Annotated in this window: 194 protein-coding genes and 2 pseudogenes (1 of these 196 cut by a window edge); 104 read left to right on the top strand and 92 right to left on the bottom strand. The window is 72.0% G+C overall.

Annotation, left to right across the window (positions count from 1 at the left end; all coding sequences use genetic code 11):
• The 3 genes from uraD to ACZ66S_RS16360 form a co-directional block, all read right to left on the bottom strand.
• Positions 1-342 carry the 5' portion of a 2-oxo-4-hydroxy-4-carboxy-5-ureidoimidazoline decarboxylase gene (uraD, locus tag ACZ66S_RS16370; protein ID WP_469902195.1) on the bottom strand. The gene continues 177 nt to the left of window position 1, outside the view, so only the first 342 of its 519 coding nucleotides appear in the window; it begins with the start codon at positions 340-342; its stop codon lies off the left edge, out of view.
• 82 nt (positions 343-424) lie between these two features.
• Positions 425-733: a helix-turn-helix domain-containing protein gene (locus ACZ66S_RS16365; protein WP_469902404.1), complete on the bottom strand. Its 309-nt coding sequence runs from the start codon at positions 731-733 to the stop codon at positions 425-427.
• Between the two features lie 47 nt (positions 734-780).
• Complete coding sequence (locus ACZ66S_RS16360; protein ID WP_359427472.1) at positions 781-1032, bottom strand: YkoF family thiamine-binding protein; 252 nt, start codon at positions 1030-1032, stop codon at positions 781-783.
• Between the two features lie 136 nt (positions 1033-1168).
• Between ACZ66S_RS16360 and ACZ66S_RS16355 the strand changes: the two genes are divergently transcribed.
• From ACZ66S_RS16355 to ACZ66S_RS16340, 4 genes are all read left to right on the top strand, one after another.
• The gene (locus tag ACZ66S_RS16355) at positions 1169-2008 is read left to right on the top strand and encodes a TIM barrel protein (RefSeq protein WP_469902194.1); all 840 of its coding nucleotides are present in this window, start codon (positions 1169-1171) and stop codon (positions 2006-2008) included.
• 31 nt (positions 2009-2039) lie between these two features.
• Positions 2040-2954: a 2-hydroxy-3-oxopropionate reductase gene (locus ACZ66S_RS16350; RefSeq protein ID WP_469902193.1), complete on the top strand. Its 915-nt coding sequence runs from the start codon at positions 2040-2042 to the stop codon at positions 2952-2954.
• A 114-nt stretch (positions 2955-3068) separates the two neighbouring features.
• Complete coding sequence (locus ACZ66S_RS16345) at positions 3069-4526, top strand: catalase (protein ID WP_469902192.1); 1458 nt, start codon at positions 3069-3071, stop codon at positions 4524-4526.
• 288 nt (positions 4527-4814) lie between these two features.
• A complete protein-coding gene (locus tag ACZ66S_RS16340; RefSeq protein ID WP_469902191.1) occupies positions 4815-5054 on the top strand; it encodes a hypothetical protein in 240 nt (79 codons plus the stop codon).
• 229 nt (positions 5055-5283) lie between these two features.
• On the opposite strand, the gene gcl is transcribed toward ACZ66S_RS16340, so the two are convergent.
• Positions 5284-7068 (bottom strand): glyoxylate carboligase, encoded by a 1785-nt coding sequence (gcl, locus tag ACZ66S_RS16335; RefSeq protein WP_469902190.1) that lies wholly within the window; start codon positions 7066-7068, stop codon positions 5284-5286.
• A 200-nt stretch (positions 7069-7268) separates the two neighbouring features.
• On the opposite strand from gcl, the gene ACZ66S_RS16330 reads away from it, so the two are divergent.
• Positions 7269-7949 (top strand): hypothetical protein, encoded by a 681-nt coding sequence (locus tag ACZ66S_RS16330; protein ID WP_469902189.1) that lies wholly within the window; start codon positions 7269-7271, stop codon positions 7947-7949.
• 692 nt (positions 7950-8641) lie between these two features.
• Here ACZ66S_RS16330 and ACZ66S_RS16325 read toward each other — a convergent pair.
• Both ACZ66S_RS16325 and ACZ66S_RS16320 read right to left on the bottom strand, forming a co-directional pair.
• Positions 8642-10228, bottom strand: coding sequence for an AMP-binding protein (locus tag ACZ66S_RS16325; RefSeq protein WP_469902188.1), 1587 nt, complete (start codon positions 10226-10228; stop codon positions 8642-8644).
• Entirely contained in the window at positions 10225-11892 is a 1668-nt protein-coding gene (locus ACZ66S_RS16320) for an AMP-binding protein (RefSeq protein ID WP_469902187.1), read from the bottom strand. Before ACZ66S_RS16320 ends, ACZ66S_RS16325 begins: the two co-directional genes overlap by 4 nt.
• A gap of 116 nt (positions 11893-12008) precedes the next feature.
• Here ACZ66S_RS16320 and ACZ66S_RS16315 point away from each other — a divergent pair, with 116 nt between their 5' ends.
• The 4 genes from ACZ66S_RS16315 to ACZ66S_RS16300 all read left to right on the top strand — a co-directional run bounded on the left by ACZ66S_RS16315 (position 12009) and on the right by ACZ66S_RS16300 (position 17571).
• The gene (locus ACZ66S_RS16315; RefSeq protein WP_469902186.1) at positions 12009-12839 is read left to right on the top strand and encodes a response regulator transcription factor; all 831 of its coding nucleotides are present in this window, start codon (positions 12009-12011) and stop codon (positions 12837-12839) included.
• 161 nt (positions 12840-13000) lie between these two features.
• Entirely contained in the window at positions 13001-15817 is a 2817-nt protein-coding gene (locus ACZ66S_RS16310) for a helix-turn-helix transcriptional regulator (protein ID WP_469902185.1), read from the top strand.
• 211 nt (positions 15818-16028) lie between these two features.
• A complete protein-coding gene (locus ACZ66S_RS16305) occupies positions 16029-16820 on the top strand; it encodes a S1 family peptidase (RefSeq protein WP_469902184.1) in 792 nt (263 codons plus the stop codon).
• Positions 16821-16923: 103 nt separating this feature from the next.
• Positions 16924-17571 carry a LysE family translocator gene (locus ACZ66S_RS16300; protein ID WP_469902183.1) on the top strand — a complete coding sequence of 216 codons (648 nt, stop codon included), beginning with the start codon at positions 16924-16926 and terminating at the stop codon, positions 17569-17571.
• 10 nt (positions 17572-17581) lie between these two features.
• Here the strand turns inward: ACZ66S_RS16300 and ACZ66S_RS16295 are convergent, their stop codons facing one another.
• Positions 17582-18694 (bottom strand): winged helix DNA-binding domain-containing protein, encoded by a 1113-nt coding sequence (locus ACZ66S_RS16295; RefSeq protein WP_469902182.1) that lies wholly within the window; start codon positions 18692-18694, stop codon positions 17582-17584.
• 151 nt (positions 18695-18845) lie between these two features.
• On the opposite strand from ACZ66S_RS16295, the gene ACZ66S_RS16290 reads away from it, so the two are divergent.
• Positions 18846-20018, top strand: coding sequence for a magnesium and cobalt transport protein CorA (locus ACZ66S_RS16290; RefSeq protein ID WP_469902181.1), 1173 nt, complete (start codon positions 18846-18848; stop codon positions 20016-20018).
• A gap of 13 nt (positions 20019-20031) precedes the next feature.
• Here the strand turns inward: ACZ66S_RS16290 and ACZ66S_RS16285 are convergent, their stop codons facing one another.
• Entirely contained in the window at positions 20032-20436 is a 405-nt protein-coding gene (locus tag ACZ66S_RS16285; protein WP_469902180.1) for a MerR family transcriptional regulator, read from the bottom strand.
• Between the two features lie 386 nt (positions 20437-20822).
• On the opposite strand from ACZ66S_RS16285, the gene ACZ66S_RS16280 reads away from it, so the two are divergent.
• Complete coding sequence (locus ACZ66S_RS16280; protein WP_469902179.1) at positions 20823-22331, top strand: SulP family inorganic anion transporter; 1509 nt, start codon at positions 20823-20825, stop codon at positions 22329-22331.
• Positions 22332-22460: 129 nt separating this feature from the next.
• On the opposite strand, the gene ACZ66S_RS16275 is transcribed toward ACZ66S_RS16280, so the two are convergent.
• The 5 genes from ACZ66S_RS16275 to ACZ66S_RS16255 form a co-directional block, all read right to left on the bottom strand.
• Complete coding sequence (locus ACZ66S_RS16275) at positions 22461-22727, bottom strand: DUF4235 domain-containing protein (protein WP_469902178.1); 267 nt, start codon at positions 22725-22727, stop codon at positions 22461-22463.
• A 4-nt stretch (positions 22728-22731) separates the two neighbouring features.
• Positions 22732-23277 carry a DUF3618 domain-containing protein gene (locus ACZ66S_RS16270; protein WP_469902177.1) on the bottom strand — a complete coding sequence of 182 codons (546 nt, stop codon included), beginning with the start codon at positions 23275-23277 and terminating at the stop codon, positions 22732-22734.
• Positions 23274-23717: a phage holin family protein gene (locus ACZ66S_RS16265; RefSeq protein ID WP_469902176.1), complete on the bottom strand. Its 444-nt coding sequence runs from the start codon at positions 23715-23717 to the stop codon at positions 23274-23276. The genes ACZ66S_RS16270 and ACZ66S_RS16265 overlap by 4 nt, the downstream gene beginning before the upstream one ends.
• Positions 23718-23856: 139 nt before the next feature.
• Complete coding sequence (locus ACZ66S_RS16260) at positions 23857-24978, bottom strand: YihY/virulence factor BrkB family protein (RefSeq protein ID WP_469902175.1); 1122 nt, start codon at positions 24976-24978, stop codon at positions 23857-23859.
• A gap of 149 nt (positions 24979-25127) precedes the next feature.
• Positions 25128-25823: an SDR family NAD(P)-dependent oxidoreductase gene (locus tag ACZ66S_RS16255; RefSeq protein WP_469902174.1), complete on the bottom strand. Its 696-nt coding sequence runs from the start codon at positions 25821-25823 to the stop codon at positions 25128-25130.
• Positions 25824-25925: 102 nt separating this feature from the next.
• On the opposite strand from ACZ66S_RS16255, the gene ACZ66S_RS16250 reads away from it, so the two are divergent.
• From ACZ66S_RS16250 to meaB, 4 genes are all read left to right on the top strand, one after another.
• Positions 25926-26837, top strand: a complete 912-nt coding sequence (locus ACZ66S_RS16250) for a helix-turn-helix transcriptional regulator (RefSeq protein ID WP_469902173.1) — start codon at positions 25926-25928, stop codon at positions 26835-26837.
• Between the two features lie 174 nt (positions 26838-27011).
• Positions 27012-28820, top strand: a complete 1809-nt coding sequence (locus ACZ66S_RS16245; protein WP_469902172.1) for a methylmalonyl-CoA mutase family protein — start codon at positions 27012-27014, stop codon at positions 28818-28820.
• Positions 28820-31012: a methylmalonyl-CoA mutase gene (gene scpA, locus ACZ66S_RS16240; protein ID WP_469902171.1), complete on the top strand. Its 2193-nt coding sequence runs from the start codon at positions 28820-28822 to the stop codon at positions 31010-31012. Before ACZ66S_RS16245 ends, scpA begins: the two co-directional genes overlap by 1 nt.
• Complete coding sequence (gene meaB, locus ACZ66S_RS16235) at positions 31009-31995, top strand: methylmalonyl Co-A mutase-associated GTPase MeaB (RefSeq protein ID WP_469902170.1); 987 nt, start codon at positions 31009-31011, stop codon at positions 31993-31995. The genes scpA and meaB overlap by 4 nt, the downstream gene beginning before the upstream one ends.
• A 627-nt stretch (positions 31996-32622) precedes the next feature.
• Here the strand turns inward: meaB and ACZ66S_RS16230 are convergent.
• A complete protein-coding gene (locus ACZ66S_RS16230; protein ID WP_469902169.1) occupies positions 32623-33414 on the bottom strand; it encodes an ANTAR domain-containing protein in 792 nt (263 codons plus the stop codon).
• Positions 33415-33544: 130 nt separating this feature from the next.
• Here ACZ66S_RS16230 and ACZ66S_RS16225 point away from each other — a divergent pair, with 130 nt between their 5' ends.
• Together ACZ66S_RS16225 and ACZ66S_RS16220 are read left to right on the top strand one after the other, a co-directional pair.
• Positions 33545-33889: a helix-turn-helix transcriptional regulator gene (locus ACZ66S_RS16225; protein ID WP_469902168.1), complete on the top strand. Its 345-nt coding sequence runs from the start codon at positions 33545-33547 to the stop codon at positions 33887-33889.
• Positions 33890-34261: 372 nt separating this feature from the next.
• Positions 34262-35908, top strand: coding sequence for a purine-cytosine permease family protein (locus ACZ66S_RS16220; protein ID WP_469902167.1), 1647 nt, complete (start codon positions 34262-34264; stop codon positions 35906-35908).
• Between the two features lie 8 nt (positions 35909-35916).
• On the opposite strand, the gene rox is transcribed toward ACZ66S_RS16220, so the two are convergent.
• From rox to ACZ66S_RS16195, 5 genes are all read right to left on the bottom strand, one after another.
• Positions 35917-37341, bottom strand: coding sequence for a rifampin monooxygenase (rox, locus tag ACZ66S_RS16215; RefSeq protein ID WP_469902166.1), 1425 nt, complete (start codon positions 37339-37341; stop codon positions 35917-35919).
• Between the two features lie 119 nt (positions 37342-37460).
• Positions 37461-38489, bottom strand: a complete 1029-nt coding sequence (locus ACZ66S_RS16210; protein WP_469902165.1) for a hemolysin family protein — start codon at positions 38487-38489, stop codon at positions 37461-37463.
• Positions 38486-39808: a hemolysin family protein gene (locus ACZ66S_RS16205; protein ID WP_469902164.1), complete on the bottom strand. Its 1323-nt coding sequence runs from the start codon at positions 39806-39808 to the stop codon at positions 38486-38488. Before ACZ66S_RS16205 ends, ACZ66S_RS16210 begins: the two co-directional genes overlap by 4 nt.
• A gap of 169 nt (positions 39809-39977) precedes the next feature.
• Positions 39978-41000, bottom strand: coding sequence for a hemolysin family protein (locus ACZ66S_RS16200; RefSeq protein ID WP_469902163.1), 1023 nt, complete (start codon positions 40998-41000; stop codon positions 39978-39980).
• The gene (locus tag ACZ66S_RS16195; protein WP_469902162.1) at positions 40997-42316 is read right to left on the bottom strand and encodes a hemolysin family protein; all 1320 of its coding nucleotides are present in this window, start codon (positions 42314-42316) and stop codon (positions 40997-40999) included. Before ACZ66S_RS16195 ends, ACZ66S_RS16200 begins: the two co-directional genes overlap by 4 nt.
• Before the next feature lie 253 nt (positions 42317-42569).
• On the opposite strand from ACZ66S_RS16195, the gene ACZ66S_RS16190 reads away from it, so the two are divergent.
• Complete coding sequence (locus tag ACZ66S_RS16190) at positions 42570-42794, top strand: twin-arginine translocase TatA/TatE family subunit (protein ID WP_469902403.1); 225 nt, start codon at positions 42570-42572, stop codon at positions 42792-42794.
• Between the two features lie 511 nt (positions 42795-43305).
• A complete protein-coding gene (locus ACZ66S_RS16185; protein ID WP_469902161.1) occupies positions 43306-43917 on the top strand; it encodes an MTB12 C-terminal domain-containing protein in 612 nt (203 codons plus the stop codon).
• Here the strand turns inward: ACZ66S_RS16185 and ACZ66S_RS16180 are convergent.
• The gene (locus ACZ66S_RS16180; RefSeq protein ID WP_469902160.1) at positions 43892-44743 is read right to left on the bottom strand and encodes an isocitrate lyase/PEP mutase family protein; all 852 of its coding nucleotides are present in this window, start codon (positions 44741-44743) and stop codon (positions 43892-43894) included. The genes ACZ66S_RS16185 and ACZ66S_RS16180 overlap by 26 nt on opposite strands.
• Positions 44744-45037: 294 nt before the next feature.
• On the opposite strand from ACZ66S_RS16180, the gene ACZ66S_RS16175 reads away from it, so the two are divergent.
• A complete protein-coding gene (locus ACZ66S_RS16175; protein WP_469902159.1) occupies positions 45038-46486 on the top strand; it encodes a family 43 glycosylhydrolase in 1449 nt (482 codons plus the stop codon).
• A 77-nt stretch (positions 46487-46563) separates the two neighbouring features.
• On the top strand, positions 46564-46875 hold the full coding sequence (locus ACZ66S_RS16170) for a DUF3040 domain-containing protein (protein WP_469902158.1): 312 nt from the start codon (positions 46564-46566) through the stop codon (positions 46873-46875).
• Positions 46876-46878: 3 nt separating this feature from the next.
• Here ACZ66S_RS16170 and ACZ66S_RS16165 read toward each other — a convergent pair whose 3' ends face one another.
• Positions 46879-47451, bottom strand: coding sequence for an HAD-IIIA family hydrolase (locus ACZ66S_RS16165; protein ID WP_469902157.1), 573 nt, complete (start codon positions 47449-47451; stop codon positions 46879-46881).
• A gap of 157 nt (positions 47452-47608) precedes the next feature.
• On the opposite strand from ACZ66S_RS16165, the gene ACZ66S_RS16160 reads away from it, so the two are divergent.
• Positions 47609-48040, top strand: coding sequence for an SRPBCC family protein (locus tag ACZ66S_RS16160; RefSeq protein WP_469902156.1), 432 nt, complete (start codon positions 47609-47611; stop codon positions 48038-48040).
• Positions 48041-48062: 22 nt separating this feature from the next.
• Entirely contained in the window at positions 48063-49376 is a 1314-nt protein-coding gene (locus ACZ66S_RS16155; protein WP_469902155.1) for a lanthionine synthetase LanC family protein, read from the top strand.
• On the opposite strand, the gene ACZ66S_RS16150 is transcribed toward ACZ66S_RS16155, so the two are convergent.
• The 5 genes from ACZ66S_RS16150 to ACZ66S_RS16130 form a co-directional block, all read right to left on the bottom strand.
• Complete coding sequence (locus ACZ66S_RS16150) at positions 49328-50482, bottom strand: XdhC family protein (RefSeq protein ID WP_469902154.1); 1155 nt, start codon at positions 50480-50482, stop codon at positions 49328-49330. The two genes, ACZ66S_RS16155 and ACZ66S_RS16150, sit on opposite strands and share 49 nt — an antisense overlap.
• A gap of 46 nt (positions 50483-50528) precedes the next feature.
• The gene (locus tag ACZ66S_RS16145; RefSeq protein WP_469902153.1) at positions 50529-51986 is read right to left on the bottom strand and encodes an NCS2 family permease; all 1458 of its coding nucleotides are present in this window, start codon (positions 51984-51986) and stop codon (positions 50529-50531) included.
• A 171-nt stretch (positions 51987-52157) separates the two neighbouring features.
• On the bottom strand, positions 52158-54548 hold the full coding sequence (locus ACZ66S_RS16140) for a xanthine dehydrogenase family protein molybdopterin-binding subunit (protein WP_469902152.1): 2391 nt from the start codon (positions 54546-54548) through the stop codon (positions 52158-52160).
• 1 nt (position 54549) lies between these two features.
• Entirely contained in the window at positions 54550-55119 is a 570-nt protein-coding gene (locus ACZ66S_RS16135) for a (2Fe-2S)-binding protein (RefSeq protein WP_469902151.1), read from the bottom strand.
• Positions 55119-56009 carry an FAD binding domain-containing protein gene (locus tag ACZ66S_RS16130; RefSeq protein ID WP_469902150.1) on the bottom strand — a complete coding sequence of 297 codons (891 nt, stop codon included), beginning with the start codon at positions 56007-56009 and terminating at the stop codon, positions 55119-55121. Before ACZ66S_RS16130 ends, ACZ66S_RS16135 begins: the two co-directional genes overlap by 1 nt.
• Positions 56010-56354: 345 nt before the next feature.
• On the opposite strand from ACZ66S_RS16130, the gene ACZ66S_RS16125 reads away from it, so the two are divergent.
• Both ACZ66S_RS16125 and ACZ66S_RS16120 read left to right on the top strand, forming a co-directional pair.
• Positions 56355-58028: a PucR family transcriptional regulator gene (locus ACZ66S_RS16125; RefSeq protein WP_469902149.1), complete on the top strand. Its 1674-nt coding sequence runs from the start codon at positions 56355-56357 to the stop codon at positions 58026-58028.
• A gap of 127 nt (positions 58029-58155) precedes the next feature.
• On the top strand, positions 58156-58929 hold the full coding sequence (locus ACZ66S_RS16120) for a hypothetical protein (protein ID WP_469902148.1): 774 nt from the start codon (positions 58156-58158) through the stop codon (positions 58927-58929).
• 196 nt (positions 58930-59125) lie between these two features.
• Here the strand turns inward: ACZ66S_RS16120 and ACZ66S_RS16115 are convergent, their stop codons facing one another.
• Positions 59126-59932 (bottom strand): GntR family transcriptional regulator, encoded by an 807-nt coding sequence (locus tag ACZ66S_RS16115; RefSeq protein ID WP_469902147.1) that lies wholly within the window; start codon positions 59930-59932, stop codon positions 59126-59128.
• A 163-nt stretch (positions 59933-60095) separates the two neighbouring features.
• Here ACZ66S_RS16115 and ACZ66S_RS16110 point away from each other — a divergent pair, with 163 nt between their 5' ends.
• Positions 60096-60977: a (2Fe-2S)-binding protein gene (locus ACZ66S_RS16110; RefSeq protein WP_469902146.1), complete on the top strand. Its 882-nt coding sequence runs from the start codon at positions 60096-60098 to the stop codon at positions 60975-60977.
• Between the two features lie 313 nt (positions 60978-61290).
• A complete protein-coding gene (locus tag ACZ66S_RS16105) occupies positions 61291-62331 on the top strand; it encodes a DUF2637 domain-containing protein (protein ID WP_469902145.1) in 1041 nt (346 codons plus the stop codon).
• A 92-nt stretch (positions 62332-62423) separates the two neighbouring features.
• Here the strand turns inward: ACZ66S_RS16105 and ACZ66S_RS16100 are convergent, their stop codons facing one another.
• The 3 genes from ACZ66S_RS16100 to ACZ66S_RS16090 form a co-directional block, all read right to left on the bottom strand.
• The gene (locus ACZ66S_RS16100) at positions 62424-62846 is read right to left on the bottom strand and encodes an ATP-binding protein (RefSeq protein ID WP_469902402.1); all 423 of its coding nucleotides are present in this window, start codon (positions 62844-62846) and stop codon (positions 62424-62426) included.
• Between the two features lie 793 nt (positions 62847-63639).
• Positions 63640-64104: a hypothetical protein gene (locus tag ACZ66S_RS16095; RefSeq protein WP_469902144.1), complete on the bottom strand. Its 465-nt coding sequence runs from the start codon at positions 64102-64104 to the stop codon at positions 63640-63642.
• Positions 64105-64198: 94 nt separating this feature from the next.
• Positions 64199-64810 (bottom strand): hypothetical protein, encoded by a 612-nt coding sequence (locus ACZ66S_RS16090; RefSeq protein WP_469902143.1) that lies wholly within the window; start codon positions 64808-64810, stop codon positions 64199-64201.
• Positions 64811-65022: 212 nt separating this feature from the next.
• On the opposite strand from ACZ66S_RS16090, the gene ACZ66S_RS16085 reads away from it, so the two are divergent.
• Positions 65023-66537: a helix-turn-helix domain-containing protein gene (locus tag ACZ66S_RS16085; RefSeq protein ID WP_469902142.1), complete on the top strand. Its 1515-nt coding sequence runs from the start codon at positions 65023-65025 to the stop codon at positions 66535-66537.
• 42 nt (positions 66538-66579) lie between these two features.
• On the opposite strand, the gene ACZ66S_RS16080 is transcribed toward ACZ66S_RS16085, so the two are convergent.
• Both ACZ66S_RS16080 and ACZ66S_RS16075 read right to left on the bottom strand, forming a co-directional pair.
• On the bottom strand, positions 66580-68322 hold the full coding sequence (locus ACZ66S_RS16080) for a pyruvate dehydrogenase (RefSeq protein WP_469902141.1): 1743 nt from the start codon (positions 68320-68322) through the stop codon (positions 66580-66582).
• A 54-nt stretch (positions 68323-68376) separates the two neighbouring features.
• Positions 68377-69885, bottom strand: a complete 1509-nt coding sequence (locus ACZ66S_RS16075; protein WP_469902140.1) for a protein phosphatase 2C domain-containing protein — start codon at positions 69883-69885, stop codon at positions 68377-68379.
• A gap of 1540 nt (positions 69886-71425) precedes the next feature.
• On the opposite strand from ACZ66S_RS16075, the gene ACZ66S_RS16070 reads away from it, so the two are divergent.
• Both ACZ66S_RS16070 and ACZ66S_RS16065 read left to right on the top strand, forming a co-directional pair.
• The gene (locus ACZ66S_RS16070) at positions 71426-71908 is read left to right on the top strand and encodes a DUF456 domain-containing protein (protein WP_469902139.1); all 483 of its coding nucleotides are present in this window, start codon (positions 71426-71428) and stop codon (positions 71906-71908) included.
• 76 nt (positions 71909-71984) lie between these two features.
• Entirely contained in the window at positions 71985-72356 is a 372-nt protein-coding gene (locus ACZ66S_RS16065; RefSeq protein ID WP_469902138.1) for a PPOX class F420-dependent oxidoreductase, read from the top strand.
• Here ACZ66S_RS16065 and ACZ66S_RS16060 read toward each other — a convergent pair.
• The 3 genes from ACZ66S_RS16060 to rsgA all read right to left on the bottom strand — a co-directional run bounded on the left by ACZ66S_RS16060 (position 72353) and on the right by rsgA (position 75472).
• Entirely contained in the window at positions 72353-72835 is a 483-nt protein-coding gene (locus ACZ66S_RS16060) for a methylated-DNA--[protein]-cysteine S-methyltransferase (protein ID WP_469902137.1), read from the bottom strand. The genes ACZ66S_RS16065 and ACZ66S_RS16060 overlap by 4 nt on opposite strands.
• 2 nt (positions 72836-72837) lie before the next feature.
• On the bottom strand, positions 72838-74217 hold the full coding sequence (locus ACZ66S_RS16055; protein ID WP_469902401.1) for a DNA-3-methyladenine glycosylase 2 family protein: 1380 nt from the start codon (positions 74215-74217) through the stop codon (positions 72838-72840).
• Between the two features lie 163 nt (positions 74218-74380).
• Positions 74381-75472, bottom strand: coding sequence for a ribosome small subunit-dependent GTPase A (gene rsgA / locus ACZ66S_RS16050; RefSeq protein ID WP_469902136.1), 1092 nt, complete (start codon positions 75470-75472; stop codon positions 74381-74383).
• A 328-nt stretch (positions 75473-75800) separates the two neighbouring features.
• Here rsgA and ACZ66S_RS16045 point away from each other — a divergent pair, with 328 nt between their 5' ends.
• The 7 genes from ACZ66S_RS16045 to ACZ66S_RS16015 all read left to right on the top strand — a co-directional run bounded on the left by ACZ66S_RS16045 (position 75801) and on the right by ACZ66S_RS16015 (position 82350).
• Positions 75801-76613: a hypothetical protein gene (locus ACZ66S_RS16045; protein WP_469902135.1), complete on the top strand. Its 813-nt coding sequence runs from the start codon at positions 75801-75803 to the stop codon at positions 76611-76613.
• A gap of 112 nt (positions 76614-76725) precedes the next feature.
• Positions 76726-77913 (top strand): NAD(P)/FAD-dependent oxidoreductase, encoded by a 1188-nt coding sequence (locus ACZ66S_RS16040; protein ID WP_469902134.1) that lies wholly within the window; start codon positions 76726-76728, stop codon positions 77911-77913.
• Positions 77910-78209 (top strand): (2Fe-2S)-binding protein, encoded by a 300-nt coding sequence (locus ACZ66S_RS16035; protein ID WP_469902133.1) that lies wholly within the window; start codon positions 77910-77912, stop codon positions 78207-78209. The genes ACZ66S_RS16040 and ACZ66S_RS16035 overlap by 4 nt, the downstream gene beginning before the upstream one ends.
• On the top strand, positions 78202-79644 hold the full coding sequence (locus ACZ66S_RS16030) for an FAD/NAD(P)-dependent oxidoreductase (protein ID WP_469902132.1): 1443 nt from the start codon (positions 78202-78204) through the stop codon (positions 79642-79644). Before ACZ66S_RS16035 ends, ACZ66S_RS16030 begins: the two co-directional genes overlap by 8 nt.
• Before the next feature lie 30 nt (positions 79645-79674).
• Positions 79675-80571, top strand: a complete 897-nt coding sequence (locus ACZ66S_RS16025; RefSeq protein WP_469902131.1) for a dihydrodipicolinate synthase family protein — start codon at positions 79675-79677, stop codon at positions 80569-80571.
• A gap of 34 nt (positions 80572-80605) precedes the next feature.
• Positions 80606-81607, top strand: a complete 1002-nt coding sequence (locus ACZ66S_RS16020; RefSeq protein WP_469902130.1) for a proline racemase family protein — start codon at positions 80606-80608, stop codon at positions 81605-81607.
• 65 nt (positions 81608-81672) lie between these two features.
• Positions 81673-82350 carry a GntR family transcriptional regulator gene (locus ACZ66S_RS16015; RefSeq protein WP_469902129.1) on the top strand — a complete coding sequence of 226 codons (678 nt, stop codon included), beginning with the start codon at positions 81673-81675 and terminating at the stop codon, positions 82348-82350.
• A 136-nt stretch (positions 82351-82486) separates the two neighbouring features.
• Here the strand turns inward: ACZ66S_RS16015 and ACZ66S_RS16010 are convergent, their stop codons facing one another.
• The 4 genes from ACZ66S_RS16010 to ACZ66S_RS15995 all read right to left on the bottom strand — a co-directional run bounded on the left by ACZ66S_RS16010 (position 82487) and on the right by ACZ66S_RS15995 (position 87443).
• The gene (locus ACZ66S_RS16010; RefSeq protein WP_469902128.1) at positions 82487-83959 is read right to left on the bottom strand and encodes a cellulose binding domain-containing protein; all 1473 of its coding nucleotides are present in this window, start codon (positions 83957-83959) and stop codon (positions 82487-82489) included.
• A 342-nt stretch (positions 83960-84301) separates the two neighbouring features.
• Positions 84302-85624, bottom strand: coding sequence for a radical SAM protein (locus ACZ66S_RS16005; protein WP_469902127.1), 1323 nt, complete (start codon positions 85622-85624; stop codon positions 84302-84304).
• A gap of 58 nt (positions 85625-85682) precedes the next feature.
• Positions 85683-86345 (bottom strand): pyridoxamine 5'-phosphate oxidase family protein, encoded by a 663-nt coding sequence (locus tag ACZ66S_RS16000; protein ID WP_469902126.1) that lies wholly within the window; start codon positions 86343-86345, stop codon positions 85683-85685.
• 90 nt (positions 86346-86435) lie between these two features.
• Positions 86436-87443: a hydroxyacid dehydrogenase gene (locus ACZ66S_RS15995; protein ID WP_469902125.1), complete on the bottom strand. Its 1008-nt coding sequence runs from the start codon at positions 87441-87443 to the stop codon at positions 86436-86438.
• Between the two features lie 108 nt (positions 87444-87551).
• Here ACZ66S_RS15995 and ACZ66S_RS15990 point away from each other — a divergent pair, with 108 nt between their 5' ends.
• The 10 genes from ACZ66S_RS15990 to ACZ66S_RS15945 all read left to right on the top strand — a co-directional run bounded on the left by ACZ66S_RS15990 (position 87552) and on the right by ACZ66S_RS15945 (position 101040).
• Positions 87552-88805, top strand: a complete 1254-nt coding sequence (locus ACZ66S_RS15990; RefSeq protein ID WP_469902124.1) for an FAD-binding protein — start codon at positions 87552-87554, stop codon at positions 88803-88805.
• A gap of 114 nt (positions 88806-88919) precedes the next feature.
• Positions 88920-90164 (top strand): ROK family transcriptional regulator, encoded by a 1245-nt coding sequence (locus ACZ66S_RS15985; protein WP_469902123.1) that lies wholly within the window; start codon positions 88920-88922, stop codon positions 90162-90164.
• A gap of 36 nt (positions 90165-90200) precedes the next feature.
• A complete protein-coding gene (locus tag ACZ66S_RS15980; protein ID WP_469902122.1) occupies positions 90201-92045 on the top strand; it encodes a glycoside hydrolase in 1845 nt (614 codons plus the stop codon).
• Between the two features lie 228 nt (positions 92046-92273).
• The gene (locus ACZ66S_RS15975) at positions 92274-93533 is read left to right on the top strand and encodes an ABC transporter substrate-binding protein (protein WP_469902121.1); all 1260 of its coding nucleotides are present in this window, start codon (positions 92274-92276) and stop codon (positions 93531-93533) included.
• 20 nt (positions 93534-93553) lie between these two features.
• Positions 93554-94522 carry a carbohydrate ABC transporter permease gene (locus tag ACZ66S_RS15970; RefSeq protein WP_469902120.1) on the top strand — a complete coding sequence of 323 codons (969 nt, stop codon included), beginning with the start codon at positions 93554-93556 and terminating at the stop codon, positions 94520-94522.
• Positions 94519-95388, top strand: coding sequence for a carbohydrate ABC transporter permease (locus tag ACZ66S_RS15965; protein ID WP_469902119.1), 870 nt, complete (start codon positions 94519-94521; stop codon positions 95386-95388). Before ACZ66S_RS15970 ends, ACZ66S_RS15965 begins: the two co-directional genes overlap by 4 nt.
• A gap of 30 nt (positions 95389-95418) precedes the next feature.
• Positions 95419-98286 carry a glycoside hydrolase family 2 TIM barrel-domain containing protein gene (locus ACZ66S_RS15960; RefSeq protein ID WP_469902118.1) on the top strand — a complete coding sequence of 956 codons (2868 nt, stop codon included), beginning with the start codon at positions 95419-95421 and terminating at the stop codon, positions 98284-98286.
• Between the two features lie 138 nt (positions 98287-98424).
• Entirely contained in the window at positions 98425-99429 is a 1005-nt protein-coding gene (locus ACZ66S_RS15955) for an ABC transporter ATP-binding protein (protein ID WP_469902117.1), read from the top strand.
• A 1-nt stretch (position 99430) separates the two neighbouring features.
• The gene (locus tag ACZ66S_RS15950; RefSeq protein ID WP_469902116.1) at positions 99431-100234 is read left to right on the top strand and encodes an ABC transporter permease; all 804 of its coding nucleotides are present in this window, start codon (positions 99431-99433) and stop codon (positions 100232-100234) included.
• Positions 100235-100239: 5 nt separating this feature from the next.
• A complete protein-coding gene (locus ACZ66S_RS15945) occupies positions 100240-101040 on the top strand; it encodes an ABC transporter permease (protein ID WP_469902115.1) in 801 nt (266 codons plus the stop codon).
• Positions 101041-101085: 45 nt separating this feature from the next.
• On the opposite strand, the gene ACZ66S_RS15940 is transcribed toward ACZ66S_RS15945, so the two are convergent.
• Together ACZ66S_RS15940 and ACZ66S_RS15935 are read right to left on the bottom strand one after the other, a co-directional pair.
• Positions 101086-102336, bottom strand: coding sequence for an MFS transporter (locus ACZ66S_RS15940; RefSeq protein ID WP_469902114.1), 1251 nt, complete (start codon positions 102334-102336; stop codon positions 101086-101088).
• 105 nt (positions 102337-102441) lie between these two features.
• Positions 102442-102897, bottom strand: a complete 456-nt coding sequence (locus tag ACZ66S_RS15935; protein WP_469902113.1) for a MarR family winged helix-turn-helix transcriptional regulator — start codon at positions 102895-102897, stop codon at positions 102442-102444.
• A gap of 172 nt (positions 102898-103069) precedes the next feature.
• Here ACZ66S_RS15935 and ACZ66S_RS15930 point away from each other — a divergent pair, with 172 nt between their 5' ends.
• The 3 genes from ACZ66S_RS15930 (at position 103070) to ACZ66S_RS15920 (ending at position 105511) form a co-directional block, all read left to right on the top strand.
• Complete coding sequence (locus ACZ66S_RS15930; protein ID WP_469902112.1) at positions 103070-104035, top strand: alpha/beta hydrolase; 966 nt, start codon at positions 103070-103072, stop codon at positions 104033-104035.
• A 104-nt stretch (positions 104036-104139) separates the two neighbouring features.
• Positions 104140-104727, top strand: coding sequence for a TetR/AcrR family transcriptional regulator (locus tag ACZ66S_RS15925; RefSeq protein ID WP_469902111.1), 588 nt, complete (start codon positions 104140-104142; stop codon positions 104725-104727).
• Complete coding sequence (locus ACZ66S_RS15920) at positions 104720-105511, top strand: alpha/beta fold hydrolase (protein ID WP_469902110.1); 792 nt, start codon at positions 104720-104722, stop codon at positions 105509-105511. Before ACZ66S_RS15925 ends, ACZ66S_RS15920 begins: the two co-directional genes overlap by 8 nt.
• On the opposite strand, the gene ACZ66S_RS15915 is transcribed toward ACZ66S_RS15920, so the two are convergent.
• The 3 genes from ACZ66S_RS15915 to ACZ66S_RS15905 form a co-directional block, all read right to left on the bottom strand.
• A complete protein-coding gene (locus ACZ66S_RS15915) occupies positions 105506-105964 on the bottom strand; it encodes a hypothetical protein (protein ID WP_469902109.1) in 459 nt (152 codons plus the stop codon). The genes ACZ66S_RS15920 and ACZ66S_RS15915 overlap by 6 nt on opposite strands.
• Positions 105965-106070: 106 nt before the next feature.
• Positions 106071-107771 carry a DUF2264 domain-containing protein gene (locus tag ACZ66S_RS15910; RefSeq protein ID WP_469902108.1) on the bottom strand — a complete coding sequence of 567 codons (1701 nt, stop codon included), beginning with the start codon at positions 107769-107771 and terminating at the stop codon, positions 106071-106073.
• Between the two features lie 94 nt (positions 107772-107865).
• Positions 107866-108906 (bottom strand): rhamnogalacturonan acetylesterase, encoded by a 1041-nt coding sequence (locus ACZ66S_RS15905; RefSeq protein WP_469902107.1) that lies wholly within the window; start codon positions 108904-108906, stop codon positions 107866-107868.
• 192 nt (positions 108907-109098) lie between these two features.
• On the opposite strand from ACZ66S_RS15905, the gene ACZ66S_RS15900 reads away from it, so the two are divergent.
• The gene (locus tag ACZ66S_RS15900; protein WP_469902106.1) at positions 109099-110781 is read left to right on the top strand and encodes a rhamnogalacturonan lyase B N-terminal domain-containing protein; all 1683 of its coding nucleotides are present in this window, start codon (positions 109099-109101) and stop codon (positions 110779-110781) included.
• Positions 110782-110783: 2 nt separating this feature from the next.
• On the opposite strand, the gene ACZ66S_RS15895 is transcribed toward ACZ66S_RS15900, so the two are convergent.
• Complete coding sequence (locus ACZ66S_RS15895; RefSeq protein ID WP_469902105.1) at positions 110784-112196, bottom strand: RICIN domain-containing protein; 1413 nt, start codon at positions 112194-112196, stop codon at positions 110784-110786.
• Positions 112193-113269 carry a glycoside hydrolase family 43 protein gene (locus tag ACZ66S_RS15890; RefSeq protein WP_469902104.1) on the bottom strand — a complete coding sequence of 359 codons (1077 nt, stop codon included), beginning with the start codon at positions 113267-113269 and terminating at the stop codon, positions 112193-112195. Before ACZ66S_RS15890 ends, ACZ66S_RS15895 begins: the two co-directional genes overlap by 4 nt.
• Before the next feature lie 665 nt (positions 113270-113934).
• On the opposite strand from ACZ66S_RS15890, the gene mmuM reads away from it, so the two are divergent.
• Entirely contained in the window at positions 113935-114876 is a 942-nt protein-coding gene (mmuM, locus tag ACZ66S_RS15885) for a homocysteine S-methyltransferase (protein ID WP_469902103.1), read from the top strand.
• Positions 114877-115105: 229 nt separating this feature from the next.
• Positions 115106-116161, top strand: coding sequence for a LacI family DNA-binding transcriptional regulator (locus ACZ66S_RS15880; protein ID WP_469902102.1), 1056 nt, complete (start codon positions 115106-115108; stop codon positions 116159-116161).
• Between the two features lie 19 nt (positions 116162-116180).
• Here the strand turns inward: ACZ66S_RS15880 and ACZ66S_RS15875 are convergent, their stop codons facing one another.
• From ACZ66S_RS15875 to ACZ66S_RS15845, 7 genes are all read right to left on the bottom strand, one after another.
• Positions 116181-117767 carry a carboxylesterase/lipase family protein gene (locus tag ACZ66S_RS15875; protein ID WP_469902101.1) on the bottom strand — a complete coding sequence of 529 codons (1587 nt, stop codon included), beginning with the start codon at positions 117765-117767 and terminating at the stop codon, positions 116181-116183.
• 89 nt (positions 117768-117856) lie between these two features.
• Positions 117857-119110 (bottom strand): alginate lyase family protein, encoded by a 1254-nt coding sequence (locus ACZ66S_RS15870; protein ID WP_469902100.1) that lies wholly within the window; start codon positions 119108-119110, stop codon positions 117857-117859.
• A gap of 27 nt (positions 119111-119137) precedes the next feature.
• Positions 119138-122488, bottom strand: a complete 3351-nt coding sequence (locus ACZ66S_RS15865) for an alginate lyase family protein (protein WP_469902099.1) — start codon at positions 122486-122488, stop codon at positions 119138-119140.
• Positions 122485-124014, bottom strand: a complete 1530-nt coding sequence (locus tag ACZ66S_RS15860; RefSeq protein WP_469902098.1) for a glycosyl hydrolase family 28 protein — start codon at positions 124012-124014, stop codon at positions 122485-122487. Before ACZ66S_RS15860 ends, ACZ66S_RS15865 begins: the two co-directional genes overlap by 4 nt.
• Positions 124015-124047: 33 nt before the next feature.
• Positions 124048-124923 (bottom strand): carbohydrate ABC transporter permease, encoded by an 876-nt coding sequence (locus tag ACZ66S_RS15855; protein ID WP_469902097.1) that lies wholly within the window; start codon positions 124921-124923, stop codon positions 124048-124050.
• Positions 124920-125912 (bottom strand): carbohydrate ABC transporter permease, encoded by a 993-nt coding sequence (locus ACZ66S_RS15850; RefSeq protein ID WP_469902096.1) that lies wholly within the window; start codon positions 125910-125912, stop codon positions 124920-124922. The genes ACZ66S_RS15855 and ACZ66S_RS15850 overlap by 4 nt, the downstream gene beginning before the upstream one ends.
• Positions 125909-127258, bottom strand: a complete 1350-nt coding sequence (locus tag ACZ66S_RS15845) for an extracellular solute-binding protein (RefSeq protein ID WP_469902095.1) — start codon at positions 127256-127258, stop codon at positions 125909-125911. The genes ACZ66S_RS15850 and ACZ66S_RS15845 overlap by 4 nt, the downstream gene beginning before the upstream one ends.
• A gap of 303 nt (positions 127259-127561) precedes the next feature.
• Here ACZ66S_RS15845 and ACZ66S_RS15840 point away from each other — a divergent pair, with 303 nt between their 5' ends.
• The 8 genes from ACZ66S_RS15840 (at position 127562) to ACZ66S_RS15805 (ending at position 136975) form a co-directional block, all read left to right on the top strand.
• Positions 127562-128575, top strand: a complete 1014-nt coding sequence (locus tag ACZ66S_RS15840) for a hydroxyacid dehydrogenase (RefSeq protein WP_469902094.1) — start codon at positions 127562-127564, stop codon at positions 128573-128575.
• A gap of 181 nt (positions 128576-128756) precedes the next feature.
• Positions 128757-129872, top strand: coding sequence for a LacI family DNA-binding transcriptional regulator (locus ACZ66S_RS15835; RefSeq protein ID WP_469902093.1), 1116 nt, complete (start codon positions 128757-128759; stop codon positions 129870-129872).
• 346 nt (positions 129873-130218) lie between these two features.
• Positions 130219-131553: an ABC transporter substrate-binding protein gene (locus ACZ66S_RS15830; RefSeq protein ID WP_469902092.1), complete on the top strand. Its 1335-nt coding sequence runs from the start codon at positions 130219-130221 to the stop codon at positions 131551-131553.
• Between the two features lie 19 nt (positions 131554-131572).
• Positions 131573-132457, top strand: a complete 885-nt coding sequence (locus tag ACZ66S_RS15825) for a carbohydrate ABC transporter permease (RefSeq protein ID WP_469902091.1) — start codon at positions 131573-131575, stop codon at positions 132455-132457.
• Entirely contained in the window at positions 132457-133362 is a 906-nt protein-coding gene (locus ACZ66S_RS15820) for a carbohydrate ABC transporter permease (RefSeq protein ID WP_469902090.1), read from the top strand. The genes ACZ66S_RS15825 and ACZ66S_RS15820 overlap by 1 nt, the downstream gene beginning before the upstream one ends.
• Complete coding sequence (locus ACZ66S_RS15815; protein ID WP_469902089.1) at positions 133359-135236, top strand: glycoside hydrolase family 43 protein; 1878 nt, start codon at positions 133359-133361, stop codon at positions 135234-135236. Before ACZ66S_RS15820 ends, ACZ66S_RS15815 begins: the two co-directional genes overlap by 4 nt.
• A 112-nt stretch (positions 135237-135348) precedes the next feature.
• Positions 135349-136392, top strand: a complete 1044-nt coding sequence (locus tag ACZ66S_RS15810) for a LacI family DNA-binding transcriptional regulator (protein ID WP_469902088.1) — start codon at positions 135349-135351, stop codon at positions 136390-136392.
• Between the two features lie 160 nt (positions 136393-136552).
• The gene (locus ACZ66S_RS15805) at positions 136553-136975 is read left to right on the top strand and encodes a helix-turn-helix domain-containing protein (protein WP_469902087.1); all 423 of its coding nucleotides are present in this window, start codon (positions 136553-136555) and stop codon (positions 136973-136975) included.
• A gap of 34 nt (positions 136976-137009) precedes the next feature.
• Here the strand turns inward: ACZ66S_RS15805 and ACZ66S_RS15800 are convergent, their stop codons facing one another.
• Positions 137010-137549, bottom strand: a complete 540-nt coding sequence (locus tag ACZ66S_RS15800) for a peptidoglycan-binding domain-containing protein (protein ID WP_469902086.1) — start codon at positions 137547-137549, stop codon at positions 137010-137012.
• Positions 137550-137761: 212 nt separating this feature from the next.
• Complete coding sequence (locus ACZ66S_RS15795) at positions 137762-138421, bottom strand: ThuA domain-containing protein (RefSeq protein WP_469902085.1); 660 nt, start codon at positions 138419-138421, stop codon at positions 137762-137764.
• Between the two features lie 56 nt (positions 138422-138477).
• Between ACZ66S_RS15795 and ACZ66S_RS15790 the strand changes: the two genes are divergently transcribed.
• Entirely contained in the window at positions 138478-139110 is a 633-nt protein-coding gene (locus tag ACZ66S_RS15790; protein ID WP_469902084.1) for a VOC family protein, read from the top strand.
• 52 nt (positions 139111-139162) lie between these two features.
• Complete coding sequence (locus ACZ66S_RS15785; protein WP_469902083.1) at positions 139163-139564, top strand: VOC family protein; 402 nt, start codon at positions 139163-139165, stop codon at positions 139562-139564.
• Here the strand turns inward: ACZ66S_RS15785 and ACZ66S_RS15780 are convergent.
• Together ACZ66S_RS15780 and ACZ66S_RS15775 are read right to left on the bottom strand one after the other, a co-directional pair.
• Positions 139547-140212: a DUF6597 domain-containing transcriptional factor gene (locus tag ACZ66S_RS15780; protein ID WP_469902082.1), complete on the bottom strand. Its 666-nt coding sequence runs from the start codon at positions 140210-140212 to the stop codon at positions 139547-139549. The genes ACZ66S_RS15785 and ACZ66S_RS15780 overlap by 18 nt on opposite strands.
• Before the next feature lie 9 nt (positions 140213-140221).
• Positions 140222-141163: an AraC family transcriptional regulator gene (locus tag ACZ66S_RS15775; RefSeq protein WP_469902081.1), complete on the bottom strand. Its 942-nt coding sequence runs from the start codon at positions 141161-141163 to the stop codon at positions 140222-140224.
• Between the two features lie 81 nt (positions 141164-141244).
• On the opposite strand from ACZ66S_RS15775, the gene ACZ66S_RS15770 reads away from it, so the two are divergent.
• Complete coding sequence (locus tag ACZ66S_RS15770) at positions 141245-142081, top strand: NmrA family NAD(P)-binding protein (protein ID WP_469902080.1); 837 nt, start codon at positions 141245-141247, stop codon at positions 142079-142081.
• An 82-nt stretch (positions 142082-142163) separates the two neighbouring features.
• Here ACZ66S_RS15770 and ACZ66S_RS15765 read toward each other — a convergent pair whose 3' ends face one another.
• Positions 142164-143306, bottom strand: a complete 1143-nt coding sequence (locus tag ACZ66S_RS15765) for a YihY/virulence factor BrkB family protein (protein WP_469902079.1) — start codon at positions 143304-143306, stop codon at positions 142164-142166.
• A gap of 585 nt (positions 143307-143891) precedes the next feature.
• Here ACZ66S_RS15765 and ACZ66S_RS15760 point away from each other — a divergent pair.
• The 21 genes from ACZ66S_RS15760 to ACZ66S_RS15660 all read left to right on the top strand — a co-directional run bounded on the left by ACZ66S_RS15760 (position 143892) and on the right by ACZ66S_RS15660 (position 168157).
• Positions 143892-145100 (top strand): heparan-alpha-glucosaminide N-acetyltransferase domain-containing protein, encoded by a 1209-nt coding sequence (locus ACZ66S_RS15760; protein ID WP_469902078.1) that lies wholly within the window; start codon positions 143892-143894, stop codon positions 145098-145100.
• 35 nt (positions 145101-145135) lie between these two features.
• Entirely contained in the window at positions 145136-147604 is a 2469-nt protein-coding gene (locus ACZ66S_RS15755; protein WP_469902077.1) for a Pls/PosA family non-ribosomal peptide synthetase, read from the top strand.
• Positions 147605-147639: 35 nt separating this feature from the next.
• Positions 147640-149727: a non-ribosomal peptide synthetase gene (locus ACZ66S_RS15750; RefSeq protein ID WP_469902076.1), complete on the top strand. Its 2088-nt coding sequence runs from the start codon at positions 147640-147642 to the stop codon at positions 149725-149727.
• Between the two features lie 13 nt (positions 149728-149740).
• On the top strand, positions 149741-150727 hold the full coding sequence (locus tag ACZ66S_RS15745; protein ID WP_469902075.1) for a TauD/TfdA family dioxygenase: 987 nt from the start codon (positions 149741-149743) through the stop codon (positions 150725-150727).
• Positions 150724-151755 carry a 2,3-diaminopropionate biosynthesis protein SbnB gene (sbnB, locus tag ACZ66S_RS15740; RefSeq protein ID WP_469902074.1) on the top strand — a complete coding sequence of 344 codons (1032 nt, stop codon included), beginning with the start codon at positions 150724-150726 and terminating at the stop codon, positions 151753-151755. The genes ACZ66S_RS15745 and sbnB overlap by 4 nt, the downstream gene beginning before the upstream one ends.
• A 29-nt stretch (positions 151756-151784) precedes the next feature.
• A complete protein-coding gene (gene sbnA / locus ACZ66S_RS15735) occupies positions 151785-152768 on the top strand; it encodes a 2,3-diaminopropionate biosynthesis protein SbnA (protein ID WP_469902073.1) in 984 nt (327 codons plus the stop codon).
• Between the two features lie 658 nt (positions 152769-153426).
• Positions 153427-155061 carry an acyl-CoA dehydrogenase family protein gene (locus ACZ66S_RS15730; RefSeq protein ID WP_469902072.1) on the top strand — a complete coding sequence of 545 codons (1635 nt, stop codon included), beginning with the start codon at positions 153427-153429 and terminating at the stop codon, positions 155059-155061.
• Between the two features lie 266 nt (positions 155062-155327).
• Positions 155328-156617: a GAF domain-containing protein gene (locus tag ACZ66S_RS15725; protein ID WP_469902071.1), complete on the top strand. Its 1290-nt coding sequence runs from the start codon at positions 155328-155330 to the stop codon at positions 156615-156617.
• Between the two features lie 154 nt (positions 156618-156771).
• A complete protein-coding gene (locus ACZ66S_RS15720; RefSeq protein ID WP_469902070.1) occupies positions 156772-158067 on the top strand; it encodes a hypothetical protein in 1296 nt (431 codons plus the stop codon).
• Positions 158068-158084: 17 nt separating this feature from the next.
• The gene (locus ACZ66S_RS15715) at positions 158085-158657 is read left to right on the top strand and encodes a GNAT family N-acetyltransferase (RefSeq protein ID WP_469902069.1); all 573 of its coding nucleotides are present in this window, start codon (positions 158085-158087) and stop codon (positions 158655-158657) included.
• A gap of 127 nt (positions 158658-158784) precedes the next feature.
• Positions 158785-158868, top strand: a complete 84-nt coding sequence (locus ACZ66S_RS15710; RefSeq protein ID WP_349817346.1) for a putative leader peptide — start codon at positions 158785-158787, stop codon at positions 158866-158868.
• 125 nt (positions 158869-158993) lie between these two features.
• On the top strand, positions 158994-160691 hold the full coding sequence (locus tag ACZ66S_RS15705) for a nitrite/sulfite reductase (protein ID WP_469902068.1): 1698 nt from the start codon (positions 158994-158996) through the stop codon (positions 160689-160691).
• Complete coding sequence (locus ACZ66S_RS15700) at positions 160688-160867, top strand: hypothetical protein (protein ID WP_469902067.1); 180 nt, start codon at positions 160688-160690, stop codon at positions 160865-160867. The genes ACZ66S_RS15705 and ACZ66S_RS15700 overlap by 4 nt, the downstream gene beginning before the upstream one ends.
• Complete coding sequence (locus tag ACZ66S_RS15695; RefSeq protein ID WP_469902066.1) at positions 160864-161574, top strand: phosphoadenylyl-sulfate reductase; 711 nt, start codon at positions 160864-160866, stop codon at positions 161572-161574. Before ACZ66S_RS15700 ends, ACZ66S_RS15695 begins: the two co-directional genes overlap by 4 nt.
• Positions 161571-162134, top strand: a complete 564-nt coding sequence (cysC, locus tag ACZ66S_RS15690) for an adenylyl-sulfate kinase (protein ID WP_469902065.1) — start codon at positions 161571-161573, stop codon at positions 162132-162134. The genes ACZ66S_RS15695 and cysC overlap by 4 nt, the downstream gene beginning before the upstream one ends.
• Positions 162131-163069: a sulfate adenylyltransferase subunit CysD gene (cysD, locus tag ACZ66S_RS15685; protein ID WP_469902064.1), complete on the top strand. Its 939-nt coding sequence runs from the start codon at positions 162131-162133 to the stop codon at positions 163067-163069. The genes cysC and cysD overlap by 4 nt, the downstream gene beginning before the upstream one ends.
• A gap of 2 nt (positions 163070-163071) precedes the next feature.
• The gene (locus tag ACZ66S_RS15680) at positions 163072-164400 is read left to right on the top strand and encodes a sulfate adenylyltransferase subunit 1 (protein WP_469902063.1); all 1329 of its coding nucleotides are present in this window, start codon (positions 163072-163074) and stop codon (positions 164398-164400) included.
• 222 nt (positions 164401-164622) lie between these two features.
• Complete coding sequence (locus tag ACZ66S_RS15675; RefSeq protein WP_469902062.1) at positions 164623-165726, top strand: ABC transporter substrate-binding protein; 1104 nt, start codon at positions 164623-164625, stop codon at positions 165724-165726.
• Positions 165727-165760: 34 nt separating this feature from the next.
• Positions 165761-166546 (top strand): ABC transporter ATP-binding protein, encoded by a 786-nt coding sequence (locus ACZ66S_RS15670; RefSeq protein ID WP_469902061.1) that lies wholly within the window; start codon positions 165761-165763, stop codon positions 166544-166546.
• On the top strand, positions 166533-167411 hold the full coding sequence (locus tag ACZ66S_RS15665) for an ABC transporter permease (RefSeq protein ID WP_469902060.1): 879 nt from the start codon (positions 166533-166535) through the stop codon (positions 167409-167411). Before ACZ66S_RS15670 ends, ACZ66S_RS15665 begins: the two co-directional genes overlap by 14 nt.
• Before the next feature lie 5 nt (positions 167412-167416).
• A complete protein-coding gene (locus ACZ66S_RS15660) occupies positions 167417-168157 on the top strand; it encodes a sirohydrochlorin chelatase (protein ID WP_469902059.1) in 741 nt (246 codons plus the stop codon).
• A gap of 3 nt (positions 168158-168160) precedes the next feature.
• On the opposite strand, the gene ACZ66S_RS15655 is transcribed toward ACZ66S_RS15660, so the two are convergent.
• The 3 genes from ACZ66S_RS15655 to ACZ66S_RS15645 are packed head-to-tail and all read right to left on the bottom strand — an operon-like array spanning position 168161 to position 170107.
• Positions 168161-169180: a ketopantoate reductase family protein gene (locus ACZ66S_RS15655; protein ID WP_469902058.1), complete on the bottom strand. Its 1020-nt coding sequence runs from the start codon at positions 169178-169180 to the stop codon at positions 168161-168163.
• Positions 169181-169200: 20 nt separating this feature from the next.
• Positions 169201-169566: a nuclear transport factor 2 family protein gene (locus ACZ66S_RS15650; protein ID WP_469902057.1), complete on the bottom strand. Its 366-nt coding sequence runs from the start codon at positions 169564-169566 to the stop codon at positions 169201-169203.
• Complete coding sequence (locus tag ACZ66S_RS15645; RefSeq protein WP_469902056.1) at positions 169559-170107, bottom strand: DUF1697 domain-containing protein; 549 nt, start codon at positions 170105-170107, stop codon at positions 169559-169561. Before ACZ66S_RS15645 ends, ACZ66S_RS15650 begins: the two co-directional genes overlap by 8 nt.
• 234 nt (positions 170108-170341) lie before the next feature.
• Between ACZ66S_RS15645 and ACZ66S_RS15640 the strand changes: the two genes are divergently transcribed.
• Entirely contained in the window at positions 170342-172606 is a 2265-nt protein-coding gene (locus tag ACZ66S_RS15640) for an MMPL family transporter (RefSeq protein WP_469902055.1), read from the top strand.
• 72 nt (positions 172607-172678) lie between these two features.
• Here ACZ66S_RS15640 and mgt read toward each other — a convergent pair.
• The 4 genes and pseudogenes from mgt to ACZ66S_RS15620 form a co-directional block, all read right to left on the bottom strand.
• Positions 172679-173903: pseudogene (mgt, locus tag ACZ66S_RS15635) on the bottom strand (macrolide-inactivating glycosyltransferase).
• Between the two features lie 30 nt (positions 173904-173933).
• Complete coding sequence (locus tag ACZ66S_RS15630) at positions 173934-175211, bottom strand: ABC transporter substrate-binding protein (protein ID WP_469902054.1); 1278 nt, start codon at positions 175209-175211, stop codon at positions 173934-173936.
• On the bottom strand, positions 175211-176044 hold the full coding sequence (locus ACZ66S_RS15625; protein ID WP_469902053.1) for a carbohydrate ABC transporter permease: 834 nt from the start codon (positions 176042-176044) through the stop codon (positions 175211-175213). The genes ACZ66S_RS15630 and ACZ66S_RS15625 overlap by 1 nt, the downstream gene beginning before the upstream one ends.
• Positions 176041-176985: a carbohydrate ABC transporter permease gene (locus ACZ66S_RS15620; RefSeq protein ID WP_469902052.1), complete on the bottom strand. Its 945-nt coding sequence runs from the start codon at positions 176983-176985 to the stop codon at positions 176041-176043. Before ACZ66S_RS15620 ends, ACZ66S_RS15625 begins: the two co-directional genes overlap by 4 nt.
• 213 nt (positions 176986-177198) lie before the next feature.
• Between ACZ66S_RS15620 and ACZ66S_RS15615 the strand changes: the two genes are divergently transcribed.
• Positions 177199-178053: a phosphotransferase enzyme family protein gene (locus ACZ66S_RS15615; protein WP_469902051.1), complete on the top strand. Its 855-nt coding sequence runs from the start codon at positions 177199-177201 to the stop codon at positions 178051-178053.
• An 11-nt stretch (positions 178054-178064) separates the two neighbouring features.
• Here ACZ66S_RS15615 and ACZ66S_RS15610 read toward each other — a convergent pair whose 3' ends face one another.
• The gene (locus tag ACZ66S_RS15610; protein WP_469902050.1) at positions 178065-178970 is read right to left on the bottom strand and encodes a LysR family transcriptional regulator; all 906 of its coding nucleotides are present in this window, start codon (positions 178968-178970) and stop codon (positions 178065-178067) included.
• Positions 178971-179050: 80 nt separating this feature from the next.
• Between ACZ66S_RS15610 and ACZ66S_RS15605 the strand changes: the two genes are divergently transcribed.
• Together ACZ66S_RS15605 and ACZ66S_RS15600 are read left to right on the top strand one after the other, a co-directional pair.
• Positions 179051-180016, top strand: coding sequence for a DMT family transporter (locus tag ACZ66S_RS15605; RefSeq protein ID WP_469902049.1), 966 nt, complete (start codon positions 179051-179053; stop codon positions 180014-180016).
• Positions 179977-180510, top strand: a complete 534-nt coding sequence (locus ACZ66S_RS15600; protein ID WP_469902048.1) for a YbaK/EbsC family protein — start codon at positions 179977-179979, stop codon at positions 180508-180510. The genes ACZ66S_RS15605 and ACZ66S_RS15600 overlap by 40 nt, the downstream gene beginning before the upstream one ends.
• A gap of 22 nt (positions 180511-180532) precedes the next feature.
• On the opposite strand, the gene ACZ66S_RS15595 is transcribed toward ACZ66S_RS15600, so the two are convergent.
• From ACZ66S_RS15595 to ACZ66S_RS15580, 4 genes are all read right to left on the bottom strand, one after another.
• Positions 180533-181255 carry an exonuclease domain-containing protein gene (locus ACZ66S_RS15595; protein WP_469902047.1) on the bottom strand — a complete coding sequence of 241 codons (723 nt, stop codon included), beginning with the start codon at positions 181253-181255 and terminating at the stop codon, positions 180533-180535.
• Between the two features lie 110 nt (positions 181256-181365).
• On the bottom strand, positions 181366-182640 hold the full coding sequence (locus ACZ66S_RS15590) for an SAV2148 family HEPN domain-containing protein (protein WP_469902400.1): 1275 nt from the start codon (positions 182638-182640) through the stop codon (positions 181366-181368).
• A gap of 72 nt (positions 182641-182712) precedes the next feature.
• Positions 182713-184029: a copper amine oxidase gene (locus ACZ66S_RS15585; protein WP_469902046.1), complete on the bottom strand. Its 1317-nt coding sequence runs from the start codon at positions 184027-184029 to the stop codon at positions 182713-182715.
• A 57-nt stretch (positions 184030-184086) separates the two neighbouring features.
• Positions 184087-184905 (bottom strand): Tat pathway signal sequence domain protein, encoded by an 819-nt coding sequence (locus ACZ66S_RS15580; RefSeq protein WP_469902045.1) that lies wholly within the window; start codon positions 184903-184905, stop codon positions 184087-184089.
• A gap of 196 nt (positions 184906-185101) precedes the next feature.
• On the opposite strand from ACZ66S_RS15580, the gene glgX reads away from it, so the two are divergent.
• The 3 genes from glgX (at position 185102) to ACZ66S_RS15565 (ending at position 191543) form a co-directional block, all read left to right on the top strand.
• A complete protein-coding gene (gene glgX, locus ACZ66S_RS15575) occupies positions 185102-187234 on the top strand; it encodes a glycogen debranching protein GlgX (protein ID WP_469902044.1) in 2133 nt (710 codons plus the stop codon).
• A gap of 382 nt (positions 187235-187616) precedes the next feature.
• Entirely contained in the window at positions 187617-189971 is a 2355-nt protein-coding gene (gene treY / locus ACZ66S_RS15570; protein WP_469902043.1) for a malto-oligosyltrehalose synthase, read from the top strand.
• A gap of 321 nt (positions 189972-190292) precedes the next feature.
• Positions 190293-191543, top strand: coding sequence for a M14 family zinc carboxypeptidase (locus tag ACZ66S_RS15565; RefSeq protein ID WP_469902042.1), 1251 nt, complete (start codon positions 190293-190295; stop codon positions 191541-191543).
• Between the two features lie 27 nt (positions 191544-191570).
• On the opposite strand, the gene ACZ66S_RS15560 is transcribed toward ACZ66S_RS15565, so the two are convergent.
• The 3 genes from ACZ66S_RS15560 to ACZ66S_RS15550 all read right to left on the bottom strand — a co-directional run bounded on the left by ACZ66S_RS15560 (position 191571) and on the right by ACZ66S_RS15550 (position 194047).
• Positions 191571-191996, bottom strand: coding sequence for an SSI family serine proteinase inhibitor (locus ACZ66S_RS15560; protein ID WP_469902041.1), 426 nt, complete (start codon positions 191994-191996; stop codon positions 191571-191573).
• Positions 191993-193357 (bottom strand): M14 family zinc carboxypeptidase, encoded by a 1365-nt coding sequence (locus ACZ66S_RS15555; RefSeq protein ID WP_469902040.1) that lies wholly within the window; start codon positions 193355-193357, stop codon positions 191993-191995. The genes ACZ66S_RS15560 and ACZ66S_RS15555 overlap by 4 nt, the downstream gene beginning before the upstream one ends.
• A gap of 138 nt (positions 193358-193495) precedes the next feature.
• Positions 193496-194047, bottom strand: coding sequence for a DUF1707 and FHA domain-containing protein (locus tag ACZ66S_RS15550; protein ID WP_007385491.1), 552 nt, complete (start codon positions 194045-194047; stop codon positions 193496-193498).
• A gap of 173 nt (positions 194048-194220) precedes the next feature.
• On the opposite strand from ACZ66S_RS15550, the gene treZ reads away from it, so the two are divergent.
• Positions 194221-195966: a malto-oligosyltrehalose trehalohydrolase gene (gene treZ, locus ACZ66S_RS15545; RefSeq protein WP_469902039.1), complete on the top strand. Its 1746-nt coding sequence runs from the start codon at positions 194221-194223 to the stop codon at positions 195964-195966.
• A 20-nt stretch (positions 195967-195986) separates the two neighbouring features.
• On the opposite strand, the gene ACZ66S_RS15540 is transcribed toward treZ, so the two are convergent.
• From ACZ66S_RS15540 to ACZ66S_RS15525, 4 genes are all read right to left on the bottom strand, one after another.
• Entirely contained in the window at positions 195987-196520 is a 534-nt protein-coding gene (locus ACZ66S_RS15540; protein WP_469902038.1) for a hypothetical protein, read from the bottom strand.
• 81 nt (positions 196521-196601) lie between these two features.
• Entirely contained in the window at positions 196602-197546 is a 945-nt protein-coding gene (locus ACZ66S_RS15535) for an aminoglycoside phosphotransferase family protein (protein ID WP_469902037.1), read from the bottom strand.
• A gap of 46 nt (positions 197547-197592) precedes the next feature.
• A complete protein-coding gene (locus ACZ66S_RS15530; protein WP_469902036.1) occupies positions 197593-198717 on the bottom strand; it encodes an aminopeptidase P family protein in 1125 nt (374 codons plus the stop codon).
• A gap of 115 nt (positions 198718-198832) precedes the next feature.
• Positions 198833-199453 carry a LysE family translocator gene (locus tag ACZ66S_RS15525; protein WP_469902035.1) on the bottom strand — a complete coding sequence of 207 codons (621 nt, stop codon included), beginning with the start codon at positions 199451-199453 and terminating at the stop codon, positions 198833-198835.
• Positions 199454-199581: 128 nt separating this feature from the next.
• Here ACZ66S_RS15525 and ACZ66S_RS15520 point away from each other — a divergent pair, with 128 nt between their 5' ends.
• Positions 199582-200337 (top strand): metallophosphoesterase, encoded by a 756-nt coding sequence (locus ACZ66S_RS15520; protein WP_469902034.1) that lies wholly within the window; start codon positions 199582-199584, stop codon positions 200335-200337.
• A gap of 40 nt (positions 200338-200377) precedes the next feature.
• Here the strand turns inward: ACZ66S_RS15520 and ACZ66S_RS15515 are convergent, their stop codons facing one another.
• Both ACZ66S_RS15515 and ACZ66S_RS15510 read right to left on the bottom strand, forming a co-directional pair.
• The gene (locus ACZ66S_RS15515) at positions 200378-200968 is read right to left on the bottom strand and encodes a PDZ domain-containing protein (protein WP_469902033.1); all 591 of its coding nucleotides are present in this window, start codon (positions 200966-200968) and stop codon (positions 200378-200380) included.
• 89 nt (positions 200969-201057) lie between these two features.
• Positions 201058-201933 (bottom strand): LysR family transcriptional regulator, encoded by an 876-nt coding sequence (locus ACZ66S_RS15510; protein ID WP_469902032.1) that lies wholly within the window; start codon positions 201931-201933, stop codon positions 201058-201060.
• A gap of 88 nt (positions 201934-202021) precedes the next feature.
• On the opposite strand from ACZ66S_RS15510, the gene ACZ66S_RS15505 reads away from it, so the two are divergent.
• Positions 202022-202756: a CTP synthase C-terminal region-related (seleno)protein gene (locus ACZ66S_RS15505; RefSeq protein WP_469902031.1), complete on the top strand. Its 735-nt coding sequence runs from the start codon at positions 202022-202024 to the stop codon at positions 202754-202756.
• Between the two features lie 22 nt (positions 202757-202778).
• On the opposite strand, the pseudogene ACZ66S_RS15500 reads toward ACZ66S_RS15505, so the two are convergent.
• Positions 202779-203177, bottom strand: a pseudogene (locus tag ACZ66S_RS15500) (multicopper oxidase domain-containing protein); the annotation flags it as partial.
• 68 nt (positions 203178-203245) lie between these two features.
• On the opposite strand from ACZ66S_RS15500, the gene ACZ66S_RS15495 reads away from it, so the two are divergent.
• Positions 203246-204451, top strand: coding sequence for a hypothetical protein (locus ACZ66S_RS15495; RefSeq protein ID WP_469902030.1), 1206 nt, complete (start codon positions 203246-203248; stop codon positions 204449-204451).
• Between the two features lie 237 nt (positions 204452-204688).
• Here ACZ66S_RS15495 and cyc2 read toward each other — a convergent pair whose 3' ends face one another.
• The 5 genes from cyc2 to ACZ66S_RS15470 form a co-directional block, all read right to left on the bottom strand.
• Positions 204689-206848, bottom strand: coding sequence for a germacradienol/geosmin synthase Cyc2 (gene cyc2, locus ACZ66S_RS15490; RefSeq protein WP_469902029.1), 2160 nt, complete (start codon positions 206846-206848; stop codon positions 204689-204691).
• 170 nt (positions 206849-207018) lie between these two features.
• Positions 207019-207804 carry an ABC transporter ATP-binding protein gene (locus ACZ66S_RS15485; RefSeq protein WP_469902399.1) on the bottom strand — a complete coding sequence of 262 codons (786 nt, stop codon included), beginning with the start codon at positions 207802-207804 and terminating at the stop codon, positions 207019-207021.
• 56 nt (positions 207805-207860) lie between these two features.
• The gene (locus ACZ66S_RS15480) at positions 207861-208625 is read right to left on the bottom strand and encodes an ABC transporter permease (RefSeq protein WP_469902028.1); all 765 of its coding nucleotides are present in this window, start codon (positions 208623-208625) and stop codon (positions 207861-207863) included.
• A 533-nt stretch (positions 208626-209158) separates the two neighbouring features.
• On the bottom strand, positions 209159-209974 hold the full coding sequence (locus ACZ66S_RS15475) for an ABC transporter permease (protein WP_469902027.1): 816 nt from the start codon (positions 209972-209974) through the stop codon (positions 209159-209161).
• 54 nt (positions 209975-210028) lie between these two features.
• Complete coding sequence (locus ACZ66S_RS15470; RefSeq protein WP_469902026.1) at positions 210029-211012, bottom strand: ABC transporter substrate-binding protein; 984 nt, start codon at positions 211010-211012, stop codon at positions 210029-210031.
• A gap of 409 nt (positions 211013-211421) precedes the next feature.
• Between ACZ66S_RS15470 and ACZ66S_RS15465 the strand changes: the two genes are divergently transcribed.
• Together ACZ66S_RS15465 and fxsT are read left to right on the top strand one after the other, a co-directional pair.
• The gene (locus ACZ66S_RS15465) at positions 211422-212678 is read left to right on the top strand and encodes a cytochrome P450 (RefSeq protein WP_469902025.1); all 1257 of its coding nucleotides are present in this window, start codon (positions 211422-211424) and stop codon (positions 212676-212678) included.
• 121 nt (positions 212679-212799) lie between these two features.
• On the top strand, positions 212800-216003 hold the full coding sequence (gene fxsT, locus ACZ66S_RS15460) for an FxSxx-COOH system tetratricopeptide repeat protein (RefSeq protein ID WP_469902024.1): 3204 nt from the start codon (positions 212800-212802) through the stop codon (positions 216001-216003).
• Here the strand turns inward: fxsT and ACZ66S_RS15455 are convergent.
• The 4 genes from ACZ66S_RS15455 to ACZ66S_RS15440 form a co-directional block, all read right to left on the bottom strand.
• Positions 215961-216713 carry a class I SAM-dependent methyltransferase gene (locus tag ACZ66S_RS15455; protein WP_469902023.1) on the bottom strand — a complete coding sequence of 251 codons (753 nt, stop codon included), beginning with the start codon at positions 216711-216713 and terminating at the stop codon, positions 215961-215963. The two genes, fxsT and ACZ66S_RS15455, sit on opposite strands and share 43 nt — an antisense overlap.
• Before the next feature lie 73 nt (positions 216714-216786).
• Positions 216787-217938, bottom strand: a complete 1152-nt coding sequence (locus tag ACZ66S_RS15450) for a damage-control phosphatase ARMT1 family protein (RefSeq protein ID WP_469902022.1) — start codon at positions 217936-217938, stop codon at positions 216787-216789.
• Positions 217939-218038: 100 nt separating this feature from the next.
• Complete coding sequence (locus ACZ66S_RS15445) at positions 218039-218689, bottom strand: ScbR family autoregulator-binding transcription factor (RefSeq protein ID WP_469902021.1); 651 nt, start codon at positions 218687-218689, stop codon at positions 218039-218041.
• Between the two features lie 70 nt (positions 218690-218759).
• Positions 218760-219686 carry a ScbA/BarX family gamma-butyrolactone biosynthesis protein gene (locus ACZ66S_RS15440; RefSeq protein ID WP_469902020.1) on the bottom strand — a complete coding sequence of 309 codons (927 nt, stop codon included), beginning with the start codon at positions 219684-219686 and terminating at the stop codon, positions 218760-218762.
• Between the two features lie 146 nt (positions 219687-219832).
• On the opposite strand from ACZ66S_RS15440, the gene ACZ66S_RS15435 reads away from it, so the two are divergent.
• Positions 219833-220495 (top strand): ScbR family autoregulator-binding transcription factor, encoded by a 663-nt coding sequence (locus ACZ66S_RS15435; RefSeq protein WP_469902019.1) that lies wholly within the window; start codon positions 219833-219835, stop codon positions 220493-220495.
• Between the two features lie 102 nt (positions 220496-220597).
• On the opposite strand, the gene ACZ66S_RS15430 is transcribed toward ACZ66S_RS15435, so the two are convergent.
• Positions 220598-222382: a S8 family peptidase gene (locus tag ACZ66S_RS15430; RefSeq protein ID WP_469902018.1), complete on the bottom strand. Its 1785-nt coding sequence runs from the start codon at positions 222380-222382 to the stop codon at positions 220598-220600.
• A gap of 377 nt (positions 222383-222759) precedes the next feature.
• Here ACZ66S_RS15430 and ACZ66S_RS15425 point away from each other — a divergent pair, with 377 nt between their 5' ends.
• A complete protein-coding gene (locus tag ACZ66S_RS15425; protein WP_469902017.1) occupies positions 222760-223689 on the top strand; it encodes a lytic polysaccharide monooxygenase in 930 nt (309 codons plus the stop codon).
• Between the two features lie 18 nt (positions 223690-223707).
• Here ACZ66S_RS15425 and ACZ66S_RS15420 read toward each other — a convergent pair whose 3' ends face one another.
• Entirely contained in the window at positions 223708-224364 is a 657-nt protein-coding gene (locus ACZ66S_RS15420; RefSeq protein ID WP_469902016.1) for a Tat pathway signal sequence domain protein, read from the bottom strand.
• A gap of 661 nt (positions 224365-225025) precedes the next feature.
• On the opposite strand from ACZ66S_RS15420, the gene ACZ66S_RS15415 reads away from it, so the two are divergent.
• On the top strand, positions 225026-225691 hold the full coding sequence (locus ACZ66S_RS15415) for a DUF6230 family protein (RefSeq protein ID WP_469902015.1): 666 nt from the start codon (positions 225026-225028) through the stop codon (positions 225689-225691).
• Positions 225691-226218, top strand: coding sequence for a DUF6114 domain-containing protein (locus ACZ66S_RS15410; protein ID WP_469902014.1), 528 nt, complete (start codon positions 225691-225693; stop codon positions 226216-226218). The genes ACZ66S_RS15415 and ACZ66S_RS15410 overlap by 1 nt, the downstream gene beginning before the upstream one ends.
• 81 nt (positions 226219-226299) lie before the next feature.
• On the opposite strand, the gene ACZ66S_RS15405 is transcribed toward ACZ66S_RS15410, so the two are convergent.
• The gene (locus tag ACZ66S_RS15405; protein ID WP_469902013.1) at positions 226300-227031 is read right to left on the bottom strand and encodes a Type 1 glutamine amidotransferase-like domain-containing protein; all 732 of its coding nucleotides are present in this window, start codon (positions 227029-227031) and stop codon (positions 226300-226302) included.
• 262 nt (positions 227032-227293) lie between these two features.
• Here ACZ66S_RS15405 and ACZ66S_RS15400 point away from each other — a divergent pair, with 262 nt between their 5' ends.
• A complete protein-coding gene (locus ACZ66S_RS15400) occupies positions 227294-228304 on the top strand; it encodes a substrate-binding domain-containing protein (RefSeq protein ID WP_469902012.1) in 1011 nt (336 codons plus the stop codon).
• Positions 228305-228398: 94 nt separating this feature from the next.
• Positions 228399-230686, top strand: a 2288-nt coding sequence (locus ACZ66S_RS15395) for a sensor histidine kinase (RefSeq protein ID WP_469902011.1), incomplete at its 3' end; no start/stop codon positions are given.

Genomic DNA, 230686 nt, shown 5'->3' with positions numbered 1-230686 from the left:
CCTCTCCTGGTACGCCAGGTTCAGCTCCAGCATCTGCGCCCTGAGCTCCTCGGAGGCGCCGGCCATGCCCCGCTGCTCGCGGGCGGAGGTCGGGTCGCCGGGCTTGGGCCGGCCGATCGGCGGGTGGCCGGCCATGGCCTCGGCGAGGTCGTCGGCGGTCAGCCCCGCCATGGCGGTGTCGCTGGTGGTGTAGAGGTCCTCGGCGGTCGCGTAGGGGCGGGCGGCGAGCAGACGCCGAACCCACGCCGTCGAGGCACACGCCTCGAGGAGGACGGCGTGGGCCGCGTGCTCCTCCAGGACGTTGAACCGGGCCAGGCCGGGGGACGTGGAAGTCGAAGTCACGGAGTCAGCTAACGCCCCACCGCGACATCACGTCAACACTTTGTTGAAAATTCGGGGTTACGAAACCTGACGGCTCCGGAGCCTACGCTTTGTCCCGGTTCAGGTAGTTGTACACCGTGAAGCGGCTCACTCCGAGGGCGCTCGCCACCGTCTCCACGCCGTGCCGCACGGAAAAGGCGCCGCGCGCCTCCAGTATCCGGACGACCTCCTGCTTGGCCTTGCGGTCGAGGTCGGCGAGCGGCTTGCCCTGCTTGCGCTCCATGGCGGCCAGGATGTGGTCGAGCGAGTCCGCGAGCTGCGGCAGCCGTACGGCGACCACGTCGGTGCCCGCCCAGGAGAGCACGACGTCGTCGGGGCCGGCCTCGTCCGGCGGGAGCAGCTCGCCGCCCATGGCGTCGACCAGCGGCTTGACCGCCGAGATGAAGGGCTCGTCGGCGCTCACGCGTCGCCCTCCCCGAGGACGTTCACCTGGAGGGAGATCCGGGTGGCTCCGGAGGCCAGGGTCCGGCGCAGCAGGGCGTCCACGGCGGTGAGCACCTCGTCGGCGCCGCCTTCGGCCGTGTTGCCGAACGGGCCGACGTCCACCGCGTCCAGCTCGGCCGCCTCGATGACCTCCCGGGCCACGAGCGCGTGCGCCGGGGCCTCGTCGAGATCGAAGGGCTCGGTCGTGAACTCCACTCTCAATCGCACGCGCACAACCTAACCCGCGGTGCCGTTTTCCGTCGGGCCCTCTTGACAACGCCTCCGACCCGACGGCAATCTTCCAATAAGCAGAAACTAACTTCCACATTACGGAAACGCTCGACACGGAAGGGAGCGTCCCGCGATGACAGCTTTTGGATCGAGCACAGCCGCAGAGCAGCGCTTCAACGTCAACCTGTCGATCCTCTTCACGGAACTCCCGCTCCTGGAGCGCCCCGCGGCCGCCGCCGCGGCCGGCTTCACGGCGGTCGAGCTGTGGTGGCCCTGGATCGACACCCCGACCCCCGAGCGCTCCGAGCTCGACGCCCTGAAGAAGGCGATCGAGGACGCGGGCGTCCAGCTCACGGGCCTCAACTTCTACGCCGGCCGACTGCCGGGCCCCGACCGCGGCGCCCTGTCGATCCCCGGCGAGGAGTCGGAGCGGTTCCGCGCCAACATCGACGTGGCCGCCGACTTCGCCGGATCGCTCGGCACGAAGGCGCTCAACGCCCTGTACGGCAACCGCGTCGAGGGCGTGGACCCGGCCGAGCAGGACGCGCTCGCGCTGGAGAACCTGGCCCTGGCGGCCCGCGCGGCCGACCGGATCGGCGCGATCCTGCTGATCGAGGCCCTCAACAAGCCCGAGTCCCCGCTGTACCCGCTGGTGAGCGCGCCCGCGGCGGTGGAGGTCGTGGACAAGGTCAACGACGCCACCGGCCTCGGCAACGCGAAGTTCCTCATGGACCTCTACCACCTGTCCATGAACGGCGAGGACCTGCCGGCGGTGATCGAGGAGTTCACCCCGAGAACGGGCCATGTGCAGATCGCCGACAACCCGGGCCGCGGCGCTCCGGGCACCGGCTCGCTGCCCCTCGGCGACCTCCTCGACCGACTGCGCAAGGCGGGCTACGACGGCTGGGTCGGTCTCGAGTACAAGCCGGGCGACCGCCCGAGCGCCGAGGCCTTCGACTGGCTGCCCCGCTGACCCCCCTTTTTTTCCTGAGAGGCACCCCATCATGAGCAACCTCGCGCATTCTTCCCACCCAGCCCGCCCGGCGATTGCCTGGATAGGCCTCGGCATCATGGGCTCCCCCATGTCCGAGAACCTGGTCAAGGCCGGTTACGACGTCACCGGCTTCACCCTGGAACAGGACAAGCTGGACCGGCTGGCGGCCGCCGGAGGCACCGCCGCCGGTTCCCTCGCCGAGGCCGTGCGGGACGCCGACGTGATCATCACGATGGTGCCCGCCTCCCCGCAGGTGGAGGCCATCGCGTACGGCCCCGAGGGGATCCTGGAGAACGCCCGCTCCGGCGCCCTGCTGATCGACATGTCCTCGATCACCCCGCAGACCTCCGTCGACCTGGCGAAGGCGGCGAAGGACAAGGGCATCCGCGTTCTGGACGCGCCCGTGTCCGGCGGTGAGGCCGGCGCGATCGAGGCCGTGCTGTCCATCATGGTCGGCGGTGAGCAGGCCGACTTCGACGAGGCCGAGCCGATCTTCGAGGCGCTCGGCAAGACCATCGTGCTGTGCGGTCCGCACGGCTCGGGCCAGACTGTGAAGGCCGCCAACCAGCTCATCGTCGCCGTCAACATCCAGGCGTGCGCCGAGGCCGTGGTCTTCCTGGAGAAGTCGGGCGTGGACCTCAAGGCCGCGCTGGACGTCCTGGGCGGCGGCCTCGCCGGCTCGACCGTGCTCGCGCGCAAGAAGGACAACTTCCTGCGGCGCGACTTCAAGCCGGGCTTCCGCATCGACCTGCACCACAAGGACATGGGCATCGTCACCGACGCCGCCCGCAACGTCGGCGCGGCCCTGCCCGTCGGCGCCGTGGTCGCCCAGCTCGTCGCCAGTCTGCGCGCGCAGGGCGACGGGGGCCTGGACCACTCGGCCCTGCTGCGGGCCGTGGAGCGCCTGTCCGGCGCCCAGGTCTGACCCCTCCAAGACTCCGGGCGGCGCCACCGCTGACATCTGTCCTGTCGCGCCCAGGCGGTGGCGCCGCCCGGAACCATGCCCACCCGTTCAACAGTTTGTCGAGGATTGCCCACCATGTCGAAGCGCGTGCTCACCACCGAGTCCGGCGCCCCGGTCGCCGACAACCAGAACTCCGCGTCCGCCGGTGTCGGCGGCCCGCTCCTCCTCCAGGACCAGCACCTGCTGGAGAAGCTCGCCCGCTTCAACCGTGAGCGGATCCCGGAGCGCGTGGTGCACGCCCGCGGTTCCGGCGCGTACGGCCACTTCGAGGTCACGGACGACGTCACGGGGTTCACCTGCGCCGACTTCCTCGGCTCGGTCGGCGGCCGCACCGAGGTCTTCGTGCGCTTCTCGACCGTCGCCGACTCGCTCGGGGGTGCGGACGCCGTCCGTGACCCGCGCGGCTTCGCGGTCAAGTTCTATACCGGGCAGGGCAATTACGACCTCGTCGGGAACAACACCCCGGTGTTCTTCATCAAGGACCCCATCAAGTTCCCGGACTTCATCCACTCGCAGAAGCGGGACCCGTTCACGGGACGTCAGGAGCCGGACAACGTCTGGGACTTCTGGGCGCACTCCCCCGAGGCCACGCACCAGGTGACCTGGCTGATGGGCGACCGCGGCATCCCGGCGTCGTACCGCCACATGAACGGCTACGGCTCGCACACCTACCAGTGGACGAACGCCGAGGGCGAGGCCTTCTTCGTCAAGTACCACTTCAGGACCAACCAGGGCGTCCGGTCGCTGTCGTCCGAGCAGGCCGCGGAGATCGCGGGCAGGAACCCGAACTCGCACCAGACGGACCTGCTCCAGGCGATCGAGCGGGGTGTGCACCCGTCCTGGACGCTGTACGTGCAGCTCATGCCGGTCGCGGAGGCGGCGGAGTACCGCTTCAACCCCTTCGACCTCACCAAGGTGTGGCCGCACGCCGACTTCCCGCTCCAGCGGGTGGGCCGCCTGGTCCTGGACCGCAACCCCGACAACGTCTTCGCCGAGGTCGAGCAGGCCGCGTTCTCCCCGAACAACTTCGTTCCGGGCATCGGTCCCTCGCCGGACAAGATGCTCCAGGGCCGGCTGTTCGCGTACGCCGACGCCCACCGCTACCGCCTGGGCGTCAACCACACCCTGCTCGCGGTGAACGCCCCGAGGGCGACGACCGCGCGGAACTACGGCCGGGACGGGTTCATGGCCGTCAACTCCCAGGGCCGGTACGCCAAGAACTACGAGCCCAACTCCTACGGCGGCCCGGCGGAGACCGGCCGCGCCCTGTCCGCGCCCCTGGCGGTCAGCGGCTGGACCGGCACCCACGAGGCCGCCCGGCACACCAAGGACGACGACTTCTTCCAGGCGGGCGAGCTGTACCGCCTGATGTCCGCCGACGAGAGGTCCCGCCTGGTCGCGAACATCGCCGGGGGCCTGTCCCGGGTCTCCCGCGACGACGTGATCGAGAAGAACCTGACGCACTTCCACGCCGCCGACCCGGAGTACGGGCGGCGCGTGGAGGAGGCGGTCCACGCGCTGCGCGAGGACTGAGACTCCCTGACCGCGCCCGACGCGCCCGGCGACCCGGATGAGGGGTGGTCGCCCGGCACCGGGCGCGGTCAGGGGAGGACCGCGGCGGCCAGCGAGCCAGTGCGGTGGTGAAGGCACCGGGCCCTCTTTCTTCGACCTGAGGGAAGGAGCGCGCCCCGGTTCCGTCGCGGCCGCCGCGGTCCCGGCAACATCCGCCCGACCGCGGAGCGCCGGACACGGACGAACCCGTGTCCGGCGCTCCGTCGTGTCCGGGGTGCGGAATCCGGCGCGGCGCAGGACGCTGAAGGCATGGCAGCACACCCCGCACACCAACCCCATGTCGTGGTGCACGCTCCGGGCCTGGACGGTTCGCGGCGCGTCACCGTGGACGAGGAGAACCTGGGCGTCGCCTCGCATCTGGACGACGTCGTCGAGCTGCTCCGGCTCGTCGACCTGGACCGGATCGAGGTCGAGGACGACGACATCGTGGAGTGGCAGGGGGGCGGTCCCGACGACTGGCCGGGACTGTCCGAGCACCACGAGCCGTGAGCGGGCGTACGACAGCGGTCGTACGCCTGCTACGGAATCCTCAAATCAACCTCTGAACATGGGTCAGGGAGCTTCAACGAGCCCCTGCCCCGGGCACATTCTTCTACACGTGGGGCCCGCCGGCACGGGGGCGGCGGGCCGCACGACGGGGGACGGCTTCGGGGGAGCCGGGCACGGCAAAGGGCGGTCCCACCTTCACGGTGGGACCGCCCTTCGGCCGTACGCGCTGTCAGACCTTCAGCGGCTTGATCGACGTCGGCGCGTGGGCCGGCTCCGTCGCGATCTCCTCGAACTCGACCACGTTGCCGATGTCGTTCGTCGTCGACATCGAGATGTTGGTGACCCGCTCCAGGATGGCCTCGACGACGACCGGGACCCGGAACTCGGCGGCGAGCTTCTTCGCCTGCTCCAGGGCGGCGCCCAGTTCCGCCGGGTCGGTCACCCGGATCGCCTTGCAGCCGAGGCCCTCGGCGACCTTGACGTGGTCGACGCCGTAGACGCCCAGCTCCGGCGAGTTGATGTTCTCGAACTCCAGGTTGACCTGGAAGTCGATGTCGAAGGCGCGCTGGGCCTGGCGGATGAGGCCCAGGTAGGAGTTGTTCACGAGGACGTGGATGTACGGGATCCGGTGCTGGGCTCCGACGGCCAGCTCCTCGAGCATGAACTGGAAGTCGTAGTCGCCGGAGAGGGCGACGACCTGTGCCTCCGGGTCGGCCTTGGCGACGCCCAGTGCGGCCGGGATCGTCCAGCCCAGCGGGCCCGCCTGGCCGCAGTTGATCCAGTGCCGGGGCCGGAAGACGTGCAGCATCTGGGCGCCGGCGATCTGGGAGAGGCCGATGGTGGAGACGTACCGGGTCTCCGGGCCGAAGGCCTTGTTCATCTCCTCGTAGACGCGCTGCGGCTTGATGGGGATGTCGTCGAAGTGCGTACGGCGCTGGAGGGTCGCCTTCTTCTCCTGCGCCGAGGCCGCCCACGCCGAGCGGTCGGGCAGCCGGCCGGCCGCCTGCAACTCCCGCGCCACCTCGACGAAGAGCTCCAGGGCGGCCTTGGCGTCGGACGCGATGCCGTAGTCCGGGGCGAAGATCCGGCCGATCTGGGTGGGCTCCACGTCGACGTGGACGAACTTCCGGCCGGCCGTGTAGACGTCCAGCTTGCCGGTGTGGCGGTTGGCCCAGCGGTTGCCGATGCCGAGGACGAAGTCGGACTCCAGGAAGGTGGCGTTGCCGTAGCGGTGCGAGGTCTGCAGGCCCACCATGCCGGCGTTCAGCTCGTGGTCGTCCGGCAGGACGCCCCAGCCCATGAGGGTCGGGACGACCGGGACGCCGGTCAACTCGGCGAACTCGACCAGGAGTTCGGCGGCGTCGGCGTTGATGACACCGCCGCCGGCGACGATCAGCGGGCGCTCGGACTCGTTGAGGAGCGTGAGCGCCTTCTCGATCTGGGCGCGGCTCGCGGCCGGCTTGTAGACCGGGAGCGGCTGGTACGTGTCCGGGTCGAACTCGATCTCGGTGAGCTGGACGTCGATCGGGAGGTCGACGAGGACCGGGCCCGGGCGGCCGGAGCGCATCAGGTGGAAGGCCTGCTGGAACACGCCGGGGACCTGGGCGGCCTCCAGGACGGTCACCGCCATCTTCGTCACCGGCCCCGCGATGGAGGCGATGTCGACGGCCTGGAAGTCCTCCTTGTGGATCACGGCGGTCGGGGCCTGGCCCGTGATGCACAGGATCGGGATGGAGTCGCCGGTGGCGGAGTACAGCCCGGTGATCATGTCGGTGCCGGCGGGGCCGGAGGTCCCGATGCAGACGCCGATGTTGCCGGGGTGGGTCCTCGTGTAGCCCTCGGCCATGTGCGAGGCGCCCTCCACATGGCGGGCGAGGGTGTGGTGGATGCCCCCGGAGGCCTTGAGCGCGGCATAGAAGGGGTTGATCGCCGCGCCGGGGACACCGAACGCGTCCGTGACACCTTCGCGCTTGAGGATCTCAACTGCCGCGCGGGCAGCGGTCATTCGAGCCATCGAGTACTCCTGCTTCGACTGCTTCTGATGCTTCGGCTGTCGGATGCGTACTCCCGTCGCGCCCCGCGGCGAGCACTTCCGTATTGCGGAATATGTTTTCTACTATCTGGAAGCAATGTAAGTGGAGGGGGCGAGGCCGTCAAGGGACGAAGGTGCTCAAGGGACGGACAGACGGCCGCTTCCTGGAGGACGATGAGGCCATGTCCGAGAGCGTGTCGGTGCGCTGTCCGGTCTGCCGGCGCGAGCACCTCTACGCGGCGCCGTCGTACCCGTGCGAGTGCGGCGCCCCGGTCTGTCCGCCGCTGGACCGGCACGGCGCGCCCGTGGCCGTCACCCACCAGGTGTGGGAGGAGGCGTGGGTCTGCGTGGAGTGCGCGGTCTGCGGCCGCGAGGCCGAGTGGCCGCAGCCGGAGCTGGGCTGTGGCTGCGGGACGGTGCTGCGGATCCCGGTGGCCGGGGAGGCCTCCCCCGAGGCGGGGCCGCAGCCGGAGGCGGCCGCGCCCGCACGCCGCGCCTTCCAGCCCATCACGATCCGCACCGCGCGCGACGCGGTCACCGTGGCCGCGCTGTATCTGCGCTGGCTCGGCTACCAGGACATCCGGCGCGCGGACCAGCGGCCGCCGTCCGGCATCGGGCTCGCGGCCCGCGGACTGCTGGCCCAGGTGGACCCGACCGTACGGCCGGCCTCACCTCGGGACGTGGAGTGCCTGTGGCTGACGGCCATGACGGAGTCCGCGCACTGCGTGTACTTCTCCCTGGCCGGCTACACCTCCGAGGCCCGCACCCGCGCCGACACCCTGGGCGTCCCCCTGTTCGTCCTGGACCTGACAGGCACCCCCCAGCCGGTGAACGCCCCAGCGGACGAACTCGGCGGGCCGTAGGCCTCCGGCGGCCCGGGGGTCCTGGAGATCCGGGAGCCCGGAGGGCAGGCCGAGGCGGAACCGACCCGTGCGACCGACGGACGGGACCGCCGGCCCACACCACCGCGGACCGGGAGGCCCCGCCAACCACCCCGAGCACGGCGGGAGTCCGGGCGGCGGGCCGAGGCGCGACAGACTCCTGCGACCCACGGACCGGGGCCGGCCCGCACCACAGCAGACCGGCAGGCCCCGGCAGCCGCCCCCCGAGCACGGGAAGCGGCGGGCGCCACCCCGGCGCCTGACCCCTGACACTCGCCCTTACCCCGGACGACACGATGTCCGGAGGTGGGCAGGGGCGGGACCGACTCGTGCGACCGACCAGCCGGGGGCTGCACCACGCCACGCCCCCGACCACCGGACGCGAAGGACACCACCCCGGCACCTGACCCCTGGCAGTCACCCTCACCCCAGCCAGAAGGAGAACTGGGCGGGGCCGACCGACCGACCCGGGGGGCGGGATCCCGGAGCCGCCCGACCACCGGACGCGGAGGACGCCCCTGGCCGCCGGGCCCCGGCGCCCGGCACCGCCCGGGTGCCGGACGGCACGGGCAGGGGGCACCGGCGCGGCCTACGGGAGGACCCTGCGAGGCGGCGGCCGCGGTGGGCGTCCCCCCGTAGCTCACCCCGCCCCGTACCTCACCCCGCCCCGTCCCTCACCCCGCCCCGTACGTCTCCCGCAGTTCCACCTTGCGGACCTTTCCCGAGACCGTCATCGGGAAGGCGTCGAGGATCTGCAGGCGGGTCGGGATCTTGTAGTGGGCCAGCCTGCCGTCGCAGAAGGCGCGCAGGTCCTCCAGGGTCGGCGGGGCCGCCGGGTCGCGCGGGATCACGCAGGCCAGCACCTCCTCGCCGTAGCGCTCGTGCGGGACGCCGACCACCTGGACGTCCGCGATCCCCGGGTGGCCGTAGAGGAACTCCTCGATCTCGCGCGGGTAGATGTTCTCGCCGCCCCGGATGATCATGTCCTTGATGCGGCCGACGATCTCGACGTACCCGTCCTCGCGCATCATCGCCAGATCACCGGTGTGCATCCAGCGACCGGGGTCGACGGCCTCCGCGGTCTTCTCGGGCTCGTCCCAGTAGCCGAGCATCACGCTGTAGCCGCGGGTGCACAACTCCCCCGCCGTGCCCCGGGGTTGGGTCACGCCGGTCGCCGGGTCCACGACCTTGACCTCGATGTGCGGCAGGACCCGGCCGACCGTGCCGGTGCGGTGCTCCAGGTCGTCGTCCCCGCGGGTCTGCAGCGAGACCGGCGAGGTCTCCGTCATGCCGTAGCAGATGGACACCTCCGCCATGTGCATCTCCGCGACCACCCGCTTCATCACCTCCACCGGGCACGGCGAGCCCGCCATGATGCCGGTGCGCAGCGAGGAGAGGTCGTAGCTCGCGAAGTCGGGGAGGTTCAGCTCCGCGATGAACATGGTCGGCACGCCGTACAGCGAGGTGCAGCGCTCCTGCTGGACGGCCCGCAGCGTCGCCGCCGGCTCGAAGGACGGGGCCGGGATGACGATGCAGGCGCCGTGCGAGGTGGCCGCCAGATTGCCCATCACCATGCCGAAGCAGTGGTAGAAGGGCACCGGGACACAGACCCGGTCCTGTTCCGTGTAGGAGATCAACTCGCCCACGAAGTAACCGTTGTTGAGGATGTTGTGGTGGGAGAGCGTGGCCCCCTTGGGGAAGCCCGTGGTGCCCGAGGTGTACTGGATGTTGATCGGGTCGTCGCAGGACAGTTCCGGGTGCACCGCGTCCGGCACGGCCCGCCCCAGCAACTCCCCCCAGCTCGGGTCGCCGATGTACACGACCTCCCGCAACTCCCCGCACCTGCCCCGCACTTCGTCGACCATCGCCCGGTAGTCGCTGGTCTTGTGGCGCAGCGAGGCGAAGAGCAGGGAGATCCCCGCCTGCCTCAGCACGTACTCGACCTCGTGGGTGCGGTACGCCGGGTTGATGTTCACCATGATCGCGCCGATGCGGGCGGTGGCGTACTGGACGAGCACCCACTCGGGGCAGTTGACCGCCCAGATTCCCACCCGGTCGCCCTTGGCCACCCCGGAGGCGAGCAGCGCGGACGCCAACTCGTCGACGTCGGCGCCGAACCGGGCGTAGGTCCAGCGCCGCCCGGACGGCACGTCGACGAGCGCCTCCCGGTCGGGCCAGGTCGAGACGGCCCGGTCCAGGTCGGCCCCGATGGTGTCGCCGAGCAGTTCCGTCGTGCTGACGCCGTGCGCGTACGAGTTCACCGGAAGTCCTCCTCGCGGTACTCCGCGTCCGACCCCGCCGCCGTGGCCTCGCGGAGTTCGATCCGCCGGATCTTGCCGGACACCGTCTTGGGCAGCTCGCCGAACTCCAGCCGCCGGATCCGCTTGTAGGGCGCCAGCGCCTGCCGGGAGTGCTCGAACAGCACCTTGGCGGTGTCGGGACCGGGCTGCCAGCCCTCCGCCAGCACGATGTACGCCTTCGGGACCGCGAGCCGCAGTTCGTCCGGGGCGGGCACGACGGCCGCCTCGGCGACCGCCTCGTGTTCGAGGAGCGCGCTCTCCAGCTCGAAGGGGCTGATCTTGTAGTCGGAGGCCTTGAAGACGTCGTCGCTGCGGCCGATGTAGGTCAGGTAGCCGTCGGCGTCCCGCGAGGCCACGTCCCCGGTCCGGTAGTAGCCGCCGGCCATCGCCTCCGCCGTGCGGTCCGGGTCGCCGTGGTAGCCGGTCATCAGGCCGACCGGGCGGGCGGCGAGGTCCAGCGCGATCTCGCCCTCGGCCGCCCCGGGCGCGCCGGAGACCGGGTCGAGGAGCTCCACCTTGTAGCCGGGGCTCGGGCGGCCCATGGAGCCGGTCTTCAGCACCTGGCCGGGGCTGTTGGAGACCTGCACGGCCGTCTCGGTCTGTCCGAAGCCGTCCCGGATGGTGATGCCCCAGGCCCGTCGGACCTGCTCGATGACCTCGGGGTTCAGCGGCTCGCCGGCGGCGACCACCTCCCGGGGCGGGGTGCGCAACTGGGTCAGGTCGGCCTGGATGAGCATGCGCCACACGGTCGGCGGGGCGCAGAAGGTCGTGACCCCGGCCCGGTCCATCTCGGACATGAGACGGCCGGCGTCGAAGCGGGTGTAGTTGTGGATGAAGACGGTCGCCTCGGCGTTCCACGGCGCGAACAGGTTGGACCAGGCGTGCTTGGCCCAGCCGGGCGAGGAGATGTTGAGGTGCACGTCACCGGGCTTGAGCCCGATCCAGAACATGGTCGCCAGGTGCCCGATCGGGTACGAGGTGTGGGTGTGCTCGACGAGCTTGGGCCGGGCCGTCGTCCCGGAGGTGAAGTACAGCATCAGCGGGTCGTCGGCGAGGGTCGGCCCGTCGGGCAGGAACTCCTCGGGGGCGGTGTACGCGTCCTCGTACGGCTGCCAGCCCTCGGGTACGCCGCCGACCGCGATGCGCGTGTAGTCGCCGGGCACCTCGTCGAACTTGCCGGTGTCCTCGGCCCGTACCAGGACGTGCCGCACCCGGCCGCGCTCGACGCGGTCGCGCAGGTCGGCGGGGCCGAGCAGCGGGGTCGCCGGGATGACGACGGCCCGCAGCTTCATGGCCGCGAGGGCCGTCTCCCACAGCTCGGTCTGGTTGCCCAGCATGACGAGGATCCGGTCCTCGGCCTCCACCCCGCGCTCGCGCAGCAGGTTGGCGACGCGGTCGGACCGCTCGGCCATCTCGGCGAAGGACAGCCGGACCTCGCCGCCGTCCTCCTCGACGATGTGCAGGGCGGTGCGGTCGTTGCCCTGCGCGATGACGTCGAACCAGTCGAGCGCCCAGTTGAAGTGTCGCGGGCGGGGCCAGGCGAAGCCCTCGTACGCCGTGGCGTAGTCCTCGCGGTGTTGCAGCAGGAAGTCCCGCGCCCCGCGGAAATCCTCCGTGGCCGTCATCTTGCGTCCTCCTCGTACCGGACCATTGCCGGGCGGCTCTCTGCCATCGTGTAATCCGTGATGCAGGTCTCACTACCCCCGAACGGGGGTGTGTGCGGCGGTGAAGGGACGAACAGGTGACAGTGGACGCGGCCGGCGCGGTGGAGATCCGGCGTGCACTCGTGCGGCTGCGGCGCACCACGGGCCTCCCGGTCGCGTTCGGCGGTCTGGTGGAGTCCGGGCGCCCGCAGATACGCATCAGCGAACTGAGCGGCACGTCCACCACCTCGCTGCTCGCGCTCGCGGTGACCTCGGGCAACGGCCTCGGCGGCAGGACCGTCGCGCTGGCCCGCCCGTGCGCCGTGGCGGACTACTCACTGTCCCGGCAGATCAGCCACGAGTACGACGCCGCCGTCGCCGCGGAGGGCCTGCGCTCGGTGCTGGCCGTGCCCGTGGTCGTACGGCGCCGGGTGCGGGGCGTGCTGTACGGCGCCCTGCGCGACGCCCGGCCGCTGGGCGACCGGACCCTGACGGCGGCGGTGGACGCGGCGCGGGACGTGGAGCAGGCGCTGGTCGTGGACGACGAGGCCCGGGACGTGCTGGCGGCGGCGCGGGCCGAGCCGGGGCGCGGTGACACCTCCGCGTGGGAGCAGGTCCGGGAGGCGCACGCGGCACTGCGGGCGTTGGCCCCGCGGATCGGCGACCCCGCGCTGCGGGCCGAGCTGCTCGACGCGTGCGCGCTGCTGACCTCGGATTCCGCGCCCTCGGACGCGGTCGCCCTGGCCCCTCGTGAGCTGGACGTGCTGGCCTGTGTGGCGGCCGGGGCGACGAACGCGGTGGCGGCGGAGAGGCTGGGCGTGAGCGCCGAGACGGTCAAGGCGTACCTGCGGTCGGCCATGCGCAGGCTCGGGGCGAGGACACGGGGCGAGGCGGTGGTCGCCGCGCGCCGGGCGGGACTGCTCCCGTGAGACCGGCCGCTCCCGTACCATTTGCAGACATCTCATTCATTCGCGGGCGCTTTGAATTTCTTCATGCGGAACCGGTTGTTATTTCCCTCACCGCTTCTTCCCGTCGAATTTCGAAGCACCTTGCCTAATATTGGCCAGGACACGACACAGGGAGGGGAGCGGTGACCGTGCCACGCGACTTCCAGGAGCCTGCGAGATGCCGCCCCGACCTGGTCATCGGACGGGACGAGCTGTTCGGCCAGGCCCGTGAGCAGTTGGCCCGCGGCGGCAGCGTGCTCCTGCACGGTCCCGCCGGAATAGGAAAGTCGACCGTGCTGCGGGCCCTGGCCGCGGAATGCGCCGAGACGGCCCAGACCGTGTTGCGCTGCTCGGCCACCGAGTCGGAATCCCACCTCCCCTTCCTCGCCCTCGCCGACCTCTTCGGCCTGGTCCTCGACGACGTCTCCGACCAATTGCCCGCGGCCCAGCGCACCGCGCTGGAGTCGGCGCTGACCGGGCGGGGCGAGTCCACCCTCCAGCGCGACGGCCTCGCCCTGCGCCTGGCGGTGCTGTCGGCCCTGCGCGCCCTCGCCGCCCAGGGGCCGGTCCTGGTCGTCGCCGACGACGTGCAGTGGCTGGATCCGGCCAGCCTGGAGCTGCTGGGCTTCGCCGCCCGGCGGCTCGGTGACATCCCGGTCCGGATGCTGTGCGCGGTCCGGACCGACGGCCCCGAGTACGACCGTCATCTACGCGCGTTGCCACCGGACAGCCTCGCCGTCCGCTTCAACCCGCTCACCCGCGCCCAGGTGGCCGCGCTGCTCGACCACCGCGGCTACACCGGTCTCCAGCGCTCCACCGTCCGGGACATCCACCGCACCAGCGGCGGCAACCCGTTCTACGCCCTGGAACTCGGCCGCGCGCTCAGCGAGAACCCGACCCCGCCCCGCCCCGGCGAGCCGCTCCCGGTGCCCACCTCGCTCAGGGCCCTGGTGCTCAGCCGGCTGGAGATGCTGTCCGAGGAGGCCCGGCGCACCCTCCTGGTGGCGAGCGCGGGCGCCCGTCCCACCCCGGCCCTGCTGCACGCGGCCGGCCGCGTGCACGCCGAGGCCGAGATGGCCCAGGCGGCAGCCCTTGGCCTGCTCGCGACGGAGGCCGAGGGGCCCGCCGTACGCTTCGCGCATCCGCTGATCTCGGCCGCGCTGTACGCGGAGGCGCCCGCGCAGGAACGGCGGGACGCGCACCGGGCGCTGTCCACGGCCGCCTCCGACCCGATCGAACGGGCCCGCCACCTGGCCCTCGCGACCAACGGCACCGACCCGGAGGTGGCCGCCCGGCTCGCCGAGGCCGCGGCCCTGGCCCGGGACCGGGGCGCCCCCTCGGTGGCCGCCTCGCTCGGGCTGCTGTCGGCCCGGCACACCCCGGCCGACTCCGTGCCCGCCCCGGACGTACGGCGGCTCACCGCGGCCGAGGACGCGATCACCGCCGGGGAGCTGGATCTGGCCCGGGACATCGCCCGGGACGTGCTCACCCGGGCCACCGTGCCCGCGGACCGGGTGCGGGCCTGGATCATCGTGATCGACACCGCGGGCCACGCCATGACGGAGGTCGACGAGGTCTTCCCGCAGGCGCTGGCCGACGCGGGCGAGGACCCCGAGCTGCTCGCCCTGGTCCGCTACCAACTGGCCTGGCGGGCGCTGCTCGTCGAGGGCGACTTCGACGAGGCGCGCGGGGAGGCGGCGCACTCGGCGGCGCTGGCCGCGCGGGCCGGCGACCGCTACAACGAACTGATGGCGCTGGCCTTCCAGGCCCAGCTCGAGACCCTGATGGGTCATCCGGACGCCCCCGCGACCATCAAGCGCGCCCTGAAGGAGCCCCAGGACCCACGGGTCGCCGTCCACCACAACGGAGCCGGGTACTCCCGCTTCCGCTGGCTCATCATGAGCGACCAGTTGCCGGAGGCGCGGGCGACGGTCACCGCGCTGCTGCGCGAGGTGCGGCGGCGCGGGTCGGTCGAGAGCGAGGTGCACTTCCTGCGCGGGGTGGCCGAGACCGAGCTGCGCTCCGGGCACTGCGGGCGGGCGCTCGACGTGGCCCGGGAGAGCCTGCTGATGGCCCGGGACACCGGAATCGGCGAGGTGGCCTCGGCCGTGCTCGCCTCCATCGCGGAGGCCTCGGGCGGCCAGGTCGAGCGGGCACTGGAGCTGGCCCGGGAGGCGGTCGACCACGCCGAGGAGAACGGCGACCAGATGTACGAGTCCCGGGGCCTGGCCGCCCTCGGGTACGCCCAGCTCGTCGCCGGGGACGCGCAGGGCGCGGTCCGTTCGCTGCGCCGGGTGCGCGAGCTGGAGCACGGGCTCGGCATCACCGACCCGGCGCGCGGCCGCTGGCAGGGCGACCTCGCCGAGGCCCTCGTACGGATCGGGGAGACCGGCGAGGCGCAGGACGTCATCGACGTGACGCGGGTGAACGCCCTCCGGCTCGGCCGGGAGAGCGTGCTCGCCGTCCTGGACCGGGCCGAGGCCCTGGTGCGGGCGGCACGCGGTGAACACGACGCGGCGCTGGTGCAGTTGACGTCGGTGCAGGATCGTCTCGCCAAGCTGGGCTACGGCCTGGAAGAAGCCCGCGCCGCCTTCGCCCTGGCCCAGTTGCGCACCCGGCGGCCCGGTCCGACGTCGTACGACGAGGCGGCCCGGCTGTTCCGGCGGTGCCGGGCGCTGCCGTGGCTGCGGCAGGTGGAGGCGGCCGCGCTGGCCCGGCCCGCGGAGCCGGAGCCCGCGCACACCGTGGCACCGGATGGGCTGGAGAGCCTCGAAGGGCTCGCCTCGATGGAGCGCCAGGTGGCCGCGCTGGTGATGGAGGGCGCCACCAACCGGGAGATAGCCGCACGGCTGTTCATCAGTGTGAAGACGGTCGAGGCGACACTCACGCGGGTCTACCGCAAGCTCGGGATCCGCTCCCGGGTGGACATCGTCCGGCTGGCGGCGGGGCGCAGGCCGTAGCCGAGGGGTCGTCAGAACCGTTTCCTCCGGGGCCGACCGAGGGTTTTCCCTGCCCAACTCCCTTAGGGGGTTCCCTCATTGGGAAGGGGAACTTCCGCGTTCTAGCTTATGAACGTGCCGCTCGCCGGGCATACGGGGGTCGGTCCCGCGACCCCCGTGCATCCCCCACACCCGCGCGACCCCCCACCGGCAACCCCGAGGAGACTCACCGATGTTCGGTCTCACCCGTGCGAAGAAGGCCGGCGCCGTCGGCCTGGCCGCCGCGGCTGCCGCCGCCACCGCGTTGATCGGCGCCCCCACCGCCGTCGCCGCTCCCCAGCCCATCGTCGGCGGTACGACGACGACCACGACCGCGTACCCGTTCATGATGCAGATCACCGACGCCTCGCAGAACCAGTTCTGCGGCGGCACCCTGGTCTCCGCGACCAAGGTCGTCACCGCGGCCCACTGCATGGTCGGCGAGAGCACCAGCAGCGTGAGAGTCGTCGGCGGCCGCACCTACCTCAACGGCACCAACGGCACGGTCAGCCGGGTCAGCAGGATCTGGATCAACCCGGGTTACACCGACGCCACCAACGGCGACGACGTGGCCGTGCTGACCCTGTCGACGTCGATGCCGTACACGACGGCGTCGTACGTCTCCTCCTCCCAGACGAGCGTGTACGCGGCCGGCACCACGGCCCGCATCCTCGGCTGGGGCACCACCTCGTCGAACGGCAGCTCCTCCAACCAACTGCGGACCGCGACCGTCCCGATCGTGTCCGACACGAGCTGCCGGAGCTCCTACGGTTCGGACTTCGTCCAGACCGACATGGTCTGCGCCGGATACACCTCCGGCGGCACAGACACCTGCCAGGGCGACAGCGGCGGTCCCCTGCTCATCGGGGGCGTCCTGGCAGGGATCACTTCATGGGGAGAGGGCTGCGCGCAGGCCGGTTACCCGGGTGTCTACACCCGGCTGACCACCTTCTCCAGCCTGGTGACCGCGCAGGTCAACTCCTAGCTCCCCAGAGGTTCGCCTGAGCATCGCTCAGGTGCGAGACCGGGGGCGTTGCGGGCCACCACGAGCGGCCCGCAACGCCTTCGTCCATGTTTGAATGACGGCCATGGTGTCCACGGACCGCGTCCTCGCCTTCGCCGCGATGTCCCTCCTCGTGATCGTCATCCCGGGTCCCAGCGTGCTGTTCGTCATCGGCCGGGCCCTCGCCCACGGCCGGCGCACCGCCGTGGCCACCGCCATCGGCAACGTCTTCGGTTCCTACCTGCTCGTCGTGGCCGTGGCGGTCGGGATCGGCTCCCTGGTGGAGCGGTCGACGGCCGTCTACCTGGGGGTGAAACTGGCGGGCGCCGCCTATCTGGTCCTCCTCGGCGTCCAGGCGTTCCGGCACCGCAAGGAGCTGACCGCGGCGGCGATCGCACGGCCGCCCGCCGGACCGGCGCGCGGCGACCTGCGGACCGTCCTCGACGGCGCCCTGGTCGGGGTCACCAACCCGAAGGGCGTGGTCTTCTTCGCGGCCGTGCTCCCCCAGTTCGTGGACCACGCGGCGGGCCACGTCCCGGCGCAGATGCTGCTGCTCGGGCTGGTCCCCATCACCATCGGCCTGGTCACGGACACCCTGTGGGGCCTGACCGCGTCGGCCGCCCGCACCTGGTTCGCGCGCTCCGACCGCCGTCTGTCGCTGATCGGCGGAGCGGGCGGGTTCACGATGATCGGGCTGGGCCTGACGGTGGCGGTGACGGGCCGGGCGGACTGAGGCGTTCGGTTCAGACCGGCTGCTGCACGACGGTCCCGAACCGGATGTCGTACGACGTCCCCGGGTGCAGCGTGGCGAGCATCCGCTCCCCCTCGGCGGTGACGTCCTCCCGCTGGGCCCGGGTGATCCGGTCGAAGGGCTCGACGACGAGGGCGTCCGCGGTGAGCTTCCAGACGCCCGCGAGGAAGCCGTCGACGAGGAGCGTGCAGTAGGCCTGGTTGCCCTGCCAGCTCCGGCCCCAGTACTCCTTGGGCACCACGCGGGTGCGGTCGGCGTGGGAGAGCAGCAGGTTGTCGAACTCCGGGAGGAAGCGCGGCGGGGCCGGGGTGTCCTCGGCGGGGCGCGGGGCGTCCGGGAGGTCGAAGAGCTCGACGCCGTTCTCGTCGCGGAAGGTCCGCAGCCCGGGGCGGAGCCGCTCGAAGGCGTCCCGGAGGCGGGTGAGCCCGGCCCAGGTCTGCATGTCCTTGACGGAGGCGGGGCCGAAGGCGGCGAGGTAGCGCAGGACGGTGGCGTCGGGGGTGGGGGCGGGTTCGGCGGGGCGGCCGAGCCAGTGCTCGGCCGTGGTGAGCGCCACCTGGCCGCTCCTGCCCCACAGCCCGCGCGGGGTGACCTGGACGAGGGGGAGCTTGCAGCGGGCGGCGATGGCGAGGGCCTGCGGGTCGGCGTCCGGCCACTCGACGAGGAGGGCCTCGCGCAGTTCCTTCATGGTGCGCGGCTCGGTCTCGACGAGCTCCCGGGCGAGGACGGCGAGGCGGTCGAGGTCGACGCCGGCAAGTCCCTTGCGGAAGTTGCCGAGTTCGCGGTCGCGGGCGGCCTGCACGAGGGGCCGCAGGGTGAGGCAGTCCTCGGCGGTGTGGGTGTGGATGGTCGAGCGCATGGTGACGATCCGGACGACCTCCCGGTCGGCCATCAGCTCCGACAGCGCCTCGGGGGTGAACCCGTCGAGACGGGCGGCGAGCGCGTAGTACGGCGGCTTGACGTTCTGGGCCTGGAGACCGAGCAGATGCCCCACGGCGGCCTTCGCGGACAGGCCGGACCGGTTCAGGAGCAACTGCCGGTCGAGGGTCGCGCGGTTCAGGGCGCGGATGCCGAGCACGGGGGCCGAGGCGGTCGTCTTCGTCATGGGGAACACGCTAGACGGGCTTGCGGACGGGTTCTGTCCGCAACTCTCACCGGGTCCTCGCCCGCTTCTCCCCGGGATGCGATTCGTCCCGTATACCCTGCTCCGTGATCACGCCTACGCCGGCTCGACCCGACAGCGAGAGGCAGCCACGATGTCCGAGCGACGCGCCCGCCCCGCCGCGAAGAACGCAGCCGCCAAGAACGCCAGGAGGTCCGCCTGGCGCCGTGCGCTGACCCCGCCCGCCGCACCGCCGCAGCCTCCGGCGGACACCGCCGGTCCGCCCGCCGCGGAGCCGCCCGAGCCACCGAGCATCGTCCAGGCGGCCCTCTACCGGGACGGGGTGCGCGTGTCCTCCCCGGCGACGCTCGCGGACACCTTCCGCCAACTGCGCGAACAGCCCGCCGACATGGCCTGGATCGGCCTGGCCCGGCCGCCGGAGAGCGAACTCCTCTCCCTGGCCGAGGAGTTCGACCTGCACCCGCTGTCCGTCGAGGACGCGATGGAGGCCCACCAGCGCCCCAAGCTGGAGCGCTACGGCGACACCCTGTTCGTGGTCCTGCGGGCGGCCCGCTATCTGGACGCTCCCGAGGAGGTCGACTTCGGCGAGCTGCACGTGTTCGTGGGCCCGGACTTCGTGATCACGGTCCGGCACGGGGCGGCCCCCGACCTCTCGGCGGTCCGCCACCGCATGGAGCAGACCCCGGAGCTGCTGGGGCTGGGCCCCGAGGCCGTCCTCTACGCGATCCTGGACACGGTGGTCGACGGCTACGCGCCGGTCGTCGCGGGCGTCCAGAACGACATCGACGAGATCGAGACGGAGGTCTTCCGCGGCGATCCGGAGGTCTCCCGCCGCATCTACGAACTCTCCCGCGAGATGGTCGAGTTCCAGCGCGCCACCCGCCCCCTCGTCGGCATGCTGCACGCCCTGATGGCCGGCTTCGCCAAGTACGGCACCGACGAGGAACTCCAGCGCTATCTCCGGGACGTCGCCGACCACGTCACCCACACCAGCGAGCGGGTCGACGGCTTCCGCCAGGCCCTGGCCGACATCCTCACGGTCAACGCGACCCTGGTCACCCAGCAACAGAACGCGGAGATGCGGGCGTTGGCGGAGGCGGGGTTCGAACAGAACGAGGAGATCAAGAAGATCTCGTCCTGGGCGGCGATCCTGTTCGCGCCGACGCTGGTGGGGACGATCTACGGGATGAACTTCACGCACATGCCGGAGCTGAGCTGGAGGTTCGGGTACCCGTTCGCGATCGGGCTGATGGGTGTGGTCTGCGTGAGCCTGTACGTGATCTTCAAACGGCGGGACTGGCTCTGAGGGGGTGGCCGCCTCAGAGCGTGGGGGTCCGGGTGAGGCGCGCCGCCAGGGTGGCCGCGAACTCCTCCGCCCGGGAGAGCTGGACGCGCAGGTCCTCCACACGCCGCTGGGCGGCCTGTTCGAAGCCGCGGATCCGGTCCAGCAGCGCCTCGCGCTCCTCGGGGGGCAGTCCGTCGTCCGCGTCGAGGCGGTCGGTGGCCTCCAGCAGGGCGCGCATCTCGTCGAGGGTGAAGCCGAGGGGCTTCATCCGGCGGATGACCATCAGGCGGGCGACGTCGGCCGGGGTGTAGAGACGGAAGCCCCCCTGGGAGCGGGCGGAGGGTGTGACGAGACCGGCGTCCTCGTAGTGCCGGATGGTGCGCAGCGACAGCTCGGTCCGTGCGGCGACCTCGCCGATCTGCATGTGCTCGCTGCTCACGTGCTGCCTTCCTCGTCCGCCGCCCCGACCATCTCTACCCTAACGTTAGGGTAGAGTTGCGCCGGTACCGGGTCGTCCGTGTGCCGTGCCGTTTCCGTGGCGCGGGGCGCCGTCCCGCACCCGTCAGCCGTGTCGGGGCCGAGGAAGCCCCCGGCGAGGACCGCAGTCCGTGCAGCAGGAGAGAGCGTGCGCATGTCCATGATGCCCGGCGCCGCCGCCTGTCCGCCGTGACCCTTCGCCGCCGTGCGGCGCCCCGCCGCGTCGCGGGCCGCCTCGCTGCCGTTGTCTGACCTCCCCCTTGATGGACGGCCGTCCCGGCCCGCCATGCCTTCCCGCGCGCCCGCCGTGATGCAGGGTGTGCCCGAGCACGACAGGTTCCGCTTCTCTTGTCCTCCTCCGCACCCTCCCCGGCCGCATGGCTGCGCGGATCCCGCCGCCCCGCCTGGCTGTCCGACCCGAAGGTCCTGCGCACCGAGGTGCTGGCCGGACTCGTCGTCGCCCTGGCGCTGATCCCCGAGGCGATCTCGTTCTCGGTCATCGCCGGGGTCGATCCGGCAATCGGCCTGTTCGCCTCGTTCACCATGGCCGTGACCATCGCTGTCGTGGGCGGCCGACCGGCCATGATCTCCGCCGCCACCGGCGCGGTCGCCCTCGTGATCGCACCGGTCAACCGCGAGCACGGCTTCGGCTACCTGGTCGCCACCGTCATCCTCGCCGGTGTCTTCCAGATCGCCCTCGGCGCGCTCGGGGTGGCGCAACTGATGCGCTTCGTGCCGCGCAGCGTGATGGTGGGCTTCGTCAACTCCCTCGCCATCCTCATCTTCATGGCGCAGGTGCCGGAGATGACGGACGTACCGTGGCCCGTCTACCCGCTGATCGCGGCCGGCCTGGCGCTGATGGTGCTCTTCCCGAAGGTCACCCGGGTGGTCCCGGCCCCGCTGGTGTCGATCGTGATCCTCACCGTCGTCACGGTCGCCGCGGGCATCGCCGTGCCGACGGTGGGCGACAAGGGCGCCCTGCCGTCCTCGCTGCCGGTGCCGGGCCTGCCGGACGTGCCGTTCACCCTCGACACGCTCACCACCGTCGCCCCGTACGCGCTCGCCATGGCCCTGGTCGGTCTGATGGAGTCGCTGATGACCGCCAAGCTGGTCGACGACATCACCGACACCCGGTCCTCCAAGACCCGCGAGTCGATCGGCCAGGGCGTCGCCAACATCGTCACCGGGTTCTTCGGCGGCATGGGCGGCTGCGCCATGATCGGCCAGACGATGATCAACGTACGGGTCTCCGGTGCCCGTACCCGGCTGTCGACGTTCCTCGCGGGGGCGTTCCTGATGGTGCTGTGCGTGGTCTTCGGGCCGGTGGTCTCCGACATCCCCATGGCCGCGCTCGTCGCGGTGATGGTCATGGTGTCCTTCGCGACCTTCGACTGGCACTCGGTCGCACCGAAGACGCTCAGGAGGATGCCGGCCGGGGAGATCGCCGTCATGGTGATCACCGTCGTGTGCGTCGTCGCGACCAGCAACCTCGCCATCGGGGTCGTCGTGGGCTCGATCACCGCGATGGTCGTCTTCGCCCGGCGGGTCGCCCACCTCGCCGAGGTCACCGCGGTCACGGACCCCGACGGCGGCACGGTCGTCTACCGGGTCACCGGCGAGCTGTTCTTCGCCTCCTCCAACGACCTCGTCGGCAGGTTCGCGTACGCCACCGACCCCGACAAGGTGGTCATCGACCTGTCCGCGGCGCACATCTGGGACGCGTCCTCCGTCGCCGCCCTGGACGCCGTCGAGACCAAGTACGCCCAGCGGGACAAGACCGTGGAGATCATCGGGCTGAACGAGCACAGTGCCCGGATCCACCGGACGCTCAGCGGCGAGCTGGCCGGCAGTCACTGACGGGGGTGCGCGGGTCGGCGGCTGCGCACGAGCGCCGGGAGCCGGCGCCGTCGTAGGAGCGCGGGTTTGTCCGGTCGTCGCTCCGGGGGCCGGCACCAAGGCGGTACCGGCCCCCGGGAGCACGTCGGATCAACCGGGCCAGGTGCCGGTCAGGCTCCGTGCGGCGGTGGCGCCGCCGCGGTCCACGACGGCCTTGACCGCGGCGAAGATCGCGCCCTGAAGCGTGGCGGCCAGCACCACTTCGCCCCAGTTGCGCTCCTCGTCGGTGGCGTCCGGGGCGTCCTGGTCGTGGCCCAGCATCTTCCAAGCCTGCTTGAACACGGCACCGGCGACGACGCCGCTGACGGCGCCGACGACCAGGCCGACCGGCTTGTAGGCGATCTTCGACGCTTTCATCGGTTCATCCCTTGCGGCGGCAGGCCAGCCAGACCACCGCGGCCGCGCCGGCGGCCGCCAGCAGCAGCTTGCGGTTGTCGCGTGCCAGCTCCGCGCCCCGCGCGGTCTTGTTCTGCACGGGTTCCGGAGCCTTGTCGTGCCAGAGCTGGGTGGCCTGGGCTGTCTTCGTACGGGCTTGTTCGGCGGCCTGGGCCGCCTTGTCCTTGACCGGGTCGGGCAGCTTGTCCTGTGCCTGATGGGCCAGGTCGACGGCCTTGGTCTTCAGTTGGCCGGCCTTGACGGCGGCCTGCTCCTTCGCGTGCGCGGCCTTGACCGTGGCCTGCTCCTTGGCCTGCGCGGCCTTGACGGTGGCCTGTTCCCTGGCGTGGGCGGCCTTGACCGTGGCCTGCTCCTTGGCCTGGGCGGCCTTCTGCTGGGCGCGCGCCTTGACGTCGGTCTTGGCGGCGAGCGCCTCGACGGTGTCGCCGAGTTCGCTGCGGGTCTGCTCGACCTGCTCGCGGAGTTCCTCGGGACTGGAGGCGGTCGGCTCGTCGTGGGGTGGCTGGGTCATCGCTGTGCGCTCTCCTTGATCTCGGCCACGTCGGCCTTGACGTTCTCGATCGTCTGCTCAGGTGTGGGCGGGGCGGCCTGGCTGACCTGCTTCTTGCCGCTCAGGGCCATCACCGCGGCGATCACTCCCAGCACGGCGGTCACGATCAGCGCCGCGGCCCACACGGGAAGCGGCACGGCCAGCGCCGCGATGGCGGTGGCCACCAGGGCCTGCAGCATCAGGAAGCCGACCAGTCCGGCACCGCCGAACAGTCCGCCGCCCTTGCCGTAGCGCTTGCCCTTCTCCTTCATCTCCGCCTGCGCCAGGCGCATCTCGCCTCGCACCAGCTCAGTGAGCTGCTGCGAGGCCCTCTGCACCAGCTCGCCCACCGGCTCCTGGCCGGAAGGACGTGTGCTGTGGTCGGTCCCGGACGAGTACGGCTGCGTGCTCGACACGGCCATCACCTCCCATCCCTGTGCTTGCGTACGGCCGGCTGGTCCGGCCCGTTCCGCCGGCGAGTACCCCGCACCACGCGGCTCAGGGCAGACCGACGCACAAATCTGAACCTGTCGCGTCCCGCGTGGTGAGCACGGCGACGGCCTATGCGAGCCGGCGGTGGTCCTCCTCGTCCCACTTGCGGGTGTCGCGCGGCTCGACGTACGGCTCCTCGGTCTCCGGGTGGCCGCCGGCGACCGCGCGCTGGCGGATGCCCTCGGCGTCGAACTCCAGGCCGAGCAGGATCGCGATGTTGGTGATCCACAGCCAGATGAGGAAGACGATCACTCCGGCGAAGGTGCCGTAGGTCTTGTTGTACGAGGCGAAGTTCGCCACGTAGAGCGCGAACGCGGCGGAGGCGATCATCCAGATGACCACCGCGAGGAAGCTGCCCGGCGTGATCCACTTGAAGCCGCGGACCTTCGCGTTGGGGCTGGCCCAGTACAGGATCGCGATCATGAGCGTGACGAGGACGACCAGGACCGGCCACTTCGCGATCGCCCACACGGTCAGAGCCGTGTCACCGACCCCGAGCACGTCCCCCGCCCGCTGGGCCAGGGGGCCGGTGAACACCACGATCAGGGCGCTGACCACGGCGAGGACCATCAGGACGACGGTCAGGGCCAGCCGCAGCGGCAGCACCTTCCACGCCGGACGGCCCTCGGGCACGTCGTACACGGCGTTGGAGGTGCGGATGAACGCCGCCACATAGCCGGACGCCGACCACACGGCCAGGACCAGGCCGACGATCGCCATGACGGAACCGACGCCGGCACTGCCCTGCAACTGCTGCACCGCGTTGCGGATCACGTCGCTGGCGGCACCTGGGGCCAGTTGCTGGACGTTGTCCAGCACCTTGTCGGTGGTCGACTTGCCGGCGAGGCCCAGCAGGGAGACCAGCACCAGCAGCGCGGGGAACAGCGACAGGATGCCGTAGTACGTCAGGCCCGCCGCGCGATCGGTCAATTCGTCCCGCTTGAACTCCTTCAACGTGCCGCGCAGCGCCGCGGACCACGACTGCCTCGACAGCCCGGTGGGGCTGCTCGGCGCGTTGCGCTCCACGTCCGGCCCCGGCCCGTACCGCGTCGGTTCGTCCTGACGACCGCGGGAATCGAAGCGGTCGTCGTAGGGATCGGTGCGGCTTTCCTGTCGGGTGCCGTCCTGCTGTTCCTCGCCCTGGGGGGCCTGGTCCTGGGGAACGTTCTGATGCCTGTGTCCGAGTCTCATAAGTTTCGACATATCGGGCGGGTAACCACAAATGCCGCAATCACGCGACCGGAAAAAGCTCACCCCCGTGCAGGGCCGGGCAGGACAGCCGGCCTCCTATGACATGGGTTGGAGAACGGCAGGTCACAGCGGTCCGGGCGCTGCGCGGATCACCAGGCGACCGCTCCGTGACGGTCGCGGAAGACTCCGGTCGGGCCGTCGGCCCCGATGGTGGCGAGGGCGACGATCGCGTCGGTCCCCTCGGTCACCGTCTGCGGGCCGCTGTGCCCGTTGAAGTCGGTCGCGGTGTAACCCGGGTCGGCCGCGTTGACCTTCACGTCCGGCAAGGACTTCGCGTACTGCGTGGTCAGCATGGTCACGGCCGCCTTGGACGCCGTGTAGAGGGGTGCGACGACCCGGCCCTCGGCCCGCGAGGCGTCATGGGTCAGCTCGAACGAGCCCATGCCGCTGGACACGTTGACGACGACCGGGTTCGAGGACCTGCGCAGCAGGGGCAGGAAGGCGTGCGTCACCCGGACGATCCCGACGACGTTGACGTCGAGGACCGCGTGCGCGTCGGCGGCCGTGAGTTCGTCGGCGGGGGCGTGCGGTCCGAGGACGCCCGCGTTGTTGATCAGTACGTCGACGGCACCCTCGCGCGCGGCGACGTCGGCGGCGGCCGCGGCGACGGACGCGTCGTCGGTCACGTCGATCCGGACGAAACGGGCACCGAGTGCGTCGGCGGCGGCCTGGCCGCGCTCGGGATCGCGGGCGCCGACGAGGACGGTGTGCCCGGCCTCGATCAGACGGCGGGCGGTCTCGTATCCGAGGGACTTGTTGGCTCCGGTGATGAAGGTCGTGGTCATGCCCTCACTGTCGGCCCGCGCCACGAGGACAACCAGTGCCCCCCGCGACGGTAGGACTGCCAGTACCAGGCACGACGGCCGTGCGGCGGACACAATGGTCGCGTGGACGAGACCCTTGGCACGGCACTGCGCCGCTGGCGCGACCGGCTTTCCCCCACCGACGTCGGGCGGCCCGCGCGGCCCGGCCGACGGGCGGCCGGGCTGCGCCGCGAGGAGCTCGCCGACCTCGCGGGCCTGTCGGTCGACTACGTGGTGCGGCTGGAGCAGGGCCGTGCCACGAGCCCTTCGGCGCAGGTCGTCGCGAGCCTGGCCAGGGCCCTGCAACTACAGCCCGTGGAGCGTGACCACGCCTACCGGCTGGCCGGTCTCCTCCCGCCCCAGGAGGGGACGATCTCCACGCATGTCCCGGCGGGGGTCCAGCGCATGCTGGCCCGCCTCGGCGAGTTCCCGGTGGGCGTGTTCAGCGCCGACTGGACGCTGCTGACCTGGACCCCGGCGTGGGCGGCACTGCTGGGCGACCCGAGCGGACGGACGGCGAGGGAGCGGAACCTGGTGCGGGCGGTCTTCGCCACGGGGCCCTCCGGGCTGGCGGCCTGGCCCGTGCTCCAGGACGACGAGTCCCTCCTGGGCCCCGCCCTCGTAGCCGATCTGCGCGCGGCCCTCGTGACCTACCCCCGGGACCACGGTCTGAGCGAGCTCGTGGAGGAACTGCGGTCCGCCGGCACCGAGTTCGCCCGGCTGTGGGACGAGGGTGCGGTCGGACCGCACGTCTCGTCCCGCAAGACCGTCGTGCACCCCCAGGTCGGCGAGGTGACCTGCGACTGCGACGTGCTCACCGTCCCGGGCTGCGACATCCGCCTCGTCGTCTACACGGTGGCCGCGGGTTCCGCCGACGCGGAGAAGCTGGAGTTCCTCCGGGTCACGGGCGGCGTGCGCACCGACGGCTCCTCGTCCGACGGCTCCTCGTCCGACGGCCCATCGGCCCAGGGACCCGGCCTGTTCTCCACCCCGTGACAGCCGCCCGGTCGCGCCCGGGCCGGACCGCCGCCCGACCGCGCCCGAGGGGGGACCGCCGTCCTGCCGGGAGCCCCGCGGGACCGCGGGAGACCGGGGTCACAGTGTCGTGGAGGGCAAGGTCACAGCCGTGCCCTCTGCTGCTCGTTCGGGAGTCTGGCCTAGCATCCGAGCATGACGGTCCTGCCTGACGACGGGCTCTCGCTGGCCGCCGAGTTCCCTGACACGAACCTTGATCAGTGGCACAGCCTGGTGGCGGGTGTCCTGCGCAAGTCGGGCAAGGAAGTCTCCGGCGCGGCAGCGGAGGACGCCCTGTCCACCGCGCTCGAGGACGGGTTGCGCACCCGTCCCCTGTACACCGCGCACGATGTCGCACCCGACCCCGGCCTGCCCGGTTTCGCCCCGTTCGTGCGCGGCGCGCGCCCGGAGGGGAACACCGCCGGCGGCTGGGACGTACGGCAGCGGCACGCGGTCGCCGACAACAGCGCGGTGCTCACGGACCTGGAGAACGGCGTCACCTCGCTGTGGCTGGTCGCGGGCGAGGGCGGCATCCCGGTCGCCTCGCTCGGCCGGGTCCTCGACGGCGTCTACCTCGACCTCGCGCCGGTCGTCCTCGACGCGGGCGGCGAATTCGCCCCCGCCGCAGAGGAGTTGCTGCGGATCCACGACGAGCGCGGCACCGACGCCGAAGCCGTGCGCGGCAACCTCGGCGCCGACCCGCTCGGCCACGAGGCCCGCACCGGCGAGCCTTCGGACTTCGCGCCGGTGGTCCCGCTCGCGCGCAGGTGCGCCGAGGAGTACCCGGGGCTGCGGGCGCTGACCGTGGACGCGCTGCCGTACCACGAGGCCGGCGGCTCGGCCGCGCAGGAGCTGGGCGCCTCGATCGCCACCGGTGTCGCCTATCTGCGCGGGCTGACCGAGGCCGGGATGAGCGTCGAACAGGCCTGCGCGCAGATGGAGTTCCGGTACGCGGCGACGGCCGACCAGTTCCTGACGATCGCCAAGCTGCGGGCCGCGCGCCGGCTGTGGGCGCGGGTCGCCGAGGTGTGCGGGGCGCCCGGTGCCGGGGCCCAGGCACAGCACGCGGTGGTCTCGCCGGTGATGATGAGCCGCCGCGACCCGTGGGTGAACATGCTGCGGGCGACGATCGCCACCCTGGCCGCCGGGGTCGGCGGCGCGGAGGCCGTCACCGTCCTCCCCTTCGACCACGCGCTCGGCCTGCCGGACGCGTTCGCCCGCCGCATCGCCCGCAACACCTCGACGATCCTGGTCGAGGAGTCGCACCTGTCGCGGGTGATCGACCCGGCGGGCGGCTCCTGGTACGTGGAGCGGCTGACCGACGAACTCGCCGAGGCCGCCTGGCGGTTCTTCCGGACGATCGAACGCGACGGCGGCCAGGCGGCCGTCCTGCGCTCCGGCCGGCTGCGCACCGACCTGGCCACGACCTGGGCGCAGCGCTCCAAGAAGCTCGCCACCCGGCGCGAACCGATCACCGGTGTCAGCGAGTTCCCGCACCTGGGCGAGAAGCCCGTGGAGCGCGCCCCGGCGCCCGAGCCCCGCACCGGCGGGCTGCCCCGCGTACGGCGCGACGAGGCGTACGAGGAGCTGCGCGCCCGCTCCGACGCGCACCTCGCGGCGACCGGGTCCCGGCCCCGCGTCTTCCTCGCGGCGATCGGCCCGGCGGCCGCCCACACCGCGCGGCTGACCTTCGCCGCCAACCTCTTCCAGGCCGGCGGCATCGAGCCCGTCACCGAGGGCACCTTCGAGGGGAGCGGCGCCACCGAGGCCTGCCTGTGTTCCAGCGACGCGCTCTACGAGGAACAGGCCGACGACGTCGTGACGGCGCTCAGGTCGGCCGGGGCGCGACACGTGTTCCTCGCCGGGCGGCCCGCGCAGTACCCGGGCGTGGACTCCTACGTCTTCGCGGGCTGCGACGCCGTCGCCGTGCTCACCGCCACCCTCGACCGCATGGGAGTGTCCTGATGACCGCCCCCGCCGGCCCCTCCGTCCCCGACTTCACCGGGATCGAGCTGGGCACCCCGGCCACCGCCGGCGGTGCCGACGAGTGGCGTACGGCCGTCAAGAACGCCACGCAGGGGGCCGACCCGGCGTGGGAGACGCCGGAGGGCATCGAGGTCAAGCCGCTGTACACCGGCGCCGACCTGGAGGGCCTGGACTTCCTGGAGACGTACCCGGGGGCGGCACCGTACCTGCGCGGCCCCTACCCGACGATGTACGTCAACCAGCCCTGGACGATCCGCCAGTACGCGGGCTTCTCCACCGCCGAGGAGTCCAACGCCTTCTACCGGCGCAACCTCGCGGCCGGCCAGAAGGGCCTGTCGGTCGCCTTCGACCTGCCCACGCACCGCGGCTACGACAGCGACCACCCGCGGGTGACCGGTGACGTCGGCATGGCGGGCGTGGCGATCGACTCGATCTACGACATGCGGCAGTTGTTCGACGGGATCCCCCTCGACCGGATGTCCGTGTCGATGACGATGAACGGCGCCGTGCTGCCGGTGCTGGCGCTGTACATCGTGGCGGCGGAGGAACAGGGCGTCGCGCCCGAGAAGTTGGCCGGGACCATCCAGAACGACATCCTCAAGGAGTTCATGGTCCGCAACACCTACATCTATCCGCCGAAGCCGTCGATGCGGATCATCTCCGACATCTTCGCGTACACCTCGCAGCGGATGCCGCGCTACAACTCCATCTCCATCTCGGGCTACCACATCCAGGAGGCGGGCGCGACGGCCGACCTGGAGCTGGCGTACACCCTCGCGGACGGCGTGGAGTACATCAGGGCGGGCCGGGAAGCCGGCCTGGACGTGGACGCGTTCGCGCCCCGGCTGTCGTTCTTCTGGGCGATCGGCATGAACTTCTTCATGGAGATCGCCAAGCTGCGGGCGGCGCGGCTGCTGTGGGCGAAGCTGGTGCGGCAGTTCGACCCGCAGAACGCCAAGTCCCTTTCCCTGCGCACCCATTCGCAGACCTCGGGCTGGTCGCTGACCGCCCAGGACGTGTTCAACAACGTCACGCGCACCTGTGTCGAGGCGATGGCGGCCACGCAGGGCCACACCCAGTCGCTGCACACCAACGCCCTCGACGAGGCGCTGGCGTTGCCCACCGACTTCTCCGCGCGCATCGCCCGCAACACCCAGCTCCTGATCCAGCAGGAGTCCGGCACGACCAGGGTCATCGACCCGTGGGGCGGCAGCGCGTACGTGGAGAGACTGACGTACGACCTCGCCCGCAGGGCGTGGCAGCACATCCAGGAGGTGGAGGCGGCGGGCGGCATGGCCAAGGCGATCGACGCCGGCATCCCCAAGCTGCGCATCGAGGAGGCCGCTGCCCGCACCCAGGCCCGCATCGACTCCGGCCGGCAGCCGGTGATCGGCGTCAACAAGTACCGCGTCGAGACCGACGAGGCGATCGACGTCCTCAAGGTCGACAACTCCTCCGTACGCGCCCAGCAGATCGAGAAGCTGCGGCGGCTGCGGGCCGAGCGGGACGAGACCGCGTGCCGGGACGCCCTGGACGCGCTGACCCGGGCGGCCGACGGCGACGGCAACCTCCTGGAGCTGGCGGTCCACGCCGCCCGCGCGAAGGCCACCGTCGGCGAGATCTCCGACGCCCTGGAGAAGGTCTACGGCCGGCACGCGAGCCAGATCCGTACGATCTCCGGCGTGTACCGCAACGAAGCAGGGGAGTCCCCGTCCGTGGACCGCACCCGTGCCCTGGTCGACGCCTTCGAGGAGGCCGAGGGCCGCCGTCCGCGCATCCTGGTCGCCAAGATGGGCCAGGACGGCCACGACCGCGGCCAGAAGGTGATCGCCACCGCCTTCGCCGACCTCGGCTTCGACGTCGACGTCGGCCCGCTGTTCCAGACCCCGGGCGAGGTGGCCCGCCAGGCCGTCGAGGCGGACGTGCACATCGTCGGCGTCTCGTCGCTGGCGGCCGGTCACCTCACCCTCGTACCGGCACTGCGCGAGCAGCTCGCCGAGGAGGGCCGGGAGGACATCATGATCGTGGTCGGCGGGGTGATCCCGCCGCAGGACGTGCCGACGCTGCTGGAGATGGGCGCGGCGGCCGTCTTCCCGCCGGGGACGGTGATCCCGGACGCGGCGTACGACCTGGTGGAGCGTCTGTCGGCCGACCTCGGGCACGGGCAGTGATCGATCTCGACGCGTATGTGAAGGGGGTCCTCGACGGGAAGCGCGCGCTGATCGCCCGCGCGATCACTCTCGTCGAGTCCACCCACCCCCGACACCGGTCGCTGGCCCAGGAGTTGCTGACCGAGCTGCTTCCGCACAGCGGCCGGGCGCGCCGGATCGGTGTGAGCGGGGTGCCGGGCGTGGGGAAGTCGACGTTCATCGACGCGTTCGGCACCATGCTGACCTCGCTGGGGCACCGGGTGGCCGTGCTCGCGGTGGACCCGTCCTCCAGCCGTACCGGCGGTTCGATCCTCGGCGACAAGACCCGCATGGAACGCCTGGCCGTCGACCCGAACGCCTTCGTACGGCCTTCCCCCAGCGCGGGCACGCTCGGCGGGGTGGCGAAGGCGACCCGGGAGTCGATGGTCGTGATGGAGGCCGCCGGCTACGACGTGATCCTGGTCGAGACGGTCGGCGTCGGGCAGTCGGAGACCGCGGTCGCCGACATGGTCGACTCCTTCCTGCTGCTGAGCCTGGCCCGCACCGGTGACCAGCTCCAGGGCATCAAGAAGGGCGTCCTGGAACTCGCCGACGTGATCGCGGTCAACAAAGCGGACGGCCCGCACGAGCGGGACGCCCGCGCGGCCGCGCGTGAACTGGCGGGCGCGCTGCGGCTGATGCACGGCAAGGACGCCTTCTGGACTCCCCCGGTGCTCAGTTGCAGCGCCCGCGAGGCGACGGGCCTCGACGAGGTGTGGGAGCGCCTCGAACAGCACCGCGCACTCCTCGACTCCACCGGCCGCCTCACCGCCAAGCGGCGGGACCAGCAGGTCGGTTGGGCCTGGGCGATGGTCCGCGACGAACTCCTCGGCCGCCTGCACGCCGACCCGGCCGTCCAGTCACTCGCCCCGGACCTCGAACAACAGGTCCGCGAGGGCCGGTTGACAGCGACGCTGGCCGCGGAGCGCATCCTGAAGGCGTTCGGCGACACGCCGAGGGACTGAGGCCCGGCTGCGAACCCGAAGCGTCGATCTCACCGCCGACGGCCCGCCCGGCCAGGAGACGTGCGGCGGCCGTCGGGTGGCCGTGTCCCCGCCACGCCTGCCGACCGCCGGCGACCACACCGCCGCAGGGCCGGGGTGCGCGCCCTGCGGCGCGGCCATCGACGTGCGGGGGCGTGAGACCGATCCGCACACTGGGTCGCGTCCTGAAGGCCGGGCCACGCGCGACGGCGCGGGAACGGCATGGGGCTCCTGCCCGAGAGGGTCGGCGACTTGGCGGCCAAGTGGTCAGCGCCGCACCTGAGTTGCCGCCCGGGCCGCCAGTCCTGCGCCTCACGGTGCCGGCGCCCCTGCCGCTCGGGGAGTGCGGCGAGCCGGGGCCCGGCTGCTGGAGCGGGTGCGTGACATGCGGTCCGGCAGGGGCTGCCGGAGTTCGCATGGCCGGGGAGGACGTGGGCTGCCGGAGTGCACGCGGCCGGGGTATGCCTGGGCTGCCGGAGTACACGCGGCCGGGAAGGCCCAGGCTGCCGGAGTTCACACGGCCGGGATATGCCCAGGCTGCCGGAGTTCGCGCAGCCGATGAACGCGGTGGCTGCCGGAGTCGGATCGGCAGCCCGTGCCCCCGGACCTCTACTCCGCTCCCGCCTCCCCCGGACCGGCACCGTCGTCGGACGGCGTCGGGCCGGCCTCCCGGACCTTGGCGACCGCCGCCGCCACCTGCTGCTGCACCCGTGGGGGCACCGGTTCGCCGTGGACGGCGCCCATCAGGTCCTGGGCGAGGTTGTGCATCTTGGTGTTGGTGTTCTGGGAGGCGGTGACGAGCACCGTCCAGGCGTCCTCGGCGCTCAGTCCGAAGGAGGCCATGACGATCCCACGGGCCACGTCGATGGCCGGCCGGGTCCGCATCGCCCGGCGCAGTTGGTCGACCTCCAGGCGCAGTTCCTGGTCGACGTCCACATCCGTGGGATCGGGCCGCTCGTCCGCGACGGGGGCGGGTTCGACGGCCCGGGTGTCCGCGGTGGCGGGCCCCGGCACGGCCGCGCCGTCGAACCTGCCGGACGGCCCGGTCACGAACAGCTCCCGGGCACCGGTCAGGTCGAGCAGGCGCCCGACGGTCGGACTGTACGTCCGGACCGTGACCGTCTTGCCCTGGTCGAGGGCCTCACGGCGCAGGCTCAGCAGGACGTTGAGGCCGCCGCAGTCGCAGAACCGGACCCCGTCCAGGTCGAGGTCCACCCCGGTGGCCGAGCGGTCGAGGACGGTGTACAGCTCGGGCTCGAGTTCCTCGGCGCCGACGTCGAATTCACCGCGGCATGTGACGACCGTCCGCTCCCCGGCCACCACGGCCTCAATCGTGGCCAGACACGGCGGGCGGGCGTCCAGCGTGGTGAGGGGCTGCGCCGAGTGCGCAGGTTCCGGCATGGCCCTCTCCCTCATGTGCTCGCTGCCTCTGTCCCTCAGATTCCCCTCTGCCGCCAACATACGTCAACTAATACACGAAATAAAGTTCAGGTTTTTGAATGCGTGAACATCAGGTCGCTAGACTGCCCCCATGGATGGAGTGCCCGAGTCTCACACCGGATGGACGTTCGTCACCAACCACGCGCGCGTGCTGGCCGCGATCGCCGACAACCCCAGCACCCGGATCCGCGACATCGCCGCGCACTGCCGGCTCACCGAGCGCGCCGTACAGAAGATCATTTCCGACCTGGAACAGGACGGATACCTCTCGCACGTGCGGGAGGGGCGCACCAACACCTACCGCATCGACCCGGGCAAGGTGCTGCGCCACCCCGCCGAGGCCGGTCTGACGGTGGCGTCCCTGCTCTCCCTGCTCGTCCAGGACGAGGCCGCCCGCAGCCCGCTCACCGACAGCCGACGGCCCACCCCCGCCTGACGCCCGCGGCGCCGCACACCTGCCCTGCCCGACCCGGGCCCGGCAGGCATGTCGGCCTGGGCAGGCGCGACCGGAGAGCGGCCACACCCCGGCCCGCCGACGGTTCGCCCGGCCCACCGCCACTCCACCGACGGAGCGAACCGGCACCGCGCCACGACATCCGTCGGCCGCGGTGAGATTCCGGAAACTTCGTGTTCATGACACCCGGCGGCGCCGGTAACAACCGCTACCTAGCGTGACGGGCCGTGGGACCGAGTCGTATACAGGGCCGGGAAACCGCTCATCCCGACCTGCCGACTCCCCGGCCTGCCGACGACGCCACGCGGGGCTCCCACGCATCCCCCACCGCCCGCTCCGACTGGGAGGCGTGACATGAGCACCACAGAGTCACGGCAGGCAACGGCAGACCCCTCGGCATCCGCCGACCAGGCGGTCAAGGAGACGCTGGAGGACTACACCCTCCGCTTCGCGCCCCGCAGTTACCGCCGCTGGACCCCCATGGTCGTGGCCACCACGGCCCTCGGCGGCATCGCCTACATGGCCGACTTCTCCATCGGGGCGGGCATCGGCCTGGCCCACGGCACCGGCAACGCGCTCGTGGCGATCGCCGTCGCCGCCGTCGTCATCTTCGTCACCGGCTTCCCCCTCGCCTACTACGGCGCCCGCTACAACATCAACCTCGACCTGATCACCCGCGGCTCCGGCTTCGGCTACTACGGCTCGGTCCTGACCAGCGTCATCTTCGCCAGCTTCACCTTCATCTTCTTCGCCCTCGAAGGCTCGATCATGGCCCAGGGCCTCAAGCTCGGCCTCGGACTGCCGCTGTGGCTGGGCTACCTGGTCTCCACGCTCATGGTCATCCCCCTGGTGATCTACGGCATGAAGGCGCTGAGCAGGCTCCAGGTGTGGACGACCCCGATCTGGCTGCTGCTCATGGTCGGCCCGCTGGTGTACCTCGTCGCCACCGACCCCGGCACCGTCGACCGCTTCCTCGCCTACCCGGGCACCGACGGCCACGGCGGCGTCGACACCGCTTCCGTGCTGCTCGGCGCGGGTGTGTGCCTGTCGCTGATCGCGCAGATCGGTGAGCAGATCGACTACCTGCGCTTCATGCCGCCGAGGACCGATGCGAACAAGCGCGCCTGGTGGACCGCGGTGGTCATGGCCGGCCCCGGCTGGGTGGTGCTCGGCGCGCTCAAGCAGGCCATCGGCGTCTTCCTCGCGGTGTACATCCTGGCCGAGGTGGGACCGGACGTGGCACCCGAGCCGATCCAGCAGTTCAAGGGTGCCTTCGACGCGATGATGCCGTCCTGGATGGTGGTTCCGCTGGCCGTGGCCCTCGTCGTGATCAGCCAGATCAAGATCAACGTGACGAACGCCTACTCCGGCTCGCTCGCCTGGACCAACTCCTTCACCCGGCTCACCAGGCACTACCCGGGCCGTATGGTCTTCGTCCTGGTCAACCTGGGCTTCGCGCTGGCCCTGATGGAGGCGGACATGTTCAGCTTCCTCAACGACATCCTGGGCTTCTACTCGAACTGCGCGATCGCCTGGGTCGTCACCGTCGCCACCGACATCGGCATCAACAAGTACGTGCTCGGACTCTCCCCGCACGCCCCGGAGTTCCGCCGCGGCATGCTCCACGCGGTCAACCCCGTGGGTGTGGTGGCCTTCGTCGCCGCGTCCGGTCTGTCCATCGCGATGTACTTCCACGCCCTCGGCGACACGCTCCAGCCGTACTCCCCCGTCGCCGCCGCCGTGATCGCGTTCGTCCTCACCCCGCTGATGGCGGTCGTCACCAAGGGCAGGTACTACCTGCGCCGCACCGGCGACGGCATCGACGAGCCGATGCTGGACACGGACGGCAACCCGAGCGCGGTCACCTACGACTGCCATGTCTGCCGGCAGCCCTACGAGCGTCCCGACCTGGCCGCCTGCGCCACCCACGACGCGGTGGTCTGCTCCCTGTGCCTGAGCACCGACAAGACCGGCGACCACGTCCTGCCCGCCACGGCCTGAACTCCCTTTCAGACGGCCGCGCCGAACCACCTCCCCAGGTGGGCCGCCAGCTCGCGCTGGTCCTCGCCGGCCCATGCCACATGGCCGTCCGGCCGGAGCAGCACCGCCGGGGCGTCCAGTTCCTCGGCCGTGTCGACGACGTGGTCGACCCGGTCCGCCCAGCCCGCGACCGAGAGGCGCCCGGTGCGGTCGAGCAGCAGTCCGCGGCCGTGGTGCGTCAGTTCGTAGAGGCGGCCGCGGCCGAGGGTGAGGTCCCGCAGGCGCCGGCCGAGCAGTTCGTGGCCCGCGCCGAAGTCGTAGCGGACGCCGATCGCGGTGATCTGCTCGATCAGGTACCGGTTCACCTCGTCGAAGTCCATGAGCCGGGACAGCAGCCGGCGCACGGCCCGCGGTCCGGGCTCGGTGGACAGCAGCTCCATCTGCGCACGGGTGGTGTCGAGCACCTCGGCGGCCACCGGGTGCCGTTCGGCGTGGTAGCTGTCCAGCAGGTCCGCGGGCGCCCGGCCGGCCACCTCGGCGGCCAGCTTCCAGCCCAGGTTGAACGCGTCCTGGACACCGAGGTTGAGGCCCTGTCCGCCCACCGGCGGGTGGACGTGGGCCGCGTCGCCGGCCAGCAGCACCCGGCCGACCCGGTAGCGGTCGGCCTGCCGCGTGGCGTCGCCGAAGCGGGAGAGCCAGCGCGGCGAGTGCACACCGAAGTCGGTGCCGGCGACCGCCCGGAGCTGTCGTTTGAAGTCCTCCAGGGTCGGCGCGACCGAGCGGTCCTCGCGCACGTCCGCGGCGGGCACGACGACCCGGTACAGCCCGTCCCCGACCGGTCCGAGGCCGAACCGCTTCTGCGTCCGGCGGATCTCGGACACCACGGCGGTCACCGCCTCCGGCGCCACCCCCACCTCCATGGCGCCGAGCAGTGTCTCGGTGCGGGCGGGTACCCCGGGGAAGCCGACACCGAGCAGTTGGCGCACGGTGCTGCGGCCGCCGTCGCAGCCGACCAGGTAGCGCGAGCGCAGCCGCGTGCCGTCGGCGAGTTCGGCGCTCACCCCGTCCTCGTCCTGGCTCAGCCCGACGACCTCGCGGCCGCGCCGGACCTCGGCACCCAGCTCGACGGCCCGCTCGGCCAGCAGACGGTCGGTGACGGGCTGCGGAACGGCGAGGATGTACCCGTGCGCGGTGTCGAGCCCGTCCGGCCAGGGCCTTTCGATGCCGGCGAAGTAACCGCCCGCCGTGAAGCGCCTGCCGTGCGCGAGGAACCGCTCCAGCAGCCCGCGCTGGTCCATCATCTCGATGCTGCGCACGTGCAGTCCGAGCGAGCGGACGACCTCCGTCGGTTCGGCCGCCTTCTCCAGGACGACCACCCGCACCCCGTGCAGTCGCAGTTCGGCCGCCAGCATCAGTCCCGTCGGTCCGCCGCCGACGACGGTCACGTCGATCATCGGATCCCCCTCCCTGGCTCGGACGGAGATTGTGCGGCACGAAGGGGATCTTGCCGCAAGGCCCCCCGTGGGCTATACGTTGAAGAGGGCGAGGAGAGCGCTGATCTCCTCGCCCTCGCTCATGTGCGTCCGGGTTCAGGACGGCTGAGATAGCGCGCCAGCAGGTCGTCCAGCGTGACCATTCCCGTGAGCCTGCCCGCCGTGTCCCGTACGACCGCGAGGGACGCCCGGTTGCGGCGCAGGAGGTCGATGGCGTCGGCGACCTTGGTGTCCTCCGTGAGTTCCGGGACCGGGCGGGCCAGGGTGCGGGCGGTGCCGGTGCGGCCCTGGGCGCGGGCGACCAGGGCGTCTCGGGCGTGGAGCGAACCGAGCACGAGGTCGCCCTCGCGGACCAGCATGCGGGTGCGGTCGTGGTCGGCGGCCGTGCGCAGGACGGCGTCGAGGTCGGCGGTGCCGGGCACCGAGGTGATCTCGGCGGCCGGGATGCGGAGGTCGCCGACCGGGGTCTCGGGCTCGGTGAGCGACCGGGTGAGCAGCTCGGAGTCGGCCGCACTGATCAGTCCGAGACGCTCCGACTCCTCGACGAGGTGGGTGAGTTGCTCGCGGTTGTGCACGGCGGCCAGCTCGTCGCGCGGGGTGACCCGGCACAGCCGTACCAGTGCGTTGCTCATCCTGTTCAGGACCGACAGCAGCGGCCGGACCGTCCTGACGACAGCCCGGAAGGGCGGTGAGAGGAGCATCGCGGAGCGCTCGGGGTGGGCGATCGCCCAGGACTTGGGGGCCATCTCGCCGACCACCATGTGCAGGAACACCACGACGACCATGGCGAGCACGAAGGCCACGCCGTAGCTGAGCGCGCTCGGCAGGCCCACCTCGTGCAGCAGCGGGTCGAGTTCGTGGGAGATGGCGGGCTTGGAGACCGAGCCGAGGCCCAGCGTGCAGACGGTGATGCCGAGTTGGGCGCCGGCGAGCATGAGGGACAGCTCGCGCATCCCGGCCAGGGCCGCCTTCGCCCCGCGCCGGCCGTCGGCCGCCGCCCGCTCCATGCGGTGCCGCTTGGCGGCGACCAGCGCGAACTCGGCGGCCACGAAGAAGCCGCTGCCGATCAGCAGCAGGACGGTGACGAAGAGCGCCGCAGGAAAGCTCATGCCGTATCCACCCTCTCCACGCGGACGCGTTCCGGCACGTGCCGGTCCAGGGTCCGTACGTCGATCACCGCGTGTCCGCCGCCCGGCAGGTCCACGGTGATCCGGTCGCCGATCGCCGGGAAGCGGCCCAGCCGGTCGACGATCAGGCCGGCCACCGTGTCGTAGTCCTCCTCCTCGGGCAGGGCCACACCGGTGGCCTCGGCGACCTCGTCGAGACGGCGGCCGGCGTCCACCAGCCAGCCGGCGCCGTCCGCGACGGCGATCTCGGTGACGGTGTCGGTCTCGTCGGCGATGTCACCGACCAGTTCCTCGGCGATGTCCTCGTAGGTGACGATGCCGGCGACCCCGCCGTGCTCGTCCAGGACGACCGCGAACTCGTCGTCCCGCTCCCGCATCTGCGCGACCGCCTCCGGAAGCGGCAGGGTGTCGGGCAGCAGCAGCGGGGTGCGGGCGAGGGCCCCCGCGGTGACCCTGGCCAGCTCGCCGGCCGGCAGGCGCGTCAGCTCCCGGACGCCCAGGACGCCCGGGATGTCGTCGGGGTGGTCGCCGAGGAGGGGGTAGGTTGAGTGGCCGTGCTTGGCGATCAGGTCCACGGCCTCGGCGGCGGTGGCGTCCTTGCGCACGAAGACGGCGTCGACGCGCGGCACCATCACCTCGTCGAGGGTGCGCTCGGAGAACTCCAGGGCGTGGTCGAGGAGTTCGGCGGTGTCCCGGGGCAGTTCGCCCTGTTCGTGGGACTCGCCGATGAGGTGGCCGAGCTCCTCCAGGGTGGCGCCGTGGTGGAGTTCCTCGACCGGTTCGATGCCGGCCGTGCGCAGCAGGCGGTCGGCCGCCCCGTCGAAGACACGCACCAGGGGGCCGACGACCTTGAGGTAGCCGAGCGTGGAGGCGGCGAGGGCCTTGGCTAGCCGTTCCGGGACGGCGATCGCGAGGTTCTTCGGAGCCAGCTCGCCGAGGACCATCTGGACGACGGTGGCCAGGACGAAGGCCAGCACGACGGAGATCCCGCCGACGGCCCCCTCGGGGACGCCCAGCCCGGTGAGGGCGGGCTCCAGCAGGGCGGAGACCGAGGGTTCGGCGATGAAGCCGACGACCAGACCGGTGACGGTGATACCGAGCTGGGCGCCGGAGAGCATGAAGGACAGCCGCTCCAGCACCTTGAGCGCGCGGGCGGCCTTCCGGTCACCGGCGTCCGCCTCGCGGGACAGGGCGAGCCGGTCCGCGGAGACGTACGCGAACTCCTGGGCGACGAAGTAGCCGGTGCCGGCGGTCAGCAGGAACACGGCCAGCAGGCCGAGGACGGCACTCGTGGTACTCAACGGCCGGTCGATCGCGTGGTGCGGGAGTCCGTCGGTGTGGCGGACACGGGCTTGCTCCTTCGGTAGGGCTGTGCGCGGTGGGAACGGCTGGGGCGAGGGCGGTGGGGACGACTGGAGGGAGGGCGGTGTTCCCCAGATCTACCAGCCGGGCGGTGTGGCCGCCCGGCGGTCACGCGGCGGCCGGCGTCGGGCCGACCAGCTCGGTGAGGACGTCCTCCATGGTCACGAAGCCGAGAACGGTCCCGGTCTCCCCCGTCACCGCCGCCAGATGGCTCCCGTCGGCGCGCAGCGCGGTGAGGGTGTCGTCCAGCGGGGTGTCGATGCGGACCCGGGTGACCGGGTGCAGGGCGGAGCGCGGGAAGGGCCGGTCGCGGTCGGTGACGCCGAGGGTGTCCTTGATGTGCAGATAGCCGAGCAGGGTGCCGTACGGGCCGGTGACGGGGAAGCGGGAGTAGCCCGCGTCGGCGGCGACCCGCTCCAGGCGGGCCGGGGTGACCGAGGCGTCGACGGTCCGCATCTTCGGGACCGGCACGAGGATCTCGCCGACCGGGCGGGTGCCCAGCTCCAGGGCGTCCCGCAGCCGTTCGCCGTCGGCGGGCGAGAGCAGTCCGGCCTCGCTGGCGTCGACGACCATGCGGGCGAGCTGGTCGTCGGTGAACACCGACTCCACCTCGTCCTTGGGCTCGACGCGCAGCAGTTTCAGCAGGGCGTTGGCGAAGGCGTTGATGCCGAAGACGAAGGGCCGCAGCGCGCGCGTGAGGGCCACCAGCGGCGGTCCGAGCAGCAGCGCGGTCGGCACGGGGGCGGCGAGGGCGATGTTCTTCGGGACCATCTCGCCGATCAGCATGTGCAGATAGGTGGCGAGCGACAGGGCGATCACGAAGGCGATCGGGTGGACCAGGCCGTCCGGGACGTGGGCCGCCTCGAAACCGGGCTCCAGCAGGTGCGCGATGGCCGGTTCGGCGACCGCACCGAGCACCAGCGAGGAGACGGTGATGCCGAGCTGGGCGGTGGCCATCATCGCGGAGAGGTGTTCGAGACCCCACAGGGTCATCCGGGCGCGCTTGTGGCCGTCACGCGCGCGTGGCTCGATCTGGCTGCGGCGCACGGAGATCAGGGCGAACTCGCCGCCCACGAAGAAGGCGTTGGTCAGGAGTGTCAGGGCCCCGACGAGCAGTTGGACGGTGGTCACCGGGTCTCCTCCCCGGCCTGGGCGGGCACCCGCGCGGGTGCGGTGATGCGGATCAGGTCGGCGCGGTGGTGGTCGACGTCCAGGACCTCCAGGCGCCAGCCGTCGACGTCCAGGTCGTCGCCCTTGGCGGGGATGCGCGCGAGACGGGTGGCGACCAGTCCGGCCACGGTCTCGTACGGCCCCTCGGGCGCGGTGAGGCCTATCCGGGCGAGCTGGTCGACCCGGACGGACCCCTCCGCCTCCCAGGCCCGCTCCCCGGCGGGCCGCAGGTCGGGCACCTCCACCGGGTCGTGCTCGTCGCGGACCTCGCCGACGACCTCCTCGACGATGTCCTCGACCGTCGCCACGCCCGCGGTGCCGCCGTACTCGTCGATGACGACGGCCATGGTGCGGCCGGCCCGCATCCGCTCCAGGAGCCGGTCGGCGGCGAGGCTGTCGGGGACCAGCAGGGGTGCGGTGGCCAGGTCGGTGACCGGGGTGACGGCCCGCTTCCCGGGTTCCAGGGCGAGGACGTCACGGATGTGCACGGTGCCGACGACCTCGTCCAGGCTGTTCCGGTAGACGGGGAAGCGGGACAGGCCGGTGGCGTGGGTGAGGTTGGCGGCGTCGGCGGCGGTCGCGTGGGCTTCGAGGGCCTTGACGTCGACGCGCGGGGTCATGACGTTCTCCGCGGTCAGCTCGCCCAGGTGCAGGGTGCGTACGAAGAGTTCGGCGGAGTCGGCCTCCAGGGCGCCCTCGGCGGCGGAGCGCTCGGCGAGCGCGACGAGTTCCTCGGGGCCGCGGGCGGAGGCGAGCTCCTCGGCGGGCTCCAGGCCGAAGCGTCGTACGAAACGGTTCGCGGTGCCGTTGAGGTGGCGGATGAACGGGCCGAAGAGGGCGGTGAAGGCGCTCTGCGGGCCGGCGACCACCTTGGCGACGGCCAGCGGGCGGGAGATCGCCCAGTTCTTCGGCACCAGCTCGCCGATCACCATCAGCACGACGGTGGACAGGGCCACACCCAGCGCGGTCGCCACGGGAGCGGCGGCCGAGCCGAGGCCGGCGGCCCGCAGCGGGCCCTTGAGGAGGGCCGCGAGGGAGGGCTCGGCGAGCATGCCGATCACCAGCGAGGTGACCGTGATGCCGAGCTGGGCGCCGGAGAGCTGGAAGGTCAGCCGGCGGACGGCCCGCAGGGCGCCCTCGGCGCCGCGCTCACCCGCCTCGGCCGCCCGCTCCAGGTCACCGCGCTCGACGGTGGTCAGGGAGAACTCGGCCGCGACGAACACGGCACAGGCCAGCGTGAGGAGCAGGGCCAGCGCCAGCAGAAGGATCTCGGTCACCGGGTCACCCCCGCTTCTCCGGTCGGGCGGCGTGGGGCGGGGCTGGTACTGGGAGGCTCACCCATTGCGGGACTGTGGCTCCTTCTCTCGGGGCGGGTCCCCCAATAGTAAAGGACGAGCAAAGTAATCTACAGCGGTCCAGCCGCACCGAACGGTTCCCCGGCGAGAACGCCGAGGTCGGGAGGCGATGTACGCTGCCGGTCCGGCGGGCATCCCGTCCGACCCCCGCGTCACCCTGACGGAGGCCTTCTCCATGTTCGGACTGAGCGAGCTCGCGATCATCCTGATCGTCGTCATAGCGGTCATCGCCGCCAAGAAGGGCCCGGACCTGGCCCGTACGGCGGGCAGGTCGGCGCGCATCCTCAAGGCCGAGGCCCGCGCGGCGCGGGAGGGCCGCCCGGAGGCCCAGGTCATCCCGGGAGAGGTCGTCCGGCCCGGAACCACCGGGGGCACCGAGCAGGAGCCCGGCACCCACTGAGCACACCGACGCCCGGACGCACTCGAGGGGCTGGGGGCACGCCCCTCCCCGGGGACTGGGGTGCACCCCGCGCCACGCGTCGATCGCCTTCTCGGCGTAGGTACGGGACGTGCCTCCGACGCGTGACTCCGGGCCGCTGGGACGTCGAGCAGATCTCGGCCTTCCCCGGCGTGCGGGAGCGCCGAGTCGAGCGCCCTAGGCATACGTCCCCGCCCCGTCCCGGACGGGGGCCGTCGCTCATCCCGTCCAGGGATCGCTCAGCGCACGCGCACCGGGTTGCCAAGACGTTCCCCCCGTCCCGGGGATGCCGCGGCCCCTCCCGCCCGAGGATTCGGCCACCCAGGAAGCTCTGCGGAGCACTCCTCGTTGTGCTCCCCACGGCGTACCCCGGCTCCGACGGGTTCCGCCGCGCACCCCGCCCACCCCGCGCCAGCGGATTTCCTGCGCGTCCTGGATGAATCCGCTGCCTCCGGGTAGGCCAGCCACACGGCGTACCCGGAGATGGAGTGCCATGAGCTGCGCGAACTCCCCTGCACGGCGCGGGGCCTGGGCGGTGGCCCTGGCTGTCGCCGCCCTTGTCCTCACCGGGGCCTGCGACAGCGGCGGCGACGGTGACGAGGGGGCCTCTCACACGGGCCGGCCTTCCGCCACCGGCTCTCCGGGCCCGACCACGCCCGGGGGCTCCCCCTCGCTCTCCACCTCCCCAACCCCGACCGCGACCGCGCCCTCGGACCCGGAGCAGGCCGCGCAGGACATCCGCGCGGCGTGGACCGTCCTCTTCGACCCGGAGTCCTCCCTGGACCAGCGCAGCGACGTGGTCGAGGACGGCGACGAGAACGCCCTGATGATCGACAACCTCTTCCGCGACCCGAGCGGCAGCCGCCTGCGCGCCGAGGTGACCTCCGTGTCGTACGCCTCGGACGTCCGCGCCGAGGTGACCTACGACCTCACGCGCGAGGACCACCGGCTCGACACCGGCGGCCCGGGGGCGGCCGTACTCCAGGACGGGAGTTGGAAGGTCGCCCTGCGCACGGTCTGCACGCTGACACGGCACGCCGAGGACGCGCCCGAGGCGCCGAGTTGTGCCGTGGCGTCGCCTAGTCCCGCCGGAACAGGTCGTTGAGGTCCGTCTGCGAGAGCTGGTCGGCGGCGTAGGAGAAGGTGCCCAGGTCGGCCAACTCCCTTGCCGCGTCGAGCAGATGGCGGTACATGGCCCGGGCGATGCTGCCGCCGACCGTGACCCGCCGGACACCGAGTTCGCGCAGGTCGTCGAGGGAGAGGGCGTTGCCGGTCAGGCCCATGACCACGTTGAGCGGGCCGTCGATCTCGCGGACCAGGGTGCCGATGGTGTCCGCGTCGGCGGCGCCGGGGACGAAGGCGCAGTCGGCGCCGGCCTCCAGGTAGGCGTTGGCCCGCCGCACCGCCTCGTCGAGCGTGCCCCCGACCAGAAGCGCGTCGGTACGGCCGACCAGGACGAAGGGCTCACCGGCCGCCGCCAGGGTCTCGCGGGCGGCCCGGACCCGCTCGGCGGAGAGCTCGGGGTCGTGGAGGGGGCGGGTGCGGTCACCGGTGAAGTCCTCGATGTTGCCGCCCGCGGCCCCGGCGGCGAGGGCTCCCGCGACGGTGCCGGCGACGGTCTCGGGTGACTCGCCGTACCCCTCCTCCAGGTCCGCGCTGAGCGGTACGGCGATCCCGGCCGCGATCTCGCGGACCCGGCCCAGCATGGTGTCGCGGTCGACGCGGTCCTCGGGCGGCTGCTCAGCGAAGAAGTCGTGGTCGGGCCGTCCGAGGGAGAACGCGACGCCCGCGCTCGTGGTCGCCACGGCCGGGAACCCGGCCGCCTCCAGGATCCGGGCGCTGCCCACGTCCCACGCATTGGGGAGCAGAAAGCAGCCCTCCCGGTGCAGCTCGGCGAAGCGCTGTGCCCTGGCTCGGCTGTCGGTGTCCACACGGTCCTTCCCGGCCCGCCGCCCCTCGACGGGCTCCCGGAGAACGTACGCCGGAGCCCCGCGCGGGGCGGCCCATTTTCCGCGTGCACACCCCGCCGTAGGTCACGGGCGAGCACCCCGCGGCCACCGCCCTGTCCGGTGACATCACCACCACGCAGAACGCCGAGATCGGAACACCCGCCCGCTCGCCCCCACTTGACGAAAGCGTTGACGAGGGCATGACGCACCCTTATCTTCTGGCCGAAGTTACGAACCTCGTTCGATATTTCGTGCAGCTAGGGCAGGAGAACTCCCGTGAGACGTACCGTGGTTCGGCTGCTCGTGGCCGTGTTCGTGGGTCTGGCGGCCACGTTGGCCGGCCCCGGCGGCACCGCGCACGCCGCCGTACCCGACTCCCCCGCCGTGACCTACACCAACCCGATCGCCGAGAAGCGGGCCGATCCGCACATCTTCCGACACACCGACGGCTACTACTACTTCACCGCCACCGTCCCCGAGTACGACCGGATCGTGCTGCGCCGGGCGACCACCCTCCAGGGGCTGTCGACGGCGCCCGAGACCACGATCTGGACCAAGCACTCCAGCGGGGTCATGGGCGCGCACATCTGGGCGCCGGAGATCCACTTCATCGACGGCAAGTGGTACGTGTACTTCGCCGCCGGGTCCACCAGTGACGTCTGGGCGATCAGGATGTACGTCCTCGAAGGCACCGGCGCCAACCCGCTGACCGCCACCTGGACCGAGAAGGGCCAGATCAGGACCACGTGGGAGAGCTTCTCGCTGGACGCGACGACCTTCGTCGTGAACGGGGCGCGCTATCTGGCGTGGGCGCAGCGCAACCCGTCGGAGGACAACAACACCAGCCTGTTCCTCACGAGGATGTCCAACCCCTGGACGATCCAGGGGACTCCGGCGGAGCTGTCCCAGCCGACCCTGTCCTGGGAGACGGTCGGGTACAAGGTCAACGAGGGACCGGCGCTGATCCAGCACGGCGGCAAGGTCTTCATGACGTACTCGGCGTCCGCCACCGACGCCAACTACTGCCTCGGCATGCTGACCGCGTCCGCGACGGCCGACCTGACCGATCCGGCGTCCTGGACGAAGAGCCAGAGCCCGGTGTTCCGGTCCAGCCCGGCGACCTCGCAGTACGGTCCGGGCCACAACTCCTTCACCGTCTCCGAGGACGGCAGGTCGGACATCCTCGTGTACCACGACCGCGGCTACAAGGACATCAGCGGCGACCCGCTGAACGACCCCAACCGCCGTACCCGCGTGCAGAAGGTCTACTGGAAGGCCGACGGCAGCCCCGACTTCGGCATCCCGGTCGCCGACGGCGTCACCCCGAAGCGCTTCTCGTCGTACAACTTCGCGGACCGTTTCGTCCGGCACTGGGAGTACCGCGCGAGGATCGAGGCGAACGTCTCCCCGCTCGCAGACTCGCAGTTCCGGGTCGTCGGCGGTCTGACCGGCACCGGCACGGTCTCGCTGGAGGCGGCCAACCTGCCCGGCTACTACCTGCGGCACAGGAACTTCGAGGTGTGGCTGGAGAAGAACGACGGGACGGCGGCGTTCGCCTCCGACGCGAGCTTCTTCCAGCGGGCCGGGCTCGCCGACTCGGCGGGAGTGTCGTACGAGTCCTCCAATTACCCGGGCCGCTACCTCCGGCACTACAACTACCTGCTCCACGTGCAGACTCCGAGCACGGCCACCGACAAGGGGGACGCGACCTTCCACGCCCAGTGATGCCCCGATGGCCGGACGGTGTCGCGGGTCCTTCTCCGGGCACTAGGAGAAGGACCCTCCGGATCCGAGGAGCGACAGTGACGACAGGGCGGCGACTCCCCGATCACGAACAGCGCATACTGGACGAGGTGGAACGGGCCCTGCGCCGCGACCGCCGTCTGGAGCGCCGGCTGCGCACCGGACGGCTGCGCCGGCGGCCGGACCTGTCCCGGGTGGTGCACTACCGGCCGCACGGCCTCACCGCAGGTCTGCTGGTCACGTCCGCGATCATGCTCATGGTGATGGGCATCGTCACGTCACGGCCCGCGGTGATCTGGGCCTTCGCGGCCGTGTGGCCGCTGGCCCTGTACGCGGTGTTCCGTCTGCTGTGCCGCTGGACGGAACGCTGAGCCTCACGGCTCGCCGTCCCCGAAGGCCGACTCGATGGGCCGCTCGTCGACCAGGACCCGCCCCTGCGGCGGCCCGGCGACCAGGGCGCGTACGGCGGTGAGGACGTCCGGCGCCACATGACCGGCGCGTGCCGTCTCCTCCGGCAGGGTCCGCTGGTCCGGTACGAGGATGCCGTGGGCGCCGACCCGGGACGCGGCCTCAGCGTCCGCGGCGGTGCCGACGACCGCGCAGTCGGTCGGCGCGGTGCAGACCCGGCCCGCCGCCCAGAGGATCAGGCCCGGCTCGGGCGGACGGCAGTGGCAGCCGTCGTCGGGCCCGTGCGGGCACACCCCCCAGATGTCGAAGGGGCCGAGCAGTTCGTCGACACGGCGGTTGGCGGCCCGTACGTCGGCGTCGTCGACCCCGCCGTGCCGGATGCCCGGCTGCAGGGCGACGAACCCGGTGCGGATGTCGTGCAGGCGCAGCATGTCGAGTGCTTCCCGGGCACCGGTCACGGGGCGGAGCTGGTCGGGGTCGAGCGGGTCCTCGGCGAGGATGCTGTCGCGGTCGAACAGCACCGTACGCACGCGCGTCATGCGGCTACCTCCCGGCTCTCGCGTGCACTTCTTCCCCTTGGCGGGTAACCGGGTGGGGCCGGTCCATGCGGGCGGGCGCGCTCCACAGGGCCGCGCCGAGTATGTGAGACCGCTGTGAGATCCCCGCTGAGCAGGCCGGATTCCCTAAGATCGGTTCGTGGTCACCTTTCTCCTCGAACGTACGGCTCCGCTCCCCCAGGACGAGGCCTGGCGCCGCCTCACGGAGTGGCCCCGCCACGGCGACTCCGTCCCCCTCACGCGCGTCACCGTCGCGCCGGCCGGGCCGACGGCCGAGGGCACGCTCGTCGTCGCCCGTACGGGATGGGGCCCGCTCGGCTTCGACGACCCCATGGAGATCACGGTCTGGCGCCCCCCGGCCGACGGTGTCTCGGGTCTGTGCCGCCTGGAGAAGCGCGGCCGGGTGGTACGGGGCTGGGCCGAACTGGAGGTGCACCCGGGTCCCGGCGGCCGGGCGCGCGTGATCTGGCGCGAGGAGCTGCGGGTGGCCCTGCTCCCCGCGCCCCTGCTGGGTGCGGCGGCCCGGTCGGTGTTCGGACGGACGCTCAACCGGCTGCTGCGGGGGACCTGAAGCACGTGCAACAGTGGGCGCCATGACGGCGGTTGAGGGTACGACGGTACGGGTGGACGAGGTCGAGGAGCTCGCGGCGGACGGGCTGCGGTGGCTGGTGTCCGCCGCGCGGGAGACGGAGACCGGCGGACTCGCCTGGCCGGCGGCGCCCTCGCGGGAGGAGACCGACCCGACCCTGTACAGCGGCACGGCCGGGATCGCCGCCGTACTCCTGGAGGCGTGGCGGCACTTCGGCGACGACTCCTACGCCGACCTGGCCCTGCGCGCGGGGCGCGGTGTGGCCGCCGCCGTCGACGGCCACGAGGACGACTCGCTGTACTTCGGCCGGTCCGGCATGGCCCTGGTCCTGCACACGCTGGGCGACGAACTGGGCGACACCGCCTGCGCCACTGCGGCCGACCGGACCATGGCCCTGGTGCGGGAGCACTTCGACGGGGAGCGCTGGGGCGAGCTGTTCGAGCTGATGGGCGGCAACGGCGGGATCGGCCTGGCTGCTCTGGAGGTCGGCGACCCCGGGTTCGCCGTCCTCGCGGTGGAGCCCTATCCGCGGGCGGCGGAGCAGACCCGGTGGGGCGTCACCTGGCCGCACCGCCCGGGCACGGACGCCCGCATGCACCACATGTCCCACGGCACGCTGGGCATCGCCTACGCCCTCGCCCGGATCGGCCATGCGAGCGGCCGCGCCGACCTGGTCGACCTGGCGCTGGCGGGGGTCGCGGACGTCGTGGCCCGTGACGAGGGCGGCCCCGACGGCTTCCTGGTGCGGCACTCCACCCCGCAGTTCCTCCCCGACCTGATCGAGCCGATCAGCTACGGCTGGTGCCACGGCCCCACCGGCGACGCGCAGATGTTCCGGCTGCTGCGCGACCTTGACGGCGACCCGGCCTGGGCCGTCCTCGCCGACCGCTGCTGGCACACGGTCACCCGCTCGGGCCTGCCGCGGCGGCTGCGTCCCGGGTTCTGGGACAACAACGCCCGCTGCTGCGGCACGGCCGGGGTCCTCGCCCTGGCCTGCGACCGGATCGCCGAACGAACCGGGCGGCAGGAGGCGTACGACTTCGCGCTGACCCTCGTCGCCGACCTCAGCGCCCGCGCGGTCCGGGACGGCGAGGGTGCCCGCTGGTCCAACGTCGAGCACCGGGCCACGCCGAGCGAGCTCGAACCCGGCACGGGCTGGGCGCAGGGCGCCGCGGGCGTCGTACGGGAACTGCTGCGGTTCGTGCGGCTGAGCCGGGGCGGTGATCCGAGGTACGCCTTCGCGTGGCCGGACCAGCCCCAGGTGTCGGCTCAGGCCACCGAGCCGATCCGCCGGGCCGGTACCGACGTCGCGTCGTGATGGATCGGCGTGTGCGCGCCGGTCAGGGAGACCCCGCTGCCGCCCCGCCGGGCCGCGACGATCTCGGCGGCGATGGACAGGGCCGTCTCCTCGGGCGTACGGGCGCCGAGGTCCAGGCCGATGGGTGACCGCAGCCGTGCCAGCTCCAGTTCGGTCACGCCGACCGCGCGGAGGCGTTCGTTGCGGTCGAGGTGGGTGCGGCGGGAGCCCATGGCGCCCACGTAGGCGACCGGGAGCCTGAGGGCCCGTTGCAGCAGGGGGACGTCGAACTTGGCGTCGTGGGTGAGGACGCACAGGACGGTCCGGGAGTCGACCTCGGTGCGCTCCAGGTACCGGTGCGGCCACTCGACGACTATCTCGTCGGCGTCCGGGAAGCGTGCCTCGGTCGCGAAGACGGGACGCGCGTCGCACACGGTGACCCGGTAGCCGAGGAACTTCCCGATCCGCACCAGCGCCGACGCGAAGTCGATCGCGCCGAACACGATCATCCGGGGCGGTGGCACGGAGGACTCGACGAGCACGGTGAGCGGGGCTCCGCAGCGCGAGCCCTGTTCGCCGATCTCCAGGGTGCCGGTGCGGCCCGCGTCGAGGAACGCGCCGACCTCGGCGGCGACGGTGCGGTCCAGCTCGGGACGGGCGCCGAAGCCGCCGTGTCCGGAGGGGTGTTCGGGGTCCACGACGAGGGCGCGGCCGACAAGTTCGCGCGGTCCGGAGACGATCCGCGCGAGCGCCGCCGCCCGGCCCCCCGCCGCCGCTTCGAGCGCCGCCGCGACGACGGGACGGACAAGATCGCCGGCCCGGACCGGGGTGACGAGGATGTCGATGACACCACCGCAGGTCAGGCCCACGGCGAAGGCGTCCTCGTCGCTGTAGCCGAAGCGTTCGAGGACCGACTCCCCGTCGTCCAGGGCCTGTTGGCACAGTGCGTACACCGCGCCTTCCACGCAGCCGCCGGAGACCGAGCCGATCGCCGTGCCGTCGGCGTCCACCGCGAGGGCGGCGCCGGGCCGGCGAGGTGCGCTGCCGCCGACGGCCACCACGGTGGCCACGGCGAAGTCACGTCCCTGCTCGACCCACCGGTGCAGCTCGTCGGCGATGTCCAGCATGTCTCGGTCTCCTTAACAGCGGGTGCGTACGGGTTCCTTCGGGCGGCTAGTGCACGCCCATCCAGCTCTCGATCGGGTTGAGGGCGTAGTACACCAGGAAGATCGCCGTCAGTCCCCACATGAAGGCGCCGATCTCCCGGGCCCTGCCCTGCGCGACCTTGATCGCGACGTAGGAGATGACGCCCGCGGCGACACCCGCGGTGATCGAGTAGGTGAACGGCATGATCACGACGGTCAGGAAGACCGGGATCGCGGTGGCGCGGTCGGCCCAGTCGACGTGCCGGGCGTTCATCATCATCATGGCGCCGATCACCACGAGGGCGGCGGCCGCGACCTCGCCCGGCACGATCGCCGTGAGCGGGGTGAAGAACAGACAGGCCGCGAAGAACAGTCCGGTGACGACGGAGGACAGTCCGGTGCGGGCGCCCTCGCCCACTCCGGTCGCCGACTCGACGAACACGGTCTGCCCGGAGGCGCCGGCCACTCCGCCGATCGCCCCGCCCGCGCCGTCGATGAACAGCGCCTTGGACAGGCCCGGCATCCGGCCCTGCTCGTCGGCGAGCTTCGCCTCGGTGCCGACGCCGATGATGGTGGCCATCGCGTCGAAGAACCCGGCGAGCACCAGCGTGAACACGATCATGCCGACCGTCATCGCGCCGACCTCGCCCCAGCCGCCGAACTCGACCTTCCCGAAGATCGAGAAGTCCGGCATGGAGACCGCGCTGCCGTGCAGTTCGGGGGCGCCGCTGGCCCACTGCTTCGGGTCGACGGCCCCGGCGGCGTTGAGGACGACGGCCAGGACGGTCCCGCCGAGGATGCCGATCAGGATGGCGCCGGGGATGCCCCGGGCCTGGAGCATGAAGATCGCGAGGAGGGTGGCGGCGAACAACAGGACGGGCCAGCCCGCGAGTTCGCCCGTCGGGCCGAGGGTCACCGGGGTCGCCTTGCCCTGGTGCACGAAGCCGGCCTTGTAGAAGCCGATCAGGGCGACGAACAGGCCGATGCCCATGGTGATCGCGTGCTTGAGGGCCAGCGGGATCGCGTTCATGATCATCTCGCGCAGGCCGGTGACGACCAGCAGCATGATGACCACGCCGTACATCACGCACATGCCCATGGCCTGCGGCCAGGTCATCGCGGGTGCCACCTGCGAGGACAGTACGCCGGAGACGGAGAGGCCGGCGGCGAGGGCGAGCGGCACCTTGCCGAAGAAGCCCATGAGCAGCGTGGTGAAGGCCGCCGCGAACGCCGTCGCGGTGATGAGCGCCTTCTGGCCGAGGGTGTCCCCCGCCACGTCCTTGCCGGACAGGATCAGGGGGTTGAGCAGGAGGATGTACGCCATCGCCATGAAGGTGGTGACGCCGCCGCGCAGTTCACGCGCGACCGTGGATCCTCGCCGGGATATGTGGAAGTACCGGTCGAGCCAGGACCTGCCGGCCGGGACGCGGGTGCCTTCTCCCGCGTCGTCGGCGACGGTCGCCGGCTCCAGTGACTGCTGGGTCATGTGGGCCTACTCCCAAGGTTCACAGGGGCACCCGTCAACCGCCTCTGCGGCTGCGGGATTTGGGAAGGTGCTACGGCCGCACGACCCGGGGGACGGCCCGAGACGAACGAACGGGGTACTCCGGGCGGCGCGGCGAGGTGTGACGTTCCCGGTGCCGCCCGGAGGGACTTGCTAGGCCGTGCCCGTGAGGTGTTCCGGGCGTACCGGCGTCCTGTTGAGCTCCAGCCCCGTCGCGTTGCGGATCGCCGCGAGGACGGCCGGGGTCGAGGACAGGGTGGGTGCCTCACCGATGCCGCGCAGCCCGTACGGCGCGTGGTCGTCGGCGAGTTCGAGCACGTCGACGGGGATGGTCGGCGTGTCGAGGATCGTGGGGATCAGGTAGTCCGTGAAGGAGGGGTTCCTGACCTTCGCCGTCTTCGGGTCGACGATGATCTCCTCCATCACCGCGACGCCCAGGCCCTGGGTCGTGCCGCCCTGGATCTGGCCGATGACGGACAGCGGGTTCAGCGCCTTGCCGACGTCCTGCGCGCAGGCCAGCTCGATCACCTTGACCAGGCCGAGCTCGGTGTCGACCTCGACGACCGCGCGGTGGGCGGCGAAGGAGTACTGGACGTGTCCGAAGCCCTGCCCGGTGCGCAGGTCGAAGGCCTCGGTGGGCCGGTGCCGCCACTCCGCCTCGACCTCGACGCTCTCGCCCTCCAGCACGTCGACCAGGTCCGCGAGGACCTCGCCGCCGTCGGTGACGACCTTGCCGCCCTCCAGGAGCAGTTCGGCGGTGGCCCAGGCGGGGTGGTAGGAGCCGAACTTGCGGCGCCCGAGCTCCAGGACCTTCTCCCGGACGAGCTCGCAGGAGTTCTTGACGGCGCCGCCGGTGACGTACGTCTGCCGCGAGGCCGAGGTCGAACCGGCCGAGCCCACCTGGGTGTCCGCCGGGTGGATGGTCACCTGGGTGACACCGAGCTCGGTGCGGGCGATCTGCGCGTGGACGGTGACGCCGCCCTGGCCGACCTCCGCCATGGCGGTGTGCACGGTGGCGACGGGCTCGCCGCCGACGACCTCCATGCGCACCTTGGCGGTGGAGTAGTCGTCGAAGCCCTCGGAGAAGCCGACGTTCTTGATGCCGACCGCGTAGCCGATGCCGCGCACGACGCCTTCACCGTGGGTGGTGTTGGACAGCCCGCCCGGCAGTTGCCGTACGTCGGCCTCCTCGCCGGCCGCGAGCCACTGCTGCTCCGGCGGCAGGGGCATCGCCTTGACGCGGCGCAGGAGTTCGGCGACCGGGGCCGGGGAGTCGACGGGCTGGCCCGTCGGCATGATCGTGCCCTGTTCCATGGCGTTGAGCTGCCGGAACTCCACCCGGTCCAGGCCCACCGCGTCGGCCAGCTTGTCCATCTGCGCCTCGTAGGCGAAGCACGCCTGGACCGCGCCGAAGCCGCGCATGGCGCCGCAGGGCGGGTTGTTGGTGTAGAGCGCGATGGCCTCGATGTCCACGTCGTCGACGACGTACGGTCCGATCGACAGCGAGGAGGCGTTGCCGACCACGGCCGGGGAGGCGGAGGCGTAGGCGCCGCCGTCGAGGACGATCCGGCACTTGACGTGGGTCAACTTGCCGTCGCGGGTGGCCCCGTGCTCGTAGTACAGCTTGGCCGGGTGGCGGTGGACGTGTCCGAAGAAGGACTCGAAGCGGTTGTAGACGATCTTGACGGGCTTGCCGGTGCGCAGCGCCAGCAGACAGGCGTGGATCTGCATCGACAGGTCCTCGCGGCCGCCGAAGGCCCCGCCGACGCCGGACAGCGTCATGCGCACTTTGCTCTCGGGCAGTCCGAGGACGGGCGCGATCTGCCGCAGGTCGGAGTGCAGCCACTGGGTGGCGATGTAGAGGTGGACGCCGCCGTCCTCGTCCGGCACCGCGAGACCCGACTCGGGGCCGAGGAAGGCCTGGTCCTGCATGCCGAAGGTGTACTCGCCCCGGACGACGAAGTCGGCCCTCTTCGCGGCCTCCTCGGCGTCGCCTCGGACGATCGGCTGCCGGTGCACGATGTTGGGGTGCGGGACGTGCCCGATGTGGTGGTCGTCGCGGTTCTCGTGGATCAGGATCGCGTCGGGGGCGGTCGCGGAGGCCTCGTCGGTGACGACGGGCAGCTCGCGGTACTCCACCTTGATCTTCGCGGCGGCGCGGCGGGCGGTCTCCGGGTGGTCGGCGGCGACGATCGCGACCGGCTCGCCGTGGTGCCGGACCCTGCCGTGGGCGAGCACGGGGGTGTCCTGGATCTCCAGACCGTAGTTCCTCACCTCGGTCGGCAGGTCGTCGTACGTCATGACGGCGTACACGCCCGGCAGCGCGAGGGCCTCGCCGGTGTCGATCGACACGATCTCGGCGTGGGCGACGGGCGAGCGGAGGATCTGGCCCCAGAGCATGTCCTCGTGCCACATGTCGGACGAGTACGCGAACTCGCCGGTGACCTTGAGGGTGCCGTCGGGGCGGAGCGTGGACTCGCCGATGCCGCCCTTGGTCTGCGAACCCTGGGTGATCTTGGTGGGGGTGCCGTTGGGAGTGGACACGTCAAACCGCCTCTCCCTGCCGGGCGGCCGCCAGGCGGACCGCGTCCATGATCTTCTCGTAGCCGGTGCAGCGGCACAGGTTGCCCGACAGCGCCTCACGGATGTCCGCGTCGCTCGGGTTGGGGTGGCGCTCCAGCATCTCGTCGGCGGCGACCAGCAGCCCCGGGGTGCAGAAGCCGCACTGGACGGCGCCGGCGTCGATGAACGCCTGCTGGATCGGGGAGAGTTCGGTGCCCTCGCCGGTCTGGGAGTCCTGCCCCTTGGCGGCCCAGTCCTGGGCGTCCTGGAGCGAGGTCCCGCAGGCGGAACCGCAGGACCGCTGTTTCGCGTAGTCCGCGAGCCCCTCGACGGTGACGACCTCGCGGCCCTCGACCTGTCCGGCGGCGACCAGGCACGAGCACACCGGGACACCGTCGAGGCGGACCGTGCAGGACCCGCACTCGCCCTGCTCGCAGGCGTTCTTGGAGCCGGGCAGCCCGAGCCGCTCGCGCAGCACGTACAGCAGGGACTCGCCCTCCCACACGTCGTCGGCCTCCTGCGGCCGTCCGTTGACAGTGAAGTTGACGCGCATTACGCAGCTCCCTCCGTGGTGGCGGCGGTGCCGCGGTACGACTCCCAGGTCCAGGTCAGCGTGCGGCGGGCCATGATGCCGACCGCGTGCCGGCGGTAGCTCGCCGTGCCCCGCACGTCGTCGATCGGGTTGCAGGAGGCGGCGCACAGGTCCGCGAACTGCTTGGCGACCGAAGGGGTGATGATCTTGCCGTTGTCCCAGAACCCGCCCTCTTCGAGAGCCGCGTTCAGGAAGTCCTCGGCGGCCTTGGCCCGCACGGGGGTGGGGGCGGCCGAGCCGATCCCCGTCCGCACGGTCCGCGTCCCCGGGTGCAGCGCGAGCCCGAAGGCGCACACGGCGATGACCATGGCGTTGCGCGTGCCGACCTTGGAGTACTGCTGGGGTCCGTCGGCCTTCTTGATGTGCACGGCGCGGATGAGCTCGTCGGCGGCCAGCGCGTTGCGCTTCACGCCGGTGTAGAACTCGTCGATCGGGATGCGCCGCGCTCCGCGCACCGACTCGACCTCCACCTCGGCGCCGGCCGCGAGGAGGGCGGGGTGGGCGTCACCGGCCGGGGACGCGGTGCCGAGGTTGCCGCCGACACCGCCGCGGTTGCGGATCTGCGGGGAGGCCACCGTGTGCGAGGCCAGGGCCAGACCCGGGAGCTCACCGCGCAGGTGCTCCATGATGTGGGTGTACGGCACGGAGGCGCCCAGCCGCACGGTGTCCTCGCCGACCTCCCACTCGGTGAGGTCCCCGATGCGGTTCAGGTCGAGCAGGTACTCGGGCCGCCGATGGTCGAAGTTGATCTCGACCATCACGTCGGTGCCGCCCGCGATGGGCACAGCGGTGGGGTGCTCAGCCTTGGCGGCGAGCGCCTCCTCCCAACTGGCGGGGCGAAGGAAGTCCATGACCGGCTCTCTTCTTCGTCTTGAGGGTCGTACGGATCGAGCCAGATCGTGTGCGGCGGGCCCGGCTCGTTCATGTGCTGTTCACGTGGAGTGGAGCCAGTACACAGCGGTGTGCTCCAACGGGGTCAGTCACGGAAACCATGAAGGAGTTGGCTGGTCGGGACCGGCATCTTGTAGATTCGTATGAACAGAGGGGCTCAGCAACCTCCATGTTTTCCTGCGGAAACGTGCGGCACAGCCCACGTGACCTGGGACACAGCCCCGGCGGCGGCACGAGCCGCTCCCCCACCCCACCGGACCCCTTCTCCATCGTAGATTTCGAGACAAAGAACGGCGGCGACGAGAATGCGGCTGCGCGCACTGCTGGACACCGACGCGCTGGGCCTGCGGCTGCTCGGCGGCGAGGACGAACTGGACCGCACCGTGCGCGGTGTGATGACCACCGACCTGCGCGACCCGAGCCGCTATCTCTCGGGCGGAGAGGTGGTCCTGACGGGCCTCGCCTGGCGCCGGGACGCGGCTGACTCGGAGCCGTTCGTACGGCTCCTCGTGCAGTCCGGTGTGGTGGCGCTGGCGGCCGGCGAGGCGGAGCTGGGCGATGTCCCGGAGGACCTGGTCGTCGCCTGCGCCCGGCACCGCCTCCCGCTGTTCGCGGTGCACGAGTCGGTGGCCTTCGCGACCATCACCGAGCACGTCGTACGGCAGGTCTCCGGCGAGCGCGCGGGCGACCTGGCGGCCGTGGTGGACCGCCACCGCCGCATGATGACGTCGGGCCCGGCGGGCGGTGGCCCGGACGTGGTCCTCGACCTCCTGGGCTCCGACCTGGACCTGCGCGCCTGGGTCCTGTCCCCGACAGGCCGGCTGATCGCCGGCCCGAAGGTCGCGGGGCCCGGCCTGCCGGCGGACACCTGCGCGAAGCTCGCGGCGGAACACCTGGCGGCGGCCCGCACCGGCCGCCGGGGCCCCCACCGGGTCACGCTCGGCCCGTCGGCGTACTCCCTTTTCCCGGTCCGCAGCAGCGGCCGCTCCCCGCAGGGCTCCCGGGACGTGCGCGAGACCGTGCTGTCCGACTGGCTGCTGGCGGTGGAGGCGGACGCCGGGGACTGGCCGGAGGAGCGCCTGGACCTGCTTCAGGGCGTCACCCAGCTCATCTCGGTGGAGCGGGACCGCAGGGACGCCGCCCGCACGGTCCGCCGCCGGCTGGCCCAGGAGGTCCTGGAGCTGGTCCAGACGGGCGCGGCACCCGCCGAGATCGCCGCCCGGCTGCGGGTCGCCGCGCCGGTGCTCCTGCCGGGTCTGGGGGCGGCCCCGCACTGGCAGGTCGTGGTGGCGAGGGTGGAATGGGAGGGCGGTGAGCTGGAGGGCGGCCCGATGGCCCAGACCCTCCTGGAGGAGATCCTGGTGGACCCGTCGGCCACCGGCCCCGAGCCCTCCGACCGCATCGCGGTGGCCCACACGGGTGACGAGGCGATCGCGCTGGTCCCGCTCCCCGCGGTCTCGGCCGAGCACGACGGCTCGGAGTCCGGCATCCTCGCGGACGCCCTCCTGGAGGCGGTCCGCGACCCCCTGTCGGCCGGTCTGGACGACGACGGCCGGGTCACCCTGGGCGTCAGCGCGTCGGTCCACTCGGCGGAGGGCCTCAGAGGCGCCCTGGAGGAGGCCCGCCACGCCCGCAGGGTGGCGGCGGCCCGCGTCGGCCGGGTCTGCGCGGCGGGCCACCAGGAACTGGCCTCGCACGTGCTGCTGCTGCCGTTCGTGCCCGACGACGTGCGCCGCGCGTTCACGGCCCGCCTTCTCGACCCGCTCCGCGACTACGACCGCCGCCACCGGGCCGAGCTGATTCCCACCCTGGAGGCCTTCCTCGACTGCGACGGCTCCTGGACCCGCTGCGCGACCCGCCTCCACCTGCACGTCAACACGCTGCGCTACCGCGTCGGACGGATCGAGCAGTTGACGGGCCGGGACCTCTCGCGCCTCGAGGACAAGCTGGATTTCTTCCTGGCGCTGCGGATGAGCTGAGACCTGTGGGCCCCCGGACTCCCACGACTTTGTGAATTCCTTCACCCACCCCCTTGGCCAGGCCCGTCGTTTCGTGCTGAGATGCCGCCACCACTCAAAGCTCGACGGCGCGCTCGGGGAGGGCAACGTGGCGCATACCGCCATGTCTGGTAACGGAACGACCGCCGGTGACGATCCACTCCAGACCGCGGTATGGCGGCTGCGCTCGAGAGCCTGCTGGGCCGACGCGGCCGCGCTGCTCCAACCGGTCACCGCACAGGCGGCCCTGCAGAGAGCCGCACTGCTGGTGGAACGCTGCCTGTACACGGAGCAGGGCTGGCCGGAGGCGGAGGACGCGCTGCGCACCGCCGAGGCGCTGGCCCACAGCGACGAGGAGCGGGGAGCGGCCGCTTGTGAACGGGGGCAACTTGCGTACGCCTCGACGCTCCACGGGGTCCGGGACCGCGCGGACGAGGCGCGGGCGGCCCTGGGCCGCGCGGCGGCGCTGATCCCTCCGGGGGCGGCGGGACGGGCCCTGCTGGACTTCCGCCGGGGCCTGCTGGCGGAGAACCTGACCCACGCCCCGCAGGCGGCCCGGGCGGCCTACCGCCGCGCCCACGCGGGCGCCACGGCCCAGTCGGACCCGCTGCTGCTGTCCTTCACATGGCGCCACCTGGCCGGACTGTCCCTGCGGGAGGGCGAGTTGGCCGAGGCGCGGCACGGCTTCGCCGAATCGCTGCGGATCCGGGAGGAGTTGGGCTACCTGGTGGGCACGGCCCCGGCCCTGGCCTCGCTGGCGGACGCGGAGGTGGAACCCGAGGCGTCCCGACTGCGCGAGGAGGCACGGCGGTTGTACCGGCTGCTGGGGGGTGTACCCACCTGGCTGGCACGGCAGTTGACCCCGCCGGCGGCCACGGCGTGAGGTGACGGGGGCGCGTCAGGGGGTGCCGGGTGAGGTTGTCGGGCGGCTGCGGGGCGGTGGGGGCTGGTCGCGCGGTTCCCCGCGCCCCTGAAGGAGTTGCGGTCACCGTGCGTCCGCCGTGGATCAGGGGCGCGGGGAACCGCGCACAACGCCCGCCCCCACCGGACCCGCAGCCGAACGACACCCCATCCGCCGCTCAGGCGCCACCGGCGAAGTGCCCTCCGACCAGCCCTCGCACCACATCCAGATCCCGCGCGATCAACGCGTCCAGCAGGGCCGTGTGTTCGGCTGCGTCCGCGATCAGGTCGGCCCGCCCCCGTGCGACGGGCCCGCCCACCAGCGGCCACTGGGACCGACGGTGCAAGTCCTCGGATATCTGGACCAGTTGCTCGTTCCCCGACAGCAGCAGCACCGCGCGGTGGAACGTCCGGTCGGCCTCCGCATAGGTCGCCGGGCACCCCGAGGACGCGGCGCGCACGGTCGCCTCCGCCACCGGCCGCAACTCCGCCCACCGCTCCACCGACACGCTCCGCGCCAGTCGAAGCACCACCGGCACCTCGATCAGCGCCCGCACCTCGGCCAGTTCGGCCAGTTCCCGGGCCCCCCGCTCGACCACCCGGAACCCGCGGTTGGGGACGACCTCGACGGCCCCCTCCAGCGCGAGCTGCTGCATGGCCTCGCGCACGGGTGTCGCCGACACCCCGAACCGTTCGCCGAGGGCGGGCGCCGAGTACACCTCACCGGGCCGCAGGTCCCCCGCGACCAGCGCGGTACGCAGGGCGTCGAGGATCTGCCCGCGCACCGAGGCCCGCTGCACCACGGGACGGGGGAACGGCACCTCGCTGTGGGTGTGCTCGCCCCGCGCCCCGGAATCCTCCTCGACCCGGGCCCGCGCCGCGCCGGTGGCCCGTGTCTGCGGCGGCACCCGTACCGCGCCCGCGCCCCGGTCCGCGTCCCGCCCGGCACCCTCCGTCCCGGTGGAGCCCTGCGCACCCTGCTTCACGGGCCCTCCTCCGGACGTGTCAGTACTTGGGGTCATTAACGGCAGGTTGTTACTCACCCGTCAAGCACCTTAGGCGCAGAAGGCTCCAGTTCAAATCCCGGACTTCTTGGGTAAGGTAAGGCTTACCTCCCGAGTCCAGACGACCGTGAATCGGTGGCCCCGCATGCCCGCACTGCTGCCCGCCCCCCGTTCGGCTTCCCCTGTCGCCGTCCGTTCGGCGGTCACCGACGCCTACGCGCGCGTGACCGAGGCCCTCCCGGTGCTCACGGTGACGGAGCTGCCCGCGCAGACCCCTCTCCCGGCCACCGACGGCTGGGTCACCGCCGCCGACCTCGCCGGCAGCGCGACCGCACTGGACGCCTTCCTCGCCTGGGACGACGAACAGGTCCTCCGGGACAACGCCCGCAAGGGCCGCCCGGACGTGATCGCCGGCTTCGGCCTGCACCGCTACGCCTGGCCCGCCTGCCTCCTGTTCACCGCCCCCTGGTTCCTGCACCGCCGGGTCCCCCGCTACCCCGTCGCCCAGGTCTCCTACGACCGCACCCGGGGCCCGATGTCCCTCGCGGTCCACCCCGGCGCCTTCGCCTGCCTCCCGGACGACCCGGCCGCCGCCCTGCCGGGCGCGTACACGGTCCCCGACGAGGAGGCCCTGCGCGCCGAGCTGCGGGAGGCGATCGCCGAGCACATGGAACCGCTCCTCACCGCCTTCGGCCCGCGCATGCGCCGCCGCGGCAGGGCCCTGTGGGGCATGGTGACCGACGAGATCGTCGAGGGCCTCTGGTACGTCGCCGAGCTCCTCGGCGAGCACGAGAAGCGCCGGGCCGAGCACGCCCTGGAGCTCCTGCTGCCCGGCACGACGAAGCCGTACGCCGGCTCCCCCGCCTTCCGTGTGCTCGTCGGTCCGGACGGCGGGCCGCTGCGCACCCGGGACCGGGTGAGCTGCTGCATGTACTACACGCTGGCCCCGGACGACACCTGCGTGACCTGTCCGCGCACCTGTGACAGCGACCGGATCGCCAAGCTGACGGCGGCCGCAGCGAGTTGAGGCCCCCTCAGGGGACCCCGGCACCGAGCCCGTTCCCGCGTCCCGTAAGATCAACGCCGACTGGGACGCCCGTTCGGTTACAGGTGATTCACAACTTCCTCACCTGGCGCAGGAACTTTCCGTGGAACCACCCGTACGGGTAGTCTTATTCGAACTCAACTCCCGCCCCTCAAGCGGCAGTTCGAGCAGAAAGCCGCCCTGGGCAACCCCTTGCACTTCCTTGGCGGCCTCTTGCCCCGAAAACGCCTGAGGGCCGTTGGGATTGGGCCACTATGGCGGGCGTTACGCCCTATCCCAATGCAAGGGACCCCAGATGAGACTGACCGACATATCGCTGAACTGGTTGCTTCCGGGCGCCGTACTGCTCCTGGGCATGCTGGCGGCGGTAGCGGTGCTCGCGCGGAGCAAGCGGTCCGGCGGGGAGCACGCGAAAGACGACTCGTGGGAACGCAGCGAGGAGCGCCGCAGGCGCAAGGAGGCCATATACGGCACCGCCTCCTACGTCCTCCTCTTCTGCTGTGCGGCGGTCGCCGCCGCCCTCTCCTTCCACGGTCTGGTGGGCTTCGGCCAGGAGAACCTCGGCCTCTCCAACGGCTGGGAGTACCTGGTTCCGTTCGGCCTGGACGGCGCGGCCATGTTCTGCTCCGTCCTCGCCGTGCGCGAGGCCAGCCACGGTGACGCCGCGCTCGGCTCCCGGATACTGGTGTGGACGTTCGCGGGTGCCGCGGCCTGGTTCAACTGGGTGCACGCGCCCAGGGGTTTCGGGCACGACGGCGCGCCCCAGTTCTTCTCCGGCATGTCCCTCTCGGCGGCCGTCCTGTTCGACCGCGCGCTGAAGCAGACCCGCCGGGCCGCGCTGCGCGAGCAGGGTCTGGTGCCGCGTCCGCTGCCCCAGATCCGCATCGTCCGCTGGCTGAGGGCGCCGCGTGAGACGTACAGGGCCTGGTCGCTGATGCTGCTGGAGAACGTGCGCAGCCTCGACGAGGCGGTCGACGAGGTCCGTGAGGACAAGCGTCAGAAGGAGGCGGCCCGTCTTCGCCGCCGCGAGCAGGAGCGGGTCGAGCGGGCGCAGCTCAAGGCGATCAGCCGGGGCCACCGCGGCTTCGTCGGCCGGGGCGGCGGGCGCCAGTTGGAGCAGCAGCCGCCGGCCGCCGCCCTGGAGCGGGCCTCCGCGGAGCCTGCGATATCCAACCCGGAGCCGCTGCCCGTGCGCCAGCGTCCCTCGCTCCAGCCGGTCCGCGGCGGCTCCGAATCGCACTCCGTCGACCTCACCGCGGAGGACGACACAATGGCCCTGCCGCGTCTCGACTCGCTGGAGCGCAAGCTCAAGGATCTTGAGCAGCAGTTCGGCTGAGGCGAAGGCCGAGGCCTGAGGGGCGCGGCCGGAAGGCCGGAGCCCCATGGGAAGGGGGCGTGACCGCGACGGTCACGCCCCCTTCCCGTGCTTCACGCCGCTCCGGCGTCCAGTTCGAACCAGACGGCCTTGCCCACGCCGTGTGCCCTGACGCCCCAGGCGTCCGCGAGGGACTGCACCAGTGCCAGGCCCCTGCCGTGCGTGCTGTCCTCGGCGTCCGGCACCCGCACCCGCGGGATCCGGGCGACGAAGTCCCGCACCTCGACCCGCAGGGCCCCGGGCCCGACGGTGGCCGTGACGACCGCGTCGTGGTCGGTGTGCACGAGTGCGTTGGTGACGAGTTCGCTGGTGAGCAGTTCGGCTATCTCGGAGCGCCCGGGCCTCCCCCAGTGTCGTAACAGCTCGCGCAAGGCCCTGCGCGTCTCGGGTACGGCCCCCAGATCCGCCCGCTCCAGTCGGCGCCGGAGCTGCGGCGACTGCGCCTGCTCCCGGGCGCTGTCGGCCTTCTCCTCCATGGTCTGTGCCGAGAAGGCCCCTGCCGTCGTGGGACCGCCTCCTCGTGCCTGCCTCTTCATGACCCCCGCCCGCGTGCCGATGTCGGTTTCCCTCCTGCTCGAACACGTTCACGGGGATCCATGCCCCGTAGTTCATGCGCCAGTCATGTCGAATCGTCAACGACCAGGTGTTCGGCCACGTCCGCGGTACCGACGGCGGCCGGGCCGGCGGAGCGGATCGCCTCCCGCGAACCCCGGTGCACGACGGCGCAGTTGGGACGGGACGGCGACGCTCGGCGTCCGGCACGAACGCCCCGCACGCGGCGCCTGTGCCGCTGGTCCCCTCCCCGTGGCATGTGCCCCGCGCCCCGCTCTCCGCCTTCCCGACGCCAAGGGCGACGCGCGAGCCCGCCAGGAGAACGCATGTGCGGAAAAGTACCTGGTCGGCGAGGTGCCTCCCGGCAGCGGGGCAGCGAGGGGTCCAGAACCGCCGGACCGGAACCGGCCCCGGAGGGGAACGGGCCCGGCCTCCCCTCCGCGTGCGCAGCGTGCCGTACGACGGTCCGCGCGCCCCCCGAACGACGTGCGCCCCCGCCACCGGCGCCCGACGAACGGGGCCCGGTGAGCGGGGGTGAGCCGGTGCGTACGTGCCCTCGGGCGTCCTCCGGGTCCACGGTGCCGCAGGGCTCCTCGCCCACGTGGTGCCGGGACACCGGGACCGTCTGGCATGGGACGATCCGCCGATGCCGCCCTGCCGACCTCGCCGTACCCGGCGAAGAACTGGGGCAGGAGGGAAACTGGCCTGATTCCGCCGCTACTTGCTCCTGAGGCCCTTGGTGCCGATGTGGAGGATCTTGTGGCTGCCGCGGGTCATGTCGACGACGAGGGTGCTCGTCTGGCCGGCGCTCCAGGTGAGGGTGACGACGGCCTCCGTGTGGTCGGCGGCGCCGTTGTCGGTGACCTTCCACGCGAGGGGCACGTTCTGGGCGCGCAGGACGCCGTCGGCGTGCTCCTTGTCCTCCCAGGCGGTCAGCTCCTTCTGGAAGGCGGGCGTCAGGTAGTGCGCGCGGAGCGCGTCCCTGAGTTCGCCGCCGCCCTCGTCGGTCGCCGCGTCGATGTAGGCGCCGTAGAAGTCGGCGATGCGCGTGATGTTGTCGGAGGGCTTGCCGCTGACGCTGCGCGGTGCTCCGGCGGAGGCCTGGGCCGTGGCGCCGAGGCCGAGGGCCAGGGCGAGGCCGACGGCCAGGGTGGTGCGGCGGGTCGCCTTGGTCGTGTTCATGGTGTTCCCCGTTTTCTTCGCGGTTCCTGCTGCTGGTCGTGCGGTCCGTGCGGGGCCGCCCGCCCGACCCCCGTGCGGGAGGGCGGCCCCTTTCTCAGTGGAGCTTGGCGACCGCGGTGGCGGTCGTCTTCTTGAAGGCCTTGACCGGCGCGTCGGTGAAGTCGCCCATCTGGGACCACTCCACGACGGTGACCGTCCGGTCGTCCCGGCCCACGGAGAGCAGGCGGATGTCGGTCGCGCCGTACGACTGCTCGGTGTGCAGGCCGTGCACCCGGGCCCCCTCCTCGACCGCGACCTTGCCGTAGTTCCGGTACGTCGCCTCGAGCTCGGGGTCGCCCTGTTCGAGGCGGTCCGCGCAGGTGCGGATCTCCTTGTTCATGCGGTCGGCGAGGGCCGCGGCCTTGGCCTTGGTGCCGACCTGGATCGTGAGCTGGCGGGCGCTGGTGTCCAGATCGGTGCGGAAGTCGCGGTACCGGGAGTCGTAGCCCGGCAGCGTGTCCGCGAGGCAGAGCTGGAGTTCGTCCGGGACGCCGTCGGTGACCTTGCCCGCCGTCCACGCGGACGAGGGGTGCGGTGGGAGCTCGGCGGCCGACAGGAACCTGGGCGCGGCCGGCGCGGCCCCGGCCTGCACGGCGAGCGTGACGCCGAGCATGAGGCCGGTGAGAGAGAGTACGGTGAGCGCGCCTGCTCGACTGCGCTTGGGCATGAGTGTCCCCCGTGAGATACGTGCATGGATGTGGGATGCCACCACGACGCCGGATGGTCGGTCCGGCCCGGCCGGTGTGACACCAAGAGCATCAGCGGTCACACCGGGCGGATGCAACACGGGACGCGCAATCCGTCGGCATGGAACCATCCCAGGCCGTCTGACGTGCAGGTACAGGGACTGCCTGGGATACGGGATCAAGGGGGAAATCGTTGTCGGCACCGGAACCACAGGGCGATGTCCAGGAGTTCGCGGCCCTGCTGCGGCGGCTGAAGGAGCGCACGGACCGCAGCTACGGTTCGCTGGCCCGGCGGCTGAACATGAACACCTCGACCCTGCACCGGTACTGCGCGGGGGACGCCGTACCGGTCGAGTACGCACCGGTGGAGCGGTTCGCCGCGCTGTGCGGGGCGTCGGCCGAGGAGCGGATGGACCTGCACCGGCTGTGGCTGTCGGCGGTGGCGGCACGCCAGCGGCCGCGCGCGGGTGAGACCGCGGAGGGGTCGGCTCCGGCGGGGGCGGCCGGGGACACGGCGACCGAGCCGGCGGACGGCGAGGGAGGCGGGGCGGGGCCGGCCGACCCCTCGACGGCGGCAGCCGGTGCGGCGAGCGCGACGACTGCGACGGCGGACGACGGCACCGCGGTGGCCGGTGACGCGGTGGCCGGCGGGGCGGTGGACGGTGGCGCGGTCGGCCTGGGCTCGGTCGATGAGGGTGAGGGGAGTCCGGCCTCCGAAGGGGAGGAGGACGACCTGCTCGCGGGCCGTCCCGTGTCTCCGGTCCGCCCCTGGTACCGCAGTCGGCGTGTCGCCGTGACCGCAGCCGCCGTCGTGGCGCTCCTCGCCACGCTCGGCACCCTCTCGGCGCTGCCCTCGGGGCGTTCCGCCTCCGACGAGGTCGCCCAGGCCCCGGACCCGACGTCCCCCACGACGGCCTCGGGCACGTCCGGCCGCTCCCCGTCCACGTCACCGAGCCCGTCCGCGACCTCCGGCTCCCCGTCCCCCGAGGGCACCCGGAAGAGCGCCTCCCCTTCGGCGAAGGGCGGCGGCGCCCCCTCGAAGGGCACCGGCGGGTCCGGACAGCGGGGAACCGCCACCGGCACCCCGCTGACCTGGACCGTCAACTCCCACGTCTGGTTCGCGGGTTGCGGCCACGACTACGTCATCGACAAGCCGCCCGCCCAGGTCCCGCCGCCCCCCATGGCCCAGGACGCCGCGAACTGGGCGGGCACCCTGGGCGCCGTCCACGGCCGGCAGACCATGGTGCAGGTCTCGGTGCAGGGCCGGAGCTCGACGGCCGTCGTCCTGGAGGACCTCCGGGTCCGGGTCGTCTCGCGCGGAACCCCGGTCAAGGGCAACTCGTACGCCATGGAGCAGGGTTGCGGAGGCGCGCTCACCCCGCGCCAGTTCTCCGTCGACCTGGACAAGGACCGGCCGATCGCCCACTCGCAGCCCGGCAACGACGGCGAGAACGCCATCCCGGCCGTGCGGATGCCCTACCGCGTCTCCTCCGCGGACCCGGAGGTCCTGCTCGTCACGGCGGAGACCCAGACCTGCGACTGCGGCTGGTACCTCGAACTGGACTGGTCCTCCCAGGGCCGCACCGGCACGGTCCGCATCGACGACCACGGCCGCCCGTTCCGTACGACCGCCATCAAGGGCCTGCCCCGGTACTGGTACGGCACGAACACGGCGGGCGAACGGGCGTGGGTGGACTACGACGGCTAGTTCCGGACCGGGACGACGGGGGCCGCCCCGGTCACGGCGGGGTCAGGGGCGGGGCACGTTGCGGAGGTTGGAGCGGGCCATCTGGAGCATGCGGCCGACCCCGCCGTCGAGGACGATCTTCGAGGCGGACAGGGCGAAGCCGGTGACCATCTCGGCGCTGATCTTCGGCGGGATGGACAGGGCGTTGGGGTCGGTGACGATGTCGACGAGGGCCGGACCCTTGTGCTTGAACGCCGACTTCAGGGCCCCGGCGAGGTCCTTGGGCTTCTCGACGCGGGCGCCGTAGGCCCCGCAGGCCTCAGCCACGGCCGCGAAGTCGGGGTTCTTGTTGGCGGTGCCGTAGGAGGGGAGCCCGGCGACCAGCATCTCCAACTCGACCATGCCGAGCGAGGAGTTGTTGAAGAGGACGACCTTCACCGGCAGGTCGTACTGCACGAGGGTCAGGAAGTCGCCCATCAGCATGGAGAACCCGCCGTCGCCGGACATCGACACGACCTGGCGCCGACGGTCGGTGAACTGGGCGCCGATCGCCATCGGCAGCGCGTTCGCCATCGACCCGTGCGAGAAGGAACCGATCACCCGGCGGCGGCCGTTGGGCGAGATGTACCGGGCGGCCCACACATTGCACATGCCGGTGTCGACGGTGAACACCGCGTCGTCGTCGGCGAGTTCGTCCAGTACGGAGGCCACGTACTCGGGATGGATCGGAACGTGCTTCTCCACCTTGCGGGTGTACGCCTTGACGACCCCTTCGAGCGCGTCCGCGTGTTTCTTGAGCATCTTGTCGAGGAAGCGCCGGTTGGTCTTCTCCTTCACCCGGGGCGTGAGACACCGCAGCGTCTCCTTCACGTCACCCCAGACCGCGAGGTCCAACTTGGAACGCCTGCCCAGGTGTTCGGGGCGTACGTCGACCTGCGCGATCTGGACGTCGTCGGGGAGGAACGCGTTGTACGGGAAGTCGGTGCCGAGCAGGATCAGCAGGTCGCACTCGTGGGTGGCCTCGTAGGCGGCGCCGTAGCCGAGCAGTCCGCTCATGCCGACGTCGAAGGGGTTGTCGTACTGGATCCACTCCTTGCCCCTGAGGGCGTGCCCCACCGGTGACTTGATCTTCTCGGCGAACTCCATGACCTCGGCGTGGGCGCCCGCGGTGCCGCTGCCGCAGAAGAGCGTGACCTTCTGGGCCTTGTCGATCATCGTGACGAGCTTGTCGATCTCGGCGTCGCCCGGGCGGACGGTGGGCCGTGAGGTGACGAGCGCGGTCTCGGCGGCCTTCTCGGGGGCGGGCTGGTCGGCGATGTCACCGGGCAGGGAGACGACGCTGACGCCGGAGCGGCCGACGGCGTTCTGGATGGCGGTCTGGATGAGCCTCGGCATCTGCTGGGGGGTGGAGATCAGCTCGCTGTAGTGGCTGCACTCCTGGAAGAGGCGGTCGGGATGGGTCTCCTGGAAGAAGCCGAGGCCGATCTCGCTGGAGGGGATGTGCGAGGCGAGGGCGAGGACCGGGGCCATCGAGCGGTGGGCGTCGTAGAGGCCGTTGATGAGGTGCAGGTTGCCGGGCCCGCAGGAGCCGGCGCACGCGGCAAGCCTCCCGGTGATCTGCGCCTCGGCGCCCGCGGCGAAGGCGGCGGTCTCCTCGTGCCGTACGTGCACCCAGTCGATGCCGGCGTTGCGGCGCACGGCGTCCACGACCGGGTTGAGGCTGTCGCCGACCACGCCGTAGAGGCGCTTCACCCCGGCCTTGACGAGGATGTCCACGAACTGTTCGGCGACGTTCTGCTTGGCCATGGATCCATGCACCCCTTCGGTCTCCTTGGGTCCATCAATCCACACTGGCCGCGATCACGCCTCCCAAACGGCTGCGGCCGTACGGTCGTCGGCGTATCCCTTGACCCGGACCTGGGAGTCGGCGAGGAACGCGGCGAGACCGGGCGGGGTGGGGCCCGACCACCGTCCCGTGAGGTAGTCGCACAGTTCGGGCTCCCCGCGCAGGGGGTCGGCGAGACCGCCGGTGCACATCAGCAGGGTGTCACCCGGGCGGGCGACGGAGGCGCGGAACCGGAAGGCCTCGCGGGGCGGCTCGGGGGCGGGTTCGTAGGGGCTCGGCGGTGTGGGGATGCCGAGGTCCATGGTGAGGCGGTCGCCGTCGGGGGTCTCGGGGGGCAGCGAGCCGAAGCCGACGACGGGTTCGCCGGTGGCGTCGGTGACACGGGGTTCGATGTCGTGCCACTCGCCGTCGCGGAGGCGGAAGAGACCGCCCGCGCCGATGCCGAAGAAGACGCGGATACGGCAGTCGGGGTCGGCGGGCAGGAGCAGACAGCGCAGGGTGGCGGCGTACTCCTCCGGGTCGATGCCCTGCTCCACGGCGCTGGCCCGGAGCTTGCCGAGGCTGCGGTCGGTGAGCCGGTGCAGCCCCGACTTGAGGTCCCCGCGGCGGGCGGCGCCGATGTCCTGGGCGAGCCGGGCATGGCTGCGTCCCACGGCCCGGCCGATCCAGTGGCACGCCTCGGCGGCGGCGCGGTGGGCGCCGGGGGTGGCGCGGGCGCCGGTGGCCATGGCGACGAGGACCAGTGCCTGGTCGCCGGTGCCGAAGCGGGCGGTGAGCAGGGAGTCCCGCCGGGGTTCGCCCCGGAACCTCGCCGAGTCCCCGCGCACGGACACCGCCCGCAGGGTGCAGGCTCCGTACCTGGCCCCGTCCAGCACGGTGTCCGCCACCAGGTCGTCCAGTTCCTCGGGGTCGGCGGGCGGCAGAGCGGTGGGCTCGGCGTCATAGGTCGGCGGCCCGGACCCGACGAAGCCGACGGGCCCGGGAGGCAGGGTGGGCAGGTCCAGCCGGGTCGCGGTACGGGGTGTCTGCGGCGCGGGGGCGGGGTCCTGGACGGGGGCGGGGGGCTGGGGCGTGGGGTGGGGGTTCTGGACGGGGGTGGGGGGTGCGGGCGTGGGGGTGGACTGGGTGGAGCGGGGGCCGGGGCCGGGGGGCTCCGGGGCGGAGGTGGGGGGCTCGGGCAGGGGGTTGGACTGGGTGGGGCCGTGGCGGGGGGCGGGGTCCTGGTTGGCCTCGGGGGGTGCGGGCGTGGGGGTGGACTGGGTGGAGCCGGGGCCGCGGCGGGGGGCGGGGTCGTGGCCGGCGTCGGGAGGCTCGGGCAGGGGGTTGGACTGGGTGAAGCCCGGGCCGTGAGGCTGGGGTGGTGGTGTCGTTGCGGGAGGCTGCTGGCCTGCGCCGGCTTCGGGGCGAGGGGCTCGGCCGGGGGCCGGTGGAGTGGCCCACCAGTCGCCTGCTCCGTGCCGGGTCGGGGCCGCGCCTCGCTCCGAGGAGACCGGAGGGTCTTCGGGACGGCCGGGGGGCGGCACGTCGTCGGTACGGTCCGGCGCGGGGGGCCGGTCGGTGTTCTGCGGTGGCGCGGGCGGGGTCGCGGGCCGGGGTGGGACGGACGGATGCGGGGGCGCCGCGCTCGGGGGCCTCGGGGGCTCGACGGGCATACGTGAGGCCGGAACGGTGGTGGCCGGAGGCGTTTCGGTGGACGCGCGGCCACCTGGTTGCCGGGGCGGCCGGTCCTCGGGGTCCCGCTCGACGAAGCCGGGAGGCTTGGGTCCGGGCGGGAAGGAGGCGGGGGCGTCGGGGGGCGGCTCCCACGGGGTCGGTGACCCGCCAGATGAGGTGGCCGCCGCGTCGAGCGGCGGTTCCCACGGGGTTCGTGGCCCGCCGGATGAGGTGGCCGTCGCGTCGGGGGAACCCGTCCGCGGTGCGGGGACTCCGGGCCCGTTCTGCGGAATCTGCGCGTCCACGGCGCCGGTCGGTGCCGCGGGGCGGGGGTGTCCATCGCCGGGCGCCGGCTGGGATGCGGACGGCCAGTCTCCCGCCCCGGCACCAGGCCCGCTCCCTTCAAGCCTCGCCTCACGCCGGGCCTGCCCATCACCAGGCACTGCCTCGGACCCTCGCGGCCGGTCCCCCGCCCCGGCCTCGACACTGGGCCCCCGGTCTTCAGACCCCGCCTCACGCCGGCCCTGCCCATCACCGCGCAGTACGTCAGACCCTCGCGGCCAGTCCCTGGCCCCGATACCGGGCCCACCGTCTCCAGCCCTCACCTCACGCTGGGGACATCCATCGCCGGAGCCCGGGTGGGATGCGGACGGCCAGTCCCTGGCCTCGGCGCCGGGCGCAATGTCTTCACGCCCCGCCTCACCCCGCCCCCGTCCCTCACCCGGCACTGTCCCCGACCCGGACGGCCAGCCCCCGCCACTCGCCCGCTCGCCCTCCGCAGGAGCCGGCTCCCGGGTCGCTCGGGGCGTCTCCGCAGGGGCTGCCTCCCCAGACGGCCAGCCCCCGCGCTCCTCCCGGGGCGCCGGGACCCCCGTGCCGTCCCGTACCGCTCCCGCCGCTGAGGCGAAGCGGTCGTCCAGGGTGTCCGGGGCCGGTGCGGGGCCCGTGTCGTCGGCGGAGTCGTAGAGCTGCCCCCACCAGTCGTCCTCGTGACCGGTGGGCCTTCCCCCCTGCTGATTCATGCCCTTAATTGTCCACCGCGAGGGCCGTATGAAAACGGAGCATCCGGAAAATCAAGCGCCGCCACGCGCGTCGAACGGCGTGTCGAGTGAGCTCTCGAACGCATGTTGCCCAAGGGATCGCGCACGCACGGGTCGCCGGGCGATTCCACCCCCCACGGGAGAACCGCCCGGCGACGCCGGAGTGACCCGGACCCCGATGCCGTGACGGCTCGGGCCACGATCAGGGTCGGCTCGGCCCGAGTGTGACCGGCCTTCCGGTCGTGGAGCTGTGACGGACGACGTCGTTCCATGTGTCGCCCGCCCCGGGTCCCTGACCGGGTGCCCGCCGCGACCGCCCCGCGAACCTCGCTGATCTGCGTTTCCCGCGATCCTCCGGCACCCTGGACGAATGGGAGCGTGGGACCTCCTGCTGGTCGGCCTGGTCATGCTGTTCGGCCTGGTCGGGGTTCTGGTGCCCGGTGTGCCGGGGTCGTGGCTCGTGTGGGCCGCGGTCCTGTGGTGGGCCCTGAAGGACCCGCAACCGGTCGCGTGGGGCGTGCTCGTGGGGGCCACCGTCGCCCTCTTCCTCTCCCAGGTGGTGCGCTGGGCGCTGCCGCCGCGCCAACTGCGGACGAGCGGGGCCGGCCCGCGCACGGCGGTGTACGCCGGGGTCGGCGCGTTCCTCGGGTTCTTCCTGATCCCCGTGCTCGGCGCGATCCCCGGGTTCATGGCCGGCATCTACGTCTCGGAGCGACTCCGCCTCGGCCGCCACGGCGAGGCCAGGGCGGCGCTGCGCACGGCGATGCGCTCGGGCGGCTCCAGCGTGCTGGCGGAACTGTTCACCTGTCTGCTGATCATGGGCGCGTGGCTGGGGGCGGTGCTGTGGGGCTGACGTAGGTCCCGGGCCCAGGCACGCCTGGGACGAGAGTCCGATGTGCGGGCCGCCCGCGCGTGTTTGGGTGGCTGCCATGACCGAATTCAGCGAGGCCGAACGCGCGTACCTGAAGTCCCAGCGGCTGGGCCGGCTGGCCACCGTCGACCCGCAGGGACAGCCGCAGGCGAACCCGGTCGGCTTCTTCCCGCAGGACGACGGCACCATCCTGATCGGCGGCTACGCGATGGGCCGCACCAAGAAGTGGCGCAACCTGCAGAAGAACCCGAAGGTCGCGCTGGTCGTCGACGACATCGTCAGCCTCAAGCCGTGGAAGGTGCGCGGCATCGACATCCGCGGGGAGGCGGAACTCCTCACCGGGCCGCACGAGTTGGGCCCGCACTTCAGTGAGGAGCTGATCCGCGTCCATCCGCGCCGCATCCATAGCTGGGGGCTGGAGGAGTCCTAGAGCGCGCCTTCGAGGGTGAGCAGGGCCGTCTTGCGTTCCAGACCGCCCGCGTACCCGGTGAGCGTGCCGTTGGCGCCGATCACCCGGTGGCACGGGCGGAGGATCAGCAGGGGGTTCGCGCCGACGGCACCGCCCACGGCCCGGACGGCGACGCGGGAGGCCCCTACTCGGGCGGCGATCTCGCCGTACGTGACCGTCGCCCCGTACGGGACGTCGTCGAGGGCGTCCCAGACGCGGGTCCGGAACTCGGTGCCTTCGGGTCGCAACTCCAGTCGGAACTCCTTGAGTTCACCGGCGAAGTAGGCGGCGAGCTGCTCCTCGGCGGCCCGGAAGGGGGCCGGGTCGTGGCGCCAACCGTCCTGGACGGTACGGCCGTTCTTCTGTCCGGGGACGGACAGCGAGGTCAGCGCGCCGGTGTCGTCGGCGGTGAGGAGCAGGCTGCCGACGGGACTGTCGACGCGGGTCCAGTGGATGGGCATGGTTACTCCAACTCCCCTGCTGCACGCAGGTGTTGCCAGGCATAGGAGCGCCAGGGGCGCCAGGTGTCGGGGGTGTCGAGGCCCGGTGGGGCCACGTCGGGGTCGCCGAGGGCACGGCTGCGGACGACGGCGACGGTACGGGCGTCCAGACCGGGCAGGGCGAGCAGCGCGCGCTGCGCCTGGTCGCGGTCGGCGCCCGGGTCGAGCCGTACGGTGCCGTCGGCGAGGGCGGTGGCGAGCGCGCCCAGGGGACCGGTCGCCTCGGAGAGGGCCGCGGGGTCGGGGAAGAGGTGGGTGAGGGTGCCGCAGGGCGCGTCGAGGGTCTTGCCGTACCGCTGCACGAGCCGGGCGGACTCGGTACGGCCCACCAGTGCCCGTACCGCGCACTCCTCGGGGTCGGCGGCGCCGGGTGACCGCAGGCCGGGGCGGGCGGCGACCAGGGGGCCGAGCCGGGGGTCGGCGCCGAGCCGCTCGTCGACGGCGTAGGGATCGGCGTCGAGGTCGAAGAGCCGGCGCAGCCGTCCGACGGCGGTGGTCAGGTCGCGGGGATCGGTGAGGTGCAGGTGGGCGTCGAGCCAGCCGCCGGGGTGGGCGCCGGTGGCGCTCCTGGTGGTGCCGGGGCGTTCGTGGACGGCGACGATGCCGGTGCCGTGCGGGAGCCGGAGGGTGCGGCGGTAGGTGCGGCGGCCGGGTGTTCCGCTCACCTCCTCGACGCCGGGTACCGCCTCGCTCTCCAGCAGGTCGAGGACGGCGCCGGAGCGGTAGGGGCCGCGGTGGGCGAGCCGGAGCGGGATGCCCGCGGTGGGGGTGGCCGCGCGCCGGGCGGTCCGGGCGGCGGCCCGCAGACCGCTGGGGGTGGCGGCGTAGATCTCGCGGACCGTGTCGTTGAACTGCCGCACGCTGGCGAAACCCGACGCGAACGCGATCTCCGTGACCGGCAGGCCGGTGGTCTGGAGCAGGACGCGTGCGGTGTGGGCGCGCTGGGCGCGGGCCAGGGCGACGGGCCCCGCGCCGAGTTCGGCGGTGAGCTGGCGCTGGACCTGGCGTGCGCTGTAGCCGAGGCGGTCGGCGAGTCCGGCGACGCCCTCCCGGTCGACGACACCGTCGCCGATCAGGCGCATCGCCCGGCCCACCACGTCCGCCCGGACGTTCCAGTCCGCGGAGCCGGGCACCGCGTCGGGACGGCACCGCCGGCAGGCCCGGAACCCGGAGCCCTGTGCGGCGGCGGCCGTCGCGTAGAAGCGGACGTTGTGGCGCTTCGGGGTCACCGCGGGGCAGCTCGGGCGGCAGTAGATGCCGGTCGTCTCGACGGCGAAGAAGAACTCCCCGTCGAACCGGGCGTCCCGGCTGCGGACCGCTTCGTACCTGGTGTCCTCATCCATCACGCCCTCCAGTCTCCGCCGTGCGCGGGGCTGTCGCTGGCGGAAATCGGACACGGCTCTGGGGCGGGCGGGTGCGGGTCCGTCGTGGCTGGACCGCACCCACCCAGGGGCGCGGGGAACTGCGCGACCGGCCCCCACCCGGCCGCGGCCGAACGACTACGTCCTACGCCCAGCGCCCCCGCTTCGCCTCCATCGCCGCCTTCCCCTGCGCCCCCCGCTTCTTCCACTCCTTCCGGATCTCCGAACGGAGCCTCGCGTCGGTCTTCGCCACGATCCGCTGGTTCTCCCGGATCAGCTTCCGGTAGCTCTCCAGCCGCCGTTCGGGCAGCTCACCGGAGTCGATCGCGGCGAGTACCGCGCACCCCGGCTCGCTCTCGTGGGCGCAGTCGTGGAAGCGGCACCGCCGGGCCAGTTCCTCGATCTCGGAGAAGACCTGTCCGACACCGGTCTCGGCGTCCCACAGGCCGACGCCCCGCAGGCCGGGTGTGTCGATGAGGACGCCCCCGCCGGGCAGGGCGAGGAGGTTGCGGGTGGTGGTGGTGTGCCGTCCTTTCCCGTCCGCGTCCCGCGTGGCCTGGACGGCCATGGCGTCCTCGCCGATGAGCGCGTTCGCCAGGGTCGACTTCCCCGCGCCGGACTGTCCGAGCAGCACGGTCGTACCGCCGGAGACGACGGCGACGAGCACGTCGAGCCCCTCCCCGTCGAGGGCGCTGACGGTCAGCACCGGGACCCCCGGTGCCGTCGTCTCCACGTCCTGCACGAGATGGGAGAGGGTCACCGCGTCCGGCACCAGGTCGGCCTTGGTGAGGACGACCACCGGCTGGGCGCCGGACTCCCAGGCCAGGGCGAGGAAGCGTTCGATGCGGCCGAGGTCGAGCTCGACGGCCAGCGACACGGCGACGATGGCGTGGTCGACGTTGGCCGCGAGGATCTGCCCCTCGGACCGCTTGGAGGAGGTGGAGCGCACGAAGGCGGTACGGCGCGGCAGATACGTCCGTACGTAACGCGGGTTGCCGCCGGGCTCGACGACGGCCCAGTCGCCGGTGCACAGCACCCGCATCGGGTCGTTCGGGGTGACGAAGGCGGTGTCGGCCCGCAGCAGCCCGTCGGCGGTGACGACGTCGCACTGCCCGCGGTCGACCCGGACCACACGCCCGGGCAGGAGCCCCTCGGGCTCGTAGGGGGCGAAAGCGTCCGCCCATGCCTCGTCCCAGCCGTAGGGAGCGAGAGCGGAGAAAACGGAGGTGGAAGTCAAGGGAGACCCTTCACAAGGGTGGCCCGGCACAAGGAGTGGGTGTCAGCCGGCGGCCACGGAGGTGGACTTGATGATCTGGATGCGGGCAGCGCTCATCGCAAGGACAGCCATCGGTCGACACCTCCCTCATTCCTCGTTCGTGGGGCACGGCGGCGGTGCGCGGCCGTGCGAAGCGCTCTCACCTTAGAGGCGCCCTCGTCGGGGGCGCCACCGGTTTTTCCGACCCGCGCCGCGAGCGTCCTCCTCACTCGTACAGCCCGGTGCGCTGGTCGTCCGGGAGGAGGGGTTGTGGCATGGAGAGCGACCCCCATCTCCAGGAGAGCCCGTGATGACCCACCGTCCGCCCCGCACCTTCCCTGTCCTCGCCCCGGTCCTCGCCGTCGGCGTCCTGCTGACGACCGCCGCCTGCTCCGACGGCGACGACGGCGGAGCGGACCGCGCGGCCACCACGCGGATCTCCTCCTCGCCCCTCGCGCAGACCTCCCCGGCCGCGCTCACCCCGGCCGGGGCGCGGGCGGCGCTGGTGACCGAGGCGGATCTGGAGGACGACTGGAACCAGGTCAAGAACGCGGCCACCTGGCACGACAGCCTGCTGGTCGGCAAGGTGGACGTGGCCGACTTCCTCACCGCCAAGGCGAACGCCGCCGACTGCCAGAAGCTTCTGGACCGGCTGTACGGCGACGACCTGCTGGGCAAGCCGTCCGGGGCGTCCGCGCTCACCGGCTTCGAGGAGGGCTCGTCCCGGCTGCTGTACCAGGTGGCCGCCTACGACAGGTCGGCGCTGGACACCTCCCTCGCCTGGCTGAAGAGCCTGCCGGTCAAGTGCGACCAGTTCACGGCGACGGACTCCTCCGGAGGCAAGCGCACGGTGCAGGTGACCGAGAGCTCCCTGCCGAAGGTGGGTGACGCGCGTCAGGGGCTGCGGGTCACCGTCCAGGGGACCTCGGGCGGTACGCCCGCCACCCTCACGCTCGACGTGGCCGCGCTGCGGGTCGGCACGGACGCGATCACCCTCACCAACGGCGGCCTCGACGGAGTCGACGAGGACAGCACCGAGCAGGCGGCGAGACTGGGCACGGCCCGGCTGAAGGACGTCCAGGCGGGGCGGACCCCGTCGGCCGACCCGGGCGAGCTCGACTGACGGGCTGGTGGGCGTGGCCCGTCCGTCCCGGCACCCCCGGCCGCCCCGGCACCCCGGCCGATCGGCCGTCGGGGGTGTTCCCACGCATAGCGGTATGTGACATAGTACTGCCGTGAGCAAGCGACTGACCTGCGATGTCGTGGTCGTCGGAGCCGGGATGGTGGGTGCGGCCTGTGCCCTGTACGCCGCCCGGGCGGGCTTCGACGTGATCGTCGTGGACCGCGGCCCGGTGGCCGGCGGCACCACCGGCGCCGGTGAGGGCAATCTCCTGGTCTCCGACAAGGAGCCGGGCCCCGAGCTCGAACTCGCCCTGCTGTCCGGCCGGTTGTGGGCCGAGCTGGCCGAGGAGGTCGGCGACGCGATCGAGTACGAACCCAAGGGCGGCGTGGTCGTCGCCGCCGACCCCGACGGTCTGGACGCCCTGGAGGGGTTCGCCACCGGGCAACGCGCGGCGGGGGTCGAGGCGGTGCGGGTGGCCACGGACGAACTGCGGGAGCTGGAGCCGCACTTGGCCCCCGGTCTCGCGGGCGGCGTGCTGTACCCCCAGGACGCGCAGGTCATGCCGACCCTGGCCGCCGCCCGGCTCGTCCGGGCCTCGGGCGCCCGGCTGTGCACCGGCGCCACGGTGACCGAGGTGCTGCGCGGGGCCGGCGGTGCCGTCCGCGGAGTGCGCACCGCCCGGGGCGAGATCCACGCCCCGTACGTCGTCAACGCCGCCGGGACCTGGGGCGGTGAGCTGGCCGCGCTGGCGGGAGCGGACCTCCCCGTGCTCCCCCGGCGCGGCTTCGTCCTCGTCACCGAGCCGCTCCCCCGCCTGGTCCGCCACAAGGTGTACGCCGCCGACTACGTGGCCGACGTGGCCAGCGACTCGGCGGCCCTGCAGACCTCGCCGGTGGTCGAGGGGACGGCGGCGGGGCCCGTCCTGATCGGCGCGACCCGTGAACGGGTGGGATTCGACCGCTCGTTGTCGCTGCCCGCGCTGCGGGCGCTGGCGGCGGGCGCCACCCGGCTGTTCCCGTTCCTGGAGCGGGTGCACGCGATGCGGACGTACCTCGGCTTCCGGCCGTACCTGCCCGACCACCTGCCCGCGATCGGCCCCGATCCGCGGGTCCCCGGCCTGTTCCACGCGTGCGGGCACGAGGGCGCGGGCATCGGACTGTCCACCGGGACGGGGCAGTTGATCGCCCAGGTGCTGGCCGGGCGGGCTCCCGCACTGGACCTCGCCCCCTTCCGCCCCGACCGTTTCCCCGCCTCCGCCGTCCAGCCCGGCTCCTCGACCGACGCACGGGAGGCCTCGTGAACCCGCTGGAGCTGGTGCGCGCCGAGCCCGGCCCCGCGTTCACCGTCACGCTCGACGGGCGGGAGATCGAGGCGCTGCCCGGCCAGACCGTCGCGGCCGCGCTGTGGACGGCGGGTGTCACCTCCTGGCGCACCACCCGGGGCGAGGGCCGGCCACGCGGGGTCTTCTGCGGCATCGGCGTCTGCTTCGACTGCCTGGTGACCGTCAACGACCGCCCGAACCAACGGGCTTGTCTGGTGCGGCTGCGACCGGGGGACGCGATCCGCACCCAGGAGGGGACCGGCCACGATGAGTGAGGCTACCCTGGCGGTGATCGGCGCGGGCCCGGCCGGGCTCGCGGCCACCCTCGCGGCGGCGGCCCGCGGTGTCCGCGTCACGCTGATCGACTCGGCGCCGGAGGCGGGCGGACAGTTCTACCGGCAGCCCGCGCCGGAGCTCGGCGCCCGCCGCCCCCGGGCCCTGCACCACCAGTGGCGGACCTGGGAGGCACTCCGGGACGGCCTCCGCACCCACGTACAGGCGGGGACGGTACGGCACTTGACGGACCATCATGTCTGGTTCGTCGAACGCCGGGGCGGCGCCGGACTCACCGTGCACGCCCTCGTCGGCGCCGAGCAGGAGACACCGGCCGAGGTGGCCGCCGACGCCGTCCTCCTCGCCACCGGCGGCTACGAGAAGGTGCTGCCCTTCGCGGGGTGGACGCTGCCCGGCGTGCTCACCGCGGGCGGGGCGCAGGCCATGCTCAAGGGCGGACTCGTGCTGCCCGGCCGTACCGCTGTCGTCGCCGGCACCGGACCGCTGCTGCTGCCCGTCGCCACCGGGCTCGCGGCGGCGGGCGCGACGGTCGCCGCACTGGTGGACTCGGCCGACCCGATGTCGTTCGTACGGCGGTCCCGGGCGCTGGCGGGCCGGCCGGAGAAGCTGGCCGAAGGCGCCGCGTACGCGGGCCGGCTGCTGCGGCACCGGGTGCGCACGCTCCCGCACCACACCGTGGTGGAGGCGCACGGATCCGACCGGCTGGAGGCGGTGACGGTCGCGGCCCTCGACCGGGACGGACGGGTGCGCCCGGAGACCCGGCGGCGCATCGACTGCGACATCCTGGCCGTGGGCCACGGCATGCTGCCGCACACCGACCTCGCCGACGCGCTGGGCTGCCGGGTCGGGGGGACGGACGTGCACGTCGACGACGAGCAGCGCACCGACGTGCCCGGCGTGTGGGCGGCCGGCGAGACCACCGGCATCGGCGGCTCCGCGCTCTCGCTCGCCGAGGGGCACATCGCCGGGCGGTCGATCGCGGCACGGCTGGCCGGGAGGACGCCGGACCCGGGCGAGTGGGCGGCCGCCGCGCGGACCCGGGAGCGGCTGCGGGCCTTCTTCGCCGCCGTCGACTCCGTGTACGCGCCGCCCGCGCACTGGGCCGAGCAGGTCACCGACGAGACGGTGGTGTGCCGCTGCGAGGAGGTGTCGGCCGGTGCGGTGCGGGAGGCGGTGCGGGACCTGGGAGCCGGTGACCTGCGGACCGTGAAGCTGCTGACGCGGGCCGGGATGGGCTGGTGCCAGGGCCGGGTGTGCGGGCCCGGCGTGGCCGGGGTCGCCGGGTGCGCGGAGACCGCGGGCCGCAGACCGTTCGCGCGGCCGGTGCCGCTGGGCGTGCTGGCGCGGGCCGGGGAGAGCGGGGAGCGGGTCGGCCGCGAGCCGCACAAGACGTCCGGCGAAGACCGGGATCAGTAACATGTCACACCCCACTGAGAGGGAAACGCCATGACCACCACCGAGCTCCGCCCCTGGCGCGGTGTCCTCGTCGCCACCGCCCTCCCCCTGAACGACGACCTGTCGGTGAACTACGGCAAGTACGCCGAGCACTGCGCCTGGCTGGTCGAGAACGGCTGCGACGGCGTCGTACCGAACGGCTCACTGGGCGAGTACCAGGTGCTCACGCCCGAGGAGCGGGCCAGGGTCGTGGAGACGGCCGTGGCGGCGATCGGCGGGGAGCGGGTGATGCCGGGCGTCGCCGCGTACGGCTCGGCGGAGTCCCGGCGCTGGGCCGAGCAGGCGCGCGACGCGGGCTGCGCGTCCGTGATGCTGCTGCCGCCCAACGCCTACCGGGCCGACGAGCGGTCGGTGCTCGCGCACTACGCCGAGGTCGCGAAGGCGGGCGTGCCGGTCGTGGCGTACAACAACCCCATCGACACCAAGGTCGACCTGGTACCCGAGCTGTTGGCCAAGCTGTACGCCGAGGGGAGCATCCGTGCGGTCAAGGAGTTCTCCGGTGATGTCCGGCGCGCCTACCAGCTCGCCGAACTCGCCCCGGAACTGGACCTGTTGATCGGCGCCGACGACGTCCTGCTGGAGCTGGCGCTGGCCGGGGCCAAGGGCTGGGTGGCCGGCTACCCGAACGCGCTGCCCCGGTCCTCGGTCGAGCTGTACCGGGCCGCGGTCGGCGGTGACCTCGCCACCGCGAAGCGGCTGTACGAGCAGTTGCACCCGTTGCTGCGCTGGGACTCCAAGGTCGAGTTCGTGCAGGCCATCAAGGTGTCGATGGACATCGTGGGCCGCCACGGCGGCGGGTGCCGCCCGCCGCGGGTCCCGCTGCTGCCCGAGCAGGAGGCCGTCGTGCGGGCCGCTACCGAGAAGGCGGTCGCGGCCGGGCTGGCGTAGGTCCCGAATCGTCCCTCCGACCACCAGGAGCGTCATGCGCAGCAAACTCGTCCTGCACGCCGTCGACTCGCACACCGAGGGCATGCCCACCCGCGTGATCACCGGCGGGATCGGCACGATCCCCGGCGCGACCATGAACGAGCGGCGGCTGTGGTTCCGTGAGCACCGCGACGACGTCAAGCAGCTCCTGATGAACGAGCCGCGCGGGCACTCGGCGATGAGCGGGGCGATCCTCCAGCCGCCGACCCGTCCGGACTGCGACTGGGGTGTCGTCTACATCGAGGTCTCGGGCTACCTGCCGATGTGCGGACACGGCACGATCGGGGTGGCGACCGTGCTGGTGGAGACCGGGATGGTCGAGGTCGTCGAGCCGGTCACCACGATCCGGCTGGACACCCCGGCGGGTCTTGTCGTCGCCGAGGTCGCGGTGGAGGACGGCCGGGCGAAGAACGTCACGCTGCGGAACGTGCCGTCCTTCTCCGTCGCCCTCGACCGCAAGATCGCACTGGCCGACGGGCGGACGGTGACGTACGACCTGGCGTACGGCGGCAACTTCTACGCCATTCTGCCGCTGGAGGAGTTCGGGCTGCCCTTTGACCGGGACCGCAAGGACGACATCCTCAGGGCGGGGCTGTCCCTCATGGCCGCGATCAACGCCGAGGAGGAGCCCGTCCATCCGCAGGACCCGTCCATCCGCGGCTGTCACCACGTCCATCTGCTCGCGCCCGGCGCCACCGCCCGCCGCTCCCGGCACGCGATGGCCATCCACCCCGGCTGGTTCGACCGCTCCCCGTGCGGCACCGGCACCAGTGCGCGCATGGCCCAGTTGCACGCGCGCGGTGAACTCCCGCTGCACACCGAGTTCGAGAACGAGTCCTTCATCGGGACGCGGTTCACGGGCCGGCTCCTCGGCACCACCGAGGTGGCGGGCCGCCCCGCCGTGCTGCCCAGCTTCACCGGGCGGGCGTGGATCACCGGCACGGCCCAGTACCTGCTCGACCCGACCGATCCGTTCCCGGCGGGATTCGTCCTCTGAGCGCGGCGCGCGTCGAGGATAATGCCGGGTGCCGCGTGACATTGCACCACTAGGAGATGCCCCTCATGGCCGCCCAGCCCTCCAGCACCCCCGCTCTTCCCGTTCTCGGCGGCAAGAAGAGCAGCTACCGGGAGCGGGTCGCCGACGCCCTGCGGGCCGCGCTGATCGCGGGCGAACTGCTGCCGGGGCAGGTGTACTCGGCGCCCGCGCTCGCGGCCCGCTTCGGGGTGTCGGCCACGCCGGTGCGCGAGGCCATGCTCGACCTCGCCAAGGAAGGTCTGGTCGACACCGTCCCCAACAAGGGGTTCCGGGTCACCGCGGTCTCCGAGAAGCAGCTCGACGAGTACACCCACATCCGCGCGCTCGTCGAGATCCCCACCGTCGTGGAGCTGGCCTCGACCGCCGACCCCGTCTGTCTGGAGGCGCTGCGTCCGGCGGCCCGGGAGATCGTCCAGGCGGCGGTGTCCGGTGACCTCATCGCGTACGTCGAGGCCGACATGCGCTTCCACCTCGGACTGCTCGCCCTCGCGGGCAACGCCCACCTGGTCGAGGTGGTCGGCGACCTGCGCAAGCGGTCGCGGCTGTACGGCCTCACCCCGCTGGTGAAGTCCGGCCGCCTGCTGGCCTCCGCGGAGGAGCACCTCGAACTCCTCGACGCGCTGGTCGCCCGCGACCGGGCGGCGGTACGGGAGGTGATGACCCGGCACATCGGCCATGTGCGGGGGCTGTGGGCGGCGCCGTAGGGGCGGGTCGGTTTGACGGGTGCGGGCCGGCGGGGGCTGGTCGCGCAGTTCCCCGCGCCCCTGGGTGGGTGCAGCCGGGCGCGCTCCGACTGCACCCCCGCACGGGAGACGTGCATGAGCGACCCCGCGGCCGCTGTCAGGACTTCACGCACTCCCGGCCGTTGAGGGCGAAGTCGTACGCCGGGGCGTTCCTGCTCTGCCAGGAGGCGAGGAAGCCGAGGGAGAGCGAACCGTCCGCGGGGACCGACTTGTTGTAGTCGGCGGCGGTCGCGGTGACCTTCGCGCCGCTCTGGGTGAAGTCCGCGTCCCACATCTGCGTCACCTGCTGGCCGTCCTTGAAGGACCAGGTGACCCGCCAGTCGTCGAGGGCCTCCGGGGTGGTGACGGTGACCTCGGCCTGGAAGCCGTCCGGCCACTGGTTGACGAGGGAGTACTCGACCCGGCAGGCCGGGGTGGCGCTCTCGCTGGGCTCCGGCTCCTCGGCGCTCGCGGAGGAGGTGCCCTGTGGCTCCGGGTCGGAGTTCCTCACCCCCGCGGACTCCGAGGGGTTCGCGGTGGGAGTGCCGGAGGCCGCGGCCGAGCCCGGCGCCCGGGAGCCGGCGGTGGGCAGGGACGAGGTGGGGTTGGCCACCGGCTGGCCCTCGGCGGAGGCGCCGGGCCCGGCTGCTCCGCTCTCCATGTCGTCGCCCGGCATCATCGAGACCGCGAGGGCGAGCAGGGAGACGAGGACGGCGGCGACGAGCAGTCCGTTGCGCACGACCTTCGCCTTGTGGGCGCCGGGGTTGGGGGGTCCGCTCTCCAGCGCCGGCGGTCGTCCCGCGCCGAGGCGTACCTCGGCGGCCCGGCGGCGGCGCTCCAGATAGGCGAGTCCGCCCCAGCCGATCACGCCGCCCGCGAGGGCCGCGGGCAGCCCGCCGCCGTGCAGGCGCAGACAGGCGGCGGCCTCCGCGCACTGCCGGCACCGCGCGAGATGGTGGGACAGGTCCTCCGGGGTCTCACCGGAGGTGGAGCGGGTGACGGCGTCCAGCAGCCGGGCGTAGCTGCGGCACTGCGCGTCCATCGGCATGTCGAGGTGGTTGCGGTGGCTGCGGTCCCGGAACAGGCCGCGCACCTGGGCGAGTTCGTCACCCACGGTGGCCGGGTCGAGGCCGAGCCTGCGGGCCACCACGGGCAGCGGCAGCGCCTCCACCTCGGCCAGCCACAGCAGTTCGGCGTCCGCCGCCTGGAGGTCGCGCAGTCCGCGCAGGGCGATGGGGCGCAGAAGGGGCGGGCCGGTGTAGCGGGCGGCCTTGTCGGAGTTGAGCCACAGCCGCAGGTCGGGGTCGAGGCGGTGGCCGAGGCCCTGGGTCTCCCAGTCAGCGGCGGTGGTGCGAACGGCGGTGAGCAGCAGGGGTATTCGGGGCAGCCGGGCCGTACGGCGGCCGGCACCGCGGACGGCGGCCTCCGCCTCCCGTGCCTCGCGCATGCCCAGGGAGAACGCCTCCCTGGCCAGGTCCGTGGCGGCGGCGGAGCCGGCCGTGCACAGATCGGCGTACGACAGCACGGCATCCCAGCACTCGGAGAACAGCGCGGCCTCGGCGGCGTCCTGGGGGGTCGGCAGGTCGGGCATGGGACTCCTGCATCCAAAGCGAGGTCAACTCGCCATACTGGCAAAGGAGTTAGGGGGAACCTCGCGGCAGGACAGGAGCCTTTCACGTCTCCCACACAACTGACAAGCAGGCCATTCAAAACGGTTACCGAGGGTTCGGTCCACTCCCCCACGGCAGGGTGTCGCACGAACGCCCATGTGTACGGACCGGAAGCGGGAACGTATCAACCCCGCCACACGGGAACCAGACGTGCCGGAAGATCCGCCGTGCCGGGGCGGCCGTCGGGACCGCCCGGAGCCGGGCGGGACGTCAACGCGGTTCCGGGCGGCCGCGACGGCCGCCCGGAACCGCTCGTCGTGCGGTCAGACCTCGGCGGGCTCCGGCGCCGCCGGGAGGCTGTCCATGAAGGAGCTCACCGAGAAGACGGCACGGCCGGGTCCGGGCGGGCCGTACCCGGGGGGCGAGGAGAGACCGAAGTCCTCCATGGTCTGGCGGTACGCCTGGAGCAGCCGGATGTGGTACTCCAGCGGGGCGCCCTGCGGGTTGGCCTTGCCGAGCGGGGTCGTGGGCTCGGGGCACCAGGTGGTGAAGCGGGGCGTGATGCCGTGCGACATGAAGAAGCGCAGGCCCTCAGTGGTGGACGCGATGGCCTCGTCGACCGTCTTGAACCCGAAGGGTTCGGCCATCTCCACGCCGGCCACGAAGTTGGGGATGACATTGCGCGCGCCGAACACCTCGGCCGAGTCCAGGATGCGCTTGTGCCACACGTCCCGGCCGACGTACCGCTCCTTGCCCGGGCAGTACATCTTGAAGAGGTACTCGTCCCACACCTCGTAGTTGGGGTGGTAGATCTGCACGCCGTAGTCCTTGAACCGCTGCACGTCGTCCTTCGGCAGCGCCTGGGCCACGACCTTGCCGATCCAGCGGCCCGGGAAGCGCTCCTCGATGGCCTTGGCGTAGTGGCCGTAGAAGTCGGCCTCGTCGCGCCCGGAGACGGTCTTGGTAATCGCGCCGCCGGTGAGCGTGTAGGCGGTGGACACCTTCGCGGTGTCGTACCGGTCGATGATCTCCAGGGCCTCCAGGACCTCCTCGACGTCCTTGACCCCGGTGTACGGCCGGCCGGCCGCCTTGTGCTGGCGCCAGTTGTGGTTGATGTCGCAGTACTGGCACTCCTCCTTGGCGCCGAAGTACTGGCAGACCCGGAAGACGGTCAGGTAGATCAGGTAGCCCCACTGGATGGTCGGGGCGACCTCCATGACGGACTTGCCGCTCGCGAGCTTGTGCCGGTAGTACTCCGGCATCGGCGGCACGCCCACGTCGGCGATGCGCTTGCCGTCGAGGTAGAGCCCGAGCATCCCGCTGTCGTCGGCGGCGACGCGATAGGGCGAGGTCGGGTTGACCCGCACCGAGACCACGGTCCTGCGCAGGTCGTACGGACCGCCGGTGAGGATGATCTCCTCCGGCGGGCGGCGCAGCGCGGCCTCGCCCAGCTCCGGCAGGGTGCCGTGGTCGAAGGAGAAGATGAAGTACGACTTCGGCTTCACCTCACCGGACTCGTTGTCGCTGAGGGCGGACGGGTCGAAGGCCACGCCACCCCGCAACAGGTCCTCCTTGAAGACGGCTTCCCGCGGAACCTGCGGGAACCGCTCCATCAGATCCTCGACCAGCGCGGTACGGCTGCCCATCCCGTATCTCCTCCCGGATCGGACGTACGACTCCTCACGGTATGCCCTCGCTCGGACATCAGCCGTGCCGGGTCCCCTCACGGCGTGCGATATGAGCCGGTACGGGCGTTTCCGAGGGCAGTACGGGGTCGGGAACGGGCGCGCCCCACACCGACGTGAGCGGAAGCACACCCGCCCAGAGCCCCAGCTCGGCGTCGGGTCCGTCCCCGTCCTCGGGCGCGCCGGTGCGGATCTTGACGGAGGCCTCGTCGAGGCGGAGGGCGAGCAGGGTGGTGGCCGCGAGTTCCTTCCGGCTCGGCTGCCGGGCGTACGACCACTGCCCGGGCGTCGCATGCTCGGTGAGCCGGCGCAGTCCCTCCAGCTTCTCCTGCGGGTCGGTCACCTTGCGCGCCTCGCCGTGGATCATGGCGCTGCGGTAGTTGACGCCGTGCTCGAAGACGGACCGCGCGAGGACCAGGCCGTCGACGTGGGTGACCGTGACGCAGACCGGCGCACCGCCGGCGAGGCTCCGGCTGGCCACCGAGCCGTGCAGGAAGAGCTGCCGCCCGTCCCGTCCGTACACCGTGGGCACGACCATCGGCCGCCCTTCGACCAGGACCCCGAGATGACACACGAACCCGGCGTCGAGAATCGCCTCCAGATCGGCCCGGTCCCGACTGCCCTGCTCGCGCAGACGCCGGTGGCGGGTGAGGTCGGTCTCGGGAAGCTGATCAGGAGCCATGGACCAGGACGCTACTGATTCAGCGATTCCAAGACCAGCCCCTTGCCTTCCTGGACCGTGGATCAGCCCAGGAACGACGAAATCCGTGGCTCACGCCGTTCGCGCCAACCCCTCGTAGTCCACCGGACCGGCGAGCCCGGCCCCGGACACCAGCCGCTTCGCCTCCTCGGCGACCGCCAGCCCCAGCCGTGCCAGCTCGTTGCCCTGCGACCCGGCGAGGTGCGGGGTGACGAAGGCGCCCGGGAGGTCGTGGAGCGGGGAGTCGGCGGGGAGCGGTTCCGGGTCGGTGACGTCGAGGATCGCGGAGAGGCGGCCGGTGCGGAGCTCGTCGACGAGGGCGCCGGTGTCGACCAGGCTGCCCCGCGCGGTGTTGACCAGCACCGCCCCGTCCGGCATGAGGGCCAGCTCGCGGCGGCCGACGAGGTGCCGGGTCTCGGGGGTCTCGGGGGCGTGCACGGTCACGATCTCGCAGGTGCGCAGGAGTTCGTCCAGGCCCACCAGCGGGACGCCCAGCTCCGCGGCCCCCGCCTCGTCGACGTACGGGTCGGTCAGGGTCACCGCGAGGTCGAACGGGCGCAGCAGTTCGATCACCTTGCGCCCGGTCCGGGACGCCCCGATCACCCCGACCCGCCGCCCGTGGTTGCCGATGTCCGGCACGACCCCCCAGCCGGGGGAGGCCCGCTCGGTCCGCATCCGTTCGCGGCGCACGAAGACGTCCTTGCCGGCGAGCAGGATCACGGCGAGCGTGTACTCGGCGACGGGCACGGCGTTGGCCTCGGCCGCCGAGGAGACGGCGATCCCGCGCCGCCAGACCTCCGGGGTGGCGAAGCCCTTGACCGAGCCCGCGGAGTGCAGGACGGCCCGGAGCTTCGGGGCCGCGTCGAGGACGGCGGCGTCCAGTCGCGGGCAGCCCCAGCCGGTCACGAGGATCTCGGTGCGGGCCAGGACGTCCGCGAGCGCCGGGTCGGTGAGGTCCTCGGCCACCACCGCGGGATCGACGTCCACCGACTCCCGCAGCCGCGCCAGCACCTCGGGCGGGAAGACGAGCGGCACGTTCTCGGCGGTCATCGCGAACAGCGCCTGAGGTCGCTCGGGCAAGGCGGTGATCCTCCAGACCGACGGAAAGGTGGTAGAAAACGCTCTCTACGGTAGGCCCCGACAAATGAGAGGGTCAACGCATACGCACTCCCGGGAGGAACGACGGACATGTCGGAGACGATCACCAACTGGGCGGGGAACATCACCTACTCCGCCAAGGAACTGCACCGGCCCCACTCGCTCGACGCACTCGCCGCGCTGGTCGCGGACAGTGCGCGGGTGCGGGTGCTGGGCAGCGGGCACTCCTTCAACGAGATCGCCGAGCCGGGCCCGGAGGGCGTCCTGCTGTCCGTCGCGGGCCTGCCGCCGGTGATCGACGTGGACACCGCGGCCCGTACGGTACGGGTCTCGGGCGGCGTCCGGTACGCCGAACTCGCGCGCGTGGTGCACGCGCACAATCTCGCGCTGCCCAACATGGCCTCGCTGCCGCACATCTCGGTGGCCGGTTCGGTGGCGACCGGCACCCACGGCTCGGGCGTCGGCAACGGTCCGCTCTCGTCGGCCGTGCGGGAGGTGGAACTGGTCACGGCGGACGGCTCGCCGCTGACCATCGGCCGGGACGACCCCCGCTTCGGCGGCGCGGTCACCTCGCTGGGCGCCCTCGGTGTCGTCACCGCGCTCACCCTGGACCTCGTGCCCTCCTTCGACGTGGAGCAGTACGTCTACACCGAACTCCCGCTGGCGGGCCTCGACCTGGCGGCCTTCGAGACGGTCATGTCGACGGCGTACAGCGTCAGCCTGTTCACCGACTGGGGCGCGCCGGGCTTCCGGCAGGTCTGGGTCAAGCGGCGGACGGACCAGCCGCTCGCCGACTTCCCGTGGGCCGAGCCCGCCACCGAGAAGATGCACCCGGTGCCGGGGATGCCCGCGGTCAACTGCACCGAGCAGTCCGGGGTGCCGGGGCCCTGGCACGACCGACTGCCGCACTTCCGGGCCGAGTTCACACCGAGCAGCGGGGCGGAGCTCCAGTCGGAGTACCTGCTGCCGCGCGAGTACGCCGTCGAGGCGCTGCACGCGGTGGACGGCATCCGGGAGTCGGTCGCCGGGGTGCTCCAGACCTGCGAGGTGCGGACCGTGGCCGCCGACGGGCAGTGGCTGAGCCCCTCCTACGGCCGGGACACCGTGGCCCTGCACTTCACCTGGATCGAGAACACCGCGGCCGTCCTTCCGGTGGTGCGCCGGCTGGAGGCGGCACTGGACGCCTTCGACGCGCGGCCGCACTGGGGGAAGGTGTTCACCACACCCGCCGGGATCCTGCGCGAGCGCCACCCGAGGCTCGGCGACTTCCGGCAACTGGCGCGCGAGCTGGACCCCGAGGCGAAATTCATCAACGCCTACGTCCGTACCGTTCTCGCCGAGTGACTTTATAAAGCCCCTTTCCTAAGCCCTTGTACAAAGTCGCCCGCACCCCATAGCCTTGCGCCGCGCCGGTGCCACTGTCGTCCCGGCCTGAGCGAAAGGACGGGGGCAGGCCCGGTGAAGCGCACATCCCGCGACATCCGCACCGCGAACCGCTACGAGGTGTTGCGGCAGATCATCGCCGAGTCGCCCACGTCCCGGCAGGAGCTGGCGGCGGCCACCGGGCTGAGCCTGGCGACCGTCGCCACGCTCGTGGGCGAGCTGCTCGACCTGCGGATGATCACGGAGGTCGGGTTCGAGGAGTCGGCCGGCGGGCGTCCGCGGGGGCTCGTGGCCGTCAACGCGTCGGGGGGCGCGTTGATCGGCGTGGACATCGCCGAGACCTACGTCCACGTCGAGCTGTTCGACCTCGCGCTGAACGTCCTGGCCCGTGCCGAGGAGGACGTCCGCCCCGGCGAGAGCCTCCCCGAGCAGGTGGTCGGCCATGTCGCCGCCGCCGTCGGCTCGGTGGTCGCACAGGCCGGGATCGAGGGCGCCCGGGTGCTCGGCGTCGGCGTGAGCGTGCCGGGCCAGGTGGACCGCGCGACCGGCATCTCGGAGTACGCGCCCAACTGGGACTGGCACGACGTGCCGTTGCTCGACCTGCTCTCCGAGCACATCGCCTACCCGCTCTACCTGGACAACCCGCTGCGTGCCGTCGCCGTGGCCGAACAGTGGTTCGGGGCCGCGCGCGGACGCGCGAACGCCGTGGTGGTCACCCTCGGCACCGGCGTGGGCGCCGGTCTCGTCCTGGGCGGAGCCCTGCACCGCGGGGTGTCCAACAGCGCGGGCGAGTGGGGCCACAACACGATCGTCCTGGACGGACGCCTGTGCCGCTGCGGCAACCACGGCTGTGTGGAGACGTACGTCGGCGCCCCCGGGATCATGCTGAACCTGCGCGAGCTGAGCCCCGACAGCGAGCTGCTGCACCCGGGCGACCAGACGGCGACGATCGCCGCGCTGGCCCGGGGGATGCGCACCGGGGACCCGGTGGCGCTCAAGGTCGTGCGGCACACCGCCCGCTATCTGGGCGCCTCCGTCGCGCACCTGGTCAACCTGGTCAACCCCGAGGTGGTCGTGCTCAGTAGCTGGGTCGCGGCCGCCCTCGGCGAGCCCCTGGTCGCGGAGGTGCGCGAGGCCGTCGCCCGGCACGCGCTGCCCCGGCCGACGGCCGCCACCGAGATCGTCCTCTCTCCGATCCCGACGGACCCCGCGTGTCTGGGCGCGGCGACGTTCGCGCTCGAAGGCGCTCTCCAGTCGGTCGGGCAGAGGTCCGCGAAACGCACCACCCCGGCACGGACGAAGACGCACGACCTCCGCTAGGAGCCTCACCGCACCACCTTCACGACGACGGAAGGGATGCACGTGTCTCACCCCCACCGCAGGAGATCGGCCCTGCTGACAGCCGCAGCCGCGTTCGCTGTCGCGGGACCGCTGATATCCGCTCCGCCCGCGTCGGCCGCCACCCCCACGGTGGCCGAAGTCTCCCCGCACGCCGCCCAGACCATCGACAACATCGGCGCCTCGGGCGCCTGGTGGGTCAACGACCTGAAGAACTTCGCCCCCGAGGTCCAAGCCCGGGTGGCCAGGCTGCTGTTCTCCAAGGAGGGCCTGGCGCTCAGCAGTTACCGCTACAACATCGGCGGGGGCGGCACCGGTGTGACCTACGCGCCGCGCGCCCCCGAGACCTTCGTGAACGACGACGGGTCCTACGACTGGAGCAAGGACAAGGCGGGCCGTACCTTCCTGTACGCGGCCGCCAGGTACGGCGTGAAGGACCTGATCGCCTTCGTCAACAGCGCGCCGGCGCAGTGGAAGACCAACGCCAAGAGCTGCGGCGGCTATCTGAAGGCGGAGAACACCCAGGACTACGCGAAGTACGTCGCCGACGTCACGGCCCACTTCGCCGAGCAGGGCGTGACGTTCGACTACATCAGCCCGTTCAACGAGCCGACCAACAGCTTCGACGACTGCGGCCAGGAGGGCATGCTGGTCCCGGTCGACCAACGTGACGACATCGTGCGGGCGTTGGGCGCCGAGCAGCGGGCCAGGCACCAGAGGACCGGCATCATCGCGGACGAGTCCAGCAGCACGGTGACCTTCAACACCGAGGTCCCGCAGTGGATCTCGCAGCCGGACACCGCCCAGTACGTCGACAGGCTCGCCCACCACACGTACAACAACCCGGGCGACGACCAGCGGGCGAAGATCTACGAGACGTCCAGGTCGGTCGGCAAACAGTCCTGGTCCACGGAGATCTGCTGCTTCGGCAAGGGCGGCACGGGCTGGGCGCAGGAGTACGACCCCACGATCGACGGCGGTCTGAACCTCTCCCGGATCATCTACAAGGACTTCGCGACCGCGCACGACTCGGCGTTCCAGTGGTGGGTCGCCCTGTCGGAGATGATCGGCAGCGACCCCCTCGCGAGGAACGACGAGGGCTGGAACGACGGCCTGATCTACTACGACCCGGACTACGCCGGCAACGGCAACCAGACCCTGTACTTCACCAAGCGCTTCTACGCGCTCGGCCAGTACAGCAAGTTCGTCCGGCCGGGCTCGGTCGCGCACAACGTGACCGGAGCACCGGACGGCGTCGAGGTGTCGACGTACGACGACCACGGCAGGTGGGTCGTCGTGGCCAACAACCACAACACCACCGACACGGCGGTGAAGCTGCACTTCAACAGCAGGGCACCGGTCCGGGCGAGCAAGGCCGTGCGGACCTCGGCGACCGAGAGCTGGGCGAACGTCACGAAGCCCTCGGTCAGGGGCGGCACCGCCTCCGCGACCCTGCCGGCCCGGTCCGTCACGACGTACGTCCTCGACCAGAAGGGCCACGGCACCTCTGCGGTCACGGGCGCGCTCCGGGGCAGGCAGTCCGGCAAGTGCCTGACCGCCGACGCCACGGGCGCGTCGATCACGAGCTGCACGGGCGGACCCGAGCAGGTGTGGTCGTACGACGCCAAGGGCCGCCTGAAGGGCGTGAACGGCTATCTGACCGCGGGGAGTTCGGGGCTCGTCGCGAGCTTCGAGCCGGCCCCTGACGGCAGCCGGCAGTGGCTGCTGAACTCCAACGGCCAGGTCGTCGACAAGGCGTCCGGCACCTGCCTGGACGTCGGCGGACAGGCGACGGCCGACGGCAGCAGGGTCGGTTTGTGGACCTGCAACGGCGGGACCAACCAGGCCTGGTCCAGACAGTAACGCGGTACCCCTGCACGGGGGTTGCGGGCCGCTGGGACGGCGGCCCGCAACCCTGAGGCGTCCGGTATCCCGAACGCTGCGCAACGCTTCGAGCAGACTTCGTCCAACCCCTTGCCGAAGGCTTAGCCGAAGGTTAACGTCCCGCACCGCAGGCCCAATCGAGCCAACTGGCCTGAGCCGCAGAGCCAGGCGCAGAGCCGTAGCCGTATTCGAGACAAGGACGTCAGCATGTCGGCATTGAGCAACAGCAACTGGGACCGTCGAAACGTTCTGCGAGCCGCGATGGGCCTGGCCGCCGCCGGCGGGCTGGCCGCGTGCGGCAGCAACACGGGCCGCAGCGGCGGGTCGGGCGACGGACTCGTCCAGTACTTCCACGCCTACGGCGAGGCGGGCACGGAGCAGGCCATCAAGCGGTACGCGGCCGCGTACAAGAAGGCCGACGTGAGCACCAACTGGATCACCGGCAGCAACTTCGAGTCGAAGCTGTTCGCGTCGCTGCTCACCAAGCAGGCGCCCGACGTCTTCGAGTTCCACCCGCAGATCCAGATGGTCAAGAGCGGGCAGGTCGCCGACCTGACCGACATCATCGACCCGGTCAAGGACGACTTCAACCCGGCCGACATCACCTCGCACACGGTGGACGGGAAGATATACGGCGTCCGCATGATCGACGACCCGCAGTTCTTCTTCTACCGGAAGTCGATGCTGGAGGCGGCCAAGGTCGACGTGCCGACCACTCTCGACGAACTGCTCGAGGCGGCGGAGAAGCTCACCACCAACAAGGTCAAGGGCGTCTTCCTCGGCAACGACCTCGTCCCGGCGATCAACCCGCTCATCTGGTCGGCCGGCGCCGACACCCTCACCGCCGACAACAAGCCCGCCTTCCACACGGACGCGGTCGTCGCCGGCATGAAGCAGCTCCGCCAACTCTTCACCAGCGGCAACCTGCTGCTCGACGCCCCGGCCGACTACTGGGACCCGTCCGCGATCAACCAGGGCCTGTGCGCCATCCAGTTCTGCGGCATGTGGGCGATGCCCGCGATGCAGAAGGCCCTCGGCGACGACCTCGGCGTCTTCCCCTTCCCGAAGGTCGGCGACAACGGCAAGCAGTCGGTCTACAACGGCGGCTGGTCGATGTTCGTCAACGCCAAGGGCAAGAACGTCGACGCGGCCAAGGAGTACGTGAAGTGGCTGTGGATCGACCAGAAGCAGTACCAGGAGGACTGGGCCACCTCGTACGGCTTCCACATCCCGCCGCGCACCTCCATCGCCCAGTCGGCCACCAAGCTCCAGTCGGGTCTGCCGGCCGAGGGCGTCAAGCTCTTCAACGAGTTCGGGCACTTCGACAACATCGGCTGGACCCAGGCAATGATCACCGCCCTGACCGACGCGTTCGCCAACAGCGTCCGCAAGAACGGCGACCCGAACGCCGCGCTCGCCACCGCGGAGAAGAAGGTCGACGCCGAACTCAAGAAGCTGTTCGGATAGGCCCGCGGGGACACCACGACATGTCGACCACCACCACGCGCGGGGTCGCCCAGCCCGCCCCGGCCAAGGCCGCACCGGCCCGGCCGCGGCGGGGCCTCAGCGGCAACCCGACCCTCAACTTCTGGCTCTTCACCGGGCCCTTCCTCATCGGCCTGGCGATCTTCGTCTTCGTGCCGATCGTCTGGAGCGTCTGGCTCAGCTTCTTCGACGCGCGCTTCACCGTCACACCGAGCAAGTTTGTCGGCCTCGACAACTACGAGAGCATGCTGACGAACTCCAACTTCACCGGTTCCCTGGTGACGTTCACGGTGTTCGCCGCGCTCATCGTGCCGCTCACCTGGGCGCTGTCCCTGGGCCTGGCCCTGCTGGTGCACCGGCTGCGGTTCATGCGGGCCTTCTTCCGGTCGGTGTTCTTCCTGCCGACCGCCGTGTCGTACGTCGCCGCCGCGCTGATCTGGAAGATGTCCATCTTCACCGGTGTCCGCTTCGGTCTGATGAACACGGTGCTCGGCTGGTTCGGCGTCGACAACATCGCCTACCTGTCCGACCCGAACCCGCCCTGGTACTGGTTGGTCATCGTGACCGTACGCCTGTGGCTGCAGGCCGGCTTCTACATGATCCTGTTCCTGGCCGCGCTGCAGAACATCCCGGGGGAGCTGTACGAGGCGGCCGCGATCGACGGCGCCAAGTCCGGCTGGCAGACCTTCCGGTACATCACGCTGCCCCAGCTCCGCGCCACCTCGACCGCGGTCATCCTGCTGCTGCTCGTCGCGGCCTACCAGGCGTTCGACGAGTTCTTCAACATCATCACGACCAAGGCGACCTGGGGCCAGACCCCGCTCATGGTCCTGTACAAGACCGCCCTCGGCGAGAACCAGGACTACGGCGCCGGCAGCGCGGGCGCCGTCATCCTCACGGTGCTGATCTGCGCCGTCACGCTCCTCCAGGGCAAGTTCATGGGCTTCGGAAGGGGGGAGGACTCCAAGTGACCACCACCGCACCTCAGGTGGGCAAGGAGAGCCGCAGGAAGCGCGGCGGCGTCCTCGGCAACACCGGCCTCTACATCGCCGTCAGCGTGGCCGCCCTGCTCTTCCTGCTCCCCTTCTACCTGATCCTGCGCAACTCCCTGTCCACGGACCCGGAGATCACCGGCGAGAACTGGAAGCTCCTCCCCTCCTTCCAGTGGGGCAACATCGGCGAGCTGTTCGACGACCCGACGGTCGACTTCGCCCGGTCCATGTGGAACTCGACGGTGATCGCCGTCTCCATGACCGTCGGCACCCTGCTGATCTGCTCCCTGGCCGGCTACGGCCTCGCGCGCATCCCCTACCGGCACGCCAACAAGGTCTTCTACGTCGTCCTCGCGACCCTGATGGTGCCGACCGCCGTCACCTTCGTGCCCAGCTTCGTGCTGGTCTCGTCCCTCGGCTGGATCGACACCTACCGCGGGCTGATCATCCCCGGCCTGTTCAGCGGCTTCACCTGCTTCCTGTTCCGGCAGTACTTCCTCGGGTTCCCGAAGGAACTGGAGGAGGCGGCTCGCGTGGACGGCCTCGGATACTGGGGCGCGTACTGGCGGATCGTGGTCCCCAACTCGCTGAACTTCTTCGCGGCGATGGCCACGATCACGTTCATCAGCGGCTGGAACGCCTTCCTGTGGCCGTTGGTCATCGGCCAGGACCCGAGCTCCTGGACCGTCCAGGTCGCACTGTCCTCCTTCATGACCAACCAGACCGTCAACTTCCATCTGATCTTCATGGCCACAGCCATTTCCATCCTGCCCCTGGTGTTCGTGTTCCTCTTCCTCCAGCGCTGGCTGGTCCAGGGAATCGCACAGACCGGCATCAAGGGCTGACACCCCCTCTCTCTCAGGACCTGGAGACCGATGTCCTTCCGCACGACCTCCCCGGCCTTCGACTACGTCGAGGACGTCTCGCCCGGCAGCGGGGCCCTCCCGCCCCGCGCCTGGTACGCGTCCTCCGACGCGAGGTCCCTGCCCCTCGACGGCACCTGGCGCTTCCGGCTGTCGGCGACCGCCGACGCCGAGGACGACTCCTTCGCCGAGGAGGGATTCGACGCCGCCGGCTGGGCCGAGGTCACGGTCCCCGGGCACTGGGTCCTCCAGGGCGAGGGCGCCTTCGGGCTGCCGATCTACACCAACCACCTCTACCCCTTCCCGGTGGACCCGCCGCACGTCCCCACCGAGAACCCGACCGGCGACCACCTGCGCGTCTTCGACCTGCCGGCGGACTGGCCGGCGGACGGCGGCGCCGTCATCCGGTTCGACGGCGTCGAGTCCTGCGCCCGGGTCTGGCTCAACGGCACGGACATCGGCGAGTTCAAGGGCTCCCGGCTCGCGCACGAGTTCGCCGTGGGCCATCTGCTGAAGCCCACGGGCAACGTCCTGGCCGTGCGCGTGCACCAGTGGTCGGCCGGCTCCTACCTGGAGGACCAGGACCAGTGGTGGCTGCCGGGCATCTTCCGTGAGGTGACCCTGCTGCACCGCCCGGCGGGCTCCGTCCTCGACTTCTTCGTGCACGCCTCCTACGACCACCTCACCGGCGAGGGCACCCTGCGCGTCGACTCCGACGTCGACGGGCGGGTGCTCGTGCCCGCCCTGGACATCGATGTCGCGACCGGTGAGTCCGTGACCGCCCTGGTGGCCCCCTGGAGCGCCGAGAGCCCCCGCCTCTACGACGGCGAACTGGTCACCGAGGGCGAGCGGGTCCCGCTGCGCATCGGCTTCCGCACGGTCGTCCTGGAGGACGGCCTGATCAAGGTCAACGGCAAGGCGGTCCTGTTCAAGGGCGTCAACCGGCACGAGTGGCACCCGGAGACGGGCCGCACCCTGGACCTGGCGACCATGCGCGAGGACGTGCTGCTGATGAAGCGGCACAACATCAACGCCGTGCGCACCTCGCACTACCCGCCGCACCCGGCCTTCCTGGACCTGTGCGACGAGTACGGCCTGTGGGTCGTCGACGAGTGCGACCTGGAGACCCACGGCTTCACCGAGCAGGACTGGCGGGACAACCCCGTCGACGACGACCGCTGGACCCCGGCCCTCCTGGACCGCGCGGCCCGCATGGTCGAGCGGGACAAGAACCACCCCTCGATCGTCTTCTGGTCGCTGGGCAACGAGGCCGGCACCGGCCGCGGCCTGACCGCGATGGCCGAGTGGATCCACGGCCGGGACTCCTCGCGTCTGGTGCACTACGAGGGCGACTGGAACTGCCGGGACACCGACGTGTACTCGCGCATGTACGCCTTTCACGACGAGGTCGAGAGGATCGGCCAGGAGCTGGACGGCGGCACCCACAAGCGCCGCGCGCTGCCCTTCATCCAGTGCGAGTACGGCCACGCCATGGGCAACGGCCCCGGCGGCCTCGCCGACTACCAGGACCTCTTCGAGAAGTACGACCGCCTCCAGGGCGGCTTCATCTGGGAGTGGATCGACCACGGCGTCCAGCACGCCGAGCTGGGCTACGCCTACGGCGGCGACTTCGGCGAGGAGCTGCACGACGGCAACTTCGTCTGCGACGGCCTGCTCTTCCCGGACCGCACGCCCTCCCCCGGGCTCGTCGAGTACAAGAAGGTCGTCGAGCCGGTCCGCATCGAGGGCGCCGACGGCACCGTGCGCGTCACCAACAAGTACGACTTCGCGGACCTGTCCGCCCTCGGCTTCGAGTGGTCGTACGAGGTGGAGGGCGAGACGGTCGAGGCGGGCACGCTGGCGGTGCCGGCGCTGGCACCCGGCGAGTCGGCCGACCTGAAGCTGCCGGAGCCGCCCGCGCACGAGGGGGCCGAGGCACGGTGGACGGTCCGGGCGCTGCTGGCGTCCGACACGGCCTGGGCGCCGAGGGGCCATGTCGTCGCGTGGGGACAGCTCCCGGCCACCGCCCCGGTACGGCCCTCCGTGGCGCCCACCGAACGGCCGGTGCGCGGCGAGCGGCTGATCAGCCTGGGCCCGGCGTCCTTCGACGCCCGTACCGGGGCCCTCAAGGCGATCGGCGGGATCGCCGTCGAGAGCCCGCGGCTGGACGTGTGGCGGGCGACGACCGACAACGACGAGGGCACGGAGTGGAACTCCGGGATCCAATACAGCGCGCTGTGGCGCACGCTGGGGCTGCACCGCATGCGGCACCGTCTGACCTCGGTGGAGGTCGGTGAGGACGCGCTGACGGTCCGCACCCGGGTGGCGCCCGCCGCCCGTGAGGTGGGCCTGGATGTGATCCACCGCTGGACCTCGGACGGCTCACGCCTGCGCCTGACGGTGTCCGTCGGTCCCGACGGCGAGTGGACGCAGCCGCTGCCACGGCTCGGCGTCCGGCTCGGGCTCCCCGAGGCGGACCAGGTCAGGTGGTTCGGCGGCGGCCCCGGCGAGGCCTACCCGGACACCCGCAAGGCCTCCATGGTCGGGCGCTGGACCGCGACCGTGGACGAGCTCCAGACGCCGTACCTGCGCCCGCAGGAGAACGGCGCCCGCGCCGACGTCCGCTGGGTGGAGCTCGGCGGCCTCAGGATCGAGGGCGACCCGGAGTTCTCCTTCACCGCCCGCCGCTGGACCACCGAGCAGCTCGACGCGGCCACCCACCTCACCGACCTCACCCCGGGCGAGACGGTGTGGGTGAACCTGGACCACGGCCACCACGGGGTCGGCTCGCAGTCCTGCGGCCCTGGCCCGCTGCCGCAGTACCACCTGCGGGCCGAGCCGGCGGAGTTCTCCTTCGTCTTCTCGGTGCTCTCCCGGTGATCGATTAGTCCAATGAACGGGTGGATTAATCCATTGCCAGTGTGATCGGCACTCTGCGACGGTCATGGGGTGCCCGCGGCCGGTCGGCTTCTCAGCCGACCGGCCGCAACTCATGTTCAGCGCAAGGGAGTTCACACCGTGAGGGGAAGCATCGAGGTGCGCGGGCTCTCGCGTACCTTCCACACCACCGTCCGCCGCCCCGGCCTCGCCGGCACCCTGCGCTCCCTGGTCAACCCGGAGCGGGTCGCCAAGCACGCCGTCACGGACATCACCTTCGACGTGGCGCCCGGCGAACTCCTCGCCCTGCTCGGCCCGAACGGCGCCGGCAAGTCCACCACCATCAAGATGCTCACCGGCATCCTCACGCCCACCTCGGGCGAGGCACGGGTGGCGGGCGTGGTGCCGTACGAGGATCGCGAACGCAACGCCCGTAACATCGGCGCGGTCTTCGGGCAGCGCACCCAGCTCTGGTGGGACCTGCCGGTGCGCGAGTCCTTCTCGATCCTCCGGGACATCTACGAGGTGCCGAGGGCCGAACACGCTTCCCGGCTGGCGGAGTTCGACGCCATCCTGGAGCTGTCCGCGTTCTGGGACACCCGGGTCCGCCATCTCTCCCTCGGGCAGCGGGTGCGCTGCGACCTGGCCGCCGCACTGCTGCACGACCCGCCGGTCGTCTTCCTCGACGAGCCGACCATCGGCATGGACGTGGTCGTCAAGGAGCAGGTCCGGGAGTTCCTGCGCCACCAGGTCGAGGAGCGCGGCCGTACGGTCCTGCTGACCACCCACGACATGACCGAGGTGGAGCGGCTCGCCGAGCGGGTCGTCCTGATCAACCACGGCCGGCTCGTCCTCGACGGCAGCCTCGACGAGATCCGCCGCAGGTTCGGCTCCACCTGGCAGGTCCGCGCGACCCTCGCCGACGCGCACACGGACGTCGTCCCGCTGCCGGGGATCGCGGTGCTGCGCAAGGAGGGCCCGCAGGTCGTGTTCGGCCCCGAGAGCCCCGACGGACCGGACTCCCCCACCGTGCACCAGGCCCTGAAGGCGGTCATCGAGCGGTACGAGGTGACGGGCGTCGCCATCGACGAGGCCGACCTCGAAGACGTCATGCGGGCGGCCTACGTCCACGCCGGGGCGGTCTGACATGACCGTCCTGCACGCCTGGCGCGCCGCCCGGGTCACCCCGCTCGGCGAGCTGCACGCACCGCCCCGGATGACCGCCGTCCTGGTCCGGCTGGCCGTCCAGGTGGTCCTGGTGGCCTCCCTGTGGCACGGGCTGTACACGCACACCGGCACCACCGCGGGCCTCACCGAGGGCCAGGCCGTCACGTACGCCGTGCTGGCCGTGCTCGCCTCCCGGCTGCGGGAGTTGGACCAGTACGCGGGCCGGGACACCGTGCTCCAGCACATGCACTTCGGCACGATCGTCTACTGGTACCTGCGCCCGCTGCCGCCCCAGCGCTACCACGCCCTGCGCGCCCTCGGCGAGCAGGTGTACGGCTTCGCGTGGGCGCTCGGCGGCTACCTGGTCTGCCTGCTCGCCGGGGTGGTGGACCCGCCGAGGTCCGCCGCGGTGGCCGGGGTGTTCGCGCTGAGTCTGCTGCTGGGCCAGTGGGTCCTCTACCACGTGATGCTGGTCCTGGACCAACTGTGCTTCTGGACGGTCCGCAACAACGCGGCGATGCTCATCCTGATCTTCGCGCAGAACCTGCTGTCCGGGGTGTACGCGCCGCTGTGGTTCTTCCCGGACTGGTTCATCACGCTCAGCGGATTCCTGCCGTTCCAGGCCACGTTGAGCGTCCCCCTGTCCCTCTACATCGGCCGCGTCCCGCTGTCGGACGCCTGGGAGCAGTTGGCGGTCCAGGCGTTCTGGGGCGTGGCGCTCACCGTGTTCACCCGTTTCCTGTGGCGGCGGGCCGCCCGTCGCGTCATCTCCCAAGGAGGCTGAGGCCCGTGAACGGCATGCGGATCGCGTGGCGCGTCACGCGCCTCAACTTCCGTGCGCAGCTCGAGTACCGCACGGAGTTCCTGCTGATGATCGCGATCGGTGCGATCTGGCAGGTGTCGGTGATCGTGTTCGCCACCGTGCTGCTGACCCGGTTCACCGGGATGGGCGGCTGGGACAGTTCGGAGGTTCTGCTGATCCCGGCGACGCGGATGCTGGCCCACGGACTGTTCGTGCTGCTGCTGGGGCGGGTGCACGGGGCGGGCCGGCAGATCCAGGAGGGCCGGATCGACATCTACCTGACCCGCCCGATGCCGGTGCACCGCCAGCTCCAGTTGGCCTTCTTCCCCACCAACGCGATCGGCGACCTGACCGTCGCGGTGGGCCTCATGGTCGGCGCGCTCAGCCGCAGCCGGCTCGACTGGACGCCGGGCCGGATCTCCTACCTGGTCGTCGCCGTGCTCGGCGGCATGCTCCTGGAGGCGGCCCTCTTCACGGCGATCACCTGCGCGGCCCTGCGCTTCCCGGCCGCCGACTACTGGAGCCGCTGGCTGGAGGAACTCCTCGGCACCTTCGGCAGCTACCCCCTGAACGTCCTCCCGAAGGCGGTGGGCGGCCTCCTCACCTACGGCCTCCCCCTCGCCTTCGTCGCCTACTTCCCGGCCGCGGTCCTCACCGGCCACGGCCACGACACCGGCGCCCCCTACTGGCTGGCGGCGCTCTCCCCCCTGCTGGGCGTGGTGGCGTACGTGGGTTCACGGGTGCTGTGGCGGTGGAGCCTTCGGCACTACGCGGGGATCAACGGGTGACCTCGGTGGCCGTGGGCGGCGGGGCCCGCCGGGCGCCGCCGCCCGTCAGGACCGCCGGACCGGGGTGAACAGGGCCGCGGTGGCGACGAGTACGCAGGCGGTGCCGGCCAGCAGGCCCACCGGGGCCGTGCCGTGGTGCTCGGCCGCCCAGGTGAGGACGGCCGCGCCGATCGGGGCCGCCGCGTAGTGCAGGGTCCAGAAGGCGGAGGTGACGCGGCCCAGGAGGGGCTCGGGGGTGACCTCCTGGCGCAGGGACATCGAGCAGGTGCCCGCCATGCCGCCGCAGGCCAGGAAGAGCGCGACCAGCAGCGCCACGGCGGGTACGCCGCGGGCCCAGCCGAGGCCGGCGAAAGCCAGCCCGCACAACGCCACCGAGCCGGTCCACACCGCGCCGAAGCCGAGCCGTCGGCGTACCCGCGCCACCAGCAGGGCGCCGGTGATGGTGCCGAGCGCGCCGACGGCCAGCACGGCGCCGACCGTGCCGTCGTCGTGGCCGAGGTCGTGCTTGAGGTGGTAGATCACCAGGTCGTTCAGGCCGAGGGTGAGGAAGCTGAACACGAACAGCAGCGCGGTGAGCGAGCGCAGCACGGGGTGGCCGCGCAGGAAGGCCACTCCGGTGCGCAGGTCGCGCCACAGGCCGGTGCGTCCGGGCGCCTCGGCGGGGCGGCCCCGGAACCGTACGAAGAACGTGCACAGCGCCGACACCCCGAAGCTCGCCGCGTCCACGCCGATCGCCGTGGCGGGACCGGTCCAGGCCGCCACGACGCCCGCGCACACCGGTCCCAGCACCCCGGCCGCGGCGGCGGTCGCGTTCAACCGCCCGTTGGCCTCGGTGAGTTGCCCCGTCCCGACGAGAGACCGTACGACGGTGACGTACCCGACGGCGAACAGCATGCCGACCGCCTCGCACACCGGCAGCACCGCGTACAGCAGCCAGATCCGCGGGCCGAACAGCCACACCAGCGGGATCACCCCGTACAGCACCATGCGCACGAGATCGCAGCCGATGAGCAGCCGGCGCCGGTCGACCCGGTCCACCACCACGCCGGCGAACACGGCGGCGACGACGGAGGCGGCACCGCCGACCGCCGTCAGCAGTCCCATCCGGGCGAGGGAGCCGGTGGTCTCCAGGACCAGCAGGGGCAGGGCGATCAGGGCGAAGGAGTCACCGAGGACGGAGAGGGTCTGCGCGGCCCAGAAGACGGCGAAGTCGCGTTGCCGCCAGAGCGGGAGTGAACGAGCCGTCGGCGGAGGGGACTTGTCGGTCGTGTCGTCCCGCTGAGCCTCGTACGCCATGTCCCTCCCCGGTGCCCCGGCAACCCTAGGACCACGGGCGACGACTCCCAAGCGAATTACCGCCCGGCGGCCGCGGCGGGCGCGGCACTCATGGCACGGCCGGGGTCACCCCGCCGTCACGTTGCTCGTGAGCAGTCGGAGCAGTCGCTTCATCACCGCGTCCTGCTCCGGTGTCAGCCCCATGGCGTCCCCCATGGCGGACGGCACCGACCGGGCCGTCTCCCGCAGTCGCGCCCCCTCGTCCGTGAGCCGGATGGCCACCGACCGCTCGTCGTCCGGCCGGCGTTCACGGCGCAGCAGCCCCGCCGCCTCCAGGCGTTTGAGCAGCGGTGACAGTGTGCTGGACTCCAGTTGCAGGGCGGCGCCCAGGTCGCGGACGGAGATCGAGTCCTGCTCCCAGAGCACCAGGAGGACCAGGTACTGGGGGTAGGTCAGCCCGAGTTCGTCGAGGAGCGGGCGATAGCGCGCGGTGACCGCTCGCGACGCCGCATAGAGGGCGAAGCAGAGCTGGTCGTCGAGGAGCAGGGACAGTTCGCCCTGCTCGTCTGCGGTGGTCCTCACGGAACGGCTCCCTTCGGTGGGCCTCCACGGTACGCGTTCAGGTCTCCCCGATTCTATCGACCACTAATTAGTTGTGCACGACTCAATAGCACGCTACTGTTCTCGGCATGCCGCCGCTCGGCCGAACCCACAGGCCGAGCGCGCCCGCGGCACCCGATCCGAGGAGATGGTCATGACCGACAGCACCCCCCGCCCCGTACTGGAGCCCGCCGCCCAGGCCTTCGTGGAGGCCACCGCGAACCCGCCGTACCTCTTCGACCTCGGCCCGGCCGAGGGCCGCAAGGCGGTCGACGAGGTGCAGTCGGGCGACATCGCGAAGCCCGCCGTCGACGAGGAGTGGGTGACCGTCCAGGGCGGCCCCACCGGCAGCGTCCGGGCCCGGATCGTCCGCCCCGCCGGCGCCACCGGCACCCTCCCCGTGGTGCTCTACATCCACGGCGCCGGCTGGGTCTTCGGCAACGCCCACACCCACGACCGGCTGGTCCGCGAACTCGCCGTCGGCGCCGAGGCCGCCGTCGTCTTCCCCGAGTACGACCTCTCCCCCGAGGTCCGCTACCCGGTCGCGATCGAGCAGAACTACGCCGTCGCCCGCTGGATCGTCGAGCAGGGCGCAGGCAAGGCACTGGACGCCACGCGCATCGCCGTGGCCGGGGACTCCGTCGGCGGCAACATGACGGCCGCGCTGACCCTGATGGCGAAGGAGCGCGGGGACGTCCCGCTCGTCCAGCAGGTCCTCTTCTACCCGGTCACCGACGCGAGCTTCGAGACCGGCTCCTACCGGCAGTTCGCCGAGGGGTACTTCCTGCGCCGGGACGCCATGCAGTGGTTCTGGGACCAGTACACGACCGACGAGGGGCAGCGCGCCGAGATCACCGCGTCCCCGCTGCGCGCCACGACCGAGCAGCTCACGGGCCTGCCCCCGGCCCTGGTCATCACCGGCGAGGCCGACGTCCTGCGCGACGAGGGCGAGGCGTACGCGAACCGGCTGCGCGAGGCCGGCGTCCCGGTCACCGCGGTCCGCTACCAGGGCATCATCCACGACTTCGTGATGCTCAACGCCCTGCGCGAGACGCACGCCGCCGAGGCCGCCATCAGCCAGGCGATCAGCACCCTCCGCACGGCTCTCGCGACCGCCTGACCCCACCCCTCGCACGCCAGAAGGCCCCGGATCCGGAAAATCCGGGGCCTTTCCCCTATGCACTCCAGTATCTTTCCTAGGAGTCCTAGGCAACTGGAGCGCGCATGGTCCCCCGAGCCGGCCTCAGCGCCGACCGCCTCACCGAGGCCGCGGCCGACCTCGCCGACGAGGTCGGCTTCGAGAACGTCACCCTGGCCGCCCTGGCCAAACGCTTCGGCGTGAAGGACGCGAGCCTGTACTCGCACGTCAGGAACCTTCAGGACCTGCGCACCCGGGTGGCCCTGCTCGCCGGCGGCGAGCTGATCGACCGGATCGCCGTCGAGGTGGCGGGCCGGTCCGGGAAGGACGCGCTGGCCGCCTTCGCCGGCGCCTACCGGGCGTACGCGCTGGAGCGGCCGGGCCGGTACGCGGCCACCCAGATCCGGATCGACCAGTCGCTGATCGCCGGCACCCCCGCGCTGCGGCGCACCGCCGAGATCACCTACGGCATGCTGCGCGCCTACGGCCTCGCCGAACCCGATCTCACCGACGCGGTACGCCTGTTGCGCGCCACCTTCCACGGTTACTGCGCCCTGGAGTCGGCGGGCGGCTTCGGCGCCCCCCGCGACGTGCGGAAGTCCTGGGACCGGGCGGTCGACGCCCTGCACGTGGCACTCGAGAACTGGCCCCAGGAGGAGAGAACTGATGACTGACCCGTCCTACGACATCACCGGCAGCGGCCCCGTCCTGCTGCTGCTTCCCGGCGGCGCCGGGCACCCGATGGGCCTCGGCCCGATGACGGAGGCGCTCCGCGGGCACTTCACCGTCGTCACCTACGACCCCCTGGGCCTCGCCCACGGCCGCCTCGGCGAACCCGTGGCGGACCAGCGGGTCCAGGACTGGAGCGACGGGGCGCGGCGGGTGCTCGACGAGACGCTCCCGGCGGGCGACTCGGCCTACGTCCTCGGCACCAGCGCCGGGGCGGTGGCCGCGCTCGACCTGGCGGCCCGGCACGCGGAGCGGCTGCGGCACGTGGTCGCGCACGAGCCGCCCTGCGTCGGGGTGCTGCCGGACGGGGCACGGCAACAGGCCGCGTTCCGGGAGGTCTGCGAGGTCTACCGGACCAAGGGGCTCGCGGCGGCGGGCGCCCTGATGACCGCCGTACTGGAGGAGCGGGACGCGGGGGAACTCCCCGGGGGTGAACCCCTGTCCCGGGAGGAGGAGTTGCGGACCCCCATGGCGCTCGCCCTCGCGCACGTCATCGGCCCCTTCACGTCCTACGTCCCCGAAGCGGGCCCCGCGCGGACCCGTCTCACCGTCGGCGCGGGCGCCGAATCCCGGGGCCAACTCCTCTACCGTACCGCCGAGTTCCTGGTGAAGCACCGGCAGGCCGACTTCGTCGAGTTCCCCGGCGGCCACCTCGGCGTCCTCCAGTACCCGGAGGACTTCGCCGAGCGGCTCACGCGCACGCTGCTCGGGACCGGCGACCTGTCATGACAGATCGCCGAGCGCGTCGGCGTAGTACGTGGACCCCCTGAGGTGCAGGGCCAGTTCGCGGAAGCTCCAGCCCTCACCGGGTGACCGGTCGAGCTGCTCCTCCGTGAGCGCGTCGAGACGGTTGGCCCAGATCCGGGCCAGCCGGACGAGACGATTGCGGGCCTCGTCCAGGTCCTCCCGGGTGAAGGGGGCGAGGTCGGCCACGGTGGTGCTCGCCGACGCGTGCCAGCGGTCGGGCTGCGGTTCCTCGCCGGCCAGCCGCGCCTCCAACTCGGCCAGGTGGTCGACGAGATGGTCGGCGACCCGCCGGATCGCCTTGTGCGGGGTGTACACCCGCCCGTCGACCTGAGCGGGCTCACCGTCCCACGCGGTCCAGGTGGCGGCCAGCGCGAGAACATGCTCCACCATGCCGGTGACGGCCTGAGCGGGGGTCTCCTGAGGATGTTCGGTCATGCCGGGACGCTAACGGCGGGGTGCTTCGGCGGTGGCCGAAGTGTGGTGGGGGCGCCGGACGCGGAGCGGACGACGGGCGGCCGCGCCACCCGCCGCCCGAGCCGTCTCACTCCCCGCTCACGACGTCCACCCCGTCCCCCGTCAGCCGGACCCGCGTCCGCGGCCCTCCGGCCCACGCCACGGTCAACTCCCCCGCCCCCACGGCCCGTACGGTCACCGTCTCCCGCAGGGGTGCCGCGTTCGGGTCGCCGGTGAGTCGGGACAGCGCGACGAAGAGGGTGTCGGTGTCTCCCGTCACTCCGCCGAGCTCGGCGTCGAGGCCCACGGCGGGCAGGAGTTCGGTCCGAACGCCCTCGCGCGGGGCGGCCCAGCCGGTCACCCGTACCGGTGTTCCGGGATCCGCGCCGGAGACGAGGAAGGCGCGTACCTCCACGGCCCCTCGGGCGAGCACGACGCTGGAGACCCGTACTCCGCCGGCCGCCGTGTGCCGGGAGGCCGCCCAGCCCTCCCCCACCCCCAGCGGTTCGATCTCCGTGCGGCTCGGGTCGTCGGCCACGATCAGGCTGTTGTCGTGGGACGGGAACGGGGACGGCTCGGTCGCCGTGGAGTAGGCGAGGCGGGTGTAGTAGGGGTCGTAGCGGACGTCCTCGCTGCCGTGGTTGTGGAGGCGGACCAGGCCGTCGGAACTGGTGGACTGGAGCAGCCAGTTGGGGGCGGTGATCGCGGTGAGCGCGTCGGAGCGCTCGGCGGGGCCCGGTTCCTCAACCGCCGTCCACACCTCGTGGTCCGCTGGGAGGAGCAGGCCGATGAACGCCTTGCTCGCCCAGTACGGGGAGGCCGGGCCCGAGTAGCCCTGGAGGACCGCCGGGTCGGGGCCGTGCCAGCCGAGGGTGAGCAGGCCGCGGGAGTCCACCGCGCCCCGGTCCAGGAAGTGCTTGAGGGCTCCGGAGGCCAGCCGCCGGGTCTCGCCCGGGGGCAGCGGGGTGTGGCCCGTCAGCGCGCCCAGCCACAGGGGTGCCGTCGTCGCGAAGCGGTACGTCAGTGAGCGGCCCTGGTGCATCGGGGCGCCGTCGGCCCCGAACAGGCGGGCGTAGTCGTCGAGATGACGGGAGAGGCGGCCGCCGTACAGCTCCAGCAGCCGTTCGTCCCGGGCCAGCCAGGCGTGCAGCACCGGGTAGAGGTGCATGGCCCAGCCGTTGTAGTAGTCGAACTTGCGGCCGTCGCCGTCGGTGTACCAGCCCTCGCCGACGTACCACTGCTCGATACGCTCCAGGCCCCGGTCGATCGCCTTGCGGGAGGCCTCCGGCTCATGCCCGACCGACGCCAGGAAGCCGGCGACCGTGACCGGGAAGAGCTCCCAGTTGCAGGGCCAGGCCTCGGCGGTGAGCGCGTCGCCGAGCCAGGCCGCGGCGCGCTGCCGGACACCGTCGTCCAGCCGGTCCCACAGCAGCGGTTTCGTGATCCGCAGCGCGAACGCGATCGACGCCGCCTCCACCAGAGGCTGGCTGCGGTCCTCGATCCGGGGCCAGATCCCCGAGACCCCGGCGGCGAGTCCGTCGGCGTACCGCTCCAGCGCGGTCGCGTCCTGGCGGAAGGCCGCCAGCAGGAGCGTACGGGCGTAGCCCTCGAGGCCGTCGGATAGGCGGCCGGACCAGCTCTCCCGGTCGCCGGGCAGGTGGTAGAGGGCGCGGTCCCCGGTGGCGTACGGCTCCACCGCGGCGAGCAGTGCGTCGGCGGCGGACTCCCAGTGGGCGCGCGTGTAGCCGGTGTACGGGCTGAGGGTGCGGTCCTCGGGGGGCAACTGCATCGGTTCTCTCTTCTTCGCGTCGCAGGCCCGCGAGCGCGCCGGCTCGCGGCAAAGACCTGGGGCGCCCCGGTTCCGGTCGGGACGCCCCAGGCGTCTATCCCACCCGCACCAGCCCGGCGGGCACCAGTCCCTGTGCGACCAGTTCGTCGCGGACCAGGCCCGCGTACACGGTGGCCCCGTGCACGGAGGTGTGGGTGTTGTCCCTCTTCTCGTTGTAGAGGTAGATCGCCTTGGAGCCCTCCACGCCCAGCGACTCCACGAGCGACTTCGTCCTCGCCGTCAGGTCGATCAGCGGGACGTCCTCGGCCGCGGCGACCGAGCGGATCACCGCGGGATGGTCCACCCCGAGGCCGTTGACCAGCAGGGCCGTCCCGTTGTCCAGCGTGCCGTCCGAGTTGAACCAGCGTCGCACGACGGGCGTCACGAGGACAGGGTTCCCGCCTTTCTCCCTCACACCCGCGACCAGAGTCTCCAGGTTCGCCCGGTAGGTCGCCTCGTCCGTCGTCTTGTCGTTGTGGGCGAGCTGGACGAGGACGAGGTCGCCGGGGCGGATCAGCGGCTGGACCGTGGCCCACAGGCGCGGCTCGGACAGGTAACTCACGGTGCTCTCGCCGGAGTCGGCGTAGTTGGCCACGGACAGGCCCTTGCGCAGGTACTGGGGCAGTTGCTGGCCCCAGCCGGAGTAGGGGTCGGCGGGCTGGTCGCAGACCGTGGAGTCGCCGACGAGCAGGATCTGGCGGGGGTGCCGGGCGCGGGTGACCTGGATGTCGGCGAGCGCGGGGGCCGGGCCGCCCAGGACGAGGTCCAGGCCCGGCGTGCCGTCGGGGCCGGTCGGCTCGCCCTCCGGGGTGCGGACGTTCACGGTGAAGCTGCGCGAGACCCGTTCGCCGGCCGCGGCGGCCGTCTCCGGGAGGAGCGAACGCCGGGCCTCGCCGCTGATGGCCGTGCTCGACGCGGTATCGCCGCCGAGGAGGACCTTCACGTCGTACGTTCCCGGCGGGACGTCGAAGTGGCAGCCGGCCGCGGTGCAGTTCTCCGGGCCGGGCGGACGTGCCGAGTGCGCCTGCGCCGGGACGGCTGTCAGGCCCGAGGCCAGTGCCACCGCCGCCAGCAGGGCGAGGTTGAAACGTCTCATTCGCGGTTCCTCCGTCCGGGGACAACACCTGGCGCCGGACCGTACCGCCATCTGCAAGCGCTTTCTAGTCCCTGCGCTGATTTCACGAACCTGCCAACTTCCAGCGGGTGAAAGCCCTTTCGCGAAATCGATTCAACTGTCACTCTCCAAAGCACCCGCACCACCCCCACACGACCCGAAGGAGGCACCCCCATGTCCGAATCCACCGTGCGCAGTACGGTCGGACGCCGCACCTTCGTCCTCGGCACCGCGGCCGCCGCGGGCACCGCCGCCCTCGCCGGTCCGCTCGCCGGGAACGCGTCCGCCGCGGGCTTCGGCTGGTCCGACGACGGCTCGAACTACGTCGTCGACACCGGCGCGAACCTCGTCTTCAAGGTCAGCAAGACCAACGGCGACCTGACCTCGCTGGTCTACAAGGGCACCGAGTACCAGGGCTACGGCGGCAAGAACTCGCACATCGAGTCCGGTCTCGGCACCTCCACCGTCACCGTCAGGCAGTCGGGCACGACCATCCTGATCTCGGTCGCGTACGGCACGCTCCGGCACTACTACGCGGCCCGCAGCGGCGAGAACAACGTCTACCTGTGGACCAACCGGGCCGACACCTCGGTCGCCTCCACCCGCTTCATCCTGCGCGTGAAGGCGGGCCTGTTCCTCAACGACGAGCCCGATTCCTACACCTACGCGCCCACCACCATCGAGGCCTCGGACGTGTTCGCCAAGTCCGACGGCCAGACCCGCTCCAAGCACTACTCCAGGCTGCGGGTGATGGACTACAACTACATCGGCTGGAGCGCGAACGGCGTCGGTCTGTGGATCGTGCGCTCCCACCACGAGAAGGCGTCCGGAGGCCCCTTCTACCGCTCCCTGCTGCGCCACCAGAGCGCCGACGGCGGCGGCCTGTACGAGATCCTGCACTACGCCCAGAACCAGACCGAGGACGAGCGCTTCGGCCTCCAGGGCCCCTACGTCATCGCCCTCACGGACGGCGGCGCGCCTTCCTCCGCACTGTTCCCGGGAACGCTCACCACCTCGTGGGCGGACTCGCTCGGCATCTCCGGTTACGTCGCCTCGGGCGGCCGGGGCCGGGTCGCGGGGGTGGGCATCACCGGCCGGAACACGGCGTACCCGTACACCGTCGGTCTCGCCAACACGGCGGCCCAGTACTGGGGTTCGGCCCGCTCCTCGGACGGTTACTTCTCCATCGGCGGGGTCCTGCCGGGGACGTACACCCTGACCGTCTTCAAGAGCGAGCTCGCCGTGTACACCACCTCGGTGACGGTGACCGCCGGCGGCACGACCACCCTGAACTCGATCGCGGTCCCGTCCTCGAACGACCCGAGCAACGCGGGCGCGATCTGGCGGATCAACGACTGGACGGGCACGCCGAGCGGCTTCAAGAACGCCGACCTGATGACGTACGCCCATCCCTCCGACGTGCGCGCCTCCGCCTGGACCGGCAACGTGGTGATCGGCAGCGGCACCGAGACCTCGGCCTTCCCCTGCTACCTCTGGAAGGACGTCAACAGCGGGCTGCTGGTGTACTTCAGGCTGACCGCCGCGCAGGCCGCCGCCGCGCACACCCTGCGGATCGGGGTGACGACGGCCTACGCCAACGGGCGGCCGCAGGTCGTCGTCAACGACACCTGGACGTCGGCGATCCCCTCCCCGCCCACCCAGCCGAGCACCCGGTCCCTGACCAACGGGTCCTACCGGGGCAACAATTACACGTTCACCTACAGCGTTCCGGCCAGTGCCTGGCGCACGGACACCAGCCAGTACAACACGCTGAAGATCAACATCGTGAGCGGGTCGGGGTCGACGTCCTATCTCAGCGCGGGCACGTCGATCGACGCGATCGACCTGCTGACCTGACCTCAGGTCCCGCGCGTCCACTGCTGGTTGGTCGCTCCGCTGCACGTGTACGTGATGATCACGGCGGAGTTGGCGGTGGACGCGCCGTTCACGTCCAGGCACTCACCGGTGGCGCGGGCCTTGACGGTCACGTACGAGCCCGACGTGACCAGGGACCACTGCTGGGCGGTGGCGGTCGAGGAGCAGTTCTCCTGGGTCACCGTGGAGGCGTTCTCCTGGAGGCACAGCGAGCTGCCGCGGCCGACCAACTGGTAGTAGCCGGTGCCGAGGTTCTTGAACCACCACTTCTGGTTGGCGCCGCCGTTGCAGGTGTACTGACTGATCGCGGCACCCTGCCACAGCGACTGGTCGGGCACGTCCGCGCACTTGCCGCTGTTGCGCGCGATCAGGGTGTTGTAGGTGGCGGCGGTGCCGGAGACCGTCCCGGCCGCCGTGTCGACGGTGACCTCGGGGTACCAGGACATGGACATCGTGGTGGAGGTCGGGAAGGTCAACGGCAGCCACACGTACCGCGAGTCGTTGACGGTCCCGCCGAAGGAGTTGCCCCAGCGGTCGCCCAGGTAGAGGTACGAGGTGCCCGAGGTGCCCTGCACCGGGAGGACGTACGCGGTCTGCGAGTTGTACGTCGTGGAGTCGCCGACGTTCGCCATCGAGGTCCACGGACCGGCGAGGGAGGTCGCGGTGGCGTACTGCTGCTGGTTGGCGCTCCAGCCGGTCGCACCCGAGGTCAGCATGAAGTAGACGCCGCCCCGCTTGAACAGGGCGGGAGCCTCGCGGTGGCCGCCGGGCCAGGGGTTGGCGACCAGGCTCGCGATGCCGGTGTAGTCGGCGGTGAGCCGGTAGATGTGCAGGTCGTAGTTCTCGTTGGCGGCGGAGACCATGTAGCCGGTGCCGTCGGTGTCGACGAACGTCGTGATGTCCCGGGACATGTACTGACCGAGCGGGCGGAAGCTGCCCTGATAGGTGTAGTTGCCGTCGACGGAGTCGGAGACGGCGACGGCCGCGCGGGCCTCGCTGTAGTCGGTGCCGTTCTCCTTGTGCATCCACATCACGAACTTGCCGGTGCTCGCGTTGTAGACGACCTTGGGCCGCTCGATGTACGCCTTGGACAGCTCGGAGGCGCTCGACTGGGTCAGGACGTGGTTCCTGAACTCCCAGTTCCTCAGGTCGGTGGAGCGGTAGGCGTCGACGTACCGGAAGGTGTTGTCGGCGTTGCGGTCCTCGCCGAACCAGTAGTAGTAGGAGCCGACCTTGACGACCCCGCCGCCGTGGGCGTGCAGGGCACTTCCCGAAGTGTCCGTGAACTGGACGCCGTTGGGGATGGTCAGCGGGGCGGCCTGGGCCGGTCCGGCGGTCACCAGGGCGCCGGCGAGGGCCAGGCAGAGGGCGAGCAGTACCGCGTACGCACGTCTCATGACGCAACCTCCGAGTCGATGGCGGTGTCCGCCACCGGTATGCCGAAGTCCGGGGTGCCGTCCGCGTGCCAGTTGAGCTGCTGCACGCGGGTGTGGCGGTTGGGGTCGTTCAGCGGGTCGCCGACGATCTCCTTGTAGGGGCGGGCGTGGTAGACGAGGACGTCACTGCGGCCGTCCTCCGCGACCGTGAAGCAGTTGTGGCCGGGGCCGTACTGCCCGGTGACGTCGTTGCTGGTGAACACGGGGCTTGGCGACTTGGACCAGCTCGTCGGGTTCATGAGGTCGGCGTCCGCGTCGGCCGTGAGCAGCCCCATGCAGTAGTGCCGGTCGGTGGCACTGGCCGAGTAGGACATGAACAGGCGGCCGTTGCGGGCGATGACCGAGGGGCCTTCATTGACCTTGTAGCCGACGCACTCCCAGTCGTACTCCGGGGTGGAGAGCCGGATCTGAGTGCCCGTCAGCGTCCAGGGGTTCGCCATCCTCGACAGGAAGATGCCGGTGTTGTTGTCCAGGCCGGGCTCGTGCTGGGCCCAGGCGAGGTAGCGGGTGCCCCGGTGGGTGAAGGTGGTGGCGTCCAGGGAGAAGGTCTCCCAGGCGGTCCTGATCTGCCCCTTCTCCACCCAAGTGCCCTTGAGTGGATTGGGGTTGGCGTTCTCCAGGACCCAGATGCGGATGTCCCACACGCTCTCGGCGGGCGCGGAGGCGAAGTAGATGTACCACTTGCCGCCGATGCGGTGGATCTCCGGTGCCCAGATGTGGGCGCCCATGACGCCGGTGGGGTGCCTGGTCCAGATCACGGACTCGTCGGCGGTCGCGAGTCCGCCCAGGGTGCGGGAGCGGCGCAGGACGATGCGGTCGTACTCGGGGGCGGTGGCGGTGAAGTAGTAGTGGCCGTCGGTGTGCCGGTGGATGTGGGGGTCCGCGCGGTTGCGGACGAGCGGGTTCACGACGGGGGCGGCCTTCTTCGGGCGCGGGGCGGCTTCGGCGGCTGTGGGGGTCGCCGCCAGGGCGCCCGCGGCCAGGGCGCCTTTCAGCAGCAGTCGTCGGTGGGGGACGTCGGGGGCGCGGCTCATGCGGACTGCCTCTCGGGTGGGGGTGTCCTGAGAGCGATGTTCGATATTGAGAACATCTGTTGTTATTGCGAACAGCCGAAAGGTACGGCCGGGGAACCGGGCGGTCAACGGGTCGGACGCGATCAGAAGAAGGCGCTTTCTGTCGCGGTTTTCTGTTCTCCACTCCCGCCGTACGCGTCTCCGGTGATGTGCGCAGTCATTTCCACAGAACAGCAGCGGCCGCCGACGTCCTCGCCGGCCGGGACGTCACCCTGACCGGCGACACCGTCGTCACCGTCCCGGCGGGGACGACGAGGTACGACGGTGTGTTCCGCGGCGAGGGCACGCTGACCGTGCGCGGCACCGGGACGCGAGGCGGCCGAGGGGCTGGGCTGGTGGCCGTACGTCCTGGCGCTGGGTCTGCTGGACGGCCTGGTGGTGCCGACCACGGTCCGGCGGCGGGCCGAGCGACCCGGACGAGGACGGCACGCGGCGCACTGACCGACCCGGGAGGGCGTGATCCGTCCCGGCCGGCACAGGGAAGCGCTCGGCGCCTTGGGTAGACCCGGCCCGGAGGCCGGGCCAGGTCGGTCGTGCCGGAGAGCGCGGGGTCCCGCATGCCGGTCCCGGTGTTCACGGACCGGACAGCCGGGGCCGTCCGGCGGCCCGTCGGTTAGCGTCGAGGCATGACCAGCGACACCCCGGACGTCCCCGGCACCCCCTCCCGCCCCTTCGCCGAGGCCCTCGCGGCCGGCCCGGTCGTGCTCGACGGCGGCATGTCCAACCAGTTGGAGTCCGCCGGGCACGACCTGAGTGACGAGCTGTGGTCGGCGCGCCTGCTCGCGGAGCGGCCCGAGGCGATCACCGAGGCGCATCTCGCCTACTACGCGGCGGGCGCGGACGTGGCGATCACGTCCAGCTACCAGGCCACCTTCGAGGGGTTCGCCAAGCGCGGGATCGGGCGCGAGCGGGCCACCGAACTCCTCGGCCTGAGCGTCGAGTTGGCCCGGGAGGCGAGCCGGCGGGCGTGGGCCGGGGGGATCCGGCGGCCGCTGTACGTCGCCGCCTCGGTGGGGCCGTACGGCGCGATGCTCGCGGACGGTTCGGAGTACCGGGGACGGTACGGCCTGAGCGTGGCCGAGCTGGCGGCCTTCCACCGGCCCCGGCTGGAGGTGCTGGCGGCGGCCGGGCCCGACGTCCTGGCGCTGGAGACGGTCCCGGACGCGGACGAGGCCGAGGCACTGCTGCGGTCGGTCCGCGGTCTCGGTGTGCCCGCCTGGCTCTCGTACTCGGTCGCGGGCGACCGCACGCGGGCGGGGCAGCCGCTGGAGGAGGCGTTCGCCCTGGCCGCCGACGTGGACGAGGTCGTCGCGGTCGGCGTCAACTGCTGTGTCCCCGAGGACGTGGACCGCGCGATCGAGACCGCCGCGCGGGTCACCGGCAAGCCGGTCGTCGTCTATCCCAACAGCGGGGAGACCTGGGTCGCGGGGGCGCGGCGCTGGGAGGGCAGCTCGACGTTCACCCCGGAGGAGGTCACGGGGTGGCGTCGGGCCGGGGCGCGGCTGATCGGGGGGTGCTGCCGGGTGGGGCCCGAGGCGATCTCCGGTATCGCGGGGGCGGTGCGGTAGCGGGGGGTCGGTGCGGTAGCGGGGGTCGGTGCTCCCACTCGCCGTGCGGCTTCGGATGTCGTGCGGGTGCGCGTTCGTGGTGGTCGCTCGCGCAGTTCCCCGCGTCCCTTCGCGGGCGCCGAGTTTCCTCGTTCCCGCCCCTTAGCCTGACCCCCGTCCCCCTGCTAGCCTCCCGCTCGGGAACCGGTTTCCATCGTGTTGCCGCTGTTCGCGAGGGGGAAGGGCGCAGATGACCAGGAAGAGCGAGGACGCGGGCCGGAGCACGATCCGGGACGTGGCGGCACGGGCCGGGGTGTCCGCGTCGACCGTGTCGCGGGTGCTCGGCGGGGTGTACCCGGTGAGCACGGCGACCCGCACCCGCGTGCTGCGTGCCGTGCGCGACATGGACTACGTGGCCGACGCGCGCGCGAAGGCGATCGCCGGGGTCGGCACCCCCACGCTCGCGTTCGTGCTGGAGGACATCACCGGGCCCTCGTTCGCCCTGATGGCGCACGGCGTGGAGCGCGAGGCGACCCGGCTCGGCCATCTGTGTCTGGTGTGCAGCACGGAGGGCGACGTCGAGCACGAACTGGAGTTCGTGGAGATGATGCGGGCCCAGCGTGCCGCCGCCGTGATCCTGGTGGGCGGCGCCGCCGACACCGTCGAGTACCGCGAGCGCACCCGCCGGATGGCCGACTCGCTGGCCTCGGCGGGGTCACGGCTCGTACTGTGCGGCAGACCGCCGCTCGGCCCCGGGGCCCCCGTCACGGTCATCGAGTACGACAACGAGGGCGGCGCCTACGCGCTCGTCGCCCACGTCCTGTCCCAGGGCCACCGGCGGGTGCTCTTCCTCGGCGGCAAGGCCGACCACACCACCGCGCAGGGCCGCGAGCGCGGCTATCTCGCCGCGCACCGCGCCCGCGGCCTGGACCCCGACCCCGCGCTGCTCCTGAACGGCGACTTCACCCGCGACTCCGGTCACCGTCTGATGCGCCGGGCCCTGAAGGAGGGCCTGGACTTCACGGCCGTGGTCGCCGCCACCGACATGGTCGCGGCGGGCGCCCTGACCGCCCTGCACGAGGCCGGGCTGGACGTCCCCGGGGACGTGTCCCTGGCCGGGTACGACGACATCCCCTTCGCCCGTGACCTGCACCCGGCGCTCACCACCGTGCACGTCCCCTACGAGGAGCTGGGCCGGCTCGCCGTGCGCACCGCGCTCGGCCGCACCGCGGAGGACCCGGCCGAGCACCTCCTGCTGGGCACCCACGTGGTGGTCCGGGACTCGGTCGGGGCGACCGGCACCTGAGACCCCGGCCGGGCCGCCGTCAGTGCCGCCGCGCGAGCCCCGAGCGCCGCAGCCGCCGTACGACCGAGCGCAGCTCCGCGGTCCGTGCGGGCCAGCCTTCCGCCGGCTCGGAGACGGGAGCCGTCTCCTCGGTGGTCGGGTCCGCCGTCCACACCGCGAAATCGGCGTCCCGAGGGCCGGACGCGAGGTGGGGGTCGCCCTTGCCGAAGACCTGCACGGGGTGGGAGGCGTCCCAGGGCCGCCAGCCGGGGTCGCCGTCAGTGGCGAAGCGCACCCACGCCCCGTGCATGGCGTCGGCGAGCTCGCTGGGCGCGCCCTCGCCCGCCAGCCTGGCCGACTCGGGGGTGTCGCCGGTGTCGAAGACGAAGCCCAGCTCCAGGCCGTGGCAGGCGCCGAGCTGCGGGAGGTTCGAGGGCCAGGCGAACTCGTAGACGTACGACGTGCCCGGCCGGGCCTCGGCGAGGCGGTGCAGGGGGATGCGCAGCAGGTGGTCGGTGACCATCTGGCCCACGATCTCGGCGGTGCCGGCGCCGGGGTGCAGGGCGCGGTAGCCGCGGACCACCTCGGAGCCGCAGTGGCAGCGGGCCATGGCACCGGCGAGGGCGACCGGGCCGAGCCGGTCGACCCGCTCCAGCAGTCCTCCGGGGACGAGCCAGAGGCGGTACTCCTCGCTGGTCCAGCCCAGCATCAGGTCGACGTCCCTCGCCAGGCCGGTGCCCGGCACGGTGAGGGCCTCCAGGGGGTCGCGCGGCACGAGGTCGCCGTCGACCACGATCCCGAACGCGGGACCCCCGAGGACCGGGCTGCTGAGCCGGCCCACCTCGGCCTGGGTGCGCAGCAGCAGGTCACGGTCGACGTCCGCGAAGGCGGCGGCGGTGGCGGGCACCTTCAGCCGGGTGGCCATGCGGCGCACCATCCGCCGTACCTTGTCGCGGTCGCCCGACTCCGGCGGCCCGCTCTGCAGGACCGCCCGCCGGAACAGGCCCCGGGCCTGCGGGGCGGCCAGCAGGGCGCCGGTGCTGATCGCGCCGGCCGACTGCCCGGCCAGCGTGACGCGCCCCGGGTCGCCGCCGAAGGCCTCGATCGCCTCGTGGACCCACTGGAGCGCGGCGAGCTGGTCGCGCAGGCCCGGGTTCGCGGGGGCGTCCGGGAAGAGGCCGTAGCCCTCGACGCCGAGCCGGTAGTTCACCGAGACGAGCACGACGCCGTCCCGGGCGAAGGCGTGCCCGTCGTACACCGGCACCGCGGAGGATCCCCTGGTCAGGGCGCCGCCGTGCAGCCACACCAGGACCGGCAGCCGGGCTCCCGGTCCGGGCTCGGGCGTCCACACGTTGAGGTTGAGGCAGTCGTCGCCGGGCACGGACGGGTCGGAGAGGTACTGCGCGAAGGCGTCGGAGTACGGCGGTTTCGGTGCCGTCGGCCCGAAGTCGACCGTGTCGCGCACCCCGTCCCAGGGCTCGGGCGGCTCCGGTGGCCGGAACCGGCGTGGGCCGAAGGGCGGGGCCGCGTAGGGGATGCCGCGGAACACCGCGACCCGGTTCTCGTACCGGCCGCGTACCTGCCCGTACGGCGTGCTGACCACGGGGTCCGCCTGGACTGCTGCCATCCGCCGGCCTCCTCACCGCGCTACTGCACCGTGAACAACAGAGCACCACAGTTCGGCTCGGTATTCCGGTGCAGAGCGCGGTTCGGCCGCTACTTGGCGTACATCAGGGTGCCGAAGCCGAGCTGGTCGAAGCCTCCGCTGGTGGTGCCGTAGTCGCCGCCTCCGCCCTCGGGGGCGACGAGGTCGTAGTACATCTGCGAGATGTACTTGTCGTCGAGGCCCAGACGCCGGTTGTAGTGGAAGTGCAGCATCGCCCAGACCGGGCGCACCTGGCCGCGCGAGGCGGCGGAGACGACGGTCTGGGAGGAGGCGGCGCAGTTCTGTCCGGTGCCCCAGTTGTAGGTGGTGAAGGGCACGTCCTGGCCCAGGTTGTACTTCGCCACGTACTGGGCGGCCTTCATGAAGCGGCGGCCGTCGTGGGAGTAGAGGTCGTCGCCCTGGTTCCAGGCCATCTCGCACAGGGCGCCCATCTGGCCCATGCCCATGACGGTGTGCCCCTGGTCGCGGCCGGACTCCTGCCACTGGCCCAGCGCGTAGCCCGCCGAGTCGGTGTACAGGTACGGCACCGCGTGGGCGAGGGAGCCGTTGCCCGCGCCGGACTTGAAGTAGGTGACGGCCTGGTCGTACTTGGCGCCGTCCTCGTTGAGGATGCCGATGGCGAGGACGGCGGCCATGTTGCACAGGTCCCAGTTGGCCCAGTAGTTGGTGATGCAGGCGTCGTTGTGACGGGTCAGGAAGCTGTTGTTGAGCGGGTAGAAGACCCTGGCCAGCATCTCCTGGGCGGCGGCGAGGTCGAAGTCGCCGTAGTCCCGCATGAGTTCGCAGGCGTTGGCGAACTGCCAGCCGTAGAGTCCGGCCGCGAGGAAGCGGTCGGCGTTGCCGGTGACCGTGGTGAGCGTCGTCGACCAGGCGTTGAGGATCCTCGCGGCGCAGGCGGCGTTGGCCTCGGTGCCGCCGACCTTCCAGCGCAGCGCGTTCTGGTAGGCGGCGGCGATGTCGTTGAAGAGCAGGGAGTAGTTCTCGCCGGTGCCGCCGCGGATGATCGTGGCGGTGGCCCGGTTGGTCCAGGTGGACTGGGAGTGGGAGTTGGCGACCAGTCTGTTCCAGCCGGAGAGCCAGGGGTCGGTGCCCGCGGCGACCCTGACCTTGGCCCGGTTGATGTCGCCGGCGTTGTGCAGCATGCCGGGGTGGGTCCAGGTCGAGGGCGCCGCGTCCGCCGTGGAGGCGGCGAACGCGCCGCTTCCCAGGGCGAGCGCGGCACCGAGACCGCCGGCGGTCCTGAACAGACCGCGGCGGCTCAACTGCGGTTGCGGGAGGTGCGCGTGGGGGGATGTGCGGCTCATGCTGTGCGTCTCCGTTCCGTGGGGGAATCAGACGGGGGTGATGCTCACCTCGTCGAACTCGGAGGTGACGAGGGCCAGCGGGCTGCGGGAGCAGGCCACCAGGCCGACGTGGAAGGGGGCGTCACCGAAGCCGGGGATCTCACCGGAGGCGAGGTCGGTCCAGGTGGTGCCGCCGTCGGTGGAGACCGCCGCGGCGAAGACGGTCCCGGTGCGCTTCAGCCGCAGCAGGGCGGGGAGTCCGACGGTGGCGTCGCCGGTGAGGGCGGAGGCGCCGGCGACGGTCCTGCGCAGCATGAGCTGCGCGGTGGTGCCACCGGTGACGATCACGCCGGCCGCCTGGTCGAACGGCGACAGCGACTTCGCCATCAGCAGTCCGACCCGGTCGGCCGCGGCGCCGGTGCGGGAGACCAGCCGGGCGGTGACCACGCAGTCCCCGGTGACGGGCCGTCGTACGAACTGCCCTGTCATGCCCTGGTTGTTGACGCTCAGGTCGACTCCCGCGCCCCGTACCAGGTAGGTCCCGTCCTGGTGGGCGGTGCTGCCGGGGGTGAGGATCGCGGCCACGCCGAGCGTCCCGAACTCCCGGGCGTCGAGGACCACGTCCCCGAGGTCGCCGTAGGTCCAGGGGGGCGGCGGGGGTGTGCCGACGGTGAGGGCGAGGCCGGCGGTGCCGTCGCCCGCCGCGTTCCCGGCTGTGGTGGTGACGGTGAACCGGCCGGTCTCGCGGGGCGTTCCGTGGATCAGTCCGGTGCGCCGGTCGACGCGGAGACCGTCGGGCAGGCCGGTGGCGGTGAACCGCACGGGCTCGTGGGAGGCCCGCAGCAGGTGCCGGAACTCGACTCCCTTGTTCGCGAACACCTGTCCGGGTGAGGTGAGTTCAGGGGCGGCGGGGGTGGGCATCGTCGCGGAGGCGGGTGCCGAGAGGGGGCCGCGCCCGGCCGCGTTCGTCTTCGCGACGGCGTAGTGGTACGTCGTCCCGGGGGTGCCGGTGGCGTCCGTGTACCGGATGCGGGTGCCGGACCCGACCGGGCCGACGCCGGTCGCGAGGGTGGCGTAGGGGCCGTGAGGGTTCGCGGCGCGCAGAACCTGGTAGCGGGCGGAGAGGTCGGGGTCGGTCCAGGCCAGTTCGACGGCGTCCGGGCCGGTCGCCGCCCTCAGGTCCCCGGCGGTGCGGGCGGGTGCGGGCACCGACCAGATCTCACCCGCGGACGCGGAGGTCACGGTGACGTTGTCGAAGGCGCCGGTGCCGGTCTCGGCGTGGTCGGCGTCGACTCCGAGGCAGGAGGTGAGCAGGAGGCCCGCGTACGCGGTGCGGCCCAAGTCGACCTCGGTGGCGCCGACTTCGGTCCAGTGGGCACCGTCCGGGGAGATCGCTCCGGTGCAGCGGCGGCCCTTGCGGGTCACCCGGACCCAGTAGGGCATGCGCAGCCGGTAGCCGTCGCCCGCCGCCTCGACGTACGGGGCCCGGAGCGGGGTCGCCGACTCGGGCAGGGTGCCGAGGTCCGAGATCGGGAAGGCCGCGCCGGTGGTGATCGCCTTCTGCTGCGAGGGCGGCACGGGTGTGCCGCCGGTCGCGGAGACCGCGGCCCCCCGCGACGGCCGTACCGTCCACACCCCGCTCCAGGTGTGCAGCGGGAGCCCCTGGATGACCATGGCGGCGTAGGCCGCGTCCGCGTCGAGGGAGTCCCTGAGGCTGACGCCGATCTTGGAGTACTGCGAGCTCAGCGGCCACACGATCCGCGCGGTGACCGTGCCGTCGCCGCGCAGGGGCAGATGGACGAGCCGGTGGGTGTCGGCGGTGCCGCTCGCCTCCAGCACGAACCGCTCCCCGTCGAAGACGGCCGCACCGGGGATCCGCACCGCGCCGACGTCCTGTGTCGACCAGGGCCCGGGGAGTCCTGCGGTGGCCTGGACGGGGGCCGACTCCCCGCCGGCACCGAGGGAGTTGGCGGCCACGACGGTGTAGTGGTAGGTCCGCCCCGCACGTACCCGGACGTCCGTGTACGCCGGCCCGTCGACGCCGGTGGCGATCGTCTCGTACGGCCCCTGGGGGCGCCGGGCGCGCAGGACGGTGTACTCCGCGGCCCATGTCGAGGGCAGCCAGCTCACCGTGATCCCGGTCCGCTCCCCCACCGCCGTGACTCCTGCCGGCGCGGTCGGCGCGGTGCGGGCGGGTGCCGTGGCCCCGGCACAGGTGAAGGTCCCCCAGCTCGGCAGGTCGTCGTTTCCGCCCTCGACGACCCGGGTGCCGCCGGTGCCGCGGAACACGGCCGCCCTGGTGTACGGGGTGTCCAGGCCGCGGACACCGGCGTGGTGGGCGTAGGCCATCTCGTAGATCGGGGGCAGGGTGCCGCGGCCGGTGGCGGAGACCGTCTGTTTGAGGTACTTGCCGGTGCGGTCGAGGTCGGGGGTGAAGGGGACGTCGCCGCCGAGGTTGTAGCGGGCCGCGTACTCGAAGCCGGCGAGGACGCGGTTGTCGTCGTACGCCCACAGGTCGACGCCCTGGTTCCAGGCGACCTGGGCGATGTCACCGGTCAGACCGACCGCGAGCTGTTCGTGGCCCTGGTCGCGGCCGGCCTCCTGGCCCTGGCCCGCGTCGGTGACGATCCGGTGGGCGAGGGAGCCGTTGCCCGCGCCGGCCGCGGCGAAGCGCAGGGCGTCCTCGAAGAGGGTGGGCTCCTCGCAGAACACGCCGATGGCCAGGACGGTCTGAAGGGCCGTCAGGTCCCAGTTGCCGTTGGCGTAGAGCATGTAGCCGGAGACGGCCGGATACCAGACGTCGAGGAAGGACCGCTCGCAGCGGGCGATGTCCGCGTCGGCCCAGTCGTCGTAGCCGGTGTGGCGCAGCAGTTCGGCCGCGTTGACGAACTTGAAGGCCTGGAGTCCGGCGCCCAGCGGGCCGTCGGCGCCCGTGATCGTGGTGAGGGAGGCCGACCACGCGTCGAGGAGGTCGCGGGCCTTGTCGGCGTGGGCGCGCTCGCCGGTGACGGCCCACATGAGGGCGTTCTGGTAGGCGGCGGCCGAGTCGGCGACCGCCTGGTTCTGGAAGTTGGTGGGGCCGCGGCCCCAGGAGGTGATCTGGCCGGTGTTCTGGATCGGGTACGTCGACTTGGAGCGCGCGTGGGCGGCGAACGCCAAATAGCCGTCATATATCGGGGATTGCTTCGCCGCGACGGCGGTCTTCATCCGGGCGAGATCGTCGGCGGTGTGCAGGAGGCCGGGGTGGGTGAAGGCACGGCTGCGGGACTCGCGGTCGGCGGCCCGGGCGGTGCCGGGTGCGAGCAGTCCGCTCGCGCCCGCCGCCAGCAGCAGGGCGGCCGTGCCGCCGAGGAAGCCCCGGCGGCTGGGAGCGGCGGCTCCGGGGGGCACTTCGCTCATGACGCGGCGGCCGCCTCGGCCTCGGCGGTGGTGAGGAACTTCAGGTTCAGCACGTGCTCGTTGGCGAACCACTGGACCGTGTCCGTGGTGTAGTACCAGCTCGGCTTCTTCATGGAGTCGGCGACGACGAGCCCGTTGATCACCAGGTTCTCGAAGGTGACGTCCTTGATGGCGTGCTGGGCGTCGTAGCCGAGGAGGAGCGAGGGCCTGGCGTTCGTGCCGGTGTAGCTGAGGTTCTTGACGTAGACGTTCTGGATGCCGCGGCCGACCGAGGTGTTGTACTTCGTGTTGTACATGACCTTCATGTAGATGACCTGGCCCCAGCGGAAGTCCTCGATCCGGATGTCCTCGATGCGGACGTTCTTGATGAGGTTGGAGTCGCCGGGGTTGAGGGCGATGCAGCCCTGGTAGTTCATCTGCGGTTCGCGGTGGTCGAGGATGTCGATGTTCTTGAAGCGGAGGTTCTTCAGGACCTCGGGGTTGTCGGTGTTGCCGTGCGTGCCGACGTTGACGGGGTGGGCGACGTCCGCCCAGAGGGTGGAGTTGCGCACGGTGACGTCGGTGGTGTCGCCGTAGTACTCCCAGCGGTGGGTGTAGATGGCGATGCAGTCGTCGGAGTTGCGCATGAAGACGCCGTCGATGACGACGTTGCTGGAGCAGAACACGTCGATGCCGTCGCCCCAGCCCTTGGAGCTGAAGGAGCCGAGTCCCCTGATGGTGACACCGGTGGCCTCGCCCAACTGGACGGCGTAGCCGTTGGGGTTGAGCACGGTGACGGCGCCGATGGAGATGTTCCGCGAACTCTCCACCAGGGCCCCGCCGCCCGCGGTCCCGGCGAGCACGCCCCGGCCGGCGATCCCGGCGTGCTCCACGTTCCGGAAGATCACGGTCGCCTTGAGGACCGCCCCGCCGTCGAGGTACACGGTCTTGCCGGAGGGGACGAGCAGGGTGCCGTCGGCGGTGGTGTGGACGCCGGGGCCGTAGTAGAGGACGTTCGGGTCGTCCTGCGCGGGCTTCTTCCTCTCGACCGCGCGGGCGAACAGGTGGAGGCAGTCGAAGATGTCGTCGTTGATCTGGACGACGAGGTTGCGCGGCCGGTCGAGGGTGAAGCGCAGGGTGTCGCCGAGCACCTCGGGCTTGATGCCGTAGGAGTCCGGTCTCACCCGGACCTTGGTGGTGCCGCCCTTGAGGTAGGTGACCTCGACCTCGACGGAACCCTGGAAGTCGAAGTACGCCAGCGAGGAGTTGTACGTCTTGCTGGAGCCGGTGGTGGGGTTGATCTCGCCGAGCTGGGGCCGCCAGATGTCGAGGGTCTGCCACTCGCCGTCGGGGGCCGTGCGCACCCGCACCCGGAAGCTGGTGGTGGTCGGCATCGCGGCCGGCCGGGGGTAGGTCACCAGGCGCGCCGGGCCGGCGGCGGTGTCGTCGGCCCGGGCCGCCGTGGCGGTGAGGCCGGTCAGGGAAGCGGCGAGCGCGGTGGCGCCGGCCGCCTGGAGGGCCGTACGGCGGGACAGGGGCGTGTTCATCCGGAACTCCTTGCAACAGGTCTACGGGGAGGGCTACTTGAGGCCGCTGGTCGACATGCCGGCGACGAAGCCGCGCTGGGCGACGAGGAAGATCAGCAGGATCGGGACGACGTACATCACCGAGGCCGCGGCCTGGAGGTTGGTGACCGGGGTGCCGGCCGAGGTGACGTAGGTGGACATGACGGCGACCGCGAGGGTGGTGCGGTCCGTGGACAGCAGGAGCTGCGGGGCGATGTAGTCGCCCCAGGTCCAGGTGAAGGCGATGACGAAGCTCGCGGACAGGACCGGCCAGGACTGCGGGAGGAAGATCCGCCAGAAGATCGCCGCGTATCCGCAGCCGTCGACGATCGCCGCCTCCTCCAGCTCCCGGGGCAGGCCCGCGAAGAACTGCCGGAAGAGGAAGACCAGATAGGGGGCGGACGACAGGCCCCACAGCACCCACGGCCAGTACGTGTCGACCATGCCGAGCCTGGCGAAGATCAGGTAGGTCGGCAGCAGGGTGATCATCTGGGGCAGCATCATCGAGCCGAGGAGAACACCGAACAGCGTCTTCCTGCCCGGGGCTTCGAGGCGGGCGAAACCGAAGCCGACCCAGGCGGAGCTCAGGGTGACGAGCGTGGCGTAGATCAGCGCGATGATCAGGGAGTTGCGGGCGTAGCCGAGGAAGTCGATGAGGTTGAAGGCGTCGGCGAGGTTGTGCCACTGGACGTGCGCGGGCAGCCAGTGCACGGGTGAGGCGGCGAGTTCGGCCGGGGTCTTGAGGCCGGAGACCACCAGCCAGCCGAAGGGGCCGAGGAGGAGTCCGGTGATCGCGACGAGGACCGTGTAGAGGACGAGGCGGTTGACGCGGACGCGCGGGCCGCGTTCCGGGGCGAGCCTGGGGGCCGGGGTGGCGGTGCCGGCTGTCACTTCTTCGCCTCCGGGTCGACGTTGTAGAACACCACGCCGGACGTGGCCTTGAAGATCACTGCGGTCGCGAGGAGGATCAGGACGAAGAGCACCCACAGCAGCGCGGAGGCGTAGCCGTAGCGGCCGAAAGCGAAGTACTCCGCGAACACGTGCATCATGTAGAGGTAGTTGGACTGCGGGAGCGCGGTGATGCCGGCCGGGGTCGGGTCGGGGGCCAGCAGCAGCGGCATGATGGTCTGCACCGAGGCGATCACCCCGGTCACGGTCTGGAAGAGCAGCACCGGCGACAGCAGCGGCACCGTGATGCTGCGAAAGCTCCGCCAGGCGCTCGCCCCGTCGATCCGGGCCGCCTCCAGCAGCTCGCGCGGGATGTCCTGGAGCCCCGCCAGCGAGATGATCATGATGTTCCCGGCGGTCCAGAGCACCGTCATGATCAGTACGTAGCGGGCGTAGGGGTCGGCGAGCCAGCCGAGGGCGTCGATGCCGAAGAGGTTCAACACCCCGTTGGCGGCACCCGAGTTCTGGTCGAAGAGCTGCTTGAACGCGATGCCCGCGCCCACCGGGGGCACCACCGCCGGCAGGTAGAGCAGCGTGCGGAACAGCCCGCGCGCCTTCAGCGGCCGGTTCACCAGGACGGCGAGCCCGAGCCCGGCGATGATCGACAGCGGCACCGAGGTGATCGCGAACAGGCCCGTGCGGCCCAGCGACTTCCAGGTCTGCGCGTCGGAGAACAGTTCGCGGTAGTTGCCGAGGCCGACGTAGTGCCAGTGGGGCGAGATCCCGTCGAAGGTGGTGAAGCTCAGCCACAGCGCGTACGCCATCGGCGCGATGGTCAGCAGGACGAACCCGATGATCCAGGGCGAGGCGAACAGGTAGAACGCCCGGTGCCTGCGGGTGGCGATGGAGGTGCGCGGCCGGGAGGCGCCCGGACCTCTCGCGGGGGTGAAGCCGTGCCGCTCGGTGACCGAGGACAACTGATCGACCGTCATCCCACCTGCTCCTTACCGCGCTTGAGCTGCGCGTTCATCGCGGCGTTCAGACGTCCCGCGAGGGTGTCGACGGACATGCCGCCGGTCATGGCCGCCGGGGCGATCTGGTTGAAGAGGGCGAGGAGCGAGTCCGCGGTGGCGTACGGCGTGAAGGCGATCACCGAGTAGTGCTCCAGTTCGGCCTCCTGCACCGTGAGCACCCGCTTCTGGTAGTCCTCCTGCGCGGGCATCAACGGCCGCAGCGACTTCAGGGTGGGGATGCCCCAGCCGCCGGCGGCGCGCGCCCTGGCCGGTGCCTCACCGAAGAACCACTCGAAGACCCGCCACGCGGCGTCCTTGTGGTGGGACCTGCTCGGGATCCAGAAGCCGGTCCCGGCCTGGCAGGGGCTGACCCGCCGGCCGCCCTCGAAGTACGGGGCGGGAGCCAGCCGGGACAGCGGCGCCAGCTTCCTGTCCGCGTTGATCAGACCGCCGAGCCAGTAGCCCGAGTTCGACATGGCGAGCCGGTTCGCCTGGAAGGTGGGCCCGTCCCAGGTGTTGGGGTCGGGCTGGACGATGCTGGGGCCGACCTTGGTCCGGCAGTAGTCGATGTACCAGCCGAGCGCCTTGCGGGCCTCGGGGGTGGTGAAGTCGATCCGGGAGTAGTCGTCGGTGAAGAGGTTCCCGCCGGCGGCCACGGTGAGGCTCGCCAGGAGGCTGGGGGTGAGCACGCCGTTGTAGCTGCCGCCGAACACGGTCGTCTGGCCGTGCCTGCGGCGGGTGAGCCGCTTCGCCTTGTCCAGCCACTCCTCGTAGGTGATCGGGTCCAGCTCGGGCGGGTGGTCGACGCCCGCCCGGTCGAACAGGGCGGTGTTGTACCAGAACATCGAGTCCTGGGAGAAGTCCTTCGCCATGCCGTAGCGCGGGCCCCTGCCCTGGGTGCGGCCGTCGTAGCGCCACAGGTCGTTGACCGGGTCCAGGTCGGCCACCCCGAGGACGCTGCTCCTCGCGAAGTACGGGTCCAGGTCCTCCATCACGCCCCGGGCCGCGTAGTACGGGGCGTCTACGGCACCGACCCCGCGCACCAGGTCCGGCGGGTTGCCGTTGGTCATCATCGCGATCAGTTGGCTGGTGCTGTACAGCACCGTCCTGATCCGGACGCCGATGTCCTCCTGGGCCTGCCGGATCAGCTCCGGCGAGATGTCGTCGGCCTTGGCCATCACCGTGACGGTCTCGCCGGAGCCCCCGACCGCGCTCGACACCCGCATCGCGCAGCCGCTCAGCGCTGCCGCCCCTGCCACGGCACCGCCGGCGGAGAGGGAGAGAAAACGGCGGCGGCTCAGCGCGGCACCGGCATGTGGGCGCACGACGCACCACCTCCTGCTCTGTCCGTTCATGGGAACGCCGAGACCGGTCGACAACCGGTTGCCGCGTTGGGGCAGAGCTTCAGCCCTGTGCGGAAACGGCGTCAAGAGGCTTGACGAACTTTCGAAAAGACTGTGTAACCTCGCCGACACGGCCAGATCAAGAAACCGGTTGTCATGCAGGTCATCTCAGCGGCACCTCGGCGACACCTCGGTGATTGACCGCCCCTCGACGCCGGACCTACGGTAGATCCCCAGTAGAAGGCGTTTTCAGAAACATTTTCCGCCCAGTGTGTCAGGAGTGACATGCCCAGCCCTCAGCCACCCAGGGCCGTGTTCGCGATGGATCCCGTCCATCTCCCGCTGCTCTTCCCCCCGCCCCTGATGACCCGGCTGAGCGAGGCCGCCGACCTCGACCCCGCACTCGTCGTCCAGGACTTCACCGACCCCCGCGCGGCCGACGCCCTGGCCCGGGCCGACGTCCTCATCACCGGCTGGGGCTGCCCCCACCTCGACACCGGCGTCCTCGCCGCCGCACCCCGCCTGCACACCGTCCTGCACGCCGCCGGCTCGGTCCGCTCACTCGTCGGCGACGCCGTGTGGCACCGCGGCGTCGCCGTCTCCAGCGCGGTCACCGGCAACGCCCTGCCGGTCGCGGAGTACACCCTCGCGATGATCCTGCTGTGCGGGAAGGACACCTTCGACCACCGGGAACGGTTCCGGGTCACCCACGCCTACCCACCGCCCGCCGAGACCGCCGGCACCGGGAACGTGGGCCGACGGGTCGGCGTCATCGGGGCGTCCCGGGTGGGGCGACGGCTGCTGGAACTCCTCCGGCCGTTCGACTTCACGGTGCTGCTGCACGACCCCTACGTCAGCCCCTCGGAGGCGGGGTCGCTCGGCGCCGAACTCGTCTCCCTGGACGACCTGTTGCGGCGCAGCGACATCGTCTCGCTGCACGCCCCCGACATCCCCGAGACCTACCGGATGCTCGACGCGGCCCGGCTCGGGCTGATCCGCGACGGGGGCGTGCTCATCAACACGTCCCGCGGGGCACTGGTCGACCCCGACGCGCTGACCGAGGAACTGGTCTCGGGTCGCCTGCGGGCGGTGCTGGACGTCACCGAACCCGAACCGCTGCCCGCGGGGTCACCGCTCTACCGGCTGCCCAACGTGTTCCTCACCCCGCACATCGCGGGCTCGCTCGGGAACGAACTGGAGCGGCTGGGACGGATCGTGGTGGAGGAACTGGAGCGGGTGGGGGCGGGGGTGGGGTTGGCGCACGAGGTGCGGTACGCGGACATGGGGCGGGTGGCGTGAGCGCCTCCGGGGGCGCCCCCCGGCTCCCTCACGCCGTTGTCCGGGGTGCGGACCGAGTGGGTGGGCACGTGTCCTCCGGGGCACTCACGCCGTCGGAATCGTGCTGTAGTAACAATGGGATACGGTTTCCGGACCCGAACGGGGCGGAGCCCCCCGGCCACGACCGTGAAGGAGCCTCAGGGTGAGTCAGCGCAAGGCGTCCGGGGACGTCGGTCGGGCCACCATCCGGGACGTGGCCGAGCGGGCCGGGGTGTCCGTGGCCAGCGTCTCGCGGGTGCTGTCCGGGAACTACCCGGTCTCCGAGGACCTGCGCCGCAAGGTGATGAAGGTCGTGCGGGACCTGGACTACGTCACCAACGCGCACGCCCGGTCGCTGGCCGGCGGCGGCACACCCACCGTCGCCATCCTGATCAACAACATCACCGGTGCCGCGTTCGCCCACGTGGCCAAGGGGGTCGAGGGGGCCGCCACGCTGCGGGGCTGGCTGTCGCTGGTGGGGACCACCGGGGACGATCCCGAACGCGAGCTCGCCCTCGTCAACCTCATGCGCCAGCAGGGGGTCGCGGCCGTGGTGCTGCTCGGCGGTGCCTACGACTACGACGAGTACCAGTTGCGCATGGCCCGCTTCGCGCGGTCCCTGGACGCCGCCGGGTCGCACCTCGTGCTGGTGGGGCGCCCGCCGCTGGAGGGTGACGTGCCGGCCACCACCGTCGACTACGACAACGAGGGCGGCGCCTACGCCATGGCCAGCCACCTGCTCTCGGCCGGCCACCGGAAGGTCCTCGTCCTGCCGGGCCACTCCGAACTCACCACCGCGCAGGGGCGGTTGCGCGGGGCCCGGCGCGCCTTCGAGGCGTACGGCGTGCCGTTCGAGGCCGGCATGGTGCGGCACGGGGCCTACGACTACGAGCACGGGTACGACGCCGTCGAGGAATGCCTGCGGGACGGGCTCGGGTTCACCGCCGTCCTCGCCGGGACCGATGTCGTCGCCGCCGGTGCCATGCAGGCGCTGCGCGCGGCCGGGCTGCGGGTGCCCGAGGACGTGTCGATCGTCGGGTACGACGACATCCCGCTCGCCTCCCAGCTCACCCCGCAGCTCACCACGGTCCACGTGCCCTACGAGGAGATGGGGCGGGTCGCCCTGCGCGCGGTCGCGGACCGGCGCGAGGGTGGTGGCGCGCGGCGCCGGGGGGCCGACGGGGACCACCTGGTGCTGGGCACCCATGTCGTCGTACGGAACTCCGTGCGGCCGCCCGTCCAACCCCGCCGGCGGGGAGAGGAAGAGATCGTTTCGTAAACGGTTTCTGGGTGACTACCGGTTGATGACCCGACCTGGGCGCGATCGGTCGTCCCGTCCCGCTTCATGCCCCTGAGCTGGTAGTACGTCGGTTTCGGCGGGGCGGGCGGAGTGCTGCCCGGCCTCCCTTCCGGGACGGATCGCCGTAAGAAGTTGACGTCTGCCTCTTGCTAACCACCTGGCCCTCGGCCTACCGTCCCAGCAACCGGTTACTACAGCTTCTGCTGGGCCGATCCCCCGCAACCGCGTGCCGTTGAACTTCCGGCCGCCGTTTCCGGCCGACACCGAGCCGCCGATTCCCCCTCTCCTCTCCGAGACGCCCTACTTTCCGAAGGAACACGGTCAGATGAACTTCAGCAGCCCCCGGAGAAGGTTCACCCGCGCCGCCGTTGCGGGACTCGCGTTGTCAGGTCTGCTCACCGCGTGCGGCGGGTCGGACGGTTCCGGCGGCTCGCAGTCGTCGGGGCCGGTCACCCTCCCGTTCTGGGGCTGGGCCAACGGACAGGAGGCCGTCGTCAAGGCGTTCAACGCCTCGCACAAGGACATCCGGCTGAAGTACACGAAGGTCACCGACCAGCTCACCATGCAGAAGCAGCTCACCAACGCGGTGAAAGCGGGCAACGAGCCCTGTCTCGTGCAGAACACCGCGGAGTACGTGACCAGTTGGGTCGCGCAGGGCGCGCTCGCCGACATCACGAAGTACGTCGAGGGCGAGAAGGACACGTTCAACACCGGATCGTGGGCCAGCGCCCAGGTGCAGGGGCGGATGTACGGCGTGCCGACCAGCTCGGCGCCGAACTTCACCATCTACCGCACCGACCTCTTCAAGAAGTACGGCATCGAGCCGCCGGCGACCTGGGACGAGTTCATCGCGGCCGGCAAGGTGCTGAAGAAGCACGGCGCCAAGATCACCAACTACGCCGGTGAGGACCCCAGCACGCTGGAGGTGCTCGCCATGCAGGCCGGGGCGCACTGGTACGCGATCGACGGCAACTCCTGGAAGGTGGACTTCCAGGACGCCGGGACGCTGAAGGCCGCCGAGGTGATCCAGGAGATCATCGACAACGACCTGAACTCCACGTTGTCGTTCGCGGATTACGCGGCCGTGCAGCGCAACTACGACAGCGGCGGCACCGCGACCCGGCAGATCTCCACCTGGCAGATGGCCGGCATGGTGCAGAACTTCACCAAGTCCTTCGGGAAGTGGGGTCTGTCGCCCTGGCCGACGTTCACCGGCGAGGCCGCCAAGACGCCGGCCGGGACCAACCTGACCGGCAGCGTGACACTCGTGACCAAGGGGTGCGAGCACCAGGAGCAGGCCGCCGAGGCCGCGCTGTGGATGTCCACGAACACCGGCGCGGTGAAGACGATGGCGAGCCCGGAGACCGGCAACGGCGTGATGCCCGCGCTCGCCGACAGCGACACGTACATACCCGAGGCGGTCTCCGAGAAGCTGCTCGGCGACGACTACCAGGCCGGTCAGCAGGTCGTGAAGGACAGCCTGAGGACCGTCACCACCGACTGGACCTTCGGGCCCGACTGGACCGCGATGTTCACCGAGATGCAGGCCGGCTGGGCGAAGGTGGTCAGCAAGGAGCAGACGGTGACCGAGCTGCTGGCGCACATGCAGGAGTGGACGGTCAAGGACCTGAAGTCCCGCGGCATCAGCGTCAAGGGCTAGAGGCCGAGGGCTGCTGCTGATGATTCGCTCCCTGCGCTGGAAGGGTGCCGCGTTCACGGTGCCCTTCCAGCTCGGCTTCGTCTTCCTGTACCTGCTCCCGATCGGGTACGCCGTCCACCAGTCGCTGTACCGGTCGCAGTCCTCGGGGTTGGGCCTTGGCGGGACCACCGACGAGTTCTCCGGACTCGACAACTACCGGGAGGGCCTGACCGACTCGGCGTTCATGGGCTCCGTGCTGCGGGTGGTGCTCTTCGCCTGTGTGCAGATCCCGGTCATGCTGCTGGTCAGCCTGGTGCTGGCGCTGTGCCTGGACGCGCTCGCCGCCAGGAGGGCCGGGCGGTTCCGGATCCTGCTGCTGGTGCCGTACATGATCCCGGGCGTGGTCGCGGCCATCGTGTGGCTGAACCTGTACAGCCCGGACGTCGGGCCGCTCACCCCGCTCGGCGAGGTCTTCGGGTTCTCCTGGAACTTCTTCGCGCCGTCGATGGTGTGGCCGTCCATCGGCAACCTGCTGACCTGGCACGGCATCGGCTACAACATGGTCATCATCTACGCGGCGCTCCAGGGCGTGCCCCGCGAGCTGTTCGAGGCCGCGCGGCTCGACGGGGCCACGGAGTGGCGGATCGCGCTCAGCATCAAGATCCCGTTCGTGCGGGGGGCGTTGGTGCTGACCGGGATGCTCTCCGTCATCCAGATGCTCCAGATCTTCAACGAGCCCGCGCTGTTCAGGAACGTCACCCCGCAGACGGTCAGTGACTCCTTCACCCCGATCATGATCATCTACAACCAGGCGTTCAACGCCGGCAACTACCACTACGCGGCGGCCCTTTCGGTGCTGCTCGCCCTGATCCTCGGCGTCGCCTCCTTCCTGTTCTACCGGCTCACCTCGAAGGAGACCGACTGATGACCCTCGTCGAGGAGCCCACCCAGACCTCGTCGGTCCGGCGGCTCAACTCCCCTGATCCCACGGCCCGTTCGCGGGGCGGCCAGCGGTTCCTGCTCGTCGGGCTGTCCCTGGCGAGCGTCTACAGCCTCTTCCCGGTGTGGTGGCTGGTCGTCGCCGCCACCAAGGACCGCACCGGCCTGTACCAGTCCAACGGGCTGTGGTTCTCCGGCTGGCACCTGTGGGACAACCTGCGTCAGCTCTTCACCTACGAGGACGGCATCTTCCTGCGCTGGACGGCCAACTCGTTCCTGTACGCCGGTGTCGGATCGCTGGGGGGCACCCTGCTGGCGCTCGCGACCGGTTACGGCCTCGCGCGCTTCGACTTCCCGGGGCGCAAGCTGGTGTTCGCGTGCGTGGTCGGTTCCTTCCTGATCCCGATCGCGCTGCTCACGCTGCCGCTGTACCTGCTCTTCTCGGAGATCGGCCTGGTCGACACGCCCTGGGCGATGCTGATTCCCTGCCTGATCAACCCGTTCAGCGTGTACCTCGCCAAGGTGTACACCGAGGCCACGATCCCCTTCGAACTGCTGGAGGCGGCCCGTATCGACGGGGCCGGCGAGCTCAGGATCTTCTTCAGCATCGTGCTGCGGATGATGACCACGGGCGGTGCCACGGTGTTCCTGCTGGCCTTCGTCAACACCTGGAACGCCTTCTTCCTGCCGTTGACGGTGCTGCGCGGCGAGAACAACTGGACGCTCAACATCGGCCTCTACAACTGGTCCGGCAAACGCCTGGAGTCCGGCGTCGACCTCACCGGCCTGGTCCTGACGGGTGCCCTGCTGTCCATCGTCCCGATGGCGATCATGATGGTCGCGATGCGGCGCTACTGGCGGACCGGTGTCACCCTCGGAGCCCTCAAGTGACCCTGCTGCGCAACCCGGTGATCCGCGGCTTCGCCCCGGACCCGTCCATGGTCCGCGTGGGTGACTGGTTCTACGTGGCGACCAGTTCCTTCGAGTGGTTCCCGACCGTCCCGATCCACCGCTCCCGCGACCTCGCGCACTGGGAGTACGCGGGGCATGTCGAGGGGGCCGTCCCGGGCGACTCCCTCGCCGGGGTCCCCGATTCGGGCGGCATCTGGGCACCCTCCCTGAGCTGGGACGGTGAGCGCTTCTGGGTGGTCTACTCGATCGTCCGCTCGGTCGGCACGCCGTACTTCGACACGGACACCTATGTCTGTACGTCCCCCACTCCCGACTTCGCTCGAGCGGGGGCGCCCCCATCGGAGGCGTCCGGTGCGTGGTCGGCGCCGCGGCGGATCCCGAGCCATGGCTTCGACCCGGCCCTCTTCCACGACGACGAGGGCCGGCTGTGGCTGCTCAACCTCCAGAACGACCACCGGCCCGGGGGCCGGCGCTTCGCCGGGATCGTCCTGACGGAGCTGGACCGAGGGACACTGGCCCCCGTCGGCGACACCCACCTGCTCCTTCAGCACGAACGCCTCGTCGAGGGACCGAAGTTGGTCCACCGGGACGGCTGGTTCCACCTCGTCCTGGCCGAGGGGGGCACCGGATTCGAGCACGGGGTCCTGGTCGCCCGCAGCCGCGAGATCACCGGGCCGTACGCACTGGACGACCGCCCCCTCCTGACGTCCCGGGACGATCCGTCACTCCCCCTGCAGAAGGCGGGCCACGGCGAACTGGTCCAACTGGCGAACGGCAGTTGGGTGTTGAGCCACCTCGCGGCCCGCCCGCTGCCCACCCCGAACGGCCCGCGCTGCCCGCTCGGCCGCGAAACGGCGATCCAGGCGGTGACCTGGGACGCGGAGGGCTGGCCGAGGTTGCGGGACGGGGGCACGCACCCTTCGGTCGAGGTGGAACTACCGCCGATTGCGGAGCGGGTCGCGCAGGCCGCCGGATCCGCCCACGCCCACCCACACCCACGGCCCGAACCCGCCGGACCCGGGGCGAGCACCCGAACCAGCACGGCCGGCTTCCAGAGCGCCGACCAGGCGGCCGGCCGTGCCACACCTGTCGCTCCCCGACCGGGAACCACGGTCGACGGATCAGCGCAATCTCCCGCGAGCGCCCACACCCCCGCTCAGCCACGCCCACACCTGCCCGAACGATCCGCCCCGTTGTCCTGGCCCTGGAGCACCCTCCGCGCCGCCCCCGATCCCTCGTGGGCCGACACCTCCGCCCGGCCCGGCTGGATCCGGTTGCGGGGGCGGCACGGGCCGGAGTCGCGATGGGCGCACAGTCTGCTCGCCCAGCGGATCACCGAGCACCGGGCGGAGGCCGAGGTCACCGTGGAGGCCGGGCCGCGGACGTTCACACAGGCCGCGGGGCTGGTGCTCTGGTATGACACCGAGGCCCATCTGGCTCTCGACGTGACGTGGGCGGAGTGCGAGGGCGAGGAGCAGCGCGGGCAGCAGTGGCGGGGCGGCGGGCGGACCGTGCTCAGCCTGGTCGAGCGGGACGAGGGCAGCACCCGGCAGGTGGCCGTCGTCGACGCCGGTACGGAAAGCGCCTTCACGCTCGGTGTCACGGTCATGGACGGGGTGGCGCGTTTCCGGTGGGTGGGCGCGGACGGCGCGTGGACGCCGGTGGGCCCGGAGCTGGACTTCACCCGGCTCTCCGACGACCACGGATCGAAACTCCGGTTCACCGGAGCGATGGCCGGAATCCACGCCGTGGACCTGGTCGACGCGTCCTTCACGGCCGACTTCACCGGGTTCCGCCTGAGCTGCGGGCAGCGTTCGGAGTTTCGAAAGTCGCGGGGACCCCAAGACCGGTGAAGCCCGACCTCTTCCCGACTTCAGCGGGCGTACCTAGGGTAGGAAGCGCTTACTGTTTCCGCGCTGGTCGAAACTTTCATGGCCCTCGGGCGGGCCGGAGAGGTGGTTCCCGATGGTCCGCACGGGGAGTGCGAGCGTGGCGGCCGGTCCCACGCTGGCGGTCGTGGCCCGGGAGGCGGGCGTGTCGGTGCCGACCGCCTCCAAGGTGGTCAACGGCCGTGAGGACGTGGCCCCCGAGACCCGTCGCCGGGTGACCGAGGCGCTGGACCGGCTGGGGTACGTCCGCAGACCGAGGTTCGACGCGGCGAAGTCCTCGGGGCTGGTCGACCTGGTCGTGAACTCGCTGGAGACCTCCTGGTCGGGAGCGGTGCTGCACGGTGTGGAGGCGGCCGCCCACGACGCGGGTCTGGAGGTGGTGGTCTCGGCGGGGCTGGCCCGGAACCGGGCGGGGCGCCCGGACCGCGGCTGGATGGACAAGCTCACCGCGCGCGGCTCCTCCGGGGTGTTGTTCAACCTGGCCGAGCTGACGCCGTCGCAGTACGGCTGGCTGGACCAGCACCGCATCCCGTACGTCCTGATCGACCCGGTCCTGGAGCCCCCGCCGGGCGTGGTCTCGGTGGGCGCGGCGAACTGGCAGGGCGGGGTGACGGCGACCGAGCACCTGCTCGCGCTGGGCCACGAGCGCATCGCGGTCATCGCCGCCCACCAGCGCAGGATGTGCAGCAGTGCGCGGGTGGCGGGCTACCGTTCCGCGCTTGCCTCGGCGGGGGTACGGCAGCGTCCCGAGTACGTCCGGCACGCCGGCCACGACGAGAGCGCGGCCCGCCGCACCATGCGCGAACTCCTCGATCTGCCCGAACCGCCCACCGCGGTCTTCGTCTGCTCCGACCACATGGCCCTCGGCGTGTACGAGGCCCTGGCAGAGCGGGACCTGCGGGTCCCCGGGGACATCAGTGTCGTGGGTTTCGACGACGTTCCCGAGGCCCGCTGGACCACTCCGGCGCTCACCACGGTCCGGCAGCCGCTGTCGGAGATGGCGGCGACGGCACTGCGGCTGCTGGTCCGCATGATGGAGGGCGACCGCCCGGAGAGCACCCGGACCGAGCTGTCGACGCGGCTGGTGGAGCGGGCGAGCACGGCCCCGCCGCGCGGCTGATCCGGCGACCGCCGCACGCGCCACCCACCGCCGGATTCGTTCAGCTTCGGTCATCCGTGGGCCGGGGGGAACTGGCCGGGGCGGACGGGCGTCGAACGTTGCGGCGGGGAGGGGGGCCGCCGCCTCTGCGCGGGCGGTGGCGAGCACTTGGGGGACGACCATGACGCGCTGGCGACCGCTGCCGGACTCGCTTCCGAGGGAGGCGCGGCATCTCGTCGAGCAACTGCGGCAGCTCAAGGACCGCACCGACCTGAGTCTGGCCGAGCTGGCGCGGCGCACCGCGTACAGCAAGTCGTCCTGGCAGCGGTATCTCAGCGGGGCCAAGCAGCCGCCGCGGGGAGCGGTGCAGGCGCTGTGCAAGGTGGCGGGCGCGGACCAGGCCCGACTGCTGGCGCTGTGGGACCTGGCCGCCCCGGTCTGGCCGTACGGCACGGTGGTGACCGCGGTGGCGCCGGAGGTGGCGGTGGCGGTTCCGGCCGGGCTGGAGTACCGGCGGTGGCGTACGGCGGCCCTGGTCGCGTTCGCGGTCATCGTGCTGCTGGTGGCGGGGGTGCTGTGGGCGTGGCCGTCGGGGAGCGGGTGACCGTGCGGCCGCCCACTCCCCCGCCCGGCCGGGGTCAGCCGCGCTGGTCGTAGAAGGCGATCCGCCAGGGTCCCGTGCCCTTGAGCTTCACCCGGTACTTGCCGCTGACCCGCTTGAAGTCGACGTCCCGCTTGTCGCCGTCGTAGCGGACCGCGCCGCCCGAGCCGGGGCCGTGCAGCCACTGCTGGGCGAACTCCCAGCTCTGGTCGGTGACCACGCCGTCGTTCTCCTGGAGGCCGTAGCGCTCCTGCCACCACTGGGTGGCCGACTCGGTCTGCGGGCCGAAGGAGCCGTCGATGTGGCTCTTGGCGAAGTTGTGCCAGTCCCCGTCCTCGTCCTGCCACTTGGCGCCGTCCGCGTACAGGACGGACTGCCACAGGGCCGTGGCGTTGCTGTTCGCGTAGTCGTCGACGCTCAGGTTCTCCTCGTCCTGCCAGTCGTCGCTGACGACGCCGTTGCCGTCGATGCCGTGGTACGAGGCCGCGTCGGCGGCCGGCGCCACGGCCAGGCCGAGCGTCCCGGCGCCCAGCAACGCGGCCGTCAACATCCCGACGGCCCGCTCGCGCATGCTCATGGAGGTCTCCCTTTCCGAACCGCCGTGGTTCCCCCCGTGGTTCCCCCTGGGGCGGCTCGCTTCGCTTGCGGCACAGCCTCACAGTGCTGAGGTGCGCACGGCGAGAGCCGTTCGCGTCCCCGGTCCGGCCGGGGACGGTCCACCCCGTGCACGGCGGTGCGGTCCGGGAGCGCGGGCCGTACGGGGACCTGCTGGGACAGGATGGGACGGGGTCAGCCGGTGCCGTGCGCCCGCCGTGCCGCCCAGGTGATCCCGCCGAGCAGATGGGCGCGGAAGTCGGGGTCCGCCCAGGCCTCGGCCGCGTGTCCGAGCGCGGTGTAGAAGACGCGGCCCGCGCCCTGCTCCCGGCACCACACCAGCGGGTGGTCGGCGCCCATCCCGCCGCCCTCGTACGACGACTCGTCGGCGCATGCCAACACCCGTACCGTTCCTCGGGGGTTGGTGCGGAAGTCGTACCACTCGTCGGTGAACTGCCATACGGCGGGGAGGTGTCGGGTGGCCGGGTGGTCGTGGTCCTCGACCCGGATCCGGCCGGGCTGGTACGCGGGGTGCTTGTCGAAGCGGGCGCCCAGCAGTTCGCCGTAGTAGGGCCAGGTGTACTCGGTGCAGGCGGCCGCGTGCACCCCGACGAAACCGCCGCCCGACTCCACATGGGCGGCGAGCCGCTCCCGCCCGGCCGGGGTGAGGATCTCGCCGCTGGTGGAGAGGAAGACGACGGCGGCGTACCGGTCGAGGGGCCGCTCCAGGGCGGCCGGGTCCTCGCTCGCGGTCACCTCGAAGTCGCCGAGGGCGCGGATGGCGTCGACGGCGGCGGGGATGGAGTCGTGGCGGTAGTCGGCGGTGCGGGTGTGGACGAGGAGTCGGGGAGCCATGGCCCGAGCCTAGGAGGTGTTCCACCGCGGGGTCCGCGCGCCGTAGCCTCGGCGCGGTGAACGCGATTTCCGCACGGCTGGACCATCTGGTCCTCGCGACGCCCGACCTGGCGGCGACGGTCGCCGACTTCACCCGGCGCACCGGGGTGGCCCCCGCCCCCGGCGGGGTGCACGTCGGCCTCGGCACCCGCAACCACCTCGTGTCGCTGGGCGGCACCGCCTACCTGGAGATCATCGGCCCGGACCCGGACCAGCCGGAGCCGACGGGCCCGCGCCCCTTCGACGTGGACTCGCTCCCCGCCGCCCGCACGGTCACCTGGGCGATCAGCCCGCCCGACCTGGACGCGGCGGTGGCCACCGCCCGGGCCCGGGGTTACGACCCCGGGGAGATCCGCCCGATGAGCCGCCGCCGCCCCGACGGCACCCTGCTGGAGTGGCGCCTGACGGACGGCGACACCCAGCACCCCTCCGGCCTGGTCCCCTTCCTCATCGACTGGGGCGCCTCCCCGCACCCCACCGCCTCGGACCTGCCCACCGCTCCCCTGCTGTCCCTGACCGCGACCGCCCCGGACCCCGAGGAGATCCGCCCCCTCCTCGCCGTCCTCGACGTCCGTCTCCCCCTCGCCGAGGGACCGCTGGGGCTCTCCTTCACGGTGGACACCCCGCGGGGGCCGGTGACCTTCGGCTGACGTGTCCGATTCCTTCAAGACCGGGCGGCGCCGGGATGCCTACGGTGACGGCATGACTCCACGATTCCACGCCATCGGTCTGGTGGCCTCCGACATGGCCGCCTCCGTCGCCTTCTACCGGCGGCTCGGGTTCCCGTTCCCCGAGGGGTCCGAGTCGCAGCCGCACGCGGAGGCCGAACTCCCGGGCGGGCTGCGGCTGATGCTGGACACCGAGGAGACGGTCCGCTCCTTCCACCCCGGCTGGCGGGCGCCCTCCGGCGGCAGCCGCACCGGGCTCGCGCTGCGCTGCGACGGCCCGGCCGAGGTCGACGCGGTGTACGAGGAGCTGGTGGGCGAGGGTTTCCACGGTGAGCTCAAGCCGTGGAACGCCGACTGGGGCCAGCGGTACGCGTCCCTGCACGACCCCGACGGCAACGGCGTCGACCTGTACGCCCCGCTAGCCGGCGGCGAGTAGCCGCCCGAGCGGCACCCCGGCCAACTCCCTCACGTCCCGCGCGAGATGGGCCTGGTCGGCGAAACCGCACCGCGCCGCCGTCTCCGCGAACGGCACCCCGGCGCCGGCCAGTGCGAGGGCCCGCCGCAGCCGCAGGATCCGGGCCAGGGTCTTCGGTCCGTACCCGAACGCGGCCAGCGACTTCCGGTGCAACTGCCGTGCCCCCAGGCCGATCTCGTCGGCGGTCACGGCGACGGGGCGGCCCGCGCCGAGGGCGGCGACGAGGGCCCGCAGCACGGGGTCCGGAGGGGTCGCGCGCTCCAGGGCGATCTCCTCGACCACCCTGGCGGGGTCGGAGGCTCCGGCGATCCGGCTCCGCAGCCGCCGTACCTCCGGGGCCGGCCACAGGTCGGTCAACTCCACCCGCCGGTCGCGCAGTTCATGGGCGGGCACCCCGAGGAAGGCGGGCGCGGAACCGGGAGCGAAGCGCAGGCCGACCCAGGTGCCGGGGGCGCCCGAGGTGACGTACGCGCGGGTGTCGGGGCCGGCGACGAGCAGGCGGCCCTCGTGCCAGAGCAGGTCCATGCACCCGTCGGGCAGGACGCGTCCGGTACCGTCGCCGGTCCAGACGACGGCACCGGGGAGCCGGGACGGCCGTTCGCTGTACACGTTTCCAGGCTACGGCGGGCCGAGACGCAGCCGGAACTCCTGCGGGCTGACCCCGTACCCCCGCTTGAACGCGCTGGACAGCGCGAACGCGCTCCCGTACCCCACCTGCCGGGCGATCGCCTCCAGCGTCGCGGACCCCTCCCGCAGCCGGTCCGCCGCCAACGCCAGCCGCCAGCCGGTCAGATACGACATCACAGGCTCCCCCACCAGCCCGGTGAACCGCCGGGCGAGCGCCGCCCGTGACACCCCCGCCTTGGCGGCCAGGGAGGCCACCGTCCACGGGTGCGCGGGATCGTCCTGCATCAGCCGCAGCACCCGGCCCACCACCGGGTCCGCGAGCGCCGCGTACCAGGCGGGCGCCTGTGCCTCGGGCCGGGAGAACCAGACCCGCAGCGCCGCGATGACCAGCAGGTCCAGCATCCGGTCCAGGACGACCTCCTGGCCCGGCTCGTCGCGCACGATCTCCTCCATGAGCAGGGGGGTCAGCGGGCACTCCCACACGTCGGTGGTCAGCGACAGCAGCGGCGGCAGCGCGTCCAGGAGCCGGTTGCTGATCTCGCCCTCCATCAGGTACGTCCCGATGAGGATCACGGTCTCGCCGTCGAGCCGGTCGCCCCAGGCGCGCACCCCGAGGTCCATGGAGCCGTTCAGGGCCCGCCCGTCGGGGTAGCGGCACTCCGCGCCGGGCAGGATCAGCGCCTGCGGGGCCGTGTCGGGGGCGTCGGCGCAGGTGTAGGGATCGGGGCCGCGGGCGATGGCGAGGTCGCCGGGGCGCAGCCACACCGGCTCGCCCGAGTCGGGCAGGACCACGGCCTCCCCGCGGACCGTCAGCATGACCGTCAGCGGCGCCCGGTCCTCCACACGGACCGCCCACGGCGGGTCGAAACACGCACGGATCATGAAGGCGCCACGCGCCCGCGGGCCTTCCAGCAGACCTGCCAGAGCGTCCATGCGGCCAGCGTAGACGGGTGCGCATGGGAATGAGCCGTTCGGCGATGGTCCCGTGCCGGGCCCGGGAGTTGACTCGACGGCATGACACGGAACACGCGGAACACGACGGTGGTGGTGACCGGAGCCTCGGGTCGTACGGGCAGCCGGGTGGCGCGGTCCGCGCGGGCCGCGGGGCTGACGGTACGGGCGGCCTCGCGGGCGCAGGGCTTCGACTGGCACGACCCGTCCACGTGGGCGCGGGCGCTGCGGGGCGCGGACGCCGCGTACCTGGTGTACCCCTCGGACATCGGCGCCCCCGGGGCCGCCGAGGCGGTCGGGGCCGTCGCGCGGGCGGCGGTGGGGGCGGGCGTACGGCGGCTGGTGCTGCTGTCGTCCCGGGGGCAGGACCGGGCGCGGGACGCGGAGGAGGCGCTGCACGCGTCGGGGGCGGACTGGACCGTCGTACGGGCCTCGTGGTTCGCGCAGAACTTCAGCGAGGGGCCGCTGGTCGAGGAGCTGCGGCTGGGCGGGGAGCTGGTGTTCCCGGCGGGCGAGGTGCGGGAGCCGTTCGTGGACGTGCGGGACATCGGGGACGTGGTGGCGGCCGCGCTGGTGTCGGGCGACCGCTACCTCGGGAAGACGGTCACCGTGTCCGGCCCACGCCTGCTGACCTTCGGTGAGGCGGTCGCGGAGGTCGCGAAGGCGGCGGGCAGGGAGCTGATGTACCGCGCGGTGTCGGCTCGGGAGTACGGGGAGCGCCTGGCGGGGTTCGGGGTGCCGGAGGCCGAGGTCGGCGCGCTGGTCGAGGCGTTCGAGCAGTTGCTGGACGGCCGCAACGCGTACCTGTCGGACGGAGTGCGGGAGGTCCTGGGCCGCGAGCCACGGGACTTCACGGAGTTCGCGCGGGAGGCGGCAGCGGCAGGAACATGGCAGACCTGACCCCGGCCGCTCCCCCGACCCCAGGGGCGCGGGGAACTGCGCGGCCAGCCCCCACGGCCCCGCGCCCGGCGACGCACCCCCGTCAGGAGCCCTCGGGCTTGTGCGGGGGATGCGTCGTCTTCGCGTGCGTCCGCAGGCGGGAGGTCACGTCCTCGGGAGGCAGGAAGCGGGACCAGCGTTCCGGGAACTCCGAGGGCATGTCGGGGTCGTCGGGGTCCGGATCGGAGTCGTGGAGCGCGGCCGCGCGGGCCACGTACTCCGCGACCTGCGCCTCCCGCACCCGCTCCTGCGCCGCGCGCGCCGCCGCCGTGGCCGCGGCAGGCCAGACACGGTCGATCGCCGCGTTCATCGCCGCGCCCACCAGGACGGCGAACGCGGAGACGCCGATCCACAGCAGCACCGCCACGGCCGCGGCCAGCGAACCGTAGATCGTCGCGCCCTCGATCGTGCTCTGGAGGTAGATCCGGAGCAGGAAGCTCCCCAGCACCCACATCGCCAGGGCCACCAGTGCGCCCGGCACGTCCTCGATCCACGGTGAGCGCACCGGTACCGACACGTGGTACAGGGTCGTCAGGAACGCGATGGACAGGATGATCACCACGGGCCAGTACAGGACCTGGACGACCGTCGTCGACCACGGCACGATCCGCACCACGGCGTCCGGTCCGGCCACCATCAGGGGCAGCGCCACCGAGCCGATCAGCAGGGCCGCGATGAACAGCGCGAACGCCACGAGCCGGGTCTTGACGATGCCCCGGACCCCGTCGAGGCCGTACATGACGGTGATGGTGTCGATGAAGACGTTCACCGCGCGCGACCCGGACCACAGGGCGAACAGGAAACCGACGGAGATGACGTCGGGGCGGCCGCCCTTCATCACGTCGTCGAGGATCGGCTGCGCGATCTGCCGTACCCCCTTGTCGGACAGGACCGTGCGCGCCGCATCGAGGAGGTTGGCCTCCAGGCTGCTGATGCTGTCGGTGCCGGTCCAGTCGTCGACGTAGCCGAGCAGTCCGATGAGGCTGAGCAGCAGCGGCGGTACGGACAGCAGCGAGAAGAACGCGGCCTCGGCGGCCAGCCCCAGGATGCGGTACTCGATGCACGAGTTGACGGTGTCCTTGAGCAGCAGCCAGGCGGTCCTGCGCTTCGACACGTTCCGGTAGAGGGCACGTGCCCGGTGGAGCCGCCCGGGGGGCTGTTGAGGAGAGTCGCTTGCTGCCTGCACGACCTAAAGGTATCCGCCACGGGAGCATGCACTCATCCCCCCGTCCCGGTCCTGGGCACGCCCGTGCGGGGAACGTCCGCTCGCGTTCGGTTCCGTCATGCCACGGAAAACCCCGGGCAACCCCGCGGAAATCGCCAAGGAAATCGAACCCCTTTTCTGTCATGAACCCGTTGGCCGGATATGGCGGATTCCGAAACCGGAATGCACGACGACACATGCACCGGCCACGAGGTGAGTTCCCCGGTGGCGCCCCGGAACGACAAGAACTGGATATACCGACGACACCCGGCCGACCAGCCAGAAACCGCCATTGACTGAAACGCGCTTGACCGGTTCACAAGCGCCTCGAAACAATTCGGATTGCATTCTCAGGGCCCTGACCAAGGCCCGAGCCGGCCACCCCGTCCCCGTCTCGTGGTCACTCCAGGCGCATACCGAACCGCTCCTTCTCTCATTCCATTACGTGTCTCACGACACTTCTTTTTCTTCCGGAACACCGGAACCACGGGGGTCCTTCTCCATGATTTTCCGCTGCGCGGTGAACAGCGGGCGATATTCCGCCGTATCCCACTCTGGAGAATTCTCATGCCTGCTCCGAACGCGCCGAAGCAAGCCGTGCCGCGCATCGTGGGAGTCGATGTGGCTCGGGGCCTCGCCCTGCTCGGAATGTTCTCCGTTCACGTGTTCGGCGCGTTCGACGAGGCCGGGTCGGTCACGCCGGCCTGGATGCTCGCGGGTGGCCGTGCCTCGGCGACGTTCGCCGTGACGGCGGGGATCGGCCTGGCGTTCACCACCGGCGGCCGCCGACCGGTGACCGGGCGGCCCGCGACCGTGGCGGTGGCGGCCCGGGCCGTGGTCATCGCGCTGATCGGACTGGTCCTCGGGTACGCCTCGCGCGCGGCGGACCTCGACGTGGACGTGATCCTGGCGTTCTACGCCCTGCTGTTCCTGATCGCGGTCCCGCTGCTGGGCCTTGGCCCGGGCACCCTGGCGGGGCTCTCCCTGTTCCTGGCCGTGGGAGCGCCGTTCGCCGTCCACGCGCTGCGCGACGTCCTGCCCGAGCCCGCCTTCGACGGCGATCCGACCCTCCAGGACGTGGTCACCGATCCGGTCGGCCTGGTCTCGGACCTGCTCGTGCACGGTGACTACCCGGTGCTCGCCTGGACCGCCTACCTGTGCGCCGGACTCGCCCTCGGCCGCCTGGACCTGACGTCACGCAAGATCGCGCCCCGGCTCCTCGGGGGCGGTCTCGCCCTCGTGGCCGGGACCTGGCTGGTGTCGTCCCTGGTCCTGTTCCACTACGGCGGGCTGCGGCACCTGTGGCGTGCGGAGTTCCCGGACTCCTCCCGCGCCGAGGCCCTGTGGGACAGCCCGGACGGCGCGACCTGGTGGGCGCTGCTCTCCCGCGCGCCGCACGCGACCACACCCTTCGACATGCTCCTCACCCTGGGCTCGGCGGCGGCGATCCTCGGCGGCGCCCTGCTGCTGACCAGGAGCACCCGCCTCACCCGGGCGCTCACGCCGCTCGCGGCGGCCGGCAGTATGCCGCTGACCCTGTACGCCGCCCATGTGCTCCTTCTCGCCACCGGCGCGCTCTCCGACTCTCCCGAGCTCCTCTACGCCGTCATGACCACCGGAGCGCTCCTCTTCGCCCTCTCGTGGCGGCACCTCGGACGTGGCCCGCTGGAAACGGTCGTCGCAGGCGCGGCCCGGCGGTGTCGCGAGGCCGTAACACCACCGCGGCCCCCGGAACCGGTGGCGGACCCGGCCCGACTTAGCAGGCACACCGAATAGTCCATAAGCTCAAAAGTAATGATCTAGGAGCTCAAGTGGTGGTAAATCCCGGCGAGATCACGACAGTCGCCCCGGTGGACGGCACCGCCCAGGTCCTCGCCGAGGTGCTGGCCGGGGTCGTGAAGACGGATCAAGTGCCCCTCGACAGCCACTTCTTCGACGACCTGGGTGCCAACTCCCTGGTCATGGCCCAGTTCTGCGCCCGGGTGCGCAAGCGCGCGGATCTGCCGCAGGTCTCGATGAGGGACGTCTACGGCCATCCGACCATCCGCGGTCTGGCGACCGCCCTCGCCGAGGTCCCGGCCGCCGCACCGGCCCCCGCGCGTCCCGCCGAACCGCCCCCGCCACCGGGCAGCACCGCCCGCTACGTGCTGTGCGGGGTGCTCCAGTTCCTCGTCTTCGCCGGGTACTGCGGCGCGGCCGGTGTCGCCACCGCCGAGGGGTACGCCTGGGTGTCCGGCGCCGAGGGGGTGCTCGCCGTCTACCTGCGCTCGCTGGTCTTCGGCGGTGCCCTGTTCGTCGCCCTGTGCACCCTGCCCGTGGTGGCGAAGTGGCTGCTGGTCGGCCGGTGGAAGGAGGCGGAGTTCCCGGTGTGGGGTCTCGCCTACGTCCGCTTCTGGCTGGTCAAGGCACTGCTGCACGCCAACCCGATGGTCCTGTTCGCGGGCAACCCGCTGTACGTCCTCTACCTGCGGGCCCTCGGCGCCCGTATCGGCCCGGGCGTCACGATCCTGTCCCACTCGGTGCCGGTCTGCACCGACCTGCTGACCGTGGGCGCCGGCACGCTGATCCGCAAGGACGCCCTCTTTCTCGGCTACCGGGCGCACGCGGGCCGTATCCGCACCGGCCCGGTCACCCTCGGCCGGGACGTCTTCGTCGGCGAGAAGACCGTCCTCGACATCGGCACGTCCATCGGCGACGGCGGCCAGCTCGGCCACTCCTCCGCGCTGTACGACGGCGCCGCGGTCCCCGCCGGCGAGCGCTGGCACGGCTCACCCGCCCGCCCCACCGACGTCGACCACATCCGCGTCCCGGCGACCCGCTGCGGCACCGCGCGCCGGGCCGGGTACGCCCTGGCGGCGCTGGTGCAGACGCTGCTGGTCTACGTCCCGCTCGGCATCGGCGGCACGTTCCTGGTGATGGACCTCGTCCCGGCCCTGGACCCGCTGCTGGAACCGGACGCGAAGGAACTGGGGTCGACGGCCTTCTACGCCGAGGCGCTGATCCTGTCCGTCGCCCTCTTCGCCGGTTTCGTGGCCGTCGGCCTCGTCACCGTGACGGTGCTGCCCCGGCTGCTGAACCTCACCCTGCGGGCCGACCGGGTCTATCCGCTGTACGGCTTCCACTACTCGGTGCAGCGCGCGATCGCCCGGACGACCAACATCAGGTTCTTCAAGTGGCTGTGCGGGGACAGCTCGTACATCGTCCCCTACCTGCGGTCCGTCGGCTACGACCTCTCGCACGTCGAGCAGACCGGCTCGAACTTCGGCACCGAGGTGTCACACGAGACGCCGTACCTGGCCACCGTCGGCAGCGGCACGATGGTCGCCGACGGGCTGGCGATCCTCAACGCCGAGTACTCCAGCACGTCGTTCCGCGTCTCGCGGGTCACGATCGGCGGGCACAACTTCCTCGGCAACCACATCGCCTACCCCGTCGGCGGCCGCACCGGCGACAACTGCCTGCTCGCCACCAAGGTGCTGGTCCCGCTCGACGGCGAACTCCGCGAGGGCGTGGGCCTGCTGGGATCCCCGCCCTTCGAGATCCCGCGCACGGTGGAGCGCGACACCCGCTTCGACCACTTCCGCGAGGGCGACGAGCTGCGCCGGAGGCTGTCCGGCAAGAACCGCTTCAACGCCCGCTCGATGGCCCTGTTCCTGTTCCTGCGGTGGCTGCACTGGTTCCTGCTGACGCTGCTCGGCTTCGCGGCCGTCGACCTCTACGGCGGCCGGGGCGCCCTCGGCGGCCTGCCGATCGGCGGCTGTCTGATGGCCGGCCTCGTGCTGACCACCGGTTACTGGGCGCTGGTCGAGCGGGTGATCACCCGGTTCCGGCCGCTCCGGCCGCGACTGTGCTCCATCTACGACCCGTACTTCTGGTGGCACGAGCGGCTGTGGAAGGTGCCCGACCACCATCTGGTGGTGCTCGACGGCACCCCGTTCAAGAACCTGGTCTGGCGGCTGCTCGGGGTGCGGATCGGCCGGCGGGTCTTCGACGACGGCTGCTACATCACCGAGCGGACGCTGGTCGCGATCGGCAGCGACAGCACGCTCGGCCACCACTCCAAGGTGCAGGCGCACTCCCAGGAGGACGGCACCTTCAAGTCCGACCACATCGTCATCGGCGACGGCTGCACCGTGGGGGCGGGCGCGCTGGTCCACTACGGCGTCTCGATGGGCGACGGTGCCGTGCTCGGTGTCGACGCCTTCCTGATGAAGGGCGAGGAGATGCCGGCAGGGGCGCACTGGGGCGGGAATCCGGCGGTGGCGCCGCGCCGCGCCTGAACCGCCCGAACAAGGAAAACAGGGGGAAGCACGTCATGGAAACAGCTCCGCACCGCACGCCCGGTCCGATACCGGACGTCACCGAGTACACGGTCCCGCTGCCCGCGGGCACCCCGACCGATCCCGCCGCACTGCTCGCGGCCCGCACCAAGGTCCTCGCCGCCCTCTCGGGCGGGACGGAGGCCGCTCCCGACGACGACCTGCGTGTCGGCGTCACCGACGGCGAGCTGCGGCTGCGGTACCGCACCGGCGCGCTCGACGCCGACACGGCCGCCCGCGTCGCCGGCTACCACGTCACCGCACTCGCCCACCCCGACAGCGCGAGCCTGCTGTCCGAGGAGGAACTCCGCTTCCAGTTGGACGAGTTGGCGGGCCCGATCCGCCCGCTCCCGGACCGGCGGGTGCACGAGCTGTTCGAGGAACGGGTCGCGAAGGACCCGGACGCCGTGGCCGCGGTGCAGGACGAGCGGCGGTGGACGTACGCCGAGCTCAACTCCCGGGCCAACCAGGTCGGCCGGGCCCTGCTGGCCCGCGGTCTCACGGCCGAGGACGTCGTCGCGGTCGTCATGGAGCGCACCCTCGACTGGATGGCCGCCGTGCTCGGCGTGCTCAAGGCGGGCGGGGTGTACCTGCCGGTCGAGCCGCACTTCCCGGCCGAACGGGTCACGCGCACGCTGTTCCGGGCGGGCTGTGAGTTCGTCGTCACCGAGGAGGGCAGCACCGGCTCGCTGTCCGGTACGGCCGCCGAGACGCTGTTCGTGGACGCGGTGTACGCCGAGGGCCACGCGGGCGACGACCTCGCCGTCCCGGTCCAGGCGGATCAACTGGCCTACATCTACTTCACGTCCGGCTCCACCGGTGAGCCCAAGGGCGCGATGTGCGAGCACGCCGGTTTCCTCAACCATGTGCTCGCCAAGGTGGAGGACCTGGGGATCGGCGAGGACGACGTGGTCGCGCAGACCGCGCCCCAGTGCTTCGACATCTCGCTGTGGCAGTTGCTCGCCGGGCCGGTCGTCGGCGGACGGACGCTGATCGTCGGACAGGACACGATCCTGGACGTGCCGCGGTTCGTGGACACGGTGGTGCGGGGGCGGGTGAACGTGCTCCAGGTCGTGCCCTCGTATCTGGAGGCTGTGCTCGCCGAGTTGGGGCAGCGGCCCCGCGAACTGGCGGACCTGCGCTGTGTGTCGGTGACCGGCGAGGCGGTGAAGCGGGAGCTGGTGCAGCGCTGGTTCACGGCCCGGCCCGGGATCTGTCTGGTCAACGCCTACGGCCTGACCGAGACGTCGGACGACACCAACCACGAGGTCATGGACCGGGTGCCGGACGGCGACCGGGTCCCGCTCGGGCGGCCGGTGCGCAATGTGCGGGTCTACGTCGTCGACGAGGACCTGGTGCCCGTACCGCTGGGCGCGCCGGGCGAGATCGTATTCTCCGGGGTGTGCGTGGGGCGCGGGTACGTCAACGACCCCGAGCGCACCGCGGCCGCCTTCACGGAGGACCCGTACCGGCCCGGCGAGCGCCTCTACCGCAGCGGTGACGTGGGGCGCTGGCGGGCCGACGGCAAACTGGAGTTCCTCGGCCGCCGGGACACCCAGGTCAAGATCCGCGGGTTCCGCGTGGAGATCGGCGAGATCGAGAACGCGCTGCTGCGGGTGGACGGGGTGCGCGACGGGGCCGTCGTGGTCGTCCGGGGCGCCCAACTCGCCGCGTTCTGCGCCGGGCCGGAGCCGGTGGCGGCGGACACGGTACGGGAACGGCTGGCGGCCTCGCTGCCGTCGTACATGGTCCCCGCCGTCGTGCACTGGCGCCGGCGGCTGCCGCTGACCGCCAACGGCAAGACCGACCGCCGGACGCTCACCGCGCTCGCCGAGGACCTGGACGCCGGGACGGCGGGCGGCCCGGTGACGGCGGGTGAGCGGCGGCTGGCGGACGCCTGGGCCGAGGTGCTCGGCGTGCCCGCCGACCGGATCGGCCGGCTCGACCACTTCTTCGACCGCGGCGGCAGCTCGCTGTCCGCCGTGCGTCTCGCGATCGCCCTGGACCGGGCGGTCACCCTCCAGGACGTCGTCCGCCACCCGGTCCTCGCGGACCTGGCGGACCTGCTCGACCGGCGCGGCTGAAAGGAACCACGAGATGTCATCCACGAGTCTGCTTCCGTACCTGGACCCGGCCCCGGGCGCCCCACCGGTCCTGCACGCCAAGTCCGGTGGTGATCCCGAGAGTTGGGCCGCCGAGCACCGCGATCCGCTGCGTTCCCTCGTCCTTGACCACGGCTGCGTCCTGGTGCGCGGCCTGGACCTCGCCGACCCGGCGACGAGCGAGGCCGTCTTCCGCCGGCTGACCGACGGTCTGATGCCCGACCGTGAGCCCTTCGCGCCCCGGCGCCGCTACGCGGACGGCGTGTACTCGTCCACCAAGTGGCCGCCGAACCAGCAGATGTGCATGCACCACGAGGTCAGCTACGGCCTGGAGTTCCCCGGCCTGCTGCTGTTCGCCTGTCTGGAGGCGCCCGGATCCGGGGGCGCGACCGCGCTCGCCGACGCGTCGGCGGTGCTGCGGGCCCTGCCCCGCGACCTGGTCGCCCGCTTCGAACGGGAGGGCTGGCTGCTGACCCGGGCGTACCACGAGGAGATCGGCGCCTCCGTCGAGGAGGCCTTCGGCACGGCCGACCGTTCCGCCGTCGAACGCTACTGCCGCCGGCACGCCATCGAGTTCGCCTGGCAGGACGACGGCTCCCTGCACACCCGGCAGCGGCGCGGCGCGGTCCTGCGGCACCCCGCCTCCGGGCTGCCCTGCTGGTTCAACCAGATCGCGTTCCTCAACGAGTGGACCATGGAGCCCGAAGTGCACGAGTACCTGGTGGACATGTACGGCGCCGACGGACTGCCCTTCAACACCCGCTTCGGGGACGGCAGTCCGATCGACGCGGACGTCGTGCGGACGATCAACGAGGTGTACGACGCCCACACCGTGCGCGAGCCGTGGCAGGACGGCGACCTCCTGCTCGTCGACAACATCCGTACGGCGCACAGCCGCGAGCCCTTCGAGGGGCCGCGCGAGGTGATGGCCGCGCTCGGCGACCCGGTGCTGCGCGCCGACGGCGAGGTGAGCGGCGTATGAGCACCGTCGACGCCCCGTCCTTCGCGCTCGTCACCGGCGCCCAGGTCCAACAGGCCCTCCACGGAAGGGAACCGGAGATCGCGGACCTCGTCGAGGCCGTGTACCGGCTGCACGGCGCGGGTGACTCGGTGAACCCGCCGTCGTACTTCCTGAGGTTCCCGGACCGCCCGTCGTCCCGGATCATCGCGCTGCCCGCCTCCCTGGGCGGACCACTGCGGGTGGACGGCCTGAAGTGGATCTCCAGCTTCCCGGAGAACACCAGGTCCGGGCTGCCGCGCGCGTCGGCGGTGCTGATCCTCAACGACCCCGACACCGGCTACCCGTTCGCGTGCCTGGAGAGTTCGGTCATCAGTGCCACGCGCACCGCCTCCTCGGCGGCGCTGGCGGCCGGGAAGCTGAGCGCCGGCCGGGTGCGCCCGACGCGGGTCGGGTTCATCGGCACCGGACTGATCGCGCGCTACATCCACACCCATCTCACCGCCACGGGCTGGGAGTTCGAGGAGACAGGAGTGCACGACCTGTCCGCGGAGAGCGCCGCCGGGTTCCGCGGCTACCTGGAGCGGTCGGGGGCGCCGGGGAAGGTGGCCGTGCACGACTCGGCCGAATCCCTGATCCGCTCCAGCGACCTGGTCGTCTTCGCGACGGTCGCCGGCAGCCCGCACGTCCACGATCCTTCGTGGTTCGGCCATCACCCCCTGGTCCTGCACGTGTCCCTGCGCGACCTCGCCCCCGAGATCCTGCTCGCGTCGGCCAACTTCGTCGACGACGTGGAGCACTGCCTCAAGGCCGAGACCTCCCCGCACCTGGCCGAACAGCTCACGGGGTGCAGGGACTTCATCGACGGCACGCTCGACGACGTGCTGACCGGACGGGTGACCGTCCCGACGGACCGGACGGTGGTGTTCTCCCCCTTCGGCCTGGGGGTACTCGACCTCGCCGTCGGCCGGTACGTCCACGACGAACTGGCCCGGCGCGGCGAACTGCACGTCGTCGACGGGTTCTTCAACGAGCTGCGCCGGTACGGCTGAACCACGTGGCGCATGAGGAGGGGGGCGTCATGCCCGTCATATCCGATCCTTCGGAGTTCAACGAGTCAGACCTCTACGTCGACCTGCGGGCGGCGCTGGAGCTTCCGCTGTTCCTGAAGTGCGAGGGCTTCAACTTCGCCGGGTCGATCAAGCTGAAGGCGGCCCGCGAGATGGTGGACGCCGCCGAGCGGGACGGCACCCTGCGGCCCGGTTCGGTCCTGGTCGAGTCGTCGTCGGGGAACCTGGGGGTGGCCCTGAGCATGATCGCCGCGAGCCGGGGCTACCGGTTCCTGTGCGTGACCGACTCACGGTGCAACCTGCCGACGATCCGGCTGATGGAGTCGCTCGGCACCCGGGTCCACGTGGTCAGGGAGCCGGACCTGCACGACGGCTACCTGGGGGCGCGGCTCGCGTACGTGCGGGCGCTGTGCGCCTCGGACGAGCGGTACGTCTGGCTCAACCAGTACAGCAACCAGGGGAACTGGCGGGCGCACTACCGCACCACGGCGCCGGAGATCGCGCGGCGCTTCCCGGACCTGGACGTGCTGTTCGTGGGGGCCGGCACCACCGGGACGCTGATGGGCTGCGCCCGCTGGTTCTGGCAGTGGCGACGGCCGGTGCGGATCGTCGCCGTCGACAGCGTCGGCTCGGTCACCTTCGGCGGGCCGCCCGGCGTCCGGATGATCCCGGGTCTCGGCACGAGCGTGCGGCCGCCGCTGCTCGACCGGTCGTACATCGACGACGTGGTGCTCGTCGAGGAGCCGGACACCCTCCAGGTCTGCCGCGGGCTGGCCGCCCGGGGCTTCCTGTTCGGCGGCTCCACCGGCACGGTCGTCAGCGGCGCCCACCAGTGGCTGTCCGCCCACGGCCGCCGCGGCCTCACCGCGGTCGCGATCGCCCCGGACCTCGGCGAGCGCTACCTCGACACGGTCTACCGCTCGGACTGGCCCCACGGTCTCCCCGAGCCGGACCCCCGACACCACCCGACAGAGGCAATGGCCCACCTGGCCTGAACCCACCCACCGACCGAACGGAGGCGACGGCCCACCTGGCCTGAGCCACGCACCGGCAGAAGAGGCGACGGCCCACCCGGCCGGAAGCCACCCACCGAAAGACAGAGGCGACGGCCCACCCGGCCGGAAGCCACCCACCGACAGAGCCGACGACCCACGCGGCCTGTGCCCACCCCACGACCGCCAGAGGCGACGGCCCACCCGGCCTGAGCCCACCCACTACCCGGCGCCCGCCCCGACCCACGGGCGGGCGCCCTACCTCTTCGTGGCCGCAGCCCCACCGCCACACCGAGCCCGGGCGAGCGCCACATCGACACCGCCTACCGACCGGGCTGGGCCCTACGGCCTCCCCGGGGCAGACTCACTCCGCCGGCCGACGGCGGCAATGACCCACCTCGCCTGAGCCCACCCACCGGCGCCCGCCCCTACCCACAGGCGGGCGCCACATCGACACCGTCCACCGCTCGGACTCGTCCTACGGCCTCCCCGGGGCAGACCCACTCCCCCGGCCGACGGAGTCGATGGCCCACCCCACCTGAGCCGACCCACCACCCCGGCCGGCTCCGCCCCCGTGTGCCGTCGAGGCGTCACACCTCGACGTACCCGCCTCCGTGTCCGTGAGGTGACCGACCCCCCGCACCGGGGTACTTTCGCTGGCATGGCAGGCACCACGCACACCGTGACCAACCAGCCCCCGCCCCTGATCGACTACGACGTCTACGGCGCCGACCGCGCTCTGAAGGAGGCCGTCGCACGGCACCTCGACCCGGAACTGCTCGACGAGGTCCACGGCGAGCTGGGCGCGCTGGGCCGGGCCTGCGGCTCGGCGCAGGTGCAGGAGTGGGGCCTGCAGGCCAACGAGAACCCGCCCCGGCTGCGCACCCACGACCGCCACGGCCACCGCGTCGACGAGGTCGAGTTCCATCCGGCCTGGCACCGGGTGCTCGGCAAGGGCGTCTCCGCCGGCCTGACCGCGGCCTGGGCCCGCCCCGGCGGACACGTACGGCGAGCGGCGGCCTTCCTGCTGTGGACGCAGGTCGACGCGGGCAACTGCTGCCCCCTGTCGATGACCCACGCCGCCGTCCCCGTCCTGCGCACCGACCCGGACCTGGCCGCCGAGTGGGAGCCGCGGCTGACGTCCATGGTCTACGACCGCGAGCTGCGGCCCGCCCACCTGAAGGCCGGGGCGCTGTTCGGGATGGGGATGACGGAGAAGCAGGGCGGCAGCGACGTCCGGGCCAACACGACGACCGCCCGGGCCCTGCCCGACGGGGAGACCTTCGAGCTCACCGGTCACAAGTGGTTCTGCTCGGCGCCCATGTCGGACGGCTTCCTGGTCCTCGCCCAGGCCCCGGGCGGCCTCACCTGCTTCCTCGTCCCCCGCGTCCTGGAGGACGGCACCCGCAACACGTTCCTCCTCCAGCGCCTCAAGGACAAGCTCGGCAACCGATCCAACGCCTCCGCCGAGGTCGAGTTCGACCGCACCTGGGCCCGCCGCGTCGGCGACGAGGGGCGCGGGGTCCGCACCATCATCGAGATGGTCGCGGCGACCCGGCTGGACTGCGTCCTCGGCTCGGCCGGGCTGATGCGCCAGGCCGTCGCCCAGGCGATCCACCACTGCACCCACCGCGAGGCGTTCGGCGGCAAGCTCGTCGACAAGCCGCTGATGCGCAACGTGCTGGCCGACCTCGCCCTGGAGTCCGAGGCCGCGACCACCCTCGGCCTGCGCCTGGCGGCCGCCTACGACAGCGGCGACGAGCAGGAACGGGCCTTCCTCAGGATCGCGGTGCCGGCGGCCAAGTACTGGGTCACCAAGCGCTGCACACCGCTCACGGTGGAGGCCGCCGAGTGCCTGGGCGGCAACGGCTACGTGGAGGAGTCGGGCCTGCCCCGGCTGGTCCGCGAGTCGCCGCTGAACTCCGTCTGGGAGGGTGCGGGCAACATCCAGGCCCTGGACGTGCTGAGGGTCCTGCAACGGGAGCCACAGGCCCTGAACGCCTACCTCCTGGAGATCGGCCGGACCCGGGGCGCCGACCACCGGCTGGACGCGGCGACGAAGAACCTCCTCACCGAACTGGCCGATCTGGAGGGCATCGAGGGCCGGGCCCGTCACCTGACGGAACGGCTCGCGCTGGTCCTGCAGGGCTCCCTGCTCGTCCGGTACGCCCCCGCCGAGGTGGCCGACGCCTTCTGCGCGTCCCGCCTGGGCACCGACGGCGGCTCGGCCTTCGGCACCCTGCCCACGAGCCTGGACCTGGCCTCGGTGGTGGAGCGGGCCCGCCCCGCCGACTGACCTTCCGGACCCCGGCGGAGAAGCAGGAGAGCAGGAGAACGGGGGTGGTGCTGCGCCGACACGGCACCACCCCCGTTGCGGCCCTCAGAGGCCGAAACACGCCGCTGCGAGACGGCGTTCGACCAAGTTTCAAACAAGCCGGACCCCACCACCAGGGTTGCAAGGGGTTGCAACTTCCTGGCGACTGTGGGTGGACTGTGTGCCGCTCCGAGTCACGACCGGCACTATGAGACGGACAGTCAACGGACCCGGGACCGGGAGGACCAGTGCCGCTCTCGCCGACGCATGCGACCCAGCTAGCCACCATGGACACGGCACGTGCGGCCCGGGTACTGAACGACATACGCTCCGCCACCCTGTCCGGGCGGCGCGCGCCCCTCGCCCCGCGCCCCGTGATCAAGGAGTCCTGGAGCCGGATGCTGCGCGGCGGCGTCGACCCGGACCACGACTTCCGGTCAGGTCTGCTGCCCCCCGAGGAGGTGCAGCGACGCCGGGAGAGCAGTCAGCTCAGGCACGTCCTGCCGGTGCTCAGGGAGGGGCTGCTGTCGGTCGCGGACGTCGCCCACCACATCATGGTCGTCGCCGACGACGACGGCCGTGTGCTGTGGCGGGAGGGCAGCTCCCCCGTGCTGCGCAAGGCCGACGGCACCGGCTTCGAACTGGGCGCCGACTGGCGGGAGGACGTCGTCGGCACCAACGGCATCGGCACCCCGGTGGTGGTGCGCCGCCCCGTCCAGGTCTTCGCCTCCGAGCACTTCGTGCGCTCGCAGACCTCCTGGACCTGCACCGGCGCACCCGTCAAGGACCCGCGCGACGGCCGGCTGATCGGCGTGGTCGACGTCAGCGGCCCCCTGGACACCATGCATCCGGCGACGCTCGCGTGGGTCGACTCGGTGGCCAAGCTGGCCGAGGCACGGCTGCGCGAGATGCATCTGGCCTCACTGGAGCGACTGCGGGCGGTGGCGGCGCCGGTGCTCGCCCGGCTCACCGGCCGGGCCCTGGTGGTGGACCGGGACGGCTGGACGGCGGCGGTGACCGGAATGCCGTACACGAACCGGATCGCGCTGCCCAAGTCGCCCTCGCCGGGCCGCCGGTGGCTGCCGGCCATCGGCCTGTGCGTCCTGGAACCGCTGGCGGGCGGCTGGTTGATCCGCGCCGGTGACGAGCCGGGCGCGCGGGGCGCCACCCGGATCGTGCTGGACCTCGCGCAGCCGCGCCGCTGGACGGTGACGGTGACGGGCGGGGCGGGCACGTGGAGTCACGAACTGAGCCCTAGGCACGCCGAGTTGCTCTACCTGCTGGCCCTGCACCCGGCGGGCCGCAGCGCGGCGGGCCTGGCGGAGGACATGTTCGGCGACCCGGGCCGCACGGTGACCGTGCGTGCGGAGATGTCCCGGGTGCGGCGCTATCTCGGGGCGTTCCTGGAACACCGGCCGTATCGTTTCTGCGAGGACGCGGACGTCGAGGTCCTGCTGCCGGGCGACCCGGTCGACCTACTGCCGCACTCGACGGCGCCGGCCGTGCTGGGCGCCCGCGGGGCCGGCGAGACCGGGTGAAAACCCTCGCTCATGGTGCATCTTCCGCATAATTGCAGCATCTTCGTCCCCAGGCGTGCCGTACTGCCGTAGCATCCCTGTACGGGCCACCCCACCTGCTCCTCGGTCAACGTACGGATCATCAGGCGCAGTTGGCCCGCCTCGGGAGGACGGTATGAAGCAACGTGGCAGACACCGCCGGCGCAAGCGGGGCCAAGCGCTGCGCGCCTTCCTGGCCGGGACCGCCCTCGCGCTGACCGCCGCCGCCACCATGATCAGCGCCTCGCAGGCCACGGTCGCCGCCAATCCCGGGACGCTGAAGCCGCTCACCTCGAAAGCCGAGACCGCCCCGCTGCGCCTCAAGGAGTCCCAGGTCCCGCCGAGCTCCCTCGACCGGCTCTCCGCCGAGATGGGGCGCCCGGTCGGCGTCTCCGCCGTCCTGGACTCCGCGGACCGGTCCCTGCGCGACGCGGTCGACTGCACGGCCGGTGAGCGCGCGGCCCTGCCCGTGGAGCCCACGGCCACCGCCGCCTACTGCTGGGACGCCGCCGACACCCGCTCCTGGCGGGCCGGGGCGGTCACCACCTCCGGGGACGCCGACGACGACGGCCTGTGGGGCGCCAACCGCGTGATCCTCTCCGCGTGGAGCCGCACCGGCACCGCGGCGGACGACGGGGGCCTGGCCCGGGTCGCCTTCGTCGACGCCAACGACCTGGACCGGCTCACCTACTCCTGGGTCCTGCTCGCCGTCCCGGTCGACGGCGGACACGACTTCCGCGGCCTGGTCTCCCAGGTATCGGGGATGGTCTGGTACCAGAACAAGCTCCTGGTCACCGCGAGCGGCGACGACGGCGACGCGCTGTACGTCTACGACATGAACCGCGTCCAGCGGGCCACCGTCGACAGCGGCGCGGTGGGCCGGGTCCACGGCGGCTGGTCGGCGCACGGCGCCCGGTGGGTCCTGCCCGCCGTGGGTTCCTACCGGCTGTCCGACGAGCGGGGCGCCGCCCGCCCCGACTACCTCTCCCTGGACCGCAGCACCGCCCCGGACAGCCTGGTCGCGAGCGAGTGGATCTCCGGTGAGGACGACACCGGCGCCCGCATGTGGCGCTACGACTTCAGCGGCGACCCCGGCCGCGCAGGGCTCCTGGCCACCGACACCGGCGGCTACGCGCGCGTGAACGAGGCCTACTCCACCAAGGCCGCCGGCTCCGGCCCCGTCCTGTCGTACGACTCCCAGTGGTACCTGGGCCGGGCGGCCGGGACGGAGAGCGAGCACGGCATCCTGTGGCGCCAGAACAGCTCGAACCCCGCGAAGGCCACCCGCTGCGGCACGGACGAGACCCGGAACTGCTGGAGCGGCGAGTCGGAGTCCCTGTCGTACTGGGAACAGACGGGTGACGTGTGGTCCCAGTCGGGCCGGGCGCTGTTCGCGCTGCCGCTGGCCTCGATCGACAGATCTCTGGGGTAGATGGTTCCCTGGCCTCCATGCCGAACATCCCCGTGACCACCTGGTCCCTGGAACAGACCGCCCCCACCGACCTCCTCCCGGCCGAGCCCCCGGAGGGCGACGTCCGCATCCACCGGGCGGAGATCCCCTCCCCCGAGTTCAGCCGCTTCCTCTACGCGTCCGTGGGCGGCGACATCCGCTGGACCGACCGGCTCTCCTGGACGTACGCCCGGTGGCGGGAGCACCTGGAGCGGCCGGGCGTGGAGACCTGGGTGGCCTACGACCACGGCACGCCCGCCGGGTACGTCGAGCTGGAACCGCAGGACGACGGGGTCGTGGAGATCGTCTACTTCGGCCTGGTCCCGGCCTTCCGCGGCCGGCGGATCGGCGGCCACCTGCTGTCCTGCGGCACCGCCCGCGCCTGGGACCTCGCGGACCGCTGGCCGGGGCTGACGGACACCAAGCGGGTCTGGCTGCACACCTGCTCCAAGGACGGCGAGCACGCCATGGCCAACTACCAGCGCCGTGGCTTCCAGCTCTTCGACACCAAGGTCGAGGAGGAGGCGGAGGTGCCCGCACCCGGCCCCTGGCCTGGGGCGTACCCGGCCTGACCTGCGGGAACAAGAGGGCCCGCGATCTTTGTGACCAACGACACCCTGGTCTCGCCTGTCGAGACAAGGGTGTCCACATGGCGGATAAAGCTGGACTGTGTCCAGAACGCCGTGCCACGCTTCCGTCATGTCTGGAACTGGAATTGCCTTGGTGAGTCGGCGGCACGTCGACCTCGGCCGCATGTCCAGCGCCATCTGTCCGGTGCGCTGACGAGCCGCAGCGTCACCCGACACATCTTCTCGCACGTCTCCCCGCGCAATGCCGCGCATGCCCTCCCGTGCGCCCGTACGCGCAGGTAAGAGCCGCTTTCCGCCTGTCCCGAAGGACGTAGAACCATGGCCGCCACCCCGCAGAACCCTGCTGCCGCAGCGCCCCGCCGCAAGGTGAGCCGTCACCGCGGCGAGGGTCAGTGGGCCGCGGGGCACCACACCCCGCTGAACGGCAACGAGCAGTTCAAGAAGGACGACGACGGTCTCAATGTGCGGACACGCATTGAGACGATCTACTCGAAGCGCGGCTTCGACTCGATCGACCCCAACGACCTGCGCGGCCGCATGCGCTGGTGGGGCCTCTACACCCAGCGCAAGCCCGGCATCGACGGCGGCAAGACCGCGATCCTGGAGCCGGAGGAGCTGGACGACAAGTACTTCATGCTGCGGGTGCGGATCGACGGCGGACGCCTCACCACCCAGCAGCTCCGGGTGATCGGCGAGATCTCCGAGGAGTTCGCGCGCGGCAGCGCCGACATCACCGACCGGCAGAACATCCAGCTCCACTGGATCCGCATCGAGGACGTCCCGGAGATCTGGAACCGCCTGGAGGCGGTCGGCCTGTCCACCACCGAGGCCTGCGGCGACTGCCCGCGTGTCGTCATCGGCTCGCCGGTCGCCGGCATCGCCGAGGACGAGATCATCGACGGCTCCTGGGCGATCGACGAGATCCACGAGCGGTACATCGGCAGCAAGGAGTTCTCCAACCTGCCCCGCAAGTTCAAGACGGCGATCTCCGGCTCCCCGCTCCTGGACGTGGTCCACGAGATCAACGACATCGCCTTCGTCGGTGTCGAGCACCCCGAGCACGGCCCCGGCTTCGACCTCTGGGTCGGCGGCGGCCTGTCCACCAACCCGAAGCTCGGTGTGCGGCTGGGCGCCTGGGTGCCGCTGGCGGAGGTGCCCGAGGTGTGGGCCGGCGTGGTCGGCATCTTCCGCGACTGGGGCTACCGCCGGCTGCGCAACCGCGCCCGTCTGAAGTTCCTCGTCGCCGACTGGGGTCCGGAGAAGTTCCGCCAGGTCCTGGAGGACGACTACCTGAAGCGGAAGATGGTCGACGGCCCCGCGCCCGCCGACCCCTCGGGCCGCTGGCGCGACCACGTCGGCGTGCACCGCCAGAACGACGGCCTCTTCTACGTCGGTTTCGCCCCGCGCGTCGGCCGTGTCGACGGCACCACGCTGACGAAGATCGCCGAGGTCGCCGAGGCGCACGGCTCGGGCCGGGTCCGGACCACCGTCGAACAGAAGATGATCATCCTCGATGTCCAGGAGGAGCAGGTCCAGCCGCTGGTCGAGGCCCTGGAGGCGCTGGACCTCACGGCCAGGCCCTCGCCCTTCCGGCGCGGCACCATGGCCTGCACCGGCATCGAGTACTGCAAGCTCGCCATCGTCGAGACCAAGCAGCGCGGCTCCTCCCTGATCGACGAACTCGAGCGCCGCATCCCGGACTTCGACGAGCCGCTCACCATCAACCTCAACGGCTGCCCGAACGCCTGCGCCCGTATCCAGGTGGCGGACATCGGTCTCAAGGGCCAGCTCGTCCTCGACGAGCGCGGCGAGCAGGTCGAGGGCTACCAGGTGCACTTGGGCGGCGCGCTCGGCCTGGAGGCCGGGTTCGGCCGCAAGGTGCGCGGCCTGAAGGTCACCGCCGAGGAACTGCCCGACTACGTCGAGCGGGTCCTCAAGCGCTACCAGGCCGAGCGCGAGGAGGGCGAGCGCTTCGCCGCCTGGGCCACGCGCGCCTCGGAGGAGGCCCTCTCATGAGCGAGCGCGCCGCCCCCTTCTACTGCCCCTACTGCGGCGACGAGGACCTGCGCCCGTCCGAGCAGGGCCACGGCGCGTGGGAATGCGCGGCCTGCAACCGCGCATTCCAGTTGAAGTTCCTCGGGCTGCTCGCCCGTGGCCTTCAGCACAACGACGCAGGGGGAGACGAGATATGACCGCGATTCAGGAAGAGCGCACCACCGACGATCTCAAGGCACTCGCCGAGCAGGCGGGCCGCGACCTGGAGGACGCCTCCGCCCTCGAGATCCTCCAGTGGGCGGTCGACACCTTCGGCAAGCGCTTCTGCGTGACCTCCTCGATGGAGGACGCGGTGGTCGCCCATCTGGCGTCCCGCGTGATGAAGGGCGTGGACGTCGTCTTCCTCGACACCGGCTACCACTTCGAGGAGACCATCGGCACCCGGGACGCGGTCGAGGCCGTGATGGACGTCAACGTCATCACGCTGTCGCCGACGCGGACGGTCGCCGAGCAGGACGCGGAGTTCGGCCCGAAGCTGCACGACCGCGACCCCGACCTGTGCTGCAAGATGCGCAAGGTCGAGCCGCTGGAGCGGGGCCTGAAGGACTACCTGGCCTGGGCGACCGGGCTGCGCCGCGACGAGTCCCCGACCCGGGCGAACACCCCGGTCGTCGGCTGGGACGAGAAGCGGCAGAAGGTCAAGGTCTCCCCCATCGCCCGCTGGACCCAGGACGACGTGGACGTGTACGTCACCGAGCACGGCGTCCTGACCAACCCCCTGCTGATGGACGGCTACGCCTCCGTCGGCTGCGCCCCCTGCACCCGCCGTGTCCTGGAGGGCGAGGACGCACGCGCCGGCCGCTGGGCGGGCCGTGCGAAGACCGAGTGCGGGCTGCACGGATGACGACATCTACCGAGGAGTTGCACGTGACGACCGGAGCCACCGTCTGGCTCACGGGTCTGCCGAGTGCCGGCAAGACCACCATCGCGTACGAGCTGGCCGGCAGGCTGCGCGAGGAGGGCCACCGCGTCGAGGTGCTCGACGGCGACGAGATCCGCGAGTTCATCTCCGCGGGCCTCGGCTTCAGCCGCGAGGACCGGCACACCAACGTGCAGCGCATCGGCTTCCTCGCCGAACTGCTCGCCCGCAACGGCGTCAAGGCGCTGGTCCCGGTCATCGCGCCGTACGCCGACAGCCGGGACGCGGTGCGCAAGCGCCACCAGGACAGCGGCGCCGCGTACCTGGAGATCCATGTGGCGACCCCGGTCGAGGTGTGCTCCGTACGTGATGTGAAGGGCCTGTACGCCAAGCAGGCGGCGGGTGAACTGTCCGGGCTGACCGGGGTCGACGACCCGTACGAGGAGCCCGAGTCGCCCGATCTGCGGATCGAGTCGCAGAACCAGACCGTCCAGGAGTCCGCGGCCGCGGTTCACGCGCTGCTCACCGAGAGGGGACTGGCATGACGACGACCGTTGCCAAGGTGGAGGAGGGCACGGAGGCTCCGTACGCCCTCTCGCACCTGGACGCGCTGGAGTCCGAGGCGGTGCACATCTTCCGTGAGGTGGCGGGTGAGTTCGAGCGGCCGGTGATCCTGTTCTCCGGCGGCAAGGACTCGATCGTCATGCTGCATCTGGCGCTGAAGGCCTTCGCGCCCGCGGCGATCCCGTTCTCGCTGCTGCACGTGGACACCGGGCACAACTTCCCCGAGGTCCTTGAGTACCGCGACCGGGTGGTCGCGCAGCACGGTCTGCGTCTCCATGTGGCGTCCGTGCAGGACTACATCGACCGCGGGGTGCTCAAGGAGCGCCCGGACGGTACCCGCAACCCGCTGCAGACGCTGCCGCTGACGGAGAAGATCCAGGCGGAGAAGTTCGACGCGGTGTTCGGCGGCGGGCGCCGGGACGAGGAGAAGGCCCGGGCCAAGGAGCGGGTGTTCTCGCTGCGCGACGAGTTCTCGCAGTGGGACCCGCGCCGCCAGCGCCCCGAGCTGTGGAACCTGTACAACGGCCGCCACGCGCCGGGTGAGCACGTCCGCGTCTTCCCGCTGTCGAACTGGACCGAGCTGGACGTCTGGCAGTACATCGCCCGGGAGGGGATCGAGCTGCCGGAGATCTACTTCGCGCACGAGCGGGAGGTGTTCTCGCGCAGCGGCATGTGGCTGACGGCCGGTGAGTGGGGCGGGCCGAAGGACGGCGAGAGCGTCGAGAAGCGCCTGGTGCGCTACCGCACGGTCGGTGACATGTCCTGCACGGGTGCCGTCGACTCCGACGCCGACAGCATCGAGAAGGTGATCACGGAGATCGCCGCCTCCCGGCTCACCGAGCGCGGTGCCACCCGCGCCGACGACAAGATGTCCGAGGCCGCGATGGAAGACCGCAAGCGCGAGGGGTACTTCTAAGCATGAGCACGACCACGGAACTCTCCGAGACGACGCTGCTGCGGTTCGCCACCGCGGGTTCGGTCGACGACGGCAAGTCGACCCTGGTGGGCCGGCTGCTGCACGACTCCAAGTCGGTCCTGGTGGACCAGTTGGAGGCGGTCGAGCGGGCCTCCGCGAGCCGCGGCCAGGAGGCCCCCGACCTCGCGCTGCTCACCGACGGCCTGCGCGCCGAGCGCGAGCAGGGCATCACCATCGACGTGGCCTACCGCTACTTCGCCACGCCCAGGCGGCGGTTCATCCTCGCCGACACCCCCGGCCATGTGCAGTACACCCGCAACATGGTGACGGGTGCCTCCACCGCCGAGCTGACGGTGATCCTGATCGACGCCCGCAACGGTGTCGTGGAGCAGACCCGCCGGCACGCGGCCCTCGCGGCGTTGCTGCGGGTGCCGCACGTGGTCCTCGCGGTCAACAAGATGGACCTGGTCGACTACCAGGAGTCCGTCTTCGCCGCGATCGCCGAGGAGTTCACGGCGTACGCGCTGGAGCTGGGCGTCCCGGAGGTCACCGCGATCCCGATCTCGGCGCTCGCCGGGGACAACGTCGTGGAGCCGTCCGCGAACATGGACTGGTACGGCGGCCCGACCGTCCTGGAGCACCTGGAGACGGTCCCGGTCACCCACGACCTGTCCCACTGCCACGCGCGGCTGCCCGTGCAGTACGTGATCCGGCCGCAGACCGCCGAGCACCCCGACTACCGGGGCTACGCCGGTCAGATCGCCGCCGGTTCGTTCCGGGTCGGCGAGCAGGTCACGGTGCTGCCCTCGGGCCGCTCCACGAAGATCGCCGGTATCGACCTGCTCGGCGAGCCGGTCGACGTGGCCTGGACGACCCAGTCGGTGACGATCCTCCTGGAGGACGACATCGACATCTCGCGCGGCGACCTGCTGGTGCCCAGCAAGGACGCCCCGCCGACCACCCAGGACATCGAGGCGACCGTCTGCCACGTGGCCGACGCCCCGCTGACCGTGGGCCACCGGGTTCTGCTCAAGCACGGCACCCGTACGGTCAAGGCGATCGTCAAGGACATCCCGTCCCGGCTCACGCTCGCCGACCTGTCCCTGCACCCGCACCCGGGACAGCTCGTGGCCAACGACATCGGCCGCGTGAAGATCCGTACCGCGGAGCCGCTGCCCGTCGACTCCTACTCGGACTCGCGGCGCACCGGTTCGTTCATCCTCATCGACCCGAACGACGGCACCACGCTCACCGCGGGCATGGTCGGCGAGTCGTTCGCGTCCCCGGAGCCCGTCAAGGACGAGTCCGGGGACGACGGGTGGGACTTCTGACATGAACCCCACCGACTACTGGTCCACGTTCGCGAAGGAGGGCGGCCGAGTGGGCAGCGGCGCGCTCGGCAGCGGGCAGGGCGGAGTGGCGCGATGTGTGCGCTGACGTACGCGCACCGCATGCGCGCCCTCACCCCCCACCGCCGTAGACGCAGACCTGCCGACCTCCCGGCCACGACCTGAGAGACCGTGACCGCCGGGCCTCCGAGAGGAACACCTCCCGTGCCTGCTCCCTCCGCTCTTCGACGCACCTTCGCGGTCATGGCCGCGCTCCCTCTGCTCACCCTCGCCGCCTGCGGTTACGGCTCCCAGGCGAAGGACGACGGCGCCGTCAAGGTCGCCGCCGGGGCCAAGAAGATCGACGGTCTCGACTCCGTCAGGATCGGCTACTTCGGCAACCTGACCCACGGCACCGCGCTCGTCGGGGTGAACAAGGGTTTCTTCCAGAAGGAGCTCGGGGCCACCAAGGCCTCGTACGCGACCTTCAACGCCGGCCCGTCCGAGATCGAGGCCCTCAACTCCAAGTCGATCGACATCGGCTGGATCGGCCCCTCGCCCGCGATCAACGGCTACGTCAAGTCGGGCGGCAAGAGCCTGAAGATCATCGGCGGTTCCGCGTCCGGCGGGGTGAAGCTGGTCGTCAACCCGGACAAGATCAAGTCCCTGAAGGACGTCAAGGGCAAGAAGATCGCGACCCCGCAGCTCGGCAACACGCAGGACGTGGCGTTCCTCAACTGGATCGCCGACCAGGGCTGGAAGGTCGACGCGCAGAGCGGCAAGGGTGACGTCACCGTCGTCCGCACCGACAACAAGATCACCCCGGACGCCTACAAGTCCGGTTCCGTCGACGGCGCGTGGGTGCCGGAGCCGACCGCGTCGAAGCTGGTCGCCGAGGGCGCCAAGGTGCTCCTCGACGAGTCGTCGCTGTGGCCGGACAAGAAGTTCGTGATCACGAACATCATCGTGCGGCAGGACTTCCTCAAGGAGCACCCGAAGGCGGTCGAGGCCGTCCTGAAGGCGTCGGTGGAAGCCAACCAGTGGATCAACGCCAACCCGGACGCGGCGAAGGCCGCGGCGAACAAGCAGCTCGAGGCGGACTCCGGCAAGGCGCTCCCGGCGGCCGTGCTCGACCCGGCGTGGAAGTCGATCCAGTTCACCGACGACCCGCTGGCCGCCACGCTCGACACCGAGGCGGAGCACGCGGTCAAGGCCGGCCTGCTGGAGAAGCCCGACCTGAACGGGATCTACGACCTCACGCTCCTCAACAAGGTCCTCAAGGCACAGGGCGGGTCCGCCGTCGACGCCGCCGGTCTCGGCACGAGCTGACCCGTTCCCGATGAGTTCCCAGGAGGTGACGACCATGGCCACGACCACGACGCTCGCCAAGGCCGACGAGACGGTGGAGTACGCCGCGCGGCTCGACCACGTCTCGAAGTCCTTCGCGGGACCGGGCGGACAGCAGCTCGTCCTGGACGACGTCAGCATCGATGTCGCGCCGGGCGAGTTCGTCACCCTCCTGGGGGCCTCGGGCTGCGGCAAGTCCACGCTGCTCAACCTGGTGGCGGGGCTTGACCGGCCCAGCACGGGTGCCATCACCACGGACGGCCGCCCCGCCCTGATGTTCCAGGAGCACGCCCTCTTCCCGTGGCTGACCGCGGGCAAGAACATCGAACTCGCCCTGAAGCTCAGGGGGGTGCCCAAGCCCGACCGGCGCGGCAAGGCCGAGGAGCTGCTGGAGCTGGTCCGGCTGAAGGGCGCGTACGGCAAGCGGGTGCACGAGCTGTCGGGCGGTATGCGCCAGCGCGTGGCCCTGGCCCGCGCGCTCGCCCAGGAGAGCGGCCTGCTGCTGATGGACGAGCCGTTCGCGGCCCTCGACGCCATCACGCGGGACGTGCTGCACGACGAGATCACCAGGATCTGGGCGGAGACCGGCCTGTCCGTCCTGTTCGTCACGCACAACGTGCGGGAGGCGGTACGGCTCGCGCAGCGCGTGATCCTGCTGTCCTCGCGCCCCGGCCGGATCGCGCGCGAGTGGACGGTCGACATTCCGCAGCCGCGCCGCATCGAGGACGCGCCCGTGGCCGAACTGGCCCGTGAGATCACCGAAGAACTGCGTGGGGAGATCCGCCGCCATGGCCAGCACTGACACGACACCGGCCCAGGACGCCGGGAGCGTAGAGGCGGGCCTCGACGCGCTGGAGACCCAGGCCACCGGCCGCCCGCCGTTCCGGCAGACCCTGGTCAACAAGATCCTGCCGCCGGTCGTCGCGCTCGCGGTGGTCCTCGCGGTCTGGTCGCTGCTCTACCCCGTCGTCGACGACCCGTCCAAGCTGCCCTCCCCGGCGGCCGTGGGCGCCACGTTCAAGGAGGCCTGGCTCCAGGGCGACCTGCTCGGCTACATCTGGACCAGCGTCTCGCGCGGTCTGCTCGGCTTCTTCTTCGCCCTGCTCATCGGCACCCCGCTGGGTCTGATCGTGGCCCGGGTGAAGTTCGTCCGGGCGGCCATCGGACCGATCCTGTCGGGCCTGCAGTCGCTGCCGTCGGTGGCGTGGGTGCCGCCGGCCGTGATCTGGCTGGGCCTGAACAACTCCATGATGTACGCGGTGATCCTGCTCGGCGCGGTCCCCTCCATCGCCAACGGCCTGGTGTCCGGCGTCGACCAGGTGCCGCCGCTGTTCCTGCGGGCCGGCCGCACGATGGGCGCGACGGGCGTCAAGGGCATCTGGCACGTCACCCTGCCGGCCGCGCTGCCCGGCTACGTGGCGGGTCTCAAGCAGGGCTGGGCGTTCTCCTGGCGCTCGCTGATGGCCGCGGAGATCATCGCCCAGTTCCCCGACCTGGGCGTGGGCCTCGGCCAGTTGCTGGAGAACGGCCGCACCGCCAGCGACATGGCGATGGTGTTCGAGGCGATCCTGCTCATCCTGTTCGTCGGCATCGCGATCGACCTGCTGATCTTCAGCCCGCTGGAGCGGTGGGTGCTGCGCAGCCGCGGTCTGCTGGTGAGGGGCTGAGGTCCGTGAAGCCCGTCCTCCTGGTCATCGCCCACGGCAGCCGCGACCCGCGGCACGCCGCGACGGTGCACGCCCTGGTCCGCCGGGTGCGCTCGCTGCGCCCTGACGTACGGGTGGAGACAGGCTTCCTGGACTTCAACATCCCGTCCGTGCAAGGGGTGCTGGAGTCGCTCGCGGCGGAGGGCGTCCGGGACGTCGTGGCGCTGCCGCTGCTGCTGACGCGGGCGTTCCACGCGAAGGCGGACATCCCCGCGGTCCTCAGGGACGCGCCGTCGCGGTTGCGCATCCGCCAGGCGGAGGTGCTGGGCCCGTCCCCGCTGCTCCTGTCCGCGCTCGAACGACGGCTGTACGAGGCGGGGTTGACGCCCGCCGACAAGTCCTCGACCGGGGTCGTGCTGGCCTCGGCGGGGTCCACCGACCCGGAGGCGATCGCAGTGATCGCTGACATCGCGCGGGAGTGGCGGGGCACCGGTTGGTGCGCCGTGCGGCCTGCGTTCGCCTCCGCGGCCCTGCCCCGCACCGAGGACGCGGTACGGGAACTGCGGGCCATGGGCTGCGCGAAGGTGGCCGTGGCGCCGTACGTCCTCGCCCCCGGGTTCCTGCCCGACCGGATCGCGCGCGGCGCGGCCGAGGCGGACGTCCTCGCCGATGTGCTGGGTCCCGCGCCGGAGGTGGCCCGGGTGCTGCTGCGCCGGTACGACGCGGCGGCGGCGCGGGGGCTGCTGCGGCTGACGGTGAGCGCGTAGGGGTCACCCCTCGGCGGCCGCCACGGCCTCGTCGGCCAGCCGTGCCAGCTCCCCCAGCGGCAGCGAACCGGCCGCCCTGCGCTCACGGGCGAAGGTGTTGGCCAGCCTCTGGAGGAGCTCGTTCAGCGGCGTCGGGACGCCGTGCAGACGGCCCAGGAGGGCGATCTCGCCGTTGAGGTAGTCGGTCTCGATGGTGCCGGTGGCGCGGGCGAGGGACTGCCAGGAGGAGCCGCCGACCGGGACGCCGTCGAGCGGGACGGCGGTGACCTTGTCGCCGCGGGTCGTGCGCTGTTCCTCGACGCTCGCGTACGCGATCCCGGCCGCGTCGAGCACCGCCTCGCCCTCCGCGCGGACCCGCCGGCGCAGGGACGCGCTGTCCGCCCCGCCGTCGTCGGGGCCGCTCAGGGCCATCAGGGCGTTGCCGAGGTTGGTGAGCAGCTTCGCGTACTGCCAGCGCGTCACGTCCGCCACGACCGGCGCCTCGAACCTGGACTTCTCCAGGTCGGCGGCGATCCGGTGCAGGATCGCGTCGGTGCCGTGCGGGTAGCGGCCGAGGTGCAGCATGCCGGTGAGCGGGGCGCAGGCGGCGCTGACGACACCGGGTTCCACGAAGGTCGCCGGCAGCCAGACGCAGACGCCGTGGACGTGCCGGAAGCGGCGCAGGGCCATGCGCTGCCCCGCCACGCCGTTCTGCGCGCACAGCAGCGGCAGCCGCTCGGCCGCCGTGCCGCCGCCCTCGACCGGGGCGGGCCCCCAGGCGTCGAGGGCGCCTTCGGTGTCCTGGGTCTTCACGGCGAGGACGAGCACGTCGTCGGCGCGCAGGACGCCGAGTCCGGCCGGGCCGTCCACGACCGGGAGCCGGTGGGTGAACTCGCCCTCCGGCACGCGCAGCCGCAGTCCGCCGTCCCTGAGGGCCTGGAGGTGTGCGCCGCGCGCGACCAGGACGACCTCGTGCCCCGCCTCGGCGAGCCGCCCGCCGACGGCCCCGCCGACCGCTCCGGCCCCGATGATGACGTAACGCATGGGAGGAGCCTCGCACACCGTCATCCGGCGAACGGTGTCGCCTGGTGGAACCAGAGCAGCCAGCCGCTCGCCGTGCGCCGCCACAGCGAACTGCGGTGCGCCCGGCTGCCGTCGTGCTCGGTGTCGAAGGTGAGGTGGACGACGTCCGGCGCGAGCAGGACCCCCTTCATCCCCGACGCCTTGATGGGCCCGGCCCCCTCGTCGGTGGCCCCGGCGAGGGCGGCGATGACGGACGTGCGGTCCCAGTACCGTCCGGACGCGCCGAACTCGTGGAACTCGGGGTGCAGCAGCGCGCCCACCAGCTCGGGCGAGGCGCGTACGGCGGGGTCGAGGAGCCGTGACTCGCCCTCGACGGCGGCCCGCACCGCGGGGTCGTGGTCACTCACCGGTCATCTCCACCAGCTTGACGACGGTGTTCCAGTTGCGGCTGGTGGCGATCACGCCCTTGTTCAGCCGCGGTTTGGACAGGTGCTCGGCGAGCTTGGAGCGGCCGAGTCCGTTCGGGGCGTACAGGTACAGGGCGCGGTCGCCGAGGCGGAACTCCTCGGGGAGGTAGGCGGTCCGGTCGATCTCCGCGTAGCGGTCCTCGCCGACGGGGGCGGAGAAGTAGGTGACGTGGAGCTGCCTGCCCTCCAGTTCGGCGGCCGGGAAGGGACAGTCGTCGGCGATCGCCTTCAGGTAGGCGTGGTCGCGGACGATCACGTCGACCGGGAAGCCGAACCGCGTCTCGATCGCGTCCGTGAGCTCGGCGGCCAGGGAGTCCTCGTCGCCGTGGTCGGCGGTGAAGACGGCCTGCCCGCTCTGGAGGTAGCTGCGGACACCGTCGTGGCCGAGGCCTTCCATCAGCGTGCGCAGGTCGGCCATGGGGACCTTCCTGCTGCCGCCGACGTTGATTCCGCGCAGCAGCGCCGCGTACGTCGTCGTCATGGCCCCACCCTAGGACGGGGCCGGCGCGGACCCCGATCACCTCCCCGCACAAGGTCTGTTAGATGTAAGGGTCACGATCCTCCCCAGTGCGGAGGGCGCGCGGTCCCTTGGGAGGAGCCGGCGGCCCCCGTACTTCACCGGACAGCACGACGAGACGGGTTTATCCAGCTCATACCTTCGAAACGAAAGGTGACGGCAGGGGGCTGTCACCGCTCACGAGGGGGCAAGCCCGTCATGCGGAACGGAGACACAAGGGTGCGTGGCCTGGCCGCCAGGGCCGGCGGCTGGAGCGCACGGCACCGATGGGCTGCCGTCGGTATCTGGGTGCTGTTCGTCGTCCTGGCGATGGGACTCGGCTCGGCGGCGGGCCGGGTCGACGTCAAGGACAGCGACCAGCTCAAGGGGGAGACCCACACCGCCGCCAAGATCATCGAGGACGCCGGGATCGACGAGCCGGCCAGTGAGTCGGTGCTGATCCAGGCCCGGGACTCCGGCGGCAAGGCGACCGACGCCGACTTCAGGGCGGCCGTCGCCGCGGTCGTGAAGGCGGTCGAGGGCACCGGCAAGGTCACCGACGTCACCTCGCCGTACGACACGAGGACCATCTCCAAGGACGGCCGCAGCGCGCTCGTGCAGTTCGACATGCGCGGTGACGCGGACACCGCGGGCGAGCGGGTCGAGCCGGTGCTGAAGGCCGTCGAGGGGGTGCAGAAGGAGCACGGGTCGCTGCGGATCGAGGAGATCGGCGGCGCCAGCATGATGAAGACGTTCGACGACGCGTTCGGCGACGACTTCAAGAAGGCGGAGCTCTCCGCGGTGCCGGTGGCCCTCGGCATCCTGCTGATCGCCTTCGGCGCGCTGGTCGCGGCGCTGCTGCCGGTGCTGCTGGCCGTCAGCGCGATCATGGCGACGATGGGCCTGATGGGCGTCGTCAGCCATGTGATGCCGATGAGCGACACCGCCAACTCCGTGATGCTGCTGGTCGGTCTGGCCGTGGGGGTCGACTACTGCCTGTTCTACCTGCGCCGGGAGCGCGAGGAGCGGCAGGCCGGCCGGGACTCGCAGACGGCCCTGCGGATCGCCGCCGCCACCAGTGGCCGCGCGATCATCGTCTCCGGTGTCACGGTGTGCGTGGCGATGGCGGGCATGCTGTTCACCGGGCTCGCCGAGTTCGAGGCGATGGGCCTGGCCTCGCTGATGGTCGTGGCGGTCGCCATGGTCGGCTCCGTGACCGTGCTGCCCGCGCTGCTGTCGCTGCTGGGCGAGCGGGTCGAGAAGGGCAAGATCCCCTTCCTGCACCCGGAGAGCCAGCTGCGCCGCAAGCGGGGCGTCAACCGGGAGAGCCGCTTCTGGACCGCCGTGCTGAAGGGCGTGCTCGCAAAGCCCGTCGTCTCGGTCGTGATCGCGGCCGGCGTGCTGCTCGCCGTCGCGGCCCCCGCGCTCGGCATGAAGACGCAGAACCTCACCCTGGACCAGGAGTTCGGCGACTCGCTGCCGATCGTGCAGACGTACAACCGGGTCAACGACGCCTTCCCGGGCGGCACCGAGCCGGCCGAGGTGGTCGTCAAGGCGGCCGACATCAACGCTCCTGAAGTCACCGGCGCGCTGGCCGACTTCAAGGCGAAGGCGATCTCCTCGGGCGCCTCGCGGGGCCCGGTCGAGATCAAGCTGCACGACGCGCAGAACCTGGCCTTCGTGTACGTCCCGCTGGTGGGCGGTTCCGACCTGGACAAGGCGGGGGCGAGCCTGGACAAGCTGCGCGACGAGGTGCGTCCGGCCACGCTCGGCAAGGTCGACGGGGTGGAGGCGCCGATCACCGGACAGGTCGCCGGTTCCAAGGACTTCAACGACCAACTGGCGGGAGCGGTCGTCCCGGTGTTCGCGTTCGTCGTGGTCTTCGCCTTCGTGCTGATGCTGCTGTCGTTCCGCTCGCTGACGGTGGCGATCACCTCGATCGTGCTCAACCTGCTGTCGGTGGGCGCCGCCTACGGCATCCTCGTCGCGGTCTTCCAGCACGGCTGGGGCGCCTCCCTGGTGGGCGCGGAGGGCGTCGGCGCCATCATCACCTGGCTGCCGCTGTTCCTCTTCGTGATCCTGTTCGGCCTGTCGATGGACTACCACGTGTTCGTGGTCTCGCGGATCCGTGAGGCGCACCTGCGGGGCCGCAGCACCAAGGACGCGATCCAGCACGGGGTGGTCACCACGGCCGGTGTCGTCACCAGCGCCGCCGTCATCATGGTCGCCGTGTTCGCGATCTTCGGGACGCTGTCCATGCAGTCCATGAAGCAGATGGGCGTGGGCCTCGCGGCCGCGGTGCTCATCGACGCGACGATCATCCGGGGCGTGCTGCTCCCGGCGGTCATGGCACTGCTCGGCGAGCGCAACTGGTACCTGCCGAAGTGGCTGCACAGGCTGCCCGACCTCACCCACGACGAGGCTCCGGACGCCGTGGCCGCGCCCGCGGCCCGGGACGACGAGGGTGCGCCGCTGAGGGTCTGACCCCCGCCGGGCGGGACCGAACCCCCCAGTACTGAGGGCCCGTTGGCCACCGGGGTGCCAACGGGCCCTCTCTCATGCGCGCAGATGCGCCTCGACGAGGTCGGCGGCCCTGCGCGTGCCGCCCTCCTGGGCCATCCCCGCCTGCACCTCCTTGAGCCGGCGGGCCACCTCGGGGTCGTCGACGAGCGCGAGGGCGGCCTCCCGCAGCGCCCCGGCGGTCGCGTCCTCGGTGTCGATCCGGCGGGCGACCCCGAGGCCCTGGAGCATGTCGGCGTTGCCGAACTGGTCCACGGCCTGCGGTACGGCGATCATCGGGGTGGCGGTCGCAAGGCCCTCCTGGCTGCCGCCGGCGCCGGCGTGCGTGACGAACAGGTCGGCCTGCCGGAGGACCGCCAACTGCGGTACCCAGGAGCGCACTTCGACGTTGTCCGGTACGGAGCCGAGCTCGGCCGGGTCGACGTGCCTGCCGATCTGGAGCACGAGGTGCCAACCGGACAGGTCGCCGAAGGCCCTCAGGCACTCCTTGTAGAAGTCGGGCCGCTTGGTGAAGGAGGAGCCGAGGGAGACGAGGACCACCTTCTCGGCCCCGGCCGGCCGCGTCCACTCCCCCTGTGCGCCGCGGTCCCCCTGGCAGGCGCCGACGAAGGTGTACACGCTGTCGTCGACCCGGTCGGCGTTCGGCTGGAGCGCCCTGGGGATCAGCACGAGGGAGCGGTCGGGGCGCCCGACGAAGGCATCGGGGTGCAGGTCGATGCCGTTCTCCCGCAGCCAGCCGTGGAAGCGGGCGTAGTAGGCCTGCCCGCGGGCGGTGCTCTTCGGCTCGGCCCACAGGGGTTCGGCCACCTCCTCCTCGTAGCCCTCCCAGGCGACCAGGTTCGGCGAGAGGGAGATCGCGGGCACGCCCCAGCGGTGGGCGAGGACGCGGGCCGGGTAGGCGGTGATGTCGTGCAGGACGAGGTCCGGTTCGTCACCGTCGTACGCCTCGGCGAGCTGCGGCAGGGCCTGCATCGCGTCGGCGAGGAAGGGCTCGACGTGGTCGAGGAGTTCGGTGCCCCAGGCGGACGGGTCGTCGTCGGGTCCGGGAAGCGTCGAGTTCCACGGTTTCACCTCGGCCCCGGTCTCGGCGACCTTCTCGGCGAACAGGGGCGGGACGGCGTAGGTGACCCGGTGCCCGCGTGCCACGAGCTCGCGGATCACCTCCAGGCTGGGGTTGACGTGGCCGTGGGCGGCGATGGAGAACATGGCGATGTGTGAAGGCATGGTCGACAGACTGCACGAGACGAGACGTCTCGTGCAACTTATTTGACTGGTGCCCGGTGCCGTCCGTTTAGCGCTGGTACCGGGCGAGCACCAGGTTCCCGTCGTCCTCCAAGCGTTCGCGCAGCTCGTCGAGGCCGATCGCCCCGCTGTAGTACTCCTGGAAGGCGGGGGTGGCGACCTTGTCCTTCCACTCGGGGTAGCCGCGGACGGACTGCGCGGGCGCCGGCCGGAGGTGGGGGGCGAGCGCGGTCCCGGTCGCCCAGCCGTCCTTGGCGGTGCGCAGGGCGGGGTCCTTCAGTGCCTCGGTCCCGGTGGGCAGCATCCAGTCCCCGAGGGCGAGTCGGACCATGTTCCGCGGCCGCAGGAGGAAGTCGACGAACTCGACCGCCTCCTTCTTGTGCGGGCTGTCCTCGGCGACGGACAGCGTCTGCGGACTGACTCCCTGGGCGAGCCCGTCGGCGCCGGCCGGGGCGGGCAGCACCTGCCAGCGGAAGCCCTTCGGCGCCTGCTGGGCGATCTGCTGGCGGTAGGAGAACCCGAGCGGGACCATCGCGTACCGTCCGCCGAAGAATCCGGGCAGGGTGTCGGAGCCGCCGCTGCCGAGCGTGGTCGGCGAGGCGCTGCGGTCGGTGTTCGCCTGGTCGTGGATGGTGCGGGGCACGGTCTCGTCGGCCTTCTCGAAGCGGATGGCGACCTTGCCGTCGGCACCGCGGTGGAAGAGCTGTCCGCCCGCCGACAGGGACAGGTTGAGGGTCGCGGAGACGGGCTCCTTGAGCGGCCAGGCCACGCCGTACTTGCCGGCGCCGCTGAGCTGCCCGGTGATCCTGCGGAACTCCGGCCAGCTCCACGGGTGTTCGGCGGTCGGGATGCGCACGCCCGACTCCTTCAGCCAGGCGGCGTTGGCGACGAGGACCCGCGGCTCCTGGAGGAAGGGCACGCCGTAGACGCCGTCACCGAAGGTGGTGGTGTCCCAGCTCCGCTGCGGGATGTCCGACCTCAGCCGGGCGGGGAGCAGGTCCGTGAGGTCGGCGAGATAGCCGCCGTAGGCGAAGTCCGCGAGGTCGTCGGAGGCGTCGTGGATGACGTCCGGCGCCTCGCCGCCCTCGAACGAGGTCAGCAGTTGGTCGTGGACGCTGTCCCAACTGCCCTGCACATACTCGACCTTGACGTCCGGGTGGGTGGCGTTCCACTCCTTCACTAGTTCCTGGTTGGCCTCGACGGACTCCTCCTGCCAGGCGAGGGACTGGAAGCGCAGGGTGACGCGACCGTCCTCGGACGCGCCCGTGCCGGTGCATCCGGCGAGGAGCAGGAGGAGAAGGGCTCCCGCGAGCCGGCGTGCGCGCATCAGCTCTTCACCGCCCCGGTCAACATGCCTCCCGTGATACGGCGTTGGATGAGCGCGAAGACGACCAGCGAGGGCAGGGTGGCGAGGAAGGCGGCCGCCGCGAGCGGGCCGAGGTCGGCGACCCCCTCCGCGCCGATGAAGTGGGTGAGCACGACCGGCAGGGTCTGTTTGTCCGCGGTCTTCAACAGCACCAGCGCGAAGAAGAACTCGTTCCACGCCGTGATGAACGCGAACAGGGCCGTCGCCACGATCCCCGGCGCGAGCAGCGGGGCCGTCACCGACACGAGCGTCCGCAGCCCCCCGGCCCCGTCGACGGCCGCCGCCTCCTCCAGCTCGGTCGGCACGGCACGGACGTATCCGACCAGCATCCACAGGGCGAACGGCAGCGCCCACACGACGTACACCATCACCAGGCCCGCGAGGGAGTTGATCAGCCGCAGGTTCTTCAGCACCAGGAACAGCGGGATGATCACCAGCACGAGCGGGAACGCCTGGCTGACCACCACCCAGCCCGTGGCCGCCTTCGCCAGCCGGGTGCGGTGGCGGGCCGTGACGTAGGCGAGCGGGGTGGCGATCAGTACGGCGATCACCGCGGCGGCGAGCGCGGCGAGCAGGGAGTTCCCGGCCGCGCGCAGCAGGGGCTGTTCGTCGAAGGCCTGGCGGAAGTTGTCGAGGGTCGGGTCCCGGGGGATCCAGGTGGGGTGCAGACTGCCCAGTTCCCGCGGGGACTTGAAGGCGGTGGAGACCAGCCAGAGGAACGGGAAGGCGAGGAAGACGAGATAGGCGAGGAGGGCGGCGTACTGGCCGACGCGGCCCGCGGTGCTGGTCCTCATGCCCGCTCGCCTCCCGTCCGGTCCTTGAGGCGCCCCACCAGGAAGAGGGCGAGGAGGAGGGAGATCACCGCGACCATCACCAGTCCCATCGCGGCGGCGTAGCCGAACTGGCCGTAGCGGAAGGCCTCTTCGTAGGCGAAGAGCATCGGCAGGCGGGTGCGGCCGCCGGGTCCGCCGCTGGTCAGCACGTACACCAGGGCGAACGAGTTGAAGTTCCAGATGAAGTTGAGCGCGGTGATCGCGAGCGCCACCGGTCTGAGGGCGGGCCAGGTGACCGTGCGGAATCTGCGCCAGGCGCCGGCGCCGTCCATCGCGGCCGCCTCGTGGAGTTCGCGCGGGGTGTTCTGGAGGCCGGCGAGCAGGGTGACCGTGGTCTGCGGCATCCCGGCCCACACGCCGACGACGATCACGGCGGGCAGGGCGGTGGACAGACCGCTGAGCCAGTCCCGGCCGTCGCCGAGGCCGAGGGTGCGCAGGGTCTCGTTGAGGACACCGGCGTCCGGGTTGTAGACGAGGCGCCACATGACACCGACGACGACCTCGGGCATGGCCCACGGGACGATCGCGAGGGCGCGGGCGAGCCAGCGCAGCCTGAGGTCCTGGTTCAGCAGGAGGGCGAGACCGAGCGCGAGCAGGAACTGCGGCACGGTCACGCCGACCGCCCACACCAGACCGATGCGGAACGACTCCCAGAACAGCGTGTCGTGCAGCAGGTCCTGGAAGTTGAGGCCGCCGATCCACCGGGTGGCCCGGGTGCGGCCCGACTGGGCGTCGGTGAAGGCCAGCAGGATCCCGTACAGCAGCGGTCCCACGCTCAGCACCAGGATGGGGATCAGGGCGGGCAGCACCAGGAACCAGGCCCCGCGGCCGGAAGGGCGACGGTCCCCCTCGGCGCCCGGTGCGCCCCGCGCCGACCGCTCCGTCGCGGTCACCAAGGTCACGTCATCGACTCCTTCAGGCGGCTCGTGACGATCCGGCCCTCCTGGCCTGGGCCTCCGTCATGGTCGTGAAGGGGGTATGCGCCGTCAAGGCAGCGCGCACACCGGCCCACCTGTGGGAATGCGAGACTGGCCGGGCGATGGCGCGAAGTCGACGCCGTGCGCGGTGGCGATACACGGGCATGCGGGACATGTCAGGACCGGGAGGCCGGACGGATGGACGAGACACGGGCGCGGGACGTACTGGCCGCGGCGGGGTTGCGGGCGGAGTCGGCGGAACTGCTCGCCCTCGGGGAGAACGCCGTGTTCGCCACCGGTGACCTGGTCGTCAAGGTGGGCCGCGACGCCGAACTCCTCGACCGGGCGCGCCGGGAACTGGACATCGCGGTGTGGCTGGAGGAGGCGGGCGTCCCGGCGGTGCGGGCGGCCGAACCGGAGGCGCGGTCGGTCGAGGGGCATCCGGTGACGCTCTGGCACCGGCTCCCGGACACCGTACGGCCCGCCGAGGCACGGGATTTGGCCGAACTGCTGCGGGTGGTGCACGCGCTGCCCTCGCCGTCCTTCGCCCTGCCGCCCCGGGAACTGCTGGGCGGTGTCGAACGGTGGCTGCGACTCGCGGGCGCGGCCATCGACGCCGCCGACGCGGCATACCTGCGTGAGCGGCGGGACGGCTTCGCGGCGGCCGCGGCCGCGGTGACGCCTCACCTGGAGCCGGGGCCGATCCACGGGGACGCGCTGCCCCGCAATGTGCACGTGGGGCCGGACGGGCCGGTCCTCGTCGACCTGGAGACGTTCTCCCGCGACCTGCGGGAGCACGACCTGGTGGTCATGGCCCTGTCCCGGGACCGGTACGGGCTGCCCGCGGCGGCCTACGACTCCTTCACCTCGGCCTACGGCTGGGACGTGCGGGAGTGGGACGGCTGTGCGGTGCTGCGCGGGGCCCGGGAGACGGCTAGCTGCGCGTGGGTCGCCCAGCACGCGCCGACCAACCCCAAGGCGCTGGCGGAGTTCGAGCGGCGGGTCGCCTCGCTGCGGGACGGCGACGAGACGGTCCGCTGGTATCCGTTCTGACGGGGCCCGTCTCAGTCGCCCGGTCGCTGGACGGTCCGTCCCGCCGCCCTCAGCTCGGTCAGCACCGTGCGGACCGCCCTTCTCGCCGTGCTCTCCGGGCGGTAGAGGGCGTCGATGTGGCGTCTCGCCCGCACACCGCTCAGGGGCCGCAGGGTCAGCGCCGGGTGGCGGCGCATCGTCCAGCGGGGCATCAGCGCCAGGCCGCCGCCGGCCGCCACGGCCTCCGCGGCCACCGCGAACTCGTTGATGCGGTGGGCCAGGTGCAGCCGGTGGCCCGCCGCCGCCGCGATCGCCTCGATGGTGGCCATGACCGGGAACCCGTCGTGCACGGTGATCCAGGGTTCGCCGGCCACGTCCGCCGGGGTCACCCGGCGTCGTGCCGCCAGCGGGTGGTCGGCGGGCATGGCCACGTCCAGCGGTTCCCGCAGCAGTGTCGTGGCCGTCACCGTGGGCGGCCAGGCGGGCGCGTGGTCGAGCCGGTGGGCCAGGACGATGTCGTACTCACGGGTGAGTCGCGGGAAGTCCTCCTGCGGGACGTCCTCGTCGGCCAGCCTCGGCACGGGGGTGCCGGGGGCGGCGAGGGCACGCAACAGTAGCGGGAAGAAGGTCGCGCCCGCGCTGTGGAAGGCCGCCACCGAGACCTCGCCGTCGGGCCGGTCCAGGAATCCCTCGACCGTGTGCCGGGCCCGGGCCAGCGCCGTCTCCACCTCGATGGCCGCGCCCGCCAGCGCCTGTCCGGCGTCCGTGAGCACCAGCCGTCTGCCGTCGCGCTCGGTCAGCGGCACCCGCACCGACCGCTGCAACAGCCTGAGCTGCTGCGAGATCGCCGACGGGGTCACCAGCAGCGCCTCCGCGACCGCGGTGACACTGCCCAGCTCACCGAGCTCCCGCAGGATCCGGAGCTGTCGTTCGTCCATCACCACAGTGTAGGAGTACTAAAAGATCGTTGAAGAAAGTGGTTCTGGGCTTCAGAGACGAATCGGTGCAGGCTGGGCGGGTGTCCGACGCCCGCCGTACCGACCTGGTACTCCTGCTGGTCGCGATCGTCTGGGGTTCGAGCTATCTCTCCGCCCAGACCGCGACCGCCGCCCTCCCCGTCCTGCTGGTCCTCCTCGTCCGCTACGCCCTGTCCGCACTCGCCTGCCTCGGCGTCGTCGCCTCCCGCGGGCGAGGCCCGCGCCGGTGGACCCGCGCGGAACTGCGGGCGGGCGTGCCCCTGGGCCTCACCCAGGCCGCCGTCCTGGTCGTCGAGACCTACGGCGTCGCCCACACCAGCGCCGCCAACGCCGGGCTCATCATCAGCCTGACCATCGTCCTCACCCCCCTGCTCGACCGCACCGGTCACCGGGGCGGCCTGCCGCCGGCCTTCTACGCGGCAGCCGGTGTGTGCGTCCTGGCCGTCGGGCTCCTCATGGCGGGCAACGGCTTCCACGCACCCCGCCTCGGCGACCTGCTGATGCTGGGGGCCGCGGTCGTCCGGGCCGGCCATGTCGCCCTCGTCGGCCGGCTCACCACCGGCCGGGCGATCCGGCCGCTGCACCTCACCACCGTGCAGACCCTCGTCGGCACCGTCCTGTTCCTGCCCCTGGCCGCCCGCGACCTTCCGACCCTGGCCCGCGCGGACGCGGCGACCTGGTTCCAACTGCTCTACCTCGCCCTGTTCTGCAGTGTGTTCGCCTTCCTCGCCCAGACCTGGGCGGTGCAGCGCACCTCGGCCAGCCGGGCCAGTCTGCTGCTGGGCACCGAACCGATCTGGGCCGCGGCGGCGGGAGTCGCCCTGGGCGGCGAGCACTTCACCGCCCTGACCGCACTCGGGGCGGTCATGATGATCACCGGCACCTACTGGGGGCAGTCCGTGGAGCGCGCCCATCGCGCAACCTCCCTGCCCCGCACCGCAGTCCGGCCCACCGAAGGGGACACCCCATGTCCGGCGAAGACACCCACGACACCTACGACCGTCTGATCTCCCTGCTCGACACCTCTTCCGTCGACTACGAACTGATCGACCACGCGCCCGAGGGCACCACCGAGGCCGTCTGCGCGCTGCGCGGGCACCCCGCGTCCGAGGCCGCGAAGTGCATCGTGCTCCGGGTCAAGGTGGACCGCCGGACCACCCGGCATGTCCTCGCGGTCGTCCCGGGCGACCGGCGGGTGGACCTGGACGCGGTCCGGGCCCTGTTCGCCGCGCGCTATGTCGGGTTCAGCGACGCGGAGACCGCCGAGCGGCTGGCCCGCGCGGTCCCCGGCACGGTGCTGCCGTTCAGCTTCGATCCCGAACTGGAGGTCGTCGCCGATCCCGAGGTCGTCAAGCAGCCCCGGCTGTACTTCAACGCCGCCCGGCTCGACCGGTCGCTGCGCATGTCGGGGCCGGACTACGAACGGGTGGCGGGGCCGCGGGTGGAGCCCGTCGCGAGCCCTCCGATCCCGAACGCGCTCCCGGACGCGCTGCCGGAGTGACGCGGGCCGGAGCGGCGCCCTCTCACACCGTCTCGTCGGCCGGCTCGCGCAGCGGCCAGGTGCCGTCGACCACCGCCGTCGCGTCGCCCTTGCGACGCAGGAAGTCCTGGAAGTCCGCCGCCCACTCGGCGTACCACTCGATCTGACGGCGGTGCAGGTCCGCCGGGCCGAGACCCGCGACCTTGGGGTGCCGGACGGCTATCGCGCAGGCCAGCCGGGCCGCGGCGAGGGCGTCCGCGCCGGCGTCGTGGGCGGTGTCGAGGGCGATGCCGTACTCCGTGCAGACCGCTTCGAGGTTGCGCTTGCCGCGGCGGTAGCGGTCCACCGAGCGGTCGATGGTGTACGGGTCGATGACCGGGGCCGGGTCGAGGCCGCCCAAGCGCTCGCGCAACGACGGCAGGCCGTACCGGCGCAGTTCGGCGGAGAGCAGGCTCAGGTCGAAGGCGGCGTTGTAGGCGACCACCGGGACGCCCGTCTTCCAGTAGGTGGTGAGGACGTCCGCGACGGCGTCGGCGACCTGGTCGGCGGGGCGGCCCTCGGCGGCCGCCCGTTCGTTGCTGATGCCGTGCACCGCCACCGCGTCCGCCGGGATCTCCACGCCCGGGTCCGCCAGCCACTCCCGGCGCCCCAGCGGCGAACCGTCCCTGACCTCGATCACGGCAGCCGTGACGATGCGCGCCTCGCGCGGATCGGTGCCGGTGGTCTCCAGGTCGAAGCCGATCAGCAGCTCTCGGTGCCAGCCCATGGGCGGTCCCCCTCCTCGGTGGTGCTTTCCCCCAGTGGTCTCCACCTTCCCATGCGCCACTGACAATCAGAGGACCGCGTTCCGCTTGGCGTCCGGCACGTCCGGGACGTTCAGGACACTGGTCGCGAATCCGCCCAGTTCGTCTCGAACTCCTCGCGGTAGGTCGGGAACAGGCCGCTGTCGTCCACGTCGCCCGCCTTGACGACCCGGCCGCCGTTGCGCAGCACGAGGACCGGTGCCTCCATCCCCCGCGACCGGCGCAGATAGGACTGCACGACCGCGATGCCGTCCGAGCCGTCGCCGTCCACGAGGTAGGCCGTGAAGCGCGGGGTGTCGTCGTAGACCTGGATCTCGAAGGCGCCCGGGTCGCGCAGCCGGGACCGCACCCGGCGCATGTGCAGGATGTTCATCTCGACGGCACGGCTCAACTCGCCGCGCTTCATGCCCAGTTCCCGCTCGCGCCGCTTGACCGCGCTGGAGGCCGGGTTCAGGAACAGCAGCCGCACCCGGCAGCCCGCCTCGGCCAGGCGCACCAGACGGCGCCCGGAGAAGTTCTGCACGAGGAGGTTGAGGCCGATGCCGACGGCGTCGAGGCGACGGGCGCCGCCGAAGATGTCCTCGGCGGGGAACTGGCGCAGCAGCCGCACCCGGTCGGAGTGCACGGCGACCACGTCGGCGTACTTGTCGCCGACCAGGTCCTCGACCGCGTCGACGGGCAGCCGGCGCGCGGACGGCACGTCACCGCCGGAGCCGAGTATCTCCAGCAGCTTGGCGGAGGCGCGCTCGGCCTGGCCGAGGACCGCCTCGGACAGGGCCCGGTTGCGGGAGACGACGTTGCGGGTCACCTCCAGCTCGTCCAGGGCCAGTTCGACGTCCCGGCGGTCGTCGAAGTAGGGCTCGAAGCACGGCCAGTGCTGCACCATCAGCTCGCGGAGCTGGGGCAGGGTGAGGAAGCTGAGGACGTTGTCGTCGGCGGGGTCGAGCAGATAGCCCTTGCGGCGGCTGACCTCGCGGACCGCGACCGCGCGCTGCACCCACTCCTGTCCGGCGGGTCCGGCGGCCGCGACCACCCAGTCGTCGTGGCCGTGGACGGGTTCGTAGATGGGACGCAGAACAGCGGCCACGACGGCCCGCAGCCGCTGTTCGACGAGGTTCAGCCAGATGTAGGCCCGGCCGGCCCGCTGTGCGCGCGTGCGTACCTCGCGCCAGGCGTCGGCGTCCCAGTCCAGCTCCGGCCCGATCGTCGCTCCCGCGTCCATCGGCCGGGCCAGGGACACCGTGCCGGGCGGGGCGTCTGCGGAGTTCCCCTCGTGACCCTCGTCACCAGGGGGCAACTCCAGCCCTCCCGAGCCCACCCGCGCACCGCCTTCCGCTCCCCCGAGCACTCCCCTTGCCAACGATCAAGGAAGGGTACTCCGGGAGCGGTCGGCGGTGCAGCCGGATGGACAGGGTCAATCTCAACTACCGAACTCCCAGTGGCCGTTCTGCCCCGCGAGCTCGGCCGGAGTGAGCGGATTCATAGCCGTGACGTCCCTGGGGGCGATGGAGAATCCCTGCCAGTGGACCGGCATGGGCTGCTGGTCCTCGTCCCGGGCGATGTGGTGGAAGCCCACGTTCATCCACACCACCGGGTGCGTGAGGGCCTGGCCGTTGACCCACTTGTCGACGGACTTGCCCGCTCCGGCCCCGCAGTCGCCGGTGTTGTTGCTGGCGAACTGCTCGCACGGGTTGTACTCGGTGAAGTACACGTCGTGCTTGGTGAAGGAACGGCCCGGGTACCTGGTGCTGGGACCGGGGACGATCTCGTACGACCGCGGGTGCCAGTCCTTGTTCTTGCCGACCGCGCTGACCATGCGCCACCAGCGGTAGCTCTTGGAGTCGCCGGCGAGTTCCTTGGTGACCGGGGTGCGGGTGGTCTTGACGGTCGCCGTCTGCTGGCCCGGCGCGGCCGCGGTGACCGTCGAGTCGTACTGCTCGACCCGGTTCTTGGAGGAGCCGTCGAGGGCGAAGTCCAGGCGCCAGAAGGCGTTGTGGCTGTGGCTGGTGGCCTGGGCGCGCGGGCCCTTGCCGATGGGCCAGCCGCGGCCGTCACCGGCGTCGTAGTCCTCGTAGGAGAGGCTGCCGGTCGCACCGAGGTTCATCGTGATGGTGCCGTCGTCCTGGAAGCGCCACTCGGTCATGTACTCGTACCAGCCGACCTGGTTGACCGAGTAGACGAGCAGGTCCTTGCCCTGGGCCTGGTAGACCTTGTTGGCGCTGTCGCCCTGCATGCGGTAGGCGTGGCCGCGCGAACGGGTCGTGGTGCACAGGCCGTTGACGTCCGAGTGGTCCGGGTCCCAGGAGTCCGGGACCTTGACGCTCTTGATGGTGCCGCCGGGGCACTCGCCCGGGTCCAGGTTCATCAGGCCCTGCGCGAAGCCGAAGCCGGTCAGGTCGTCGTACTCGACGCTGCCGTCGTCGTAGGGCACGTGGATCTGGCCGAGCCGGGCGCTGTTGAGGACCTTGATCGCCTTGGCCTCGCCCTTGGGCCGGTAGGAGATGTTCTCCAGGACCATCCCGGCCTTGCTGTCGTAGCGCCAGCACATGCTCCAGGTCGTGCCGCTGGAGAGTGTCTGCTCGATCTTGTAGGCGGCGCTGCACTCGGCCGCGGCCGCGGCGGCCCTCGGCTGGGCGGCGGCCGGTCCCGCGGCGGTCGTGACGCCGGCGGCCAGCGCGACCACGGACACGCCGATGGCCGCGTGCCTGCGCGCGCGGCTGATTCTGTTGACACGCATGAAGAAATGACTCCCTTGCGGAAGGAGCAGGTGGGAAAAGTGGACGGAGGAGGCCGGTCAGCTCTCGAGCTTGGCGACCTTGCGGGCGCTCAGGTCGATCACGAAGGCCCTGGCGTCGATCCAGGGGCCGTTCTTCACCTTCGGGAACAGCCGCACGCAGCGGTGCTCACCGCACTTGTCGAGCACGGCGGGCTGCCCGCCGGGGACGGCCCGGTACACGGCGCCGGTGAGCAGGAACTGGTTCGGGTCGGTGAGTTCCTTGCCGGTGGCGTCCTTGTAGTCGGCCTTCAGGTCCGCGCCGAGCGGGTCCGCGATCAGCAGACTCGCGGCCTCGGTGTACTCGGCGCTGCTCAGCGGCGGCTGGACGCCGTGCTGGGTGCCGGTCGCGACGACCTTGCCGCTGTCGAGGTCGACGGTCCTGGTGACGAGGGTGTCGTCCCGGTAGTCGTAGAACGTCACGTTCGCGCGCCGGGGCGCGTTCGGGTCGTCCAGTTCGCCGGCCCGGGGGTCGGCGAGGTCCACGGTGAGCCGTTCGGGGCCGCGGGCGCCCTCGACGTCCTCACCGGCCTCGCGCAGTTGCCCGTTCACGGCGAGCTGCTCGACCCGCTTGATCTCGTCGTCGGTGAGCGGGTCGCGTCCCTTGCCCTTGGCACCCTCGGCGGCCGGCGCCTGTTCGACCACCCCGGGCGCCACGGCCCCGTCCGCGCCCTGTCCCCCCTGTGCCGCGGACTGCCCCGCGGCCGTCTTGCCGCCTCCCGTGTCGTCCGCCCCCGCCGTGCCCGGCAGGGTGATCCCGACCATCACGGCGGTCCCGGCCACCGCGATCGCCGCACCTGCCACCACCTTCCCGAGGTGGCGGTGCACTATCTTGCGCACATCTTCCCCCTACTCCCCGGGCATGTCCGGGAGTATGTGTCTGCCCCAATTTTTTCGGCACAGAACGTCGCTGTGACCACCCTGTGCACCGGTCGATGGGTAAGAGGGACGTAAGTCATAGGTGGTTCCATCACTTTCGGGGACACTCGGGGCCAAGGCGCCACCCCCGGCGCGGGACACCTGAAAGAGTCGTTTCATGCAGGTCTGGCCTGGAGAGGCGTATCCACTCGGTGCCACGTACGACGGCGCCGGTACCAATTTCGCGGTCTTCACCGAGGCCGCGGACCGAGTAGAGCTGTGTCTGTTGCACGACGACGGCTCGGAAACGGCGGTGGAACTGCGCGAGAGCGACGCATTCGTCCGGCACGCGTATCTGCCCGGCGTGATGCCGGGACAGCGCTACGGCTTCCGCGCGCACGGCCCGTACGCTCCTGAACGCGGACTGCGCTGCAACTCGTCGAAGCTGCTGCTCGACCCGTACGCGCGCGCGATCAGCGGCTCGATCCGTTGGGGCGAGGAGGTGTACGGCTACCACTTCGACTCGCCCGACAAGCGCAACGACCTCGACTCGGCGCCGCACACCATGACGTCGGTCGTGGTCAACCCGTACTTCGACTGGGGCGACGACCGGCGGCCGCGGATCGGGTACCACGAGACGGTGATCTACGAGGCGCACGTCAAGGGCCTCACCATGCGGCACCCGGGGCTGCCCGAGGAGCTGCGCGGCACCTACGCCGCGCTCGCGCACCCCGCGATCATCGAGCACCTGGTGGAGCTCGGTGTCACCACCCTGGAGCTGATGCCGGTCCACCAGTTCGTGAACGACCACCGCCTGGTCGACATGGGCCTGAACAACTACTGGGGCTACAACACCATCGGCTTCTTCGCCCCGCACAACGCGTACGCCTCCTGGGGCGACCGCGGCCAGCAGGTCCTGGAGTTCAAGTCGGCGGTCAGGGCGCTGCACGAGGCCGGGATCGAGGTCATCCTGGACGTCGTCTACAACCACACCGCCGAGGGCAACCACCTGGGCCCGACGCTGTCCTTCAAGGGGCTCGACAACCCGCAGTACTACCGGCTGACCGACGACCAGCGGTACTACATGGACACCACGGGCACCGGGAACTCCCTGCTGATGCGGTCCCCGCACGTCCTCCAGCTCATCATGGACTCGCTCCGGTACTGGGTCACCGAGATGCACGTCGACGGCTTCCGCTTCGACCTGGCGGCCACCCTGGCCCGGCAGTTCCACGAGGTGGACCGGCTGTCGTCGTTCTTCGACCTGGTCCAGCAGGACCCGGTGGTCTCCCAGGTGAAACTGATCGCCGAACCGTGGGACGTCGGCGAGGGCGGCTACCAGGTGGGGAACTTCCCGCCGCTGTGGACCGAGTGGAACGGCAAGTACCGCGACACCGTGCGGGACCTGTGGCGGGGCGAGCCACGCGCGCTGGCGGAGTTCGCGTCCCGGCTGACCGGTTCCTCCGACCTCTACCAGGACGACGGCCGGCGCCCGCTGGCCTCCATCAACTTCGTCACCTGCCACGACGGGTTCACCCTGCACGACCTCGTGTCGTACAACGACAAGCACAACGAGGCCAACGGCGAGGACAACCGCGACGGCGAGAGCCACAACCGGTCCTGGAACTGCGGGGCCGAGGGCGAGACCAACGACCCCGAGGTGCGGGAGCTGCGCGCCCGGCAGATGCGCAACTTCATCGCCACGCTCATGCTGTCCCAGGGCGTGCCGATGATCAGTCACGGCGACGAGGTGGCGCGCACCCAGCGCGGCAACAACAACGCCTACTGCCAGGACAGCGAGCTGGCCTGGGTGGGCTGGCCGGAGGAGCTCGGCGAGGGGACGGCGGGGCTCGGCGCCGAGCTGCTGGCCTTCACGCGCGCGATGGTGTGGTTGCGCAAGGACCACCCGGTCTTCCGGCGCCGCCGCTTCTTCCACGGGCGGCCCGTGGAGGGCACCCACGACGAGCTGTCGGACATCGCCTGGTTCACTCCGCAGGGCAAGGAGATGGCCCAGCGGGACTGGGACCGGGCGCAGGCCTCGGCGCTCACGGTGTTCCTCAACGGCAACGCCATCTCCGAGCCCGGCACCCGCGGGGAACGCATCACCGACGACTCCTTCCTGCTCATGTTCAACGCCTCGCCCAAGACGCTGGACTTCGTGGTCCCGGTCAACCACGGCCGGCAGTGGGAGGTCGTCGTCGACACCGCCCGCCCGGACGGGGTACCGCCAGGCACGGGGGCGAAGGTGCAGGCCGGGGACCGGCTGACGCTGGTGGACCGCAGCATGACGGTGTTGCAGCGGCCCGTGTAGCGGGGGGTGTCCGTGTGCCGAGCGTGGGTACGCGGGCGGGTGAGGGCTGGTCGCGGTGCGCCCGGGGTACGAGGTCGGGCGCACCGGCGGAGGTGGGACGGGGCCGGTTCGTCGGGACGGGACGGGTGCGTCGATACGGCACGGTCGCGTCGCGACGGGAGGGGTTCGTCGGGACGAGACGGTCGCGTCAGGACGGGACCGTTTCGTCGTCACGACACAGTCCCGTCGCGACGAGACGGTTCCGACGCGGCGCCCCGGCCACGCCCCGGCCCCGTCGCGGCCGTCCGCGGCACGACGGTACGGGTTCGTCCCGACGTCCCCGCCCCGCGCACATGGAGCACCGGGTGACACGAAAGGCCGCAGGGCGGGTACGTACGTCTGCATGACACCTGAGCGACCCGACCCGTCGGCGCCGACGGCCACGTACCGGCTCCAGTTGCAGCCCGAGTTCCCGTTCGCGGCCGCCGCGGCGGCGGTGCCGTACCTGGCCTCGCTGGGCGTCTCGCATCTGCACCTGTCCCCCGTCCTGGAGGCCGTCCCGGGCTCGAAGCACGGCTACGACGTCGTGGACCACGCGCGCGTACGTGAGGAACTGGGCGGTGAGGACGGGCTGCGTGCCCTGTCGAGCACCGCGCGGGAGCACGGGCTCGGACTGGTGGTGGACATCGTGCCGAACCACATGGCGATGGACCCGCGGCACAACCGCGTCCTGTGGGAGGTCCTTCGGGAGGGTCCTAAGTCGCCGTACGCGCGGTGGTTCGACATCGACTGGGAGGCGCAGGGCGGCCAGGTGCTACTACCGGTGCTGGGCGGCCCGGTCGGCGGGGAGCTCGGCAACCTCACGGTGGACGGCGAGGTGCTGCGCTACTACGACCACGTGTTCCCGCTCCGCGAGGGCACCGGGGAACTCCCCCTGCCGCAACTCCTGGACGCGCAGTGGTATCGGCCGGTGTGGTGGCGGCTGGCCCGCACGGAGCTCAACTACCGGCGCTTCTTCAGCATCTCGGAGCTGATCGGGGTGCGGGTCGAGGACCCCGAGGTGTTCGAGGCCACCCACGCCAAGATCCTCCAGTTGCTGCACGAGGGGGTCGTGGACGGGCTGCGGATCGACCACCCCGACGGCCTCGCCGACCCCGACACGTACCTCCAGCGCCTCCACGAGGCGACCGGTGGGCGCTGGACGGTCGTGGAGAAGATCCTCGCGGACGGGGAGCACCTCCCGGCGTCCTGGCCGGTGGCGGGGACCACCGGTTACGACGCCCTGCGGCACATCGACGGGCTGTTCACGGATCCGGCGGGGTTCGGGGAACTCCTCGGCCAGTACCGGCGGTTCGCAGCCCCGCAGACCGACCGCGGCGGCGACTGGGCCGCGACGGCACGGCGGGCGGCGTACAAGGTGATCACGCACGAGCTGGCGACGGAGACCGACCGGCTGACGAGGGTGGCGGCACGCGTGTGTGCCACGTCCCCGGACCCCGCGCTGCGCGACCGGGCCCCCTGGGCGCTGCGCTCCGCGCTCCAGGAACTTCTGGTGAGGATGGAGGTCTACCGTCCCTACGGCTCCTCGGACGCCGCCTCTGTCGTCACCGAGGAGGCCGCGGCCGAGGCCCGGCTCGCCTTCGTGGTCCCGGAGGAGGCGGGCGCCGTCGACGTCGTACGGGATCTGGTGCTGGGGCGGGCCGGTGAGGGGCCGGACCACGTGGAGTTCCGGACCCGGTTCGCGCAGACGGCGTCGGCGCTGCGGGCCAAGTCGGTGGAGGACACGGCGTTCTACCGCTATGTGCCGCTGCTGTCGGCGACGGAGGTGGGCGGGAACCCCGGGAGCCCGGCGGTCGCGCCGGAGGAGTTCCACGCGTACTGCACGCGCGTGCAGCGCGACTGGCCGCTGACGGGGATCGTGGTGTCGACGCACGACACCAAGCGCAGTGCCGACGTGCGCGCGGCCCTGGCCGTGCTCACCGAGTGCCCGCAGTGGTGGGCGGACACGCTGGCCGAGGTGACCCGCACCGGCGAGGGCGTGCCGGACGCGCAACTGGCGTGGGCGGCCTGGCAGACGGTGTTCGGGCTGGGCCCCGCGGCCCCGGAACGGGTGCAGGAGGCGCTGCTCAAGCATGTGCGCGAGGCGGGGCTGTACACGAGCTGGACGGAGCAGGAGCCGGCGTACGAGGAGGCGGTGGCGGCGTTCGTCGCGGCCGGGCCGTGCGGGCCGCAGGGCGAGCAGGTGGCCGCTCTGCGTGCCCGCCTCGAACCGCACATCCGGGCCAACGAGCTGGGCACGGCCCTGGTGCAGTTGACGATGCCCGGGGTGCCCGACGTGTACCAGGGCACGGAGGGCCGGTACCTGGCGCTGGTGGACCCGGACAACCGGCGACCCGTGGGGTTCCCGCCGCCGGACTCCGGCGACAAGGACGCGCTCACGGCGGCGGCGCTGCGGCTGCGGCGGCGCCGGCCGGACGTCTTCGGTGACGCGGCGACGTACACGCCGCTGGCCGCGGAGGGGCCCGCGGCGGACCATTGCGCGGCGTTCGCGCGATCCGGGGAGGTGGTCACCGCGGTGACCCGGCTGTCGCTGCGGCTGGCGCAGGCGGGCGGCTGGCGGGAGACGGTGCTGCCGTTGCCGCCGGGTGTCTGGCGCGATGTGCTGGTGCCGGAGCGGGAGTTCTCCGGGCACGCGCGCGTGGCGGAACTCCTGGGCGAGTCCCCGGTGGCGCTGCTGGAGCGGGTCGCGGCGGACTGACCAGGCGCGGGCGGGGCCGGAGGACGGCGGCGGCCAAGGGGATGGTGCACGGTCGGGGCGGGGTCGGTGAGGCGTTCCTGACGCCGGCCGGGCGTGGACTGCACCAGCAGTGATGCCGGGCCGCCGTCCCGGGCCGCGCTCCAGGGCGTGACGGATGGCACGGTCGTCGCGGGGGCGTGGACAACCCGGTCGAAACCCACGGCCCCGCCGACTGCCGGGAAATGCATCCGGGCGCCCCCTGGAGGCTCCCCACGGCGTGCTTGACACCTCAACCAGACCGTGGGGTACTGCGGAGGGCGAGGCCGGTCGGACGGGTCGGGGGTGAGTCTGCTGCCGGAGCTGCGCTACCCGACGGTGGCCGAACTGGTCCGGTCCGCGCGGGCGTTGGCCGCGCGGTGGCCCGGCGTCTGCCGGCTGCGGCAGGCGGGCGTCTCGCGCGCGGGCCGGCCCCTGCATGTGCTGTCGGTCGGCCATGCCCGCAGAGCCGTTCTGGTGGTCGCGGGCGCCCATGCCAACGAGCCGACCGGCGGCCCCGCCGCCCTGGCGGTGGCCCGACGGGTGCTGGCGGAGCGGGAGTTGCGGGCGGACACATCCTGGCACTTCCTGCTGTGCGCGGATCCCGACGGGGCGGGCCTGCACGTCACCCCGGCGCCGCGCAGTCTCTTCGACTACCACCTGGGGTTCTTCCGTCCGGCCGGGGCGGAGCAGCCGGAGTGGGCACCGGCGATGCTGCCGCCGGACCGGCTGCCGCCCGAGACCCGTGCCCTGACCGGGCTGATCGACGAACTGCGGCCCTACATCCAGGCGACCCTGCACGGCACCGATCTGGGCGGGAGCTGGGTGCAGTTGACGAAGGACGTGCCGGGGGTCGCCGAGCCGTTCGCCAAGTCCGCGGCGGAGCTGCACATTCCGGTGGAGACCGGTGCCTCGGACGCGGCGGGCTGGCCGGCGGCCGGACCCGGGGTGCATGTGATGCCGGCGCCGGGCGCCGGGGCGGCGTACCCGAGCATGCCGGACGACGCGCGGCACAGCACCTGGTACCACGCGCACCGCTACGGGGGCCTGACCGCGGTGGTCGAGGTGCCGATGTGGGCGAGCGACCTGGTGGACGATCCGGCCCCGCATCCGGCGCCGGCGGCGGCGATGCGGTGGCTGGCGGGCCGGCTGCTGTGCCAGTCGCGGGCGGTGGAGCGGGTGCTGACGGATGCGCTGCCGCGTCTGGAGGGTGCCGGCGGTCCGCTGCTGCGGGCGGCGACGTGGGGTCTGGAGCTGGTGCCGGGGCTGGCGGCGGACTGGATCCACACGCGCCCCGCGGACGACACGCGCGCGTACATCGGCAGTGTGGACGCGTTCTCCCGCCGGCTGCCGCTGCGGGCGGCGGCCATGCTGCTGCGGGTCCTCCAGGAGACCGACGACCGCGCGGTCCCGCGGCTCGAACGGCTCGTCAGGGCGTGGAGCGAGTCCTTCGCGGAACGGTTCGAGGCCCGCTGGGTGCCGTTGGAGCACCAGATCGAGCACCAGGCCCGCACGGTCGTGACGGTGGCCCTGCACGCGCGCGAGCGGGCGGGGTGAACCGGAGTCCCGCCGCGCGGGCGGGTGTCAGCCGTCCAGTGCGAAGACCGCCCCGGTCCGCGCGCTCATCACACAGCCGTTCGAGAAGGTCTGCCGGTACTCGACCGGTCGGCCGCCCCACTGCCCACTGGCCCGGACGGTGACCGGCGCGTAGAGCATCGGGCAGTAGACGTCGGCGAGCGGCAGGGCGTCGATGTGTCCGTCGACGGCGTCCAGTTGGGCGCAGGCCTCGGCGGCACGGCCGTGGCCCTGGGGCGGGTCGCACAGCAGGAGGGTGCCGCGGGTGTCGCTGGAGCGGCCGTCGCCCGTGGTGACCATGAGGTAGAGGTGGTCGGCGCCGGGGAACGACCCGGCCGTCGCGGGGGCCGCGGTGGCGAGGAGCAGGGCGGCCGCCGCCGTCAGACCCAGGTGTGCCGCTCGTCGTACCGCTGATGCTGTGATCGTGTGCGTCATTCCCGATGCATCGGCACGGCGGCCTCGGATCCCCACCCCGGCTCACCCGAACGGGAACACGCGGGCGCGTCCCGCGCGGCGAGTTCGAAGGCGGAGAGCACGACCCGGGACTGGTACTCGATCTGGCGCGGGACCGGGATCCAGCGTGCGCCGCAGCCGTCGCGGTAGTCGGCGCACCAGAGGTCGACGAGGCGGTCCAGTTCCGGCAGCGCGCCGGCCGGGTCGGCGCCCGCGCGGGTCACGAGCTGGTGCAGGAGTCCGGCCGTGCGCAGGGCGAGGCGCCGTCCGGCGATGCGCAGCGCGGCCAGGTGGCCGGTGCTGAGCGGGGGCATCGGGCGGCCGCCGTCGGTGACGTCGGGGTCCCAGGCGTCGGCGAGTCCGGGGCAGACCAGTAAATAGTCCTCGACCGGGGCGAGCAGCCGGGCCGCGTCCGGGGCGGCCGAGACGTACGGCCGGATCCGCGCCAGGACGCCCTCCAGGAGCCGGGCGTCGCGGCGCAGCGTGTGGCTGACGGTGCGCAGCACGGCGGGCGCGTCCGCGGGGATGCCGCCGTCCTCCACGGCAGCCACGCCCCACATGGGCGCCTCGACGACGGCGGTCACGGTGCCGTACCGGTGCGGGTGGTACCAGGTCGACTCGACGGCGGCCTCCGTTATGGCGGCGGCCAGGTCGCCGCGGCGGGGCGGCGGGATGCGATAGACGGCGGGGCCGAGACACGGCCAGTAGAGGGTGTCGTACGGGCCCAGCTCGCGCGGGATGCGCAGCCGGGCCGCGGTGTGGGCGACACGCCGGGCGAGACCGGGCAGGTCGCGGGTGAGCTCGACGAAGCCGCCGCCGACGTCGACGCCGTGCAGGGAGCACTGCAGGAAGGGCCGCAGTTCGTCCTGGAGGGCGAGCAGGGTGCGGGTCTCCGGGAGCGCGGCGGCGTCCGCGCCGTCGGGCAGCCACTCCGGCTGTTCGCCGAATCCGGGCCGGAAGAAGTTCCGGAAGTAGCGGTCGAGGGAGTACGGGCCGCGCAGCCAGCCCTCGTTGCGGCGCAGACCGTCGGGGTCGAGGCAGAGCAGCAGGTTCCAGGTGGCGTCGGCCTCGACGGTGAGCCGGGGGTCGGCCAGGGCACGCTCGGCCAGTCTGAGGACGGTGCCGCCGCCCACGGGCTCGTTGGCGTGCGGGCCTGCGACGACGAGGGCCTGCCGGCTGCCGTGGCCGACGGAGAGCAGCCACAGGGGGTGGCCCGCGCGGGAGGTGCCGGCGCGGCGCAGTCGGGCGTCCTTCGGATGGCGGGCGACGAGCGCCGCGGCCCGTGCGCCGAGCTCGTCGACGGTCGGGTAGCGGAGGAGGGGCGGCAGGGCACACCTCCACAATGTGGTGCCGTCGGTTCACCTGGTGTGCATGGTGTACGCACAGTCAGTCACGAGTTGAGGGGTACGTCAACACCGCGCGACGCAAAGGGTTTTGCCCCGCGACCGCACGTAAAGCCCAGGCCAGAGGTGAGGTTGGGCTCAGTTGACCGCGAGCCGGAAGGCCATCCGGCCGAACCCGACCTGGTCGCCCTCGCGGACGACGGCGGCGCCGATGACCCGCCGCCCGTTGACCGTGGTGCCGTTCGTGGAGCCGAGGTCGCGCAGGACCCACATGCCGCCCTGCCGGCTGAGTTCGGCGTGGACGCGGGAGACCGTCTCGTGGGTCAGCCGCAGGCCGTTCGCCGGGTCACGGCCGATGCGCAGCGCGTGGCCGCTGCCGGGGTGCGGCAGCAGCAGCTTGGGCAGGCGCTCGGCCTGCCACGCCCTGCGCAGCCGCACGGTGAAGCCGGAGACGGCCTCGACGGTGCCGAAGACCAGTCGGGAGACGCGGCTCTCCTGGGGCAGGTCCGCGGTGAGCACGGCGAGTTCGTCGGACCGGCGCGCGATGAGGGCGAGTTCCATGCGGCGCACGAACGTGTCGTGCGACAGGCGGCCCATGGCGACGCCGTCACGGAGCACCTTCAGCACCTTGTCGCGCTCCGCGTCGGACAGCCGCGCGGGGTACGTGTTGAACTCGAAGGACGACGTCACGTTGGTGATTGTCGGGCAGTGAACCCCGGGTGTCCAGAAAACGAGACGAGGGCCGCCCCACGCGCGTATCCGACGACACCTGCCGCAAAGGGGAGGATTCCCAGGCGGATTGATCTCGTTTGAAGCACCATGGACGGGCTACATCACGGTGAGCAGACGAAGGGGAACCGTCCGTGCAGTTCGAGGTGTGGGCACCGCAGGCCGGCCGTGTGACGCTCCATTGCGAGGGCGCCACGCACGCGTTGGAGCGTGATCCGGAGCGCTCGGGATGGTGGTGGGGCGAGGCGGAGGCCGGACACGGCACCCGGTACGGCTTCGCGCTGGACGACGGCCCGGTGCTGCCCGACCCGCGCTCGCGCCGTCAGCCGGACGGCCCGGACGGACTCAGCGCCGTCGTCGAGCACGAGCGGTACGACTGGCGTACCCCGTGGACGGGCCGAGGACTGCCTGGGGCGGTCCTCTACGAACTGCACGTGGGCACCTACACCCCCGAGGGCACCCTGGACGCGGCCGCCGCCCGTCTCGACCATCTCGTCGAACTCGGCGTCACCCACGTCGAGTTGATGCCCCTGTGCCCCTTCCCGGGGCGGCACGGCTGGGGCTACGAGGGCGTCTCGCTGTGGGCGGTGCACGAACCCTACGGCGGTCCCGAGGCCCTGAAGCGCTTCGTCGACCGGGCGCACGAGCTGGGCCTCGCAGTCGTCCTGGACGTGGTCCACAACCACCTGGGCCCGTCGGGCAACTACCTGCCCGTCTTCGGACCGTACTTCACGGACACGCACCACACGCCCTGGGGTTCCGCGGTGAATCTGGACGCCCCCGGCTCCGACGAGGTGCGCGCGTATCTGGTGGGCAGCGCGCTCTCCTGGCTGCGGGACTACCGGATCGACGGACTGCGCCTGGACGCGGTGCACGCGCTCGTGGACACGCGCGCGTGCCACTTCCTGGAGGAGCTGTCGACCGCGGTCGACGACCTCGCCGCCGAACTGGAACGGCCGCTGTTCCTCGTCGCCGAGTCCGACCTCAACGACCCGCGGTTCATCACGCCCCGCTCGGAGGGCGGTCTCGGGCTGCACGCGCAGTGGAACGACGACTTCCACCACGCCCTGCACACCGCGCTGACCGGCGAGTCCCAGGGCTACTACGCCGACTTCGCCCGCGCCCCCCTGGCCTCGCTCGCCAAGACCCTCACCGGCGGCTACTTCCACGACGGCACCTACTCCAGCTTCCGCGGCCGCAGCCACGGACGCCCGCTGGACCGTACCCGCGCCGCGGCGCACCGGCTGCTCGGCTACTCCCAGACCCACGACCAGGTCGGCAACCGCGCCCAGGGCGACCGGCTGGCGGCGTCCCTCTCCCCCGGCCTGGTGGCCTGTGCGGCGGCGCTCGTGCTGACCGCACCCTTCACACCCATGCTGTTCATGGGCGAGGAGTGGGCGGCGAGCACGCCCTGGCAGTTCTTCACCGACCACACCGATCCCGAGCTCGCCGAGGCCGTACGCCGGGGCAGGCGGCGGGAGTTCGCCGAGCACGGCTGGGCCGAGGAGGACGTGCCCGACCCGCAGGACCCGGCGACCCGCGACCGCTCCTGCCTCGACTGGTCCGAGCTCGGACGCGAGCCTCACGCGCGGGTGCTGGCCTGGTACCGCCGGCTCCTCGCGCTGCGGCACGAGCAGCCGGACCTCACCGACCCCGACCTCGCCGACACCCGGGTCGCCTACGACGCGGACCAGCACTGGCTCGCCTTCCGCCGCGGGGACGTCCGGGTGGCCGTGAACCTCGCGAAGTCGCCGGCGGCGATCCCCCTCGGGCCGCGCGAGGCCCGTGTACTGGCGGCCTGGGAGCCGGTGGACGGGCCGGGCCCGGACGGGGTGCTGCATGTGCCCGGGGAGTCGTGCGTGGTGCTGCTGCAGACGTGAGGTCATGAGGTCCCTCCGGTTCACGGGGCGACGGGCAGGGCGTCGCGTCCCTGGTGGCTGACACGGGTCTGGAGGACGCGGCCGCGCAGGACGATGACCGCGAGGCGGACGACGACCTCGCCGAAGGCCATGAGGACAAGGGCGGCGACCCACGCCTGGGCGCCGGTGATGTCGTGGTCGACCGAGAAGCGGGCCACGTGCCGCGCGCCGGAGGGGTGGGAGGACCACACCGCGAAGCCGAGGCGGAAGCCCATGCTGAGCACCCACAGCGCCGCCGCGCCCGGGGTGGCCCTGACCCGTATGTGCCCCTCCGCGCACCGCACCCGGGTGATCAGACCTCCGGCCAGGCCGAGGGCGATCCCGGTACCGGCGAAGGCGCCGATCAGCACCGGGTCGTTGCCCGCGGTCGGGATGTCGTGCAGGTAGGCGGTCGCGGCCCAGCCGATCAGCGCGAGCGGCAGCAGGATCGTGCGCAGCCGCAGTCTCTCCTCCCTGAGTTGCCGGAAGACCACCAGGAGGAGCGCCACGTCGATGAGCCAGTCGGAGATCGTCATGCCTCGACTATCCGGCTCCGGCACGGTCGAGCGCCTCGACCCACGGGTGGAACGAGGGTGGAGAAGAGCAGGTGGAGACGTCTACAACTCGGCCTCGTCCGTCTCCTCGTCCCGCAGCTCGGTGACGCGTTCCAGGAGGATCGCCTCCCAGGCCCGCCGCAGCCGGGTGCGCAGGAGGGGCAGGGGCTCGGGAGCGCGTCCGTCCAGGCCCGCGGCGAGGCGGATCACGGTGTCGCAGCGGGCGAGCCACAGGCCGCGCAGACAGGGCCGGGCGCCGTACCCGGCGAGGGTGGCGGCTCGGACCGCGGCGGGTGAGCCGACGGCGAGCGCGAGGCCCGCGATGTCCTCGGCGGGGTCGCCGACGACCGTGTCGGTCCAGTCGAGGACCCCGCGCACCCGGCCGTCGGCGCTGACGACGAGGTGTTCGCCGGTCAGGGCGTGGTGCACGAGGACGGCTCCGCCGGGCTGCGCGGCGAGCTGGACCGCGGCCGGCGAGGTGAGCTGCTGGAGCCGGGCCGGGTCGAACTCGTCGGCCTTGCGCAGGCGTTCGGCGGCCCGGCCGGCCTCGCGGCGCAGCGCCTCCAGGGAGCGCGGGCCGACCCTGGGGACGCCGAGCGCCTCGGCCTGGCGTACCGGTACCTCGCGCAGTCCGGTGAGCAGGCCGGCCAGGTCTGCCTCGCCGACGGCGGACACGTCGTGCTCCTCCGCCGAGCCGCCGGGGACCTTGGTGTCGAGCGTGTAGGCGAGCCCGGGCGCCCACTCGCCCTGCGCCACGCTGGTGGGCACCGCGACCGGCACGTGCGGGCGGACCAGGTCGCGCAGCCGCAGTTCACGGCGCCTGCGGGCGGAGGCGTCGCGGTCGGGGGCGAGGCGCAGGACATGGCGGGCGCCGATCCACCAGGTGCGGTGCCCGGCCTCGGTGACGGGCCGCACCTCGGGCCCGCCGGTGTCGGGAGGGCCGTCCTTGAGCAGGGAACGGACCAGCCGGCGGACCGTGTCCGCGGTGGGTGTCGGTGCCTGGGTCATGGTCGCGCCGTAGTCGCTCGAGGGGTGGAGGGCTCCTGGGGCTGGGTCAATCCACTATGACCATCTCGCGGGTGGTGTCGTTGAGCCTGCGGCCGCCGTCCTCGGTGACCGTGACGATGTCCTCGATGCGTACCCCGAAACGGCCCGGCAGATAGACGCCGGGCTCCACCGAGAAGCACATCCCGGGAACCAGGGGCTGCTCCTCGCCCTCGATCATGTACGGCGGTTCGTGCGTGGTGACGCCGATGCCGTGGCCGGTGCGGTGGATGAAGTACTCGCCGTACCCGGCGTCGGCGATGACCGCGCGGGCGGCCCGGTCGACCTCCTGGCAGGGCACGCCGGGCCGTACCGCCCGGAAGCCCGCCTCCTGTGCCGCGCGCACGAGGTCGTGCACCCGGCGCTCCTCGTCGCTGGGTTCGCCGACGTGGACCGTGCGGGAGGTGTCGGAGCCGTAGCCGTCCTTGAGGCCGCCGAAGTCGAGGACGACCATGTCGCCGCGTTCGATGACCCGGTCCCCCACCTCGTGGTGCGGGTTGGCGCCGTTCGGTCCCGAGGCGACGATGGTGAAGTCGACCTGGGAGTGGCCGAAGCGGCGCAGCAGGCCGGCGAGGTCGGCGGCGACCTCCGACTCCCTGCGCCCACCGAAGCGGACCTTCCGGATCTCCTCGAAGGTCGCGTCGGCGGCCGCTCCCGCGGCCGCCAGCAGTTCCAGCTCCGCCGCGTCCTTGACGGCGCGCAGCATCGGCAGGGCCTCGGTCAGGGAGGCGTACGACGTGCCGGGCAGGGCCTTCTGGAGGCCCAGCAGGTGCATGGCCCAGGCGTTGTCGCTGATGCCGAACCGGCCGTCGGCGCCCAGGAGGGCGGCGGTGGCGGCGTAGGGGTCCTTGCCGTCGGTCCAGTCCCGCAGGGTCAGGGCGCTCGCGCCGGCGGCCTTGGCGGCGTCCGGGGCCTCCAGGGTGGGCACGACGAGGACGGGGTCCTGTCCGGGGGCGAGGACCAGCAGGGTGAGCCGTTCGGTGACGGCCGTGGGGGCGTAGCCGGTGAGCCACACCAGGTCGGGGCCGGGCGCCACGAGCAGTCCGGCGAGCCCGGCCTCGGCGGCCGACCGTGCCGCGCGCTCCATGCGGGCCCTGTAGTCGTCGGCGGCGAAGGGCGCTGCGGTGCCGGTCATCAGGGCCTCCTGGGGCGGGTGAGGGTCTTTGGGCAGCATCCTGCCCGGACGGCGAGGGGCGCGCGAGCCGGTCGACGGGTCTTTCCGACGGACCGGGCGGGGCGCCGGGCGTACGTCAGCTCTCCAGGGCCATGCGGACGCCGAGGAGCAGCAGGACGCCCCCGGATACCTGTTCCAGCCGTCGGCGCACGCCCGCGCGGGACAGCACGGCCCGCAACCGGCCGACGAACCACACGTAGAGGCCGTAGTAGCCGATCTCGTAGACGGCCCAGAGCGCGGCGAGCCCCACCATGGTGGGCAGGTGGGGGGCGCCCTCGGGCACGAACTGCGGCAGGAAGGACAGGGCGAAGACGGCCGCCTTGGGGTTGGCGAGGTTGAGGAGCAGTCCCGCGCGGTAGGCGGCCCAGCCGGTCCTGCCGGTGCTCTCCCAGCCGCCGCCGGTCGTGCCCTCGGTGCGGCGCGCCTGCCGCAGCGCCTGGACGCCGAAGCCGACGAGCACGACGGCTCCGGCGACGCGCATCACGTCGTAGGCGATCTCGGAGGCCGTCAGCAGGGCGGTCAGGCCGAGCGCGACGACGACGCCCCAGACGAACACGCCGGTTTCGTTGCCGAGCACGGTCAGGAAGCCGGAGCGCCTGCTGTGCAGGGACTGCTTGATGATCAGCACGGTGCTCGGCCCGGGTGACGCGGCGATGAGGGTGCAGGCCCCCAGGAAGGCGATGAGCGTGGTCGGCATGGGCTCATCGTGCCGTCGGCGGCCGGATCCGGACCAGTGGTTCTCCGCCACCGGCCGACGGAAGTACTTGATCCGGCATCACGTCTAATGTTTGGATCAAGTCAAAACATTAACGAGGGGGGTACGTCGTGCTTGTGCTCGCACACATCAGCGATCTGCATCTCGACGGGACGGCACGGGCGACGGAGCGCGCCGAGCGGGTGCGTGACCGGTTGTGGCGGCTGCCGGGACAGGTGGACGCCCTGCTGGTGACCGGTGACATCGCGGATCACGGCGCCGAGGCCGAGTACGAGGAAGCCGCGCGGATCCTGGGCCTGCACGAGGGCGACCCGCCGTTCCCGGTGCTGACCTGCCCCGGCAACCACGACAGCCGCGCCCCCTACCGCAAGGCCGTGCTGCGGCAGCCGGCCTCCGACGGGCCGGTGAACAGCGTGCGCGTCTTCGACGGCGGCGCGGTACTGATGTGCGACTCCAGCATCCCCGGGAGCGACGACGGGGCGCTGGGCGAGGAGACGTACGACTGGATCGAGGCGACCCTCGACGAACTGGACGGGAGCCTTCCGGCGCTGCTGGCCTTCCATCACCCGCCGGTGGCGCTGCACCATCCGCTGCCCGACTCCTACCAGTTGCACGATCCAGGGCGGCTGGCCGCACTGCTGGAACGGCGGCCCGGGATCGCCGGACTGATCACGGGGCACGCGCACACGCCCGCGGCGACCGTGTTCGCCGGGCGGCCCCTGGTCGTGGGGCCCGGGGTGACCTGGACGCTGCGGCTGCCCTGGGAGGGCGAGCAGATCGCGGACCGGGACGCGCCCGTGGGCCTGGCCTTCCACGTGCTGGACGACGAGGGACGGCTGACCACGCACTTCCGGGTCGTCCCGTGAGCACGCGCGCGTGCCGAGGGCTCAGACGACGACCGAGGGCTCAGACGACGACCCCCGGTACGACCGTGAGCTGCTGGTAACCGCCGCCGCGGTGGCGGACCGTCAGCACGACCTCGCGGCCGGCACGGGCGCGCCCGACGGCGCGCGCGAGGTCGTCGGCCGTGTCGATACGGGCCCGCCCGAAGGCGAGGAGGACGTCGCCGCGGACCAGGCCCGCCGCGAAACCCGGGCCCGGGACGTGGACGCCGACCACCAGGGCACCCGACTTCTCCGCGTCCACGGCCTCCAGCCCGAGGGTCGGCGCGGCGGGCGCCGGCGAGGGGGCGGTGGCGGGCGCCGTGGACGCCTGCGCGGGGCCCGGGTGTGCCGAGGCGGACCGGCCGCCCTGGTGAGGCCCTGCCTGCCGCTGGAGTTCGGCGAGTTTGCTCATGGCGACCACCGTGGCCCCGACCGTCCCGAGCCCCACCCCCGCAAGGACCAGGACGGCCGCGACGAACAGGCCGAACAGCAGGGTCGTGATCCGGCGTCCGCGCCGGCGCGCGGCATGGGGGCGCCGGGCGGGCCCGGGCTTCCCGCCCCCGCCGGGCTCCTGACCGGGCATCGGCTTGGGGCGCAACGCAGTCTGTTCCATGGATCGCCTCCGGCTCGAACACCACCGGCTGGTGTCTACCCTGCGCACCGGCGCGCGACGAGCCACGAACGAGTGAGACTGACGGGCGGTCAGGAGCGGGAAGGGGCCGGGACCAGCAGGTCCACGAAGTCCGCCGCCGCTCCGTCCGGCGCGCCCGCGTACACCAGTTCCGTCCGGTGCACGACCCGCGGATGGGTGAGCGGCACGGCGACCGTGCCCGGCACTCCGGTGGCCGCCGACCGGGGCAGCAGCACCAGGCCGTGTCCGGCGGCGGCGAGGGCGGTCAGGGCGCGCACGTCGGTGCCGTCGTAGCGCAGGGCGGGCCGGAAGCCGTGGCCGCCGTTCGCGGCGCGGAGCCGGGGCAGCGGCAGGGCGGTGTCGGGGGCGTCGATCCAGCGGGCGTCGGCGAGATCCCCGAGACGCAGTCCGGTGCGCCGGGCCAGGGGGTGACTGTCCGGCAGCAGGACGCACACCGGCTCCTCGCCGACGCCCCGCGTGGTCAACGGGGCCACGTCGGGCAGTCGCAGCGGGTCGCTGGGGGCGACCAGCCCGTCGGTCAGACCCAGGTCGGCCGTGCCGGTGGCCACGGCAGCCGGAACCACGTCACGGGGGCTCACCTTCAGGGTCACGCCGGCCGCCGGGAGCGCGGCGAGGATCCGCGGGCCGAGGGCGGTGGGCGCTGCCGCGAGGGTCAGTCCGTGCGCGGGAGCGGCCGCCATCCTGGTGACGTCCGCGCGGGCCGCGTCCAGGCGCAGCAGCAGCGGCTCGGCGTGCTCCAGGAGCCGGGCGCCGGCGGCGGTGGGGCCGACGGGACGGCGGGTGAGCAGGGGCGCGCCGAGGTCCTGTTCGAGAGCCGCGATGTGCTGCGACACCGCCGACTGGGTGTAGCCCAGTTCGCGGGCGGCCTCGGAGAAGGAGGCCAGGCGGGCGACGGTGACATAGGTGCGCAGGAGGTGCGGGTCCATGCGCCTCAGCATCGCATCAGGACTGCTTATCGACCGTGCAGCAATCATCGTTGGACGCGATCCTCGGGTGGTGGCCAGGATGGCGGGCATGACGACTCAGACGGCACGGACCGCCCGGATCGCCCTGGTGGGCGACCGCTCCCCCGACGTGGTCTCGCACACCCGCGTCCCCGGCCTGCTGGACGCCCTCGTGGAGCGCGAGCGGATCGTGCTCGACGCGTACTGGATCCCGTCCGAGGACGCCGGGGACACCGACGCGGTACGCGGCTTCGACGCGGTGTGGGTGGTGCCGGGCAGCCCCTACCGCAGCGAGTCGGGGGTCCTCGCCGCGATCCGCACCGCGCGCGAGGCGGGCATCCCCTTCCTCGGCACCTGCGGCGGGTTCCAGCACGCGCTGCTGGAGTACGCCCGCGAGGTGTGCGGCTTGACGAAGGCGGCCCACGCCGAGAACGACCCGGACGCCGGCGACCTCCTCATCGAGCCGCTGGCCTGTTCCCTCGTCGCCCACGAGGGCGTGGTGAACGTCGAACCGGGCACGCTGGCCCGGTCGGTGATCGGCTCCGAGCGGACGGTGGAACGCTACTTCTGCGCCTACGGCCCCTCCCGTCATCTGGACACCCTGCGCGCGCACGGCCTGCGCTTCTCCGGCTACGACGAGGACGGCCAGGTCCGCATCGCCGAACTCCCGGACCACCCCTTCTTCCTTGCCACCCTCTTCCAGCCGGAGCTGTCCGGCGACGGCTCGCGCCCGCACCCGGTCGTGCGGGCGCTGGCGCGAGCCGCGGTGGAGCACGCGGCCCGTGGGGCACGTCGGTCCGCGTGACCCACGCCGCGCGCGGAGCGGGTCAGCCTGTGTGGCCCTCCCCGTGGCCGCCGTGCGCCCCGCCGTGGTCGAAGTTCAGCGCTTCCGGGGGCATGACGACGAAGGGCCGCATCATGCCCATGTCCTCGTGCTCCAGGAAGTGGCAGTGGTACATGAAGCGGCGGGTGCCGCCGACCGTCGCGTCGAAGCCCGTCACGATGTACGGGTCCCGGCCGAGCGCCTGGAAGTCCGCCAGGTGGATGTGCATCGGGTGCTGGATGGGCGCGAGATGGAGGAAGCTCCACTGCTCGTGGCTGCCCTCGGCGGTGGTGAAACCGAGGCCGTCGTTGAATGTCCGCGCGGTACGCCGGTAGGTCCTGGTGGTGCCGTCGGCGCCGGTGACCTGGATGATCCCGTCGGTCGGGAACTGGATGCCGGACGGGAAAGTTCGGAAACGGTATACGGAGCAGTGAAGTCCCGTTGTCAGTGGGCGCTGTTACGTTCTGTGACATGACCGATCACGCCCTGGGGCTGCTCCGGCAGGACGCCCGACTGGCCGCACTCGCCGACTTTCCCTTCAACTTCTCCCTGGCCCGCGCCGAGCACGGCCATGTCGAGCCGGTCCGCCTCGCCTCGGGCGGCCCGCTGGAGGCCGTGGCGGGCGACGACAGCGGGGGCACGTACTTCGTGTGCGGGGACGGCTCCGTGCTGTACGCCGACTCCGAGGGCGGTGCCGGGATCATCGGTTCGGGCGTCGACGAGGCGTTGGAGATACTGATCGGCCTGCCCGGGTGGCACGACTGCACCGGGCTGTCCCCGCAGGGCGGCGAGGAGAAGATCCTCGCGTATGTCGCCGAGGTGGAGCGGGAGATCCGCGAGGAGTGCGAGATCTCCCTCGACGCGGAGCGCGCCGAGCTCCGTGCCGCCCTGGGCTTCCCCGAGCGCTCACCGGTGGAGCTGGTGCGCATGTTGCACGCCGCCCTGGCGCGCACCGAACCCGACTTCGTCCTCCTCAACGCGGAGGAGGGTGGCGCCTACGACCTGATCGGCCCGCCCCCGCCGCCCCTGTGGGAGCCGGTCCTCGCGACGGGCCGCGCGGACCTGGCGGCTCTGCGCGCGGGTGACGGCACGGTGTGGGAGGCGGTGGCCGTGGATGCCGTACGGCGTCGACTCGCGCTGCGGGCCGCGCAGTTCGACCGGGCCGACGGTGACCTGGAGCTGCTGCGGAGGCTGTTGCGGTACGAGACGCGGTCGTCGCTGACGGACGAACTGCGGCTGGCCGCGGTGCTGGTGGGTCTGCACGGCCGGGCCGAGGACCTGCCCTTGCTGGACGAGGTGCGGGAGACGGACTTCGACACGGCGTGCGGGCTGAGCGAGATCCCCCGCCCCGGAGCGGACCCCGCCGAGCTGCGCCGGTGGGCCGAGGACACCGACCGCCTGCTCTTCGGCACGGACCCCGCCGACGAACCGTTGTACACCTGGACCGATCTGGCCCTGGACCAGGGTCTGACGAACCTGGCCCTGGTCGCGCTGATACGCCGGTTCGACGCGATCGAGCTCGACCAGAGCCTGCTGCGCCGTGCCGACGACCCGAGCGGCCTGGACACCGGCGAACTGACCGCTCTCGCGGCCGACTTCGACCGGCTCGGCGAACCGGTCCAGGCGGAACGGGCACGACGCCTGCACGCGGCCTTGGAGGAACGCCCACGTCGTTGAACACGGACGGGTGGCCTGGCCCGGGCACGGATCTGCTCCGGGGGTGTTGTCGCGCACGGGCACACGGAACGGATGGGGCTGCGCCCGTCTACGAGTTCGACACGGCACCGCCTCCTCCTCGTCCTCGTGCGGACGCGGACGTCCGCCCGGCGCGTGGCGTCCACCCACCCGGCGGGCCACCGCACGGACCCGCAGGAAGGGCCGCCCTGCTGGAAGCTGCCCGTCCCGGCGGACGGGTCAGCCGGCCACGGGCAGGGCCGGAGGGCGGTCGGGGAGGAAGCCGTGGGCTCGGCGGGCCAGGTGCTCGGCCTTGTAGCGGTCGACCTCGCGGTGCCAGTTCAGGATGCCCGCCATCCAGTGCTGGAGGTCGGTCACATAGCCGCGCATGATCGCGCGTGCCTCCTCCGAGAGCTCGAAGTCGTCGTAGACGATGGGCAGTTCATGGGCGGCGACGTGTTCGAACTGCTGCATGCGCTGGGTCATCAGGTCATGGACGACACGCAGCCCGGTCGGGTAGTCGATGCCGAAGAAGTTCTGCACGACGAGGATCGAGTTGTGGATTTCGCCCTCGTACTCGATCTCCTTCTGGTAGGAGAAGACGTCGTTGAGGAGGCACGCGTAGTCGACGGCGGCGTTCTCCAGGGAGCGCACGGGTCCGCTGCGGTAGACCTCCGGGGGGACGGCGGGGCCGTGGCCCATGCGGCACAGGCTCATGGTGAGGTCGGAGCCGAAGGTGGCGCGCCGCATCTCCAGATAGTCGACGGGGTCGGGGACGCGGTGCTGGATCTGGTTGACCAACTCCCAGACCCAGCTCTCCGTCATCACGTTCACGGCGTCCTTGAGGGTGCGCCGCTGGTCGGGGGTCATCTGCGCGGTGGTGCGGGCCCACAGGTCGATCAGACCGCGTTCCATGGCGTTGACGGGGACGAGTGTCTGCTCGCCGTCGAGGGGCATGCAGTCCGACAGCCGCTGGGTGGTGAGCCGGGCGGCGGCGAGGTCGCGGCGGCCGCCGTAGACGAGCGGGTAGTAGTCGTCGCCGTAGGTGCCCCAGGCCAGCCAGTGCGAACTCAGGTCCAGGGCCTCGGGGTCCGCGTCCGGGTAGATGCCCGCGGCGCACAGGGGGAGGTCGGCCGCGGCGAGCTTGTCCTCGTCCCAGACGCCCTCCTGGAGCAGGCCCATGCGGTGCGACCACTCGACGAGGCGGGGACGGGCACCGGGCAGGTGCGGGCTGAGCACGACCTGGAACGGCATGTGGAAGTCGGGCAGCAGCGACGGCCCGACCTTCTGGAACGGCACATGGGTGTGGGCGCGCAACCGCTCCGCGCCGGCCGCGGCGAGCAGCGCGCCGACGTCGGCGGCCGAGGTGCCGCGGCCGGTGAGGACCTCCCAGGGGGAGGTGGTGTCCGCGCGGGCGTTCATGTAGCGGCTGGAGCGCATGTGCCATTCGTGGCCGCCGGACTGCCAGTCCTGGAGGCCCTGGGTGTACTTGGCGACGGCGGTCACCTCCACCGGGGACAGTCCGTGCTCCAGGGCGAGCGCGGGGACCTCGGTCAGGGCGGTGTGCTCGAACTGGTGGAGGCGGGAGGTGAGGACGTCGTTGACGGTGTCGGCGGCCTCCTGGGTGGTGCAGCCGAAGAAGGTCTCCAGGACGAGGACGCCGTTGCTGAGCTCGCCCTCGTCCTCGACCTCGCGCTGGTAGGAGAACAGGTCGTTGCGCAGGTGGACGGCGTCGGAGAAGGTCTCCATCAGCACGCGCAGGGGGCGTGAGCGGGCGACGGCCGCGGGTACTTCGGCGGTCGCGTACTCCACGAGGCCGGCCGACCAGGGGGCGCCGCCGACCTTGCGGCGCATCTCGATGTACTCGACGGGGTTGGCGATCCGCCCCTCGTTGATGTTCGAGAGCTCCCACAGGGACTCGTTCAGCAGATGCTCGGTGGCCACGGCGAAGCGGCGGCGCCACTCGGTGGACATCGACGGCACGGTCCGCGTCCACAGGTCGGCGAGGCCCGCCTCGACCGGGTTCTGCGGTTCGGGCATCGGGGTCGACAGGTCCATCGGCATGAACAGGGGCAGCCGGTCGAGGTAGGCCTTGCCGCCGGCGCGGTCCTGCGTGCGCTTGAAGGTCTCCAGGAAGTGGTCGTCGAAGAAGAACACCCACACGTACCAGTCGGTGATGAGCGAGAGGGCGGGGCCGTCGCAGTCGGGGTGTGTGTAGGCGCAGAGCAGGCCGTAGTCGTGGGCGTCGAGGTCGGACTGCTCCCAGATCCCGGACCCCTCCAGCATGCCCATCTCGCGCGCCCACACGGTCGAGTGGGCGCGGGCCTCGTCGACGTGCGGGTTCAGCCGCGCGGGGTACGGCATGTAGAAGTGCGGGAGTTCGAAGGGCTGCTGCGTCATGAGCCGGGCCCTACCCAGAGCTCTCCGGGGGCATCCGCGGCGGCCCACATGATCACACCATCGCGTGAATCAGGGGGGAACTCGGGAGTTCCCGGCGTGTGTTGTGGCGTTGGGACGGGTGGGAGGAGGTCATCGAGAGGAGGTCGGTGAAAGGGGTTCACCGCGGAAGGTCAGGGGGCCTGGGTTTCCCTGCCGGTGTCCTGGACGCCCAGGTTGCGGACCGCCCGCCCCACCTCCGCCCGCAGGGCGACGAACTCCGGCAGTCCCCGGGTGGCGATCTGGTCCCGGTGTCCGGGGAGCCGTACCGGCAGGTCCAGGACGATCCGGGAGCCGGGGCCCGGGGAGAGGACGACGACGCGGTCGCCGACGTAGACGCTCTCGTCGATGTCGTGGGTGACGAACACGATGGTCGTGCCGTCGGTGCGGTGGACCTCCAGGAGCAGGTCCTCCAGGTCCTCGCGGGTCTGGGCGTCGAGGGAGCCGAAGGGCTCGTCCATGAGGAGGAGGGTGGGGCGGCGGACGAGGGCGCGGGCGATGGCGACGCGCTGCTGCATACCGCCGGAGAGCTGCCAGGGGTGGCGGCGGGCGGCGCCGGAGAGGCCGACACGGTCGAGGATGCGGTCGGCCTCGGCACGCCGTTCGGTACGGGCGAGACCGCGGCGGCGCAGCGGCAGGGCGACGTTGTCGCGGACCGTGAGCCAGGGGAAGAGGGAGCGGCCGTAGTCCTGGAAGACGACGGCGAGGTTGTCGGGGACACCGGTGACCGGGGTGCCGTCGACGGTGATCGTGCCCTCGCGGGCGGGGAGGAGGCCGGCGATCGTCCGCAGCAGGGTGGACTTGCCGCAGCCGGACGGGCCGACGACGCAGAGGAGTTGGCCGGCGGCGACGGTGAGGGTGATGTCGTGGAGGACCTGGTGGTCGCCGTAGTGCTGGCCGACCGAGGAGAGGTGGAGCATGCGGTCGGTCCCCTGTTCCTGCGTGCGGGTCGCGTGCGTCAGGTGGCTCGAGTGGCTCATGTGGCCCTCTCCCTGCCGGTCAGCCGTTTCTCGACGGCCAGCAGGCCGGTGTTGAGCAGGTAGCCGAGTGCGCCCAGCAGGGCCAGGGCCGCCCATACGGTGAGCAGGTCGGAGCGGGTCTGGGCCTCGGTGAGCGTGAAGCCGATGCCGTTCGCGGTGCCCGGCAGCAGTTCCGAGAAGACCATGAGGATGAGGGAGAGCGAAAGGCTCAGACGCAGCCCGGCGAAGATGCGGGGCAGTGCGGAGGGCAGCACGAGGAACCAGAGGCGTTCGGCGGTGTTCAGGCGCAGGACGGCGGCCACGTCCAGGCGCAGGGGGTCGGTGTTGCGGACGCCGGCCGCGGTGTTGATCAGCACCGGCCAGACGGCGCTGAAGGTGATCGAGGCGATCTGCATCGGGGTGCCGAAGGCGAAGACCACGACGAAGACGGGGACCAGGGCGGGAGGCGGGACGGCCCGGGCGAACTGGAGGACGGGATTGGCCAGCGCGTACGCCCGCCGCGACCGGCCCACCGCGACCCCGAGCACGATCCCGGCGACGGCCGCCAGCGCGAACCCGGCGCCCATCCGGCCGAGGCTGGGCAGGATGTCGTCCACCGCGGCCGCGCTGAGGAAGAGATGCCGTGCGGGCCCGTCGAACCACAGCGCGTGGACGTGGCGCGCGATGCGGTCCGGAGGCGGGAAGTAGACGCTGCCGCGGGCCCGGGTGGCCCACTCCCACACCCCGACGACCAGCACGAGAACCAGCCACCGCAGGAGCACGGGGTGAGCGGCGAGGGCTCGGGGACGGGATGCGGGCGGCTTTGGGGAGGGGGGTGAGGGGGCGTCGGGGGCGGGGTCCTTCGTCGGCGGGGGCGGCGACGGCGGGGATGAGCGGGACGGCTCTTCCTGCGACGGCGAGGGCGACGAAGAGGGGCACGAGCCGGACGGCGCCCCCTCGGGCGGGGAGGCGGAAGACGGCGCGCTCGCCCCGGACGACTCCCCTGCCAACGAGGGCCTGGACGGATTGGACGAGTCCCCTGAAGGCGAGGCTGACGCGAGCGGGCACACGCCGGACCGCTCCCCCACCAACGGCGAAGCCGACGAAGACGCACACGCCCCGGACCCCTCGCCCACCAACGGCGAAGCCGACGAAGACGAAGGCGCAGTCGGACCGGACGACTCCCCCGGCAGGGAGGCCGGTGACGGCGGGCACGATCCAGACTCATCCGCGGTCGGCCCCGAGGTCGGCGAACAGGGGCGCGCCCCGGACGGCTCCCCCGCCCCCTCCTCGCCCTCGCCCCCGCCCGCCCCGCTCATCGGCTCATCCCCCGCCCGGCCGTCTCCCGGTGTTCCGGGGTCCAGGGGAACAGGCATCGTTCTCCCCACATCAGCACGCTGTTGATGACGAGGCCCAGGGTGCCCGCCCACACCACACCTGCCAGGACGTCCCTCGTGCCGTCCGTGGCCAGGCCCGCCTGGGCGATGAAGATGCCGAGGCCCTCGCCGAAACCGGAGAGGATCTCCGTGGCCACGGCGAGGATGAGGGCGACGGCGGCGGAGATACGGATGCCCGCGGCGATGAAGGGTGCCGTGGCGGGGAGTTCGGCGCGCAGGAGGATGGTGAGGCGGCCGAAGCCGAAGGCACGCAGGGTGTCCTTGGCGAGGGGGTCGGTCTCGCCCAGGCCGTACACGGTGTTGAAGAGGATCGGCCACACCGAGGCGTAGGTGATCAGCGCGACCTCGGTCTCGGTGCCGGAACCGAGCAGCAGGGAGACCAGAGGGATCAGGGCGACGGACGGCAAGGGCCGCAGCACCTCCACGATCGCCCGGGTCGCCGCGTCCACGAGCGGCACGCTGCCGAGCAGCAGCCCGAGCGGTACGGCGATCGCGCAGGCCAGGAGAAGGCCCAGCGCCCAGGCCCGCAGGGTGACGCCGATCCCGTCGAGGAAGACGGAGTCACCCGCCAACTCGACCGCCCGGGCGAGGACTTCGGAGGCCGGTGGCAGATAACTGCGGCGCACCAGACCGGCCCGACTCACCGCCTCGCACGCCCCGAACGCGAGCAGGATGCCGAGGAGGCCGAGCCACAGCTCCTGAGGCCCCCGCAGTCGCCGCACCAGCCAGGTCACTTCACGCCAGCCCCTCCACACCCATCCCGTTCACACCCCGCACCGACGCCCCCCTCACTTCACCAGCAGCGTCGCCGGATCCACCGGCTTCCTCAGCATCTTCTGCTTCTCCATCAGCGCCGTGAGCCGGGCGATCTGCGTCCCGTCCATGGTCATCGGGTACACCGGCAGGTCGATCTTCGCCGCCTGCTCCTTGGTGACCTTGGTGTACGTCGGCAGCACCTCGCGCACCAGGGACGGATCGGCGTCGGCGAGCTTCACCGCCGCTTTCAGGGCCCGTTGCAACCGGGCGAGCGCCTCGGCGTGCCCACCGGCGAACTTGCTGGTCGTGATGTACCCGCTGAGCGGGATCGACTCGACGGGCGCGGACGCCGCGTCCACCAGCACCCTGGCCCCCGACTCGTCCTGGATGGAACTGTCGTAGGGCTCGACGACATGCACGGCGTCGACCTGCCCCTTGTCCAGCGCGGCCCCCATCTGCGGGAAGGGGATCTGGCGGTAGACGGGACGCCCGACGCCCTGTTTCGCCAAGACCTCGTTGAACGTCAGCGACTGCACGTTGTTGAGGACGTTGACGGCGACTTTCCTGCCCGCGAGGTCGGCGACGGTCTTGATGTCGGAGTCCTTCCGCACCAGCACGTCCATCATCCGCGGCGCCGCCCTGATCGCCTCGGCGACGATACGGATGTCGAGGGTGCCCTGGTCCTGGGCCTGGAAGTAGGTGACGTAGTTCGCGCTCGCGACCATGTCGATCTGCCCCTTGGACAGGGCGGGCAGCGCCTGGAGGCTCTGCTGGATCTGCTGGACCCGGACGTCGAGGCCCTCCTTCTCGAACAGGCCTCTGTTCTGCGCGATGTAGAGCATGGCGCAGTCGCTCAGGGGCAGCGCGGCCACCCTGACCGTCGTGCGCCCGCCGTCCGAGGACGACGAGTCCCCGTCACCGCCGCAGCCCGTGAGCACCAGCACGAGGGCCGCCGCCGCGGCCGCCGCCTTCCCGCTTCCCGAACGCCAAGGTCGTAACGCCGCTCCCACCGTCATCCGGGCATGATGACCGACCGGTTGGCATGATCACTACATCAAGGTCAGCCGAATCATCACCCCTCGGAGAAATGCGAGGGGACTCCGTGCGCAGCAGGCAGGTGTTGGCCCCGGTGAGCCGCACTACGCCTGTGAGCTGCCGGAGTGCCACCCGCCCTCGCCCGCCGATGGGGCCCGCACCGCCGGACAGCCCCGCGCGGACCGTCGTACGACCGCCTCAAAGCCCGGAGTACGAGGATCAACCCTGCCGCCACCTCCGTCGGCATGGCCGGATCCCAGCCCCCTTCCACCCGCACCTGAACCGGGACCGCGAGCCACGCCTACCCTCCGCACCCCGCACCGACAAGCCCCCCCCCAAACCCCCCACCCGGCCCTTGCCCCCCGCCCCACCGCACGTCACCGTGATCGCATGCGTCAGACCCCTCCCGTCCCCGACGTCTTCGACCCCCGTCAGTACGCCGACGCGATCCCGTACGACGCCTATCGCGTCCTGCGCGACCATCACCCCGTGGCCTGGCAGGACGAGCCGGAGGTGCTGGGCTGGCCGCCCGGGCCGGGGTTCTGGGCGGTGAGCCGGCACGCGGACGTGGTGCGGGTGCTCAAGGACTCGACGACGTACTCCTCGTACCTCGGCGCGACCCAGATCCGGGACCCCGATCCGGCGGACCTGCCCTTCATCCGGCGCATGATGCTCAATCAGGACCCGCCGGAACACGGCAGGTTGCGGCGCACGGTGAGCCGGGCCTTCACCCGTGGCCGGGTCGACCGGTTCGCGGCGGTGGCCGAGGAGCGGGCGCGGGCCCTCTTCGCCGCCGCGCTGCGCACCGCCCGCGCCGCGGACGGCACCGTCGACCTCGTCTCCGCCGTGACCGACGACTACGCGCTGCTCAACCTGTCCGACCTGCTGGGGGTCCCGGACAGTGACCGGGGACTGCTCCTGCACTGGACGCAGCGGGTCATCGGCTACCAGGACCCGGACGAGGCCGGCCCCGGAGTGCTGGACGGGGAGGGCAGGCCGGTCAATCCCCGCTCGCCCGCGATGCTGGCCGACATGTTCGGGTACGCCCGCCAGTTGGCCGAGTACAAGAGGCGGCACCCGGCCGACGACGTGATGACCACGCTCGCCCACGACGGCGAACTCGCCGACGGGGAGCTGGAGATGTTCTTCTTCCTGCTCACCGTCGCGGGCAACGACACCGTGCGCAGTGCGGGGCCCGGCGGACTGCTGGCACTCGCCGAGCACCCGGAGGTATGCCGGCGCCTGCGCGCCGAGCCCGTGCAACTCGACACGGCCGTGGACGAGTTGCTGCGCTGGCACCCGCCCGTGCTCACCTTCCGCCGGACGGCCGTGCACGACACGGAGCTGGCGGGGCAGCGCATCCGCGCGGGGGACAAGGTGGTCGTCCTCCACGCCTCCGCCAACCGTGACGAGCGGGTGTTCGAGGCGCCTGACACGCTGGATCCGTCCCGCACACCGAATCCGCACGTGGCCTTCGGGGACGGCCCGCACGTCTGCCTGGGCGCGCACTTCGCACGGCTCCAACTGCGCATTCTCCACCGGGAGGCACTGCGCGCGCTGCCCGCGCCGCGGGTCGCCGAGCCGCCCGGACGTCTCGTGTCGAACTTCATCAATGGCATCAAGTCCCTGCGGGTCCACGTGACATGAGAACCTGAGAAGGGGTTCGGACGTAACCGTCGAGGTGTGTGCCGACAGGGGGTCCTCGATGTTCGGGGCAGAGTTGTTCACCCAGACCGCAGCCGCGGCAGCGGGCACGATGGTCGGGCTGATGACCACGGACGCGTGGCAGGCGGCCCGGCAGCGGATGGCGCGGTTCCTGCGCCGGGAGGACGTCGAGCGGCTGGACCGGGCGCGGGCGGCGCTCGACGCGGCACCGCCCGCCCGGCAGGAGATCATGCTGCGGGAGCAGCGGCAGGAGTGGGACACCACGCTGCGCGGCCTGCTGGCCCAGGACCCGGCGCTGTCCGGGCTGCTGAGCGAGTTCGTGCAGGAGTTCTCCGGGTTCGCGCGCCCGGTCTTCATCCAGGTGCAGCAGACCCAGGCCCCGCTGGAGCCCGTGCGGGCCCCGGGTGCGCTGACCGTCGCGCCTCCGCTGGGCCGGCTCGACCGCCGGGTGCGGGGCCGTGAGGCGCTCCTGGACACGCTGAAACAGCTTGTGGGGAAGCCGACTTCGGGTGTGCGGGTGCTGCACGGCATGGGCGGGAGCGGGAAGACGACGGTGGCCCTGGAGATCGCCGCCTACGCCGCCGCGCTGAACGTCGACGTGTGGTGGGTGACCGCGAAGAACCCCGCCACGCTGAGCGCCGGGATGCGCGAGGTGGTGGCCGCGCTGGGCACCCCCGCCGATCTCATCGACCGTGCCTGGTCGGGGCGTTCGAGCGCTACCGACCTGCTGTGGCGGCGGCTGTGCGACACCGCGAGCCCCTGGCTGCTGGTGGTGGACAACGCCGACGAGCCCGAACACCTCGCGCCCTACGGCCGGTTGGCGGAGGGCAGGGGCTGGATCCGGCCCGCCGCGGAGCTGCCGGGGCTGGTGCTGATCACCAGCCGGGACAGCAGTCCGACGACGTGGGGGCCGTGGGCCACGCTGCACTCGGTCGACGCGCTGGAGGAGGACGACGCCGCCGAGGTGCTGTGGGACCTGGCCGGGGAGCGGGCCGGCTCCCGTGAGGACGCCCGGCTGCTGACCCGGCGGCTCGGCGGGCTGCCGCTGGCGCTGCGCATCGCGGGTGCGCATCTCGCGGCGGCCTCGGCGTTCCCCGCCTGGCCGGGCACGACGACCGTGCGGACGTACGCCGACTACCGCGTGGCCCTCGACGAGCGCTTCAGCGAACTCCTCGACGAACACCCCCCGGGGCAGCAGGGCAGCAACTACTCCGTCCCGGTCACCGGCACCTGGGAGCTGTCGCTGGACCTCCTGGAGCGGCGCGGCATCGTCCAGGCCCGGCCGCTGATGCGGCTGCTGTGCTGTCTGGGCGAGGCGCCGGTGCCGCTGGTGGGTCTGCTGCGCCCGGACCGGCTGGCGGACTCCTCGCTGCTGCCCGGGGTCACACCCCAGGAGCTGTTCACCGCGCTCACCTCGCTGGCCGACTTCGGGCTGATCGAGCTGCACACCCCACCCGGCGGCGACGACCACACCCGCACCCTGCTGATGCACCCGCTCGTGCGGGACGCCGGCCGGCTCCAGCGGGACCTCGCCGAGCACATGCGGGAGTACGCGGCCGTCGTGGCCGACCTGGTCGTGTGCGCCACCGCCGAGCTCAGCGAGGACGACCCGCGCGACTGGCCGCGCTGGCGGCTGCTGCTCCCGCACTGCGACGCGCCGCTGGCCCTGATCGGCGATCCGTACGAGGCGGCGGACGAGCTGGTCTCCAAGGCGCTGCGGGCCGCCGCGGCCGGGGCCCGGCATCTGATCCGGCGGGGCTGGCTGGACCGGGCCGAGGAGGTGCTCGGGGCGTGCGAGCCGGTCGTGCTCGCATGTGGCCCCCGTGACCCGGACGCGCTCGAAGTACGGTCCGCCGCCGCCCACTTGCTGCATCTGCGGGGCCGACTGCCCGCGGCGGAGTCGCTGCTGCGCACGGTGCTGGAGGACACGCGCGCCCTGTTCGGTGACGCGGCCTGCGAGACCGCCGACGCCCGGTACGCCCTCGCGAACCTGCTGGGCGGCCGGGGCCGTCCGGTCGAGGCGGAGACCGAGTACCGCGCGGTGCACGCCACCCGCCGGGCCCTGCTGGGCGAGCGTGACCCCCGGACCCTGGCGGCCCGCAAGGGCGTGGCCTGGATGGCCCGGTACCGGGGGCTGCTCGCGGAGGCCGAGGAGGAGTACCGCCTGCTCCTGGACGCGTACCGGGAGACCCTCGGCGCGAACCACCCCGACACCCTGGTCACCCGGCACGAGACGGCCCAGGTGCTGCACGAGCGCGGGATGTTCCGGCAGGCCGAGCAGGAGCTGCGGGAGACGCTGGGGGTGTGCGGGGACGTCCTGGGCGAGCGGCACCCGATCACGCTCGCCGTGCGCCACGACCTCGCGGACGTCCTGCGGGACCGTGGGCTGCTCGTGGAGGCGGAGCACGAGTTCCGTGCGGTGCTCGGGCTGCGTGCGGACGCCTACGGCGAGGACCACCCGGAGACGGTGGCCGCCCGGCACGGCCTGGCCACCGTGCTGCGCGACCGGGGCTGGCCCACCGACGCGGAGACCGAGTTCCGGGAGGTCTTCGAGGTCCAGCGCAGGCTGCTCGGCGACATGCACCCGCACACCCTGGTGGTCCGGCACAACCTGGCCGACCTGCTGATGGAGCGGGGTCAACTGGAGGCGGCGGAGGCCGAGTTCCGGGAGGTGTACGCGGCGCGCCGGGAGGTGCTCGGCGAACAGCACCTGCTCACCCTGTCGGTACGGCACGGCGCCGCGCACGTCCTGCACCTGCGGGGCCGGACCGACCGGGCCGAGACCGAGTACCGCACGGTCCTGGCGGACTGCGTGGAGACGCTGGGTCCCCGGCACCCGGGCACGCTCGCGGTCCGCCACAACCTCGCCGACCTGCTCAAGGACCAGGGCCGGCTCGCCGCGGCGGAGCAGGAGTTCCGGGAGGTCTACGAGGCCCGGCGGACCGTGCTCGGCGAACAGCACCTGCTCACCCTGTCCGTACGGCACGGCGCCGCGCACGTCCTGCATCTGCGCGGGCATGTCGAGCAGGCGGAGGCGGAGTACCGGACGGTGCTCGCGGACTGCGTGGAGACGCTCGGGCCCCGGCACCCGGGGACCCTGTCGGTGCGGCACAACCTGGCCGACCTGCTGTGCCTCAAGGGTGAACTCGACGCTGCCGAGGCCGAGTTCAGCGAGGTGAGGACGGCCTGCGAGGAGGTGCTGGGGTTACGGCATCCGCGGACCCTGGCCGCCCGGGACGCCCTCGCCCGACTGCGTACCGAGGATCAGGCGCCCCGGGATCCCGACTCGGCGGCGACCGGCTCGTAGCCCGGGAAGTGCGCCGGGATCTGTGCGAGGTCCCACAGGGCGAGCGCCTTGTCGTCGTAGAAGTCGTCGGAGTCCTCGTCGCCGATGACCCGCAGCGGTTCGGGCAGTCCGAAGGGGGCCAGCCGGAGGTTGATCGGCCGCCACCAGCCGGTGACGATGTCGGTGTTGGCGGATGTCCGGGAGAAGGTCGTGGTGAGCAGGTAGCGCGAGCCGCTGTCCCGGAACCGGGTCAGCGCCTCCACCACATGCTGGTAGGAGAAGTGCACGAGGGCGTCCCGGCACACGATGAGGTCGACGCGCGGCACGGGTTGCGCGGTGAAGTCGAGGAGCTGGAACTCCCGCCCCGGTGATGGGTGTTCGGCCCGGTTGGCGGTGACGAGTTCCTCGACGACGTCCCCGCCGAGGTAGGAGGCGCCGTGCAGGTCGACGTGCTGCATCCAGTTCAGGTCGCCGCACGGCGCGTCCAGGACCGAGCGGACACCCAAGTCCGCGATGAGCGCCCCGAGTTGGGCGATGACCCGCTTCATGCGCTGCAGTTCGGAACCCGGTCCGGAGCGGGTCTCGTCGGAACCCCAGCGGTTGGTGCGGTAGATGTCCGTGAACACGTCGTGCAGATCGGCCTCGTCGCGGGCGTCCGTGACGTCGAGATAGCGCCGCGCGTCCACGTCGTAGACGGGCTCCCCAGGATTGCTCAGGTACCGCGGGGTCAATGCCGTCCTCTTTCGCTGCCCGTCGGCGGGACGTATGGCAGCCCACCCGTACTAGTCGGCAGCATAACTCTCCTCACGGCCGGACCTGGATGAGCGCGTGGGTCCCGCTCGTCCGCCAGCGCTGTCCCTCCGCCTCGACCAGCGCGGTCTCCGTGCGCCCGTCGAGTCCGGTGACCACGTCGGACTTCAGGGTGCGCAGGGCGGCCACCGGGCCCGGGAAGTACGCGGTGACGTCGGCGAACGGCGTGGTCGGCGGCCACCACCGGTCGCCCACCAGGCGCCGGTAGTTGAGGTCCCCCTTCAGGACGGTGAGGGAGGCCGCGCCGATCTCGGCACGCAGATCGGCGGGCATGTCGGCGTACGGCAGCGGGGCGCAGGAGAACGGGTGCGCGCGGACGTCGAGCCGTCCGTCGGTCATGGCCTCCCACAGGCGGCGGCCGTAGCCCGCGGCCGCCCCCGGTGCCCGTACGAGCCGGCGCAGCGCGTCGACCACGTCGGCGGTGGTCGCGTCGGAGACGTAGTAGGGGTACGGCTTCACGTGCAGCACGGCCCGCTCGATCCGGCCGTGTTCGAGGAGTTGGGCCACCAGCAGGAGGTCGGGGATCAGTTCGCGTCCGGCGTTGTCGGCGATCAGGCACAGGGTGCCGGCCCCGTCGAGCAGGGTCCGCAGGCGGTCGCTGTCGTCGGTGACCAGGTCCGGTACCGCGTCCCGCCCTTCGGCCGTCCCGTCGGAGAGGCGGAACCCGAGGTCGGCGCGGTTCCCCCACAGCGAGCCGTGCAGCAGGGCCGTCCACTGTTCCTCGGTGGGCAGGGCGGTGAGCTCGTCCAGCGCGGCCAGCTCCTCGTCGGTCTCGCGGGAGTGGAGTTCGGCGAGCTTGGAGGGCCGGAAGGGGTCGATGCCGCGCCAGGGTCCGTCCGCGAAGTACCCGACGGCGTCGAGGAGTCGGCGGTAGAAGTAGCTCTCGGACCAGAGCCACGGCACGTCGTACCAGGAGCGCCCCGTGTAGGCGTCGATCCCCCAGTCCGCCCATGCCCCGCCGGGAAGCGGGTCGATCACGCCCTTGGTGCAGCTTTCGAGCAGCGCGTCGAGGGCGCGGTGCTGCACGGGGCCGTACGGGAAGTTCTCCCGCACCTGCCGGATGATCGCGGGGTGCCGCTCGGCGAGCACGCCGTGCGGGAAGGAGCCGGGGTCGTTGCCGAGGATGACGTCTGCGCTGCGGGACATGCCGCGACTGTAGTCACCCGGACCACGGGACCGGGCGCATGTGCGGCTGCGCCGCGTGGGCGCGCTGGGGCCGAGGCGGGTGCCCTGGCGGTGACGGCGGTCAGCCGCCGCTGCGGGCCTCCTGCTCCAACTGGCTGACCAGTGCCAGGTAGCGCGCCCGTCGGGGGACGGGTACCAGCCCCCGGATCATCACGTGCCACATCTCCGCGAGCCGCCGCGGCTGCCGTCCGACCGGCTCCAGATGGCGGCCCACGACGCGTGTCCCGACGAAGAAGCACACCAGGGAGTGCGCGACCGCGTCCACATCGGTGTCCGGGTGCAGGTCGGCCTCCTTGACCGCCCCGAGCAGCTTGCCCGTGGCCAGGTCCAGCCACTCGGTGAACGGGTGCCGCAGCGGCGGACGTACCTCGACTCCCCCGGTGGCGAGCCGGAGTCCGGCGCGGAGCACCGGCCCCTCGACGGAGAGCCGGGCTATCCCGAAGGTGATGCGGACCAGTGCCTCCAGCGCGGTGTACCCCCGGGCGTCCACGTCGCCCGCGAGCTGTCGGGACGCCCGCGACTGGATCTCCATGATCGCGTGCGCGAGATCGTCCTTCGCCGCGAAGTGGAAGTACAGCGCCCCTTTGGTGACTTGGGCGTGCGCGACGATGTCGCTCAGACTGGTCGACTCATAGCCGCGACGGTCGAACAGATCGGCGGCGGCGGTGATGATCGTCGCTCGGGTCTGTTCAGCGCGTAACTGCCTCGGCATCGACTGCACACTCCTGGTACGGAAAAGAACGGGTCATGCCGTTTGTTTTTTACTCCCTGTACACGATATCTCACCCTGCGACGGCACCCACCGTGCAGGCGAAGACCACCGACTCCCCTTGCAGGGCGATGACTTGTACGTCGGTGTCGTCCCCCTCGCTCACCTCCACCCGGACCGGTTGGTCGAGCTCCGCGTACCGGTGGAACGTGGCGTGGAACGACGCCGGCAGTCGGCGCTCCGCCCCGCCGTGCGCCCGTACGGCCTGCCGGGCGGCCTCCAGGAGGAGCATGCCGGGGATGTGGTCGAGGGGGTGGTCGAAGAAGCCGGGGTGGGAGGTGTCGACGCGGAGGCGCCAGCGGCCGGGGCGGTCGGCGGACGAGAGGAGGACGTCGCCGGCGAGAGCCCGTCCCACCGTGTCGGCGGGCAGCGGCGGGGGCAGCGGTCGTGGCAGCCGCAGGGTGCCGATGTCGGCGGTGCGGCCTCCGCGCAGTCGGCGATAGACGGACTCGTTCGTCCAGGTCACGGCGATGTGGCCGGTCGCGACCCGTTCACCGCCCAGGCGTACGGCGGCGTCGTAGCGCAGGGCGGCCGGGCGGCCCGCGCGGCGGCGGACCTCCCTGACGGTGATGTCGACGACGGGTTCGGCGGGGACGGCGCCGACGGCCAGGTGCTCCGGGCGCGTGTCCACACGCAGTTCCCGGAGGACGAAGCAGTGGTCGAGGGGGACCTCGTAGGCCGCGTGGGCGAGCAGCGCACCGCACTGGCGGACCGTTTCTGCAACCAGCAGCGGCTCGTAGGCCGAACGGTCCGGGGACACGTGCAACTGATGGGCGCGCGGCCACTGGGCGGTGACGGTGAAGCGGTCCGCGCCGGTCCTGGTCCACCCGGTGAGGAGGATCTCCGCGACGGCCGCGCGGTGCACGAACTCCCGGGGTACGGTCGCGGTCAGAGGTCCGGAACCGGGCCGGGCCTGCGCGAACCGCCGTAACTCTGGCATGTCTCCCCCTCGTTCCTCCGATGCGATGACGGACGGTGAGGTGCCCGTGCCGGTGAGCGATAGAGTACGAGGGATTCCGGTCTGTTTTCAATGTGACCCGATCGAGACCGGTCGAGATCCGAACGTGGCGCAGGGGAGGGGTTCTTATGGCGAGACAGGAGCGCGCCATCAGGACACGCAGGGCGATCGTGGAAGCCGCGGGGGCCGTCTTCGACGAGCACGGGTACGCGGCGAGCACCATCGCGATGGTGCTGGAGCGGGCCGACGTCACCAAAGGGGCCCTGTACTTCCACTTCCCCTCCAAGGAATCCCTGGCTCAGGCGGTGCTCGACGAGCAGTTGTCCCTGGGCGCGGTCCCGCCGCATCCGTGCAAGGTGCAGGAGATCGTCGACATGACGTTCGTCTTCGGACAACGGCTGCGGACCAACGCCCTGTTGAAGGGGAGCGTGCGGCTGACGGTGGACCAGTGCGCGCCGCCCGGCGTCGATCACACGGGGCCGTTCCGGCAGTGGAGCGACCATCTGGTGGACATGCTGCAAGTGGCCCGGGAACAGGGCGAGTTGCTGCCGACGGTCGAGCCGCGGGACACGGCTGATCTGCTGGTCGGGGCGTTCGCCGGGGTGCAGTTGATGTCCCGGGCGCTGCACGGTCGGGAGGATCTCGGGCGCCGCATCTCCGTTATGTGGGCCCACATGCTGCCGAGCATCGCGGTGCCGGGACTGCTGGTCGGCCTCGACAGCCGGCCCGACCGGGGGGCACGGCTGCTGGCGTCCTTCGAAGGCCTGGAACTCGTGGGCGCCGAGGCCTGACGGCGCCGGCGCCGCCCCTGTCACGGGTGTCGCACGAGAGTGGGCCGGCCGGTGCCCATCCGCACCGGCCGGCCCACTCGTTCCCGTGGTTCGCCCAGAAGGTCAGAAGGTCAGCTTCCAGCCGTTGAGCGTGCCCGTGTCCTGCGCGGCCGTGTCCTGGACGCGGAGCTTCCAGGTGCCGTTGGCCGTCTCGGAGGAGGCGTTCACCGTGTAGGTGGTGTTGACGTTGTCGGCCGAGTCCGAGGAGCTCGCGGCCTTCAGGCTGTACACCGACCCGTCCGGGGCCACGAGGCTGATCGCCAGGTCACCGCGGTAGGTGTGGGTGATGTCGACGCCGATCTGGAGGGCCGTGGGGGCGTTGCCGCTGCGGCCGCTGACGGCGATGGGGGACTCGATCGCCGAGCCGTTGTCCGGGATGGCGACGGCGGTGGTGCTGGAGAAGGTCGTCCCCGTCGTCGTGCCGCCGCCGCTCACGGCCGCCACCGTCTTCGCCGCGTCGGCCAGGCCCGCGCCGCAGCCGCCGGAGCAGGCGCCGGGCAGCGGACGGGCGTTGTTCTTGATGGCGGTCTCGATCTGCGCCGGGGTCAGCGCGGAGTTCGCCGACTTCATCAGCGCGACCAGGCCCGCGATGTGCGGGGTGGCCATGCTGGTGCCCTGGTAGTAGGCGTACGACTCCGAAGAGGGCGTCGAGGCACCGGAGTTGAGCGTGGACAGGATGCCGTTGGCGGTGCCGGTGCTGGTCTGGCCGCCGGGCGCCGAGATGTCCACGAGGGAGCCGTAGTTGGAGTAGGAGGCCTTGGCGCCGGAGCGGTTGGTCGCGGCGACCGAGATGATGTTGTTGCAGTTGCCCGGCGAGTGGCCGGAGACGTTCTCGTTCTCGTTGCCGGCGGCCACCACGACGGTGGTGCCGCGGCTGACGGCGTTGTTGATGGCGGTCTGGGTCGCCGAGGTGCAGGCGCCGTCGCCGCCGAGGCTCATGTTGATGACCTTGGCGACATTGGTGTTGGCGGGTGCACCGGAGACGGTGCCGCCGGACGCCCAGGTGATGCCGTCGATGATGTCGGAGTCGTAGCCGCCGCACTTGCCGAGGACGCGCACCGGGGAGATCTTCGCGCCGTACGCGATGCCCGCGACGCCCTTGCTGTTGTTGGTGACCGCGGCGATGGTGCCGGCGACGTGCGTGCCGTGCCAGGAGGAACTGGAGGCCGGGATGCCCGCGCCGCACTCGTTGGCCGCGTAGTAGTCGCCCGGGTCGGCGGGGTTGCTGTCGCGGCCGTTGCCGTCGACGGAGACCGCGGTGTCGGAGATGAAGTCGTAGCCGCCGACGATGTTCGCGGCGAGGTCGGAGTGGGTGACGTAGCCGGTGTCGATGACGGCGACGGTCACGCCGGTGCCGGTGGACTTCGCCCAGGCACCGGGCACGTTCATGCCCGCGGTGGCCTCGAACAGGTCCCACTGCTTGGCGTACTCGGTGTCGTTCGGGTCGGCCTGCGGCTTGTTGAGGCGGTCCGGTACGACGTAGGCGACCTGCGGGTCGGCCTTGAACTCGGCGACGGCGTCGGCCACTTCGGCCTTGCTGGGGTCGGCGCCCAGGTCGACGAGGGCGGCGCCGGTGCCGAGTCTGCGCTGGAAGTCGGCGTCCTTGGCGGCGGCGTCGGCCTCGGCGGCCTTGTTCGACGTGGCCTCGGCGGCGCCGGACCTGTAGCCGACGATGAGGCGCTCGGCCTCGATGCCGGGGGCGGCCTCGGTCAGCGCGGCCGGGACGGCGGTGTCCTGGGCGGGGGCGTCCTGGGCGACGGCGACGGAGGCCGTGCCGACGGACAGCAGGGCGGCGGAGACGGCGGCGGCGGATATCAGCTTCCGCCGGAGGGAGGGGGAGGTACGCAAGGGCTTGCCTTTCGTGGCCGTGCTCCGGGCAGCGCGGAGCAGCAGTCGAATCGCTTCGTGGGGGAAGCGGCGGGGGGTGAAGCCAGGAGCGCAGAGGCCGGCCAAGACGGGGAAGCGGGACCCGTTCGGGGTTGCCTGTGGGTCCGCTGTGGTCGAACGATAGGCAAAGGGCAGGTCATGGGGATACAGGGGAAACCCTTGACCCGGCCGGGAACCGACCCTCGGCGATGGCTGGTTGACCGCGGATGGCACCTTTGCCCGCCTCTGCACGTGTGCGGACGATCCGGGGTGCCGGTGAACGCGCGGGGCCCGGGCCCCGTACTGCACGGAAGCCCGTCGTTCCCGCGCCGCCCGAGGAGGCGTTCCGGATGGCCCGGATGCCCTGGACAACCGCCCGCCGTACGAGTGCGGCGGCCGCCGCCGCCCTGACCCCGTTCCTTCTGACCGTGTTCGCGGCGGCGCCCGCGCAGGCCCACGGTGCCCCCACGGACCCGGTCAGCCGGGTCTTCGCCTGCTCCCCCGACGGCGGCTCGACCGGCACGGCCGCGTGCCGGGCCGCCGTGTCGGCGAACGGCCGGTCCTTCGCCGCGTGGGACAACCTGCGGGTCGCCGGCGTCAACGGGCGGGACCGGCAGACGATCCCCGACGGCAAGCTGTGCAGCGGCGGCCTGTCCGCCTACAAGGGCCTCGACCTGGCCCGCTCCGACTGGCCGGCCACGCGATTTTCCCCGGGCGCGAGCCTGACCATGAAGTACGTGTCGACGATCCCGCACACCGGCACGTTCCGCATGTACCTCACGAAACAGGGCTACAACCCGTCGAAGCCGCTGACGTGGTCCGACCTTCCGGAACAGCCGTTCGCCCGGGTGACGGACCCGGCGCTGACGGACGGCGCGTACCGGATCCGGATGACTCTGCCGAAGGACCGCACGGGCCGGCAGGTGCTGTACACGATCTGGCAGAACAGCAGTACGGCCGACACGTACTACTCGTGCTCGGACGTGGTGTTCCCGGCCGCGGCCGAAGAGAACGGGGACAAGGCGAGTGCGGCCGCGTCGCCGACCCGGTCGAGGGCGGCGGAGAGGAAGCCGACGCCAAGTGCCGCGCCTGCCACGACCTCCGCCGCACCCTCGCCGACACCTTCCGTGGCCCGGTCGGCGGGCGGTGCCGTGCCCGACGCCACTCCGGTGGCGGCCGACGCGCCGCCCGGCTCCGGGCCGTCCGCGCCCGTGCTGGCGGGCGGCGCCGCCGCGGTGCTGGTGCTCACCGGGGGCGCCGCCCTGACGCTGCGTCTACGACGACGCTGAACTACGTTTCTACGATGCTCAGTTGACGTAGACCGGCGCGCCGTCCGCGGTCACCGGGCTGTACTTCGCGCTCCAGAAACCGCTGGCGGGGCACAGCGAGGAACCGGACGTCCGGCTGAACTGCTGGTTGGCGAAGGTGATGCTGTTGTCGGAGTTGTCCGCCGTGCCGGACAGGCCGGCCGCCGCCTGGTAGACGCAGCTCACGCTGCCCAGCAGGGTGCGCAGCACCACGGTGGTCTGGATGGCGGAACCGCTCGCCGGGGTCACGGCGACGGTGCCGTCGGAGGACACGGCGGTGGAGTACGGCAGGTTGTTCACCGTGATGCTGGTGACGCCGAGGACGCCGACCACGTTCGAGGTGCAGTTGCTGAAGGTCTGCCCGGTCAGGGACTCGGTGGCGGTGCCCGGCGCGGTCGGGTTGCTGCCGACCGTGGCGGTGAAGGTGGACGCCGAGCAGGTGATCCCGCTGGTGCCGGTCGAGCTGGAGTAGAGGGTGGCGGTGGTGCCGCTCGCCAGGGAGGCGCTGATGGCCGTGCCCTCGGCGACGTCGGTACCGCCGACCGTGCCCGTGGTGAGGACCGCGACATCGGCCGCGGCGGCGGGCGCGGACGCGGCCACGGGAAGCGCGAAGGCGGCGGCAGCGGCGGTGAGGGAGAGCAGGGAACGCATACGCATGGGGGATTGCCTCTTTCCTGAGGTGAGGGTGGGTGTGGGGGGCGCGGACGCGCGTCGGCGTCCGCCGTTGCCGACCCCGTCACGCCTTCTCCGTACGTGACGGGACCGGCAACGGCATCAGGCCGGCGACCGGCCGGGCCCTATGGGGGAGGGCTCCGGCCGGGCCGGGCGGGAGATGGCGAGCCCGGTGCGGCCCAGGGGGGAACGACCGGTTCGGGTGCCGTGCAGGGTCGGACTCGGGCGGTGCAGAGCCTGTGCGGGACAGATGGTCCGGGAACGCGGGCAGGTGCCGCCCGACGGCTCGGATCCGGCGCCACGGATCCGGGAAGCCAGGGAGAGTTGTAGACCTGATCATCCGTCAACGTCAAGGTGTGCAAAGGGAGTTGATCTTCAATCGGCGGATTTTTGTCACTGCGGAGGCGTTGTTGATCACGGGTGGCACATAATCAACACCCTTTACGCACAACTTGCTTGACCCGCAGGCGTAACCGCCGGTAACTTCCCTGTCGTTACTGCGGAGTACGTGAAAGCCCTTGCAGCCGCCGGGGGTTGCACGGAGGCGTGCGCCGCAGCCGCCGTCCGCGCCAGGACGACAAGCCACTGAAGCCGCACATCCGCACGTGAGCCCCACTTGCGTTGACTATGCCCCTGGGAGCAGCACATGGCCTCGTCCGTCGGCACCAACTCCGAGATTCCCGAAAGCGGTTCCGCCCCCGAAGCCTCCGGCAGTCCCGCGAGACGCGGGCGGGTCCGGGGCCGCCGGGCCGCGATCATGGCCGTGCCGGCCGTCGTGATCACCGCGGGTATGGCGATCCTGACCGCCGAGGGCGCTCTGGGCGTCCAGTTCGCCATCTCCGGCATGCCCTTCACGGTCACCGCGACGGAGCTCGACGGCACCGGGTTCGAGCAGTTCGGCGGCCTCGACAACATGGCGGACAACAGCCCGAACGCCGGCGACACCGGCGGCCAGGTGCTGGTCGTGACCTCCGCCATCAAGAAGGCGACCCTCACCAAGCTGTGCCAGAGCGTCGACCTGGGCGGCACCAACCTGCGGATCGAGGCGGGCGGCGGCAAGGACAAGGTCCAGGCGACCGACCTGACCACGGACTCGACCGAGCTGTCCGGCAACGCCTCCTTCGACAACATCGAGATCGGCAACGACGCCAGCACCCTCACCAAGGCGGGGGTGAAGGGCCCCATCGGCGTCTTCAGCCAGCAGGCCGACACCGTGCACATCGGCGACCTGCGGCAGACCAACTACGCCACCACGGCAGGGGTGTTCAAGCTCCCCGGCCTCAAGCTCAGTTTCAGCAGCAAGGCCTGCTGATGGAGGGGCAGGAGCCGGTGGGCGTCCAGCCGAGCGCGGACAGCCAGGACGCGTTCACCCGCTTCGTGAACGGACGCCCGTTCTTCGGCGGGCTGTGGCTCACCCTGGGCGGGGCGTGGATCCTGCTCACCATGAAGGCCTCGCTGAAGGTCGTCGTCCATGTCGGGATGCAGGGGGTGGCGGGCTACCTCCTGCCGACCTTGATGGTGCTGCTGGGCCTGCTGATCCTCTTCAGTCCGGCGCAGCGCCTGTTCTACTCGATCACCGGCGTCCTGGTCTCCATGGGCACCTGGGTCACCTCGAACATGGGCGGCTTCATGGTCGGCCTCCTGCTGGGGGTCGTGGGAAGCATCCTGACCTTCGGCTGGATGCCCGACCAGGAGCCGCGGGTGGGCCGCCGCGAGCGGCGCCGGACGGCACTCCAGACGCCCCAGGAAGGGCCCGCGACCGGGACGGGACCGGACGGTACCGACACCCGCACGGCCCGGGCCGTGTCGGCCACCGGCGCCCCGAGGGCCGCCCAGTAGTCCCGGCCGCGGGCCCTCTCCCGCAGCCGGATCGCGCGTCCGCCTTCCCCTCCCGGGGCCCGGACCGCGCGGGCTCGCCCGTCACACGCCGGGCAGCCTGCGCGGTTCTACGCGTTCCTCGACCGCCACGTCGCCGTCGCGCGTGACGACGTAGGCGCCCTTGCCGGGCACCTCGGTCACGGCCTCGACGAGTTCGGTGCCGCGGTAGACCAGTCCGACGCCGTCGTCCGTGCAGTGGGTGGCGGGCAGGGTGCCGTCCGCCACCAGCCGGTGGACCAGGGGGCGGCGGCCCGGGTCGCTGTCGTAGTGCACCCCGTTGCCGTACGGCAGGAAGCCCAACGCGTCGGTCAGCGGGCGCAGTTCGGGGCCGTACGAGTCGGTGGTGCCGCCCTCGAACCAGCACAGGGAGCCGGCGCTGACCCCGCTGAGCACCACGCCGGACTCCCACGCCCTGCGCATGGTCCGGTCGAGGCCGTGCACCCGCCACACGGCGAGCAGGTTGGCGACCGAGCCGCCCATGACCCACACCACGTCCTGCTCCAGGACGGTGCCCTCGACGTCGTCCAGGTTGGGCATGGGAAAGAGCTGGAGCGGCGTGAGGTCGAAGCCGGCCGTCCGTGCCGCCTCGTGCATCCGGGCCGTGAAGTGCTCGGCGTCCCCGATGGCCGTGCCCACGTACATCACGCGCGGCCTGCGGCCGTGGGCGCCCGAGAGGTCGACGGCGTGGTGCACCAGTGCGTGGAACGACACCATGGTGCGACCGCCGGTGCGGTGTCCTCCGGAGGTGGCGACGATCGTCGGTTCTGCGGCCATTTCATGATCCTGGTGAGCGGCGGCCCGGGCGTGGAGCTGGCACAGGGGCATGCCCGCGTGCGCGGGCTCCCGGCTGCCGCACACCGATGAAGATCATTACGATGCGGAACCGAGAAGTCACTACAAGGGGCTGATCACTTGACTACCGGCGGTCACACGCGGTTGGCTCCTGGCCAGTGAAAGTTCAGCCGGCCGACGCGCCCGCGTCCCGGACCGCTTTCCCGTTCCGCCTGCCAGGCCGCACAGCGAGGTGCCGCACCCCATGAACACTCCTCCCCCACCTCGGACTTCCTTGAGATCCCTGCGCGTGGCCGCCCTCCTCTCCGTCGCTCTCCTGCTGCTCGCCGGCTGTTCCGGCGCCGGTGACGACTCCCGGCTCGGCACGGGCGCGGCGGGCGGAGCGGACGCGTCGGGGCTGAGGTTCGCCCTGATCACCCACGGCGGCGAGGGGGACGCCTTCTGGGAGCGCGTGCGCAAGGGCGCCGAGGCCGCCGCCGCGAAGGACGGCGTCGAGCTGACGTTCGCCAACGACCCCGATCCGGCGGGACAGGCCCGCCTGGTGCGCGACGCCATCGGCAACCGGGTCGACGGCATCGCGCTGACCCTGGCCAAACCGGCCGCGATGAAGGCCCCGGTCGCCGCGGCCCGGGCGGCCGGCATCCCGGTGGTGGGCCTCAACTCCGGTATCGACGCCTGGAAGTCGCAGGGACTGCTGGAGTACTTCGGCCAGGACGAGATCGTGGCCGGCGCGGCCGTCGGGGACAAGCTGAACGGCCTGAAGGCCCGGCACGTGCTGTGCGTCATCCACGAGCGGGGCAACGTCGCCCTGGAGGCACGCTGCGCCGGGGTGAAGAAGACCTTCGGCGGCGAGACCGAGAACGTCTACGTGGAGGGCACCGACCCCGAGGCCGTGGACACCGTCCTCACGGCCAGGCTGCGGCAGGACGCCGGCATCGACGAGGTCGTCACGCTCGGCGCGCAGTTCGCGCTGGACGCCGTCGACTCGGTGAAGGCAGCGGGCAGCAGGGCCCGGGTCGCCACCTTCGACCTCAACGACGACCTGGTCAAGGCGATCCGCGCCGGGAACGTGCAGTTCGCGGTGGACCAGCAGCCGTACCTCCAGGGCTATCTGGCCGTTGACTCCCTGTGGCTGTACCGGACCAACGGCAACATCAGCGGGGGCGGTGTGGCTCCGGTGCTCACCGGGCCCGCGTTCGTCACCCGGTCGAACGTCGCCACGGTCGCCAAGTTCGCCGCCGCGGGCACCCGTTGACCGTCCCGCCACGAGGACGGCCGAGACCGACCGCAGTGCGCACGGCGAGACCGACCGCAGGACACCCCCTTCCCCTGACCGCCCAAGGACGACCATGCCCGACCGGAAAGGCGCCCGGCGCCGCCTCGGCTCCATACGTCTCTCCCTCATCATGCTGGCGCTGGTGCCGAGCGTCACGCTCGCGGCGATGTGGGGTGTGACGACCACGCAGTTGTTCTCGGAAGGGCTACGGCTGCGCTCGCAGACCGAGCTGAGCAGGTCGACCGGCGCGATGGGCACCGAGACCACGCTCGCCCTGCAGGGGGAACGCGCGGCGTCCGCCGCCTGGCTGGCCAAGGTGCCCGGTTCCCGGGCCGCCCTGGACGAGAAGCGGGCGGCCACCGACGCGGCGGTCGCCAAGCTCCTGCGGCGGTCCGACGAGATCCAGCGGGCGCCCGCGCGCATCGCCGACCAGCTCTACTCGGTCCTCGGCTCGGTGGGCAGCCTGGAGTACTACCGCGACCAGGTGGACCGCCCCACCGACATCACCGCCGAACAGGCCCTGGACCAGTACACGTCGATCATCGACGACCAGATACACGCCTTCCAGCAGCTCTCGCAGGTGGACGACGGCGACCTCACCTCGCAGGCGGGACCGCTCGTCGCGATCGAGCACGCGGCGGAGCTGACCTCCCAGGAGGACGTGGCGCTCACCCTGGCCTGGCCGTCCGGTCATCTCGACGAGAAGGCCTGGGCGCACTTCGTGCAACTGGTGAACACGCGCCGGTGGCTCGTCCAGGACCAGATCGTGCCCGCGCTGAGCGGGGACGCCAAGACGCAGACGGAGCGGATCCTGGGGAGCGCGGACTGGCAGACCATGACGGCGGTCGAGGACCGGATCCTCGCCGCGCGGCCGGCCGGCGGCACGGGGCGGGTGGCCCTGCCGGACGCGGGCAAGCGGTGGTCCGCCGCGATGCAGCGGGTCTCCGTCCGGTACAGCGACCTGATCCGGCAGCAGACCTCGGCGCTGCTGACCCGGAGCGCGGACAAGGCGCGGGAACAGCTCCTGACGGCGGCCCTGGCCAGTGCGGGCGGCCTGATCGCGTTGTTGATCTGCCTCGTCATGTCCTGGCGGATCACCCGCTCGCTGTCCCGAAGGCTGCGGGGTCTGCGGGAGGCCACGCTGGGTCTCGCCCAGGACCGGCTGCCGGACGTGGTCGCGCGGCTGGAGCGGGGCGAGAAGGTCGATGTGGACCGTGCCGCACCGGAGTTGGACTACGGCTCTGACGAACTGGGCCAGGTCGCACAGGCGTTCAACGCGGCCCAGCGGACGGCTGTGGTGACCGCCGTCGAACTCGCCGACACCCGGCTGGGGTTCCAGAAGGTGATCCTCGGCATCGCCCGGCAGAGCCAGAACCTGGTCAACCTCCAGCTCAGCAAGCTGGACACGCTGGAGCGCGAGCACCAGGACCCGGACGTCCTGGCGGGCCTGTACGAACTCGACTCCACGGCCAGCCAGTTGCGGCGGTACGAGGAGAACCTGGTCATCATCAGCGGCGGCCGGCCGCGGCGTAGCTGGACCGAGCCGGTCGCGCTGATCGACATCCTGCGCAGTGCGGTGGGCGAGGTCGCCGAGTACCACCGGGTGGAGGTGCGCACCGAGGAGGAGGTCTCCCTGGCCCCGCCCGCGGTCGCGGACGTGATCCACCTGCTGGCCGAACTGATCGAGAACGCCACGCTGTACTCCCCCGCGCCGAGTCCCGTCGGGGTGCGGGCGGGCCTGGTCGCCAAGGGGCTGGCCGTCGAGGTCGAGGACCGGGGCCTCGGCATGTCGGAGGACGAGTACGCCGCCTTCAACGCCCACCTGGCCGAGGCCCCCAAGTTCGACGTGGTCGCCCTCGCGGACGATCTGCGTCTCGGCATGTTCGTCGTCGCCCGCCTCGCCAACCGCCACGGCATCCAGGTGACCCTGCGCTCCTCGCCGTACGGCGGCACCACGGCGATCGTCCTGATCCCGCACGAGATCGTCGTACGGGAGGAGGAGGGCGGGAAGGAAGGCCGGCACGGGGCGGCGGCAGCGCCCGGCGAGCGCTCGGCCGACAGGGAACACACGAAGGAGCCGGCGCCCGGGGCAAGGCCGGCAGCCGTCACCGCGCCGACAGCCGGCGCCGACCCGACATCCGGCGCGCAGTCGGCGGCCAGCACGGACGGGGCACCCGGCGCCGAACCGACAGCCGACGCCAAGCCGGCAGCAGGCACCAAGACGGCAGCCAGCGCCAAGCCGACAGCCGTCACTGAGCCGACGGCCGGCGCCGACCCGACATCCGGCGCGCAGTCGGCGGCCAGCACGGACGGGGCACCCGGCGCCGAACCGACAGCCGACGCCAAGCCGGCAGCAGGCAC

This window comes from Streptomyces sp. NPDC107471 (assembly GCF_055582845.1).
The sequence above is the reverse complement of the archived record's forward strand: the minus strand, read 5'-3'. Positions and strand labels throughout refer to the sequence as shown.

Bases quoted from the DNA above. Each gene is read 5' to 3' on its own strand.
- ACZ66S_RS16300 (WP_469902183.1), top strand. From the start codon at position 16,924: ATGGTGTCCACGGACCGCGTCCTCGCCTTCGCCGCGATGTCCCTCCTC.
- ACZ66S_RS16000 (WP_469902126.1), bottom strand. From the start codon at position 86,345: ATGGCTCCTGATCAGCTTCCCGAGACCGACCTCACCCGCCACCGGCGT.
- ACZ66S_RS16080 (WP_469902141.1), bottom strand. From the start codon at position 68,322: ATGGCCAAGCAGAACGTCGCCGAACAGTTCGTGGACATCCTCGTCAAG.
- ACZ66S_RS15405 (WP_469902013.1), bottom strand. From the start codon at position 227,031: ATGGCCGCAGAACCGACGATCGTCGCCACCTCCGGAGGACACCGCACC.
- ACZ66S_RS15485 (WP_469902399.1), bottom strand. From the start codon at position 207,804: ATGCTCCACCTCTCCTCGGTCGGCCAGCACTACGGCGACCACCAGGTC.
- cysC (WP_469902065.1), top strand. From the start codon at position 161,571: ATGACGACATCTACCGAGGAGTTGCACGTGACGACCGGAGCCACCGTC.
- ACZ66S_RS15710 (WP_349817346.1), top strand. From the start codon at position 158,785: ATGTCTGGAACTGGAATTGCCTTGGTGAGTCGGCGGCACGTCGACCTC.
- ACZ66S_RS16270 (WP_469902177.1), bottom strand. From the start codon at position 23,277: ATGACCCAGCCACCCCACGACGAGCCGACCGCCTCCAGTCCCGAGGAA.
- ACZ66S_RS15515 (WP_469902033.1), bottom strand. From the start codon at position 200,968: ATGGAACAGACTGCGTTGCGCCCCAAGCCGATGCCCGGTCAGGAGCCC.
- ACZ66S_RS15775 (WP_469902081.1), bottom strand. From the start codon at position 141,163: ATGGACGCTCTGGCAGGTCTGCTGGAAGGCCCGCGGGCGCGTGGCGCC.
- ACZ66S_RS15865 (WP_469902099.1), bottom strand. From the start codon at position 122,488: ATGAGCGAAGTGCCCCCCGGAGCCGCCGCTCCCAGCCGCCGGGGCTTC.
- ACZ66S_RS15870 (WP_469902100.1), bottom strand. From the start codon at position 119,110: ATGAGCCGCACATCCCCCCACGCGCACCTCCCGCAACCGCAGTTGAGC.
- ACZ66S_RS15445 (WP_469902021.1), bottom strand. From the start codon at position 218,689: ATGCCGAGGCAGTTACGCGCTGAACAGACCCGAGCGACGATCATCACC.
- ACZ66S_RS15415 (WP_469902015.1), top strand. From the start codon at position 225,026: ATGGCCTCGTCCGTCGGCACCAACTCCGAGATTCCCGAAAGCGGTTCC.
- glgX (WP_469902044.1), top strand. From the start codon at position 185,102: ATGCAGGTCTGGCCTGGAGAGGCGTATCCACTCGGTGCCACGTACGAC.
- ACZ66S_RS15525 (WP_469902035.1), bottom strand. From the start codon at position 199,453: ATGCCGACCACGCTCATCGCCTTCCTGGGGGCCTGCACCCTCATCGCC.
- ACZ66S_RS15585 (WP_469902046.1), bottom strand. From the start codon at position 184,029: ATGCGTGTCAACAGAATCAGCCGCGCGCGCAGGCACGCGGCCATCGGC.
- ACZ66S_RS16145 (WP_469902153.1), bottom strand. From the start codon at position 51,986: ATGACCCAGCAGTCACTGGAGCCGGCGACCGTCGCCGACGACGCGGGA.
- ACZ66S_RS15840 (WP_469902094.1), top strand. From the start codon at position 127,562: ATGCCCAGCCCTCAGCCACCCAGGGCCGTGTTCGCGATGGATCCCGTC.
- ACZ66S_RS16010 (WP_469902128.1), bottom strand. From the start codon at position 83,959: ATGCCCGACCTGCCGACCCCCCAGGACGCCGCCGAGGCCGCGCTGTTC.
- ACZ66S_RS15640 (WP_469902055.1), top strand. From the start codon at position 170,342: ATGCGGAACGGAGACACAAGGGTGCGTGGCCTGGCCGCCAGGGCCGGC.
- ACZ66S_RS15720 (WP_469902070.1), top strand. From the start codon at position 156,772: ATGAAGCAACGTGGCAGACACCGCCGGCGCAAGCGGGGCCAAGCGCTG.
- cysD (WP_469902064.1), top strand. From the start codon at position 162,131: ATGACGACGACCGTTGCCAAGGTGGAGGAGGGCACGGAGGCTCCGTAC.
- ACZ66S_RS16155 (WP_469902155.1), top strand. From the start codon at position 48,063: ATGACGGCGGTTGAGGGTACGACGGTACGGGTGGACGAGGTCGAGGAG.
- ACZ66S_RS15940 (WP_469902114.1), bottom strand. From the start codon at position 102,336: ATGGCGTACGAGGCTCAGCGGGACGACACGACCGACAAGTCCCCTCCG.
- ACZ66S_RS16365 (WP_469902404.1), bottom strand. From the start codon at position 733: ATGGGCGGCGAGCTGCTCCCGCCGGACGAGGCCGGCCCCGACGACGTC.
- ACZ66S_RS15705 (WP_469902068.1), top strand. From the start codon at position 158,994: ATGGCCGCCACCCCGCAGAACCCTGCTGCCGCAGCGCCCCGCCGCAAG.
- ACZ66S_RS15510 (WP_469902032.1), bottom strand. From the start codon at position 201,933: ATGGACCCGCACCTCCTGCGCACCTATGTCACCGTCGCCCGCCTGGCC.
- ACZ66S_RS16230 (WP_469902169.1), bottom strand. From the start codon at position 33,414: ATGCCGGAACCTGCGCACTCGGCGCAGCCCCTCACCACGCTGGACGCC.
- ACZ66S_RS15400 (WP_469902012.1), top strand. From the start codon at position 227,294: ATGAACACTCCTCCCCCACCTCGGACTTCCTTGAGATCCCTGCGCGTG.
- ACZ66S_RS15830 (WP_469902092.1), top strand. From the start codon at position 130,219: ATGAACTTCAGCAGCCCCCGGAGAAGGTTCACCCGCGCCGCCGTTGCG.
- ACZ66S_RS15970 (WP_469902120.1), top strand. From the start codon at position 93,554: ATGTCGACCACCACCACGCGCGGGGTCGCCCAGCCCGCCCCGGCCAAG.
- ACZ66S_RS15665 (WP_469902060.1), top strand. From the start codon at position 166,533: ATGGCCAGCACTGACACGACACCGGCCCAGGACGCCGGGAGCGTAGAG.
- ACZ66S_RS16355 (WP_469902194.1), top strand. From the start codon at position 1,169: ATGACAGCTTTTGGATCGAGCACAGCCGCAGAGCAGCGCTTCAACGTC.
- ACZ66S_RS15905 (WP_469902107.1), bottom strand. From the start codon at position 108,906: ATGAGACGTTTCAACCTCGCCCTGCTGGCGGCGGTGGCACTGGCCTCG.
- ACZ66S_RS15930 (WP_469902112.1), top strand. From the start codon at position 103,070: ATGACCGACAGCACCCCCCGCCCCGTACTGGAGCCCGCCGCCCAGGCC.
- ACZ66S_RS16110 (WP_469902146.1), top strand. From the start codon at position 60,096: ATGCCCGCACTGCTGCCCGCCCCCCGTTCGGCTTCCCCTGTCGCCGTC.
- treY (WP_469902043.1), top strand. From the start codon at position 187,617: ATGACACCTGAGCGACCCGACCCGTCGGCGCCGACGGCCACGTACCGG.
- ACZ66S_RS15810 (WP_469902088.1), top strand. From the start codon at position 135,349: ATGGTCCGCACGGGGAGTGCGAGCGTGGCGGCCGGTCCCACGCTGGCG.
- ACZ66S_RS16150 (WP_469902154.1), bottom strand. From the start codon at position 50,482: ATGCTGGACATCGCCGACGAGCTGCACCGGTGGGTCGAGCAGGGACGT.
- ACZ66S_RS15670 (WP_469902061.1), top strand. From the start codon at position 165,761: ATGGCCACGACCACGACGCTCGCCAAGGCCGACGAGACGGTGGAGTAC.
- ACZ66S_RS16095 (WP_469902144.1), bottom strand. From the start codon at position 64,104: ATGAACACGACCAAGGCGACCCGCCGCACCACCCTGGCCGTCGGCCTC.
- ACZ66S_RS15915 (WP_469902109.1), bottom strand. From the start codon at position 105,964: ATGACCGAACATCCTCAGGAGACCCCCGCTCAGGCCGTCACCGGCATG.
- ACZ66S_RS15880 (WP_469902102.1), top strand. From the start codon at position 115,106: ATGACCAGGAAGAGCGAGGACGCGGGCCGGAGCACGATCCGGGACGTG.
- ACZ66S_RS16190 (WP_469902403.1), top strand. From the start codon at position 42,570: ATGTTCGGACTGAGCGAGCTCGCGATCATCCTGATCGTCGTCATAGCG.
- ACZ66S_RS16225 (WP_469902168.1), top strand. From the start codon at position 33,545: ATGGATGGAGTGCCCGAGTCTCACACCGGATGGACGTTCGTCACCAAC.
- ACZ66S_RS15980 (WP_469902122.1), top strand. From the start codon at position 90,201: ATGCACGTGTCTCACCCCCACCGCAGGAGATCGGCCCTGCTGACAGCC.
- ACZ66S_RS15695 (WP_469902066.1), top strand. From the start codon at position 160,864: ATGACCGCGATTCAGGAAGAGCGCACCACCGACGATCTCAAGGCACTC.
- ACZ66S_RS16070 (WP_469902139.1), top strand. From the start codon at position 71,426: ATGGGAGCGTGGGACCTCCTGCTGGTCGGCCTGGTCATGCTGTTCGGC.
- ACZ66S_RS15820 (WP_469902090.1), top strand. From the start codon at position 132,457: ATGACCCTCGTCGAGGAGCCCACCCAGACCTCGTCGGTCCGGCGGCTC.
- ACZ66S_RS16220 (WP_469902167.1), top strand. From the start codon at position 34,262: ATGAGCACCACAGAGTCACGGCAGGCAACGGCAGACCCCTCGGCATCC.
- ACZ66S_RS16330 (WP_469902189.1), top strand. From the start codon at position 7,269: ATGTCCGAGAGCGTGTCGGTGCGCTGTCCGGTCTGCCGGCGCGAGCAC.
- ACZ66S_RS16020 (WP_469902130.1), top strand. From the start codon at position 80,606: ATGCGCAGCAAACTCGTCCTGCACGCCGTCGACTCGCACACCGAGGGC.
- ACZ66S_RS16005 (WP_469902127.1), bottom strand. From the start codon at position 85,624: ATGGGCAGCCGTACCGCGCTGGTCGAGGATCTGATGGAGCGGTTCCCG.
- ACZ66S_RS15700 (WP_469902067.1), top strand. From the start codon at position 160,688: ATGAGCGAGCGCGCCGCCCCCTTCTACTGCCCCTACTGCGGCGACGAG.
- ACZ66S_RS15750 (WP_469902076.1), top strand. From the start codon at position 147,640: ATGGAAACAGCTCCGCACCGCACGCCCGGTCCGATACCGGACGTCACC.
- ACZ66S_RS16165 (WP_469902157.1), bottom strand. From the start codon at position 47,451: ATGACGCGCGTGCGTACGGTGCTGTTCGACCGCGACAGCATCCTCGCC.
- ACZ66S_RS15875 (WP_469902101.1), bottom strand. From the start codon at position 117,767: ATGGCAGCAGTCCAGGCGGACCCCGTGGTCAGCACGCCGTACGGGCAG.
- ACZ66S_RS16065 (WP_469902138.1), top strand. From the start codon at position 71,985: ATGACCGAATTCAGCGAGGCCGAACGCGCGTACCTGAAGTCCCAGCGG.
- ACZ66S_RS16345 (WP_469902192.1), top strand. From the start codon at position 3,069: ATGTCGAAGCGCGTGCTCACCACCGAGTCCGGCGCCCCGGTCGCCGAC.
- ACZ66S_RS15680 (WP_469902063.1), top strand. From the start codon at position 163,072: ATGAGCACGACCACGGAACTCTCCGAGACGACGCTGCTGCGGTTCGCC.
- ACZ66S_RS15495 (WP_469902030.1), top strand. From the start codon at position 203,246: ATGACCGATCACGCCCTGGGGCTGCTCCGGCAGGACGCCCGACTGGCC.
- mmuM (WP_469902103.1), top strand. From the start codon at position 113,935: ATGACCAGCGACACCCCGGACGTCCCCGGCACCCCCTCCCGCCCCTTC.
- ACZ66S_RS16340 (WP_469902191.1), top strand. From the start codon at position 4,815: ATGGCAGCACACCCCGCACACCAACCCCATGTCGTGGTGCACGCTCCG.
- ACZ66S_RS16275 (WP_469902178.1), bottom strand. From the start codon at position 22,727: ATGAAAGCGTCGAAGATCGCCTACAAGCCGGTCGGCCTGGTCGTCGGC.
- ACZ66S_RS16320 (WP_469902187.1), bottom strand. From the start codon at position 11,892: ATGACGGCCACGGAGGATTTCCGCGGGGCGCGGGACTTCCTGCTGCAA.
- fxsT (WP_469902024.1), top strand. From the start codon at position 212,800: ATGACCACGGACGCGTGGCAGGCGGCCCGGCAGCGGATGGCGCGGTTC.
- ACZ66S_RS15645 (WP_469902056.1), bottom strand. From the start codon at position 170,107: ATGACGACGACGTACGCGGCGCTGCTGCGCGGAATCAACGTCGGCGGC.
- sbnB (WP_469902074.1), top strand. From the start codon at position 150,724: ATGAGCACCGTCGACGCCCCGTCCTTCGCGCTCGTCACCGGCGCCCAG.
- ACZ66S_RS15600 (WP_469902048.1), top strand. From the start codon at position 179,977: ATGTCCGGCGAAGACACCCACGACACCTACGACCGTCTGATCTCCCTG.
- ACZ66S_RS15625 (WP_469902053.1), bottom strand. From the start codon at position 176,044: ATGAGGACCAGCACCGCGGGCCGCGTCGGCCAGTACGCCGCCCTCCTC.
- ACZ66S_RS16245 (WP_469902172.1), top strand. From the start codon at position 27,012: ATGACGGTCCTGCCTGACGACGGGCTCTCGCTGGCCGCCGAGTTCCCT.
- ACZ66S_RS15425 (WP_469902017.1), top strand. From the start codon at position 222,760: ATGCCCTGGACAACCGCCCGCCGTACGAGTGCGGCGGCCGCCGCCGCC.
- ACZ66S_RS15760 (WP_469902078.1), top strand. From the start codon at position 143,892: ATGCCTGCTCCGAACGCGCCGAAGCAAGCCGTGCCGCGCATCGTGGGA.
- ACZ66S_RS15745 (WP_469902075.1), top strand. From the start codon at position 149,741: ATGTCATCCACGAGTCTGCTTCCGTACCTGGACCCGGCCCCGGGCGCC.
- ACZ66S_RS15595 (WP_469902047.1), bottom strand. From the start codon at position 181,255: ATGGGCTGGCACCGAGAGCTGCTGATCGGCTTCGACCTGGAGACCACC.
- ACZ66S_RS16305 (WP_469902184.1), top strand. From the start codon at position 16,029: ATGTTCGGTCTCACCCGTGCGAAGAAGGCCGGCGCCGTCGGCCTGGCC.
- ACZ66S_RS15825 (WP_469902091.1), top strand. From the start codon at position 131,573: ATGATTCGCTCCCTGCGCTGGAAGGGTGCCGCGTTCACGGTGCCCTTC.
- ACZ66S_RS16185 (WP_469902161.1), top strand. From the start codon at position 43,306: ATGAGCTGCGCGAACTCCCCTGCACGGCGCGGGGCCTGGGCGGTGGCC.
- ACZ66S_RS15795 (WP_469902085.1), bottom strand. From the start codon at position 138,421: ATGGCTCCCCGACTCCTCGTCCACACCCGCACCGCCGACTACCGCCAC.
- ACZ66S_RS16260 (WP_469902175.1), bottom strand. From the start codon at position 24,978: ATGAGACTCGGACACAGGCATCAGAACGTTCCCCAGGACCAGGCCCCC.
- ACZ66S_RS16025 (WP_469902131.1), top strand. From the start codon at position 79,675: ATGACCACCACCGAGCTCCGCCCCTGGCGCGGTGTCCTCGTCGCCACC.
- ACZ66S_RS15950 (WP_469902116.1), top strand. From the start codon at position 99,431: ATGACCGTCCTGCACGCCTGGCGCGCCGCCCGGGTCACCCCGCTCGGC.
- ACZ66S_RS15435 (WP_469902019.1), top strand. From the start codon at position 219,833: ATGGCGAGACAGGAGCGCGCCATCAGGACACGCAGGGCGATCGTGGAA.
- ACZ66S_RS15960 (WP_469902118.1), top strand. From the start codon at position 95,419: ATGTCCTTCCGCACGACCTCCCCGGCCTTCGACTACGTCGAGGACGTC.
- ACZ66S_RS15535 (WP_469902037.1), bottom strand. From the start codon at position 197,546: ATGACCCAGGCACCGACACCCACCGCGGACACGGTCCGCCGGCTGGTC.
- ACZ66S_RS15715 (WP_469902069.1), top strand. From the start codon at position 158,085: ATGCCGAACATCCCCGTGACCACCTGGTCCCTGGAACAGACCGCCCCC.
- ACZ66S_RS15505 (WP_469902031.1), top strand. From the start codon at position 202,022: ATGACGACTCAGACGGCACGGACCGCCCGGATCGCCCTGGTGGGCGAC.
- ACZ66S_RS15800 (WP_469902086.1), bottom strand. From the start codon at position 137,549: ATGAGCATGCGCGAGCGGGCCGTCGGGATGTTGACGGCCGCGTTGCTG.
- ACZ66S_RS16060 (WP_469902137.1), bottom strand. From the start codon at position 72,835: ATGCCCATCCACTGGACCCGCGTCGACAGTCCCGTCGGCAGCCTGCTC.
- ACZ66S_RS15770 (WP_469902080.1), top strand. From the start codon at position 141,245: ATGACACGGAACACGCGGAACACGACGGTGGTGGTGACCGGAGCCTCG.
- ACZ66S_RS16030 (WP_469902132.1), top strand. From the start codon at position 78,202: ATGAGTGAGGCTACCCTGGCGGTGATCGGCGCGGGCCCGGCCGGGCTC.
- sbnA (WP_469902073.1), top strand. From the start codon at position 151,785: ATGCCCGTCATATCCGATCCTTCGGAGTTCAACGAGTCAGACCTCTAC.
- ACZ66S_RS15785 (WP_469902083.1), top strand. From the start codon at position 139,163: ATGACTCCACGATTCCACGCCATCGGTCTGGTGGCCTCCGACATGGCC.
- ACZ66S_RS16130 (WP_469902150.1), bottom strand. From the start codon at position 56,009: ATGGACTTCCTTCGCCCCGCCAGTTGGGAGGAGGCGCTCGCCGCCAAG.
- ACZ66S_RS16135 (WP_469902151.1), bottom strand. From the start codon at position 55,119: ATGCGCGTCAACTTCACTGTCAACGGACGGCCGCAGGAGGCCGACGAC.
- ACZ66S_RS15450 (WP_469902022.1), bottom strand. From the start codon at position 217,938: ATGTCCCGCAGCGCAGACGTCATCCTCGGCAACGACCCCGGCTCCTTC.
- ACZ66S_RS16045 (WP_469902135.1), top strand. From the start codon at position 75,801: ATGACCCACCGTCCGCCCCGCACCTTCCCTGTCCTCGCCCCGGTCCTC.
- ACZ66S_RS15910 (WP_469902108.1), bottom strand. From the start codon at position 107,771: ATGCAGTTGCCCCCCGAGGACCGCACCCTCAGCCCGTACACCGGCTAC.
- ACZ66S_RS15630 (WP_469902054.1), bottom strand. From the start codon at position 175,211: ATGCGCGCACGCCGGCTCGCGGGAGCCCTTCTCCTCCTGCTCCTCGCC.
- ACZ66S_RS16125 (WP_469902149.1), top strand. From the start codon at position 56,355: ATGCGGCTGCGCGCACTGCTGGACACCGACGCGCTGGGCCTGCGGCTG.
- ACZ66S_RS15615 (WP_469902051.1), top strand. From the start codon at position 177,199: ATGGACGAGACACGGGCGCGGGACGTACTGGCCGCGGCGGGGTTGCGG.
- ACZ66S_RS15440 (WP_469902020.1), bottom strand. From the start codon at position 219,686: ATGCCAGAGTTACGGCGGTTCGCGCAGGCCCGGCCCGGTTCCGGACCT.
- ACZ66S_RS15610 (WP_469902050.1), bottom strand. From the start codon at position 178,970: ATGGACGAACGACAGCTCCGGATCCTGCGGGAGCTCGGTGAGCTGGGC.
- ACZ66S_RS15895 (WP_469902105.1), bottom strand. From the start codon at position 112,196: ATGAGACGTGCGTACGCGGTACTGCTCGCCCTCTGCCTGGCCCTCGCC.
- ACZ66S_RS15530 (WP_469902036.1), bottom strand. From the start codon at position 198,717: ATGACCGGCACCGCAGCGCCCTTCGCCGCCGACGACTACAGGGCCCGC.
- ACZ66S_RS16350 (WP_469902193.1), top strand. From the start codon at position 2,040: ATGAGCAACCTCGCGCATTCTTCCCACCCAGCCCGCCCGGCGATTGCC.
- ACZ66S_RS15540 (WP_469902038.1), bottom strand. From the start codon at position 196,520: ATGACGATCTCCGACTGGCTCATCGACGTGGCGCTCCTCCTGGTGGTC.
- ACZ66S_RS15730 (WP_469902072.1), top strand. From the start codon at position 153,427: ATGGCAGGCACCACGCACACCGTGACCAACCAGCCCCCGCCCCTGATC.
- ACZ66S_RS16055 (WP_469902401.1), bottom strand. From the start codon at position 74,217: ATGGATGAGGACACCAGGTACGAAGCGGTCCGCAGCCGGGACGCCCGG.
- ACZ66S_RS15805 (WP_469902087.1), top strand. From the start codon at position 136,553: ATGACGCGCTGGCGACCGCTGCCGGACTCGCTTCCGAGGGAGGCGCGG.
- ACZ66S_RS15560 (WP_469902041.1), bottom strand. From the start codon at position 191,996: ATGACGCACACGATCACAGCATCAGCGGTACGACGAGCGGCACACCTG.
- ACZ66S_RS15890 (WP_469902104.1), bottom strand. From the start codon at position 113,269: ATGAGCCGCGCCCCCGACGTCCCCCACCGACGACTGCTGCTGAAAGGC.
- ACZ66S_RS15410 (WP_469902014.1), top strand. From the start codon at position 225,691: ATGGAGGGGCAGGAGCCGGTGGGCGTCCAGCCGAGCGCGGACAGCCAG.
- ACZ66S_RS15990 (WP_469902124.1), top strand. From the start codon at position 87,552: ATGTCGGAGACGATCACCAACTGGGCGGGGAACATCACCTACTCCGCC.
- rox (WP_469902166.1), bottom strand. From the start codon at position 37,341: ATGATCGACGTGACCGTCGTCGGCGGCGGACCGACGGGACTGATGCTG.
- ACZ66S_RS16265 (WP_469902176.1), bottom strand. From the start codon at position 23,717: ATGGCCGTGTCGAGCACGCAGCCGTACTCGTCCGGGACCGACCACAGC.
- ACZ66S_RS15470 (WP_469902026.1), bottom strand. From the start codon at position 211,012: ATGACGGTGGGAGCGGCGTTACGACCTTGGCGTTCGGGAAGCGGGAAG.
- ACZ66S_RS16090 (WP_469902143.1), bottom strand. From the start codon at position 64,810: ATGCCCAAGCGCAGTCGAGCAGGCGCGCTCACCGTACTCTCTCTCACC.
- ACZ66S_RS15925 (WP_469902111.1), top strand. From the start codon at position 104,140: ATGGTCCCCCGAGCCGGCCTCAGCGCCGACCGCCTCACCGAGGCCGCG.
- ACZ66S_RS15465 (WP_469902025.1), top strand. From the start codon at position 211,422: ATGCGTCAGACCCCTCCCGTCCCCGACGTCTTCGACCCCCGTCAGTAC.
- ACZ66S_RS16015 (WP_469902129.1), top strand. From the start codon at position 81,673: ATGGCCGCCCAGCCCTCCAGCACCCCCGCTCTTCCCGTTCTCGGCGGC.
- ACZ66S_RS15420 (WP_469902016.1), bottom strand. From the start codon at position 224,364: ATGCGTATGCGTTCCCTGCTCTCCCTCACCGCCGCTGCCGCCGCCTTC.
- scpA (WP_469902171.1), top strand. From the start codon at position 28,820: ATGACCGCCCCCGCCGGCCCCTCCGTCCCCGACTTCACCGGGATCGAG.
- ACZ66S_RS15850 (WP_469902096.1), bottom strand. From the start codon at position 125,912: ATGACGGTCGATCAGTTGTCCTCGGTCACCGAGCGGCACGGCTTCACC.
- ACZ66S_RS16295 (WP_469902182.1), bottom strand. From the start codon at position 18,694: ATGACGAAGACGACCGCCTCGGCCCCCGTGCTCGGCATCCGCGCCCTG.
- gcl (WP_469902190.1), bottom strand. From the start codon at position 7,068: ATGGCTCGAATGACCGCTGCCCGCGCGGCAGTTGAGATCCTCAAGCGC.
- ACZ66S_RS15655 (WP_469902058.1), bottom strand. From the start codon at position 169,180: ATGCGTTACGTCATCATCGGGGCCGGAGCGGTCGGCGGGGCCGTCGGC.
- ACZ66S_RS15920 (WP_469902110.1), top strand. From the start codon at position 104,720: ATGACTGACCCGTCCTACGACATCACCGGCAGCGGCCCCGTCCTGCTG.
- ACZ66S_RS16210 (WP_469902165.1), bottom strand. From the start codon at position 38,489: ATGAGCTTTCCTGCGGCGCTCTTCGTCACCGTCCTGCTGCTGATCGGC.
- ACZ66S_RS16290 (WP_469902181.1), top strand. From the start codon at position 18,846: ATGTCCGAGCGACGCGCCCGCCCCGCCGCGAAGAACGCAGCCGCCAAG.
- cyc2 (WP_469902029.1), bottom strand. From the start codon at position 206,848: ATGACGCAGCAGCCCTTCGAACTCCCGCACTTCTACATGCCGTACCCC.
- ACZ66S_RS15900 (WP_469902106.1), top strand. From the start codon at position 109,099: ATGTCCGAATCCACCGTGCGCAGTACGGTCGGACGCCGCACCTTCGTC.
- ACZ66S_RS16105 (WP_469902145.1), top strand. From the start codon at position 61,291: ATGAGACTGACCGACATATCGCTGAACTGGTTGCTTCCGGGCGCCGTA.
- ACZ66S_RS16255 (WP_469902174.1), bottom strand. From the start codon at position 25,823: ATGACCACGACCTTCATCACCGGAGCCAACAAGTCCCTCGGATACGAG.
- ACZ66S_RS15860 (WP_469902098.1), bottom strand. From the start codon at position 124,014: ATGAACACGCCCCTGTCCCGCCGTACGGCCCTCCAGGCGGCCGGCGCC.
- ACZ66S_RS15975 (WP_469902121.1), top strand. From the start codon at position 92,274: ATGTCGGCATTGAGCAACAGCAACTGGGACCGTCGAAACGTTCTGCGA.
- ACZ66S_RS16100 (WP_469902402.1), bottom strand. From the start codon at position 62,846: ATGGAGGAGAAGGCCGACAGCGCCCGGGAGCAGGCGCAGTCGCCGCAG.